Source organism: Streptomyces sp. NPDC018947 (assembly GCF_044390505.1).
GTDB lineage: Bacteria > Actinomycetota > Actinomycetes > Streptomycetales > Streptomycetaceae > Streptomyces.
The window spans coordinates 10,785-235,062 of record NZ_JBIRZD010000012.1 but is presented as its reverse complement, the minus strand read 5'-3'; the positions used below and the strand labels follow the sequence as shown (position 1 = coordinate 235,062).

The 224,278-nt window shown below is 73.6% G+C and carries 207 protein-coding genes and 6 pseudogenes (1 of these 213 running past the window's edge); 106 read left to right on the top strand and 107 right to left on the bottom strand.

Annotation, left to right across the window (positions count from 1 at the left end):
- A protein-coding gene (gene ctaD / locus ACH499_RS23460; protein ID WP_399018103.1) for a cytochrome c oxidase subunit I crosses the window boundary here: on the bottom strand, positions 1-1,083 show its 5' portion. Its footprint begins 618 nt before the window's first position; only the first 1,083 of its 1,701 coding nucleotides appear in the window; it begins with the start codon at positions 1,081-1,083; its stop codon lies beyond the left edge, outside the window.
- Positions 1,084-2,291: 1,208 nt separating this feature from the next.
- Between ctaD and ACH499_RS23455 the strand changes: the two genes are divergently transcribed.
- The 9 genes from ACH499_RS23455 (at position 2,292) to ACH499_RS23415 (ending at position 10,612) form a co-directional block, all read left to right on the top strand.
- Positions 2,292-3,569, top strand: a complete 1,278-nt coding sequence (locus ACH499_RS23455) for a cation:proton antiporter (protein WP_399018101.1) — start codon at positions 2,292-2,294, stop codon at positions 3,567-3,569.
- A 250-nt stretch (positions 3,570-3,819) separates the two neighbouring features.
- Positions 3,820-4,230 (top strand): hypothetical protein, encoded by a 411-nt coding sequence (locus ACH499_RS23450; protein ID WP_399018099.1) that lies wholly within the window; start codon positions 3,820-3,822, stop codon positions 4,228-4,230.
- Positions 4,231-4,454: 224 nt separating this feature from the next.
- On the top strand, positions 4,455-4,946 hold the full coding sequence (locus ACH499_RS23445) for an SRPBCC family protein (RefSeq protein WP_399018163.1): 492 nt from the start codon (positions 4,455-4,457) through the stop codon (positions 4,944-4,946).
- Positions 4,939-6,558: a phytoene desaturase family protein gene (locus tag ACH499_RS23440; RefSeq protein ID WP_399018097.1), complete on the top strand. Its 1,620-nt coding sequence runs from the start codon at positions 4,939-4,941 to the stop codon at positions 6,556-6,558. Before ACH499_RS23445 ends, ACH499_RS23440 begins: the two co-directional genes overlap by 8 nt.
- 31 nt (positions 6,559-6,589) lie before the next feature.
- A complete protein-coding gene (locus tag ACH499_RS23435; protein ID WP_399018095.1) occupies positions 6,590-7,462 on the top strand; it encodes an SDR family oxidoreductase in 873 nt (290 codons plus the stop codon).
- Between the two features lie 976 nt (positions 7,463-8,438).
- Entirely contained in the window at positions 8,439-8,897 is a 459-nt protein-coding gene (locus tag ACH499_RS23430; RefSeq protein ID WP_399018093.1) for an NAD(P)-binding protein, read from the top strand.
- Positions 8,894-9,886 carry a phytoene/squalene synthase family protein gene (locus ACH499_RS23425; RefSeq protein WP_399018091.1) on the top strand — a complete coding sequence of 331 codons (993 nt, stop codon included), beginning with the start codon at positions 8,894-8,896 and terminating at the stop codon, positions 9,884-9,886. The genes ACH499_RS23430 and ACH499_RS23425 overlap by 4 nt, the downstream gene beginning before the upstream one ends.
- Entirely contained in the window at positions 9,883-10,116 is a 234-nt protein-coding gene (locus ACH499_RS23420; RefSeq protein WP_399018089.1) for a DUF5914 domain-containing protein, read from the top strand. The genes ACH499_RS23425 and ACH499_RS23420 overlap by 4 nt, the downstream gene beginning before the upstream one ends.
- Positions 10,117-10,129: 13 nt before the next feature.
- Positions 10,130-10,612 carry an MSMEG_6728 family protein gene (locus ACH499_RS23415; RefSeq protein WP_399018086.1) on the top strand — a complete coding sequence of 161 codons (483 nt, stop codon included), beginning with the start codon at positions 10,130-10,132 and terminating at the stop codon, positions 10,610-10,612.
- A gap of 7 nt (positions 10,613-10,619) precedes the next feature.
- Here ACH499_RS23415 and ACH499_RS23410 read toward each other — a convergent pair whose 3' ends face one another.
- Positions 10,620-11,336, bottom strand: a complete 717-nt coding sequence (locus tag ACH499_RS23410) for a hypothetical protein (RefSeq protein ID WP_399018084.1) — start codon at positions 11,334-11,336, stop codon at positions 10,620-10,622.
- Between the two features lie 228 nt (positions 11,337-11,564).
- On the opposite strand from ACH499_RS23410, the gene ACH499_RS23405 reads away from it, so the two are divergent.
- On the top strand, positions 11,565-12,503 hold the full coding sequence (locus tag ACH499_RS23405) for a DMT family transporter (RefSeq protein WP_399018082.1): 939 nt from the start codon (positions 11,565-11,567) through the stop codon (positions 12,501-12,503).
- 146 nt (positions 12,504-12,649) lie between these two features.
- Here the strand turns inward: ACH499_RS23405 and ACH499_RS23400 are convergent.
- Positions 12,650-12,928: pseudogene (locus ACH499_RS23400) on the bottom strand (spore photoproduct lyase family protein); the annotation flags it as partial.
- Positions 12,929-13,107: 179 nt separating this feature from the next.
- Here ACH499_RS23400 and ACH499_RS23395 point away from each other — a divergent pair.
- Positions 13,108-13,281 (top strand): hypothetical protein, encoded by a 174-nt coding sequence (locus ACH499_RS23395; RefSeq protein ID WP_365600145.1) that lies wholly within the window; start codon positions 13,108-13,110, stop codon positions 13,279-13,281.
- A gap of 9 nt (positions 13,282-13,290) precedes the next feature.
- Here ACH499_RS23395 and ACH499_RS23390 read toward each other — a convergent pair whose 3' ends face one another.
- Positions 13,291-14,082, bottom strand: coding sequence for an SAM-dependent methyltransferase (locus tag ACH499_RS23390; RefSeq protein WP_356200356.1), 792 nt, complete (start codon positions 14,080-14,082; stop codon positions 13,291-13,293).
- Positions 14,083-14,425: 343 nt separating this feature from the next.
- Between ACH499_RS23390 and ACH499_RS23385 the strand changes: the two genes are divergently transcribed.
- Both ACH499_RS23385 and ACH499_RS23380 read left to right on the top strand, forming a co-directional pair.
- The gene (locus ACH499_RS23385; protein ID WP_399018079.1) at positions 14,426-16,228 is read left to right on the top strand and encodes a thiamine pyrophosphate-requiring protein; all 1,803 of its coding nucleotides are present in this window, start codon (positions 14,426-14,428) and stop codon (positions 16,226-16,228) included.
- Positions 16,225-17,274 carry an SDR family oxidoreductase gene (locus ACH499_RS23380; protein WP_399018077.1) on the top strand — a complete coding sequence of 350 codons (1,050 nt, stop codon included), beginning with the start codon at positions 16,225-16,227 and terminating at the stop codon, positions 17,272-17,274. The genes ACH499_RS23385 and ACH499_RS23380 overlap by 4 nt, the downstream gene beginning before the upstream one ends.
- A 40-nt stretch (positions 17,275-17,314) precedes the next feature.
- Here ACH499_RS23380 and ACH499_RS23375 read toward each other — a convergent pair whose 3' ends face one another.
- Positions 17,315-18,151, bottom strand: a complete 837-nt coding sequence (locus ACH499_RS23375; RefSeq protein ID WP_399018075.1) for a ribonuclease BN — start codon at positions 18,149-18,151, stop codon at positions 17,315-17,317.
- 256 nt (positions 18,152-18,407) lie between these two features.
- On the opposite strand from ACH499_RS23375, the gene ACH499_RS23370 reads away from it, so the two are divergent.
- A complete protein-coding gene (locus ACH499_RS23370; protein ID WP_399018073.1) occupies positions 18,408-19,562 on the top strand; it encodes an enolase C-terminal domain-like protein in 1,155 nt (384 codons plus the stop codon).
- A 21-nt stretch (positions 19,563-19,583) separates the two neighbouring features.
- On the opposite strand, the gene ACH499_RS23365 is transcribed toward ACH499_RS23370, so the two are convergent.
- The 3 genes from ACH499_RS23365 to ACH499_RS23355 form a co-directional block, all read right to left on the bottom strand.
- On the bottom strand, positions 19,584-19,985 hold the full coding sequence (locus tag ACH499_RS23365) for a hypothetical protein (protein ID WP_365600155.1): 402 nt from the start codon (positions 19,983-19,985) through the stop codon (positions 19,584-19,586).
- Between the two features lie 122 nt (positions 19,986-20,107).
- The gene (locus tag ACH499_RS23360; RefSeq protein ID WP_356200364.1) at positions 20,108-20,797 is read right to left on the bottom strand and encodes a GAF and ANTAR domain-containing protein; all 690 of its coding nucleotides are present in this window, start codon (positions 20,795-20,797) and stop codon (positions 20,108-20,110) included.
- A 74-nt stretch (positions 20,798-20,871) separates the two neighbouring features.
- A complete protein-coding gene (locus ACH499_RS23355; protein ID WP_356200366.1) occupies positions 20,872-21,303 on the bottom strand; it encodes a hypothetical protein in 432 nt (143 codons plus the stop codon).
- 149 nt (positions 21,304-21,452) lie between these two features.
- Between ACH499_RS23355 and nsrR the strand changes: the two genes are divergently transcribed.
- Positions 21,453-21,899, top strand: a complete 447-nt coding sequence (nsrR, locus tag ACH499_RS23350; protein WP_356200368.1) for a nitric oxide-sensing transcriptional repressor NsrR — start codon at positions 21,453-21,455, stop codon at positions 21,897-21,899.
- A 74-nt stretch (positions 21,900-21,973) separates the two neighbouring features.
- Positions 21,974-23,170, top strand: a complete 1,197-nt coding sequence (locus ACH499_RS23345; protein ID WP_399018070.1) for a globin domain-containing protein — start codon at positions 21,974-21,976, stop codon at positions 23,168-23,170.
- Positions 23,171-23,276: 106 nt separating this feature from the next.
- On the opposite strand, the gene ACH499_RS23340 is transcribed toward ACH499_RS23345, so the two are convergent.
- Positions 23,277-23,630 (bottom strand): hypothetical protein, encoded by a 354-nt coding sequence (locus ACH499_RS23340; protein ID WP_399018068.1) that lies wholly within the window; start codon positions 23,628-23,630, stop codon positions 23,277-23,279.
- Between the two features lie 226 nt (positions 23,631-23,856).
- Between ACH499_RS23340 and ACH499_RS23335 the strand changes: the two genes are divergently transcribed.
- Positions 23,857-24,546: an adenosylcobinamide amidohydrolase gene (locus tag ACH499_RS23335; protein ID WP_399018066.1), complete on the top strand. Its 690-nt coding sequence runs from the start codon at positions 23,857-23,859 to the stop codon at positions 24,544-24,546.
- Between the two features lie 16 nt (positions 24,547-24,562).
- On the opposite strand, the gene ACH499_RS23330 is transcribed toward ACH499_RS23335, so the two are convergent.
- Positions 24,563-25,591 carry a DUF6745 domain-containing protein gene (locus ACH499_RS23330; protein ID WP_399018064.1) on the bottom strand — a complete coding sequence of 343 codons (1,029 nt, stop codon included), beginning with the start codon at positions 25,589-25,591 and terminating at the stop codon, positions 24,563-24,565.
- A 13-nt stretch (positions 25,592-25,604) separates the two neighbouring features.
- A complete protein-coding gene (locus ACH499_RS23325) occupies positions 25,605-25,931 on the bottom strand; it encodes a hypothetical protein (RefSeq protein ID WP_399018063.1) in 327 nt (108 codons plus the stop codon).
- Between the two features lie 170 nt (positions 25,932-26,101).
- Between ACH499_RS23325 and ACH499_RS23320 the strand changes: the two genes are divergently transcribed.
- The 6 genes from ACH499_RS23320 (at position 26,102) to ACH499_RS23295 (ending at position 32,294) form a co-directional block, all read left to right on the top strand.
- A complete protein-coding gene (locus ACH499_RS23320) occupies positions 26,102-27,058 on the top strand; it encodes an STM4015 family protein (protein ID WP_399018061.1) in 957 nt (318 codons plus the stop codon).
- Between the two features lie 3 nt (positions 27,059-27,061).
- A complete protein-coding gene (locus tag ACH499_RS23315) occupies positions 27,062-28,015 on the top strand; it encodes an STM4015 family protein (protein WP_399018059.1) in 954 nt (317 codons plus the stop codon).
- Complete coding sequence (locus tag ACH499_RS23310; protein ID WP_399018057.1) at positions 27,996-29,165, top strand: STM4014 family protein; 1,170 nt, start codon at positions 27,996-27,998, stop codon at positions 29,163-29,165. Before ACH499_RS23315 ends, ACH499_RS23310 begins: the two co-directional genes overlap by 20 nt.
- 67 nt (positions 29,166-29,232) lie before the next feature.
- The gene (locus tag ACH499_RS23305; RefSeq protein WP_356200632.1) at positions 29,233-30,054 is read left to right on the top strand and encodes an STM4013/SEN3800 family hydrolase; all 822 of its coding nucleotides are present in this window, start codon (positions 29,233-29,235) and stop codon (positions 30,052-30,054) included.
- A complete protein-coding gene (locus ACH499_RS23300; RefSeq protein WP_399018055.1) occupies positions 30,051-31,418 on the top strand; it encodes an STM4012 family radical SAM protein in 1,368 nt (455 codons plus the stop codon). Before ACH499_RS23305 ends, ACH499_RS23300 begins: the two co-directional genes overlap by 4 nt.
- Before the next feature lie 9 nt (positions 31,419-31,427).
- Positions 31,428-32,294 (top strand): STM4011 family radical SAM protein, encoded by an 867-nt coding sequence (locus ACH499_RS23295; protein ID WP_399018053.1) that lies wholly within the window; start codon positions 31,428-31,430, stop codon positions 32,292-32,294.
- 73 nt (positions 32,295-32,367) lie between these two features.
- Here ACH499_RS23295 and snpA read toward each other — a convergent pair whose 3' ends face one another.
- On the bottom strand, positions 32,368-33,057 hold the full coding sequence (gene snpA / locus ACH499_RS23290; RefSeq protein WP_399018051.1) for a snapalysin: 690 nt from the start codon (positions 33,055-33,057) through the stop codon (positions 32,368-32,370).
- Positions 33,058-33,248: 191 nt separating this feature from the next.
- On the opposite strand from snpA, the gene ACH499_RS23285 reads away from it, so the two are divergent.
- Complete coding sequence (locus tag ACH499_RS23285; RefSeq protein ID WP_399018049.1) at positions 33,249-34,238, top strand: LysR substrate-binding domain-containing protein; 990 nt, start codon at positions 33,249-33,251, stop codon at positions 34,236-34,238.
- 78 nt (positions 34,239-34,316) lie between these two features.
- Positions 34,317-35,066 (top strand): PepSY domain-containing protein, encoded by a 750-nt coding sequence (locus tag ACH499_RS23280; RefSeq protein ID WP_399018046.1) that lies wholly within the window; start codon positions 34,317-34,319, stop codon positions 35,064-35,066.
- A 78-nt stretch (positions 35,067-35,144) separates the two neighbouring features.
- Here the strand turns inward: ACH499_RS23280 and ACH499_RS23275 are convergent, their stop codons facing one another.
- The 3 genes from ACH499_RS23275 to mdlC all read right to left on the bottom strand — a co-directional run bounded on the left by ACH499_RS23275 (position 35,145) and on the right by mdlC (position 39,585).
- Entirely contained in the window at positions 35,145-36,398 is a 1,254-nt protein-coding gene (locus ACH499_RS23275; RefSeq protein WP_399018044.1) for an MFS transporter, read from the bottom strand.
- 68 nt (positions 36,399-36,466) lie between these two features.
- The gene (locus ACH499_RS23270) at positions 36,467-37,921 is read right to left on the bottom strand and encodes a benzaldehyde dehydrogenase (RefSeq protein ID WP_399018042.1); all 1,455 of its coding nucleotides are present in this window, start codon (positions 37,919-37,921) and stop codon (positions 36,467-36,469) included.
- An 83-nt stretch (positions 37,922-38,004) separates the two neighbouring features.
- Complete coding sequence (gene mdlC, locus ACH499_RS23265) at positions 38,005-39,585, bottom strand: benzoylformate decarboxylase (protein WP_399018040.1); 1,581 nt, start codon at positions 39,583-39,585, stop codon at positions 38,005-38,007.
- A gap of 94 nt (positions 39,586-39,679) precedes the next feature.
- On the opposite strand from mdlC, the gene ACH499_RS23260 reads away from it, so the two are divergent.
- The 3 genes from ACH499_RS23260 (at position 39,680) to pgm (ending at position 42,979) form a co-directional block, all read left to right on the top strand.
- Positions 39,680-40,615, top strand: coding sequence for a LysR family transcriptional regulator (locus tag ACH499_RS23260; protein WP_356200396.1), 936 nt, complete (start codon positions 39,680-39,682; stop codon positions 40,613-40,615).
- Between the two features lie 111 nt (positions 40,616-40,726).
- Positions 40,727-41,155: a hypothetical protein gene (locus ACH499_RS23255; protein ID WP_399018038.1), complete on the top strand. Its 429-nt coding sequence runs from the start codon at positions 40,727-40,729 to the stop codon at positions 41,153-41,155.
- Between the two features lie 183 nt (positions 41,156-41,338).
- Entirely contained in the window at positions 41,339-42,979 is a 1,641-nt protein-coding gene (gene pgm, locus ACH499_RS23250; RefSeq protein WP_399018036.1) for a phosphoglucomutase (alpha-D-glucose-1,6-bisphosphate-dependent), read from the top strand.
- 28 nt (positions 42,980-43,007) lie between these two features.
- Here the strand turns inward: pgm and ACH499_RS23245 are convergent, their stop codons facing one another.
- A complete protein-coding gene (locus ACH499_RS23245) occupies positions 43,008-44,204 on the bottom strand; it encodes a cytochrome P450 (RefSeq protein WP_356200634.1) in 1,197 nt (398 codons plus the stop codon).
- A 214-nt stretch (positions 44,205-44,418) separates the two neighbouring features.
- Entirely contained in the window at positions 44,419-44,886 is a 468-nt protein-coding gene (locus ACH499_RS23240) for an ATP-binding protein (protein WP_399018034.1), read from the bottom strand.
- Positions 44,887-45,132: 246 nt separating this feature from the next.
- Between ACH499_RS23240 and ACH499_RS23235 the strand changes: the two genes are divergently transcribed.
- On the top strand, positions 45,133-47,028 hold the full coding sequence (locus tag ACH499_RS23235; RefSeq protein ID WP_399018032.1) for a SpoIIE family protein phosphatase: 1,896 nt from the start codon (positions 45,133-45,135) through the stop codon (positions 47,026-47,028).
- On the opposite strand, the gene ACH499_RS23230 is transcribed toward ACH499_RS23235, so the two are convergent.
- Positions 46,980-47,459: a hypothetical protein gene (locus tag ACH499_RS23230; RefSeq protein WP_399018029.1), complete on the bottom strand. Its 480-nt coding sequence runs from the start codon at positions 47,457-47,459 to the stop codon at positions 46,980-46,982. The genes ACH499_RS23235 and ACH499_RS23230 overlap by 49 nt on opposite strands.
- A 768-nt stretch (positions 47,460-48,227) precedes the next feature.
- Between ACH499_RS23230 and ACH499_RS23225 the strand changes: the two genes are divergently transcribed.
- The 3 genes from ACH499_RS23225 to ACH499_RS23215 all read left to right on the top strand — a co-directional run bounded on the left by ACH499_RS23225 (position 48,228) and on the right by ACH499_RS23215 (position 51,167).
- Positions 48,228-49,073 (top strand): hypothetical protein, encoded by an 846-nt coding sequence (locus ACH499_RS23225; RefSeq protein ID WP_399018027.1) that lies wholly within the window; start codon positions 48,228-48,230, stop codon positions 49,071-49,073.
- Between the two features lie 114 nt (positions 49,074-49,187).
- Positions 49,188-49,865 carry a class F sortase gene (locus ACH499_RS23220; RefSeq protein WP_356200408.1) on the top strand — a complete coding sequence of 226 codons (678 nt, stop codon included), beginning with the start codon at positions 49,188-49,190 and terminating at the stop codon, positions 49,863-49,865.
- A gap of 144 nt (positions 49,866-50,009) precedes the next feature.
- Positions 50,010-51,167, top strand: coding sequence for a SchA/CurD-like domain-containing protein (locus ACH499_RS23215; protein ID WP_356200409.1), 1,158 nt, complete (start codon positions 50,010-50,012; stop codon positions 51,165-51,167).
- A gap of 90 nt (positions 51,168-51,257) precedes the next feature.
- Here the strand turns inward: ACH499_RS23215 and ACH499_RS23210 are convergent, their stop codons facing one another.
- On the bottom strand, positions 51,258-52,286 hold the full coding sequence (locus ACH499_RS23210; RefSeq protein WP_356200410.1) for a methyltransferase: 1,029 nt from the start codon (positions 52,284-52,286) through the stop codon (positions 51,258-51,260).
- Positions 52,287-52,335: 49 nt separating this feature from the next.
- Complete coding sequence (locus ACH499_RS23205) at positions 52,336-53,394, bottom strand: right-handed parallel beta-helix repeat-containing protein (protein WP_356200412.1); 1,059 nt, start codon at positions 53,392-53,394, stop codon at positions 52,336-52,338.
- 163 nt (positions 53,395-53,557) lie between these two features.
- On the opposite strand from ACH499_RS23205, the gene ACH499_RS23200 reads away from it, so the two are divergent.
- The 4 genes from ACH499_RS23200 (at position 53,558) to ACH499_RS23185 (ending at position 56,457) form a co-directional block, all read left to right on the top strand.
- The gene (locus tag ACH499_RS23200) at positions 53,558-54,355 is read left to right on the top strand and encodes a restriction endonuclease (protein ID WP_399018024.1); all 798 of its coding nucleotides are present in this window, start codon (positions 53,558-53,560) and stop codon (positions 54,353-54,355) included.
- 74 nt (positions 54,356-54,429) lie between these two features.
- Entirely contained in the window at positions 54,430-54,966 is a 537-nt protein-coding gene (locus ACH499_RS23195) for an isochorismatase family cysteine hydrolase (RefSeq protein ID WP_399018022.1), read from the top strand.
- A 183-nt stretch (positions 54,967-55,149) separates the two neighbouring features.
- Positions 55,150-55,473 (top strand): transglycosylase family protein, encoded by a 324-nt coding sequence (locus tag ACH499_RS23190; RefSeq protein WP_399018020.1) that lies wholly within the window; start codon positions 55,150-55,152, stop codon positions 55,471-55,473.
- A 105-nt stretch (positions 55,474-55,578) separates the two neighbouring features.
- The gene (locus tag ACH499_RS23185) at positions 55,579-56,457 is read left to right on the top strand and encodes an oxygenase MpaB family protein (protein WP_356200416.1); all 879 of its coding nucleotides are present in this window, start codon (positions 55,579-55,581) and stop codon (positions 56,455-56,457) included.
- A gap of 323 nt (positions 56,458-56,780) precedes the next feature.
- Here the strand turns inward: ACH499_RS23185 and ACH499_RS23180 are convergent, their stop codons facing one another.
- Entirely contained in the window at positions 56,781-57,632 is an 852-nt protein-coding gene (locus tag ACH499_RS23180) for an ATP-binding cassette domain-containing protein (protein WP_356200418.1), read from the bottom strand.
- A 154-nt stretch (positions 57,633-57,786) separates the two neighbouring features.
- Positions 57,787-58,512, bottom strand: coding sequence for a trypsin-like serine protease (locus ACH499_RS23175; RefSeq protein ID WP_356200420.1), 726 nt, complete (start codon positions 58,510-58,512; stop codon positions 57,787-57,789).
- Positions 58,513-58,739: 227 nt separating this feature from the next.
- Here ACH499_RS23175 and ACH499_RS23170 point away from each other — a divergent pair, with 227 nt between their 5' ends.
- Together ACH499_RS23170 and ACH499_RS23165 are read left to right on the top strand one after the other, a co-directional pair.
- Complete coding sequence (locus tag ACH499_RS23170; RefSeq protein WP_399018017.1) at positions 58,740-60,029, top strand: sensor histidine kinase; 1,290 nt, start codon at positions 58,740-58,742, stop codon at positions 60,027-60,029.
- Positions 60,029-60,661, top strand: coding sequence for a response regulator (locus ACH499_RS23165; protein WP_399018161.1), 633 nt, complete (start codon positions 60,029-60,031; stop codon positions 60,659-60,661). The genes ACH499_RS23170 and ACH499_RS23165 overlap by 1 nt, the downstream gene beginning before the upstream one ends.
- Before the next feature lie 13 nt (positions 60,662-60,674).
- On the opposite strand, the gene ACH499_RS23160 is transcribed toward ACH499_RS23165, so the two are convergent.
- A complete protein-coding gene (locus ACH499_RS23160; RefSeq protein ID WP_356200638.1) occupies positions 60,675-61,427 on the bottom strand; it encodes a sulfite exporter TauE/SafE family protein in 753 nt (250 codons plus the stop codon).
- Between the two features lie 328 nt (positions 61,428-61,755).
- On the opposite strand from ACH499_RS23160, the gene ACH499_RS23155 reads away from it, so the two are divergent.
- From ACH499_RS23155 to ACH499_RS23130, 6 genes are all read left to right on the top strand, one after another.
- Entirely contained in the window at positions 61,756-62,928 is a 1,173-nt protein-coding gene (locus ACH499_RS23155) for an ATP-binding protein (protein ID WP_356200427.1), read from the top strand.
- Entirely contained in the window at positions 62,925-63,326 is a 402-nt protein-coding gene (locus ACH499_RS23150) for a roadblock/LC7 domain-containing protein (protein WP_356200429.1), read from the top strand. Before ACH499_RS23155 ends, ACH499_RS23150 begins: the two co-directional genes overlap by 4 nt.
- A complete protein-coding gene (locus tag ACH499_RS23145; protein ID WP_356200431.1) occupies positions 63,323-63,700 on the top strand; it encodes a DUF742 domain-containing protein in 378 nt (125 codons plus the stop codon). Before ACH499_RS23150 ends, ACH499_RS23145 begins: the two co-directional genes overlap by 4 nt.
- Positions 63,675-64,268, top strand: coding sequence for an ATP/GTP-binding protein (locus ACH499_RS23140; protein WP_356200432.1), 594 nt, complete (start codon positions 63,675-63,677; stop codon positions 64,266-64,268). The genes ACH499_RS23145 and ACH499_RS23140 overlap by 26 nt, the downstream gene beginning before the upstream one ends.
- Before the next feature lie 16 nt (positions 64,269-64,284).
- Positions 64,285-65,634 carry a cytochrome P450 gene (locus ACH499_RS23135; protein ID WP_399018014.1) on the top strand — a complete coding sequence of 450 codons (1,350 nt, stop codon included), beginning with the start codon at positions 64,285-64,287 and terminating at the stop codon, positions 65,632-65,634.
- Positions 65,635-65,838: 204 nt separating this feature from the next.
- The gene (locus tag ACH499_RS23130; protein ID WP_399018012.1) at positions 65,839-66,966 is read left to right on the top strand and encodes a tryptophan dimethylallyltransferase family protein; all 1,128 of its coding nucleotides are present in this window, start codon (positions 65,839-65,841) and stop codon (positions 66,964-66,966) included.
- A gap of 70 nt (positions 66,967-67,036) precedes the next feature.
- Here the strand turns inward: ACH499_RS23130 and ACH499_RS23125 are convergent, their stop codons facing one another.
- The 3 genes from ACH499_RS23125 to paaI form a co-directional block, all read right to left on the bottom strand.
- Positions 67,037-68,335: a flavin-containing monooxygenase gene (locus ACH499_RS23125; RefSeq protein WP_399018010.1), complete on the bottom strand. Its 1,299-nt coding sequence runs from the start codon at positions 68,333-68,335 to the stop codon at positions 67,037-67,039.
- A 180-nt stretch (positions 68,336-68,515) separates the two neighbouring features.
- Complete coding sequence (gene paaK / locus ACH499_RS23120; protein ID WP_399018008.1) at positions 68,516-69,880, bottom strand: phenylacetate--CoA ligase PaaK; 1,365 nt, start codon at positions 69,878-69,880, stop codon at positions 68,516-68,518.
- The gene (gene paaI / locus ACH499_RS23115) at positions 69,877-70,314 is read right to left on the bottom strand and encodes a hydroxyphenylacetyl-CoA thioesterase PaaI (protein ID WP_356200639.1); all 438 of its coding nucleotides are present in this window, start codon (positions 70,312-70,314) and stop codon (positions 69,877-69,879) included. Before paaI ends, paaK begins: the two co-directional genes overlap by 4 nt.
- A gap of 243 nt (positions 70,315-70,557) precedes the next feature.
- Here paaI and paaA point away from each other — a divergent pair, with 243 nt between their 5' ends.
- From paaA to paaE, 5 genes are read left to right on the top strand one after another with little or no spacing between them, the layout of a single operon-like run.
- Positions 70,558-71,535 carry a 1,2-phenylacetyl-CoA epoxidase subunit PaaA gene (gene paaA, locus ACH499_RS23110; RefSeq protein WP_356200441.1) on the top strand — a complete coding sequence of 326 codons (978 nt, stop codon included), beginning with the start codon at positions 70,558-70,560 and terminating at the stop codon, positions 71,533-71,535.
- Positions 71,532-71,825, top strand: a complete 294-nt coding sequence (paaB, locus tag ACH499_RS23105; protein WP_399018006.1) for a 1,2-phenylacetyl-CoA epoxidase subunit PaaB — start codon at positions 71,532-71,534, stop codon at positions 71,823-71,825. Before paaA ends, paaB begins: the two co-directional genes overlap by 4 nt.
- Positions 71,826-71,834: 9 nt before the next feature.
- Entirely contained in the window at positions 71,835-72,662 is an 828-nt protein-coding gene (gene paaC / locus ACH499_RS23100) for a 1,2-phenylacetyl-CoA epoxidase subunit PaaC (protein WP_356200445.1), read from the top strand.
- A complete protein-coding gene (gene paaD, locus ACH499_RS23095; RefSeq protein WP_356200447.1) occupies positions 72,656-73,162 on the top strand; it encodes a 1,2-phenylacetyl-CoA epoxidase subunit PaaD in 507 nt (168 codons plus the stop codon). Before paaC ends, paaD begins: the two co-directional genes overlap by 7 nt.
- The gene (gene paaE / locus ACH499_RS23090; RefSeq protein ID WP_356200449.1) at positions 73,162-74,268 is read left to right on the top strand and encodes a 1,2-phenylacetyl-CoA epoxidase subunit PaaE; all 1,107 of its coding nucleotides are present in this window, start codon (positions 73,162-73,164) and stop codon (positions 74,266-74,268) included. The genes paaD and paaE overlap by 1 nt, the downstream gene beginning before the upstream one ends.
- Positions 74,269-74,354: 86 nt before the next feature.
- On the opposite strand, the gene ACH499_RS23085 is transcribed toward paaE, so the two are convergent.
- Positions 74,355-74,924, bottom strand: a complete 570-nt coding sequence (locus ACH499_RS23085) for a tellurite resistance TerB family protein (RefSeq protein WP_399018158.1) — start codon at positions 74,922-74,924, stop codon at positions 74,355-74,357.
- A gap of 284 nt (positions 74,925-75,208) precedes the next feature.
- On the opposite strand from ACH499_RS23085, the gene ACH499_RS23080 reads away from it, so the two are divergent.
- Entirely contained in the window at positions 75,209-75,718 is a 510-nt protein-coding gene (locus tag ACH499_RS23080; RefSeq protein WP_399018003.1) for a GtrA family protein, read from the top strand.
- Between the two features lie 371 nt (positions 75,719-76,089).
- On the opposite strand, the pseudogene ACH499_RS23075 reads toward ACH499_RS23080, so the two are convergent.
- Positions 76,090-76,230 (bottom strand): annotated as a pseudogene (locus tag ACH499_RS23075) (SAM-dependent methyltransferase); the annotation flags it as partial.
- A 217-nt stretch (positions 76,231-76,447) separates the two neighbouring features.
- Between ACH499_RS23075 and ACH499_RS23070 the strand changes: the two are divergent.
- Positions 76,448-77,059 (top strand): DUF998 domain-containing protein, encoded by a 612-nt coding sequence (locus tag ACH499_RS23070; RefSeq protein WP_399018001.1) that lies wholly within the window; start codon positions 76,448-76,450, stop codon positions 77,057-77,059.
- Between the two features lie 22 nt (positions 77,060-77,081).
- Here ACH499_RS23070 and ACH499_RS23065 read toward each other — a convergent pair whose 3' ends face one another.
- On the bottom strand, positions 77,082-77,783 hold the full coding sequence (locus ACH499_RS23065) for a CBS domain-containing protein (protein ID WP_356200456.1): 702 nt from the start codon (positions 77,781-77,783) through the stop codon (positions 77,082-77,084).
- A 169-nt stretch (positions 77,784-77,952) separates the two neighbouring features.
- Here ACH499_RS23065 and ACH499_RS23060 point away from each other — a divergent pair, with 169 nt between their 5' ends.
- A complete protein-coding gene (locus tag ACH499_RS23060; RefSeq protein WP_399017999.1) occupies positions 77,953-78,615 on the top strand; it encodes a glyoxalase in 663 nt (220 codons plus the stop codon).
- A 65-nt stretch (positions 78,616-78,680) separates the two neighbouring features.
- On the opposite strand, the gene ACH499_RS23055 is transcribed toward ACH499_RS23060, so the two are convergent.
- The 4 genes from ACH499_RS23055 to ACH499_RS23040 form a co-directional block, all read right to left on the bottom strand.
- The gene (locus tag ACH499_RS23055) at positions 78,681-79,235 is read right to left on the bottom strand and encodes a hypothetical protein (RefSeq protein WP_356200460.1); all 555 of its coding nucleotides are present in this window, start codon (positions 79,233-79,235) and stop codon (positions 78,681-78,683) included.
- Between the two features lie 175 nt (positions 79,236-79,410).
- Complete coding sequence (locus tag ACH499_RS23050) at positions 79,411-81,492, bottom strand: SpoIIE family protein phosphatase (RefSeq protein ID WP_399017996.1); 2,082 nt, start codon at positions 81,490-81,492, stop codon at positions 79,411-79,413.
- Between the two features lie 153 nt (positions 81,493-81,645).
- The gene (locus tag ACH499_RS23045) at positions 81,646-82,785 is read right to left on the bottom strand and encodes a YncE family protein (protein WP_399017994.1); all 1,140 of its coding nucleotides are present in this window, start codon (positions 82,783-82,785) and stop codon (positions 81,646-81,648) included.
- Positions 82,782-83,378, bottom strand: a complete 597-nt coding sequence (locus ACH499_RS23040; protein WP_356200465.1) for an ankyrin repeat domain-containing protein — start codon at positions 83,376-83,378, stop codon at positions 82,782-82,784. The genes ACH499_RS23045 and ACH499_RS23040 overlap by 4 nt, the downstream gene beginning before the upstream one ends.
- Positions 83,379-83,869: 491 nt before the next feature.
- Between ACH499_RS23040 and ACH499_RS23035 the strand changes: the two genes are divergently transcribed.
- From ACH499_RS23035 to ACH499_RS23015, 5 genes are all read left to right on the top strand, one after another.
- Positions 83,870-85,078, top strand: coding sequence for a Cmx/CmrA family chloramphenicol efflux MFS transporter (locus ACH499_RS23035; RefSeq protein WP_356200467.1), 1,209 nt, complete (start codon positions 83,870-83,872; stop codon positions 85,076-85,078).
- A 96-nt stretch (positions 85,079-85,174) separates the two neighbouring features.
- On the top strand, positions 85,175-86,197 hold the full coding sequence (locus tag ACH499_RS23030) for a P1 family peptidase (RefSeq protein ID WP_399017992.1): 1,023 nt from the start codon (positions 85,175-85,177) through the stop codon (positions 86,195-86,197).
- A gap of 409 nt (positions 86,198-86,606) precedes the next feature.
- Positions 86,607-87,941 carry a uracil-xanthine permease family protein gene (locus ACH499_RS23025; RefSeq protein WP_399018156.1) on the top strand — a complete coding sequence of 445 codons (1,335 nt, stop codon included), beginning with the start codon at positions 86,607-86,609 and terminating at the stop codon, positions 87,939-87,941.
- The gene (locus ACH499_RS23020) at positions 87,938-89,356 is read left to right on the top strand and encodes an amidohydrolase family protein (protein WP_399017990.1); all 1,419 of its coding nucleotides are present in this window, start codon (positions 87,938-87,940) and stop codon (positions 89,354-89,356) included. Before ACH499_RS23025 ends, ACH499_RS23020 begins: the two co-directional genes overlap by 4 nt.
- Entirely contained in the window at positions 89,353-90,063 is a 711-nt protein-coding gene (locus ACH499_RS23015) for a sulfite exporter TauE/SafE family protein (RefSeq protein WP_356200472.1), read from the top strand. The genes ACH499_RS23020 and ACH499_RS23015 overlap by 4 nt, the downstream gene beginning before the upstream one ends.
- 31 nt (positions 90,064-90,094) lie before the next feature.
- Here ACH499_RS23015 and ACH499_RS23010 read toward each other — a convergent pair whose 3' ends face one another.
- From ACH499_RS23010 to ACH499_RS22985, 6 genes are all read right to left on the bottom strand, one after another.
- Positions 90,095-91,132: a substrate-binding domain-containing protein gene (locus tag ACH499_RS23010; RefSeq protein WP_356200474.1), complete on the bottom strand. Its 1,038-nt coding sequence runs from the start codon at positions 91,130-91,132 to the stop codon at positions 90,095-90,097.
- A gap of 136 nt (positions 91,133-91,268) precedes the next feature.
- Entirely contained in the window at positions 91,269-92,477 is a 1,209-nt protein-coding gene (locus ACH499_RS23005; RefSeq protein ID WP_399017985.1) for an NUDIX domain-containing protein, read from the bottom strand.
- A 39-nt stretch (positions 92,478-92,516) separates the two neighbouring features.
- A complete protein-coding gene (locus ACH499_RS23000) occupies positions 92,517-93,203 on the bottom strand; it encodes a class I SAM-dependent methyltransferase (protein WP_399017983.1) in 687 nt (228 codons plus the stop codon).
- A 146-nt stretch (positions 93,204-93,349) separates the two neighbouring features.
- Positions 93,350-94,684 carry an NAD-dependent succinate-semialdehyde dehydrogenase gene (locus tag ACH499_RS22995; RefSeq protein WP_399017981.1) on the bottom strand — a complete coding sequence of 445 codons (1,335 nt, stop codon included), beginning with the start codon at positions 94,682-94,684 and terminating at the stop codon, positions 93,350-93,352.
- Positions 94,685-94,748: 64 nt separating this feature from the next.
- Positions 94,749-95,849: an alcohol dehydrogenase catalytic domain-containing protein gene (locus tag ACH499_RS22990; RefSeq protein WP_356200481.1), complete on the bottom strand. Its 1,101-nt coding sequence runs from the start codon at positions 95,847-95,849 to the stop codon at positions 94,749-94,751.
- Positions 95,849-97,330: an APC family permease gene (locus ACH499_RS22985; protein WP_365600340.1), complete on the bottom strand. Its 1,482-nt coding sequence runs from the start codon at positions 97,328-97,330 to the stop codon at positions 95,849-95,851. Before ACH499_RS22985 ends, ACH499_RS22990 begins: the two co-directional genes overlap by 1 nt.
- 219 nt (positions 97,331-97,549) lie before the next feature.
- Here ACH499_RS22985 and ACH499_RS22980 point away from each other — a divergent pair, with 219 nt between their 5' ends.
- Entirely contained in the window at positions 97,550-98,188 is a 639-nt protein-coding gene (locus ACH499_RS22980) for a TetR/AcrR family transcriptional regulator (protein WP_399017979.1), read from the top strand.
- A gap of 48 nt (positions 98,189-98,236) precedes the next feature.
- Here the strand turns inward: ACH499_RS22980 and ACH499_RS22975 are convergent, their stop codons facing one another.
- The 4 genes from ACH499_RS22975 to ACH499_RS22960 form a co-directional block, all read right to left on the bottom strand.
- Positions 98,237-98,632: an SRPBCC domain-containing protein gene (locus ACH499_RS22975; protein ID WP_365600345.1), complete on the bottom strand. Its 396-nt coding sequence runs from the start codon at positions 98,630-98,632 to the stop codon at positions 98,237-98,239.
- Positions 98,633-98,637: 5 nt separating this feature from the next.
- Positions 98,638-99,243, bottom strand: coding sequence for a CGNR zinc finger domain-containing protein (locus ACH499_RS22970; protein ID WP_399017977.1), 606 nt, complete (start codon positions 99,241-99,243; stop codon positions 98,638-98,640).
- Positions 99,244-99,317: 74 nt separating this feature from the next.
- Positions 99,318-100,505, bottom strand: coding sequence for an SGNH/GDSL hydrolase family protein (locus ACH499_RS22965; RefSeq protein WP_399017975.1), 1,188 nt, complete (start codon positions 100,503-100,505; stop codon positions 99,318-99,320).
- Between the two features lie 79 nt (positions 100,506-100,584).
- Entirely contained in the window at positions 100,585-101,154 is a 570-nt protein-coding gene (locus ACH499_RS22960) for a TetR/AcrR family transcriptional regulator (RefSeq protein ID WP_399017973.1), read from the bottom strand.
- A gap of 199 nt (positions 101,155-101,353) precedes the next feature.
- Between ACH499_RS22960 and ACH499_RS22955 the strand changes: the two genes are divergently transcribed.
- The gene (locus ACH499_RS22955; protein WP_399017971.1) at positions 101,354-101,908 is read left to right on the top strand and encodes a pyridoxamine 5'-phosphate oxidase family protein; all 555 of its coding nucleotides are present in this window, start codon (positions 101,354-101,356) and stop codon (positions 101,906-101,908) included.
- A gap of 45 nt (positions 101,909-101,953) precedes the next feature.
- Here ACH499_RS22955 and ACH499_RS22950 read toward each other — a convergent pair whose 3' ends face one another.
- The 4 genes from ACH499_RS22950 to ACH499_RS22935 all read right to left on the bottom strand — a co-directional run bounded on the left by ACH499_RS22950 (position 101,954) and on the right by ACH499_RS22935 (position 105,701).
- Entirely contained in the window at positions 101,954-102,376 is a 423-nt protein-coding gene (locus tag ACH499_RS22950) for a PGPGW domain-containing protein (RefSeq protein ID WP_356200494.1), read from the bottom strand.
- A gap of 185 nt (positions 102,377-102,561) precedes the next feature.
- Positions 102,562-103,101, bottom strand: coding sequence for a hypothetical protein (locus tag ACH499_RS22945; RefSeq protein ID WP_399017969.1), 540 nt, complete (start codon positions 103,099-103,101; stop codon positions 102,562-102,564).
- 214 nt (positions 103,102-103,315) lie between these two features.
- On the bottom strand, positions 103,316-104,833 hold the full coding sequence (gene glpK / locus ACH499_RS22940) for a glycerol kinase GlpK (RefSeq protein WP_399017968.1): 1,518 nt from the start codon (positions 104,831-104,833) through the stop codon (positions 103,316-103,318).
- 22 nt (positions 104,834-104,855) lie between these two features.
- Complete coding sequence (locus tag ACH499_RS22935) at positions 104,856-105,701, bottom strand: MIP/aquaporin family protein (protein WP_356200499.1); 846 nt, start codon at positions 105,699-105,701, stop codon at positions 104,856-104,858.
- 351 nt (positions 105,702-106,052) lie between these two features.
- On the opposite strand from ACH499_RS22935, the gene ACH499_RS22930 reads away from it, so the two are divergent.
- The gene (locus ACH499_RS22930) at positions 106,053-107,141 is read left to right on the top strand and encodes a hypothetical protein (protein ID WP_399018154.1); all 1,089 of its coding nucleotides are present in this window, start codon (positions 106,053-106,055) and stop codon (positions 107,139-107,141) included.
- Positions 107,142-107,331: 190 nt separating this feature from the next.
- Positions 107,332-108,183, top strand: a complete 852-nt coding sequence (locus tag ACH499_RS22925; protein WP_399018152.1) for an SDR family oxidoreductase — start codon at positions 107,332-107,334, stop codon at positions 108,181-108,183.
- A 91-nt stretch (positions 108,184-108,274) separates the two neighbouring features.
- Here ACH499_RS22925 and ACH499_RS22920 read toward each other — a convergent pair whose 3' ends face one another.
- Positions 108,275-109,345: an aldo/keto reductase gene (locus ACH499_RS22920; RefSeq protein ID WP_399017966.1), complete on the bottom strand. Its 1,071-nt coding sequence runs from the start codon at positions 109,343-109,345 to the stop codon at positions 108,275-108,277.
- A gap of 387 nt (positions 109,346-109,732) precedes the next feature.
- Between ACH499_RS22920 and ACH499_RS22915 the strand changes: the two genes are divergently transcribed.
- Both ACH499_RS22915 and ACH499_RS22910 read left to right on the top strand, forming a co-directional pair.
- Complete coding sequence (locus tag ACH499_RS22915; protein WP_356200503.1) at positions 109,733-110,386, top strand: phosphoribosyltransferase family protein; 654 nt, start codon at positions 109,733-109,735, stop codon at positions 110,384-110,386.
- A gap of 129 nt (positions 110,387-110,515) precedes the next feature.
- Positions 110,516-111,091, top strand: coding sequence for a dihydrofolate reductase family protein (locus ACH499_RS22910; RefSeq protein WP_399017963.1), 576 nt, complete (start codon positions 110,516-110,518; stop codon positions 111,089-111,091).
- 7 nt (positions 111,092-111,098) lie between these two features.
- Here the strand turns inward: ACH499_RS22910 and ACH499_RS22905 are convergent, their stop codons facing one another.
- The 4 genes from ACH499_RS22905 to ACH499_RS22890 all read right to left on the bottom strand — a co-directional run bounded on the left by ACH499_RS22905 (position 111,099) and on the right by ACH499_RS22890 (position 113,973).
- Positions 111,099-112,103 (bottom strand): MerR family transcriptional regulator, encoded by a 1,005-nt coding sequence (locus ACH499_RS22905; RefSeq protein WP_399017961.1) that lies wholly within the window; start codon positions 112,101-112,103, stop codon positions 111,099-111,101.
- Positions 112,097-112,777, bottom strand: a complete 681-nt coding sequence (locus tag ACH499_RS22900) for a HEAT repeat domain-containing protein (protein ID WP_399017959.1) — start codon at positions 112,775-112,777, stop codon at positions 112,097-112,099. The genes ACH499_RS22905 and ACH499_RS22900 overlap by 7 nt, the downstream gene beginning before the upstream one ends.
- Positions 112,778-112,825: 48 nt before the next feature.
- On the bottom strand, positions 112,826-113,326 hold the full coding sequence (locus tag ACH499_RS22895) for a DUF6529 family protein (protein ID WP_399018150.1): 501 nt from the start codon (positions 113,324-113,326) through the stop codon (positions 112,826-112,828).
- 122 nt (positions 113,327-113,448) lie between these two features.
- Positions 113,449-113,973: a hypothetical protein gene (locus ACH499_RS22890; RefSeq protein ID WP_399017957.1), complete on the bottom strand. Its 525-nt coding sequence runs from the start codon at positions 113,971-113,973 to the stop codon at positions 113,449-113,451.
- Positions 113,974-114,331: 358 nt separating this feature from the next.
- Here ACH499_RS22890 and ACH499_RS22885 point away from each other — a divergent pair, with 358 nt between their 5' ends.
- Positions 114,332-115,057, top strand: coding sequence for an SDR family NAD(P)-dependent oxidoreductase (locus tag ACH499_RS22885; protein ID WP_356200512.1), 726 nt, complete (start codon positions 114,332-114,334; stop codon positions 115,055-115,057).
- A 10-nt stretch (positions 115,058-115,067) separates the two neighbouring features.
- Here the strand turns inward: ACH499_RS22885 and ACH499_RS22880 are convergent, their stop codons facing one another.
- Positions 115,068-115,667, bottom strand: coding sequence for a GNAT family N-acetyltransferase (locus ACH499_RS22880; RefSeq protein WP_399017955.1), 600 nt, complete (start codon positions 115,665-115,667; stop codon positions 115,068-115,070).
- A gap of 276 nt (positions 115,668-115,943) precedes the next feature.
- On the opposite strand from ACH499_RS22880, the gene ACH499_RS22875 reads away from it, so the two are divergent.
- Positions 115,944-116,648, top strand: a complete 705-nt coding sequence (locus tag ACH499_RS22875; RefSeq protein ID WP_399017952.1) for a hypothetical protein — start codon at positions 115,944-115,946, stop codon at positions 116,646-116,648.
- A gap of 141 nt (positions 116,649-116,789) precedes the next feature.
- Here ACH499_RS22875 and ACH499_RS22870 read toward each other — a convergent pair whose 3' ends face one another.
- A complete protein-coding gene (locus ACH499_RS22870) occupies positions 116,790-117,260 on the bottom strand; it encodes a hemerythrin domain-containing protein (protein WP_399017950.1) in 471 nt (156 codons plus the stop codon).
- A gap of 205 nt (positions 117,261-117,465) precedes the next feature.
- Positions 117,466-118,311, bottom strand: a complete 846-nt coding sequence (locus tag ACH499_RS22865; protein ID WP_356200519.1) for a dienelactone hydrolase family protein — start codon at positions 118,309-118,311, stop codon at positions 117,466-117,468.
- 98 nt (positions 118,312-118,409) lie between these two features.
- Between ACH499_RS22865 and ACH499_RS22860 the strand changes: the two genes are divergently transcribed.
- A complete protein-coding gene (locus ACH499_RS22860) occupies positions 118,410-119,483 on the top strand; it encodes a GlxA family transcriptional regulator (RefSeq protein ID WP_399017948.1) in 1,074 nt (357 codons plus the stop codon).
- Between the two features lie 151 nt (positions 119,484-119,634).
- Here ACH499_RS22860 and ACH499_RS22855 read toward each other — a convergent pair whose 3' ends face one another.
- The 7 genes from ACH499_RS22855 to ACH499_RS22825 form a co-directional block, all read right to left on the bottom strand.
- A complete protein-coding gene (locus tag ACH499_RS22855; RefSeq protein ID WP_399017946.1) occupies positions 119,635-120,261 on the bottom strand; it encodes a hypothetical protein in 627 nt (208 codons plus the stop codon).
- Entirely contained in the window at positions 120,258-121,592 is a 1,335-nt protein-coding gene (locus tag ACH499_RS22850) for a DUF58 domain-containing protein (protein ID WP_399017944.1), read from the bottom strand. The genes ACH499_RS22855 and ACH499_RS22850 overlap by 4 nt, the downstream gene beginning before the upstream one ends.
- Positions 121,589-122,587, bottom strand: coding sequence for an AAA family ATPase (locus ACH499_RS22845; RefSeq protein WP_399017942.1), 999 nt, complete (start codon positions 122,585-122,587; stop codon positions 121,589-121,591). The genes ACH499_RS22850 and ACH499_RS22845 overlap by 4 nt, the downstream gene beginning before the upstream one ends.
- Positions 122,584-123,156, bottom strand: a complete 573-nt coding sequence (locus tag ACH499_RS22840; RefSeq protein ID WP_399017940.1) for a hypothetical protein — start codon at positions 123,154-123,156, stop codon at positions 122,584-122,586. The genes ACH499_RS22845 and ACH499_RS22840 overlap by 4 nt, the downstream gene beginning before the upstream one ends.
- Positions 123,153-124,097, bottom strand: a complete 945-nt coding sequence (locus tag ACH499_RS22835) for a DUF4129 domain-containing protein (protein WP_399017938.1) — start codon at positions 124,095-124,097, stop codon at positions 123,153-123,155. Before ACH499_RS22835 ends, ACH499_RS22840 begins: the two co-directional genes overlap by 4 nt.
- Positions 124,098-124,325: 228 nt before the next feature.
- A complete protein-coding gene (locus tag ACH499_RS22830; protein ID WP_399017936.1) occupies positions 124,326-125,630 on the bottom strand; it encodes an amidohydrolase family protein in 1,305 nt (434 codons plus the stop codon).
- 61 nt (positions 125,631-125,691) lie between these two features.
- On the bottom strand, positions 125,692-126,972 hold the full coding sequence (locus ACH499_RS22825; protein WP_399017934.1) for an amidohydrolase family protein: 1,281 nt from the start codon (positions 126,970-126,972) through the stop codon (positions 125,692-125,694).
- A 395-nt stretch (positions 126,973-127,367) separates the two neighbouring features.
- On the opposite strand from ACH499_RS22825, the gene ACH499_RS22820 reads away from it, so the two are divergent.
- The gene (locus ACH499_RS22820; protein ID WP_399017932.1) at positions 127,368-128,186 is read left to right on the top strand and encodes an SAM-dependent methyltransferase; all 819 of its coding nucleotides are present in this window, start codon (positions 127,368-127,370) and stop codon (positions 128,184-128,186) included.
- Between the two features lie 113 nt (positions 128,187-128,299).
- Here ACH499_RS22820 and ACH499_RS22815 read toward each other — a convergent pair whose 3' ends face one another.
- Positions 128,300-129,277: a DUF5996 family protein gene (locus ACH499_RS22815; protein ID WP_356200533.1), complete on the bottom strand. Its 978-nt coding sequence runs from the start codon at positions 129,275-129,277 to the stop codon at positions 128,300-128,302.
- Positions 129,278-129,538: 261 nt separating this feature from the next.
- Between ACH499_RS22815 and ACH499_RS22810 the strand changes: the two genes are divergently transcribed.
- The 5 genes from ACH499_RS22810 to ACH499_RS22790 all read left to right on the top strand — a co-directional run bounded on the left by ACH499_RS22810 (position 129,539) and on the right by ACH499_RS22790 (position 134,553).
- The gene (locus ACH499_RS22810) at positions 129,539-131,086 is read left to right on the top strand and encodes an MFS transporter (RefSeq protein ID WP_399017929.1); all 1,548 of its coding nucleotides are present in this window, start codon (positions 129,539-129,541) and stop codon (positions 131,084-131,086) included.
- A gap of 96 nt (positions 131,087-131,182) precedes the next feature.
- Positions 131,183-131,803 carry a LysE family translocator gene (locus tag ACH499_RS22805; protein WP_399017927.1) on the top strand — a complete coding sequence of 207 codons (621 nt, stop codon included), beginning with the start codon at positions 131,183-131,185 and terminating at the stop codon, positions 131,801-131,803.
- 69 nt (positions 131,804-131,872) lie between these two features.
- The gene (locus tag ACH499_RS22800) at positions 131,873-132,715 is read left to right on the top strand and encodes a MerR family transcriptional regulator (protein WP_356200538.1); all 843 of its coding nucleotides are present in this window, start codon (positions 131,873-131,875) and stop codon (positions 132,713-132,715) included.
- A gap of 114 nt (positions 132,716-132,829) precedes the next feature.
- Positions 132,830-133,639 carry an alpha/beta fold hydrolase gene (locus tag ACH499_RS22795; protein ID WP_399017925.1) on the top strand — a complete coding sequence of 270 codons (810 nt, stop codon included), beginning with the start codon at positions 132,830-132,832 and terminating at the stop codon, positions 133,637-133,639.
- A gap of 107 nt (positions 133,640-133,746) precedes the next feature.
- Positions 133,747-134,553 carry a helix-turn-helix domain-containing protein gene (locus tag ACH499_RS22790; RefSeq protein ID WP_399018148.1) on the top strand — a complete coding sequence of 269 codons (807 nt, stop codon included), beginning with the start codon at positions 133,747-133,749 and terminating at the stop codon, positions 134,551-134,553.
- A 118-nt stretch (positions 134,554-134,671) separates the two neighbouring features.
- Here the strand turns inward: ACH499_RS22790 and tpg are convergent, their stop codons facing one another.
- The 9 genes and pseudogenes from tpg to ACH499_RS22745 all read right to left on the bottom strand — a co-directional run bounded on the left by tpg (position 134,672) and on the right by ACH499_RS22745 (position 144,416).
- Positions 134,672-135,229 carry a telomere-protecting terminal protein Tpg gene (gene tpg / locus ACH499_RS22785; RefSeq protein ID WP_399017923.1) on the bottom strand — a complete coding sequence of 186 codons (558 nt, stop codon included), beginning with the start codon at positions 135,227-135,229 and terminating at the stop codon, positions 134,672-134,674.
- 13 nt (positions 135,230-135,242) lie between these two features.
- Positions 135,243-137,504, bottom strand: a complete 2,262-nt coding sequence (tap, locus tag ACH499_RS22780; RefSeq protein WP_399017921.1) for a telomere-associated protein Tap — start codon at positions 137,502-137,504, stop codon at positions 135,243-135,245.
- A gap of 353 nt (positions 137,505-137,857) precedes the next feature.
- Positions 137,858-138,154: pseudogene (locus ACH499_RS22775) on the bottom strand (aldo/keto reductase); the annotation flags it as partial.
- Between the two features lie 162 nt (positions 138,155-138,316).
- Positions 138,317-139,228 (bottom strand): NAD-dependent epimerase/dehydratase family protein, encoded by a 912-nt coding sequence (locus ACH499_RS22770; protein WP_399017919.1) that lies wholly within the window; start codon positions 139,226-139,228, stop codon positions 138,317-138,319.
- Positions 139,225-140,403 (bottom strand): cytochrome P450, encoded by a 1,179-nt coding sequence (locus ACH499_RS22765; protein ID WP_399017917.1) that lies wholly within the window; start codon positions 140,401-140,403, stop codon positions 139,225-139,227. The genes ACH499_RS22770 and ACH499_RS22765 overlap by 4 nt, the downstream gene beginning before the upstream one ends.
- On the bottom strand, positions 140,400-141,176 hold the full coding sequence (locus tag ACH499_RS22760) for a glycosyltransferase family 2 protein (RefSeq protein ID WP_356200551.1): 777 nt from the start codon (positions 141,174-141,176) through the stop codon (positions 140,400-140,402). The genes ACH499_RS22765 and ACH499_RS22760 overlap by 4 nt, the downstream gene beginning before the upstream one ends.
- Positions 141,173-142,651 (bottom strand): class I adenylate-forming enzyme family protein, encoded by a 1,479-nt coding sequence (locus ACH499_RS22755; RefSeq protein ID WP_399017914.1) that lies wholly within the window; start codon positions 142,649-142,651, stop codon positions 141,173-141,175. Before ACH499_RS22755 ends, ACH499_RS22760 begins: the two co-directional genes overlap by 4 nt.
- Positions 142,651-143,391: a glycosyltransferase family A protein gene (locus tag ACH499_RS22750; protein ID WP_399017912.1), complete on the bottom strand. Its 741-nt coding sequence runs from the start codon at positions 143,389-143,391 to the stop codon at positions 142,651-142,653. Before ACH499_RS22750 ends, ACH499_RS22755 begins: the two co-directional genes overlap by 1 nt.
- On the bottom strand, positions 143,388-144,416 hold the full coding sequence (locus ACH499_RS22745; protein ID WP_399017910.1) for a 3-oxoacyl-ACP synthase III family protein: 1,029 nt from the start codon (positions 144,414-144,416) through the stop codon (positions 143,388-143,390). Before ACH499_RS22745 ends, ACH499_RS22750 begins: the two co-directional genes overlap by 4 nt.
- 78 nt (positions 144,417-144,494) lie before the next feature.
- On the opposite strand from ACH499_RS22745, the pseudogene ACH499_RS22740 reads away from it, so the two are divergent.
- The 5 genes and pseudogenes from ACH499_RS22740 to ACH499_RS22720 all read left to right on the top strand — a co-directional run.
- Positions 144,495-144,682: pseudogene (locus tag ACH499_RS22740) on the top strand (VOC family protein); the annotation flags it as partial.
- A 302-nt stretch (positions 144,683-144,984) separates the two neighbouring features.
- Positions 144,985-145,971, top strand: coding sequence for a peptidoglycan-binding protein (locus tag ACH499_RS22735; RefSeq protein ID WP_399017908.1), 987 nt, complete (start codon positions 144,985-144,987; stop codon positions 145,969-145,971).
- A gap of 154 nt (positions 145,972-146,125) precedes the next feature.
- Complete coding sequence (locus tag ACH499_RS22730) at positions 146,126-146,464, top strand: metalloregulator ArsR/SmtB family transcription factor (protein ID WP_356200558.1); 339 nt, start codon at positions 146,126-146,128, stop codon at positions 146,462-146,464.
- 92 nt (positions 146,465-146,556) lie between these two features.
- Positions 146,557-146,709: a DUF6126 family protein gene (locus tag ACH499_RS22725; RefSeq protein WP_356200559.1), complete on the top strand. Its 153-nt coding sequence runs from the start codon at positions 146,557-146,559 to the stop codon at positions 146,707-146,709.
- Positions 146,710-146,960: 251 nt separating this feature from the next.
- Positions 146,961-147,425, top strand: a pseudogene (locus tag ACH499_RS22720) (hypothetical protein); the annotation flags it as partial.
- 152 nt (positions 147,426-147,577) lie between these two features.
- Here the strand turns inward: ACH499_RS22720 and ACH499_RS22715 are convergent.
- Positions 147,578-147,928, bottom strand: a complete 351-nt coding sequence (locus ACH499_RS22715; RefSeq protein WP_399017904.1) for an ArsR/SmtB family transcription factor — start codon at positions 147,926-147,928, stop codon at positions 147,578-147,580.
- 160 nt (positions 147,929-148,088) lie between these two features.
- The gene (locus ACH499_RS22710; RefSeq protein ID WP_356200563.1) at positions 148,089-148,523 is read right to left on the bottom strand and encodes an ATP-binding protein; all 435 of its coding nucleotides are present in this window, start codon (positions 148,521-148,523) and stop codon (positions 148,089-148,091) included.
- A 313-nt stretch (positions 148,524-148,836) separates the two neighbouring features.
- Between ACH499_RS22710 and ACH499_RS22705 the strand changes: the two genes are divergently transcribed.
- Positions 148,837-149,277, top strand: a complete 441-nt coding sequence (locus tag ACH499_RS22705; protein WP_356200564.1) for a hypothetical protein — start codon at positions 148,837-148,839, stop codon at positions 149,275-149,277.
- Positions 149,278-149,290: 13 nt separating this feature from the next.
- On the opposite strand, the gene ACH499_RS22700 is transcribed toward ACH499_RS22705, so the two are convergent.
- The 8 genes from ACH499_RS22700 to ACH499_RS22665 form a co-directional block, all read right to left on the bottom strand.
- A complete protein-coding gene (locus ACH499_RS22700) occupies positions 149,291-150,454 on the bottom strand; it encodes an MFS transporter (protein ID WP_399018146.1) in 1,164 nt (387 codons plus the stop codon).
- 219 nt (positions 150,455-150,673) lie between these two features.
- A complete protein-coding gene (locus ACH499_RS22695; protein WP_356200566.1) occupies positions 150,674-151,048 on the bottom strand; it encodes a nuclear transport factor 2 family protein in 375 nt (124 codons plus the stop codon).
- A gap of 119 nt (positions 151,049-151,167) precedes the next feature.
- Positions 151,168-151,725 (bottom strand): TetR family transcriptional regulator, encoded by a 558-nt coding sequence (locus tag ACH499_RS22690; protein ID WP_356200568.1) that lies wholly within the window; start codon positions 151,723-151,725, stop codon positions 151,168-151,170.
- A gap of 10 nt (positions 151,726-151,735) precedes the next feature.
- Positions 151,736-152,317 carry a sugar O-acetyltransferase gene (locus ACH499_RS22685; protein WP_399017900.1) on the bottom strand — a complete coding sequence of 194 codons (582 nt, stop codon included), beginning with the start codon at positions 152,315-152,317 and terminating at the stop codon, positions 151,736-151,738.
- 53 nt (positions 152,318-152,370) lie between these two features.
- The gene (locus tag ACH499_RS22680; protein WP_356200570.1) at positions 152,371-153,579 is read right to left on the bottom strand and encodes an MFS transporter; all 1,209 of its coding nucleotides are present in this window, start codon (positions 153,577-153,579) and stop codon (positions 152,371-152,373) included.
- A 133-nt stretch (positions 153,580-153,712) separates the two neighbouring features.
- Positions 153,713-154,366: a GTP cyclohydrolase I FolE gene (gene folE / locus ACH499_RS22675; RefSeq protein ID WP_356200572.1), complete on the bottom strand. Its 654-nt coding sequence runs from the start codon at positions 154,364-154,366 to the stop codon at positions 153,713-153,715.
- Between the two features lies 1 nt (position 154,367).
- Positions 154,368-154,823, bottom strand: coding sequence for a hypothetical protein (locus tag ACH499_RS22670; RefSeq protein WP_356200574.1), 456 nt, complete (start codon positions 154,821-154,823; stop codon positions 154,368-154,370).
- 49 nt (positions 154,824-154,872) lie between these two features.
- Positions 154,873-155,439 (bottom strand): DUF2231 domain-containing protein, encoded by a 567-nt coding sequence (locus tag ACH499_RS22665; RefSeq protein ID WP_399017897.1) that lies wholly within the window; start codon positions 155,437-155,439, stop codon positions 154,873-154,875.
- A 120-nt stretch (positions 155,440-155,559) separates the two neighbouring features.
- Between ACH499_RS22665 and ACH499_RS22660 the strand changes: the two genes are divergently transcribed.
- Positions 155,560-156,303 carry a helix-turn-helix transcriptional regulator gene (locus ACH499_RS22660; protein WP_399017895.1) on the top strand — a complete coding sequence of 248 codons (744 nt, stop codon included), beginning with the start codon at positions 155,560-155,562 and terminating at the stop codon, positions 156,301-156,303.
- Between the two features lie 179 nt (positions 156,304-156,482).
- On the opposite strand, the gene ACH499_RS22655 is transcribed toward ACH499_RS22660, so the two are convergent.
- Complete coding sequence (locus ACH499_RS22655) at positions 156,483-157,925, bottom strand: aminopeptidase P family protein (RefSeq protein WP_399017893.1); 1,443 nt, start codon at positions 157,923-157,925, stop codon at positions 156,483-156,485.
- A gap of 141 nt (positions 157,926-158,066) precedes the next feature.
- Entirely contained in the window at positions 158,067-159,011 is a 945-nt protein-coding gene (locus ACH499_RS22650) for an EamA family transporter (protein WP_399017891.1), read from the bottom strand.
- A gap of 70 nt (positions 159,012-159,081) precedes the next feature.
- Here ACH499_RS22650 and ACH499_RS22645 point away from each other — a divergent pair, with 70 nt between their 5' ends.
- Complete coding sequence (locus ACH499_RS22645; protein WP_399017889.1) at positions 159,082-159,951, top strand: LysR family transcriptional regulator; 870 nt, start codon at positions 159,082-159,084, stop codon at positions 159,949-159,951.
- 107 nt (positions 159,952-160,058) lie between these two features.
- On the opposite strand, the gene ACH499_RS22640 is transcribed toward ACH499_RS22645, so the two are convergent.
- Entirely contained in the window at positions 160,059-161,195 is a 1,137-nt protein-coding gene (locus ACH499_RS22640) for a hypothetical protein (RefSeq protein WP_356200586.1), read from the bottom strand.
- 200 nt (positions 161,196-161,395) lie between these two features.
- On the bottom strand, positions 161,396-162,019 hold the full coding sequence (locus ACH499_RS22635) for a TetR/AcrR family transcriptional regulator (RefSeq protein WP_399017887.1): 624 nt from the start codon (positions 162,017-162,019) through the stop codon (positions 161,396-161,398).
- A gap of 222 nt (positions 162,020-162,241) precedes the next feature.
- Here ACH499_RS22635 and ACH499_RS22630 point away from each other — a divergent pair, with 222 nt between their 5' ends.
- On the top strand, positions 162,242-163,729 hold the full coding sequence (locus ACH499_RS22630) for an MFS transporter (protein WP_399018144.1): 1,488 nt from the start codon (positions 162,242-162,244) through the stop codon (positions 163,727-163,729).
- 71 nt (positions 163,730-163,800) lie between these two features.
- Here ACH499_RS22630 and ACH499_RS22625 read toward each other — a convergent pair whose 3' ends face one another.
- The gene (locus tag ACH499_RS22625; RefSeq protein WP_399017885.1) at positions 163,801-164,370 is read right to left on the bottom strand and encodes an SMI1/KNR4 family protein; all 570 of its coding nucleotides are present in this window, start codon (positions 164,368-164,370) and stop codon (positions 163,801-163,803) included.
- Positions 164,371-164,517: 147 nt separating this feature from the next.
- Positions 164,518-166,638, bottom strand: a complete 2,121-nt coding sequence (locus ACH499_RS22620; RefSeq protein WP_399017883.1) for a PQQ-dependent sugar dehydrogenase — start codon at positions 166,636-166,638, stop codon at positions 164,518-164,520.
- Between the two features lie 695 nt (positions 166,639-167,333).
- Here ACH499_RS22620 and ACH499_RS22615 point away from each other — a divergent pair.
- Both ACH499_RS22615 and ACH499_RS22610 read left to right on the top strand, forming a co-directional pair.
- On the top strand, positions 167,334-168,248 hold the full coding sequence (locus ACH499_RS22615) for a YceI family protein (RefSeq protein WP_356200595.1): 915 nt from the start codon (positions 167,334-167,336) through the stop codon (positions 168,246-168,248).
- A 193-nt stretch (positions 168,249-168,441) separates the two neighbouring features.
- Positions 168,442-169,095, top strand: a complete 654-nt coding sequence (locus ACH499_RS22610) for a YceI family protein (RefSeq protein WP_356200597.1) — start codon at positions 168,442-168,444, stop codon at positions 169,093-169,095.
- A 69-nt stretch (positions 169,096-169,164) separates the two neighbouring features.
- Here the strand turns inward: ACH499_RS22610 and ACH499_RS22605 are convergent, their stop codons facing one another.
- Together ACH499_RS22605 and ACH499_RS22600 are read right to left on the bottom strand one after the other, a co-directional pair.
- Positions 169,165-170,805, bottom strand: a complete 1,641-nt coding sequence (locus ACH499_RS22605; RefSeq protein WP_399017880.1) for an amidohydrolase — start codon at positions 170,803-170,805, stop codon at positions 169,165-169,167.
- 78 nt (positions 170,806-170,883) lie between these two features.
- Positions 170,884-172,305 carry an MFS transporter gene (locus ACH499_RS22600; protein ID WP_399017877.1) on the bottom strand — a complete coding sequence of 474 codons (1,422 nt, stop codon included), beginning with the start codon at positions 172,303-172,305 and terminating at the stop codon, positions 170,884-170,886.
- 157 nt (positions 172,306-172,462) lie between these two features.
- Here ACH499_RS22600 and ACH499_RS22595 point away from each other — a divergent pair, with 157 nt between their 5' ends.
- Together ACH499_RS22595 and ACH499_RS22590 are read left to right on the top strand one after the other, a co-directional pair.
- Entirely contained in the window at positions 172,463-173,260 is a 798-nt protein-coding gene (locus tag ACH499_RS22595) for a FadR/GntR family transcriptional regulator (RefSeq protein ID WP_399017875.1), read from the top strand.
- A 130-nt stretch (positions 173,261-173,390) separates the two neighbouring features.
- Positions 173,391-174,767 carry a pyridoxal phosphate-dependent decarboxylase family protein gene (locus ACH499_RS22590; protein ID WP_399017873.1) on the top strand — a complete coding sequence of 459 codons (1,377 nt, stop codon included), beginning with the start codon at positions 173,391-173,393 and terminating at the stop codon, positions 174,765-174,767.
- Between the two features lie 151 nt (positions 174,768-174,918).
- Here ACH499_RS22590 and ACH499_RS22585 read toward each other — a convergent pair whose 3' ends face one another.
- Complete coding sequence (locus ACH499_RS22585; RefSeq protein ID WP_399017871.1) at positions 174,919-177,462, bottom strand: M14 family zinc carboxypeptidase; 2,544 nt, start codon at positions 177,460-177,462, stop codon at positions 174,919-174,921.
- A gap of 246 nt (positions 177,463-177,708) precedes the next feature.
- Here ACH499_RS22585 and ACH499_RS22580 point away from each other — a divergent pair, with 246 nt between their 5' ends.
- From ACH499_RS22580 to ACH499_RS22565, 4 genes are all read left to right on the top strand, one after another.
- The gene (locus tag ACH499_RS22580) at positions 177,709-178,899 is read left to right on the top strand and encodes an FAD-dependent oxidoreductase (RefSeq protein ID WP_356200605.1); all 1,191 of its coding nucleotides are present in this window, start codon (positions 177,709-177,711) and stop codon (positions 178,897-178,899) included.
- A 10-nt stretch (positions 178,900-178,909) separates the two neighbouring features.
- Positions 178,910-179,848, top strand: a complete 939-nt coding sequence (locus ACH499_RS22575) for a sigma-70 family RNA polymerase sigma factor (protein WP_399017869.1) — start codon at positions 178,910-178,912, stop codon at positions 179,846-179,848.
- Positions 179,849-179,941: 93 nt separating this feature from the next.
- Entirely contained in the window at positions 179,942-180,334 is a 393-nt protein-coding gene (locus tag ACH499_RS22570) for an SgcJ/EcaC family oxidoreductase (RefSeq protein ID WP_356200609.1), read from the top strand.
- A gap of 155 nt (positions 180,335-180,489) precedes the next feature.
- A complete protein-coding gene (locus tag ACH499_RS22565; protein WP_399017866.1) occupies positions 180,490-181,080 on the top strand; it encodes an SUKH-4 family immunity protein in 591 nt (196 codons plus the stop codon).
- 106 nt (positions 181,081-181,186) lie between these two features.
- On the opposite strand, the gene ACH499_RS22560 is transcribed toward ACH499_RS22565, so the two are convergent.
- Positions 181,187-182,134 carry an RNA polymerase sigma-70 factor gene (locus ACH499_RS22560; RefSeq protein ID WP_399017864.1) on the bottom strand — a complete coding sequence of 316 codons (948 nt, stop codon included), beginning with the start codon at positions 182,132-182,134 and terminating at the stop codon, positions 181,187-181,189.
- 199 nt (positions 182,135-182,333) lie between these two features.
- Between ACH499_RS22560 and ACH499_RS22555 the strand changes: the two genes are divergently transcribed.
- Complete coding sequence (locus tag ACH499_RS22555) at positions 182,334-183,842, top strand: MFS transporter (RefSeq protein ID WP_399017862.1); 1,509 nt, start codon at positions 182,334-182,336, stop codon at positions 183,840-183,842.
- 310 nt (positions 183,843-184,152) lie between these two features.
- On the opposite strand, the gene ACH499_RS22550 is transcribed toward ACH499_RS22555, so the two are convergent.
- The gene (locus tag ACH499_RS22550; RefSeq protein ID WP_399017860.1) at positions 184,153-185,457 is read right to left on the bottom strand and encodes an MFS transporter; all 1,305 of its coding nucleotides are present in this window, start codon (positions 185,455-185,457) and stop codon (positions 184,153-184,155) included.
- A gap of 444 nt (positions 185,458-185,901) precedes the next feature.
- Complete coding sequence (locus ACH499_RS22545; protein ID WP_399017858.1) at positions 185,902-186,138, bottom strand: hypothetical protein; 237 nt, start codon at positions 186,136-186,138, stop codon at positions 185,902-185,904.
- 99 nt (positions 186,139-186,237) lie between these two features.
- On the opposite strand from ACH499_RS22545, the pseudogene ACH499_RS22540 reads away from it, so the two are divergent.
- Positions 186,238-186,339, top strand: a pseudogene (locus tag ACH499_RS22540) (transcriptional regulator); the annotation flags it as partial.
- Positions 186,340-186,415: 76 nt separating this feature from the next.
- On the opposite strand, the gene ACH499_RS22535 reads toward ACH499_RS22540, so the two are convergent.
- Positions 186,416-187,951: a protein kinase gene (locus ACH499_RS22535; protein WP_399017856.1), complete on the bottom strand. Its 1,536-nt coding sequence runs from the start codon at positions 187,949-187,951 to the stop codon at positions 186,416-186,418.
- 157 nt (positions 187,952-188,108) lie between these two features.
- Here ACH499_RS22535 and ACH499_RS22530 point away from each other — a divergent pair, with 157 nt between their 5' ends.
- Entirely contained in the window at positions 188,109-188,702 is a 594-nt protein-coding gene (locus ACH499_RS22530; RefSeq protein ID WP_399017854.1) for a TIGR00730 family Rossman fold protein, read from the top strand.
- A 192-nt stretch (positions 188,703-188,894) separates the two neighbouring features.
- On the top strand, positions 188,895-191,171 hold the full coding sequence (locus tag ACH499_RS22525; protein WP_399017851.1) for a FlgD immunoglobulin-like domain containing protein: 2,277 nt from the start codon (positions 188,895-188,897) through the stop codon (positions 191,169-191,171).
- A gap of 155 nt (positions 191,172-191,326) precedes the next feature.
- On the opposite strand, the gene ACH499_RS22520 is transcribed toward ACH499_RS22525, so the two are convergent.
- On the bottom strand, positions 191,327-191,920 hold the full coding sequence (locus ACH499_RS22520; protein ID WP_399017849.1) for a TetR/AcrR family transcriptional regulator: 594 nt from the start codon (positions 191,918-191,920) through the stop codon (positions 191,327-191,329).
- Between the two features lie 52 nt (positions 191,921-191,972).
- Here ACH499_RS22520 and ACH499_RS22515 point away from each other — a divergent pair, with 52 nt between their 5' ends.
- Entirely contained in the window at positions 191,973-192,944 is a 972-nt protein-coding gene (locus tag ACH499_RS22515) for a GNAT family N-acetyltransferase (protein WP_399017847.1), read from the top strand.
- Positions 192,945-193,062: 118 nt separating this feature from the next.
- On the opposite strand, the gene ACH499_RS22510 is transcribed toward ACH499_RS22515, so the two are convergent.
- The gene (locus tag ACH499_RS22510) at positions 193,063-193,836 is read right to left on the bottom strand and encodes an IclR family transcriptional regulator (protein WP_356200623.1); all 774 of its coding nucleotides are present in this window, start codon (positions 193,834-193,836) and stop codon (positions 193,063-193,065) included.
- Positions 193,837-193,965: 129 nt separating this feature from the next.
- On the opposite strand from ACH499_RS22510, the gene hutH reads away from it, so the two are divergent.
- The gene (gene hutH, locus ACH499_RS22505) at positions 193,966-195,501 is read left to right on the top strand and encodes a histidine ammonia-lyase (protein ID WP_399017845.1); all 1,536 of its coding nucleotides are present in this window, start codon (positions 193,966-193,968) and stop codon (positions 195,499-195,501) included.
- A 115-nt stretch (positions 195,502-195,616) separates the two neighbouring features.
- The gene (locus ACH499_RS22500; RefSeq protein WP_399017843.1) at positions 195,617-196,198 is read left to right on the top strand and encodes a HutD family protein; all 582 of its coding nucleotides are present in this window, start codon (positions 195,617-195,619) and stop codon (positions 196,196-196,198) included.
- Positions 196,199-196,320: 122 nt separating this feature from the next.
- Here the strand turns inward: ACH499_RS22500 and hutG are convergent, their stop codons facing one another.
- Together hutG and hutU are read right to left on the bottom strand one after the other, a co-directional pair.
- Positions 196,321-197,310 (bottom strand): formimidoylglutamase, encoded by a 990-nt coding sequence (gene hutG / locus ACH499_RS22495; protein ID WP_399017841.1) that lies wholly within the window; start codon positions 197,308-197,310, stop codon positions 196,321-196,323.
- Entirely contained in the window at positions 197,307-198,992 is a 1,686-nt protein-coding gene (hutU, locus tag ACH499_RS22490) for a urocanate hydratase (protein ID WP_399017839.1), read from the bottom strand. Before hutU ends, hutG begins: the two co-directional genes overlap by 4 nt.
- A gap of 210 nt (positions 198,993-199,202) precedes the next feature.
- Between hutU and hutC the strand changes: the two genes are divergently transcribed.
- Positions 199,203-199,958 carry a histidine utilization repressor gene (gene hutC / locus ACH499_RS22485; RefSeq protein WP_356206510.1) on the top strand — a complete coding sequence of 252 codons (756 nt, stop codon included), beginning with the start codon at positions 199,203-199,205 and terminating at the stop codon, positions 199,956-199,958.
- 3 nt (positions 199,959-199,961) lie between these two features.
- Here hutC and ACH499_RS22480 read toward each other — a convergent pair whose 3' ends face one another.
- Positions 199,962-200,822: an IclR family transcriptional regulator gene (locus tag ACH499_RS22480; protein WP_356206508.1), complete on the bottom strand. Its 861-nt coding sequence runs from the start codon at positions 200,820-200,822 to the stop codon at positions 199,962-199,964.
- Between the two features lie 142 nt (positions 200,823-200,964).
- On the opposite strand from ACH499_RS22480, the gene ACH499_RS22475 reads away from it, so the two are divergent.
- From ACH499_RS22475 to ACH499_RS22455, 5 genes are all read left to right on the top strand, one after another.
- The gene (locus ACH499_RS22475) at positions 200,965-202,407 is read left to right on the top strand and encodes an amino acid permease (protein WP_399017837.1); all 1,443 of its coding nucleotides are present in this window, start codon (positions 200,965-200,967) and stop codon (positions 202,405-202,407) included.
- A gap of 232 nt (positions 202,408-202,639) precedes the next feature.
- Entirely contained in the window at positions 202,640-203,017 is a 378-nt protein-coding gene (locus ACH499_RS22470) for a hypothetical protein (RefSeq protein ID WP_399017835.1), read from the top strand.
- A 50-nt stretch (positions 203,018-203,067) separates the two neighbouring features.
- Positions 203,068-203,562 (top strand): hypothetical protein, encoded by a 495-nt coding sequence (locus ACH499_RS22465; protein ID WP_399017833.1) that lies wholly within the window; start codon positions 203,068-203,070, stop codon positions 203,560-203,562.
- Positions 203,563-203,614: 52 nt separating this feature from the next.
- Positions 203,615-204,364, top strand: a complete 750-nt coding sequence (locus tag ACH499_RS22460) for a thioredoxin domain-containing protein (RefSeq protein WP_356206499.1) — start codon at positions 203,615-203,617, stop codon at positions 204,362-204,364.
- Positions 204,361-205,227, top strand: a complete 867-nt coding sequence (locus ACH499_RS22455) for a cytochrome c biogenesis CcdA family protein (RefSeq protein ID WP_356206496.1) — start codon at positions 204,361-204,363, stop codon at positions 205,225-205,227. The genes ACH499_RS22460 and ACH499_RS22455 overlap by 4 nt, the downstream gene beginning before the upstream one ends.
- Before the next feature lie 232 nt (positions 205,228-205,459).
- On the opposite strand, the gene ACH499_RS22450 is transcribed toward ACH499_RS22455, so the two are convergent.
- The 4 genes from ACH499_RS22450 to ACH499_RS22435 form a co-directional block, all read right to left on the bottom strand.
- Positions 205,460-206,311 carry a hypothetical protein gene (locus ACH499_RS22450; RefSeq protein WP_399017830.1) on the bottom strand — a complete coding sequence of 284 codons (852 nt, stop codon included), beginning with the start codon at positions 206,309-206,311 and terminating at the stop codon, positions 205,460-205,462.
- A 203-nt stretch (positions 206,312-206,514) separates the two neighbouring features.
- Complete coding sequence (locus ACH499_RS22445) at positions 206,515-207,411, bottom strand: dihydrodipicolinate synthase family protein (protein ID WP_399017828.1); 897 nt, start codon at positions 207,409-207,411, stop codon at positions 206,515-206,517.
- Between the two features lie 45 nt (positions 207,412-207,456).
- The gene (locus ACH499_RS22440; protein ID WP_399017826.1) at positions 207,457-208,164 is read right to left on the bottom strand and encodes a B3/4 domain-containing protein; all 708 of its coding nucleotides are present in this window, start codon (positions 208,162-208,164) and stop codon (positions 207,457-207,459) included.
- A 38-nt stretch (positions 208,165-208,202) separates the two neighbouring features.
- Complete coding sequence (locus ACH499_RS22435; protein ID WP_399017824.1) at positions 208,203-209,039, bottom strand: EamA family transporter; 837 nt, start codon at positions 209,037-209,039, stop codon at positions 208,203-208,205.
- A gap of 117 nt (positions 209,040-209,156) precedes the next feature.
- Here ACH499_RS22435 and ACH499_RS22430 point away from each other — a divergent pair, with 117 nt between their 5' ends.
- Positions 209,157-209,741: an XRE family transcriptional regulator gene (locus tag ACH499_RS22430; protein ID WP_356206484.1), complete on the top strand. Its 585-nt coding sequence runs from the start codon at positions 209,157-209,159 to the stop codon at positions 209,739-209,741.
- Positions 209,742-209,786: 45 nt separating this feature from the next.
- Here ACH499_RS22430 and ACH499_RS22425 read toward each other — a convergent pair whose 3' ends face one another.
- Positions 209,787-212,837 carry a glycosyl hydrolase gene (locus ACH499_RS22425; RefSeq protein ID WP_399017821.1) on the bottom strand — a complete coding sequence of 1,017 codons (3,051 nt, stop codon included), beginning with the start codon at positions 212,835-212,837 and terminating at the stop codon, positions 209,787-209,789.
- A gap of 358 nt (positions 212,838-213,195) precedes the next feature.
- On the opposite strand from ACH499_RS22425, the gene ACH499_RS22420 reads away from it, so the two are divergent.
- The 3 genes from ACH499_RS22420 (at position 213,196) to ACH499_RS22410 (ending at position 222,638) form a co-directional block, all read left to right on the top strand.
- On the top strand, positions 213,196-215,787 hold the full coding sequence (locus tag ACH499_RS22420) for a beta-L-arabinofuranosidase domain-containing protein (protein ID WP_399018142.1): 2,592 nt from the start codon (positions 213,196-213,198) through the stop codon (positions 215,785-215,787).
- 133 nt (positions 215,788-215,920) lie between these two features.
- Complete coding sequence (locus ACH499_RS22415; protein ID WP_399017819.1) at positions 215,921-219,328, top strand: glycosylhydrolase-like jelly roll fold domain-containing protein; 3,408 nt, start codon at positions 215,921-215,923, stop codon at positions 219,326-219,328.
- Positions 219,329-219,371: 43 nt separating this feature from the next.
- Entirely contained in the window at positions 219,372-222,638 is a 3,267-nt protein-coding gene (locus tag ACH499_RS22410; protein ID WP_399017817.1) for a family 78 glycoside hydrolase catalytic domain, read from the top strand.
- 67 nt (positions 222,639-222,705) lie between these two features.
- Here ACH499_RS22410 and ACH499_RS22405 read toward each other — a convergent pair whose 3' ends face one another.
- Positions 222,706-223,734: a LacI family DNA-binding transcriptional regulator gene (locus ACH499_RS22405; protein WP_356206476.1), complete on the bottom strand. Its 1,029-nt coding sequence runs from the start codon at positions 223,732-223,734 to the stop codon at positions 222,706-222,708.
- An 81-nt stretch (positions 223,735-223,815) separates the two neighbouring features.
- Complete coding sequence (locus ACH499_RS22400) at positions 223,816-224,136, bottom strand: L-rhamnose mutarotase (RefSeq protein WP_356206474.1); 321 nt, start codon at positions 224,134-224,136, stop codon at positions 223,816-223,818.
- Between the last annotated feature and the right edge of the window lie 142 nt (positions 224,137-224,278).

The window sequence follows — 224,278 nt, the reverse complement described above, 5'->3', positions numbered from 1 at the left end:
ACCGGCCGCCCACAGCATCGGCGGCTCGAAGGACAGCGACCCCTTCCACATCGTGCCGATCCAGTTGAAGAACTTCACTCCCGTGGGCACCGCGATCAGGTACGTCAGGAACGAGAAGAACGGCAGCAGCACCGCGCCCGTGGCGAACATGTGGTGCGCCCAGACGGTCGCCGACAGTCCGGCGATGGTGATGGTGGCGCCGACCAGACCCATGTAGCCGAAGACCGGCTTGCGCGCGAAGACCGGGATGATCTCCGTGACCACCCCGAAGAACGGCAGCGCCAGGATGTACACCTCGGGATGGCCGAAGAACCAGAACAGGTGCTGCCACAGGATCGCCCCGCCGTTGGCGGCGTCGAACACGTGCGCGCCGAAGTGACGGTCGGCCTCCAGCACCAGCAGCGCCGCCGCCAGCACCGGGAAGGCCAGCAGCACCAGCACCGAGGTCAGCAGCACGTTCCACACGAAGATCGGCAGCCGGAAGATCGTCATGCCGGGGGCGCGCATGCAGATGATCGTGGTGATGAAGTTGACCGACCCGAGGATGGTGCCGAACCCCGCCAGCGCCAGCCCCATGATCCACAGGTCGCCGCCGAGGTAGGGGGTGCCGCCGCGGCCGCTGAGCGGGGCGTAGGCCGTCCAGCCGAAGTCGGCGGCGCCCTGCGGTGTGAGGAAGCCGGACAGCACGATCAGTCCGCCGAAGAGGAACAGCCAGTACGACAGCATGTTCAGCCGAGGGAAGGCCACGTCCGGGGAGCCGATCTGCAACGGCATGACGGCGTTGGCGAATCCGGCGAAGGTCGGGGTGGCGAACAGCAGCAGCATGATCGTGCCGTGCATCGTGAAGGCCTGGTTGTACTGCTCGTGCGACAGCAACTGGAGACCGGGACGCGCCAGTTCCGCCCGGACCAGCATCGCCAGCACCCCGGCGACCAGGAAGAACCCGAACGACGTGATGAGGTACAGATGGCCGATGCGCTTGTGGTCGGTCGTGGTCAGCCAGGAGACGATCGCCCGCCCCCCGCGGCGGCGCCGCTGCCGCGCCGAGGGGAGCGGAGCGATCGGTTCGGTCTGAGTCGCCATCGGACCAGAGCAGCGCAGTCCCGTGCGTCTGCGCCGATGCCACGTCACGCACCCACCGATATAGGGCCGATCGGCAGATCGTTTCTATCCGTCCGGGTGCGTCGCGGACCCGGAGGAACGAACCGGCCGTCACCCGAACGGCCCCCGCTCACTACTGGCCGCGACCGATCCGGTGTCTCCTGGGAGTGTCAGCGGCGTCCAGGCTGGGAGGCCGGTCATGTACGAAATGTGCGTGGGCCCGGAGAAGACGGGCGGAGCGTTGGTGTGGCACGTGATGGCCAAGCAGGCCGCGGCCACCCTCTGCGGACAGAAGCTCCGCGAACGTATCGAGGCATCCGACGGTGAACGGGCACGACACTGCCCGGACTGCATGGCTTCTTTCGAGAGGCTGATGGCAGCCACGCCGTGCTGACGGACCGTCCGCAACACCGTCCGCCCCGCCGCAGCCCGCGGCGGGGCGGACGGCGTTCCGGCGGGAACGGACGGCGCTCCCCTGCGGGCGGAGCCTTCCGCGCCACCGCTCCCGCCCGCGGGCGCCCGCCGGTTGCGCCGGTCACCCGCCCGGCGCGGTGGCACGCGGGCCGGGCGGGGAAGCCGCGGACCGTGCCGGGCGCGTCGTCCTCCCGCCTCCGCCGCGACAGGTCGTGCCGCGAGGGGGATCCCCGAGTCGGCCGCGGCGCCCCCTCCTTCGCGTCCGCCCCGCTCCTCCTCGGCCGTACACCCGCCTCCCGTCGCCGTGGGCGGGACGGGGCCGCGATGGGTGTCGGCCACCACGGGTTTTGGGTGCCGTCCCCGATGTTCGCGCCCGGAAGCCGCGTGTGACCGTGGAACGGTGCCGCGCTCCGGGGGCCTCCGGGGCGCGGACGTCACACGGAGCGCGGCCCGGCCGTCCGTACGCGGGGGTGTCGCGGGCCCGGCCCGGGTGTGCCGGAGACGTCCGGTCGCCGGAACGCCCGTGTCCGCCGCGGCGTGCCGGTGCGGCCCCGGTCCCGGTGTCCCGTGGGCCGAAGAGCCCAGGGGCGCACGGCCGGTCGCGCCCGTACTTCCCCTGCCGTCCGCTCCGGTCCCGGAGCGGCGTCACCTCACGCCGGCGGTCGGCGGCGTTCGAGAGCACGGCGTCCGACCGCCTCGCACCCGAAGGAGAACGCGCATTCATCACCGTCGAATGAAGCCCTGCCGACCCTCCACGCGGCCCGAGGCGGTGGCCCGTGGGACACGCTGACACCCTGCTCGCCATGGGCGGCGCCTTCCTGGCCGCCGCCTTCTTCGCCCGCCTCGGCGGCAGGATCGGACTTCCGACGATCCCCCTGTTCATGCTGGCCGGCATTCTGCTCGGCCCCCACACACCGGGCTTCGTCCTGGTCGAGGACGCGCACGACTTCGAGATGCTCTCCGCCCTCGGACTGGTGCTCCTCCTCTTCTACCTGGGACTGGAGTTCCACCTCGACGACCTCAAGAGCGGCGGCAGACGGCTGCTGACCGCCGGCGGTGTCTATCTGCTGCTCAACGTCGGCGCCGGCCTCGGCTTCGGCTTCGCGCTGGGCTGGGGAGTGCGGGAGGCGCTGGTGCTCGCCGGTGTCCTCGGCATCTCCTCGTCCGCGATCGTCACCAAGATCCTCATCGACCTGGGCCGCATCGGACGCCCCGAGACCCGCCTCATCCTGGGCGTCATCGTGGTGGAGGACATCTTCCTCGCGCTGTACCTGGCCGCGCTCCAGCCGGTGATATCGGGCGCCCACGGCGTCGGGGACACGGTGCTGCAGGCCGGGAAGGCGTTCGCGTTCCTGCTGGTGCTGGCCGCCGCGGCCCGCTGGGGCACCCGGCTCGTGGGGCGCCTGATCGAGACCCGTGACAACGAACTGCTCGTCATCAGCTTCCTCGGCGCCGCCGTGCTCGTCGCCGGAGTCTCCGAACTCCTCGGTGTCGCCGACGCGATCGGGGCGTTCATGGTCGGCCTGATCCTCGCCGGAACCCCCTCGGGACCCCGGATACGGGCGTTGGTCCACCCCCTGCGCGACGCGTTCGCGGCGATCTTCTTCTTCGCCTTCGGACTGGCCATCGACCCCGGGGACGTCGCCTCGGTCGCCGGGCCGGTCGCCGCGGCGGCGGCACTGACCGTCGTCATGAACGTCGTCGCCGGACTGTGCGTGGCCCGCGTGTACCGCTACGGCACCGAACCCGCCGCGGAGATCGCCACCACCCTGGTGGCACGCGGGGAGTTCGCCCTGATCCTGGCCGCCATGGCGGCGGGCGCCGGCCTCGACGCACGGCTCGCGCCGTTCATCGCCGGCTACGTGCTCGTCCTCGCCGTGCTCGGCCCCATCGTCGCGGGCCGGGCCCACCTCCTCGCCGGCGCGCTGCGTGCGGGGCGCGGGCTGCTGCCGGGCGGCCGTGCCGCGTCGCGCCCGGCGCGTGACCGTCCCGGCGAGGACCCGGCGGACGCCACCGGGGCGCCGGTGCGGGCGGGCGCGGAGGCCGAACGGTAGGCGGGAGCCCCGGCGTTCCGCACCGTGTCGCACAGCCGGGCCCGCCACGTCCTCGACGGGCCCGGCACAGGTGCTCGGCCAGGGTCCTGTCGGACCGTCAGGGGTGTCCCGCACCCTCGGCCGGGCTCCGCCGGGCGGTCGCCGCATCCAGGCTCCGGCCGCAGGCCACCCCTGGTCGCGGTGGGACAATCCGACGGCGGGGGCGGCGTCGTGGCCGTGGCCGCAGTGGAGCGCGGAAGGAGCCATGAGCATGATCGAATGGGTACCCCTGGGGGGTGGCGCCAGGCCTGTTCCCCGGCCCGTGGCGGCTCCGCTGGTGTGGGCGGGGGCCTTCGGGGGCGCGCTCGGGCTGGTGGCCCTTCTCAACGGCACCGTGGGCGTGGGCCGTACCGGGCTCGCGCTGGCCGCCCTCTCCCTGCTCGCGGCCCTGCTCGGGCTGTGCGCCCCGTTCACGGCGGCCCCCGGAACGGCCGTGCTGTGCTGGCTGTCCCTCAACGGTTTCGCCATTCCGCCCGCCGGCACGCTCACCTGGGCCGGACGGCGGGACGCGGTCTGGCTGGCCTGCCTGTTCGGCGCGGCCCTCGTCGGCACGGCGCTGGCCCGGCTTTTCCACGCCCGCGCAGCCTACCGCCGGCTGACGGCGGAGCCGGGCGACGTGTGACAGGCGGCGGTGTGCCGCGCAGGGGCCTCGCCGGGCGTCCGGCGAGGCCCTTCGCCGTTTCCGGCCAGGGGTGAGCAGCAGCGGGCCACGGCCGCTCACGCGCCCCCTTTTGTCAGGTCCACGCACCGCAGAGGCCGGTCGCGGCCGCCTCCGCCCGGTTGGCCTCGCGCCGACGGGGCACTCAGAGCTGCGTCCCGGTGAGGCAGACGGACGTGGAGGCGTACGTGGCGGTACGGCATCGGTTGATCAAGACGACCCCCCAGGCGGTGTGGGACGTGCTCGCGGACGGCGGCCAGTACGCGAACTGGGTGGTCGGGACGTCCGGCAGCGCCCCCTGCCGGGGACAGTGGCCGCAGGTCGGATCGGCGATCACCTACGAGGTGGGCCTCGGGCCGCTGCGGCTGCGCAACGAGACGGTCGTCAGACGCTGCGAGGAAGGCACCGCGCTGGAGCTGGAGGCGATCGCCGGCCCGCTCGGAACGGCGCGGATCGCCATCGAACTGCGCCCCTGGGGCGAGCAGTGCCTGGCCATCGTGGACGAGCACCCCCTGCGCGGCGCCGGGGGAGTGCTGCACAACATGGGCGTCGAGGCGGTGATCCAGCTCCGGCACCGGGCCATGCTCGCCCGCCTCGCCAGGCTGTGCGAGGACGGCGCCGGTGAGCAGCGCAGGCCCGACCCGGCGCCCGCCCCCGAACCGGGAGCCGGCCGTGCCTGACGCGGTCGTGATCGGCGCCGGGCCCAACGGCCTGGTCGCGGCGAACCTCCTCGTGGACGCCGGCTGGAGCGTGGAGGTCCTGGAGGAGCAGCCCGAACCGGGCGGTGCGGTCCGCCACGACGACGCGGTCGCCCCCGGCTTCGTGAACGACGTGTTCAGCTCCTTCTATCCGCTCGCCGCGGCCTCCCCGGTCCTGGCCGGGCTGCGGCTGGAGGACCACGGGCTGCGCTGGTCCCACGCCCCGCACGTCCTCGCCCACCCCCTGACCGACGGCACGTGCGCCGTCCTGGACCGCGACGTCGGGGTCACCGCGTCCTCCCTCGACGCCTTCGCCCCCGGCGACGGTGCCGCCTGGCACCGCCTGCACGACGTCTGGGACCGCCACCGGGCCGACATCCTGGACGCCCTGTTCACCCCCTTCCCGCCGGTCCGGGCCACCGCCCGGCTGGCCGTGCGGCTGCGCGGCGCGGGCGGGCTGCGCCTGGCGCGCACCCTGGTGCTGCCGGTGCGCCGCCTGGGCGAGGAGGAGTTCCGCGGCGAGGGCGGCAGGCTGCTGCTGGCGGGCAACGCCCTGCACGCCGACCTCGCCCCGGAGGCCGCCGGAAGCGGCGGGTTCGGCTGGCTGATGTCGATGCTCGGCCAGACCTACGGCTTCCCCGTGCCGGTCGGCGGCTCCGGCGCCCTCACCGAGGCCCTCGTACGCCGGCTCCGCTCGCGCGGCGGCACCCTGCGCTGCGGGCGCCGCGTCGACCACGTCGTCGTCCGCGACCGGCGCGCGGTGGGCGTGCGCACGGCCGACGGGGAGACGGTCGCCGCCCGGCGCGGCGTCCTCGCGGACGTGTCCGTGACCGCCCTGTACGGCTCCCTGGTCGACCCCGACGACCTGCCCCGGCAGGTGCTCACCGACCTCGAACGGTTCCAGTGGGACTTCGCCACCTTCAAGGTGGACTGGGCACTGGACGGCCCCGTGCCCTGGCAGTGCGCGCAGGCGGCGGGGGCCGGGACCGTGCACCTGGCCGACGGCCTCGACGAACTGACCCGGTTCGCCGCGCAGATCGCCATGCGGCAGGTCCCCGACCGTCCCTTCGCCCTGTTCGGCCAGATGACCACCGCCGACCCGACCCGCTCACCGCGCGGCACCGAGTCCGCCTGGGCGTACACGCACGTCCCGCACGACATCCGGGGCGACGCGGGCGACGAGGGTATCGGCGGGAGCTGGAACACCAAGGAGCAGGAGATCATGGCCGACCGGGTCGAGCGCCAGGTGGAGCGCTTCGCCCCCGGCTTCCGCTCGCTGATCCGGGCCCGCCGGATCCTGGCCCCGCCGACGCTCCAGTCGCTGGACGCCAATCTGCACGGCGGCGCGATCAACGGCGGTACCACCGCCATGCACCAGCAGCTCTTCTTCCGGCCCGTGCCCGGCACCGGGCGGCCGGAGACGCCGGTGGCCGGTCTCTTCCTCGCCTCCGCGGCCGCTCACCCGGGAGGCGGTGTGCACGGGGCGCCCGGCGCCAACGCCGCGCGGGCCGCACTGCGCCGACACCGGCCGGCCGGCCTCACCCGGCTCCAGCGCTCCCTGACCCGCCGCGACCGGACGGGCGACCGGAGATGAGCGTCGCCGCGCATCGACAGGAGGTACGGCCGTGAACGCCGGCCCCCTTCGTGACCGCACCGTCGTGGTGACCGGCGCCGCACGCGGGGTCGGCGCGGCACTGGCGCGCGAGTGCGCGGGCCGGGGCGCCCGGCTCGCCCTGCTCGGCCACGAGAAGCCCCGGCTGGACGCCCTGGCGGCGGACCTGCCGGCCCCGGCCCTCGCCCTCGGGGTCGACGTCACCGACGCCGAGGCGCTGGAGGCGGCGGCGGACGAGGTGCGCGCCCGTCTCGGTGCGCCCTCGGCCGTGGTGGCCAACGCGGGCATCGCGCACGGCGGACCGTTCGCCGGGTCGGACCCGGCCGAGTGGCGCCGTGTCATCGACGTCAATCTGACCGGCAGCGCCCAGACCGCGCGGGCCTTCCTGCCGGACCTGTTCCGGACCGCCGGCTACTTCCTCCAGATCGCCTCCACCGCCTCGTTCGGCGCCGCCCCGATGATGAGCGCCTACTGCGCCTCCAAGGCGGGCGTCGAGTCCTTCGCCCACGCCCTGCGCGCAGAGGTGGCGCACCACGGGGTCGCCGTGGGCATCGCGTACCTCAACTGGATCGACACCGACATGATCCGCGACGCCGACCGGCACGCGGTCCTGCGCGAACTGCGCGCGCACATGCCCGCCCCGGCCCGCCGCACCTACCCGGCGGACGCCGTCGCCGCCCGGCTGGTGCGCGCGGTGGAACGCCGCAGCACCGCCGTGTACGTGCCCGGATGGCTGCGCCTGGCCCAGGTGGCCCGCACCGCCCTGCCGGCCGCGGTCGTGCGCGCGTCCCGCCGCGACCTGCCCCGCCTGGAGGCGGAGGGCGTCATGAACGCCACCGGCCTCCTCGGCGCGGGCGGCGAGGCGGACAGCGCGGAGCGCGCGTAGCGGGACGTGGGGACGCGCGGCGGGGGGCGCCGGACGTCACGCGGACGCGTCGGCCGCGCGGCCGACGGGCGGGGTCCTCGGTACGGCGTCGTGTGCGTCGGCCGTGCGACCAGTGGGTGGGGTCCTCGGTACGGCGTCGTGTGCGTCGGCCGTGCGACCAGTGGGTGGGGTCCTCGGTACGGCGTCGTGTGCGTCGGCCGTGCGACCGGTGGGTGGGGTACGGCGTCGTGTGCGTCGGCCGCGTGGCTCGGTGGGGCGGGTACGGCGTGGTGTGTGCCGGCCGGGTGGCCCGGTGGCTGGGATACGGCGTCGTACGCGCTGTCCGTGCGCCGGCCGGCCGAGCGCGACGCCCCGTGCGCCCGGCGGGCGGCCGGGTGTGCGGGGGCCTGGCGCCGTACGCGTGGGTCCGGAGGCGTTGCGGCCACCGGCCGTGCGGCGCGGGGGAGGTTCGGGCGGGGTGTCCCGGCCGTGCACCGCAGCCCCTCCCCCCACGCCGTCACCGCCGCGTCGGAACGGCCGGCCCGCTTCTCCGGAGGCACCGGGCGCCGCGGACCGGCGGGCAACTCGACGAGGACGACGGAGGGGACGGGCGCCGCGCGCTGCCGGGGGGCCGGGCGCCGGGGGCAGGCCCGCCGCTCCGGCAGCGGCGACGACGATGCCCGCGTCGACCACGGAACGCCCTCCGACCGCGCCCCACGGCATCGACGGCATCGGCGGAGCATCGCGCCACCACGGCCCCCTCGGCAGGGCGCGGCGCGGGATCCCCGGCGCGGATGCCCGCCGGGCGGGTGACCGCCGTACACGAACGGTCCGAGGCGGCACCCGGCCGGGAAGGCATGACCGACACCCGCCGGTCCCGTGCGCACCGCACCCCGGCCCGACCCGCTCCCGCGCCCGACGACGAGAGGACCCCGATGCGCCCTGGCACGGCCGACGACGGCGGGCGAGGCCCGCGGGGCTCGGGGGAGGACCGGCGATGACACGCACCGCGCCCGGCCGCACCGACCACGCGGGCGTCGTCGGACCCGGGCTCGCGGGCCTGTCCGCCGCCCCGCACCCCCCGGGCCCGGGACGGCGGGTGACGGTCGTCGCACGCGGCGCGCGGCCCGGCGGCCGGCTCGGACGGCGCGAACCCGGCGCCTGCCGTCTCGACACCGGCCCGACCGTGGTCACCGTGCCCCACCTGGCCTACGAGGCGTTCGCGGCCGTCGGCGAGGGCCTGCGCGACCGCGTCGAGCCGCTGCCCCCGCAGCCCGCCCGCCGGGCCCGCCGCGCCGACGGCGGCACGCTCGACGTGCACACCGACGCCGCCGCCACGGAGGCGGGGTCCGGCTGCCGCACCACCCCCGGGGCCGGCGTGCCGGGGGCACGGATCCCGGGGAAGCACGCCGCCGCCCGCGTCACCGGCGCGCCCGCGAGGAAAGGGCGCCGATGACCCGCCGCGAACTGGACGCCGCCGGCATCACCGACCCGGTGCTGCGCGCCGCCTACACGAGCTGCCGCCGCCTCAACGCCCGCCACGGGCGCACCTACTTCCTGGCCACCCGCCTGCTGCCCGTCGACCGAAGGCCCGCCGTGCACGCCCTGTACGGCTTCGCGCGCCGGGCCGACGACATCGTCGACGACATGGCGGCCGGCACGGCACCCGCCGAGCGCGCCGCCGCGCTGACGCGGTTCGAGGAACGCCTGCGGCACGCGCTGAGCGGCGGACGGCCCCTGGAGGAGCCCGTGGCCCTCGCCCTGGCCGACACCGCCGCGCGCCACGCCATCGACCCGGAGCACTTCACCGACTTCCTGGTCTCCATGCGCGACGACCTCACCGTCACCGACTACGCCACCTACGACGACCTGCGCGCCTACATGCACGGCTCGGCCGCGGTGATCGGCCTCCAGATGCTGCCCGTGCTCGGCACCGTCACCACGCGCGCCGAGGCCGCCCCGCACGCCGCCGCGCTCGGCGTCGCCTTCCAGCTCACCAACTTCCTGCGGGACGTCGGCGAGGACCTGGACCGCGGCCGGGTCTACCTCCCCGCCGACCTGCTCGCCGCGCACGGCGTCGACCGGTCCCTGCTGCACTGGAGCCGGCGCACCGGCCGCCACGACGGGCGCATCACCGCGGCGCTGCGGACCGCCGAGGACCTCACCCGCGCCGTCTACCGGGACGCCGCGCCGGGCCTCGCCATGCTGGACCCCGTGGCCCGGCCCTGCGTCCGCACCGCGTACGTGCTCTACCGCGGCATCCTCGACGCCGTCGCCGACAGCGGGTACGCGGTACTGCACCGGCGCGCGGTGGTGCCGCGCGGGCGGCGCGCGGCCGTCGCCGCCCAGGGGCTCGCCGGTGTACCGGCCGCGCGGCTGCGCGCCCGGCACGCGTCCGCGCCGCCTCCCCCGCCGGTGTCCCGCGAGGCCGAGGAGGCCGGATGACCCCCGTGGAGCGGGCGCCGGCGCGTCCCTCGGGCAACCGGTACGTCGTCGGCGCGGCCGGGGACGTACGCCTCGCGGTGCGGTGCGGCGCGCTCGTGCGCCTCCGGCACGGACCCGCACCGGCCCCGCGCCCGCTGACGCGCGCCGCCGCCGGGCGCCTGTGGCGCGACGACCTCGCCCACGCCGGACGCCGCCGCGACCCGCGTCGCCGCGGCCCGTTCCCCGGCTGACCCGGAGAGATCGATGCAGACCTTCCTACCCCACCCGGGCTTCCGGGAGTCCGCCCTCGTCCTCGACCGCCGCCGGCTCGGCAAGCAGCGGGTCGAGGCGCTCCAGGTGCTGCGCGGTCTCACCGTGCCCGGCTACGGCTGGCGGCGGCACCCCGCGGTGCGGATGTGGACGGGCTACGAGGAGGCGCTCGTCCGCTACGGCCTGGAGATCTGCCGGGTCTGGCGCGAGCGGGGGCACCAGGACAGTTGCGCCGCCCAGCTCGTCGCCGGGCTCGCCGCGTCCCGGCCGGGCATCCCCGTGCGCGACCAGCCGGAGCTGGCCGCGGCCGGTGAACTGCCGCCCTGGCTCGGCGACGACGCCTTCCACCGCAGCCACCGCTCGGCGCTGGTGCGCAAAGACCCCGAGGCCTACGCCGGACTGTTCCCGGGCGTCCGCGACGACCTGCCCTACGTGTGGCCGGCCTCGGACCGCGAGCCGGGGGAGGCCGGGACCTGAGGGCCCGTCAGGACGGCTTGCCGCCCGCCAGCTCCTCCATGTCGACGGTCTCGCCGGCCGGCGGCTGCTCGGGCCGCACCGGCTCGTTGTAGTCGCTGAACGTCACGCTGCCCGGGGTCTTGCCGCCCTCGGTCGTCGTGCGCAGGACGAAGGGCTCGTCCTCCGTGGCCACGTACAGGCCCAGCCGCTCCCCGGCGGAGGTCTTCTTCGTCAGCTCCAGCGCCTCCTCCCCGTCCACCTCCGTCGTTGCGCCGCGCTTCATGTCCTTGCGCTCGGACTTGTCCTCGTCCATCGCGGCGACGAGGCCCTGCTTGTCGCACACGCCCGCCAGGGCCGCGTCACCGGCCGGCATCTTCACCCACTTGTCCCGCAGCTCGGGCACCATCTGCCGGGCCGCTTCGGGCTGCCGCGCGAGGGCGGTCCGCCAGTACTGCTCGTCACCGCGCAGGTACAGCGTCGCGTCGGTGTGCCGGACGTCCGCCTTGCCCTTGCCGGTGTCGATGGTGCCCTCGCAGTTCTTCTCCCGGTCGACGAGGACGTCGACGGCGACGGTGCTGCCGTCGGGCAGACGGGTGTCCCCCTTCACCCGCAGGGACTTCGCCTCCCGGGTGGCCTCGACCGCCTTCGCGGCGATGGCGTCCGCGCTCTGCCCCTCGAAGGCCTCCTCGTCGGAGTCGCCGCCGCAGCCGGCCAGTAAGGCCGCCGAGACACTCGCGGCTGCCACAGCGGTCGCCACTTTGCTGGTGCGCACTGTCGATCCCCTCTCGAGACGTCAATTCCCGTACATTCCCGGCCGGTTGGGGCCGGGACGGTCCGATTACCCCGATTCCCGAGTCCTGCACGTGGTGACCGATCCGTGCCCCCGGTGTGAAGGCCGCCGCGGAATTGGTCCCCGACGCCGCCCCCGAAGTGGACCTCTCGACGGACCGCCGCGCTTCCTAACGTCGTGGCCATGAACGCCACCACCACGCGCGGGGCCCTGCTCGCCGCGCTCGCCTGTGTCCTCGTCGGAGGGTCCTTCACCGCCAACAGCCTGCTCGGCGACTACCCGTACGCCGGGGGCCAGTTCCTGCGCTACGGGCTGGCCTTCCTGCTGCTCGTCCCCTTCGCCGGGCCCGGCGCGGCCGCCCGGCTGCGCGGGCTCGGGGCCCGTCAGTGGCTCCGGCTCGCGCTGCTGGCGGCCGTCGGCATGGTCGGCTTCAACCTGGCCGTCCTCGCCGCCGAGCGCACCGCCGAACCGGCCGTCCCCGGCGTGCTCGTGGGCTGCGCGCCCGTGGTCGTCGCCGTCCTCGTCCCCCTCCTGGAAGGACGCCGGCCGCAGCGCGCCGTGCTGTACGGGGCGTCGTTCGTGGCCGTGGGGGCGTTCACCGTCCAGGGCTGGGGGCGCACCGACGCGGCCGGGCTCGCCTTCTCCGTGTGCGCGCTGGCCGGCGAGGTCGGGTTCGCGGTGCTCGCCGTGCCCGTGCTGCGTCCCCTGGGCCCGCGGCTGCTGGCCACCGTGGTGTGCGGGATCGCCGCCGCGGAGTCCGCGCTCGCCGGGGTGGTCCTGGACGGCGCCGGGTGGCTGCGGCGGCCGGACGCGGTCGAGGCGGGGTCGCTGCTGTGGCAGGCGGCCGTGGTCACCGTCGTCGGGTTCGTGTGCTGGTACATGGGCATGCAGCGCATCGGTGCCGAGCGCGCCACCCTGTTCTCCGGCCTGATCCCGGTCGCCGCCGCCTGCACGGCCCCCCTCGTCGGCACGGGCTCCTACGGCGCCGCCCAGGCCGTGGGGAGCGCCCTGGTCTGCGCCGGGGTCGCCGTGGGGTCGGGGGCCCTGCCGCGGCTCTTCCGGCGCGGGCGCCCCGGTCCGGTGGGGCAGCGACCGGCGGAGCGCTCCTTGGAGAGGCTGTAGGGGTCCTCGGCGCGGACGTTCGCGGCGAGGAGGATTCACGCGGACACCGGCGCACCCCGGCGGGCGGCCGCCGGGGTGCGCCGGTGTTCCGTCCGCCTAGAGCCTGCTGCGCATCAGCAGGTACAGGAAGTACGGCGTGCCGATCAGCCCTCGTTGCCGTGCAGACCGGGGATGCGCCAGTGCGAGCCGACCTCGACGACACGGGCCCCGGGGAACCGGGCGAGGATCTGACGGCCGCGAGGAGAGGCGGCCGCGGCCGGCTCGGCGTGGATCTCGCGGACCGGCAGCAGCCGCCGGGCCGCCGCCGAGTCCCGGAAGAGGGCCCCCGCCGGGGGAGCCGGGGCCACAGGCCCGGGGGACAGGGCGTCGAGGCCGAACAGGGTGCCGGAGCCGTCGTCGTCCGGTGCGCGGGACGGGTCGTGCATGTGTGCTCCGGGGCGGGAGTGCGGTACGGGCCGGGCCCGGCCCCGGCACGCCGCGGACGGTCCCCGTCCGTCCACTCTACGGAGCGCGCGGCGCGCCCGGCCGTGTCGCGGACCCCGCCGGGGGCATACGCGAGACACGGCACCGCCCCAGGTGCCCCCGATCCGAAGGGACGCACACCGTGCTCGCCATCATCGCGGCGGTCCTGTTCTTCCTCGCCTTTCTGATCAACGCGGCGGAGATCTCGACCAACGACGTCTTCACCTCGACCAACGTCATGCTCCTCGGCCTCGCCCTGCTGGCCCTGCACGTCGCCGGGATCGGAAGCCGGACCGCGCGCGGGCGCCGCCGCTGAGCCGGCCGGTCAGGGGACGCGGGCCACGCCGGCGTAGATGCCGCTCTCCTCGGGGGCGGGCGCCTCCTGGCCCGCGCCGTGCCACTCGGTGGCGGTGACCAGGCCCGGCGGCAGGAGTTCCAGCCCGTCGAAGAACCGCTCCACCTGCGGGCGGGTACGGAAGCCGAGCCGGATGCCGGCCTGGGCGTACTGGGCGATCACTTGTTCCGCCAGCTCGGGGAAAAGGTCGAGGGCGGCGTGCGAGAGCACCAGGTGGCTGCCCGGGGGCAGCGTTCCGACCAGCCCGCGGACGATGCCGTGGGCGTCCTGCTCGTCCGGGACGAAGTGCATCAGGGCGATCAGGCTCAGCGCGATCGGCCGGTCGAAGTCCAGGACCTCGCGGGCGCGCCGCACGATCCGCTCCGGCTCGCGCACATCGCCCTGGATGTAGTCCGTGGCCCCCTCGTGGCTGCTGACCAGCAGCGCCTCGGCGTGCCGCAGCACGATCGGGTCGTTGTCGGCGTAGACGACGCGCGCCGCGGGCACCGTCCGCTGCACGATCTGGTGGAGGTTCGGCTCGGTGGGGATGCCCGTGCCGATGTCCAGGAACTGGTCGACGCCCCGCGCGGCGAGGTGGGCCACCGCGCGGTTCATGAACGCGCGGTTCTGCCGCGCCGCGTCCCGTGCCTCGGCCGGCAGCGTCCTGCCCACCGCCTCGTCGACGGGGTAGTTGTCCTTGCCGCCCAGCAGCCAGTCGTAGACCCGCGCGGGGTGGGCGCGGCCGGTGTCGATGCGCGGAGGCTCGGAAGGGTCGGTCGTCATGAGGGGCTCCGTGGTCCGGGAGATGAAGCGACGCCGCGCTTCCCGATCATCGTACTGGCCCGGCCGTCGTGCCATGTGCGCTGTCCGGAGCGGGAGTTGCGACCGCGACCCACCCGTCCGGAGGCACCGCCGCGGCCTCGCGCGAGGACGCGCGAAGGGGGCCGCGGGCAGGGGGACGACCCCGTGCCGGCCCGGCGGGTGGCCCGCGCCGGCACGGCACCGCCTCGGTCCGGTGACGCCGTGACGGGGGCGCGTCGCGGCCGGAAGCGATTTCGCCCGGTTTACGACCCGCTGGAGATGGCACCCAGAACTCACGGTTCCGCACGCCTGCCCAGGAGACCTCATGACTCAAGTCGCCGACTACGTACTGCAGCGCCTGACCGAGTGGGGCGTCCAGCGGGTGTACGGCTATCCGGGTGACGGCATCAACGGCCTGCTGGGCGCCTTCGACCGTGCCGACGGCAGCCCCGAGTTCATCCAGGCCCGGCACGAGGAGATGGCCGCGTTCATGGCGTGCGCCCACGCGAAGTTCACCGGCGAGGTGGGCTGCTGCGTGGCGACGTCCGGCCCGGGCGCGGTGCACCTGCTGAACGGGCTGTACGACGCGAAGCTCGACCACCAGCCGGTGGTGGCGCTGGTGGGCCAGCAGAAGCGGCTGTCGCTCGGCTCCCACTACCAGCAGGAGATCGCGCTGGACCAGCTCTTCGCGGACGTGTCGGAGTACTGCCAGATGGTCGTGCATCCGGGGCAGGCCCGGCACGTGATCGACCGGGCGTTCAAGACGGCGCTGACGATGCGGGGCGTGGCCACGATCATCATCCCGAACGACGTGCAGGAGGAGGACGCGGTGCCCTCCCCGCCGAAGACGCACGGTTCGGTCTTCTCCAGCGTCGGCTGGAGCCGCCCGCGCGTCCTGCCCGACCCCGACGAGCTGCGCAAGGCGGCCGACATCCTCAACGCGGGGGAGAAGGTCGCCATGCTGGTCGGCCAGGGCGCCGCGAAGGCCGAGGCCGAGGTGGCCGAGGTCGCCGAACTGCTCGGCGCCGGTGTCGCCAAGGCCCTGCTCGGCCGCGAGGTCCTCCCCGACGACCTGCCGTACGTCACCGGCCCCATCGGCCTGCTCGGCAGCAAGGCCAGCGACAACATGATGCGCGGCTGCGACACGCTGCTGATGGTCGGGTCGAGCTTCCCCTACTCGGAGTGGCTGCCGGACGAGGGGCAGGCACGGGGCGTCGAGATCGACATCGACGGCCGGATGATCGGCATCCGCTACCCGATGGAGGCCCACCTCGTCGGCGACGCCAAGGAGACCCTCAAGGCGCTGCTGCCCATGCTGCGCCGCAAGGAGGACCGCGGCTGGCGCAAGAAGATCGAGAAGGACGTCCGCGAGTGGCACGACCTGTGCGACCGCTGGGCCGGGGAGCACTTCGGCAAGACGATCAACCCGCAGGCCGTGGCCGCGGAACTGTCCCCGCGCCTGCCGGACGGGGTGATCCTGACGGCGGACTCCGGCTCGGGCACCAACTGGTGGGCCCGGCACCTCGAACTCCGCGACGGCATGCACGCCTCGCTGTCCGGGACGCTGGCGACGATGGGACCCGGCACGCCGTACGCGATCGCCGCGCGGTTCGCGTACCCGGACCGGCCGGTCATCGCCTTCATCGGCGACGGCGCGTTCCAGATGAACGGCATGAACGAGATGATCACCGTCAAGCGGTACCTGGACCGGTTGTCCGGGCCCGCGCCGCTGATCTTCTGCGTGTTCAACAACCAGGACCTCAACCAGGTCACCTGGGAACAGCGCGCCATGGCCGGCGACCCCAAGTACCCGGGCTCCCAGGACATCCCCGACGTCCCCTACGCGGCCTACGCGGAACTGCTCGGCCTCAAGGGCATCGTCTGCACCGACCCCAAGAAGGTCGGCGCGGCCTGGGACGAGGCGCTCGCCTGCGACAAGCCGGTGGTCCTGGAGTTCAAGGTGGACGCGGAGATCGCGCCCATCCCGCCGCACATCATGGTCGAGCAGGGCAAGAAGGCCGCCAAGGCCGCCGTGCGCGACCCGGAGCGGGCCGGGATCGCCGCCAAGGGCGTCCGCCAGAAGCTCACCGAGTACGCCGGGCATCTGCCCGGCCGGGGCAGGAAGTGACCCGCGGCGGACGGTACGGGCGCGGCCGCCGGCACCGCCGGGCGCACGGCACCGAAGTGGTCGTCGTCACCGGCGCCACCGCCGGGGTCGGCCGCGCAACGGCCCGGGCCTTCGGCGCCCGCGGCGCCGCCGTCGCGCTGCTCGCCCGCGGCGAGAACGCCCTCGACCGGGCCGCCGAAGAGGTCGTGAAGGCCGGGGGACGCGCGCTGCCCCTGGTGGTGGACGTCGCCGACGCGGAGGCGGTGGACGCCGCCGCGAGCCGGGTCGAGGACGAGCTCGGGCCGATCGACGTCTGGGTGAACGCCGCCTTCACGACCGTCTTCGCGCCCGTGACGGAGGTCCGGCCCGAGGAGCTGAGGCGGGCCACGGAGGTGACGTACTTCGGCTTCGTCCACGGCACCCAGGCCGCGCTGCGCCGGATGGTGCCGCGCGACCGGGGGACCATCGTGCAGGTCGGTTCGGCCCTGGCCCAGCGCAGCGTCCCGCTGCAGTCGGTCTACTGCGGGGCCAAGCACGCCATCCAGGGCTTCACCGAGTCGCTGCGCTGCGAGCTGCTGCACGACCGCAGCGGAGTACGGGTCACCATGGTGCAGATGCCGGGCCTGAACACGCCCCAGTTCAGTTGGGTCCTCACCCGTCTGTCCCGGCATCCGCGCCCGGTCGCCCCCGTCTACCAGCCGGAGGTCGCCGCCCGGGCCGTCCTGCACGCGGCCGACCGTCCCGAGCGGCGCGAGTACTGGGTCGGCGGCTCCACCGTGGCGACCCTGCTCGGGCAGAAGCTCGCGCCGGCGCTGCTCGACCGCTACCTCGCCCGCACGGGCTACGACTCCCAGCAGACCGACGACCCCGTCGACCCGGCCCGGCCGGTCAACCTCTACGCGCCGGTGGACGGGGCGGCGGGCGTCGACTACGGCGCCCACGGACTCTTCGACGAGGAGGCGCACCCGCGCAGCCTCCAGTTCTGGCTCTCCCGTCACCGCCGTCCGCTCGCGGCGCTGGCCGCGGCGGCCGCGGTCGCCACCGGGGCCGCGGCGAGGCGGCGCTGAGCCGGTGGCGGGCCGGGGACGGAGCACACGCTGCGGCCGGTCAGTCCTCCTCCCGGTCGATGTTCCGCGTCCACCAGTGGTGCTCGCAGAACCAGTGGCCGACCATCGCGCCGCCGAAGACGACGAACCCGACCCCGATGAGCCACGACTCCACCACCAGCACGATCCCCACCGTGCCGTAGCTGATCGCGTTGTCGAGGATCAGCGGGGTGAACACCAGGTAGGAGAATCCGCGCAGCCCGACCAGCCCCACCATGGTCGCCAGCGCCCCCGGCAGCAGGTCGCGCCAGCGGACCTGGCTGCCCAGCAGGAAGTGCTGGCCCCACCAGAAGAACAGCGTCCCGGTCGCCGTGGACAGCGCGATCCGTGCCGACCCGTGCAGGGCGGTCCGCGTCTGCACCTCCTGGTAGAGATACGCGGTCAGGGCGATCACCCAGGTGAGCTGCCGCCAGATCCGGTGCCACGGCCCGGACGGCAGGCCCCAGATGCGCTCGTAGCCGTTCTGCACGCTCGCCGAGAAGGACACGCCGAACACGGCGAGCGCGATACCGCCCCACACGCTCGTGGTGCCGATCACCTCGGTCGGCGGGGTGAAGATGTCGGTCAGCACCCTGGCGGACCGCCCCGACAGCCCCATCCCGTCGGCCAGCCAGGCCGCGAAACCTCCGCGTCCCAGGGGGTCGGCGGCGGCCACCACGATCAGCAGCGGCGCCAGGGTCACCAGGGCGAGGGTGGCGAAGCCCATGGACCGGTGCATCAGCTCCAGGTCCCGGCCGCGCCGGACCAGGGCCGACGCGGCCAACCGGTCCCACAGCCGGAGAGAGTACGCGGCCGACCGGTCCCACAACCGGACAAAGGGGCGCCGGAACCGGTCCACAGGTGCTCCTCGGGCGTCCTTCGGTGGCTCGCCGTTGCCGGACTGAGTGACCCGGAGGCGACCCGGCAAACGCGACGCCGGTGCGCGGGACCGCGGCCCGCGCGGGTGGTGGCGCCGCTCCCACCGTTTACCCGACCCGCCACCGGGTCACCCGCCGATGACGGCGAGTGCCTCCGAAGGAGTACGTGATGACGCTGATGGCCGACCGCGGCCCGCGACCGACCGTGACCGCGGCACGCCCCACCGGACGCCGCTGATGCCGGCCGGCACGGCGGACGGCACCACGGACCTCGCCGGGTACGCGGTCGACGCGGTCGACGTGCACGCCTTCGAGGTCCCCACCGACGGCCCGGACGGCACGGAGCAGGACGGCACCCTCGACTGGGACTCCACGACCCTGGTACTGGTCCGGGTGCACGCCGCCGGCAGGACCGGGCTGGGCTACACCTACGGCGACACCTCGGTCGCCTCCTTCGCGCAGTCCCTGCTCGCGCCGGTGATCCGCGGTGCTTGCGTCGCCTCGCCGCCCGCGCTGTGGGAGCGGATGGGGGCGCGGATCCGCAACGCCGGCCGCCCCGGCGCCGGGGCCATGGCCCTGTCCGCCGTGGACGTGGCGCTGTGGGACCTCAAGGCCCGGCTGCTGGACCTCCCCCTGGTCCACCTCCTGCCGGCCGTGCACGACCGCGTCCCCGTCTACGGCAGCGGCGGCTTCACCAACTACCCCCTGGACCGCCTCACCGGCCAGCTCACCGGCTGGGTGGAGCAGGGCATCCCCAGGGTCAAGCTGAAGACGTCGCGGGACCCCGGCGCCGACCCGCGCCGGCTGACCGCCGTACGCCGGGCGCTCGGCGACGGGCCGGAGCTGTTCACCGACGCCAACGGGGCGCTCGGCCGCAAGGAGGCGCTGTACTGGGCGCACAGGTTCCACGAGGAGTGGGACGTGCGCTGGTTCGAGGAGCCCGTCACCTCCGCCGACCTCGAGGGCCTGCGCCTGCTGCGCGACCGGGGCCCGGCCCGCCTGGAGATCGCCGCGGGGGAGTACGCCTTCACGGCCCAGGACTTCGTCAACCTCGTCGACGGCCCCGCGGTGGACTGCCTCCAGGCCGACGTCACCCGCTGCGGCGGCATCACGGGGGTGCTGGAGGTCGCCGGTCTGGCGGCCGCCCACCACCTCGACCTGTCCGCCCACTGCGCCCCGGCGCTCTCCGCCCACGCCTTCTGCGCCGTACGCGGGCTGCGGCACCTGGAGTACTTCCACGACCACGTGCGCGTCGAGCACCTGCTCTTCGACGGCACCCCGACGCCGGCCGGCGGGGCCCTGCGGCCCGACACCGGCCGGCCGGGTCTCGGGCTCGACGTCAGGTGGGCCGACGCCGAGCCCTTCCGGGTGCACGGGACGCGCCCGTCCTGACCGGGCGGCCCCGTGCCGGGCTCAGGGGTCCATCCGCTGCCGCTGGCGAAGCTGCTCGTTGTGCCAGGCGATGGCACGGCGGATCTGCGGCTCCTGCAGTCCGGTCCGGCAGGCGAGCTGCTCCACGGAGAGCGCCGGGGGGCCCTTGCTCAGTGCCCGGGTCAGCTTCGCCGCCCAGAGCTCCTCGTCCACGAACGGCCGGTCCTGATAGCCCTCCTTGACCACGTCGAAGTGGTCGTCGCAGCACGCGGTGATGAGCCGCAGCCCGTCGAACCATTCGTTGGTGGCATGCGCCGCGGAGGAGTCCGGCACGTAGCCGCGCACGGCCTCGTCCTTCGGGAAGACCTTCGCGCACAGATCGCACAGCTCCATGGGCACGGCCCGCGCGGCCCGGCGTCCCTTCCTGCGCTTACGGTTCCACATCGCGCCTCCCGGAATCACCGTCCAGCAGCGTCGACGCCGAGTGCCGTGTGGGGGGCCGGCGTCCGGAATTCCGGAGTTACCCGATGGGATCGGGACAAACGCCCCGCACGCCGCCCCGGGGCTCAGGGCAGGCCGCCCCGTTCGCAGACCTGGCGGGCGACGTCGCGGAGCTTGACGTTGTGGTCCTGCGAGTAGCGGCGCAGCGCGGCGAAGGCCTGGTCCTCGGTGAGCCGGTGGCTGCCCATGAGGATGCCCATGGCCTCGCCGACGATGTGCCGGGTGCCGATGGCCTCCTCGAGCTGGGCCTGGGTGCGGGCACTGGAGAAGGCGACCGCGGCATGGGAGGCCAGCAGCCAGCCGGCGGTCTCGCTGGCCTCGGTGAACGCGCCGGGCCGGCGGGAGTAGAAGTTCAGCGCACCGAGGTCCTCGTCCTCGGTGAACAGCAGGATGCCCATCATGCTGCCCAGGCCCAGCGCGCGGGCCTCGGGCACGTACCGGGGCCAGCGCCGCGCCTCGGCGGTGAAATCGGCGATCCGGAACTGTCGCGCCCCCTCGGAGGTGCGCGCGGCGTCGAAGCACGGGCCTTCCCCGACGCGCTCCTGGAGCCGGTCGCTGTCGACCACGAGCTGCTCGGTGGGGGCCAGGGACTGCACCCGCCTGCCGCGCAGGACCAGGATGCCGGCGGCGTCGCAGCCCTCGACCAGCTCGGTGGCCGAGGAGGTGATCCGCTTCAGGGTGTCGTTGACGGACTCCTGGGCCAGCAGGTCCCGTGCCAGCGAGGCCATCTCCTGGGCGAATAGGCGCCAGTCCATCCGTTCCTCCCGCTCTCCCGATCACTCCTAGGAGTTCCCCGGGGCGTACGGGGACAAAAGCGACCGGTGTCCGCTCAGGCGCCGCCGGGACGGAGCCGGTCGGCGGCCTCGGGCGGCTGGACGCGCATTCCGGGCCGGCGCCGGTGGACCGTCAGGTACGTCACCCCGCCGGGCCCCGCTACCACCGCGCGGGTGGAACCGTGCGGCAGCCAGGTCAGGATCCCCGCGCGCAGCACGAGCTCGTCGTCGGTGCGGACCAGGGTGGCCGAGCCGTCCAGGACCAGCAGCAGGACGTCCAGGTCGGGCTCGGTGTGCGTGCCGACCCGCCCGCCGGCGGGGACGCGGACGACATTGGCGTCGAGCTGCCGCCCCGCCTCGGCCAGCCGCCACAGGGCGCCGGCCGGCGCGTCGCCGCCGAGGGCCAGGAGTTCCGCGGTGTCGCACAGGACCCGGGGGAGGGGAGCCTCGGGGGCGGGGCCGGGAGGGCCGCCGTGTTCCGCTGTCATCAGATGTCACCGTCCGCCGTGTCCGACCGGGCCCGGCGGCCGCCCTGTCGGCCGGCCGCCCGGCTGCGGACCGCGGGTGACGCACTCCACAGGGCCACAGCCGCAAGTAAAGGGGAATCTAACATGCGTATTTGCTAGTGTCCCGGGTTGTGCGGCTGACGAAGTTCACCGACCTGGCGCTGCGTTGCGTGATGCGCCTGGCGGTCGTGAAGGACGGCGACGACCCCCTCGCCACGCGCGAGGTGGCCGAGGCCATCGGTGTGCCGTACACGCACGCGGCCAAGGCCGTTACCCGCCTGCAGCACCTCGGTGTGGTGGAGGCGCGGCGCGGCCGCGGCGGCGGGCTGACGCTGACCGGCCTGGGGCGCGGAGCCTCGGTGGGCTGGCTGGTGCGCGAACTGGAGGGCGACGGCGAGGTCGTCGCCTGCGAGGGCGAGACACCGTGCCCGCTGCGGGGCGCCTGCCGGCTGCGGGGCGCGCTGCGCGCCGCCCAGGAGGCGTTCTACAGCGCGCTCGACCCGCTGACCGTCGCCGACCTGGTGGCCTCGCCGACCGGCCCGGTCCTGATCGGCCTGACGCCCCGCCCGCCCGGCTGACCGGTGGACGGGCCGTCGGGTGCCGGCCTGTGACTCAAAACACGAAACTCATCTACCAATTAAAAGGAGTCGCTGTGCTCTCCGAACAGTCAGTCCCCGTGGTCCGGGCCACCCTCCCGGCGGTCGGAGCGGCCATCGGTGACATCACCGAGCTGTTCTACCGCAAGCTCTTCGAGGCCCACCCGGAACTGCTGCGGGACCTGTTCAACCGGGGCAACCAGGCCAACGGCGAGCAGCAGAAGGCACTGGCGGGATCCATCGCGGCGTTCGCCGGCATGCTCCTGGAGCGGCCCGATGCCCGGCCCGACGCGATGCTGTCCCGGATAGCGCACAAGCACGCCTCCCTCGGCATCACCTCCGACCAGTACAAGATCGTCCACCATCACCTGTTCGCGGCCATCGCGGAGGTCCTCGGCGACGCCGTCACTCCGGAGGTCGCCGCCGCCTGGGACGAGGTCTACTGGCTGATGGCCAACGCCCTCATCGCCGTCGAGGCCCGCCTCTACGAGGAGGCCGGGGTCGCCGAGGGGCAGATCTGGCGCCGCATGGAGATCGTGGAACGCCGCGAGGAGAGCCCCGACGCGGTCTCCTTCGTGCTGCGTCCCGCGGACGACCGCCCCGTACGGCCGTTCCGCCCGGGCCAGTACGTCAGCGTGCAGTCGGAACTGCCCGACGGCTCCCGGCAGATCCGCCAGTACAGCCTGTCCTCCGCCCCCGGCCGCTCCGACCGGCGCATCACCGTCAAGCGCGTCCAGGCCGGCGGGCAGCCGGACGGCGAGGTCTCGTCCTGGCTCCACGCCACCGCGAACCAGGGCGACGTGCTCACCGTCTCCGAGCCGTTCGGCGACCTGGCCCTGGCCGACGGCGACGGCCCGCTGCTGCTGGCCTCGGCCGGGATCGGCGTCACCCCCGTGCTGGCCATGCTGGACCACCTGGCCGCCACCGGCTCCCGCCGCCCGGTCACCGTCGTCCACGCCGACCGCACCCCCGCCGACCACGCCCACCGGCAGGAGCAGTCCGAGCTGGCCGCCGCCCTCCCGGACGCCCGGCTGCACCTCTGGTACGAGGAGCCCGGCGACGAGGCTCCCCGGGCGTCGACGGGACGCGTCGACATCGACAGCCTGGACCTGCCCGACGGACTGACCGTCTACCTGTGCGGTCCGGTGCCGTTCATGCGCGCCGTCCGCGGCGACCTGCTGCGCCGCGGAGTGCCCGCCGCCGACATCCACTACGAGGTCTTCGGCCCCGACCTCTGGCTCGGACAGCAGTAACCCGCGAAGAACAGGCGACGGCGCGGCACGGGACGACGCCGGTCCCGTACCGCGCCGGCCTGCGGCACCCCGTGCCGCAGGCGCCCGCGCACCTTTCCGGGCGGCGCTACGCCGCTGCGGTGAAGGCGGTGGTGATGGCGGTGTCGACCCGGGCGTGCACCACCAGACGCGGACCGGCCGACGAGTCGGCGTTGTTCTCCAGCAGCCGCCGGACCGGGGCGCTGTGCGTGACGACGCTCATCAGCACCCCGAGACGGGAGCACCACTGATGTGCCCGGAGCACGGCACTGACCGCGGCACCACTGGAGGCGTCCTCGGTGAGGACGATGACGACCGGAGTCGGCTGATGGGCGTCGACCAGGTTGGTGATGTGGGTGGACAGCGCCGCGCGCCCGGCGATGCCCGGATCCTGGTCCACCGTGATGACAAGGACTCCGTGTTCCAGGGTGTGGGACAGCATCGTGGTGGCCTCCGATCTGACGCCTGACGGCGAAGTGTTCTCAGTGAACGTGCCCCGGACCCGGTCCGCAATGCGCGACGACGCCACCGCGCCCCCGACGGGCCCCGCCACGGCGGCATCCGGTGCACGGCGCGGACCCGCCGGCCGGCCCCGGGGGCCGGCCGCTCCCCGCCGCGGCGCCGCGTACGATCGTCCGGTCCGTCCCCGAACCGAGGAGCCCCGACCGGTGCCCGCCCTGCTCCCCACGCCCCGAACCGGCCCCCGTCTTCTGGACGCGGAGCGCCTGGCCCGCGTGGAGGACGGCGAACGGCTGCACGCCCTGCTGTGGCGGGCCGGGCCGGGCTGGCGGATGGCCGGCAGCGCCGTGCTCGGCGGCGGGATCGCCGACTGCGCGTGGGTCCTCAACGCCCAGGTGGCACACGGCTACCGGCGCACCGACCCCGCCGCGCACCTCGCCGAACTGGCGCGCGCCGTCGGCGCGGAGGGCCGGGGCATGGGCCTGATGACCGCCGCCGACGTCCGCGACCTCGGCCGCGCACGGGACGGCGGCGCCGAAGCCGTCGTCACCGCGGGCATCTCCGTGCGCGGTTGGGCCGCCGCCCCGCCGGAGACCGTCACCGGGACACCCGGGCCGGGCACCATCAACATCGTCGCCGCCCTGCCCGTGGCGCTGAGCGACGCGGCCCTCGTCAACGCGGTCATCACGGCGACCGAGGCCAAGGTGCAGGCACTGCTCGACGCGGGGTACGACTGCTCCGGCACCCCCACCGACGCCGTGTGCGTCGCCGCCCTCGCACCCCGCCCCGGCACACGGACCCACCCCTTCGCCGGCCCCCGCTCCGAATGGGGCGCCCGCCTGGCCCGTGCCGTGCACCGCGCCGTGCTCGACGCCCTCCCCGCCCCGGCGCCCCGCTGACCCGGGGCCGCCGCCCTCAGGTCTCCCGCACCGGCAGGTACGCCTCGGCGGCCAGCCCGAACGTCCAGGCGACCCCCTCCCGGGCCTCACGGGTGGTCGGGGGCACCCGCAGCCAGTAGGTGCGGCGGCTGCCGTCCGGCTCCGGCGTGGAGTTGAGGACCTCCACCATCACCACGGGTTCGTCGCCGTCGAGTTCGATCCGCCACAGCGTCCCCGTCTCGTCCGTGTGCAGGGGCCGCGCCCCGGACTCGGACAGATAGCGGTCGTAGCCGTAGTGCTCCAGCATCACCCGGCGCAGCTCGGCGTTCTCCTCGGCACGTATCCGCTCGGGCGTCAGCGCACGCAGCTCCCCCAGGAACGCGGCGGGCACCGGCATGCCCCGCCACGCGTGGAGCGCGAACCCGTCGGGGAAGGCCAGCGCCGGGCCGTCCCCGCGGTCGAGCCGGCCCGCCTCGTCGCGGTGCAGGGCGACGGGACGTTCGCACACGACCGCGGCCCTCTCGTACGGCCACCACCACCCGGCGGACGCCGACACCGCGGCCAGGCCGTCCAGCGGGGCGCGGTCGGTGGGGAACGCCGCGAGCCACGGCGCGTCGTGCTGGCCCAGCACGGCGTCGAGCAGCACCAGACGGATCTCCGTCTCGGCGGCGGCGTCCCCGCCGGCCAGCTCCTCCACGACACCGGCCCGGACGCGGTCCACGAGCGACCGCACCGGGTCCCACAGCCGCCCGCCCGTCGCCGCCCAGTGCGCCGACCAGCCGGCCGCTCCCAGGTCGGCGTGGGCACGCGCCCGTTCGGCGGCCCAGGGCGCGGTGCGGACCGCGTCGCGGACACTGCGCCCGGCCCCGGTCAGCTCCCGCACCGTGCGCACACCCTCGCGCGGCGAGCCCGCCCACACGATGCGTTCCGGCTCGGCGAGCCCCGCCCGCCGGTAGGCCAGACGCACTCCCGCCTCCGCCGCCCTCCGGTCGGCCGGGGCGGCCGTCACGGCACGTGCCCGCCAGCGGTCCACGTCGTCGGGCCGCGTCTCCTGTCGCGTCGTCATGTCGTCCCCCCCGTCAGTCCGCGACGATCCGCACAGAGCCGGGCACGTACTCCCGCTGCCGGACCACCCGGTACCACCCCTTGGGCAGCGTGATCGCCGCGTGCTCCTCGTGCACCACCCGTCCGCCCTCGGGCAACCGCAGCAGCAACGGCCCGAACGGCCCCGGCTCCCGGACCAGTTCGCCCCGGCCCACCACCGCGTGCGCGTGTCCCGTGACCTCGCCCAGGGCCAGCACCAGTCTGCCCCGGGCGTCCCGCGGCTCCTTCGGCGCCCGCGTAACATGCGGCGGCACCGCGTCGTCCGTGACGGGCACGATCAGCACATCCCCCTGCCGGTACATGGCTCTCCCCTCTGCCGGTCCGCGCACCTCGCGCCGGCCATGGAGAGGACCGTAGGCGCGACCACTGACAACGGCCGCCCGGAGCCGCCCCGGCAGGCCCGCTGTCAGTGGCTGTTGGTAGAAATTCCCACGCACCGCACCACTGTTCCGTCACACGTCAGGATCAGCGCATGGTCATCAGCGCCCCGCTGTACGAGTTCCATCGGCTCCCCTCGTTCGACTTCCCCGAAGCCGGCCCGGAGGCGGACCTGCCGGCCGCCGACGCCGTCGCCTGGCGGATCACCGGGTTCGGTGTCCAGGACGGGGAGAGGTGGGAGGACGCCTTCGCCCGCTTCTGCTCGCGGGTGGACACGGCACGGGTACGCGCCCTGATCGTCGGGGACTGGGACGGCGCCTACCAGAGCCGCCCGGACGAGGTCGTCGGGCTCCTCGTGGCCGCCCGCGACCGGTTCCCCGCCCTGCGCGCCCTCTTCCTCGGCGACCTGACGTTCGAGCAGTGCGAGATCTCCTGGATCCAGCAGACCGACGTGACCCCGCTGCTCGACGCCTACCCCGCCCTGGAGGAGTTCGGCGTGCGCGGCGGCGACGGCCTGGACTGGAAGGTCGCCCGCCACGAAGGGCTGCGCCGGCTGGCGTTCGAGAGCGGCGGACTGCCCGCCCGCGTCGTCCGCGGCGTCGGCGCGAGCGAGCTGCCCGCCCTGGAGCACCTCGACATGTGGCTCGGCACCCCCGACTACGGCGGTGACAGCGAGGCGTCGGACGCGGCCGGCATCCTGTCCGGCACCCGGCTGCCCCGGCTGCGCCACCTGGCCCTGCGCAACAGCGAGATCCAGGACGACCTGGCGAAGGCCGTCGCCGGCGCCCCCGTCGTCGCCCGCCTGGAGGTGCTCGACCTGTCCATGGGCACCCTCGGGGACGAGGGCGCCGCGGCGCTCCTCGACGGCCAGCCCCTGACCCACCTCAAGAAGCTCGACCTGCACCACCACTACATCGGCGAGCGACTCCTGGAACGCATACGCGCCACCGTCGCCGCCGCGGGCACCGAGGTCGACCTGGACGGCGGCGACGCCGACGAGGACGAGGACGAGGACGGCACGGTCTACCGCTACGTCGCGGTGGGTGAGTGAACGATGGCCCACTCCTACCCCACGCACCTGACGTCCTTCCACGGCCTGCCCGTGCACGAGTTCCCCGCCCTCGACGAGGAGAAGGCCGCCGGCCGGCCCGCGCCCGGCTCGGTCGCCTGGCGGATCTCCTGCGCCTGGGAGGAGGACCCGTTCGACGTCCTGTGGCGCCGGTTCCACGACGAGGTGCGCACCGAGGAGGTCACCGCGCTCGTCATCGGCCCGTGGTGGCCCGACTGGGACGAGGACGGCATCGGCCCCGTGCTCGACCTGATCACCGGCGACGCCCACCGGCTGCCCCGCCTGCGCGCGGTCTTCCTCGCGGACGTCGAGTCCGAGGAGTCGGAGATCTCCTGGATCAAGCAGGGCGAGGTGACCCGCGTCCTGCGCGCCTGGCCCGGCCTGGAGGAGCTGGGGGTGCGCGGCGCGGAGGACCTGGTCGTCGAACCGCTGCGGCACGAGGCGCTGCAAACCCTGCGCATCGAGTCCGGCGGGCTGCCCCGGGACCCGGTGCGGGCCCTCGCGGCCGCCGAGTTCCCGGCCCTGCGCCACATCGAGCTGTGGCTCGGCACCAGTTGGTACGGCGGCGACTGCCGTCCCGAGGAGATCCACGCCCTCCTGGACGGCCTCAGCCACAGCCCCGACCTGCGCCACCTGGGCCTGCGCAACAGCGACATCCAGGACGACATCTGCGCGGCCGTCGCCTCCGCGCCCCTCGTCGCGGGCCTGGAGAAGCTCGACCTGAGCATGGGCGTCCTCGGCGACGAGGGTGGCGAGGCACTGCTCGGCGGCCAGCCGCTCACCCACCTCGACGCGCTCGACCTGAGCCACCACTTCATGAGCGAGCCGATGACCGAGCGGCTGCGGGAGACCTTCGCGCCGCACGGCGTGCACCTGTCGCTCGATCCCGCCCCGTACGGCGGCCGGATGCGGGAACGCTATGTCGCCGTCGGCGAGTGACACACCCCCGCGCTTCGCGGTCGTGGGCAACCCCGGCAACCGCAGGGTCACGCTGTTCACCGCGGCCGTGACCGCCGCGGGGCTGCCCGCGCCCCGCGTCGTCCCCTGGACCCGGGTGCTGCGCTGCGGCGGGGCCGTCTTCGCACCGCACGAGACCGTCCGCGTCGACTCGCCCGGCGAGGACGCCGACGCCGACCTCCTGCTGCGCGGCACGGCCGACCCCACCCGGGTCGAGGGGTCGGCCCGCTGGTACGCACGCTTCCTCGCCGCCGTGCGCGGGTTGCACGGCGGCGTCCGCCTCGACGACCCGGACGACCTGGCCGTGCTGTTCGACAAACGGCGCTGCCACACCGTCCTCGACGCGGCCGGCGTGCCGGTCCCGTTCTCACCGACCTCCGGACCGGCCCGCGCGGTCGTGCGCGGCTGGGAGGACGTACGGCACCTGATGCGCGAACACCGCATGCCCCGGCTCTTCGTGAAGATCGCCCACGGCTCCTCGGCGTCCGGTGTCCTCGCCGTCGAGACCGCGGGCGCGGGCCGCGTCCGGGCCACCACCTCCGTCGAACGCGCCCCCGACGGGCGGCTGTTCAACTCCCTCACGGCACGGCGCTACGACCGGGAGAGCGACATCGCCGCCATCGTGGACACCCTCGCGCCCGACGGGCTGCACCTGGAGCGGTGGCTGCCGAAGGCCTCGCAGCGCGGCCGCGCGGCCGACCTGCGGGTCGTCGTGGTGGACGGCCGCGCCACCCACGCCGTGGTGCGCACCAGCACCCTGCCCATGACCAACCTGCACCTCGGCGGTGCCCGCGGCGACCTGGCCGAGGCCCGGGGGGCCGTCGAGGCGGCGGGCGGGAGATGGGCCGACGTCCTCGCCGTGTGCGAACGCGCCGCGGCCTGCTTCCCCGGCACGCTGTGCGTCGGCGTCGACCTGCTCCCGCTCACCGGGTGGCGCCGCTTCGCGGTCGCCGAGGTCAACGCCTTCGGCGATCTGCTGCCCCGCCTGACCGGCCTGCCGGGCAGCGGCGCCGAGGGCCGGGACACCTACGCGGCCCAGGTCGCCGCCGTCCTGCGCCGGCACGCGGCGAAGCCCGCCACCGCCCCCGGCCACCACCAGCACAGAATGGAAATCCACCATGCCGGCGCCTGACCCGACGCCCCCGCCGCACGACGAACCCCGGCGCCGGGCCGTCCCCGTGGCACCCGACGACCCCGACATGAACGAGATCGTCGGCAGCCACGACCTGCTGCTGGTCACCCTCGACACCCTCCGCTTCGACGTCGCCGCCGAACTGGCCGCGGCCGGCCGCATCCCCCACCTCGCCCGCCACCTGCCCGGAGGACGCTGGGAGAAGCGGCACGCGCCGGGCAGCTTCACCTACGCCTCGCACCAGGCGATCTTCGCGGGCTTCCTGCCGACCCCCGCCGCGCCCGGCCCCCACCCGCGCCTGTTCGCCGCGAGGTTCGCCGGCAGCGAGACCACCGCCGGCCGCACCTGGGTCTACGACACGCCCGACCTCGTCTCGGGCCTCGCCCGCGAGGGCTACCACACCGCCTGCATCGGGGGAGTGGGCTTCTTCAACAAGCAGGGCCCGCTCGGCTCCGTGCTGCCGGACCTCTTCCACGAGTCCCACTGGGAGCCCGGGTTCGGCGTCGCCTCACCCACGTCCTTCGAGGAGCAGGTCGCCCGCGCCGAGGACCTGGTGCGCGGACTGCCCGCCGAACGGAAGCTGTTCCTCTTCGTCAACGTCTCCGCGCTGCACCAGCCGAACTGGTTCCACCTGCCCGGCGCCACCCGCGAGGCCGGCGACACCCGCGCGAGCCACGCCGCCGCCCTGGAGTACGTCGACCGGCACATCGGCCGCCTGTTCGCCGCCGCGAGCAGCAGACGCCCCTGCTTCGCCATCGTCTGTTCCGACCACGGCACCGCCTACGGCGACGACGGCTACACCGGACACCGCCTCGGCCACGAGTCCGTGTGGACCGTGCCCTACGCGCACTTCACGCTCGACCGCACCGCGCCCGGAGCCGCCCGATGACCACCGCCCCCACCGCGAGCCCCCTCACGGACGACGGGTACGGCCCGGCCGGCCCGTACCAGAGCTACGTCTACGCCTACCCCCACAAGACCGCCTACCGGCGCCTTCCCGACCGGCCGGCGCTGCGCGAGCTGTGGGCGGCGGAACCCAAGGACGCTCTCTCCCTCTACCTGCACATCCCTTTCTGCGAAGTGCGCTGCGGCTTCTGCAACCTCTTCACCCGCATCGGCGCGCCGGACGGACTGACCGGCGCCTACCTCGACGCCCTCGACCGCCAGGCCGGCGCGGTCCGCGACGCGCTCGGCGACACGGACACCGTCCGCTTCGCCACCGCGGCCTTCGGCGGCGGCACCCCCACCTTCCTCACCGCCGCCGAACTCGACCGGCTCTGCGACATCGCCGAACACCGCATGGGCGCCGACCTGCGCGCCGTCCCCCTCTCCGTGGAGGCCTCGCCCGCCACGGCCACCGCCGACCGGCTGGAGGTGCTCGCCGCCCGCGGCACCACCCGGCTCAGCCTCGGCGTGCAGAGCTTCGACGACACCGAGGCCCGGGCCGCCGTACGCCCCCAGCGCCGCGCCGACGTCGAGGCCGCCCTCGGCCGGATCCGGGACGCGCGCGTCCCCGTCCTCAACGTCGACCTCATCTACGGCATCGACGGGCAGACCGACGCGAGCTGGCTGCGCTCCCTGGACGCGGCCCTCGCCTGGCGGCCCGAGGAGCTCTACCTCTACCCGCTCTACATCCGCCCCCTGACCGGCCTCGGCCGCCGGACCCACGCCCCGGACCCCGCCTGGGACGCCCTGCGCCTGCGCCTGTACCGCCTCGGCCGCGACCACCTCCTCGCCCACGGGTACGAGCAGCGGTCGATGCGGATGTTCCGCCGCGCCGACGCCCCGCCCGAGGGCGCGGACGACTACGCCTGCCAGAGCGACGGCATGATCGGACTCGGCTGCGGCGCCCGCTCCTACACCGCACGGCTGCACTACTCCTTCGACTACGCCGTGGGCATGCACCGGATCCGCTCGATCATCGACGACTACGTCGCCCGCCCCGCCGAGGACTTCGCGTACGCCGAGTACGGCCGCCGCATGGACGCCGACGAGTCCCGGCGCCGCCACCTCCTGCAGTCCCTTCTCCAGGCCGACGGCCTCGACGTGGCCGGCTACCGGGCCCGCTTCGGCAGCGCGCCCGAGGAGGACTTCCGCGCCGAACTGGGCCGCTTCGCCGACCGGGACTGGCTGACGGACGACGGGACCACCCTGCGCCTGACCCCCGAGGGCCTGGCCCACTCCGACGCCGTCGGCCCCGCGCTGTTCTCCCCGGCGGTGCGGTCCGCCATGGCCGCCTACGAACGGAAGTGACCGCCCGCCATGGACCTCACCCTCCTGTACCGCGGCCCCCTCGCCTCGTGCGACTACGACTGCCCCTACTGCCCGTTCGCCAAGAGGCGCGACAGCCGGGAGCAACTGCGCGCGGACCGGGACGCGCTGGAACGATTCGCCGGCTGGGCCGCCCGGCAGACCGCGGACCGGCTCTCCCTGCTGTTCACCCCCTGGGGCGAGGGCCTGGTGCGCTCCTGGTACCGGCGCACCCTCGCCGAGCTGTCCCACCTGCCGCACATCCGCCGCGTCGCGATCCAGACCAACCTCAGTTGCCGCACCGACTGGCTGGCCGACGCCGACCCCCGCACCCTCGCCCTGTGGTGCACCTACCACCCGGGGCAGACGCCCTACGACCGCTTCCTCGCCAAGTGCCGCGACCTCGCGGCCCGCGGCGTGCGCTTCAGCGTCGGCGTCGTGGGCCTGCCCGAACACCTCGAAGCGGCCCGCAGGCTGCGCGCCGAACTGCCCGGGCACGTCTACCTGTGGGTCAACGCGGCCGAGGGACACGCCTACGACGACGCGGAGGCGGCCCTGTGGACCGCCCTCGACCCGCTCTTCCCCTACAGCCGGCACCCGCACGCCAGCGCCGGACTGCCCTGCCGCACGGGCGAGTCGGTCGTCTCGGTCGACGGCGAGGGAACCGTCCGCCGCTGCCACTTCGTCCGCGCCGAACTCGGCAACCTCTACGACGGTTCCTACCGCACGGCCCTGCGCCCCCGCCCCTGCCCGCTCGCCGTGTGCGACTGCCACATCGGCTACGTCCACCTGGAGACACTTCCCCTGTACGACGTGTTCGCGGGCGGTGTGCTGGAACGCGTCCCGGCGGCGCCCGTCGCCGCGCCGTCCCTCCCCTGAACGGACCGGCCGGGCACACGTGCGCGGGGACGGTCCGTCCGGACCGTCCCCGCCACGTCGTGCGAAGTGCCGCTCAGCGCGCGGCGCTCTTCTCCAGCGCCTTGTCCAGGGCGGCCGCGAAGCCGTACGCCCAGAGCTGGTTCACCCGGCTGCGCTCGGTGGCGTTGGGGTAGGCGTTGGTGCAGGACGGGCCGGGGCCGCCGCCCGACATCAGCTCGCTGCACGGCCCCGAGTAGTGGTCGGGCAGACCCAGCACGTGCCCCGTCTCGTGCGCGGTCACACGGGTGGAGTCGTACTGCCGGTTCTGCGTGTAGTCGAGGAAGATGTAGCCGTTGCCGTGGCCGTCCGTGGAGGCGTACGAGCCGCGCGAGTCGTTGCCCTCGTAGTACGCGAAGTCGGCGCCGGAACTGCTCTCCGCGAGGCGTACGTTGGTCACCGAGCTGTTCCAGATCTGGGCGCTGCGCGATATCTGGGTGCGGAAGCTGGGCGCGTTCCTTGCGCTGTAGTAGACGGTGACGGCGGCCGTCGAGGACGGGTTCGCGGCCCGCTTCTCGGCGACGGACTTGACGACCGCCTCGAAGAACGCACGGTTGGCGCGGGCGTCCTCGCCGGAGCCGGCCGACGGCTCGTAGCCGACGTGCGCCGCGGGGACCGGGGCCTGGGGCTGGGGCGCGGCGGCCGTGGCGGCCGGGCCGGTGCCGAGCACGGCGGCGCTCAGGCCGAGACCGACCGCGGTGGACAGCAGGGGCAGGGTGATACGCATCGATGACTCCTCGTGTGGGGGAGTGGGGGCGAAGTCGTCATCGGTGAGTGTGGGGCGCCCGTGTGCCCGCTGTGATGATGGCAACCGGTGATAGGTCCGGGCTATCACCCCGCGGTGCCGCGGAACTCGCCCTGTTCCGCAGCGATTTGTTCACCTGGCGCAGGCGGACCGTTCCGCTCTACGCTCCCTGCATGGAGCTCGAGGTGAGGCACCTTCGCGCACTGTGCGCCATCGCCGACGCCGGCAGCCTGCACCAGGCGGCGCGCCGACTGGGCGTCGCGCAGCCCACGTTGAGCACCCAGCTCACCCGCATCGAACAGGCCCTGGGCGGGCGGCTGTTCGTCCGGGAGCGCACCGGCTGCCGCCCCACCCCCCTCGGCCGCACGGTCCTCGGCCGGGCCCGCCCGCTGCTCGCCGACATGCGCACCCTGGTCCGCGAGGCACGTGCCGCGGCGGTCGGCCAGGACAGCAGGGTGCGCGTCGGTTCCACCGCGAGCCGGGCCCTCGCCGGCTGGCTGCGCCGGCTCAGACGCCCCGGCCTGGAACCGACGCTCCAGATGGACGTCTCCGCCAACGCCCTGCTGCGCAGGGTCTGCGACGGCCAGCTCGACGTCGCCTTCGTGCACGAGGTCGAGGGCTGCCCGCTGCGCGTCCCCGAGGGTCTGCGGCTGCGGGTCCTGGTCGAGCGGGAACCGCAGTTCGTCCTGCTGCCCGCCGACCACCCGGCGGCCGCCCGCCCCGTCGTCCACCTGACCGACCTCGCCGAGGACCGGTGGATGGTCGACCCCACCGTCGACGGCGAGTGGGACGGCGTCCACCGGATGCTGCGCGCGGTCGGCCTCGATCCCCGTGTCCTGCACGGTGACTACCACACCGCCGCTTCCCTCGTCGCCACCGGCGAAGCGGTCACCGTCTGCCAGCCCAGCTCCCGGTCCCGCCCCGACATGGCGGTACGCCGCCTGCACGGCGACCCCCTCGGCGTACGGCTGCTGCTGGCCGCGCGCACCCGTGCCGAACTGGACGCGGTCTTCCCCGCGCTGGAGGAGGCCTACTGGGAGGCGGCCCGTCAGTCCCGCGCCTACCGCGAGTGGCTGGAGGCCCCCCGGCCGCACCCCCTCGCCCCCTGCGCTCCGGTGACCGGCGCGGAGACCGGCCGGGCGGACTTCGTACCGGTCCGCTGAATCGATCAATCCGCCCATTCAGGTGGTTCTGACCCCTAACCGGTATGACAATAGGGCCATACGGTTACGGACAGGGGCATGAGCTCTGCGCGACGACTACCCCCGCTGCGTTCGCTGGCCGTGATGTGTGTCCTGGGCAGTTCCGCCCTGCTGATGACGGCCTGCACCAACGCCGATACGACCCGCTCGAGTGTCGCCGAGGCGGCACCCACCGCTTACCCCTCGGGTTCCGCTTCCCCCTCCGCCTCCCCGTCCTCCGCCTCACCCTCGGCCTCGATGAACCAGGACAGGACCGAGCGCAAGGCGCTGGTCTCGATGGCCAAGGTGACCTGGGACAAGGCCGCCGACACCGCCGTCAAGGAGGTCTCCGGCGGCAAGCTCGTGGACCTGGAACTGAAGCAGACCTCGGACGAGGCGACCGCGACCGCGGGCTCCCCCAGCCCGAGCACCCCGAACCCCGCGCCCAGCAAGGGCTCCCCCGAGTGGGAGGCCAAGGTCGCCACCTCCGACGGCACCGTCCACCGCATCGACATCGACGCGGTCAGCGGCAAGGTCTTCCGCACCCAGGAGGAGCCCGACCAGAGTGCCGACGACAAGCAGGAGGTCGCCGGCATGCTGAGCAAGGCCACGCAGACCCCGCAGCAGGCGGTGAAGGCGGCCACGGCCGAGACCAAGGGCACCGTCACCGGCGTCGAACTCGACCAGAACGACAACCAGCAGGTCACCTGGGCCGTCGACGTCGTGTCCACTGACACCTGGGACAAGACGACCGTCGACGTCGACGCCACGAACGGCAAGATCCTCGGCCGGCACGTCGACAGCGACTGAGCGCCGGGACGGCAAGCACACCGGGAGCAGCGGGCCGCGACGCCCGACTGCTCCCGTTCCCTGTGCCGGCGAGGCGCGTCAGACGGCGGGCTCCACCGCCTCGGCCGCCGCGCCCCGGGCCCGGCCCGGCAGGGTCAGCACGGCCAGGAAGCCGCAGACCGCGACGGCGGCGAAGAAGTAGAAGCCCCACGGGTGACCGATCCCCGAGGAGACCAGCGCGCCGGTGATCGACGGGCCGACGATCGAACCGAGCCGGCCGATGCCGGACGCCGAACCGAGCGCCGTGCCGCGCACGGAGGCCGGGTAGTAGTTCGTCACGTAGGCGTAGACGAGCACCTGCGCGGAGAAGACGAACACCCCGGTGAGGAAGACGACCGTGTTGAGCAGCAGGTCGCTGTCCATCCTGACGCTCAGACAGGCCAGCATGACCACCGACACCGCGAACCAGCCCATCGTGGTGACCTTGATGCCCCGCCGGTCGGCGACCCACCCGCCGAGGACGAGACCGACGACACCGCCGGCGTTGAGCACGAGAAGCTGGGTGACGGCCGTGGGGACGGGGTAGCCGGCGTCGTTCATCAGCTTCGGCAGCCAGGTGTTGAGGCCGTAGACCAGCAGCAGGCCCATGAACGACGCGACCCAGATGCCGACGCCCGCGCGCAGGTACGCCGGCTTCAGCAGCTCGGTGAACGGCACCCGCTCGGCACCGTCGCGCCTGGCCTGCACGAACGCCTCGGACTCGGGCAACTTGAACCACTGGACGCCCGCGACGAAGAGGCCGACGACGCCGAGGACGTAGAAGAGGATCTCCCAGTCGTCGGTGACCTGGAGGGCCAGCAGCGACGTGATCACGGCACCGGTGTGGTAGCCGGTCATCGTCAGCGTGCTGGCCCGTGCCCGGCGGCTGGCCGGCATGTGCTCGGCCATCATCGTGAGCGACACCGGCATACAGGCGCCGAGGCCCAGTCCGGCGGCCAGGCGCAGCGCGGCGAACATGGCCACGGAGTCCGCCAGCGGCACCACGATGGTGAAGACCGAGAAGACCACCACCGAGCCGATGAGCAGTCGGCGGCGGCCCAGCCGGTCGGCGAGCGGGCCGACGCAGACCGCGCCGATGGCCACGCCCACGAGGGAGAGCGTCGCGACGGTCGTCGCGTCACCCGCGGTCATGCCGAGGTGATGGGTCTTGAGCAGGGTGGGGATGATGGCGCCGAGGACGACGAGGTCGTACCCCTCGAGCAGGACGGTGATCCAGCACAGGAGCACGGTCCATCTGCTGTTTCCGGTGGTGCCGGTGCGGGCCGGCGCGTGGGACGTGGCGGCGGAGGCCATGTGGCATTTCCCCCAGGGAACGAAAGCGGACGGGGAGCGGGAGAAGCGGGGAGAAGAGGGGAGGGATCTCAGAACGGATAGTCGGCGATGTCCGGGCGGACGGTGACCCACTGGGTCTCGGTGAACGCCTCGATGTTGGCGGCTGCGCCCCCGAACCGGGAGCCGGTGCCCGACGCCTTGACGCCGCCGAAGGGGGCGTTGGGCTCGTCGCCCACGGTCTGCTCGTTGATGTGGATCTTGCCGGAGTCGATCCGGTCGGCGAGCTTCATGGCCGTGCCGACGTCACCGAGGATGCCGACGGACAACCCGTACTCGCAGTCGTCGACGATGCGGGCCGCCTCCTCGAGCGTGGAGAAGCCGATGACGGGGGCGACGGGGCCGAAGATCTCCTCCCGCCACGCCGGCATGTCGGTGGTCAGGCCGGTGAGCACGGTGGCGCGGTAGCAGGCGCCGTCGATCTCGCCGCCCGCGGCGACCTTCGCGCCGGCGGCCACGCTGTCGGTGACGATGCCGTGCACCCGCTCCAGTTGGCGGCGGTCGATGAGCGGGCCGAGCGCCACGTCCTCGCGCGCCGGGTCGCCGACGGGCAGCGCCTCGGCCTTCGCGGCGAGCACCGCGGTGTACTCGTCGACCAGCGACTCGTGCACGATGTGCCGGCCGGTCGTCATGCAGATCTGGCCCTGGTGCAGATACGAGCCGAACGCGCCGGCGGACGCGGCCTTGCGCACATCGGCGCCGGGCAGCACGACCAGCGCGTTGTTGCCGCCCAGTTCCAGATGGGCCCGCTTCAGCAGCCGGCCTGCCTGCTCGCCGATCGCCCGGCCGACCGGCGTGGAGCCGGTGAAGGAGACGACCCGGACCTCGGGGGCCTCGACGACCGCCCGGCCGACCGAGCCGTCGCCCGGCAGCAGGTGGAGGACGCCGGCGGGGAGCCCGGCCTCCTCGAAGATCCGGGCGATGACGACACCTCCGCTCACCGCCGTGCGCGGATCCGGCTTCAGCAGCACGGCGTTGCCGAGGGCGAGCGCGGGGGCGACCGAGCGCAGGCCGAGGATGAGCGGGAAGTTGAAGGGCGCTATCACGCTGACGACACCGGCCGGACGGCGGCGCACGAGCGACCAGCGGGCCTCCTCGGAGGTGAGCACCTCGCCCTGCGGGTGCGTCGGCAGCCCCGCGCACTCGAAGCACTCGCCGATCGCGAGCCCCGCCTCGAAGCCGGCCTTCGACCGGACCGAGCCGGCCTCGCGCACCAGCCAGTCCTCCACCTCGGCGGCGTGCTCGGTGAACAGCTCGCCCGCGCGGCGCAGTACGGCGGCCCGCTGCTGCGGCGAGGTCGCCGCCCAGGCACGCTGGGCCTCGGACGCCCGGGCGGCGGCGCGCCCGACGTCCTCGGGGGCGGCGAGTCCCACGGTGCCGAGCCGGTCACCGGTCGCCGGCTCGACCACCGGGTGCTCGGCGGGGGAGTCCTGCCAGCCGTCGCTGAAGTACTTCCCGCCCCAGACGTCGCTGTCCAGGAATGTCATCGGCTTCCCCTCCATCGGGATCGTCGGATGCCGAACGCCTCAGCGGCTCCGGGCGTTCGGCGGGTCGGTCGGGTTCAGGGAGGTCAGGACGGTGTGGTGAGCGCGGTGTCCACCTGGATCAGCCGCGGTCCGTCGGGCTGTTCGGCGAGCGCGGCACGCAGTTCCGCCACGCCGCCGACGTGCCGGGCGCGCACCCCGTAGCCATCCGCGATGCGGGTGAAGTCCAGCCCCGGGATGTCCAGGCCCGGGGCGTCGGGCACACCGAGCAGACCGCCGAACCAGCGCAGCGCCCCGTACGTGCCGTTGCGCAGCAGGACGACGGTCAGCGGGACCCGGTGCTGGGCGGCCGTCCACAGGGCGGTGATGCCGTAGTTGGCCGAGCCGTCGCCGATCACGCCGACGACGGGGCGGCCGGGCTGCCCCATGGCGACGCCGACCGCGCCGGGCAGCCCGAAGCCGAGCCCGCCGGCCGCCGGGAAGTAGTAGGAACCCGGCCGGCGCAGGTCCATCTGGCGCCACCACGAGGAGTTGGTGGACGTCGACTCGACGACGTACGCGGTGTCGCCGGGGAGTTCGTCGCGCAGCGCGGCGAAGACCTGCTCGGGGTGGAGCGCCGGCCCCTCGGCGGTGAGCGGCTCGGGCACCGGCCGGAAGGGACCGGCCGGCGCGGCGGGGGCCCGCAGGGTCTTCAGCAGCAGCTCGACGACCGCGCCCGGGTCGGCGACCAGCGCCTCGCCCATCGGCGCCCGCGCGGCGGCCGAGGCGTCCTCCGTCACCTGGACGAGCCGGGTGCCCTCGGGCAGATAACGGCCCGGCAGGTACTCGTGGTAGCGGAACACCGGCGCGCCCAGCACGAGCACCAGGTCGTGGCCCTCGAAGGCCCGCGCGACGGGCGCGATGCCGGCCGGCAGCACGCCCCGGAAGAGCGGGTGCCGGTTGGGGAAGGGCAGCCGGAACTGCGAGGGGGCCGCCCACACCGGACCGCCCAGGCGCTCCGCCAGCCGCACCGCGTCGTCGAACAGGCCCGCCGAGTCGATGTCCCCGCCGAGCACCAGCGCGGGCCGCCGGGCGGCGGTGACCCGCTCGGCGAGCCAGCGGCTCTGCTCCGCGTTCGGCACCGAGGCCCGCCGCACCTCGCGGTCGAGGACGGCCGGGGCGTTGTCGCCCGCCTCGGCGGACCAGTCGTCGTAGGGGACCGACAGGTACGTCGGCCGGCGCTGGAGCCGCGCCTCGAAGACGGCCTGCGCGAGGGCCCGCGGGACGTCCTCGGCGCAGGCGGGCTCGGCGGCCCAGCCGACCAGCGGCTTCATCAGGGCCGGGGCGTCGACGCTGGCCAGGTTGGCCTCCGGGCCGACGGCGGGCCGCACCTGCTGCCCGGCCACGACCACGAGCGGGGTGCGGGAGGCCACGGCGTTCGTCAGCGCGCCCATCGCGTTCCCGGAGCCCGAGGCTGCGTGCAGGTTGACCAGCACCGGACGCCCGGTCGCCTGGGCGTACCCGTCGGCCATCCCGACGACGGCTCCCTCGTGCAGACCGAGGACGTAGCGGAAGCCGTCGGGCAGGTCGGCGAGGAAGGGCAGCTCGTTGGAGCCGGGATTCCCGAACACGGTGGTGAGGCCCTGGCGCTCCAGGAACTCGTGGGAGACACGACGCACGGATGGCACGGACGTTCCTTTCGAAGTGACGTCCGACACGCTAGGCACCCCGCGACATGGGCACCAATAAATGTTTCGCGGCCTCGATATAGAGTCGCTCTATATGGGGAGCTTCGATCTCAACCTGGCCCGCGTCTTCGTGCTGCTGTACGAGACCGGCAGCGTCACGGCCACCGCCGAGACGCTGCACGTCACCCAGCCCACCGTCAGCTACAGCCTGGCCAAGCTCCGCCGCCACTTCGACGACGAGCTGTTCCGCCGCACCGGACGCGGGCTGACCCCGACGGCCGGGGCCCGGCGGCTGTACGACCCGTTGCAGCGCGCCCTCGCCGACATCGACGGAACGGTCCGGCAGGCCGACGCCTTCGACCCCGAGACGATGTCGGGCCGCTTCACCATCGCCCTGTCCGACCTCGGCGAGGCGACCCTGCTGCCGAGGCTCCTCGCCGCGGCGCGCGAGCGGGCGCCGGGGGTCTCCTTCACGGTGCGCCCCTTCGACGTGGAGGACGCGGAGAGCCATCTGCGCCGCGGCGACCTCGACGCGTTCGTGGCCACGCCTGTGCTGACCTCGCACATGACCGTGCGCATCCCGCTCTTCCAGGAGCGGTACGTCCTGATGGTCGCCGCCGACCACCCCAGGGTCAGGGGCGACGCGGTCACCCCGGAGCAGCTCGCGGCCGAGCACCACGCGACGGTGTTCGGGCCGAGCGGCCATGTGACGCCCCGTGCCGCACTGGCCGCGCAGGGGCTGCTCGACCGGGTGGTCGTGGACGCCACCCGCTTCTCGATGCTGCCCTACCTGCTGGAGCAGACCGACCTGATCGCCATCGTCCCCGAGTTCGTCGGGGAGGTCTTCACCGCCTCCCACCGCCTGCGGCTCGTACGGCTCCCGTTCGAGACGGAGCCGATCGAGGTGGCCCTGTACGCCCGCCACGAGTCCTCGCGCAGCCCGGCGCAGCGGTGGCTGGTGCGGTTCATGGCTCAGGTGCTGGGGGAGCAGGTGAGCCCGGCCCAGCTCCCGCCGACGACGGCCCGCTGAGGCTCGCCGGCAAGCTCTTTGACGCTCCGTCAAGCGCTCTGCCGGAGAATAGAGTTGAGGGCACGCTGCCACAGCGTGTTTGCCGCCGGGGTGGCGGGCAAGGCGGAGTCCATGAGCGATCCGAACAAGACGACGAACCAGAAGTCCGGCAGCGCCCGGACGGCCGAGTCCAAGGCCCGCGGCGCCGCGGACCGGGCGACGGAACCCGCCGCGAAGGCCGCCGGCGCAGCCACCGGCAAGGCGTCTGACGCGACGTCAGCGGCGAAGGCGGGCGCCGAGCGTTCGGCGCAGGCCGCGAGCGGGGCGATGCAGACGGCTGCCAAGGGCGTCGAGGCCGGCCGCAAGGCCGTCATCACCACCTCGGGGCACGTCGCCACCACGGCGAAGACGGCGTGGACGGTCGTCTCCCAGCGCAGGCTCGTCGCCGCGGGTGTCGGCGCCGGCCTCACCGCGCTGAGCGCCGCCTCGTACGCGATGGGACGCCGAGCGGGCCGCCACACGCACGGCCCCCTCACCCGGCTCACCGGCGGCCGCATCTGACACCGGCCGGGCGGCACGTGCCGCATCCGGGCGTCGGCGCCGACGTGCCCCGGCAGGCAGCCGGGGCACGGCCGTCGCGGCGCACCCGGGGTCATGACGTGCGCCGAGGTCCGCCCGTACTCCCCGGACAGGGGAAGATGGGTACCGCGAGCGAATGCATGACCGATGCGGAGGAGTGGGCGCATGCAGCACGACCGAGCCGGCAAGCCGGCCGGCCCCGAGGACCTGATCGACGTCGCCAGGCTGGTGACGTCCTACTACGCCCTGCACCCGGACCCCGCCGAGCCCGCCCAGCGCGTGGCCTTCGGCACGTCCGGGCATCGCGGGTCGTCCCTCGCGGCGGCCTTCAACGAGGACCACATCGCCGCGACCAGCCAGGCCATCTGCGAGTACCGCAAGGCCCAGGGGACGACCGGCCCGCTCTTCCTCGGCGCCGACACCCACGCGCTGTCCGAGCCGGCGAGGGTCACCGCGTTGGAGGTGTTCGCGGCCAACGACGTCACCGTCCTCATCGACTCCGCGGACGGCTACACCCCGACCCCGGCGGTCTCCCACGCCATCCTCACCCACAACCGGGGCCGCACCTCGGGCCTCGCCGACGGCGTGGTCGTGACCCCCTCGCACAACCCGCCCGCCGACGGCGGCTTCAAGTACAACCCGCCGAACGGCGGCCCCGCGGGTTCGGACGCCACCTCCTGGATCCAGGACCGGGCCAACGAGATCATCGCCGCCGGACTGAAGGACGTCCGGCGCGTCCCCTACGCGCGGGCGCTCGCCGCGCCCGGCACCGGACGCCACGACTTCCTCGACCGGTACGTCTCCGACCTGCCGAGCGTGCTGGACCTGGACGCGATCAGGTCGTCCGGGGTGCGCATCGGCGCCGACCCGCTGGGCGGCGCCTCCGTCGCGTACTGGGGCCGGATCGCCGAGCAGCACGGCATCGACCTGACCGTGGTCAATCCGCTGACCGACCCCACCTGGCGGTTCATGACGCTGGACTGGGACGGCAAGATCCGCATGGACTGCTCGTCGCCGCACGCGATGGCCTCCCTCATCGAGCGGCGCGACCGCTTCACCATCGCCACCGGCAACGACGCCGACGCCGACCGGCACGGCATCGTCACCCCCGACGCCGGGCTGATGAACCCCAACCACTACCTGGCCACCGCCATCGCCTACCTCTACGCCCACCGCACCGAGTGGCCCGCCGACGCGGGCGTGGGCAAGACGCTGGTGTCCTCCGGCATGATCGACCGGGTCGCCGCGGACCTCGGGCGGCGGCTGGTCGAGGTGCCCGTCGGGTTCAAGTGGTTCGTGGACGGCCTCGTCGGCGGCACGCTCGGCTTCGGCGGCGAGGAGTCCGCCGGCGCCTCCTTCCTGCGCCGGGACGGCTCCGTGTGGACCACGGACAAGGACGGCATCATCCTGGCCCTGCTCGCCTCCGAGATCACCGCCGTCACCGGCAAGACCCCGTCCGAGCACTACGCCGCCCTCACCGCCCGCTTCGGCGAGCCCGCCTACGCCCGCATCGACGCGCCCGCCACCCGCGAGGAGAAGGCCCGCCTGGCCAAGCTGTCCCCCGCCCAGGTCACCGCCGACACCCTCGCCGGGGAACCGGTCACCGCCGTCCTCACCGAGGCGCCGGGCAACGGCGCGGCCATCGGCGGCATCAAGGTGACCACCGAGAACGCCTGGTTCGCGGCGCGCCCCTCCGGCACCGAGGACGTCTACAAGATCTACGGCGAGTCGTTCCTCGGCGCCGACCACCTCCGGCAGGTGCAGGAGGAGGCCAAGTCCGTCGTCCTCGGCGCCCTGGGCGGCTGACACCCGTGCCCCGCGGCCCCCGGTCCGGTCAGTCCCGGCCGGCCCGGGGGAGCGCCACGGTCAGTCCGCGGATCTCGTAGCCGCCGATCGCCTCCTGGAAGCCCGCGCGCGGCCTGCCGGTCATCCGCAGGCCGTCCAGGGCGAACAGGCGGCTGAGGAACACATCGGTCTCCAGCAGGGCGATGTGCGCGCCGGGACACTTGTGCGGTCCGTCGCCGAAGGAGAGCCCCGCGCCGACGTCCGGCACCCGGCCGGGCCGGACCAGCAGGGGATCGTCGCCGACGGCCCTGGGATCGGCGTTGGCGTGGTCCAGCAGGATCTCGACGTGCTCACCCGGACACACCGTCACGGGCCCGTCCGGCGAGTCCAGCAGAAGCTCCTCGGTGGCCCGGCGGCGCAGTTGTCCCACCACCGGCTCCAGCCGCAGCAGCTCCTGGAGGACGGCCAGGCGCCCGGCCTCGTCCGCCGAGCGGTAGCGGCCGAGCAGTCCGGCGTCCGTGAACAGGTGCCAGGCGGCCAGACACACGAACTCGCGTGTGGTGACCATCCCGGCCGCGGCGAACGTCAGGCACTCGCCGAGGATCTCCGCGTCCGAACACCCCTCCGCGATCAGGTGGGAGATCAGGTCGTCGTGCTCCCGGCGGCGGTGCGCGCGGATCGCGGGACGCACGTCGGCGAGGTGGACGCGCAGCCAGTTGGTGTTCTGCCGCAGGAACCAGTAGAGACCGCGCACACTCGTCAGACCCGGCTCACCGAACTCCTCCGGGAAGAACCGCTCCAGCCGGCGACGGATCCCCGGCCTGCCGTACCGCAGGCCGACGACCTCGCTCACCACGCCGATGGCCAGCTCGAAGGCCAGGTCGGACAGCGGGGCCTCACCCGCCGCGCGCAGGACCGCCACCTGCTCCTCGGCGATGCGGACCATCAGCCCGCGGTAGTGCTCGTCGACCCGGCGCGGGGTGAAGAAGCGCGCGGTCTGCCGGCGGTGTTCCCGGTGCTCGGGGCCGTCCCGGTAGAGCACGGGGCGGCGGATGCGCGGCGGCAGCTTCTCGACCGTCTCGACGCCGAGTCCGGCCTGCACCGTGCCGGGGGCGCGCAGCACCGCACGCGCCACGGCATGGTCGTGCACCCGCCACGTCCCGTCGTCGGCGCGGCTGACCGGACACGCCGGCCGCTCCCGCCCCCGGTCGGCCTTGCGCGCGGATTCCTTCCCGTCGTGCACCAGCGGGCCCTCCGTGTCCGGGTGCCACACGGTCTGCCGACCGCCCGGCGTCTGCGTCGAGCTCACAGGATCGTGCACCCGCCGGTGCGCCGACCACCCCTGGAAACAGGCGAGTCGAGGCGTCCGGTGCGTCGACGGCACGGCGCGCGCCCGCTCGCGTGCCCGCACCGCCGGCGCAGCCGGGTGTGCGACTGGACCGGTCGGGGGACGTGGCCGGTCAGGCCGTCCGGCCCCGCGTCGTGCCGGGTTCGCCGGCGAGCGGGACCGCGGCGGTCGTGCGCTTGCCGACCGGTTCCCTGCGCACCTCGAACGTCTCGCAGACGGCCATGACGATCTCCAGCCCGTGCCGGCCGATCCGCCCGGGGTCCGAGGCCTCGGGCACCGGCAGGACCGGATCGCTGTCCCACACGCTCACCTCGACCCGGTCCTCGGCCACCACCAGGTCGACCAGGGACGGTCCGGGCGCGTACTTGCAGGCGTTCGTCAGCAGCTCGCTCACCACGAGCTGCACCACGTCCACCGTCCGGTCGGACACGGGAACGTGCCGGTCCGCCCGCAGGCGCGTCAGGAAGTCTCGGGCCAGCTCCCGTCCCCGGGCGATGTCACCAGGCCTGCCCTCGTACTTCTCCGACACTCTGACCAGCGTCTTCTCAAGCTGGTCCCCGTTTTGGGCAGCCCCGTCCATCCGATCCGCCCTCTTCCTGAGCCTTGACCGTTACGCCAGCCGTCTACCCCGAAATCCGGGAACCATCGAACCCGGCCGTCCTATTCGGTGGGTGTTCCCGAGGATGCGCACGGTGACGTACCGCCGACCCCTGTGCCCTCCCGCCGGACGGGGGCCCCGCCCGTCCGAGTCCGGCGTGGGAGGCGGGTTCATCCGCGCACCTGGGGGAACCTGGCCGATGGACCGTATCGGAAGGCTGTGAGGGTCGTGACGTCACGCTGGGCGGGCCCCCGGGAGGGCGACGGACCAGGGCGGGGCGGAGCGCACGACGCCCTCCGTCCCGACTTCGCCCGCGCCGTCCTCCACGACCTCGGCGCCGGTGTCCTCACCCTCGACCCGTCCGGCCGGATCACCTCGGTGAACCCGTGGGCCGAGAAGCTGCTGGGGCGGTCGGCGGCGGACATGACGGGGCAGGACGCCCACGACCTGCTGCACCGCTACGCCGACGGCAGCCCCGTGCCCCGTGAGCGGTGCGCGCTGCGCAACGCCCTCGCCGGCGTGGCCGCCGAGCAGGGGAGCGACGAGTACTTCCAGCGCGCCGACGGCACCACCGTGCCGATCATCTGGTCGGCCACCCCCCTGGTCACCGGCGGCCGGCGGGAAGGGCTCGTCCTCGTCTTCCACGACTTCAGCCTGCACCGCAGCGCCGCCCAGGAGGCCGAGGCGCGTACCGCGGCCCTGGAGAGCCTCACCACCCGGTTGCACCTGGTCGCCGAGATCTCCACCGTGCTCGTGCCCACCGAGCGCACCTCCGTCACGATCCGCCGCCTCCTGCGGCTGCTGGTCCCGGAACTGGGCCAGTGGGCCGCGGTCGACATCCAGTCCGGACGGTCGGACACCCTGGAACGGGTCGCCGTCCGCAGCAGCACCCACCCGCACCGCGCCCGGCGCCTGCGGGGCCCGGTGACCGCGCTGCCGGAGCGGTCGCGGGCGGCACTGAACCGGCTGGTCAACGGGGACCGGCCCGTCCCGCTGACCGCCGAGGAACTGCTGCACGACCCCGCGACCCCGCTCGCGGCCACCCACCGCGTCCTGTTCGAGCGGCTCGGCGGACACACGGCCGTCGTCGTCCCCCTGCGCACCCGGCAACGGTCCTACGGCCTGCTCACCGTGGCCCGCGCCGGCGACGCCCCCGCCCCCACCGACGCCGAGATCGCCCTGCTGGCCGACATCGGCCGCCGCGTCGGCCTGGTCATGGACAACGCCCGGCTCTACCACGAGCAGCAGAACGTCGCCGAGACCATGCAGCGACAGCTCCTCACCCCCCTCCCGCAGGTCGACCACGTCCGCATGTCCGCCCGCTACTGGCCCGCCGAGAGCGCCATGGAGATCGGCGGCGACTGGTACGACGCCTTCCTGCTCGGCGACGGGGTGATGGCCCTGGTCATCGGGGACGTCGTCGGGCACGATCTGCAGGCCGCCGCCCACATGGCGGAGGTCCGCAACATGCTCCGCGCCCTCGCCTGGGACCACCAGGAGCCGCCCAGCGTGATCATGCACCGCCTCGACGAGGCCGTGACCAACACCAGCGACGCCCCCATGGCCACGCTGATCTTCGCCCGCGTCGAGGGCCCCGAGGGCGGGCCGTGGCACCTCCACTGGGTCAACGCCGGTCACCCGCCGCCCCTGCTGATCCTGCCCGACGGCGGCACCCGCTACCTGGAGGGCGGCCACGGCCCGCTGATCGGCATGAGCGCCACCCTGCGCCTCGGACTGCACTGGCCCGACGCCCGGGAGGAACTCCCGCCGGAGAGCATCCTCCTGCTCTACACCGACGGCCTGGTGGAGAGCCGTGACCGCCCGATCGACCTCGGCATGGCCAAGCTCCGCCATCACGCGAGCGTGCTGGCGCGCCGGATGAAGCAGTGGAGCGTCGACGAGTTCTGCGACGAACTGCTGGCCCGGATCGCGCCGCGCGGCGACGACGTGGCCCTGCTCGCGCTGCGCCTGCCCGCCGCGGGAGTGGGCGCCCCCGGCGACACGGCACCGCCCCCGCCGGACCAGTCCGCGCAGAGCGAGGCCGCTCCCGACCGGTCCGCCCCCGGCTCCCGCCGTCAGCGCCCCGAGGTCGTCGATCCGACACACGGGGACCAGGACGAGTAGCGGCCCAAGTCCTCGTGCCCGGCGGCCGATCGGGGCTCCGCCGCCGGGGGTGTGGAGCGGTGCTCTCCAGGACGGCGGCCGGAGCCGGCACCACCGATTCCCCGGCCCCGCACCGCGCGTGCAGCCGCAGCACGCCGGTCCGCCCGTCGGCGGAGGTGCTGACGCCCGAACTCCCGGTCGTACACCCGCATCGCGGCGATCTCCCGCGAGTGCGTGTCCCGGCTCATCTCCGTGATCCTCGGCCCGGCCAGCGGGAGGGCGAGGGCGAGCAGGGCGAGGACCGACACGCAGAGCGTGGCGAGCGGATGCCTCTGCGCGGGCCGCAGCAGCGCCGTCCAGATCCGGCCGCCGCCGTCGCCCCGCATCCGCCGGGGGGCCTTGCGGCGCTCCGCCCGGCGCAGGACCCGGCGCTCCGCCCGCTTCCCGAGCACCGTCAGCAGCGCGAGCAGGCCACCACCGCCCGGCCCGACGTGGCCGCCGCCGGCTCCACCAGTGCCTCGGTGCTCGGCCGGGGCCGACCACCGCGATCGACGACAACGTCGGCGGCAGCGGCACCGCGGCCATGACGACCGACCCGATCCTCTCGGAGAGCGCCAGGTCCTCACCGCGCCGCTCGTCGACCCCCTTGCTGACCGACGGGCTCCCGGTCTCCTCCAGCAGCGGCCGGGGATGCGCCTCCTGGACGGCGGCGGTCTGCGTCGGCAGCGCGTCCACCTCGTCCCGCGCCGCGGCCGCGGCCGCAGGTCCGTCCGGGGCACCCGAACGGGCGGAGGTCGACACCTGCTCGGTGGAGCGGCGCCGCGCTCCACGTGTCCCTCGGCGGCCATGGCCTCGGCGCGGCCGGTCTCGCCGACGCGGTGGTCCGCCGTCCGGGCACTGTTCGTGCCGACGGCCACACCGGTCGCCAGGCTCCGGCGTGCCATGCGCACCGTCATTGATGTCATGCCCGAAAGCCTTGCCGTGCAGGGGAGTTGACGGACAGAGGTGTCCGGCTGAACCTGGCGTCCACCGGTCGGTGGACCGGCACGGTGGGGCAGGCCCCCGGCCCTGTGCGCGGCCCGGCCCGGCGGCCCCGTTCACCCGGCTGAGCGCCCTGAGTGGTGGAAGACGAGCGGCTGGCTGACGGTAATTCACGTCAGGGCCGGGTCCCCTCAGCTGACGTCGTATCGGCTGCCCGGCCGTGGCGGAAGGAATCTCAGATGCGCTCTGCTCGCACTCTCCTGGCCACAGCGGCGACCTCCGCCGTTCTCGTCCTCGGCGCCCCCGGCGCCTACGCGGCCGGTGGCGACTGGAACCACGACGACTCTTCCTACAGCAAGGAGCAGGACCACGGAAGCAAGCAGGACGGCCCGCGCGGCGGGATGCACACGGGCGGCGGCGCGCTGACCCTCACCCCCTCGGGTGACTGGGGCGGCTCCGGCGAGAAGGAGAAGGAGGGCGACTCCGGCGAGAAGGGCGACTCCCGCGAGAACGGCGGCCGTGAGGGCGACGAGTCCCGTGAGAACGGTGGCCGTGAGGGCGACTCGTCCCGCGAGAACGGCGAGCACGAGGGCCCGCGCGGCGGGATGCACACCGGTGGCGGCGCGCTGACCCTCACCCCCTCGGGTGACTGGGGCGGCTCCGGCGAGAAGGAGGGGGACTCCGGCGAGAAGGGCGACTCCCGCGAGAACGGCGGCCGTGAGGGCGACGAGTCCCGTGAGAACGGTGGCCGTGAGGGCGACGAGTCCCGCGAGAACGGTGGCCGTGAGGGTGACTCGTCCCGCGAGAACGGCGAGCACGAGGGCCCGCGCGGCGGGATGCACACCGGTGGCGGCGCGCTGACCGTGACCAACGAGGGCGACTGGGGCGGCTCGGGCTCCGGCAGCGGTGAGGGCGGCAAGTCCTGGGGCGGCGGCGAGCAGGAGAAGCCCCGCGGTGGCATGCACACCGGCGGCGGCGGCCTCTCCCAGCAGGGCGCGACCGCGGGCGGGCTGGCCGTCCTGGCCGTGGCCGCGACCGGTCTGTACGCCGCGCGCCGCAGGAAGTCGGCTCACGGCGCGGCCTGAGCCGTGCCGGGCGCGATAGCAGTCGGGCCGCCACCCGCGTACCGCGTGGCGGCCCGGCTCGCGTCCCGCCCGCCCCGCCCGCCCTGCTGCCGTGCCCAAGTGAGGTGGTCCTCGATGGCAGTCCCCCCTTCGCCCCCCGCCGGTGACACACCGGCCCCGTCCGGTTCCCGCGGCGGCCTGATGGTGCTGTGCGCCGTCGCCCTCCTGGTCCTCGCCATGAGCCTGCTCGGCGGACGCGACACCTCGGCGGACTCCTCCCGCCCGCCGGTGACCACGCGGGCCGGCGCCTCGGCCCCGTCCGCCCCGTCCGCCCCGGCCGCCGCCACCCCGGCGACGGACCTGCCCCGCTCGCGGCCCGAGCGCCTGCTGATCCCGGAGATCTCGGTCGACGCCCCCTTCACCGACCTGGCCATCGGCGCCAACCAGCAGCTCCAGGCCCCGCCCCCCGACGACATCAACCTCGTCGGCTGGTACGCCAAGGGAGCCTCCCCGGGGGAGACCGGCACCTCGATCATCGCCGGGCACGTGGACACCTCGACGTCCGCGGCCGTCTTCGCCCGCCTCTCCGAACTGGAGAAGGGCGACGTCTTCCACGTCGAACGCGCCGACGGCCGCACCGCGTCCTTCGTGGTCGACAGCGTGGAGACCTTCGACAAGGACAACTTCCCCAGCAGCCGCGTGTACGACGACGTGGACCGCCCCGAGGTGCGCCTCATCACCTGCGCGGGCGACTACGACCGCAAGGTCCGGGACTACACCGACAACCTCGTGGTCTTCGCGCACCTCGCCTGACCCGCCCCGGCCCCGCGCGTGGGTCACTCGCCCAGTGCACACGACTCGCGTGCCCGTCGGGGCGGGCACAGGATCGAGTCACGCTGGCGTCGCATCACCGCGGCCGACGTTCCGTTCCGCTCCCGCGAAGGAGATGTGCGCAGGATGACCATCACGTCCACCCCTGCTTCCGAACCGCTGACGCGACAGGCGTCGCACCGTGTGTCCCAGTCCGTGTTCGACGGCTCCAGGCTCCGTGTCGTCCTGCTGGTGGACGTCAACGACGGCGCCCAGCAGCAGTTCCTCGAGACCTACGAGCAACTGCGCAGCCATGTCGAGTCCGTCCCCGGGCACGTCAGCGAGCAGCTCTGCCAGTCCATCGAGAATCCGTCCCAGTGGCTCATCACCAGCGAGTGGGAGAGCGCCCCGCCGTTCCTCGACTGGGTGAGCAGCGAGGAACACGTGCGGATGGTCAAGCCGCTGCACAGCTGTGTACGGGACACCCGGTCGCTCCGCTTCCACGTCGTCCGCGAGACGGGCGCCCCGGTGGCCGGCGCCGAGTTCGGCATGGGCAGCCTGCAGACCTCGCCCCGCGTCGGCGACGGCGTGATCCGCCACGCGCTCACGTTCACGGTGGAGCCCGGCAGCGAGGAGATGGTCGCCAAGATCCTCGCCGACTACGCCGCCCCCGAGCCGCAGGTCGACGCCGGGACTCGGCTGCTGCGCACCTCCCTGTTCATGCACGGCAACCGCGTGGTGCGGGCCATCGAGGTGCGCGGCGACCTGCTCGCCGCACTGCGGCACGTGGCCCAGCAGCCCGAGGTGCGGGCCGTCGAGGAGGCCATCAACCCGTACCTGGAGCAGGACCGGGACCTCAGCGACCCCGAGTCGGCCCGGGTCTTCTACACGCGGGCCGCGCTGCCCGCCGTCCACCACGTGACGGCGGGGCAGGAGGAGCCGGCGGCGGAACGCCACGCGCTGTCGTACCCGGCCCGGCCGGGGTGCGGCATGAGGCTGGCCCGGCTGCTCGCCCAGCGGGACGAGGCCGCGGCGGACGACCCGCGCAGCCCGGTCCTGCGCAGCACGATCTTCCAGCGCGACGACGTCGTGATCCGGCTGATCGACGTACGCGGCGGAGCCGACGGCTGCGACCCGGCGGTCTTCCTCGGCCTGCCCGACGCCGCCCAGGCGGCCGAACTCACCACCCTCCTGGAGTCCCCGGCCGTAGAGGACGAGGACGAGGACGCGGGCGACGACCTGGCCCGTGCCCTGCGCGGCGCCCGGATGGTCCCCGTCACCGACCGCCGCTCGCCCGAAGCCTGAGACGAGGCACCGGGGCGGCAACGCCATCGGCCGCCGGACCGCGAGTGCGCGGTCCGGCGGCCGATGTCTTGCGCCGGCCCGGGGGCCGGGTCAGCGGGGCACGGTGCAGTCGAACGCGTGCAGGTAGGCGTTGACCGGGCGGATGTCGTCGATGACGAGGCCCGCTTCGGTCAGCCGGCCGACCATGCTGTCGGTGGTGTGCTTGGCACCGCCGACGTTGAGGAGGAGCAGCAGGTCCATCGCGGTGCTGAACCGCATCGACGGGGAGTCGTCGACGAGGTTCTCGATGACGACGACGCGCGCCCCGGGGCCGCCCGCCTCGGAGACGTTGCGCAGGGCGCGGGCGGTGCTGGCGTCGTCCCACTCCAGGATGTTCTTGATGATGTACACGTCGGCCTGTACGGGGATGGCCTCACGGCAGTCGCCCGGCACGATGCGCACCCGGTCCGCGAGCGAACCGCCCTCGCGCAGCCGCGGGTCGGCGTTCTCCACCACGCGCGGCAGGTCGAGCAGGGTGCCGTGCATCGACGGGTACTTCTCCAGCAGGCTCGCCACCACGTGGCCCTGCCCGCCGCCGATGTCCGCGACCGACGAGCTCCCCGACAGGTCGAGGAGTGCCGCGACGTCCTCGGCCGACTGCCGGCTGGAGGTCGTCATGGCCCGGTTGAAGACCTCGGCCGACTCGGGGGCGTCCTCGTTGAGGTAGGTGAAGAACTCCTTGCCGTACAGGTCCTCGACGACGTTGTGGCCGGTGCGTACGGCCTCGTCGAGGCGGGGCCAGGCGTCCCAGGTCCACGGCTCGGTGCACCACAGGGTGATGTACCGCAGGCTGTGCGGGTCGTCCTCGCGCAGCAGCCGGGACATGTCGGTGTGGGCGAACGTGCCGTCCTTGCGCTCGGCGAAGACGCCGTAGCAGGTCAGGGCGCGCAGCAGCCGGCGCAGGGGCCGGGGCTCGGTCTTCACCGCGGCGGCGAGGTCCTCCGCGGTCATGGGCGTCTCGCCGAGGGCGTCGGGGACGCCGAGCCGGGCGGCGGCGCGGAGGGCGGCGGCACACGCCGCCCCGAACACGAGCTCCCTCAGCCGCATCGGCGGGGGAGGGGCGGTCTGTGCGGTCGTCATGTGCCGCTTTCCTTCCTTCTACTGTCCACGGGTGGCTACGGGCGGGGTGTCAGCACAGCCCCGCGGGCTTGGAGGCCGTGCACGAGTTGCCGCTGAAGACGTTGCTCTTGTCGGTCTCCGTGCTGACGAGGTCGGCAGGCTTGTTGTCGCGCAGCCTGTTGCCCTTGACCTCGTTCTTCTGGCCGGTGACGCCGACCATGCTCTTGAACAGGACGATCCCGCCGGACAGCGGGGAGGTGCCGGAGTGGCCCTCGACCCTGTTGTCCGCGACCAGCACCTTCTCCGTGCCGGTCAGGACGATGCCGGAACCCTGGAGGGCGGGCAGCCGCTCGGTCTTCGGGCAGGACTTGTTGTTGCCCACGACGAGGTTGTCGCGTACGACGAGGTCGCCGGCCTTGGGCTTGTTCTCGTCGCCGACCACGAACACGCCCGCGCAGTTGCCGGTGATGTAGTTCTCCGCGACGGCGAGGTTGCGCAGGCGCCGGACGGTGACGCCGATCCGGTTGCCCTCGAGCCGGTTGTGCGCGACGACCGTGCCCCGGGTGTCCTTGGCGCCCTCCTCGGCCGTGATCGTGTTGGCGATGAAGATGCCCGCGTCGCCGTTGTCCCGGGCGGCGTTGGCCCGGAAGACGCCGTGCAGCGAGGACTCCTGGGAGATGCCCCACACGCCGTTCTTGACCGCCGAGACATTGCGGACGGTCAGCCCGTCGGTGGCGGCGGAGTACACGCCGCTGCGGGAGAAGCCGGTCACCGTCAGGGAGGCGACGGTGACGCCCTTGACCTTCTTGTCCTTCGTGCCGACCACGCAGATGCCGTTGCCGCCCTTGGCGCAGGTGTCGGTGGCCTTCTTGGTGCTCGGCTTGATGACCGTGTGGCGGCCCATGCCGCGCAGGGTGAGACCGGGGGTACTCACCGTGACGCTCTCGTGGTAGGTGCCGGCGGTGACGAAGACGGTGTCGCCCGCCTTGGCGGCGTTCACCGCCTTCTGGATCGATTCTCCGGGGTGGACCACGTGGCTGCGGTGGACGGCACCCGCCGGAGCCGCTCCCAGACCCGTGGCGAACATCGCTGCGGTGCACACGAGGTACACGACATGGCTTTTCTTCATATTGGGCACGTTATGCCCTGATAGTTCCGGCGCGAGGACCATGAGCCATCCGACGGCGTGTCATGTGACCTGCGCACGGCGGGTGTTCGCGGCGACTGAGCGTGCCGTCGGAGGGCAGACGCGGAGGTGATCTCCGCACCGGCTTTCGAGGAGGACCCGGACCGTGACCGCACCCGAGTACCGGAGCCGCCGCATGCCCGCGGGACGGCGTTTCGACCTGCGCGCGACCGCCATGTTCTTCGTCCTCGCAGCACTCGGCCTCGGCCTCGCCGGGCTGGTGGCGCGCACGGCGTTCGGTGTGGCCGAGCACCGCCCCGCATGGGCCGTGGTCCTGCTGTGCGGCGCCGTCGTGGCCGTCGTCCTCGGTCGCCGGGGCCACTCGCGCCTGTCCGCGAGGAGGCTGGCCCGCCGCACCACCCGCGCCCTGGAGCAGGCCACGGCCACCGCCCTGGACGAGCTGGAGACGGAGCCGCCCGCCCGGCCGGCCGTGCCCGCGGAGCCCCGCGACGAGCCCGTCACCGTGCGGGTCGTCGACCACGCGGCACTGAGCCCCGACGAGTTCGAGCAGGCGATAGCGGACCTCTGCGTACGGGACGGATGCGCCGAGGTCGAGGTGGTGGGCGGGGCGGGCGACCTCGGCGCCGACGTGCGGGCGGTGACCCCCGACGGCCGGCGCCTGGTCATCCAGTGCAAGCGCTACGGCGAGGACCACAAGGTCGGCTCCGAGGAACTCCAGCGCTTCGGCGGCACCTGCTTCACCGTCCACGAGGCCGATGTGGCCGTACTCGTCACCAGCAGCGACTTCACCGCGCCCGCCGCCGACTACGCCGAGCAGTGCGGCATAGTCTGCGTGGACGGGCACCGGTTGCGGGAGTGGACCGAGGGGCTCGGGCCGCGGCCCTGGGCCGTGGGCACCGGTGTGCAGGAGGCGGCGGACCTGCCGGACCGGGCGCCGTGGTGACATTCCGGGGTTCCGTGCCGCGCCGTCGGCCCGGCGGGACCGCCTCCCCGCTCCCCGGTGGCAACCTGGACGCCATGGGCAAGACCGCACTGATCGTCATCGACATGATCAACACGTATGACCACAAGGACGCCGACCAGCTCCTCCCGTCGGCGGAGGCGGTGGTGCCCGTGGTCGCCGACCTGCTCCGGCGGGCGCGGCGGAGGGACGTCCCCGTGATCTACGTCAACGACAACTTCGGCGAGTGGCGCTCGCACCACGGCGAAATGCTCGACAAGGCCCTGTCGGGACCGCACGCCCGGCTCGTCGAGCCGCTGCGGCCCGACGAGTCCTCCCTCTTCGTGGTCAAGGCCCGTCACTCGATCTTCTTCGAGACCCCGCTGACGTACCTGCTCCACCAGCAGGGCATCGAACAACTGGTGCTGTGCGGGCAGGTGACGGAGCAGTGCGTCCTCTACTCGGCGCTCGACGCCCACATCCGCCACCTCGACGTCGTCGTGCCGCGGGACGCGGTGGCCCACATCCACGCGGACCTCGCGGACGCCGCGCTGCGCATGATGCAGCGCAACATGGGCGCCCGGGTGTGCGAGAGCGGCGAGCTGTGGGCCTGAACCAGGCCCTGCAGGGGGGGCGGCGACCGGGTGCTGCCGACACACCGGACACACGCTGCCGGGTGGCCTCCTGCTCCGTCCGGCGCAATGCGGGGGCGCCGGGCCCGGCGGCGGACCGTCACCTGAGGTAACAGTCTGCATATGATCCGTAGACGAGATGATCGTAAGAATGCGCGGCCCGCTGTGTCCGCGTGCAGGATTCCGGCCGTCCTCGTGGCCCTGATCGCCGTCGGCGCTCTGGGCGGCGCCACGCAGGCGGCCGCCGCACCGTCGGCGCCCCGCGCCACGGACTGGGACGCCATCGCGGAATGCGAGTCCAGCGGTAACTGGCAGGCGAACACCGGCAACGGCTACTACGGGGGCCTCCAGTTCGCGCGGTCGAGCTGGATCGCGGCCGGGGGCCTCCAGTACGCGCCGCGCGCGGACCTGGCCACCCGGGAGGAACAGATCAAGGTGGCCGAGCGCCTGGCCCGGATGCAGGGGATGTCGGCCTGGGGCTGTGCCTGACCCGGACGGGGGCCGCCGGCTGCCGATGTCTCCTTCGAGCGGACATGGGAAGACGTACTCCTGAGATCCGTCCGGCCCCGGCAGGCGGAGGAGGAACCGGCAGCCATGACACGTCCCGCGGAAAGCCGCCTTCCCGACCCCCGCGCACGGCTCGGCGACATGATCTTCTCCAGGGTCGCGGGGCCGGAGGGCCGGGACAACAGGGCCCGCATCCACGGCACTCCCGGCCCGCGCTGGTTCGGCCCCGACCGGCCGGTCAGACGGGTGCACGGGGACGCCTCGATGTTCATCGGCGGCCTGTCCGCCCTGCTGCTCCAGTCGCTCCACCCCCTGGCCATGGCTGCCGTGTCCGCGCACTCCGGATTCCGCGGCGACCCCTGGGGCCGGCTCCAGCGGACCAGCACCTTCCTCGCCGTCACCACGTTCGGAACCGCCGACAGCGCCCAGGAGGCCTGCGAGCGGGTGCGGGCCGTCCACGCCGGGGTGCGCGGCACCACCCCCACCGGGGAGCAGTACGCGGCGTCCGATCCGCATCTGCTGTGCTGGGTGCACATCGCGGAGGTCGACAGCTTCCTGCGCGCCCACCAGCGCTACGGCGCCCGGCCGCTGGACGACGAGGGCTGCGACGGCTACGTGGCCGACATGGCGCGCGTCGCCACGGTGCTCGGGGTGCCCGACCCGCCCGTCGACCGCGCCGGACTGGCCGAGCGGATGGCCGCCTACCGCGGCGAGCTGCGCGCCACCCCGGAAGCCCGCGGCACCGCCCGGTTCCTGCTGCTGAACCCGCCCGTCCCGCTCCTCGCCCGCCTCCCGTACGGAGTCATCGCCGCCAACGCGGTCTCGCTGCTGCCGAGGTGGGCCTCGCGCGCCCTGCGGCTGCCCCGGCTGTCCCCCGCGGAGGCGTTGTGCGTCCGTCCGCTCGGCACGGCCGTGACCGCCGGGATCCGCTGGGTGATGGCCCCGCCGCCCCGGGACGCCGGGTAGGCGCACGCGCGAGGGCGGCCCCGGACGTGTCGGGTGTGCGCTTCGTCCGGGACCGCCGTCGGCTCCCCCGCGAGTGGCTGCCCAGAGCCCGGCGGCCGGAAACGGCCGGCGGCGGTGGCGGACGGATGCCACCCCGGCGGGCTACCCCGGTCAACCCGAGGCTGACGAGGCAGACTTGGGCGCCGCCCTCCGGGTGCCCCGCGGGCGTGCGGGACGCCGACCACGCGCCGAGAACGAGGTCACGCCCGTCGGCCCGGTCCCCGCCGGCCGCGGTCGCGCGTTCGCCGGTGCGCCACGTCGCGGCGACGCGCCCGCACGGCCGATCAACGCGCTCCGAACGGGCCCCGGGTGCGCCGGCCCGAGTAGGCCGACCAGCGGCCGTCGCGCCGGGACACGGTGATGTCGCGGCCGAAGCAGGCGGTCAGCAGGGCATCGGTCAGCACGGCGTCCACGGGCCCGCGGGACAGGACGCGGCCCTCCCGTAGCAGCAGGGCGTGGCTGACGGCCGGGAACAACTCCTCCAGATGATGGGTCACCGTCACCGTCGCCAGACGGGGGCGCCCCTCGGCGAGCTGATGCATGGCCTCGACCAGGTCCTCGCGGGAGGGCAGGTCCAGGGCGTTGAACGGCTCGTCCAGGAGCAGCAGCGCGGGGTCGGCCATCAGCGCCCTGGCGATGAGGACGCGCGCCCGCTGGCCGCCGGAGCAGACACCGTACGGCCGGTCGGCCAGCTCCTCGACGCCCAGCTCGCTCAGCAGCTCGTGCGCGCGCAGGCGGACCTCGTCGCCGTACGTCCGCCACAGCGGCTGCACCGTGCCGCTGTGACCGGTGAGCACGACCGCGTGGGCGCTGAGGTCCTGCGGCACGCGCTGGGCCGAGGTGACGTGGCCGATGCGGGCCCTCAGCTCGCGGACGTCCACGCGGCCGAGGCGGCTGCCGAGGACCTCCACGCCGCCGGTCGTGGGGTGCATCAGGGCGCCGAGCAGCCGCAGCAGGGTGGTCTTGCCGGCGCCGTTGGCCCCGAGCAGGGCCCAGTGCTCGCCCGGCCGGACCGTCCAGTCGACGCCGTCGAGGACGAGCCGGTCCGTCGTGTGGCGGCGCACGCCCACGTCCTCCAGCCGCAGCACGGCCTCCTCGGGACCGCTCACCTTGGGCTGCGCACCCTGCCCGGCCATACGGACGCTCCTCCCCGCGACACCGTCGTTCACCGGGACGGTAGGTGCATCCGCCATGTTGTTGCCGGGGCGTCCGTCTGCTGGACGCGCGGACACGGCCGCGCCTGCCCCCCGGTGAACGGGGACAGGCGCGGAAGGGAACGGAGCGGGGAGGTCAGACACCCGCCACGGACTGGATCCAGGAGCGGTACGCGGTCACGTTCGTGTACGCCGTGGTGGTCTGCCGGTCGCTGGTCGAGGCGACGCCGACCTGGACGCCGCCGGCCATCATCGGGCCGCCGGAGTCGCCGCCCGCGGTGATGCCGTCGACGGGGCGCGCGCAGATCGCCGAACCGTAGTAGGCGTCGGTGCAGCCGCCGGTCACGCTGACGTCGGCGACCTTCAGGTACGGGGACTGGCAGTTGATCTCCGAGCCGCAACGGGAGGTGGCGCCCCAGCCGTAGACCTGCACGGTCTGGCCCACGCGCACCGTGCCGGGCTGGCCGAGCCGGGCGTAGGTCGCGGAGACGGAGCGGTCGAGGCGGACCAGTGCCAGGTCGGACGAGGAGTGGGTGACGGTCTGTATGCCGTTGGCCACCGTGCCGCCGGTGCGCTGGTCGAGGCTGCCGATGCGGAAGGACAGCCCGCCGCCGGTGACGCAGTGCTTGGCGGTGAGGATCCAGGTGGGGGAGATGATGGTGGAGGTACAGGTCTGCGTGCCGTTGGAGAACAGGCGGGCCGCCCAGGGGGCGCTCTGTGCGTATCCGCCGCCGATGATCGGCTGGGGGCCGCCGCCGGGCCGGGTCTCCACGGCGTTGGCGCCCGGCGCGAGCGCGAGGGCGGACAGGAGTGCGGCCATGACCGCGGCCATCACGGCGGGGACGAGTCTGGTGATGCGCAAGGCTCCTCGATTCCGACGACACGCGCCGGGGCGCGTGTGGGTGTGTGGGGGCGCTCCAGCATGTGGGCCGGGGAGCTGTCGTCACCACTCCCGGTTTCCCATAACCCGCCGTTATGGAAGGGCCGTTGCCGGCCGGTCCTGCCCCGCCGGGGGTAGGGCAGGCCCCACCTCCGCCGCACCCCCTGCGCCGATGGCCCCCGCCCCGACGGCCTCCTACGGTGAGCCCCATGCATCCTCGCAACGTGTGGCAGGCCATGGCACGGCCCGGCTTCCTGCTCTCTTCGTGGCCGTGGCGCTCGGCGGGCTATCTGCTCACCGGTGTGGCGGCGGGCCTCGCCGCGCTCACGGGCATCCTCACCACGGCCGTGCTCGGCATTGCCCTCGCCCTCGTCGGGGTGGGCCTGCCACTGCTGGTCCTGGCCGCCCTCGCCGGCATCCCCGTGGCCCGCGTCGAGCGGCGCAGGCTGCGCCTGGTCGACGCCGACCCCGCGCCCGACCCGTACCGGCCGGCCGGAGGCGCGGGGCCGTGGGCGTGGCTGACGACCCGGCTGCGGGAGCAGAGGACCTGGCAGGAGCTGGGCCACGCCCTGCTGTTCGCGCTGCTGCTGTGGCCCCTCGACGCCCTCGTCCTCACCGCCGCCCTGGCCGTGCCCGCGTCCCTGGCCGCGACACCGCTGCTCATGGCCACCGTCGGCGACGGCACCGAGGCCAAGGTACTCAAGCAGTGGACGGTCACCACCTGGCCGGCCGCCTGCGGCGTCGCCCTGCTCGGGCTGGTGCTGCTGGCCCTCGGCGCCTACGTCCTGGCCGCCGCGGCCGGCGCCCGCGCCGAGCTGACCCGGCTGCTGATCGCCCCGCGCGGGGGCGGCCTGGACGCCAGGGTCGTCGAACTGACCCGCTCCCGCGTCCGGTTGGTGGACGCCTTCGAGGCCGAGCGCCGCCGCATCGAACGCGACCTGCACGACGGGGCGCAGCAACGTCTGGTCGCGTTGACCATGACCCTCGGTCTGGCCCGTCTGGACGCCCCGCCCGGCCCGCTCGCCGACCAGCTCGCCAAGGCCCACCGGGAGGCGGGCCTGGCCCTGGAGGAACTGCGCGAGCTGATCCACGGCATCCACCCCAAGGTCCTCGCCGACTACGGCCTCGAAGCCGCCGTCGCCGATGCCGCCGACCGCTCCGCCGTACCCGTCGACCTGGAGCTGGAGCTGCCCGGACGGCTGCCCCGGGCGGTGGAGGCCACGGCGTACTTCGTGGTGTGCGAGGCCCTCGCCAACGTCGCCAGGCACAGCGGGGCGTCCCGTGCCCGGGTGCGCGGCCGGCACCGCGGCGGACGGCTGGTCCTCGAGGTGGGGGACGACGGACGGGGCGGCGCGCGGGCGGGGGAGGGCAGCGGACTGACCGGACTCGCCGACCGGGTGTCGGTGCTGGATGGCAGACTCTCCCTGTCCAGCCCGCCGGGCGGACCGACCCTGCTGCGTGTGGAGATGCCGTGCGAGTGGACCGGGCACTGCGCGTAGTGCTGGCCGAGGACAGTGTGCTGCTGCGGGACGGCCTCATCGCCCTGCTCGACCGCTGCGGCCACCGGGTCGTCGCGGCGGTCGGCGACGCCCGCGCCCTCCTCTCCGCCGTCGAGGAGCACGGCCCCGACGTCGTCGTCACCGACGTCCGGATGCCCCCGGGATTCCAGGACGAGGGCCTGCACGCCGCGGTGCGGCTGCGCGAGAGGCGGCCCACGCTGCCCGTGCTCGTGCTCAGCCAGTACGTGCAGCGGGCCTACGCCGCCGAACTGCTCGACTCGGGCGACGGAACGGGCGTCGGCTATCTGCTGAAGGACCGCGTCGGACAGGTCGAGGAGTTCGTCGACGCCCTGTCCGAGGTCGCGGACGGCGGCACGGTCGTCGACCCCGAGGTCGTACGGCAGTTGCTGCGCCGCCGCCGTGATCCGCTGGAGCGGCTCACCCCACGCGAGCGGGAGGTGCTCGCGTTGATGGCGGAGGGCCGGTCAAATGGTGCCATCGCGCGGCGACTCGTCGTGTCGGACGCCGCGGTGGGCAAGCACATTGGCAACATCCTGACAAAGTTGGACCTCCCCCCGGCGGACGAGACGCACCGCAGGGTCCTGGCGGTCCTCGCCTATCTGCGGTCGTGAAACGGGGCGCCGCTCAGCGCAGCAGGAGCTGGACGAGAGCCACCGTGCCGATGGTCACGACCGCGCCGCGCAGCACCACGGGGCTGAAGCGGCGGCCCACCTTCGCCCCGGTGTACCCGCCGAGCGCGGAACCGGCCGCGATCAGCAGCACGGCCGTCCAGTCGAAGTCCGCGGCGAACAGGAAGAAGGCCGCGGCGACGGTGTTGACGACGGCCGCGAGGACGTTCTTGACGGCGTTCAGCCGCTGCAGCGGCTCGTCGAGGAGCATCCCCATCAGGGACAGGTAGATGATCCCCTGCGCGGCGGCGAAGTAGCCGCCGTAGACGCTGGCCAGCGTCAGGCCGCCGAACAGCAGGGGCCCGCCGTCCCGGCGGGAGACGTCACCGGTCCGTTCCCGGCGCCGGCGCACCACGGCGGCGAGCCGGGGCTGGAAGGCGACCAGTACCAGCGCGAGCCCGACCAGCACCGGCACGATCGTCTCGAACGCGTCGGCCGGCAGGGACAGCAGCAGCGAGGCCCCCGCGAGCCCGCCGACGAGGGCGCCGGCGCTCAGCTTCAGGACCCGTCGGCGCTGGCCGCGCAGCTCCTCGCGGTAACCGACGGCGCCGCTCACCGAACCCGGGATGAGGCCGAGGGCATTGGACACCGTCGCCGTGACGGGCGGCAGTCCCGCGGCCAGCAGCACGGGGAAGGTGATCAGCGTCCCGGAGCCGACGACACTGTTGACCGCGCCGGCCCCGAACCCCGCGGTGAACACCGCCGCCATGGCCTCCGGCGTCACGCCCCACCCCCACGGACGGGCCGCGCTTCCGGCCGGAACGTGCCCTGTGCTTTTTCCACCGGGCCGACTGTACTCACCCGGAACCAGACGGTCCTCATCGGGCCCCAACCGGTCCTGACCGCCCACTTCTTGACGTAAATTCACCTGATCACGCGGTGATACGATCACCGCGTTTGCGGAGCGGGCGGATGGGTGAAAGACGGCATCCCCGACTTCAGAGACGGTCCGGACAGCATTCCCTGTGCGGGCGGTCCGCCGGGCCGCCCGCACGGACGGGAATTCAGCAAGCCGTCAGTCGCCTGAAGAGAGTCTTATGACGGAATACACAGGAAACCCATTGCTGTGGGTCCTTCTCGTCGCCCTCGTCGCCGCTGCCGTGCTGATCAGCCGCCAGCGCAAGGCGGCCAGGGCGTTGCGGCAGGAAGTGCAGGGCCTCAAGGACCACTACACGGAGCTGGAGAACGATTACGGAAAGTCCGTGCGCGCGGCGCAGGAGAGGGCCGAGGACGAGACCAAGACCGTCCTGAAGTCCGCCATGCGCACACTCCAGGGCCTGGCGGCCGAACAGCAGCTCGTGCTCACCCGGCTGCAGAACAAGTACGGTGACTCGGCCCTGCTCCAGGACCTGCTGGAGATCGACCACACCAACTCGCAGTTCGGCCGGCGCGCGCAGTCCATCGCCGTGCTCTGCGACGGCTGGCTCGGCGGCCGGCGCGACACCGCCTCCGTCTACGACGTCGTGCGCAGCGCGCAGGGCCGGATCCGGCACTTCCGGCGGGTGGAGATCCTCTCCCAGGTCGACTTCGGCATCACCAGCCGCGCCGTCGAACCCGTCGCCCTGGCCCTGGCCGAACTCCTCGACAACGCCACGAGCTACTCCAGCCCGGACACCGTCGTCGAGATCAACATCCGCACCGTGCCCAAGGGCATCTGCATCGTCGTCGACGACGCCGGTGTCGGCATGAGCGACGAGGAGCGCACGCGCGCCGAGAAGCTGCTCTCCAGCGAGCGCGCCTCGGGCGTGGCGGGACTCGGCAACCCCCCGCAGTTCGGCTTCGCGGTCATCGGCCTGCTGTGCGAGCGTTTCGGCTTCGAGGCGTCGGTGGACTCCTCGTCCCCCTACGGAGGCGTGCGCGCGGTCGTCCTGCTGCCGCACGACCTGCTCACCGCCATGCCGGAGAAGAAGATGCCCGTACAGCCCGGCCAGGGGCCGGCCCGGCCTGTCCTCGACGGCGGTCCGGAAGCCGCGCTCGCCCCCTCCGAGACCAGTGACGGCCTTCCCCGGCGGCGCCGCAAGCGGCCGATGGCCATCGTGCCCGGTACCGCGTCCGCGCCGCGCCCCGCGAGCCGTTCCGAATCCGAACAGGCACAGATCATGGGTGCCTTCCAGCGGGGCACGCGGTCCGGCCGCGTCACCCAGCCGTCCGACGCGGACGGCACGAGCAGAACACCTGGTGCAAGCAGCGAAGGACATGGAGTCTCGTGAACGACGATCTGTCATGGATGCTCGACAGCGCCCTGGAGATTCCCGGGGCCCTGCACGCGGTCCTGATATCCGCCGACGGTCTTCTGATGGCGCGGACGCAGGACTTCGACAAGGACGACGCGGACCGGGTCGCCGCCGCGATGAGCGGTGTGCAGTCGCTCAGCCGGACGCTCGCCTTCTTCTGTGAGGACCCGCACCAGGCCTGGCGGCAGACCCTGGTCGAGTTCGACGGCGGCTGGGTGTTCCTGATCTCCGCCGGAGAGGGCGCCTACCTCGCCGTCTCCGCCTCGCCCGAGGTCGACATGGCGGACATCACCTTCCGCATGCAGCAGCTCGTCGCCCAGCTCGGCAAGCGGCTGACCACACCGCCGCGCGAGAACCTCGGCACCCACTCATGACCGACCACGACGGCTGGGAGCCGGAAGCCGCGGAATTAGTGCGGCCGTACGTCATCACCAAGGGGAGGGGCCTGCCCGACGACGAGCAGCTCTCCCTCATCACCCTGGTCACCGCGGCCGCCGACGAGACGCGGCGGCCGACCCGGCTGTCCCCCGAGGAGCAGAGCCTGCTGGACGTCTGCTCCGCCGGCTACCTCTCGGTCGCCGAGATCGCCGGGCACACCCACTTCCCGCTGGGCGTGGTGCGGATCCTGCTGGCCTCCCTGAAGGAGGGCGGGCACATCATGACCCGCCCGCCGGTGGCCCGCGCCCGCCTCGCGGACAAGGAGATCCTGGAGGAGGTGCTCAATGGTCTCCGCGCCAAGTTTGGATGAGCAGGCCTACGTCCGCGGCGGAGCGACCCAGACCGCCGTCAAGATCCTCGTCGTCGGGCACTTCGCGGTGGGCAAGACCACCCTCATCGGGTCCATCTCGGAGATCGAGCCCCTCACGACCGAGGAGACGATGACGCAGGCCGCCGAGTCGGTCGACGACCTCAAGGGGGTCAAGGGCAAGACCACCACCACGGTCGCCATGGACTTCGGCCGCCTGACCATCAGCGACCGCGTCGTGCTCTACCTCTTCGGCACGCCCGGACAGCAGCGCTTCGTGCAGATGTGGGAGGACATGGCCCGCGGCGCGCTCGGCGCGCTGGTCCTCGTCGACCCCGAACGCCTCGCGGACTCCTTCCCGGTGATCGACCTCATCGAGCACTACGGACTCGAGTACGCCATCGCCGTCAACCACTTCGACGGCGCCCCGCTGCGCGACGAGGCGGCGCTGCGCGAGGCTCTGGACCTGCTCGACGACACCCCCGTCGTCACCTGCGACGCCCGCGACGAGAGGTCGTCGGCCGCCGCACTGACCACTCTGGTCCGCTACTTGCTGGACCACTCCCGCTAGAAACTGAGAGCAGACCATGGACGCTCACGACACGGCCCCCCTGCCTCCCCCCGGGTGCCCGGCACACGGCTCCGGCGGCCGCGTGCCGCTGTACGGGCCGGAGTTCGCCGCGGCCCCCCAGGAGTACTACGAGTACCTGCGCCACTTCGGGCCCGCCGCCCCCGTCGAACTCGCCCCCGGCGTGGAGGCGACGCTGGTCACGGACTACGCGGCGGCCCTGCAACTGCTGCAGGACTCCGGGACCTACCGCAAGGACGCGCGCCGCTGGCGTGCCTACAACGAGGGCAAGATCGGCCCGGACAACCCGGTCGCCCCGCTGCTGGCCTACCGGCCCAACTGCATGTTCGCCGACGGCGCCGACCACCTGCGTCTGCGGCAGGCCGTCACGGACAGCATGGCGCGCGTGGACACCCGCCGGCTCAGCCGCAGCACCGAGCAGATCTCCGGCTACCTCATCTCGCAGTTCGCCGCCCGCGGTTCGGCCGACCTGCTCGGTGACTACGCCAAGCAGCTCCCGCTGTTCGTGTTCAACGAGCTGTTCGGCTGCCCCGCCGGCATCGGCGACCGCGTGCTGTTCGGCATCTCCGGGATGTTCGACGGCGTCAACGCCGAGAAGGCCACCGAGGTGCTGTTCCAGGCCGTCGGCGAGCTGGTCGCCCTGAAGCGCAGCAGGCCCGGGGAGGACGTCACCTCCTGGCTGATGCAGCACCAGTCGGCGCTGACCGACGAGGAGATGGTCCATCAGCTCGCGCTGCTGCTGGGAGCGGGCGCCGAACCGCTGCGCAACCTTATCGGCAACACCCTGCACCGGCTGCTCACCCACGAGCGGTACGCGCGCGAGGGCGGCCTGATCGACGAGGCGCTCGACGACACGCTGTGGGAGAACCCTCCCATGTCGAACTACGCGCCGCACTACCCGGCCGCGGACGTCGAACTCGCCGGCCACCCGCTCCGGGCGGGCGACCTGGTGCTGGTCAGCTTCGCCGCGGCCAACACCGGCCCGGCCCTGCAGGCCGCGCGCCAGGCCGGGAGCAACCGCGCCCACCTGGCGTGGAGCGCGGGCCCGCACGCCTGCCCCTCCAAGGAGCCGGCCCGGCACATCACCGTCACCGCCGTCGAGAACCTGCTGAACGAGCTGCCCGATCTCGAACTCGCCGTCCCCGAGGACAGCCTGACCTGGCGTCCGGGCCCCTTCAACCGGGCCCTGGCCAACCTCCCGGCCCGCTTCACCCCCGTACGCGGGGACCGGGGAACCGGCCGGGCCGCCGGTGACGCGGCGCCCGCGCAGCACAGCGCCTCGGGCCCGGCGCGTGCGCCCGAACGCGGGGGGATGTGGAGCTCGTTCCTCAACTGGCTCACACGGTGACACGCGTAACACCCTCCCAACCTGCCGCTTTCGCATAAACGTTCCACGGCCCGGGTAGTGAGCACGCGGCTCAAGTTGCTCACGAGTAAAAGGAGGTGTCGTGGACCACATATCCACGAACGCCGCTTCCCGGCCGCGGAACTCTCGGATACCCGCCCCAACGGGCGGGTATCTTCGTGTGCGCCTTCGACGAGGGGCGGGCCGGTGACCGGGGCTTCCCCGGGCGTCCGGCCGCGCGACGCGGAGACCCTCGGCGCCTTCACCAGCGGTCAGTTGCGAAGACTCGGCGCGGTCGCGGGTCTGTCCGAGGCCGACACCGACACCTATGCCCGCCTCCTGACGGACCTTCTGGGGGCGGAAAGCGGACGGTCGTTGGCGCTGCCGCCCCCCAACCGCACCTTCCTGTCCGACGACCACACCCCGGTGGAGTTCTCCCTCTCCTTCCAGCCGGGCGCGGCTCCCGCACTGCGGGTGCTCCTGGAACCGGGCTGCGGCGCAGACAGCCTGGCTCGCAACGGCCGCGTCGGGCTCGAGACGGTCCGGGCGATGGCGAAACGCTGGAACTTCACCACCGGCCCGCTCGACAGGGTCGAGGACCTGTTCCTGCCGCGTTCCCCCCAGGGCCCGCTGGCCCTGTGGATCGCGCTGGAGCTGCGGCCGGGCGGCGTGCCCAAGGTCAAGGTGTACCTGAACCCGGCCGCGTCCGGGCCGAAGCGGACCGTGGAGACGGTGCGCGAGGCCCTCCACCGGCTGGGCCACCGGCAGGCGTTCGCCGCGCTGCCCCCCGCCGACGGGTACCCGTTCGTCGCCCTCGACCTGGGGGACTGGGAGGAACCCCGGCTCAAGGTCTACCTGCGGCACGACAGCATGACGGCCGGGCTGGCCGGGCGGCTGTCCCGCATGGAACCGAGCCCGCACCCCGCCGCGGTCGAGGACTTCTTCCTCACGGCCGCGGGCGCGGGCACCCGGGTGGCACGGCTGGATGGGCGGCCCGGGCTGACGTGCCACTCCTTCACCGATCCCCGTTCGCCGCGGCCGACCGGCTTCACCCTCCACATCCCCGTCCGGGACTACGCCCGGCACGACGGGGAGGCCCTCGCCCGGGGCGTGAGCGTGCTGCGCCGGTACGGCATGGACACCCCCGTGCTCGCCCGCTCGCTGGCCGCCCTGACCGGGCGTCGGCCGGAGCACGGGGTGGGACTGATCGCCTACCTGGCGCTGGCCCACCAGCGGGACCACGCGCCGCGGGTGACCGCGTACCTCTCCTCGGAGGCGTACGCCGTGCGGCCCCCGGTCGTCCGGGAGAGCCGGGACCCGGTGGCGGTGCGCTGAGGCGGGTGCGGCCCCGGAGCGGGGCCCCTCGGTGGGCATCACCGAGGGGCCCCGCGCGTCCGGGGGAGCGTCACACGTTGAGCGTCTCGCGGAACTCGTTCAGGTACGGGCCCACGTCGACCTGGATCGACGCGCCCTCGGTGCGGCCGTAGCGCTGGACGATGCCGTCGAGGTACGTGCCGATCTCCTCGCGCATCTCGTCCTGGCCGGGCAGCGCGGCCTCGCCCCCGATGAGCCGTGTCACCCACCGTGCCTGCGCCTCCACCAGCCGGGTGATGGCGCCCACGGGCCGCACCAGGCCGAGGAAGTACAGACCGGGGCGGTCGGCGGGCACGACCCGCCGGTACAGCTCCACGGCGCCGTCCTGCCTCAGCGGGGAGTCCTCGGGCAGGAAGGGGAAGGTCAGCCGGAAACCGGTGCAGTAGACGACCGCGTCCGCCTCGGCGGAGGTCCCGTCGGTGAAGACGACCCGGTCGCCGTCGAAGGAGTCGATGGCGGGCTTCGGGGTCACCGCTCCGTGCCGGATGCGGCTGAGGATCTCGTCCGAGAGGGTCACCGCCGAGGAGAAGACCGGGTGGTCGGGCTCGGGCAGGCCGTAGTCGGAGAGCCTGCCCCGCGCCACGAGCAGGGCCTGCTCCACGAAGCGGCGCTGCTCGGCGAAGGACATGGCGGACCACCAGGGCGCGTCGGCTATCTCGTCCACCGACATCCCGAAGAGCTGCTTGGGCACGATGTGCAGCCCCCGGCGCACCGACAGCACGGTCTGCTCCGCGTGCCGGGACAGGTCCGCCGCGATGTCGACCGCCGAGGCGCCGAGGCCCACCACGACGGTGCGCCTGCCGGCGAACTCGGCGCCGTCGTGGTAGTCGAGGGAGTGCAGGATCCTGCCGGTGAAGGAGGCGGCGCCCGCCGGCAGCGGGTCGGGCAGGGCGGGGTCCGTGTGGTGCCCCGAGGCGACGATCACGTGTTCGAACCGGCGCGACGCCTGCGTGCCGTCCCCGTCCCGGCTGACCACCGTCCAGGAGCCCTCCGCCTCCTGACGCACCGACAGCACCTCGGTGCGCAGCTCGATGCGGTCCAGCACCCCGGCCCACTCGGCGAACGACCGCAGATAGGCGGCGAACTGGCTGTGCCGGGGGTAGAGCGGGTACGACTCCGGCATCGGGAAGTCGGCGTAACAGGTGAGCTGCTTGGCCGTGTTGAGGTGGAGCGTCCGGTAACCCGGGCCGCGCTCGCCCGCCTGCGGCTGACGCCAGATGCCACCGACGTCGGGAGCCTTCTCGAGGCAGACGAAGTCGATACCACGGTCGTTCAGGGCACGGGCCGCGGCCAGCCCCGACAGACCGGCACCGATCACACACACTCGCACGGGTTTTCCCCTCAGGACGTACACGCTCCCCCGATCACGCTTTCACTGCCCATCCGCAACTCCTCGCACACCAGTGCACGCCCTGAACTGCTGTGTCTGTGCTCACACACGATCACGGGCGGACGGCGCGCGCCCCACGACGGGCCACGCCGCGACGACGGGCCCGTGCGGGGGGCGGGCTCACGAGCGGCCGCGCAGGTCCTTCACCCGGTGGAGCTTGCCCAGCGAGCGTTCGAGGGTCTCCGGGTCGACCACCGCCACCTCGACCGTGACGCCGACGCCGTCCTTCACCCCCTGGACGATCGCCCCCGCCGCGGCCTCCCGCTGCTCGGGGGAGGCGTCGGGACGGGCCTCGACGCGGACGACCATGTGGTCCATGCGCCCGCGCTCGGTGAGCTGGATCTGGAAGTGCGGCGCCACTGCCGGTGTGCGCAGCACGACCTCCTCGATCTGCGTGGGGAAGACGTTCACCCCGCGCAGGATGATCATGTCGTCGCAGCGGCCGGTGACCTTCTGCATGCGGCGGAACGCGGGCCGGGCGGTCCCGGGCAGCAGCCGGGACAGATCGCGGGTGCGGTAGCGGATGACCGGCAGCGCCTCCTTGGTGAGCGAGGTGAAGACGACCTCGCCCTCCTCGCCCTCGCCCAGCACCTCGTCGGTGAGCGGGTCGACCACCTCGGGGTAGAAGTGGTCCTCCCACACGTGCAGCCCGTCCTTGGTCTCCACGCACTCCTGCGCCACGCCGGGGCCGATCACCTCGGACAGGCCGTAGATGTCGACCGCGTGGATGCCCATGCGCTCCTCGATCTCGCGGCGCATCTCCTCGGTCCACGGCTCGGCGCCGAAGATGCCCACCTGAAGGGAGCTGGTGCGCGGGTCGATGCCCTGCCGCTCGAACTCGTCGAGCAGGGTGAGCATGTAGGACGGGGTGACCATGATGATCTCGGGCCGGAAGTCCTGGATGATCTGCACCTGGCGGGCCGTCATGCCGCCGGACGCGGGGATCACGGTGCAGCCCGCGCGTTCGGCGCCGTAGTGCGCGCCGAGGCCGCCGGTGAACAGGCCGTAGCCGTAGGAGACGTGGACCTTGTGGCCGGGCCGGCCGCCGGCGGCCCGGATCGAGCGGGCGACGACGTCCGCCCACATGGACAGGTCGTTGTCGGTGTACCCGACCACGGTGGGGCGTCCGGTGGTGCCGCTGGAGGCGTGCACGCGCCGCACCTGGTCCATCGGGACGGCGAACATGCCGAAGGGGTAGGTGTCCCGCAGGTCCGCCTTGGTGGTGAAGGGGAACCGGGCGAGGTCCGCCAGGCTGCGGCAGTCGTCGGGCTCCACCCCGGCCGCGTCGAACTTCCTGCGGTACAGCTCCACGTTGTCGTAGGCGTGCCGCAAGGTGGCGCGCAGGCGGTCCAGTTGGAGTGCGCGGAGCTGCTCGCCGGTGAGGCGCTCCCCCTCGTCCAGCAGCTCCTGGGGGAGGGGCCGTCCGGTGCGGGGCGCCGGGGCCCCGGGGGCCGTCGGTCCGCCGCTCGTCGTTGCGCTGCTCATCGCGACTCCTTCGTCGTGGTGCCCGGCGTCCCGTCCGCGGCCGGATCCGCCGTCGTGTCCTTCGCGGTGCTCCGGAGGCTGCGGCTGCGTCCGCGGAACTCCGCGATCACTTCCCCGCCGCGCCGGACGCTCACGTCGTAGACGCCGCTGCGGCCGTACCGGGTGCGCTCCTCGGCCGTCGCCACGAGCACGTCGCCCTCGCGGGCCGGGGCGACGAACACGATGTCGGCGCCGGCGGCGACCGTGACGGGGCCGTGGCTGTTGCAGGCGCAGGCGAAGGCGGTGTCCGCGAGGAGGAACACGTAGCCGCCGTGGGCGATGCCGTGTCCGTTCACCATCGCGGGGGTCACGGTCATGCGGAGCCGTGCGGTCCCCTCGCCGTGCCCGAGCAGCTCGATGCCCAGGCGCCGGGACGCCTCGTCCGCGGCGAACATCACCTCCGCCGGCGTCCTCGCCTCAGCGGCCTCCGTCACGCCCTCCACCACCTTGTTTCCCGACCGAACATTCGGTTACCGTGCGGCACGGCCTAGTAATCCAGCCACATCGGGGCCTGTCAAGAGGTGAATGCCCGCACCGCCCTCCCTGCGGGGAAGGTGTCCGGCTCCGGGTCTTGCCCGGCCCGGTGAAACACGTCAGACTGGTACCGAACGAATGGTCGGTAGGGGAAGCTGGTATCGATGACCACGACACACGCCGCCGAGGCGCCGCCCCCCGAGGGGCTGCAGGAGCACTTCGACGCGACGATCGCGCACGACCAGCGCATCGAGCCGCGCGACTGGATGCCCGAGGGGTACCGCAGGACGCTGATCCGCCAGATCGCCCAGCACGCGCACTCGGAGATCATCGGCATGCAGCCCGAGGGCGAGTGGATCACCCGGGCCCCGTCGCTGCGCCGCAAGGCCATCCTGTTCGCGAAGGTCCAGGACGAGGCCGGACACGGGCTCTACCTCTACTCGGCGGCGGAGACGCTGGGCGCCGACCGCGCCGACCTCACCGAGCGGCTGATCGAGGGCCGCCAGAAGTACTCCTCGATCTTCAACTACCCGACGCTGAGCTACGCCGACGTCGGCGTCATCGGCTGGTTCGTGGACGGCGCCGCCATCTGCAACCAGGTGCCGCTGTGCCGCAGCTCCTACGGGCCCTACGCCCGCGCGATGGTGCGGATCTGCAAGGAGGAGTCCTTCCACCAGCGGCAGGGCTACGAGCTGCTGATGACGATGATGCGCGGCACCGACGCCCAGCGCGAGATGGTGCAGGACGCCGTGAACCGCTGGTGGTGGCCGTCCCTGATGATGTTCGGCCCGCCCGACGACGCCTCGCCCAACTCCGCGCAGTCGATGGCCTGGAAGATCAAGCGGCACAGCAACGACGAACTGCGCCGGCGCTTCGTCGACATGACCGTCCCGCAGGCCGAGAAGCTCGGCGTCACCCTGCCCGACCCCGAGCTGCGCTGGAACGAGGAGCGCGGCCACCACGACTTCGGCACGCCCGACTGGGACGAGCTGATGCGCGTCATCAAGGGCGACGGCCCCTGTAACGCGCAGCGGATGGAACGGCGGCGCACCGCCCACGAGGAGGGCGCCTGGGTGCGCGAGGCGGCCACCGCCCACGCCGCCAAGCAGGCCGCCCGCGCACGGAAGGGGGAGGCGGCATGACCTCCGAGAAGCAGGGCTGGCCGCTGTACGAGGTCTTCGTACGGGGCAAGCGCGGACTCAACCACGTCCACGTCGGCTCGCTGCACGCCGCCGACGAGGCCATGGCGCTCACCCACGCCCGCGACCTCTACACACGGCGCAACGAGGGCGTGAGTATCTGGGTCGTGCGCAGCGAGCACATCGCCGCCTCCACCCGCGACGAGAAGGACCCCTTCTTCGCCCCCAGCGCCGACAAGGTCTACCGGCACCCCACCTTCTACGACATCCCCGACGACGTCCCCCACATCTAGGAGCAGGGCATGAGCGACGACCACGTCTACATGACCCTCGCCGAGGGACACGAGGACGACACCCGGTGGGCCTACGGCACCGGCTTCGAGGACCCGCTGCACGGCGTGGACACCACCGTGCCCGAGGGCGTCGACGCCGGTGAACTGGCCGCCCTGTGCGTGGCGCTCGCCGACGACGCCCTGGTCTCGGCCCAGCGGCTGGCCGAGTGGGTCACCCGGGCCCCCGAGCTGGAGGAGGAGGTCGCGCTGGCCAACATCGGCCTCGACCTCCTCGGCCAGGCACGCCTGCTGTACGCGCGCGCCGGGCAGACCGACGGCACCGGCCGCGACGAGGACGCCTACGCCTACTTCCGCGACGCCGCCGACTTCCGCAACGTACGCCTTGCCGAACTCCCGCGCGGCGACTTCGCGTTCGCCGTGGTGCGGCTGCTCGTCCTCTCGAGCTGGCGCCTCGCGCAGTTCGAGCGTCTCGCGTCGCACCCCGACCCGGTCCTCGCGGCCGTCGCGGCCAAGGGTGTCAAGGAACTGACGTACCACCGGCAGTACGCCGCCGAATGGGCGGTGCGCCTCGGGGACGGCACCGACGAGTCGCACCGCAGGATGCGCGTGGCCCTGGAACAGGTCGCCCCCTACGTCGGCGAGCTGCACACCGCCCACGACGCGCGCGACGAGGTCACCGACGTCCTGCGGCAGGTCACCGAGGCCGCCGGACTGCCGATGCCCGTGTACCGTCCGCTGCCCGGCTCCGGCCGGGACGGAGAGCACACCGAGCACCTCGCGCCGCTCCTCGCCGAACTCCAGAGCGTGGCCCGGGCCCACCCGGAGGCGACATGGTGACCACCACGCCGGCCGCGCTGCACGCCCGGCGCATCGCCGAGCAGGTGCCGGACCCCGAGCTGCCGATGCTGACCCTCGCCGACCTCGGGGTGCTGCGCGACGTGGTCACGACCGAGGACGGCACCGTCGTCGCCAGTCTGACCCCCACCTACTCGGGATGCCCGGCCATGGCGGAGATGCGGGCCGACGTCGCCGCGCGCCTGCGCCGGGCGGGGTACGACCGGGTCGAGATCCGCACCGTCCTCGACCCGCCGTGGACCAGCGACTGGATCACGGACGCCGGCCGCCGCAAGCTAACCGAGCACGGCATCGCCCCGCCCGGCGCCGCCCCCCGCGGCCCGGTGCCCCTCGTGCTGTCGCCCACCCGGCGCACGGTGCCGTGCCCCCGGTGCGGCTCGGCGGACACCGAGGAGACCTCCCGTTTCGCCGCCACGTCCTGCAAGGCGCTGTGGCGCTGCCGGGCCTGCCGCGAACCGTTCGAGTACGTCAAGGAGATCTGATGGCCCCGACCGCCCCCGCCTCGGCCGTCCCGGCACGCGTCCGCCGCCGTCCGGCCTTCCACCGTCTGCGCGTCGCCGCCGTCCAGCGGCTGTGCGCGGACGCGGTCGCCGTCGCCTTCGACGTCCCGGACGAGCTGGCCGAGGAGTTCGCCTTCGCGCCGGGGCAGTCGCTCACGCTGCGGCGCGAGATCGAGGGCCGCGACGAGCGCCGCTCCTACTCGATCTGCTCGCCGGCCGGCTCGCGGCCGCGCATCGGGGTCCGCGTGGTGCCGGGCGGTCTGTTCTCGTCCTGGCTCGTCAACGACGTACGGCCGGGCGACACGGTCGAGGTGATGGCCCCGGCCGGCCTGTTCACCCCCGACCTCACGGCTCCCGGCCACCACGTCCTGATCGCGGCGGGCTCGGGCATCACGCCGATGCTGTCCATCGCCGAGTCGGTGCTGGCCGCCGACGACCGCTCCACGGTCACCCTCTTCTACGGCAACCGCCGCACGGACACGGTGATGTTCGCCGACGAACTGGCCGACCTGAAGGACCTGCACCCCGCCCGCTTCCAGCTCGCCCACGTCCTCTCCCGCGAGCCCCGTGAGGCCGAGGTGCTGACGGGCCGCCTGGACGCGGAACGGCTGGCCGTGCTCGTCGACGCGCTGGTGGACGTGGAGGCCGCGGACCACTGGTGGCTGTGCGGCCCGCACGGCATGGTCGTCGACGCCCAGGGGGTCCTGAGCGGCCTCGGCGTGCCCGCGGACCGGGTCCACCGGGAGCTGTTCTTCGCCGACGACGAGCCCGTGCGCGAGGTCCACCACGAGGAGGCAGGCCCCGACGGCCCGGTCAGCGAGGTCACGCTCACCCTGGACGGCCGCTCCACGACCGCCTCCCTCTCCCGGCGGCGCACCATCCTCGACGGCGCCCAGCAGACCCGGCCGGACCTGCCGTTCGCCTGCAAGGGCGGCGTCTGCGGCACCTGCCGCGCCCGCGTCGTGGAGGGCACGGCGGACATGCGGCGCAACTACGCCCTCGAACCGGCCGAGGTCGACGCCGGTTACGTGCTGACCTGCCAGTCGTACCCCGTCTCCGAGAAGCTGACGGTCGACTACGACGGCTGACCGGGCGTCAGGGGCGTGCCCCGCCCCTCACTCCCCGGCCGCCGACGGATGCCGCAGGCCCCCGTCGGCGGTCCGGACGACCGGGCTCAGACCCCGAACTCGGCGGGGGACAGGCCCAGCGCGGTGCACGCCTCGCGCACCGCGTACTGCTCGGAGGGCTCGAAGACGCCGTCCGCACCGGCGACGACCATGCCGGTCTGGACGACCGCGCGGGCCTCGGCGGGCTTCTTGGCGGCCTTGGCGATCACCTGCAGCGCCTCGGCCCTGCCCTGCTCGAAATCGCCGAGGAGCCGGTCCACGTGCTGGTTGAACCGCTGACGGAGCTGGTCCGCCGGGAAGTTCTGCAGGACCTCGTTGGAGACGATGAGTTCCTCCACGCGCTGCCGCTCCGCCGGCTCCACGTGTCCGTCGGCCGCCGCGACCAGGGCGCACATGGCCATCGTCGCGTCCCGGTAGGCACCGCTCTTGAGCTCGGTCTTGACCGACGCGAGCTGCGACTTGAACAGTCCGATCAACTGGGCCTTGGAGCCGCCGGACGACGAGCCCGGCCGTCCGGGCGCCTGCCGGACGCCCTGCCCGTGCCCGGTCGCTCCCCGCGTGCCCTGGGGCTGCTGGAGCGTCCTGGCCTGGTCCTTGATCCGGTCCCACATCGCCACTCGTGCCACCTCGGCTTCTGGTGCTGCGTATCCGTCTTGGTCTTCGGTCGGTCCGGCCGCACCGTGTCCCGGTCCATCAGGGACAACGGTCCCCGGCCGGCAGGGGTTCCCCGATCGTAAAGGAAAAGCAAAGTGGCTTGTGGGAGGGTGGCCGGTCGCCGGGCGGGTCCCGCGGGCGGCCGTAGTAGGCTCCGCAACCACGGGTGCCGGAAGGGGAGAACCGGCACGACACCTACGGTGACGTGGCGGCACCACGGCCGGTGATCTGCGGGGGAGTGTGACGCGTGGCTCGGCCGAGGTCGCCCGGCAGGGCGGGCACCCGCGGGGGCCGCCGCCCCGTGCGCGTCCCCGAGTCCGGTGAAGCGGCGGCCGGCGCCGCCCCCGAGCGCGGTGTGCTGTCGCGGGAGGTCGTCTCCTTCGCCGCCGTCGGCGTCCTGTCGACCGCGGGCCAGGCGCTGCTCTACTGGCTGTTGCGCACCTGGTGGCCGCCGGCCGCGGCCAACCTCGTCTCCCTCCTCGTGCTGACGGTGCTCAACACCGAGGCCAACCGGCGCCTGACCTTCCGGCACGCCCCCGTGCGCGCCGCGCGCGCCCACCTCGGGGCCGGCGGTCTCTTCCTGCTCGGTTACCTGGCCACGTCCGGTGCGGTGCTGTGGTTCCGGCACGCGGACCCCGGCGCCTCGCCGGCCGCCGAGACCGTCGTCCTGACGGTCACCTCGGTCGTCGTCACCGTCGTGCGCTTCGCCGTGCTGAGGCTGGCCGTCTTCCGTGCTCCGGCCCGGCGCGGGGGATGAGGCTCCGACGTGCGCCCGCAGGGCGGCTGCGCTAGAGTCATGCCAGGTCGCTCCGCCAGATCCCGGTGGACGCCCACGCGTTGGTCGTCTAAGGAAAGACGCCCCGCTTCCTGCGGGGAAATGCAGGTGCAAGGCCTGCCCGGCGCTCCGGTGGAAACCCCCGTCCCCGCATCGAGGGGGCGGGGGTTTCCGTATGCCGCCTCGGAGCGGTCAGGGCTCGTCGGCGAGCCCGCCGTGCTCGCCGATGGCCTCCGGCGCGGGGGAGAGGGTGTCCGGACGCCACAGGGGCACCGGCGCGAATCCCGGGTCCACTCGAAGAACGACGCGATCTCGTCCACGGTGCGCAGCACGTAGGGAGCGGCCCCGCTCTCGGTGCAGGCGTCACCGGCCCGCCCGTCGACGGGGTGGTTGTCCTTGCCGCCGAGCCAGTAGTTCCAGATGCGGGCCGAGTGCGGCACCGAGGTGCCGATCTGCTGGTGCCCGGGTCCGGGCGTCGTCGCGAAGTCACTCATGGAGGGTCCGTCTCTCGGCCGAGGCAGCGGATGGCGCGTCCCAACCCATGTCTCGAAGTCCGCCTTCTGGGCGGGGGTTCGCGCATCGGGCGCGGTGGAGGCGGCTTACCGGCGCGGCCGGTCCGGTCACCGGGCGGGCCGGTTGCGACACGCCGACGCGGCGTCAGGCGCCCGGACGCCGCACGGCCTGCCGATTGTCCCCACTTATGGTGTTTTGATGCGAACTGTTCCCAGGTGGGTTCTGGTCACGTCGGGGTCCGCGCCCGTCCTGCTGACCGGCGGATGGGCGATCTCGGCGGTGCTGACGGGACCCGCCTACGATCCGTCCACCCAGACCATCAGCGTCCTGGGAGCGTACGGAGCCTCGGGATTCTGGGTGATGAACGGGGCGTTCCTCGCACTGGGGCTGTGCCATCTGCTGACCGCGTGGGGACTGCGGGCGGCAGCGGTCGCCGGACGGGTCGCGCTGGGCGGGGGAGGACTCGCGGCGTTCGCGGTGGTGCTGCTCCCGGCGCCGACCAGCGGGGGTTCGCTGCACCACGGGGCGGTGGCCGTGATCGGGTTCACGCTGCTGGCGGTGTGGCCGGTCCTGGCCATCGACGGCGACGGGTCCGCCCCGTGGGCACTGCGGCCCGCGCCGTGCGTCGGGGCGACCGTCGTGATGGCCCTCGGCGGTGCCTGGTTCCTGTACGAGATGACCCGGCACGGCGCCGCCGGTGTCGCGGAACGGGTGGTGACCTTCTTCCAGTCCCTGTGGCCCTTCGTGGTGGTCACGTCCTGCGTGCCGCGCTCCGGACGCGGAGACGAAGGGCCCGGGGAACGCCCGTAGGGCCGGCGGCCCGCCCGGCCGCTCAGCGGTCCGAGGGCGCCGGTCCCTCCCCGTCGTGCTCTCCCGTCCGGCGGAACTCCACGGCGACGACCCCGTCGACGCGTCCGCACAGCTCCTCCAGCACCGAGACGGAGACGTGCTCGGGGAGCCGGCCGCTGAGGACCACGTGCCCGTGCGTCACGTCCACCTGCACGGACGAGGGCGCCAGACCGAGCGTCCGGACCAGGGCCTCCTCGATGATCTCGGTGCGGATCGCCCGGTCCTTGCGCAGGAAGACCCGCAGCAGATCACTTCTGCTGACCACCCCGATCAGCCGGCCGTCCCCGTCCACCACCAGGAGCCGCTTGATGCCGTGCCGGGCCATCACCCGGGCGGCCTCCACGACGCTCCAGTCCTCGCGGGCGCAGACGGCGGGCGACGTCATCAGCCCCGCCGCGTCGGTGGCGCCGGCCTTGGCCCCGGCGGACGCGGCCGGCGCAGTCCGCCCCGGGGGCACCTCCGGCTCCGCCCCGTCCCCGGCGGGCCCCTGCGGCTCCCCGCCCCACATCTTCTGCAGGAGATCCGCCTCCGACACCACCCCCACGGGTCGGTCCGCCGCGTCCACGACGGGCACCGCGGTGATGTCGTAGTCCTGCAGCAGGTGGGCGATCTCCTTGAACGGCGTGCCCCGCTGTACACGGACCACGGCGTCGCTCATCACATCGCCCACCTTCTGGTGCTTCATTCCGGGTGTCCTCTCCGCTGCCCGCCCGCCCGCGCGGGCCGGCATCCGTCGCTCTCACCATGGGAAACGTCCCGTGAGCCGCGAGGGTGCCCCTGTCCGCCGACAGCGCACACGGACCGGTCAGTTTTCGAGAAGCGCCGTCGACCCCGCCGCCCCTACCGTCGAGGACATGAACTCCATCGACTCCGTCATCCTCGAGGTGGCCGACCCGGCCGCCGCCGCCCGCTTCTACGAGGCCGCCTTCGGACTGGACCCGTCACAGGTGCGGCTGCGCGGCTGCGAGGCCGTCTCGACGGGCTTCCGCGGCTTCACCCTGTCCCTCGTGGTGTCCCAGCCCGGCAACGTCGACGCGCTCTTCGAAGCCGCCCGCGCCGCGGGTGCCACCGTCCTCAAGCCCGCCGCGAAGTCGCTGTGGGGCTACGGCGGAGTCGTGCAGGCACCGGACGGCACCGTCTGGCAGATCGCCACATCGGCGCGCAAGGACACGGGGCCCGCCACCCGCGACGTCGACGAGCTGGTGCTGCTGCTCGGGGTCGAGGACGTCAAGGCCACCAAGCAGTTCTACGTGGAGCGGGGCCTGTCCGTCGGCAAGAGCTTCGGCGGCAAGTACGTCGAGTTCGCCACCGGGACGGGCACCGTCAAGCTCTCCCTCTACAAGCGGCGCGCCCTGGCCAAGGTCGCGGGCGTCCCCGCCGACGGCACCGGCTCGCACCGGCTCGTGCTGTGCGGCGCCACGGCTCCGTTCAGCGACCCGGACGGCTTCGCGTGGGAGACCGCCGCCCCGCTCACCGCCGCCGGCTCGGACGCGCCGGGGGCGGACACGCTCAGGTGACCGGAGGCCGCCGGCGGCGGGCGCGACCCGCCTCCCCGTGCCCGGCGTCCTCCGGTCGGCGCCGCTCAGCAGCCTCCGCAGTTGTAGTAGAGGACGTCCCAGTGGTTGCCCTCGTCGGCGTAGATGTTGCCGGAGGCGGACCGCCACTGCGGGGCGCCGTCGCCGCGGACGCCGATGTAGGTGAAGGTGTTCTTGATGTAGTTCCCCACGCACGTGTACTTGCTGAAGTCGAGCTTGTAGCCGTTCCAGTGCGAGTACGTCCCCGAGGCGTGGCCGGTCTCCGTGCCGCCGGTGATGTTCAGCGCGCAGCCGCTGGCCCGCTTGAGGGTCTGCGCGCCCTGTGCGGTGGCGAGGTTGAGGTCGGTGAAGGACGTGCACGTCGGATTGTTGCGGTCGGAGCAGTTGCCGGAGGACGACCAGGTGATGCCCACCTCGCGGAACATCGACGTGGCGGTCGCGTGGCTGATCTTCGTCACGGCGAACGCGTCCCCGGCACCGCCGACGACGACGGCGCCGGGGACGGCGACCAGTATGAGAGCGGTCAGAAGGGACCGGATCCTCGCGCGTCTGGGACGCCCGGTCCGGGTCGGGGTGCCGTGGGGGGCCGACGGTGATGTCATCGGGGAACCTCCATGTGTCGCGTCATGCTGCCGGTGGGGTGGTCGAGCATGCGGTGCGACGACGATGGTGCCCGAGATCTACGCGTGTCCGCCAGAGTGCGTCGGCAGGCCCGGCCGACCGCCCGGACGCCCGCGCCCACGGCCCGCCGGGCGCCGCCCCCCCCGGACCCGTTCGTCAGGGCGGGGGCTGGGTCACCTCGCACCAGACCGTTTTGCCGTTGCCCCGAGACTCGACACCCCAGGAGGCGGCCAGCTCCTCGATCAGCATCAGGCCGCGTCCGGACGTCGAGCGTTCCGTGGCGGCCCGGCGCCGCGGGGAGACCGGGGAGGTGTCGGTGACGGCCAGCCGTACGGCCGGGCCCCGGTCGGGGACGTGGGAGACCGTCAGGGTGGCGTCGCCTCGGGCGTGCAGCAGGGCGTTGGTGGCCAGTTCGCAGGCGAGCAGTTCCGCCGTCTCGGACAGCGGGCCCAGCGACCAGTCGGCGAGCGCCGACCGCAGCGCCCGCCGCGCGGCGTGAAGGGAGTCGGGATCGACGGACCGGATCGGGACCTCCAGCCGCCGGCTGCCCTCCCCGCTGTGCCGGCCGCGCCGCATGACCAGCACCGCCACGTCGTCCTCCTCGCCGGTGTAGGCGCTCATGGACGACAGCACGTGGTCCGCGAGGGCGTCCGGCTCCGCCGGTCCCCCGGCGACCGATCCGAGCAGCCTCTCGCAGCCCTGCCCGATGTCGGCGGCCCGCGCCTCGACCAGTCCGTCCGTGCACAGCAGCAGCGCGGCACCGGCGCCCAGCACCGTCTCCGAGGCGGGATAGCCGGGCTGCGAACCCGGTGACGACAGACCGAGCGGAAGCCCGCCGGGGACGTCCAGCCAGGTACAGGTGCCGTCGGCGCGGCGCAGCACCGGGCCCAGATGACCGGCGCGCACGATCACCGTGTGCCCGGTCCGCGGGTCGATCTGCACGAGGAGGCAGGTGGCGAAGCGGTCGGTGTCCAGCTCCGTGAGGAAGGCGGACGCCCGCGCGACGACCGTGGCCGCGGGGTGCCCCTCGGCCGCGTAGGCGCGCAGGGCGATGCGCAGTTGGCCCATCACGGCCGCCGCCGTCACGTCGTGTCCCTGCACGTCCCCGACGACGGCGACGACCCGGCCGTCCGGCAGCGTGAGCATGTCGTACCAGTCGCCGCCGATCCCGCCGCGGGCGCTCGCCGGGCGGTAACGGGTCGCCGAGGCCAGCCCCGGGGTGCGCGGTGTGTGACCGGGGAGCATCGCGTTCTGCAGCCCGGCCGCCAGCTCGTGCTCCCTGTCGTACAGCAGGGCCCGCTGCAACGACTGGGCGACGACCTTGCCCAGGGCGTTGAGCACCGTCCGCTCGTCGTGCGTGAACGACGCCTTGCCGTCGTAGGTGAGGCCGAGGGCGCCGATGGGGGTGTCGTGGGCGATCAGCGGCTGGAACACGGCGGCCCCCGCCCGGGAGAACGCCGGAAGGTACGGCGCCAGCGACGGATAGCGCTCGGCCATCTCCTCGCGGTCGGTGATGAACACCGGCTCCCGGGTCCGTACCGCCTCGGCGAGCGGCAGCGCCCGGTCCAGCGACGACAGGTGGAAGTCCCGTACGAGCGCGCGGCTCAGGCCGTTCGAGCCGATCAGCTGGATCCGGCCGTTGTCGACGAGCCCCAGCACGACGCTCGACGCGTCCAGCCGCTCCAGCAGCCGGCCCGAGGTCAGCGCCTCCGCGACGTCGTCCACCGTGACCGTGGGCACGAGCGCGTCGCTGATGTACCCGACGATGTCGGCCTGCCGGCGCCGGTCCCGCCGCGCCTGCCGGAGCTGCTCGGTCTGGTCGATGGCCCGCAGTTCCTGGCTGGCGTCCCGCACGATGCCGATGACCTGGAGCGGACGCCGATGCGCGTCGCACACGACGTGTCCCTGCGTGTGCGTCCAGCGCAGCCGGCCACTGGGGTGGCGGATACGGAAGTACAGGCTGAACCCGGACTTCGTCTCCAGCGCCCGGTCCACCTGCGCCTCTACAGCGGGCAGCTCCACCGGCAGCATGCGCTCACCGATCGTGCTCAGACGGCCGTCGAACTCGCCCGGCCCGAAGCCCATGACGGACAGGGCGGCGTCGTCGTAGTGCATCACCCCGCTGGGCAGGTCCCAGGTGAAGCTGCCCATGCCGTTGACGGCGAGAGCCACATGGGCGGCGGCCCTTCGGTCGCCTCGCGCGGCGGGACCACCGCGCCGGGCCCCGGAGTGCTCCATCGCTGCCTCCCGGCAGGTCGCGCGCCTCGGTGCGCCCCCTTGCCGGGACGGCCGGACGTCACCGAACCGGCATGTCCTCCTCCCATTCTGCGCGCCCGCCGCCGCGTGCGCGCGTCGCCCGGACGCCCGGGGCGGCCCGGCCGGACGTGGCGCTCACAGCACTGCGATGCCCAGCGGCCGGTCACCTGCCGCGAGACGCCGGGTGGTCCCGGAGTCCAGGTCCACGACCGTGATGCCGTTCCAGTAGCCGTCGCGGGTGAAGCCGCCGGTGACGTAGGCGGTACGGCCGTCGCGCGACGCGGTGACGTCCTCGTGCGGTCCGTCCAGGGGGATGACCTTCTCCCGGCCCCCGGGGCTGCGCACGGTCAGCGAGGGCCCCTCGTCCCGCGAGGGGTCGATCGGCCCGGTGCCGACGACGAGCAGCGTGCCGTCGTCCGTGAGCGTCGCACCGTGCTGGTGGGTGTCGGCGGTCATCCGCTCGACGCGCGACGTGCCCGTGCGCGGGTCGAGGACGACCAGCCGCTCGCCCTCGAACGGAAACAGCAGCTTCCCGTCCGAGTCGCGTACGACCGCGTAGTGCGGCTTGAGCCACGAGCCCAGTCCGCCCTCGGTGCCGTAGGGAGCCACCTCGATGCCGCGGGTGCGCAGGGAGCCGGCCGCGACGACGGTGACGTCGAAGGAGTCGTGGTTCGTCGCGTACACCTCGCGCCCGTCGCGCGAGACGTCCACGTCGAAGGGACGGCGGCCCACCTCGGCGGTCCCCGTCACCTTCAGCGTGCGGGTGTCGACGACCTCCAGGGCGCCGTTGCCGCCGGGCCGGTTGACACCGACGTACACCCGGCGGCCGTCGGGGGACAGGGCGATGCCCATGCCGCCGCCGCGGTACTCGCCGTGCTCCGGCTTCCCGATGCCCTGCGACGCGTACGGGACGCGGGCGAGCCGCTCGCGCGTGCCGGTGTCGACGACGGCGACGCCCTCGGCGGTGGCGACCCAGGCCCGGCCGTCGCGGCCGACGACGAGCCCGTACGGCGCCGTGCCGACCTCCACGGAGTCGAACGCGCCCCGTTCCGGGTCGACGAAGGTGACGGTGTCGGAGCCGAAGTCGGCGACCAGCAGGGAACCGGCCGGGGTTCGTGCCGCTGCCGTGGTCCCGTTGGCCCCGGGGGCCGTCGACGGCGGACGGGATGGCGGGGCCGGCGCCGTGGTCCCCGGGGCGTCGGGCCGGGGAGCCGCGCACCCGCTGCCGAAGGCGACGGCCGCGGCGAGCGCGGTCAGCACGGCGGCCCGCCTCACCGGACCGCCCTCAGCAGCGCGGCGATCTCGGTGAAGCCCCGGCGCTCGGCGTGTTCCAGGGCGGTCGTCCCGTCGCCGTCCGGCAGACCGGGATCGGCACCGGCGGTGATCAGCAGTTCCACGATCTCCTGGTGCGCGAGCGCGCCGTCGCCGAGGATCACCGCCTCCAGCAGGGCGGTCCAGCCGAGCCTGTTGACGTGGTTCACGTCGATGTCCGTCTCGCGCAGCACGGCCCGGACGTAGTCCACGTGGCCCCGCTCGCTCGCCGGGATCAGGCAGACGCCGCCGAAGCGGTTGACCACGGTCAGGTCGGGGCCGGCCGGCAGCAGGGCCCGCATCATGGCGACGCTGCCGGTGACGCCGGTGACCAGCCAGGGGCTGTCGAGCCGGTCGTCCTGCGCGTTCGCGTCGGCGCCGGCGGCGACCAGCACCTCGGCGGCCGCCACGTGGTCACCGAGCGCGGCCAGCAGCAGCGCGGTACGGCGGTGCCCGTCCCGGGCCTCCACCGCCGCGCCCGCGTCGAGGGCGGCCCGCACGGCGCCCGCGTCACCGCGCTCGGCGGCGTGCAGGAGGGCGCGGTCGGGTTCGTTCATCGTGACACTCCTCGGAGCCTCCATGGGAGGCGGATCGGGGCGGGCCCGGACACATGCCGGGGGCGGGCGGTCCGCCGCCTCGCCCGGCTCCCATCCTCACCCGCCTCCCCGACGGCGGGCGTCGTCGCTCCGGCTGGATGCGGTGACCGGGGCGGAGGACCCGGGCATCGTCCGATCGGACGATGTGCACCACGGCTCGCGGGGCCTTGGACAGCACCGGGCGGCGTGCTCCGCGCCGTGGACCGGCGGCCGGGCGGCGTGCCCCGCGCTCCGTGAGGGGCGACCGCCGGTCGCCATCCGCAGGACAGCCGGCCGTGGGACGACCTGCGCCGCACCCGCCGGACAGCCGGCCGTGGGACGACCCGCGCCGCACCCGCCGGGACGGCCGACCGCATCGTGAGACCGGGGGGCGGGCGGGAATGACGGGAAGCGATCTCCGGTTGGCACCTGTCATGCCCGCTTCTTCCACACGGCCCGGGGCCGCGCCCCGTATGCCACTCGCCGTATACATCCTCGGCCTGTCCGTGTTCGCCCTCGGCACCAGTGAGTTCATGCTCTCCGGACTGCTGCCGCCCATCGCCGACGACATGGACGTGTCCATCCCCCAGGCCGGGCTGCTCATATCGGCGTTCGCCATCGGCATGGTGATCGGAGCGCCCCTGCTCGCCGTCGCCACGCTGCGGCTGCCGCGGAAGACCACCCTCGTCTCCCTGATCTCCCTCTTCGGCCTCGGCCAGATCGCCGGCGCGCTGGCGCCGACGTACGAGATCCTCTTCGTCTCACGCGTCGTCAGCGCCCTGGCGTGCGCGGGATTCTGGGCGGTGGGCGCGGCCGTCGCCATCGCCATGGTGCCGGCCACGGCACGCGCCCGCGCGATGGCCGTGATGATCGGCGGTCTCTCCATCGCCAACGTCCTCGGTGTCCCGGCCGGCGCCTTCCTCGGAGAACACCTCGGATGGCGGTCCGCGTTCTGGGCCGTGGGCGCGGCGTCGGCGATCGCGCTCGTCGGCGTCGTGACGAAGATCCCCCGCATCCCGCTGCCCGAGCGGCGTCCCCGGCTCAAGGGCGAACTGGCCATCTACCGCGACCGCCAGGTCTGGCTCTCCATCGTGGTGACCGCGCTCGCCGCGGGCGGCGTCTTCTGCGCCTTCTCGTACCTCGCGCCGCTGCTGACCGACGTGGCCGGCCTGGCGGACGGCTGGGTGCCCACTGTGCTGGCCCTGTTCGGGATCGGCGCGCTGGTCGGCACGACGATCGGCGGCCGGGTCGCCGACGCGCACCTGTTCGGCGTGCTGCTCTCCGGCATCACCGCCTCGACCGTCCTGCTGGCCGCCCTGGCCCTGTTCGCCTCCACCCCCGCCGTGGCCGTCACCCTGTCCTTCCTGCTCGGCGTCTCCGCCTTCTACACGGCTCCGGCGCTCAACGCCCGCATGTTCAACGTGGCGGGCGCCGCGCCGACCCTCGCGGGCGCGACGACGACCGCCGCCTTCAACCTCGGCAACACCGGCGGCCCCTGGCTCGGCGGCACGGTGATCGACGCGGGCCTCGGCTTCACCTCCACCGCATGGGCGGGCGCGGCGATGACCCTCGTCGCCATCGCCCTGGTCGCCGTCTCGCTGCGCCTGCACAGCCGTTCCCGCGTCGTGACCGGAAGCCTCGCCGCGCAGCCCTCGGGCGCGGAGCCCGCCCAGCGGGTGTGACGCCCGGCCACCGGGGCGGGCAGGGCGTCCGCCGCCCGACGTAGAGTGCGGGCGCGCCGCGCGGACGGTCCGCGCGGGCGGGCGAAGGGCGGGCGGATGGCCGACCACGGGCGGGGACGGGCGACGCGGCTGCGGGAGACCGGGCGGACGGTGGGCCGTATGGCACCGGGGCCGCTCAACGCGATCACCGACGTGCCGGGGCTGCGCGTGGGGCAGACCACGCTGGACGACGCCGAACGCGGGGTCCACTCGGGCGTGACCGCGCTGGTCCCGGCGGCCCTCGACGAGGCCGCCGCCGTCCCGGCCGGCTTCCACGTGGCCAACGGCTACGGGAAGTTCGTCGGCGCCACCCAGTTGATGGAGCTGACGGAGCTGGAGACGCCGGTGCTGCTGACCTCCACTCTGTCGGCGTTCCGCGCGGCCGACGCGCTGGTCGGCTGGGTCCTGGACCGGGCCACCACGCCGGTGACCTCGCTGAATCCGGTGGTGGGCGAGATCAACGACTCCTGGCTGTCGGCACAGCCGCGGCCGGTGACCGAGGCGCACGTGCGCGCCGCCCTGGACAGCGCCGATGCCGGGCCGGTGGCCATGGGCAACGTCGGCGGGGGCACCGGAGCGTGCGCGCTGGGGTTCAAGGCGGGCATCGGCTCCGCGTCCCGGGTGGTGCCGCTGGACGGCGGCCCGGTGACCGTGGGCGTGCTCGTGCAGGCCAACATGGACGGGGACCTGCGGGTGGCGGGCCGCACGGTGCTGCCCGAGGACCTGGGGCTGGAGCGGGCCGGGCACACCTCGCCGCGCGGATCCTGCGTGGTCGTCGTGGCGCTCGACATCCCGTGCACGGGGCGGCAGTTGGAGCGGATCGCGGCGCGCGGAACGCTGGCGCTGGGCAGGGTCGGCGCCGCCTTCAGCCACGGCAGCGGCGACTACGGGCTGGCGCTGTCCACGCGCGTCGCCGAGGCGCCGAGGGTGCTCGCGCCAGCCGACCTCAACCTGGTGTTCACGGCGGTGCTGGACGGCGTGGAGGAGGCGGTGATCGACGCGCTGCTGGCCGCACGCACGGTACGCACGCCCGGCGGACGCACCGCCCACGCCCTGCCGCACTCCGTCCTCCTGGACTGACCGGGGGCGGGGCCCGTACTCCGGACCGCCCTGGTGACGGACGGGGACCCAGGAGCGCCGCCGGCTCTTGACGGTGGGTCGGAAGGCTCCGCATACTGACGGCCAAATCGATTTGGCCAAATCGATTTGGCTCTCCGTCCAGGGCCGGATCGCGGCTGAGAATCCGAGCGTGCCCGTATGCCCGAACGGAGCCCGAAACGTGTCCAGTCCCCGTCAGAACCGTCCCCCCGCCGGTCCCGTACCGGCCCCCGACCTTCCCCTGGAGAGTGCCGACCCCCACGCCACGCGGACCGTTCCCCCGGACGCACACCCCCGCCCCGAGGACGCCGGTCCCGACGGCAGCCCGTCTCCGTCCGGTACCGGTCCCGACGCCACCCCGCCCCCGTCCGGCGACGACGCCCGGACCGGCGTGCACCCCGTCGACGAGGCGCGTCCGCTCGGCCGGATCCTGCTCTTCGGCGTTCAGCACGTCCTCGTCATGGCCGCCACCCCCATCTCGGCGATCTTCCTGATGAGCGCCACCCTCGGGCTCGGCCCGGGTCTCACCGTGGACCTGCTCTCGGCGGCCTTCGTCCTCTCCGGCGCCGGATCCCTCGTCCAGTCGCTCGGCGTCTGGAAGTTCGGGCCCCGCCTGCCGTTCGTGATGCTGCCGGGCGGAGCCCCGCTCATCCTGTTCCTCGCCATCGCCGAACAGCACGGCCTGCCCACGGCCGCCGGCGCGGTGATCCTGACGGCGGTGTTCACCTTCGTCGTCCTGCCGCTCTTCTCCCGGCTCCTCGCCTACTTCCCCGCCCTCGTCATCGGCACCATGATCGTCATCGTCGGCGTCAACCTGGTGAAGGTCGGTGCCGTGCTCGTCACCGGACAGCCCGGCTCGCCCGGCTTCGCCGACCCCGGCAACCTCGGTCTCGGCATGGCGACGATCGGGTTCACCGTCGTCTTCTACCTGTTCTTCACCGGCGTCCTGCGCCAGCTCGCCGTCATGCTCGGCCTGTTGGCCGGCACCGTGCTCGCGGCCGCGACCGGCGCGCTCGACGGGGCGGGTGCCGGTGCCACGGGTGGCGGCCTGGTGAACCTGCCGCACCTGATGCCCTTCGGCTCGCCCGAGTTCAACCTCGTCGCCGCGCTGCCCCTGATGCTCTACACCATGGCCTCCATGGCCGAGGCCACCGGCCAGACCGTCATCAACGCCGAGGCCGTCGGCAAGCGGATCGACACCCGCACCGACGTGCCCAAGACCGTCCGCGGCGACGCGCTCACCTCGCTCTTCGGCGGCTTCTTCGGCCTGCCGCTCATGGTCACCAGCGGGGAGAACATCGGCATCGTCCGCGTCACCGGGGTGCGCAGCCGCTTCGTCACGGCCGCGGCCGGCGTCGTCCTCATCGGTATCGGCGTCCTCGCCCCCGTCACCCGCGCGATCAGCGTGATCCCGACCGCGGTCGTCGGCGGCACCGCCATGGTCGTCTTCGGCGTCATCACCGTGCTCGGCGTCCAGATGCTCGGCCGGTCCGACCTCGACAAGCACACCAGCACCTTCGTCTGCGCCGTGGCCCTCGCCCTGGGTCTGCTGCCCATCCTCGTGCCCGGCGTGTACGGGGGCTTCCCGCCCAACGTCCGCATCCTGCTCGAAAGCGGCGTCGCCGTCGGCACGTTCACCGCCGCCGTCCTCAACATCCTCTTCCACCACGTCAGGCCCGGCGTCGCCGCCCGCCTGACCACACCGCGCACAGAAAGCGAACGATGAACCGACCAGACCGTGACGCCCTCGCCCACCCCGGCCCGCTCCTCGTCGTACCGGGCTCGGTGCTGCTGCCCGAAGGCCCCGTCGACGGCTGGGCGGTCGTGGTCGACGACGGCCGCTTCACCGCCGTCGGACCGGCGGACGAACTGGCGCGCACCCACCCCCGCCTGGACGCCGTACGGCTGCCCGGCCATCTGCTGATGCCCGGCTTCGTCGACACCCACCACCACCTCACGCAGAGCTTCGGCGCCGCACTCGCCTTCGGGGAACCGTCCGAGATCTTCCGCCGGGTCTGGGTCCCGCTGGAGGGCGCGCTGGACGAGGAATCGGCCTACACGGCGGCCAAGCTGGCGGCCCTGGAGGCGCTGCGCGGCGGGTTCACCACCGTCGCCGACGCCGGTACCCGCGCCGCCGTCGACGTGGACGTGGTCGCCTCGGCCGCACGCGACGCCGGAATCCGCTGCGTACTCGGGCTGATCTGCAACGACGCGGACGGCACGGACGGCTCCGTGGACCCGGCCGTCCTGGAGGACGCCGAGAAGCACCTCGCCCGCTACACCGGCGACCCCCTCGTGCACCCTTCCCTCGCCGTGTCGATCCCCGAGGCGGCCACCGAGCACACCCTGCACGCCACGGCCCGCCTGGCCGCGGAGGCCGGGGCCGTCGTCCAGATCCACGTCAACGAACACCTGGCCGGCGTGGAACGCTCCCTGGTGCGGCACGGACTGCGGCCCCTGGAGTACCTGCACCGCGTCGGCGCGCTCGGCCCCCAACTGCTCGCCGCGCACGCCACGCTCCTCACCCCGCGCGAACTGACCCTGCTCGCCGACACGGGGACCGCCGTCAGCTACAACCCCGTGGCGAGCGCCTGGAAGGGCAACGCGGTCGCGCCCGCCACGGCCATGGCCGAGCGCGGCGTCCGCTTCGGGATCGGGACCGACGGCACCCGCGGCGACGGCTTCCGGCTCGCGGACGCCGCCGAGTTCGCCCAGCGGCTCGCGTACGGGCTGGCGACCGGCGACTCGTCCTGCGGCGCCGGCTGGACCTGGCTGGAGCGCGGTACCCGCGGGGGAGCGGACGCCGTCGGCCTCGGCGCCGTCACCGGCACCGTGGAGCCGGGCAAGGCGGCGGACTTCCTCCTCGTCGACGTCGACACCCCGGAACTGGCCCTGACCTGGGACCTGCCGTGGGAGCTCGTGCGGCGCGGCAACCGGGACCAGATCACGGCCGTGTTCGTCGCCGGCCGCCTGCGGATGTGGCACGGCCGGCCGATCGGCTGGGACGGGCCCGCGCTGGTGGAACGGGCCGCGGAACTGGCCCGCGCCGCCGTCGCCGCGGCCGACGTCACCCGCGTGCACCCCACCTCGACTCAGGCACGGGCGCTGAGCGGGGCACGGAACGGGAGTGCACGGCGTTGAGCGCACAGATGCTGGCGGTGCTCGCCGTCACGGTGGCCGTCGCCGCGTTCGTCCAGGGCAGCAGCGGACTCGGCTTCGCGCTGATCGTGGCGCCGGTCGCCGGGATCATCGACCCCGGCCTGGTCCCGGTGTTCGTCCTGGCCTCGATGATCCCGCTCAACCTGTACGTGGCCTGGCGGGAACGGGCCTCGCTCGACCTGCGCGGGGCCGGCTGGATCACCGGGGCGCGGCTCGCCGCCACCCCGGCCGGGCTGGCCCTGCTCTGGCTGATCCCGGAACGCAGCCTCGGCCTGTTCGTGGGCGTCGCCACGGTGCTCGCGGCCGTCGTCAGCCTGACGGCGCCCACGTTCGCGCCGGGCCGGGCGGCGTACGTCGGTGCGGGCGCGGTCACCGGGCTGACGGAGACCGCGACCGGCGTCGGCGGCCCGCCGCTCGCGCTGGTCTACCAGCACCGGCCGCCCGCCGAACTGCGTTCCACGGTCGCCGCGTGCTTCCTCGTCGGCGAGGTCGCCTCCCTCGTCCTGCTCTTCGCCACGGGGAAGGCCGAGCCCGCCGAACTGGGCCGGGCCGTGCTGCTGCTCCCGGCGATCGCCGCCGGGGCGTGGCTCAGCCGCCTGGTGCACCACCGCCTGGACGCCCGCAGGATGCGCCTGTTCGTCCTGGTGTTCGCGCTGGTCTCGGGGCTGGTGCTGATGCTCGGGGTCTGAGGTGAGGCGGGCCGGTCCCGGCCGGCCCGCCTCAGCCGTCCGCCCGTACGGACGACGCCCGGGCGATCACCCGTGGCGGCGGGGACACCGCCACCGACGGGGCGGCCGTGTCGCCGCGGAGGCGGGCCAGCAGGAGCTCCACCGCGTCGGACGCGGCACGGTCCAGGTGCAGGTCGACCGCGGTCAGCGGAGGCTCGCAGGTACGGGCCCGCAGGCCGTCGTAGCGGGTGACGACCATGACGTCGTCCGGTACGGTCCGCCCGCTGTCCCGGATCGCCCGGACCGCGCCCACCGCGAAGGCGTCCACGAGCGCGCAGACCGCGTCCGTCTCCGGGTGCCCGGCGAGCAGGGCGGCGCAGGCGTCGTACCCGGCCTGCTCGCCGCCCGACTCCGGGACGCGCGCCACGACCGGCGTCCAGCCGTACCGTTCGGCCGCCCGTTCGTAGGCGGTGAGCGCGTCGACGGACGAGTGCCGGGAACCGGAGCCGACGATCAGCGCCGGCCGCCGGGCGCCCTGCTCGTGCAGATGCGTGAGCAGCAGATCCGCCACCAGGTCGCCGCGCAGATCGACGTACGGGGTGTCGTCGCCGGGCGAGACGGGCCTGCCGAGCGCCACGTACGGCAGGCCGCGTTCGCGCAACTGGGCCGCCGCCGCGTCGTCCACCTCGGGCTCGACCACGATGGCCCCGTCGATGTCGACGGAGTACAGCGCGGAGCCCGACTGCACGGGCGGCACGAGCACGAGGGCGTAGTCGTGCAGGAGGGCGCTCTCGGCGGCGGCCGCCGCGACCTCCATGTAGAACCCCAGCCGGGAGGGCCCGCCCGCCACCGCGAACGGCATCGAGGACGCCAGCGCGATGGCCTTCGCCTGGCCCCGCCTCAGGCGCTGCGCCCGCAGATTGGGGCGGTAGCCCAGTTCCGCCGCGGCCTGCCGGACGCGCTCCCGGGTCCGGGGGTCGACCTTGCCGAGCCCGTTGAGGGCGTGCGACACGGTCGTGCGCGAGACGCCGGCGAGGCGCGCGACGTCGGCGATCGTCGGCGGCCTCGGACCGGGTGCGGAAGTAGCCATCTGCGCGAAGACTCCTCGCTGGCGTGGACGGTGGACACGACCATCTTCGCCGACGTCCAGCCGGACGGGGACCCGGGTGCCCGGCGGGACCCGCCTCCCTCTCCAGCACCGTCCGTCCCGGGCGGACCCCGCGCCGTCAGCGCGTCCCCTCCGGCCGGTCGCCCGGGGGCGGTGGAGCCGCGAACGGCGTGAAGTGCGCGGGCGGGTGCTCGATGGGCGGCAGGTCGTCGCGCCAGGAAGTCAGGATCTGGGCACTGCACTCGAACAACCCCTGCGGCAGCCCGTCCAGCGGCCACCAGCGCCAGTCGCCCACGCTCTCGCCCGGCTGCTCGGAGGGCTCGCCCCGCCAGGCCGTGACCACGGCACCCACGGTGACCCGCACCACGTCGCCGACGTGGTCGACGAGCGTCCCCAGCGGCGTCACGTCCTCGGGGCGGGCGAGCAGCCCGGTCTCCTCGGCGAGTTCGCGCACCACCGTCTCCCGCAGGGACTCCCCGGGTTCCACGGTGCCACCGGGCAGCTCCCAGGTGCCGTGCCGGTGCCGGCCCAGCAGCAGCCCGCGCGGTCCGAGCAGCACGGCGCCGACGCCGACGGCGGCGTGCGGCGCGGGCGGCCGGTCGGTCCGGGGGCGGCTGGACAGGGCGGTGACACGGACCGTGGGGCGGCGCCGGGCGCGGATCAACTGGACCACCGCCGGATTGTCACCGTCCGGTGCGGTGAGGAGTTCGCACCCTTCCACGGTGAAGCCGTGCTCGGTCAGCAGGGCCTCCCACAGCCGGGGCGTCAGCACCCACATCCGCGTCGGAATCGGCTCCTGGTTCGGCAGCCGGACGAACTCCGGGCGTGACACCACCTCGTCGGAGGGACCCTCCCCGTCACCGTCGGTGTGCAGGGCCGAGAAGACGAGGGGCGCGCCGCCGGCCAGTCCGTCCCGCAGCGCCGGCAGCAGATGGCGGGGATCGACGCAGGCGAACGTCCGCAGGCCGTAGGCGGCGTCGTACGGCTCCACGCGCCGCAGATGGTCGGCGGCGTCCGCGCACACGAAGCGGACGCCGGGCTCGGAGCCGTGATCGTTCACCGCGCGCCGGTGCTGGGTCGGGGACCGGTCGACGCCGTCCACGAGGGCGCCGTACGCGCGGGCCAGATGGACGGCGTGATGACCGGGCCCGGAGCCCACGTCCAGGACCCGCTTGCCCCGGATGTCCCCGAGGACCTCCGCCCCGGGGCCGACGCCCGGCCAGAACCCCCAGTCGATGCGGTCGGGCACGGGCGGCGAGTAGCCGCGGTCCAACTGGCGTTGACCGTAGACGGTCCAGCACCGGTCGTATCCGGGGTCCGTCGTCATGGGGCCGCTCCTCTCGCGGGGCCGAGCACATGGGGGTGGTCAGGGGCGCAGGGCGTAGCAGCGGAAGGACGGGTCGAGCTCGACGACCCGGACCCTGGACCACTGGGCGGTGAGCAGTTCCACGTCCGCGGCGGTGGCCTCCCAGGGCCGGGGCGGCCCCTGCCCTTCGGTGTGCAGGGACGTCACCACCCAGAAGACGCCGCCAGGTGCGAGGATCCGGCGTACCCGGGACAGGAAGCCCGGCTTGTCGGCGGCCCACCGGTAGACGAGTCGGCACGCGACGACGGCGTAGGCGGAGCGAGGCAGCGAGTCGGTGTCGGCACTGTCGAAGTCCAGGACGCGCAGGTCCAGTTGCGGGTGCCGGGCCCGCGCGGCGGCCACGGCGGTGGGCGCGCAGTCGATGCCGGTGGAGTGGTAGCCGAGGCGGGCCAGATGTGCGGTGAGGGCGCCGTCGCCGCAGCCGATGTCCAGCGCCGGTCTGCCGCGGCCGGCACCGAGATGCCGGTGCATGGCCCCGGCCTCGGCCGCGTCGATGCCGCGGTAGCGCCGCCCCTGCCGCCAGACCGGCTCCCAGTAGGAGGCGGCGTCGCGCACCGCGTACGGGGTGCCGGTGGCCGTCATGAGGCCCGGCCCGTTCGCGAGGGGACCGTGCGGGGACCGGCGGGACTTCGTCGACGGGGCGTTCGCGCCCCCGGTGAAGAACACATCGCCCTGAACAGTCCCCACTCCGTGGCCGCTTCATCCCCGGGCACCGGCGACGGGACATCCGTTCGCGGCGGAAACCGGCCGTACACCGGGAACCCGCCCGCGCCACGGCAGCGCCGGCCGGTTCCGGGGCGGCCACGGCAGGGGCGTCCTCGGCGCCCGCCCCGTCAGGCGACCGTGCGGATCAGCTTCTTGTTGACGAACTCCTCGATGCCCAGCCGGCCGAGCTCGCGGCCGAAACCGGAGCGCTTGACGCCGCCGAAGGGCAGCTCGGCCCCCTCGGCACCCACCCCGTTGACGAACACCATGCCGGCCTCGATGCGGGCGGCGACCCGCTCGGCCTGGGCCGGGTCGGTCGTGAAGACGTAGGAACCCAGCCCGTACGGGGTGTCGTTGGCGATCCGTACCGCGTCCTCCTCGTCGGCGGCCGGGAAGACCATGGCGACGGGGCCGAACAGCTCCTGGCGGGCGACGGCGTGCTCGGTGGTGAGACCGGTGAGGACCCCGGCCGGGAAGTACGCGCCGTGCCGCTCGCCCTCGCTGTGCAGCGTGGCACCCTCGGCGACGGCCGCGTCGACCTGGCGGCCCAGCGTCTCGGCGGCGGCCACCGAGGACAGCGGAGCCCCGGACGCACCGGCGAGCAGCCGAGCGGTGAACTTCTCCACGAACGCGTCGTGCAGCTCCGCGGCGACGACGAACCGCTTGGCGGCGTTGCACGCCTGCCCGGTGTTGTCGAGGCGGGCCGCGACCGCCGCGTCGACGACCGCGTCGAGGTCGTCGGTGGACAGCAGGACGAACGGGTCCGAGCCGCCCAGTTCGAGGACGACCTTCTTCAGATGCCGGCCGGCGATCTCGGCCACGGCCGCCCCGGCCCGCTCGGAACCGGTGAGTGACACTCCCTGGACGCGCGGGTCGGCGATCACCTCGGCTATCTGCTCGTTGGTGGCGTACACGTTGACGTACGCGCCCGCGGGGAAGCCCGCCTCGGTGAACAGCCTCTCCAGCAGGGCCGCCGTCCCCGGGCACTGCGGGGCGTGCTTGAGGACGATCGTGTTGCCCACGGCCAGGTTCGGCGCGGCGAACCTGGCCACCTGGTAGGCTGGGAAGTTCCACGGCATGATGCCGAGCAGCGCGCCGACGGGGCCGCGCCTGATGACGGCGCTGCCCGGTCCGGAGGTCACGTCGAGCGGCTCGTCGGCGAGGAACTCCTCGGCGTGGTCGGCGTAGTAGTGGTAGATGTCGACGCAGAAGTCGACCTCGCCCTCCGCCTCCGCGAGCGGCTTGCCCATCTCCCGCACGATGCCGGCCGCGAGTTCGCCGCGGTGCTCGGCGTGCAGGTCGCCGAGGCGGCGCAGGCACGCCGCGCGTTCGGCCACGGTGCTGGTGCGTCCCCAGGCCGCGGCCGCGTGGGCGGCCTCGACGGCCGCGGCGACGTCGGCGTCGCTCGCGGTGGGGTAGGTGGCCACGACCGTGCCGGTGGTGGGGTCGGTGACGGCGTACATCGGGTCTCCAGGTGTGAGGAAGCGGGTACAGGGCCGGTCCCCCGGGCGGGGGCCGGCGGGGGAGTCACGGCTCCAGGATCGTACGGACGCCGGCGTTCGCCTCGAGGTCGTCGAACGCGGCCGGTGCCTCGGCGAGCGGCCGGACGGTGCCGATCAGTTCGTCCATGGGCAGCCGCCCGGCCAGGTAGAGGCGTGCCAGCCTGGGGATGTCGATCGCCCCGACGCTGGAGCCGTAGTTGCAGCCGAGGATGCGCTTGCCCTGGTCGGCGAGGTCGAACAGGTTGAACGCCCCCGTCGCGCCGGTGGGCGCCATCCCGACCAGGACCGCGGCCCCGCCCGAGGTGAGCATGGCCGGCAGCGTCTCGACGACCCGGGGGCTGCCGATCGCCTCGAACGCGTAGTCCACGCCGCCCAGTTCCTCCTGGCACCAGGCCGCCACGTCCGTCGTGCGCCCGTCCAGGGTGTGGGTGGCTCCGAACCGCTCGGCCACGGCCAGGCGTTCGGGGGAGAGGTCGACGGCGACGACGGGGTCGGCGCCGACGAGGCGCAGGCCCATCACGACGGACAGGCCCACCCCTCCCGCGCCGACGACCACGGCGGACTCGCCGGGCCGGACCGCCGCGGTGTTCACGACGGCGCCGACACCCGTGGTGATGGAACACCCGAGGAGCGCGCCGATGCCGAACGGCAGTTCGTCGGGGACCTTCACCGCGGCCGACTCCGGCACGACGAGCCGGTCGGTGAACGCCCCGAGCCCCAGATAGGGCCAGACCTCCTCGCCCCGGGCGTCGCGGAAGGGGGTGGTGCCGTCGGGCAGGGTGTTGGCCACCGCCCGGGTGCCGGTGCACAGCCAGGCCTGACCCGCGACGCACTTGCGGCACCGGCGGCACGGCGCGAACCAGGACAGGACGACGTGGTCGCCGGCGCGCACGGAGGTGACCCCGGGGCCGGTGGCGGTGACCACGCCGGCCGCCTCGTGACCGAGGACGAGGGGGCGGTCGGTGGGCCAGTCCCCGTTCACGATGTGCAGGTCGGAGTGGCAGACGCCCGCGGCGCGTACGTCGATCTCCACCTCGCCCGGGCCGGGGGCCCGCAGCGAGACCTCGCGGGTGTGGAGTCCGGCGGCGGGATCGAAGACGACGGCGGGGGAGAGTTGGTTCGGCATCAGGACGCCTCGACCTCTTCCTTGGGCGTGGGGGCGGTGAGCTTGGTGTGGGGTTTGGCGACCGCGACGTGGACGAGGCCGATGGCGAGCAGGACGGAGAAGACGAGGACCACGGCCCAGACCTGGATCCAGCTCCCTCCGACGGGGGCGAGTTCCTCGCGGGGCCAGGCGACGTTGACCGCCTCGAACAGCAGCCACGCCACCGCGAGGACGTTGATCAGCAGACCGGCCCGGCCCAGCCGCAGCTCCCCCTCGGCCGGGTTCCAGCGGCCGCGGAGCCGGGCGACGAGCGCCACGGCCGCGACGGCGAGGAAGACGAAGTAGAAGCCGCCGGACCCGAACGAGATCAGGGTGGCCGCCGCGTTGCCGTTCAGGCCGAGCAGGAGCCCCAGGCTGGCCAGCACCGCGGTGACGACCAGCGACACCCAGGGGATCTGCCGGGGGCCGACGGTGGCGAGCTCGGCGGAGAAGGGGAGCTGCCGGTCACGCGCGAACGCGTAGACGGCCCGTCCGATGTAGGTCTGGATCGAGATGGCGCAGGCGAAGAACGCGATCAGCACGACCGCGACGAACGGCTTCTCGCTCCATCCGCCGAAGCTCTCGGTGACGGCCGTGAAGACGGGGTCGGCCGTCTCGCCGGAGACGGCGTCCTCGGGGCGGCGCAGCGCGAGTGTCACGGCGAGCGCGGTCAGCAGCACGGTGAACGCGACGAACAGGTACGCCCGGACCAGCGCCCGGGGGACGTTGCGGCGCGGCTGCTCGGTCTCCTCGGCGACCTGCGTGGTGGCGTCGAAGCCGAGGAACGCCCAGCCCGCCACGGCCAGACAGGTCAGGAACCCCGCGGCCACGGACCCGCCGGAGGCGGCGCCCGAACCGAGGGTGTCGAAGAGGATGCCGAAGCCGTTGTTGTGGGCGAAGACCAGCAGGACCACGCTCACCGCGATGGAGGCGACGCCCTCGGCGATGATGCCGGCGTTCAGGAAGTGCTTCACCGGGTTGACGCCCAGCAGGTTGATGCCGAGAGCCACGGCGACGAAGACCACGCCGAGCAGTACGTGGGCCGCCGCCGACAGGGGCGCGTCGCTGAAGAGCATGTGCAGCCAGCCGGCGCCCAGATAGGCGACCGTGGTCAGCGACGCGACGGCCGAGGCCAGATAGATCCAGCCCACCAGCCAGCCCAGCCGGGGCCCGCCCAGCCTGCGCACCCACTGGTAGACGCCGCCCGTGATCGGGAACTGGGACGACAGCTCGGCGTACACGGAGGCGACCAGCAACTGCCCGAGGAAGGCGACGACGACCGCCCAGATCCACGCCGGGCCGGCGAACACGAACCCGAGCTGGACCACGGCGTAGATGCCGACGACGGGTGAGATGGTCGCGAACCCGATGGCGAAGACGGCCCATGCGGACAGGGTCCGTCTCAGCTCCTGCTGGTAGCCGTACTCGGCCAGCTCACCGGCATCGGTACGAGTGTTGCCCACGTTGGTCTCCTGACAGGGGGTGCGTGCCGGCGCGCGCCCGACGGCGCGGCCCGCACGGGGCGGCGGCCGGCACGGGTACGGCGAGCGCGCGGGGCCGACCCGACCGGTCGGTGGCTCGTTGTCCCTGGGATCCGTGCGACGGCAGCAGCCCGGCGGCCCGGATAATTGGCCGCGTGAACAATTGCTTAATTGGGTGCTTACCCAATAACATCCCGTCCCATGGAGTCAAGGGGTGCCGGCAAACAGATCCGCAAACCACCCGCGGAGCGGCGCAACGAGATCGTGGGGGCCGCCGCGCAGGTCGCGCTCGGTGAGGGGCTGGAGTGCGTCACCCTGCGGCGGGTCGCCGAGCGGCTCGGGGTGCGGGCGGGACTCGTCGGCCACTACTTCCCGGTCGCCGAGGAACTGGTCGCCGAGGCGTTCGCTTCCGCGACCATGGCCGAGCTCGACAGCCTGCTCCCCGAGGTGGGCCCGGGCGAGGGCGGGGACGTCGCGCTGCGCACCGTGAGGCAGCTCCTCGCCCGCATCTCGGGGACCGAGTTCGACGACGTCAGCAGGCTCTGGCTGAACGCGCGCCACCTGTCGCGCTACCGGCCCGTGCTCCGGGACCAGGTCGTGAGCCAGGAGCTGCTGTGGTGCCGCCGCCTCGGGCAGGTCATCGCCGAGGGGGTGGACGGCGGGGTCTTCGTCTGCGCCGACCCCTGGGCGGCGGCCGTACGCGTGCTCGCCGCGATCGACGGGACGGGCTCCTACGTCAACACCAGCGCCGACCGGCGCGGCGCGGCGGTCGGCGGGCTGGTGCGTGCCCTCACGGAAGCGGAGCTGGGGCTGGACCCGGGCGCGCTGCGCCCGGCGTGAGGGGTGCGGTGCGGCGCCCGTCCGCCGAAGGGGCGGGCGCCATGGGCGTCACCGCTCGTCGAGCGAGGCGGCGACCTGGTCCATGACCCGCTTCCAGTGCGCCCGCCGCCCCTCGCGCTCCTCCGCGCTCGCCAGGTGCTCCTGGTGGAAGCGGAGCGTCGTCCGGGAGCCGCCGGCGGCGGGGGCGAGGGCGACCTGGACCGTGGTGGTGCCGTGGGTGACGCGGATGCGGTCGGCCGGACGGTAGCCGCGCACCTCGCCCGTCACCCCCGCGGCGGTCCGGTAGGGCGTGCCGCGTTCCGGGGCGAGGACCGCGCCGGGGCCGAGCCAGAGGGCGAGCCCCTCGGGGCCGCTGACGAAGTCCCAGACGACGGGCACGGGGTGGTCCAGCGTGCGGGACACGCCGATCTGCCAGCCGGCGTCCCGGGTGAGTCCTGTGGGCATGGCGGTCAACCTTCTTCCTCGGTTCGGCGGGCGCGCAGTGCTCTGGCCTTGTGGCGGTTGCCGCAGTGCTCCATGGAGCACCAGCGGCGACGGCCGGGGCGTGAGGTGTCGACGTACACGAGGTGGCAGTCCGCGGCGGCGCAGGTGCGGACGCGGTGCCGGAACGGGCCGGTCAGCAGCTCGACGGCATCCCGCGCGACGGTGGCCGCCAGGTGCGTGCCGCTGGGTGTCCCGGCCCACCGCCGCTCCCCGGTGGGCGTGATCGCGGGTGCCAGGGGCGGACGGGCCGCCGCCTCGTTGACGGTCCGGAGGTCGCGGGGCGGGTGCGGTTCGCCGCGGGTGTGGGCGAGGACCACCCGGAACAGCGCGTCTCGCAGCCCGCGCACGGCGGCCACCTCGGCTTCGGAGATCTCCAGTGCGGGCGTGGGCGTCAGCCGCGACCGGTCCGCCCAGGCGGCCAGGTCGGCGGGCTCGCGCAGCACCTCGTACCGGCGGTAGGGCCCGGGGCCGCCGGTGGTCAGCAGCTCCAGGCACAGTGCGCCGGGATCGAACCGGTAGGCCACGCCGGTGTGCGAGTACAGCGTCAGCCCCACGGCCTCGGAGGAACTCATGTAACCACTTTAACTGGTTACGCGCTCCAGGGGGAGGGCTTGCCGAAGACGGCTCTCGTCGGAAGGCGACGCGGTCAGCCGGCCGTGGCGGCGAAGGGTCCGCCGTCCGCGAACACGAGCCGCGCGAAGTTCTCCCCGATGCGGCGGTGTCCGGCGGGATCGGGGTGGATGCCGTCGGGCAGCGGGAACTCGGCGTGATCGTCCTCGCCGTACAGCTCACGGCCGTCGAGGTAGTGCAGGTGCGGGTCGTCGGCCGACCGCTGCGCGACGATCCGGGCCAGCTCGTCGCGGATGACGTTGAGCGTGAGGCGCCCGGCGGCGACGTCCGCCGGGTCGCCCATGGCCTTGAACCGCGGCGCCCCGCCCTCGAGGTCGGGCCCGAGTGGGCCGGGTGTGTCCTCCTGGACGGGGCACAGGACGGGGGAGACGACCAGCAGCGGCGTGGCCGGATGCCCCTCGCGGACGGTGTCCAGGAAGCCGTGCACCGCGGGGCCGAAGGCCCGCCGGCGCATCACGTCGGCGTTCACGATGTTGATGCCGACCTTGAGGCTGATCAGATCGGCCGGCGTGTCCCGCATCGCGCGGGCGGTGAACGGGTCGAGCAGCGCGCTGCCGCTGAAGCCGAGGTTGACGAGCTCCACCTGCCCCCGGGCCGCGGCCAGGGCAGGCCAGGTCCCGGTGGGGCGGGAGGCGTTCGAACCGTGGCTGATGGAACTGCCGTGGTGCAGCCACACCCTGCGCCCGCTGTCCGGCGCCGCCTCGACGGGGGCGTCGGTGCGCAGCTCGATCAGCTCGGTGATCTCCGTGTGCGGCAGCCAGATCTCGACGTCCTTGTCATGTGCCGGCAGTCCGGTGAACCGGGCGGTGCCGGCGGGGCCCTCGCGCAGCTCGGAGGCCTGGGTGACCATGTCGACGACCGTACGGACGTTTCCGCCGGGCACGCAGGCCCGGGCGGCGAGGCGGCCGTCGACCAGCAGCTCGTACACGCCGTCCGCCGGGGGCGGGAAGCCCTGGTAGACCCGCTTGGTGGGCAGGGTGACGAGCTCGACGGTCGTGGCGCGGGTGCGGAGGACCAGCCGGACACCGGAGGGCTGCGCCTCGGCGACGGCGAGCTGGGCGTCGGGGATCTGCCGCCGGGCGCGAGCGGGCAGGCGGTGGGGCAGCAGACCGTGCGCGGTCCGCTCGACGTCCAGGTGGCCGCGCAGGAAGCGGGTGGTGATCGGGGTGATGACGGACGGGGTGGCGGTGTGCTCGGTGCTCATGGCCTCGGACTGTCGGTGGGGGTGACGGGAGGGCGGGTGTGCGGGCGCCCGTTGGCGGGCGGGACGGGTGTCCCGCGGGTCAGCTCGTGGTCCCGGTTCGCAGCAGTGTGTCGAGGGAGTCCAGGATCCAGGCCCAGGACTCCTCCGCACCGACGGGGGTGTGGGCGAATCCGCCGGCCATCTCCAGGCTGACGTAGCCGTGGAACACGCTGCCCAGCATGCGGACCGCGTGGGTCTGCTCCGGCTCCGCCAGGTCGTAGCCGCGCAGGATCGCCCGGGTCATCCGCGCGTGACGCACGCCGGCGCTCCTGGCCGCCGTCTCGGGGTCGAGCCTGAGCCGGGCGGCGTCGTAGCGGCCGGGATGCTCGCGGGCGTAGGCGCGGTAGGCGTCCGCGAAGGCGGCGAGGGCGTCCTTGCCGGCCCGCCCGGCCAGCGCGGCGGCCACCCGGTCGGCCAGCTCCTCCAACGAGAACAGGGCGATTCTGGTCCTGAGTTCGTCGGAGTTCTTGATGTGCGAGTACAGGCTCGCGGCCTTCACGCCGAAACGCCGGGCGAGCGCCGAGACGGTCACGTGCTCGAAGCCGACCTCGTCGGCCAGTTCCGCCCCCGCCCGGGTCAGACGTTCCGGGGTGAGTCCCGCTCGGACCATGACCTGCCTCCTGTCTCCGACAGGCATTATGCGTTTGCCTAATGATTTTAGGCAAGTGCCTTCTGGGTGCAGGCGTCCAGTGCGGGCGGCTCCTTCGGTCAGGGCGCCATCGGGGTGGTCCTTCGCCGGTCGCGGGCGGGTGGCGATGAGTCCGGTGCCGCCGGCGGGTCTTCATGGGGAAGAGGAAAGGAGATCCGCCATGCCGACACAGGGTCACCAGCAGCCCACCGCCGAGCTCGACGCTCGCTACAGTTCGGCGCTCAATCCCCGCCCGGGCGCCGAGGAGGTCACCGCCACCGAGTGGTCCGAGGCCGAACGGCACCTGGAGAGCGCCGAGATCTTCTGGCTGTCCACGGTGCGGCCGGACGGCCGCCTCCACGTCACTCCGGTCATCGCCGCCTGGCACGACGGAGCGCTGTACTTCTCCACCGGCCCGGGGGAACAGAAGGCGAGGAACCTCGACCACGACGGGCACTGCGCGCTGACCACCGGCGGGAACTCGCTCACCGCGGGGCTCGACCTGGTGATCGAGGGCACGGCGGAGCGGATCACCGATCCGGCGGTGCTGGACGGGATGATCGCAGCGTACGAGACGAAGTACGGGCGGCACATCACCTCCCCCGAGGGCACCTTCCACGGCATCGGCGACGAGATCCGCAAGGGCAACGTGGCGGTGTTCGGGGTCGCCCCGGCCACGGCGTACGGCTTCGGCCGGGACCAGGGCGTCTACAGCCACACGCGCTGGGTGTTCTGACGACATGCCGTTCGACGCCCGAGCGACCGTCCGCGGGCCCGGGGACTAGTGGTGCGCCCGGGGAGTCCTCCGGCCTGCGCGCACCCGGCGGTAGCTCCAGGTGAGCAGGGCGAAGAGGACGAAACCCGAGATGATGAGGCTCGCCCCCGTGGCCCACCCCGCGTACGGCACCTCGGGAACGAGACCCCACACCACACCTGCGCCCAGGAGGCACAGCCCCGCCAGGACCGACCCGGCGACCCGCCACGGCGAGGAGACGCTCTCCTCCGCCGCCCGCATCGCCTGCTGCCGTACCGGCGCCACGAACCGGTCGAGCGCCGGCACGGCACGGGCCAGCAGCACCACCCCGGCGAACACGAGCAGCAGCCCCGGCCCCGGAAGCACCAGCAGGGCCACGCCGACCAACGCCAGCACCGCACCCAGGACCCCCAGCACCACCCGCTGGACCGATACGACGCTTCGCGACATCACGCCCCACTCTCTGCGCTCGGCGCCGACCGCCCCGCCGGAGGGGCACGCGCCCGCGGGCACACCGTGCCACCGCGCCCCGGTTCCCTCCTGGCGGGGAACCATGCGCGGCGGGCCGGGTGAACGGGCCGGGCGGGTCTCCATGAGCGGGGGAACGGGTCCCGGTCCGGGCAAGGGCCGCGGGCTCAGTCGCCGCTGCCGCCCGCCCACTCCCGCAGCAGCCTCTCCCGCTCCGCGCCGCGAGGCGTGCCGCCGCCGGAGGAGCGACCCCACTCCGACATGGCCGCCAGCGTCGTGGCCATCGTCGCGGCGCCCTCCGTCAGGCGGGACAGCAGGGCGCGGGACAGCTCGGTCTCCGCCGGGGAGTAGCCGACGGCCGCCGCGACATAGGCCGCCAGCTCGTGCCTGCCGCCGGAGGACTCGACGGTCACCGTCATCGTCGCCGGTGCCTCGTCCACCCGGCCCGGGACCATGGGCAGGGCCAGGTTCACGACCGTGCCCACGGCCAGGCTCCTGACCGCGCCGACCTGCCGCATGAAGGACTTCACGGGAACGTCCGTCACCGACAGCGCCCGCACGTCCTCCCACGGGTGGATGCCGGACTGCCCGTCCCCGAGGGCCACCACGCCCTCGGGGGTCAAGCGCACCCCGGGGCCCAGTCCGGACGGCTTCGCGCCCACGTACACGTCGCCCTCGGCGATCCAGAACAGGCCCACCATGGCCATGAGTTGCCCACTCCCCCGACGAGCACCGCGCCGGGCCGCACGTCGTACCGACAGGTCCTCCACGATGCGCGAAGGAGCCGGGAGTGTCCTCCTCCCGGCACGGCACCGTGCCGCCTCGTCGTGCGGCCAAGTATGCCCGCCGGCACGAGGCGGCCTTCGGGTGGATCCGCACGAGGCGGCCTTCGGGTGGATCCCCCCCCCACGGTGACGGCGCCTACGGGACCTTGACCCAGTCCAGGGTGCGTTCCACCGCCGCCTTCCAGCCCGCGTAGCCCTCCGCGCGCTGCTCCTCAGGCCATTCGGGCTGCCACCGCTTGGACTCGTGCCAGTGGGTGCGCAGTTCGTCGGTGCTGGTCCAGAATCCGGTGGCCAGTCCCGCCGCGTAGGCGGCGCCGAGCGCGGTGGTCTCGGCGACGACCGGACGGCTGACCGGAACGCCTAGGACGTCGGCCTGGATCTGCATGCACAGGTCGTTCGCGGTGACGCCGCCGTCGACCTTGAGCACGTCCAGATGGACCCCGGAGTCCTGCTCCATCGCCTCGACGACGTCGCGGCTCTGGTAGCAGATGGCCTCCAGCGTGGCCCGCGCCAGATGCGCGTTGTCGTTGTAGCGGGCGAGGCCCACGATCGCCCCGCGGGCGTCCGAGCGCCAGTACGGGGCGAACAGCCCCGAGAAGGCCGGGACGAAGTACATGCCGCCGTTGTCCTTCACGGTGCGGGCCAGGTCCTCGCTCTCGGGCGCGCTCCTGATGATCTTCATCTGGTCGCGCAGCCACTGAACGGCGGAGCCGGTGACCGCGATGGAGCCCTCCAGCGCGTAGACCACGGGGGAGTCCCCGAACTGGTACGCCACCGTCGTCAGCAGCCCGTGCTGCGAACGCACCAGCTCCGTACCGGTGTTGAGGACCAGGAAGTTGCCGGTGCCGTAGGTGTTCTTGGCCTCGCCGGGGGAGAAGCAGACCTGCCCCACGGTGGCCGCCTGCTGGTCGCCGAGCACTCCCGCGATGGGGATGGCGGCCTGCAGCGGCCGGGACGTCCGGGTCGTCCCGTAGGCGTCGGGGTGGGAGGACGGCTTGATGGAGGGCAGCATCGACCGGGGGATTCCGAAGAAGCCCAGCAGTTCGTCGTCCCAGTCCAGGGTCTCCAGGTCCATCAGCATGGTGCGGCTGGCGTTGGTGACGTCCGTGGCGTGGATGCCGCCGTTGGGGCCGCCGGTCAGGTTCCACAGCACCCAGGCGTCGGTGTTGCCGAACAGCGCGTGCCCCTTCTCGGCCGCCTCGCGCAGACCGTCGACGTTCTCCAGCAGCCACTGGATCTTCCCGCCGGAGAAGTAGGTAGCCGGCGGCAGTCCCGCCTTGCGGCGGATGACGTCGCCCTTGCCGCTGCGTTCCAGGTTCGCCGCGATGGAGGCGGTGCGGGTGTCCTGCCACACGATGGCGTTGTAGTAGGGACGTCCGTTGCGCGGGTCCCAGACCACCGTGGTCTCCCGCTGGTTGGTGATGCCGATCGCGGCCAGGTCGGTCGGCGACAGGCCGCCGTAGCGCAGCGCGTTCTGCATCACCGAGTTGGTGCGCTCCCAGATCTCCACCGGGTCGTGCTCGACCCAGCCCGAACGCGGCAGGATCTGTTCGTGCTCCAACTGGTGCTTGGCGACCTCGTTGCCGCCGTGGTCGAAGATCATGAATCGGGTGCTGGTGGTCCCCTGGTCCACCGCTCCGACGAAGTCAGCCATGGTGGCGCCTCTCCGCTCGCAGTCAGTCTCCGGGAGCCGGGACGCGTCCCGGCGGTTCGGCCTCGGCCGACGGCAGGAACCGGCTGATGAAGGCCTTGTAGAGCCCCGCGCCGAGCAGGCCGCCGATCAGCGGGCCCGCGATCGGCACCCAGAAGTAGAAGTTCCCGTACTGATCCCGCCACGCCCCTCCGTACCCCGTGATGAAACTGGCCAGCCGGGGGCCGAAGTCACGGGCCGGGTTGATGGCGTACCCCGCGTTGGTGCCGAAGGCCATGCCGATCGCCACCACGACCAGACCGATGATGAACGGCGCGAGATTGGCGCCGGGCGGGGTGTTGAGCAGGTCGGTGATGGCCATGATCAGCAGCAGCAGGATGGCGGTGCCGATGATCTGGTCCCGGAACGCGCCCCATTCGTGCACGGGGAGGTTCGTGTTGCCGTTGGCCGGGAGGGTCGAGAACACGATCTGCGTCTTCTCGGTGTGCCCGGGGTCGGCCTTCGCCAACGCCTCCGTGTAGTTCCAGCGCACCAGCAGGGCCGCGACGAACGCCCCGGCCGTCTGGGCGAGCGCGTAGGGCAGCACCTTGCTCCACGAGAACCCCTTGAACGCGGCGAGCGCCAGCGTCACCGCGGGGTTGAGGTGGGCACCGCTGAGGCGGGCCGCCACGTAGACACCGAGGGTGACGCCGAGGCCCCACGCCCACGCGATGCTGTCGTGGTCGCCGAGACCGCCCGGGGGGTTCGTCAGGGCTCCGCCCGCGATCACCTGGGCCACCACGCCGCAGCCGAACAGAATGAGGATCATGGTCCCCAGGAATTCGGCGGACAGTTCACCGATCAATCCCGACCTTGCTTTCAGCCCAGCCATGGAAGCTCACCTTCCGCCGGAATCACCGGCACTCGACCGCTCGAGTCGTTCTCCGACAGGCTAGGGCGAACCGGAAAGATGCGCACTTACGGGACGCATACGCAGGTAAGGGGTGACGGGAGGCGGACGGGTCGGCTTCCGGCGGCGCCCCGGGCCGCCCGGACCCGGCCGTCCGAGGTGAGCGGGCGGCGGCAGCCGCGCGCCGCCGCCGGGACCGGGCCAACTCCGCGCGGTGCGCTGGGGATCCGCGGAACGCGCAGGGCAACCTTTTGGGGGACTGGCGAGTCTCCTGTTCGATCACACCGTGATCGGACTCACGAGGAGACCATCATCAGCGCCATACGTAAGACCCTGACCGCCACCGCCGTCGTCGGTGCAGTCCTCGCGGGCTCGGCCGCCTGCGGAACGGCCGAGCAGCTCTCCGCCGGCCAGAAGCTCGACCGGGCCTTCGACCAGCTCGGCAAGGAGAAGACGATCTCCTTCGAGCTGGACCTGGACACCGACGCCAAGACGCTGAAGACACTGGACGCGCAGTCCGACCCCGAGCCCGGCGAGGAGATCCCGGACGAGGCCGCCGAGCTGATCAGCGGTGCGAAGGTCTCCGTCACCGTGGAGTCGAAGAAGGCCATCGAGGAGTCCGGCGAGGACGACCTCGTCGGCATGGCCATGAAGGTCAGCAGCCCGGACGGCGACCTCGTCGAGTACCGGCTGATCGGCGACTACGTCTACATCCGCTCCGACGTCGACACCCTCGGCAAGGCGATGGGCAGCCCCATGCCGCCCGTCGAGGACCTGCCCCCGGACGCCGGGGCCCTCAAGGACGCCCTCGAGGGCAAGTGGGTGAAGTTCAGCACCAAGGCGATGGAGGACCTCGCCGCCCAGGCGGAGGAGGACGGGGACGCTCCCGCGCCCGAGCCGACCCTCGACGCCAAGACGCAGAAGAAGCTCATGAAGGCGCTGCGCGGGGTCGTCACCCGCGAGGTGGAGCTGAAGACGTCCGACGGCGAGGACGGCACCGAGCACGTCACCGCCACGGCTCCCTTCCGCACGCTGATCACCGAGCTGCTGGGCGAGATCCGCCCGCTGGCTAAGGACCTGCCGCCGGGCATGGAACTGCCGAGTGACAAGGACCTGAAGGACGCCCCCGACACCGAGGTGACGGCGGACTTCACGCTCAAGAACGGCGAGCTGACCGAGGTGGACGTGGACCTCGCCAAGCTGGCGGAGAACGCCGACGTCAAGAAGCTGGGCCTGACCCTGCGGATCAGTGACGGCACCCGGCCCACCGCCCCGGCCGGCGCCACCGAGCTGGACCTGGGCGAGCTGATGGGGGGCTTCCTCTTCGCGGACCCGTCGATGGCGGGGGACCCCGAGCTGGAGGAAGGCGACTTCGCCGAGGGGGACTTCACCGGCCTGGAACTCCCGGCGGAGGACTTCTGATCGCGCCGGACGCCTGAGGCACGGGCGCCGCACCCGTACGGAGTACGTCCGTGCGGGTGCGGCGGCGACGGTACGCCGAACGGGTGGGTGCTTTCCGCGCCGCGCGGGGAACACGGGGCTGACGTCGCCGTACGAGCAGCAGGAGAGCACCGTGCCGAACGACCGGAGCGAGCAGCAGGACCCGACCGGGATGCACCCGCGGCCCGAGTTCGCCGCGCAGGACCAGCCGCACCCGGGCTGGACCGGCCCCATGGACCCGCCGCCCGACCACGGGGAGGAGTCCTACCGCGGATCGGGACGGCTGACCGACCGCAGGACCGTCATCACCGGCGGTGACTCGGGAATCGGCCGTGCCGTCGCGCTGGCCTTCGCCCGTGAGGGCGCCGACGTGCTGTTCACGTACCTCGCCGAGGAGGAGGACGAGGCCCGGGAGACGTCCCGCCTGGTGACGGACGCGGGACGCAAGGCCGTGGCCGTCTCCTGCGACATCCGCGAGGAGGGGAACTGCCGCGACCTGATCGACCGGGCCGTGAGCGAGTTCGGCGGCATCGACGTCCTCGTGAACAACGCGGCCTACCAGATGTCCCAGCCCGAGGGCATCGAGGCGATCACCACGGAGCAGTTCGACCGGGTCGTACGGACCAACCTCTACGGCATGTTCTGGCTGACCAAGTTCGCCCTTCCGCACATCCCCGAGGGCGGCAGCGTCATCAACACGACGTCCGTCCAGGCGTACAAGCCCAGCCCGCACCTGCTGGACTACGCCACGACCAAGGGCGCGATCGTCACGTTCACCCAGGGCCTCGCCCAGATGCTCGCGGAACGCGGCATCCGCGCCAACGCGGTGGCACCCGGCCCCGTCTGGACCCCGCTCATCCCGGCGACGCTCCCGGACACCACCGAGTTCGGCAAGCAGAGCCCCCTGGGCCGCCCCGCCCAGCCGGCCGAACTCGCCCCGGCCTACGTCTACCTCGCCTCCCAGGACGCGAGCTACATCACCGGAGAGGTCCTCAACGCGACCGGTGGCACGCCGCTGCCGTAGGAAACCCGCCACGGCCCCCGGCGAGCGCGTTCCGTACCGCCGCGCGCGGCCGGGGGCCACGCCCCTGCCCGCCCGCGGCGGTACGCCGCACTCAGCGACCGGACGCGGCCGAGTCCGCGGCCGCCCGTTCGCCGGCCGGGCGCCTGCGCGACGCGGGCTCGGTGAGCGACGGCGGCTGCCAGACGCCGTCGGCGCGGTAGAGGTCGGTGCCGGGCGGCACGATCTCGTCGATCAGGTCCAGTACCCGGTCCTCCAGCACCAGGTCGGCCCCCTTGAGCAGCGCGGTGAGCTGCTCCATGGTGCGCGGACCGGTGATCACCGACGTGACCGCGGGATGGACGAGTACGAAGGCGACGGCCAGTTCCGGCAGCGTGCAGCCCACCTCGTCGGCCAGCGCGACGAACCGCTCGACGGCCGCGAGCTTCGCCGCGTTGCCCGGTACGGACGGATCGAAGCGGTGCGGAGTGAGCTTGGCGCGGCCGGCGGTGAGGTCGACGGGCCGCCCCTCGCGGTAGGCGCCGGACAGGAACCCCGAAGCGAGCGGGGACCAGGTCAGCACCCCCATGCCGAGGCGCCGCGCGGTGGGCAGCACGGACCGTTCCACGCCGCGCGCCAGTAGCGAGTACGGAGGCTGCTCGGTGCGCAGCCGCATCAGCCCGCGCCGCTCCGCCACGTGGTGGGCCTCGACCAGGTCCTCCGCGGGGAACGTGGAGCAGCCGAACGCCCGGATCTTGCCCGCCCGCACCAGGTCGCTCAGGACGGACAGGGTCTCCTCGACGTCCGTCGTGTGGTCGGGGCGGTGCACCTGGTAGAGGTCGATCCAGTCCGTGTCCAGGCGCCGCAGGCTGTCCTCGACGGCCTTGAGGATCCAACGGCGGGAATTGCCGCTGCGGTTGCGCCCCTCGGAGAGCGGGAAGTGCACCTTGGTGGCGAGCACGACGTCGTCCCGCCGGCCCTTGAGCGCCTTGCCGACGATCTCCTCGCACTCCCCGGCCGAGTACATGTCGGCGGTGTCCACGAAGTTGATGCCCGCGTCGAGCGCCGCGTGGATGATGCGCGCGGCGTCCTCGTGGTCGGGGTTGCCGACGGCGCCGAACATCATCGTGCCGAGGCAGTGCGTGCTGACCTCGATGCCGGTCCTGCCGAGTACTCGATAACGCATGCCGCAGCTCCGTCGTAGGGGTCGACTGGGTGCGTCACTCTAGGATCTTCACGGCAAGACCGGACCTCGGCCCGCCGATCCGTGCCGGGGCGCGTCCACGGGCGACGATGGGACCGGGACCTCCACACGGAAGATCCGGTGCGGCGGGTTCCGGGCGTACCCGACCGGTCCGGACCCGAGCGGAACGCCACCGGGGAACGGCGCCGCCCTCCCCGCCCCTCATGACGCGGCCACGACACGGTCGGCCCCTGCCCGGCCCGCCCGCGAGCGGCGCCCGGCTTCCGTCACGAGACCGGGGCCGGGCCGGCCGCCGGCCCGGCCCCCGGTACGCAGCGGGGCGAGTGGGGTACCCGGCCCTCACCGGGGGAGAGAGGCAGGCATCGGATCATGCGGTTCCCCGATCGCCGGACAGCCGGCCAGGAACTCGGTCTGCGGCTCATGGAGTGGGCGTCCGAAGGCGAGCTTCCCCGGCCCGTCGTGCTCGCCCTGCCCCGCGGCGGCGTGCCGGTGGCCGCCGAGGTGGCCCGGGCCCTCGGGGCGCCACTGGACGTGCTGGTGGCCCGGAAGATCGGGCTGCCGGGCAGCCCGGAGACGGGCATCGGCGCCGTCGTGGGCGACGACCCGCCCCTGTTCGACCAGCGGTCCCTGGAGATGCTCGGCCTCCGCGAGGACCGCCTCGTCGAGGACGTGGCCCGCGAGCGCGAGGAACTCAGACGCCGCGCCCTGCTCTACCGGGGCGACCCCGCCACGCCCGACGTCGAGGACCGTACCGTGCTCCTCGTGGACGACGGCCTGGCCACCGGCGCCACCGCCCGCGCCGCCCTGCGCCACCTGCGAAGGCTGCGGCCCGCCCGGCTGATCCTCGCCGTCCCCGTGGGCGCTCCCGAGAGCGTCGCCGAGATGCGCTCGGAGGCCGACGACGTCCTCTGCCTCCGGCAGCCGCCGGACTTCTACGCGGTCGGCCTCTGGTACGACGACTTCGAGCAGGTGAGCGACGAGGAGGTCGTCGAGATCCTGCACGCGCACAGGGCCGCTCGGTGAGGTCCGGGCCGGTCGCGCGGCACCCCTGTCCGGCGAGGCGATGAGTTCCGCGGGCGAGCCGGGTCCACACCCTGCGACGGTCGCAGAATCCGCCGCCCGGCACCGAGGAACCGCACCTGAGGAGATCCCATGACCGCCACCTACACCTTCGACGTCTTCTCCAGCCTGGACGGCTACGGCGCCGCCGGCGGCGACTGGACCGGCTACTGGGGCAAGCAGGGCCCCGAACTGCTCGACCACCGCCTCGCCCTCTACGCCCAGGAGCAGCGGATGGTCTTCGGCGCCCGCACCTACCGCCTGTTCGCCCGCATGCTGGCCGAGAGCACCGAGGACTCCGAGGTGCGCGACCCGTGGGTGACCCGGATGAGGAGCCTGCCGGCGACGGTGGTGTCGACCACGCTCGAAGGCCCCCTCGACTGGCCGGACGCGACCGTCGTGAGCGGTGACGCCGTCGATGTCGTCGCCCGGCTCAAGAAGGAGTCCGAGGTGCCGTTGCGCTCGCACGGCAGCCTGTCGATGAACCGGGCCCTGATGGCCGCCGGCCTGGTCGACCGCGTCCAGGTGACGCTCTTCCCCGTCATCACCGGACGCACCGGGCTGGACCCGGTCTTCCGGGGCGCGGCCGACTTCGACCTCGAACTGCTCGAGCACCGCACGCTCGACGGCCGCATCCAGGAGCTGGTCTACCGGCCCACCCCGCACTGACCGCCCGTCACCGGGCCTCCCGGAGCCGGAGCAGATACGTCGCGGTCAGCGCGACGGCACGCTCCGCGTCGTGCGACAGCCCGGCCAGCACACGTGACGCGGCGGCTCCCGGGATCCCCGCCAGCGCCTGGGTCAGCCGCCCGCGCGCGGCCGCCGGCGTGCCGTCGTCGGCGAGGAGGCCGGCCACCTCGGCCGTGATCCGGTCCGCCATCGCGGTGCCGCTGGCCAGGAAGCTCAGCGCGTCGGCCGCGTCGGTGTCGTTCCTGCCCTCCACGATCATGTCGATGAGCGCCGGGACCGCGTCGGCGACGCCACGGTTCCCGAGCGCCGTCGCCGCGCACGCGCGGACCACGGCGTCGGAGTGCGCGAGGGCGCCCAGCAGCGGCTCGGTGGCCTCACCGCCGGCCAGCTCGGCGAGGCACCGGACGGCACGCTCCCGCACGGCGGCCACCGGCGAGTCGAGGCCCTTGGCCAGCAGTTCCGCCCCGCCGTCGCCCGATCGCGCCAGCGCCCAGCGCAGGGCCCCGGCGACGTGCGGATCCGTCTCGTCCAGCGCCGCCTCGACCAGGGCCTCCACCGGCAGCGGCACCTGGCCGGCCGAGGACAGGGCGGCGCGCTGGCGGTCGGCGGCGCTCGGCGACCCCAGCGCCTGGAGGAGGGCGACGACCTGTAGGACGTCCTCCCATCCGGAGGGCTCCGCGGCGTCGATCCGGCCCAGCCGCGTGAGCAGCTCCGTCTCGGCCGCGACGCGTTCGCGGGTCTGACGGATGAGGTCGCCCACGAGCGCCGAGGGCGTGAAGCCGGGATCGTGCAGCGCGCGCTCGATCTCACGCAGGGACAGCCCGAGCGAACGCAGGCTCTCGATGTGGAAGATCCGCCGGATGTCCTCGTCGCAGTACTCCCGGTAACCGGAGTCCGTACGGCCGGACGGCCGCACCAGCCCCAGCGACTCGTAGTGCCGCAGCATGCGGGCGCTGACGCCGGACCGCCGTGCCACCTCGCCGATCAGCACGCCCTGCCGCCCTCCCCGCCGGCGCCGCCGAGGGCCACGACGCGCTTGGCCTCCTCGATCGCGTACTCGAAGCCGCTGTCCGGGTCGAGCAGCAGCCGTCGCGTGGCCAGGGCGTGCGCGCGCACGTCCGGGTCCGGTGCGGTCACCGCGTCCCGCAGCGCGGGCTCCACCACGTCCCCGAGCGCGATCAGTGCCCGGCACAGGCTCATCCGCGTCTCCCGCCCACCGCGCCCCAGCTGTGTCACCAGCACGGCGGCCAGGGCCGACTCCTCGCCTTCCGGTACGAGTACGACCGCGGTCCGCCAGGCGGTGCGCGCCACCTCGTCGTCGGCGTCGGTCAGCACCGCCCGAGTGATCGCCGGCCACGCCCGCCGGTCCCCGATCTTGGACAGCGTGTGCAGCGCCTGACTGCGTGCCCGCGCCCGCTGCGAGCGGACCTCGCGCACCAGCTCGGGCAGCGTCAGGGACACCGGGTGACGGGTGAGCGCCCAGGTCAGCATGTCCCGCACGAGGAACTCCGGTTCGACCGCGCACCGTTCGACGAGCTTGCCGACGAAGCGTGGATCGGGCGTCGTGCCGATCGCCATGGCGGCCCGCAGCCGCACGGACGCACGGCCGTCCTCCAGCTCCTGGAGCGCCCGCGTCCCCTCAGTGCCCTGTTCCGTGGCCGGCATGAGACCACCTCCTCGGCAAGCAGTAAAGGCCTTGCCACAGTGTCAAGGTCAAACCGGTCCCACGGTGGTGAAGCCCGGGGCGACGTCGCCGTCGAGGGCCCAGAGCGCGGCCGTGTACCAGAGAAGGGCGACCCCGAGCACGAGGAGGGAGCCCACCACCGGGAGCAGCACACCCGGCAGACGCCTGCTGCGTACGACGAGCACCTTGGCCACGAACGCGCCGTAGAAGGCGCACCCGGTGAAGGAGTGGACGGCGACCCGCGGGGACGACGTCTCGATCCCGTAGGTGACGAGGCAGTGGTACGCGATCGGCAGCGAGAAGAGGAACAGGAGGAACCCGAGCACGCGGTGTCCCAGCCGCACGGGCCGCGGCGCGGGTCCCGGTCCGGGCAGGCGGCCGTACATCCACGCGGCGAGGGCGAGCTGGATGACGGCGAGGCCGAGCAGTACGGTGCCGAGCCGGGCCTTGAGGTCCACCGCCGCGGCGCCGTGTTCTCCGTAGAGCCCGCTGTTGTAGTCCGGGGTGTGCCGGGTGCCGAAGAGGTAGATCCCGACGCCGACGGCGACGGGCAGCAGGAGGCCGAGGGCGGCGAGCGCGGTGCTGGTCGCGCGCCGCCGCCCCCGGCTTCCACCGTGGCCGTCGTGGACGGCGCCGGGGCGGTCTCGCCTGCTCAGCTCTCGACCTGCTTGCCCTTGGCGTCCACGACGTACCAGACGGCGCCGAACTGGTTGAGGTCCTGGCCGTTGGTCTGACCCGGCTTGGAGTCGCCGGAGTAGTAGTAGAGGGGGTGGCCGTTGTAGGTGACCTGCTCGTCCCCGTCGGACCGCTTGGTGGTGTCGAGCAGCTTCTCGTCGGCGCCCTTTCCGGCCTTGGGCTTGCCCTTGGTGAGGAACGGCGGCCACGCCTTGGCGCAGTCGCCGTTGCAGTTCGACTTGTTCTTCTTGTCGGCGAGGAAGAGGTAGAGCGTGCGGCCCTTGTCGTCGACGAGGATGGTGCCGAGGTCGCCCGCGGTCTTCGTGTCGACGGTGGCCTGCTTGGGCGACGCGGACGCGGACGCGGACGCGGACGCGGACGCGGACGAGGTCGTGCCGTAGCCCGTCCGGGAGGAGTTGTCGGAGCTGTCGGAGCAGCCGGCCAGGGCAGCGGTGAGCAGAACCGCGGCGGCGCAGGCAGCGGTCGTGGTGGTGCGCTTCATCAAGGTCTCCGTAGGGGAGCGCGACAGGACCCGGTATTCCTTTCCGATTCATCCGTCGAGGCCCTGGTCCCCCGGGCGAAAGCACTCCTCCAGCGCAACCCGCGGCAGCCCGGCATCGGGGCCGAGCCGACCGTGGCGCCGCCGGACACGAACGAGCCCGGACACCTCCTGCGGGCACACCCTTCCCACGCGCCTGTCCGTCCGAGCGGGAGCGGGGCGCCACGGCCCCTCCTCGTGGAACGAGGCATCATGGAATCCGTCATCCCGCAGGCCCCCGTCGAGGAGACCACGTGGAACGAGCCCGTCACCGACGAGCGGCAACGGCGCACAGCACCCCGATGGGCGAGGCGGTGCGCCCGTGAGCCGGGTCCTGGTGACCGGTTCGACGGACGGCCTCGGACGCGCCGCGGCGGATTCCCTGCTATCCGCGGGCCACGACGTCGTCGTGCACGCCCGGAACGAGGAGCGAGCGGCAGCCCTCGACGCGCTGGTCGGCCGGGGAGCGCGGCTCGTGGTGGGCGACTTCACCGACCGCGACGCCGTACGGCGCATCGCGGGCGAGCTGAACGAGACCGAGCCGCTCGACGCCGTCATCCACAACGCCGGCGTGTGGAGCGGACGCGCCGTCATGCCGGTCAACATCGTCGCCCCGTACCTACTCACGGCCCTCCTGCGCGCTCCGCGCAGACTCGTGTACCTCAGCAGCGGCTCGCACTTCAGCGGGCATCCCTCGCCGGCCGGCGTCGACTGGCGGGGCGAGAGCGCGGGCTCGTACGCCGACAGCAAGCTGTTCGTCACGGCCCTCGCGGCCGCGGTGGCCCGGCTGCGGCCCGGGGTGCTGAGCAACGCCGTCGACCCGGGCTGGGTGCCGACCAGGATGGGCGGGCCGGGTGCCCCCGACGACCTGGAACTCGGCCACCGGACACAGGAGTGGCTGGCCACGAGCGACGACCCGGAGGCCCTGACCACCGGCGGCTACTGGTACCACCGTCGGCGCCGGCAGCCGCACCGCGCGGTCCACGACGAGGCGTTCCAGGACCGCCTCCTGCGGGCGCTGGCCGAGGAGACGGACACCGCGCTCTGACCCCGCGCGGTCACCGCCCCGGCGCCCGCGTCATGCACCAGGTGAGCGGGCCGCCGTCGGGCAGGGGGACTTCGGCGGTGACGGCGAAACCGAGGCGCTCGTAGAACCGCACGTTGCGCGGGTCGGAGGTCTCCAGGAACGCGGGGACGCCCGCCTCCTCGGCCGCCTCCAGGCCCGGCCGCAGCACCGCCGCGCCCCGGCCCCGGCCCTGGGCGCCGGGGTCCACCCCGACGGTGGCCAGGAACCACACGGGCCGCGTGGGGCGGTGCGGTTCCAGAGCCTCCTCGGCGGCCCGGTACGCCGCGGAGCGGTCCCCCGCCAGCTCCGGGAGCAGCGAGGAGAGCTCGGTGAAGGCCGGCGAGGGGTCCTGCTCCGGGGTCGTCCAGGCGGCCACCGCGAGACGGTCGTCGGTGACCCAGGAACGGCCGTAGCGCAGAGCGACGCGCGTCAGGAACAGTTCCTGAAGGCGGCGCACGCGCTCCTGATGGCCGTCGTCGGCGACGACGTGCCGGGTGAACGGATAGTCCGCGAACGCGCGGGCGAGCACCCGCACGCACGCGGGCACGTCGTCAGGGGTGGTGGGCCGTACTGGCGGGGTGGTGCTGGACATGGGGTACTCCGGGCGGGGATCGGTCGGGCAGGGGTGTGGTTCGTCGGTCGGGCGGGCAGGGGTGCGCCGTCGGCAGCGCGCCGGTCCAGGAGATCGCGCGGGCCACCGATCCCGGGCACGCACTCGTGCCCGAACATCCTTTCCGGCCGACCGGCGGCGGACAAGTCGGTTTCGCACGGGCTGGGCCCGGTGCGGCGGCCGGGCCGTCATAGGATGCCCGATGGCGGGGGCCCTCGGTCCGGTACGCGGCCCGCGCCCTCGTGACGGGGTGAGCGGATGGTCGAGAGCGGTGTGACGGGGGCGCGGGAGGCGCCGCCCGCCTACGCGGTCGAGGTCGGGACGGAACCGCTGGACCGGCCCGCGCGGAACTCGGTGGGGGGATGGCCCTGCCTCGACGACGGCCAGGAGTGGCCCGAGTGCTTCTGCGGCGACCGGATGGCCTTGTTCTTCCAGTTCGACGTCCCCGCTGACGTGGAGCACTTCGCCGGGGACCATCTGCTCGTCTTCCACTGCCTCGCGCACAACGACGCGTCGGACCCCCAGCTCGTCGACGGCCTTCTGGTGCCCCGGTACTGGGACGCCCCGCAGCCGCCCTTTCCGCGTCCCTTCTGGCGCGCACTGCTCCAGCGCCGGGCCCGGCGCCCGCGCCCCGAGGCCGAACCGTCCGTCCGCGCCCTGCCGTTGACCCTGCGGCCGTTCCCGGACACCCCCGGCCCGCTGGGGACCAGCGCCTTCAAGGTGGGCGGAACGCCGTACTGGGCCCAGTACCCCGAGTACTACACCTGCGCGTGCGGAACGGACTTGGCCTACCTCTGCCAGGTGCCCGAGGGCGTGGACTTCGCCGTCCACCCCGGTCTGCCGGAACAGCCCTACAGCGTCCGGGCCGACACCTGCCAGATGTTCCTGGGGAACGAGATCTACCTGCTGGCCTGCCCGGCCCACTGCGATCCGGCGGCCCTCTGGCCGGTCAACCAGCACTGAACACCGGCCCTTCCGCACCGTCCTGACGCCGCCGTGCGGCGCCCGTCGCTGACGCGAGGGCGTGGGGGCTCAGCGCTGCTCCCGTGAAGCGGCTGGGGAACGCCCCGCGGGAGCTGCTGGCGTCCGACGACGCGTGACCGGCTACAGCAAGCCCAGCGCCTCCCGCGGTTCGGCCGTCAGCTCCAGGGTTTCCAGTACCGTCAGCAGTTGCCTTTCCTCGTAGCGGAAGTGGTTCTCCATGAGCGCGGAGATGCCTTCGAGGTGCTGGTCGAGTTCCTCCGGCGGCGCGGCCCGTTCGACCGCGGTCCTGAGGCCGCCGAGCAGGTGGGCGATCATCGAGTGGTCCTGTTCGAGCGATCGCAGCACCGGCCGCAGCTCCGGGTGCGCGGCCGCGACGGCGGGGAACAGGGTGTGGTCCTCGCCCCGGTGGTGACTGTCGAGGGCCGTGCAGAAGCCGTGGCAGTACAGCAGCAGTTCACGTGTGGCCGACTCACCGGGGGTGCCGTCGGCGAGCGAGGCGCGGGTCAGGGAGAGTGCCTCGCGCAGTCGCCGGTGCACCTGGCGCATTTCTCGGCTCCAGGCCACGAGCCTGGTCGTCTCGCACTCAGTCATGCGAGAGCGAAGGGTTCGACGAGAGCATCGCCGGTCTCCTTCGGTACGGCGCCTCCATGCCTGACACGGTCTGCCACCGGCACGCGACGCTACCCGTACCGTACACGCACGCCCGGAGGCCGCGCCGCGGTTTTCTCGAACGGCCAACTCCCGAACAGGTGGACGCCGTTGGCGGAAGGCCCGCCGCCCTCGACGAACGCGGTGCTCACGGCCCCTGGGGCCGCGGCGGCGCCTGCCGCACGCCGAGCCGCTCGGCGAGGAAGGCGATGATCTCGTCCCTGGCCCGCAGGGTGGGGTGACCCTCCTCGTCCACGAGGTGCGCCGTGACCACGCTGTGGGCGCAGCCGACGACGTCGCGGAAGAAGGGCGGCGGACTGCCGTTCGCCGTCTCGCCGGCGAGTACGCGACCGTCGAACGCGTCCCCGAGCAGCGCCCGGTAGGCCGCGAACCTGCGCCCGGTGCACCAGGTGTCGTTGTCGAAGCGGTAGGCGAGCACCTTCAGCCCGTCGCGCGCGATACGTTCCGCGACGGCGGCGGCGTCCTCCTCGCCGATCTCCAGCCCGCCGGGGTCGTCGAGCGGAAGCGACGGATGGTTGACCACCGGTGCGACGACCGCGGGTTCGAGCGCCATGGTGAGGGCGAAGTTGCCGGTGAAGCACAGGCCGACGGCGCCGACGCCGGGCCCGCCGCACTCGGCGTGCGCCAGCCGGGCGAGCCCGCGCAACCACGAGACGACGGGGCTGGTCCCTCCACCGGCGAAGGCCCTGAACTCGGCGCTGACACAGGCGCGCCGCACGACCGCCTCCCCGGCCCCGGCGAGCGGATGGGCGCCGTCGACGCCGAAGAGGGACGGCAGGTAGACGCGGAAGCCCGCATCGCGCACCCAACGCGCGAACCGGGCGACGTCGGGGCTGATGCCCGGCATCTCGGGCATCAGGACCACAGCCGGTCCCGAACCGGTGACGTACACGGTCTTGTCGGCGCCGTCGACGCGGACGGCCCTCTTCGCGAAGTCGTCCAACGGGTCGTTCTGTCCTCGCACGACGGTCATGAGGGCGATCATGGACAACGGGCGCCGTCCTGAGGAGCGGCGGCATCGCCACGTCACCGGGTAATATCGCCACCCGTGCCGACTGCCGAAGGAGCAGCATGAGTGCGCTGCGCGTGGGGGTGCTGGCCTACCCCGGCTGCTTCGCGTCGGAGGTGTACGGAGTCCCGGATCTGCTCTCGATGGCCACACACGTCGCCGCGGCACAAGGAGCGGCTCACCCCGCCTACGAGACCTCGGTCGTCTCGCCCCGGCGGCGGGTGGTCGCGTCCGGTGGCTCGCGCATCGACGTCGGCGCGCTCCGTCCGGTCGACGTGCTGATCGTGCCGGGCTTCGAGCTCTCGCCCGGCCTCGACCTCGACGCGACACTCGCGGACCTGAGGCCGGAGACGGCCGCCGTCCGTGCGCAGGCGGAGGCGGGGGCCGCCGTCGTGTCGATCTGCGTGGGTGCCTTCCTGCTCGCCGAGGCCGGGCTGCTCGCCGGGCGCGAGGCGACCACGTCCTGGCTGTTCGCGGACCGGCTGGCCCGCCGCCACGCCGACATCCGCGTGCGCCCCGACAGGCTGGTCGTGACCGACCGCGGGGTGACGACCACGGCGGCCTTCACCGCCATGTACGACTTCGCGCTGCAGTTCGTCCGCGAGCACCATGGCTCCCGCGTCGCCCGCGGCACCGCGCGCCTCGCGCTGGTGGACGACGCGCGCTCCACACAGGCTCCCTACGCCGACCCGCGGCTCGTCCCCACGACGGGCGGGGAGTTCTCGCACGCCGTCAAGCGGTGGCTCGACCAGAACCTCGGCGCCCGCTACGACCTGCCCGCCCTCGCCCGGGAGTTCCACGTCAGCACGAGAACCCTGCTGCGCCGATTCGGCGGGGAAGCCGGGGAGACACCACTCGCGTACCTCCAGGCCGCCCGGGTGCGGCGGGCCAGACACCTGCTGGAGACGACCGGGAGGACCGTCGCGAGCATCGCCGCCGACGTCGGCTACCGCGACCCCGGCGCGTTCAGCGGCATCTTCATCCGGCACACGGGCCAGCGGCCGGGGGAGTACCGCGCGAAGTTCCGCCGCCCGGGCGCCTGCGCGAAGCCGACGCGGCAGCCGGCGGTCTCGTTGGGCGCGGGGGCTGCCGCAGGGACCGGGCCGGGTGCGGCCGACGGCCCGGATGGCCTATGATTGATCTTGAGAGGCGGCCCGCTGCGGCGGTGGTCCTCTCGATGCGTCGGTTGTCCAAGGAAAGACGCCCCGCTTCCTGTGGGGAGATGCAGGTGCAAGGCCTGCCCGGCGCTCCGCGGTCCCGTTCCCGCTTTGCGGGGACGGGACTTCTTCATGTGCGCGGCGAGGCGCCGGGAGCCCCTGGCTCCTGCGGCCGCGACCAGCTCCCGTCCCGCCACCGAGCCCGCATCACCGCCCCGGTGACCACGGCCACCCCCAGAATCACGCCGGCCGCGATCGCCCGTCCCGACCCGAGGGCCGCCGGCCCGGACACCGGGACCGCCGCGGCGGCCACCACCACCCCGGCCCCCGCGCACGCCGCGACCGCCTCGCCCCACACCCGCGCGGCACCGCGCCGCCCCCACCGCCACAGCCACGACTCACTGGTCACCAGATACGCGACCGACAGCACCGCCACCGCGGCCTGCTCCCACCACACGTGGTCCCCGAAGGCCGCGACGACCACAACACCCCCCGCCAGCACCGTCGTCCGGTGCCGCAGCGCGAGGTGCGACCAGCGCGCCGACGCAAGCGACGGCCGCCGTTCCACCGCCGGCGCCGCCCACACCGCGAAGACGACCACGCCGGTGAACAGCACAGCCCCCGGCGGTCCGTCCACCGTCGCCCACGGACGCCACGCCATCACCACGGCCGACGCCCCGAGCACCCGCACCGGCAGGGTCTCGGCCCAGTACCCCGCGTACTCCCGAAGGCCCACCCGCGTATCGAGCACCGTCATCGCACACGCCCCCCGATCCGCCCCGACAGCAACGGGGCCAGCGCCAGGTCCAGCGGCTCGCCCACGACGTGCCGCAGCACCGGCACCCCGCTGTCCCGCAGGGCGAACCGCATCGCCTCCCGGTCCGCGTGCCACAACCGCAGTCCCAACTCGCCCGCGACGTCACCGGGTTCGACCAGGGGGTCACCGCTCGGGATCTCCACGACGACCGGCCGCCGGCCCCGCCCCTGGAGATCCCGCAGCACCTTCAGGATCCGCGCGTCGCTCAACGGGGTGAACACATACACGACAGCCCCCTCCGGCAGCGCGGGCGGCGGCACCCGTTCGAGCCCGGGAGCGTCGAACTGCCGGTCCCTGCGGACGTCCAGGACGCTCTCGACGATGCGGTAGAACGCCGCGTCCCCGGTCCCCGGAGCCAGCCACCGCGTGGTGCCCCCGGTCGACACCACCCCCACCCGGTCGTGGGTGCGCAGATAGGCCCGGGCGAGCCCGGCGGCGGCCCGTACGGTCTCGTCCAGGGACGACATCCCGGTCACCGGGTCGACGACGTCCCCGAACGCGTCGATCAGCATCACCGTGTCGGCGGCCCGTTCGGCCGAGAACCGGTGCAACTGCACGCTCCCGCGCCGGGACGTGGACGGCCAGTGGATACGACGCTGGCGTTCCCCCGGCACCCACGGGCCCACCCCTATGACCTCGACACCCTCCCCCGTCTGCAGGGACGCGTGCTCGCCGAGCCGCTGCGGCAGCCGCACCGGGATCGGCGTGAACCGCGCCTGCGCGGCCCGGGGGAACACGGACACCTCGACCGCCTCGACGCGCACGGTACGGCGCACGGTGCCCCCGGCGTCGTAGACGTCGAGGTCCACCGGGCCGAGCGACCAGCGCCCCCAGTGCAGCGCGGTGTGGCGGAGCGTCACCGAGGACGCCCCGACGACGACCTCGTCCAGCCGCATGCCCGGGCCGAGCGTGACGCCCGGGTCGAGGCGCACGGCGTCGCCGTCGTGGGCCACCTCGACGCGGACGGTGACGGTGTCGCCCTCGAAGCAGCGCCGGGGCTCGACCGTGGCCGACGTCTCGATCCGGCGTGCGCGGGCGCGCGGCGACGCCAGCGCGAGCAGCACCAGCGGGGCCGCCGCGAGCGCGAGGAGCCACGCCCGCCCGGTGAGCAGGGCGGCGGACAGGGCGAGGACCGCCACGGTCAGCAGGCGCAGCGTCCTCTCGCCCGGGCGCGGCCCGCCGGGTGGTGGGGGCGGCGGCTGCACGGGAGAGGTGCGTCCCTCCAGCGCGCGGACCACCGCGGCGCTCGGCCGGGGCACGGGTGCGGTCACGACGTCACGGCGGCCGTGCGCCGCGTGGACGGTGTGCCGACGCCGTCGACGATCTCGCGCAGCACGTCGTCCGTGGACACCTCCCGCACCCATGACTCCGGCCGCAGCGACACCCGGTGGGCCAGCGCGGGCACCGCGAGGCTCTTGACGTCCTCCGGGACGACGTAGTCGCGGCCGTCCAGCACGGCGCGGGCGCGGGCGAGCTGGACCAGGGCGAGGCCGCCGCGCGGCGAGGCGCCGATGCTGATCCGGGGGTGCTCACGGGTCGCGCCGACGAGAGCCACCGCGTACTCCAGCAGGTCGTCGTCGATCTCCACGCGCTCCACGACCGCCCGCCACGCCGCGACGTCGGCCGGTCCCGCGAGCGTGTCGAGGACGGCCTCCGGCGCGGCCCGGTCGACCCGGGCCCGCAGCATCGCCAGCTCCTCCCGTGCGCTCAGGTACCCCATCCGCACCCGCAACTGGAACCGGTCGAGCTGGGCCTCGGGAAGCGAGTAAGTGCCCTCGTACTCCACGGGGTTGGCGGTCGCGACGACCAGGAACGGGTCGGCGAGCGGCCGGGTCTCGCCGTCCACGGTCACCTGTGACTCGGCCATGGCCTCCAGCAGCGCCGCCTGCGTCTTGGGCGGCGTCCGGTTGATCTCGTCCGCGAGCAGGAGGTGCGTGAAGACCGGGCCGGGGTGGAACACCATCTCGCCGGTGCGCTGGTCGTACAGCGGCGCCCCGGTGACGTCGGACGGCAGCAGGTCGGGCGTGAACTGGATCCGGCGGAAGTCCAGACCGAGGGTGGTCGCGAAGGACCGGGCCAGAAGCGTCTTGCCGAGCCCCGGCAGGTCCTCGACGAGGACGTGCCCGCCGGCCAGTACGGCCAGCATCACGAGTTCGAGGGCGTCCGACTTGCCGACGACGGCCCGGCCGACTTCGCGCAGCACGGCGCCGGCCTGCTCGCCGACCTGTCCGGCGGTGCGGAGCTGAGGCGTCAAGGGACTCGTCACGGCCCTTCCTCCTTATGGGTACGGATACGAGTGCGGGGTGCGCCGAGTTCTTCGAGCCGGTCGACGAGGCGGCGCAGCACGTCGACCGGAACCTCGCCGTCGGGCCCGGTCGCGGGCGGCCGGGAACCCAGCCACGTCCACAGCTCCTCGCCGATCAACCGGGCCGCCCGTTCGGGCTGATGGTCCAGCGAGACGTGGTGGTGCTCGGCGAGCACGGCGGCGTACAGGCGGCGCAGCTCGGGCCGGAGCAGCGTGCGGTAGGGGACGGCGCCGTCGGTCCCGGTGGCGGTCTCCACGTTCCGCCGCCACTCGCCCATGCCCGGCGCCCGGGTCCGCAACAGCCGCACCTCGTCGCGCCACCCGGAGTCGAGGGCGCCCGCCCCGGCGACGTACCGGGCGAGGAGCAGCCCCACGACGACGAGCAGGGCCACGACGGCGCCGGCCGCCCCGGCCCCGTCGAGGAGCAGGACGAGCAGGACACCCGAACCGGCGACCGCGCCGCCGAGCAGCCCGATCCGCCGCAGAGGCAGCGGGTCGCGTGCCGGAGCCCGGCCCCCGGGCCCGCTCATCGCGGCGCCTCCCGCTCCTGGAGCAGCGCGGCGATCTCCTCCAGGGCGTCGGCCGCGGCCTCGCGGTGCCGGTCGCCCATGGGGTGCGAGGAGTAACGGGCCTCGCGGAACAGCGCGGTGAGACGCGGCGCGGCCGGACTCGGGGCGAGGCCCGCCCGGGCGGCGCGGGCGAGGAGGTCGGCGGGACTGTCGGAGGCGCGCCGCCGCACACCGGACGCGACGAGAGCGTCCTCCATCGCGGCGTAGCAGGCGATGACGGCCCCCCGCGCGTCACCGGCCCCGGCCAGGGCGCGGCGGCCCGAGCGCACGGCGGACAGGAGCAGCCGCGCGTCCTCGTCCTCGGCGGGGGCGTCCGCGGGGCCGGGGCGCGGCGGCAGCGTCAGCCGGAGCCGGCGCAGCCGCCGTACGACGGCCACGGCGATCGCCACGACGACGAGCGCGGCCAGCAGGCCCAGCGCAATGGCCGGCGACAGGGAGAAGCCGTTGGCCGAACCGTCGTCGGGGAGCTGTCCGTCGAGGCCCGGCGGGGTGGAGGGAGGCGGAGGGGAGAGGGACGGGACGATGTCCACCGGCGGAGCCGGCTGAGTGCCGCCGCGGGTGAACCGGTGCAGGACGACGGCCAGCAGGCCGATGACACCGGGCCCGACGAGCAGCAGCCGCACCGCCGCCTGCCGCAGCCGTTCCTCACGGGGCGGGAAGACGGTCCGGTCGTCGTCGACGCGGGAGCGCAGGGGTTCGGTGACGCGCGTGACCCCGGCCGCCCACGCGACGGACAGCCCGATCACCACGACGCCCCAGTGGCCGAGCGGCCCCCGGCCGGAACGCAGCAGCCCTTCCTCCGGCCGCAGCACGAGCGCGGCGACGGCCAGCGCCCCGACGACCCCGACGGCGACCACCGCCCCCGGTACCGACCGCTGCCCCCGCCGCGCCTCGCGTCCCATGCGCCCCCCGCTGAACCGTCCCCCCGAACGTCGGTTCACCGTATCTTGGCATACCCCTCGGTTCCGTGCGGAGCGGCGCGGTGGGGCCGTGGCCGCCTCGCGGCCGGCCTCCAGGTGCTTCATGGCCGGTTCCCCGGCGCGCGGTACGCGCGCGCCGCCCCGGCGTCGTGGAGGTCCTCGTGTTCCCCGCCCCGGGGCCCTACGGCCGGGACGACGGAGAACGGGTCCTCAGGCGAGGCCGCCGTCGCGGGCCACGACGGTGCCACCGTGCACGACCATGTCCCGCTGCGGCATGTCGACCACGATCTGCGGCACGCACTCGCCCTTCACCAGGACGAAGTCGGCCGGGCTGCCGGGCGTGAGGTCCGCCCGGGCCAGCCCCATGACGTCGGAGCCGCCGTGGGTGGCGGCGTCGTAGCAGGAGGACAGCTCCTCGTCGAGACGCATGTCCGTGACCCAGCCGAGGATGTGCGCGCGGTGCATCATGTCCGCGTTGCCGAACGGGCTCCAGGAGTCGCGCACTCCGTCGGACCCCAGTCCGACCTTGACGCCGTACTCCCGCAGCCGTGCGATGGGCAGCACCAGGTCGCGGCTGGGCGCGACGGTGGTCAGGGAGATGTCGAGGTCCCCCAGTTCCCGCGCCAGGGAGCCCAGTTCGGCGTCGGACAGCCGGGGCAGGCAGAAGACGTGGCTGACGGTGACCCTGCCCTGGAGGGACAGGGCGCGGGTGCGGTCGATGATGCCGCGCAGCACCGTGACGCCCTTGTCGTCGGAGTCGTGGAGGTGGATGTCCACGCCCACGCCGTAACGGTCCGCCAGTCCGAAGACGAAGTCGAGCTGTTCCTCGAGGGCGTTGTCGAAACTGATCGGGTCGATGCCGCCGATGTGGTCCACGACGCCGCTGCGCGCCGCCTCCTCGAGCAGGGCCGCCGTTCCCGGGGTACGGAAGACTCCGTGCTGCGGGAAGGCGACGATCTGCACGTCCAGAGCGTGCTCGAGCCGCTCGCGGGCGGCGGCGATGCCTTCCGGGCCGGCCAGTCCGTAGGCGGGAGCGACGTCCGCGTGCGCGCGCATCGCGCGGGTGCCCCGCGTCACGGCGTGCGCCATGAGACCGTAGGCCCTCTCCGCGACGCTCCGGCTCTGGCTGTTGAACAGCTCGACATCCTGCGCCACGAACTCCGCGATGGTGCTCGCGGGCTTGCGCGACACCCAGGAGCCGCCCCACGACGTCTTGTCCGGGTGGATGTGCGCGTCGACCAGGGACGGCAGGGCGATGCGGCCGCCGCCGTCGATCACTTCGGCGCCCTTGGGGGCGGGGCGGTCGCTGATGCGGCCGTCGACGACGGTGAGGTCGACCGGCTTGCGGGCCCCGAAGGGCCGTACGTTCCGGAAGACCACCGCGTCGCGGGGGCCCCTGCGGGAGCCGGCCGCGGCCGGTGCCGCGCCCGCGGACAGCACCGCCCCGGCGGCGGCCACGGTGGCAGCGGTGGCGAGCACGGCACGCCGGGACGGCGAGGAGGGTGCGGACGTCATGGGTACTCCTTCGGTGAGGGGGGAACCGGGGCCCGTCGAGCGCCGGGTGCGACCGGGACGTTCAGCAGATCCGGCCGGCGCGCACGACACGTACGGGCCGGGACAGCGCGGAGACGTCGCTCAGCGGATCGGCGTCGACGACGACGGCGTCGCCCGCGTAACCGGGTGCCAGGCGGCCGGCGGTCCCCGGGAGTCCGAGCAGCCGTGCCGCGTTGGTGGTGGCCGTGCGGATCGCGTCCAGCGGCGACAGCCCGGCGGCGTGCATGAGCTCGATCTCATGTCCGATGGGGGTCACCTCTCCGCCGGACGAATCGGTGCCGGCGGCCAGGGGCACGCCCACCTCGTGCGCGGTCCGGACGGCGTCCTCGAGAACCGGGAGATAGGTGCGGCCCCGCTCGGCCAGCACCGGGTCCGACGACTCGGCGAGCCCCGCGATGGCGGTGAGGGTGGGCGTGAAGTACGTTCCCCTGCTCCGCATGTCGTGCAGGGTGCGCTCGTGGACGAAGACTCCGTGCTCGAGTGACCGGATCCCGGCCCGGACCGCGTCGTCGCAGCCCTTCTCGCTGTAGCCGTGGCAGAGCACGCCCTTGCCGTGGCGCCGGGCCGCCGCCACCACCTCGGCCAGTTGCTCGTAGGAGTACACCTGCGTCAGCGGGTCCTGGTCGGGCAGCCCGGCACGCTCGTTGACCCGGGTCTTGATCACGTCGGCGCCCCGTGCGGCGTTCACGTCGACCACGCGCCGGAGGGCCTCGGCCGAACGCACGCCGTCCTTCTGGCCGACCAGGGCCGCCAGGTCGGGGTCGGCGAGCACCGAGTCGCCCATGTCGGGCGTGACGAACACCCCGGCGGCCCTCAGCCGGGGCGCCGAGACGGGCCGGCGGCGGGCGAGTTCGCGGACGGCGATGTCCTGGTAGAAGGTGGTGGACCCGCTTCGCGCGCTGGTGGCTCCCCGGGTCACGGCCGCGCGCGCCTCGGCGACGGTGCTGAGGTGGATGTGGGCGTCGACCAGGCCGGGCAGCACCCAGCGGCCGTGGGCGTCGAGACGGGGAAGGTGCCCGGGAACGGCTCCCTTGCGCCGCGCGCCCGCCCGGTCCACCGTGCCGTCGCGGATGACGACGACCGCGTCCTCGGTGACCTCGCCCGTGGCCGGGTCGAGCAGCGTGCCGCCCTCGATCACCAGGTCGCCGTACGGGCCCGCCGGGTGCGCGGGTTCACCCTTGCGTGCGGCGGCGGGTGGCGCCGCGGAGAGGACGGCCGCGGTTCCCGCGAGGGCGGCGGCACCGGCGAGCACACCGCGCCGCGTCGGACGGCCCGGCGGGGGAGGGGAGGGCTCGAGACACATGACGACTCCGGTCTCCAGGTGGGGGTGCAAGTAGCCCGTGTTTTGTATACCAAAGCTGACCGAGTCACAAGGGTTCAGGCTTGTGGCCGGCCTCGTCGCTTCCCACTTGGCTGGCACTTCTCCCCCTGACAACCGGATTTCCCTCCCCTTTTCCGCTCGCGACGGAAGGGGGAGGCGGGGCCAGCATCGGTATCCCGGATAACTGAGTTCCCGAGGAACCGGCCCGGGCCCGCGAGGCCCGCGGCACCGTCCCGGATGCCGCGGAACACGTCGGTGAGCGCCGCCGTGGCGAGCAGGTACCGGTTCGCTTCCCGAAGACCTCGGCGGGCGGGTGCCGGCCGGCCTTCCGTCCGAGGCGTGGTCAACCGGGAGCGCCCCCGGCGAAGATGGGGGCCATGACGGAAGAAGGCTCCTCGATCGACCGCACCAGGACCAGCATCGCCCGTGTCTACGACTACCTGCTGGGCGGCAAGGACAACTACGCCGTGGACCGGCAGATCGGCGACGTGTTCAAGCGTGACCTCCCCGGTTCGGTGGCGATCGCCTTCGCCAACCGCGCGGCCCTGACCCGGGCGGTCCGGACGATCGCCGCGACCACCGGCGTACGGCAGTTCATCGACCTCGGCAGTGGTCTCCCGACCGCCGACAACGTCCACCAGGTCGCGCAACGGCACGCTCCGGAGTCCCGCGTCGTCTACGTCGACACCGACCCCCAGGTGCTGGTCCACGGCCGCGCGCTGCTCGAGGAGAACGACCGGACACGGGTCGTCCCCGTCGACGTCCGCGACCCCGAGGGTGTCCGCACGCACCCGGACACGCTGGAGCTCATCGACTTCGGCCGCCCGGTGGCCGTCATGTTCAGCGCCATCCTCCACCACGTCAACGACGAGGAGGACCCCGCCGGGATCGTCCGCCACTGGCGCGACCAGGTGCCGTCCGGAAGCTATTTCTTCGTCAGCCACTTCCGTTCCGGCGACAACCCGGAGACGGCGGAGGCCGAGAAGGTGCTCCAGGAGACGTTCGGCCGCGGCCGGTGGCGCTCGGACCAGGAGATCGTGGCCCTGCTGGACGGGCTGGAGATCCTCGAACCGGGCATGGTCCCCGCTCCACGGTGGCGTCCGGACCCGGTCGACGGCCCCCTGAACGGCGACGTCGAGCGCGAACTCACCGTCTGGGAACGCCTCATCGTCGCCGGCCTGGCCCGCAAGCCCTGAACCGCGGCGCCCGGCAGGGGACCCTTCCCGGCAGTGGGCGCCCCACCTCCTCGGGCCGTCTCCGTCGGCGTCGGCCCGTCACCGTCGAAGGAGTGCCTCGGCGCGACGACCGTTCAGTCGAGGCCGGACTCGTGTCGCGATCGACGGGAGTCGGATGCCGGGGGCGCGGATTCGCAGGTGACACCGCCCGGGCACGCCTTGGCGTCGAGGTCCCAGCCCGCGCGCCGGCCGCCCGCGCGGAAGGCGCTCTCGAGGAATGCGAGGACGGTCTCCCGCGGGGCCGGGCCGCCCCGGACGTCGTCGTAGCGCAGCACGGCCAGGTGGCTGCCCCGCAGGGGGACCCACGACGCCCGGGGCGGGCTGAGTCTCTCCTCCTCCAGCCCCTTCGGCTCCGGCGCGGTGTACGAGTAGAACGCGGGCTCGGGGAAGGTCGGGTCGCCGAACCAGAAGCCGGCGCTGATGACCTCCCGCGAGTAGGACTCCCGGGTGACCTCGTCGGCCGACGCGGGCAGTTCCGCCCTCTTGTCCGAGAAACGGGTCACGGCGATGTCGAAGGTGTGCCAGAAGTGGTGCACCGGGCTGGTCTTCCCCGACCACTGCGCCGCGTACTGCTCCAGGACCAGATTGACCTGCGAGAGGACCACCCAGTAGGTGTGCGCCTGCGCCGCGTCGTACGTCGCGTGCTCGGTGTCCTGCGCGAACGGCCGCCCGGAGTCCGGGAGGTCGTAGGGATAGGGGCGCGCGATGTCGCACGGTACCCCGAGCCCGCGGAGCGAGCCCACCAGACGCCGGTGGAACGCGCCGACGCTCAGTCCCTGGAGGGGGAAGGTCACGCACTCACCGCCGGAATGCGCGATCTTCAGGGAGTGGTCGACGAAGTCGAAGTCCACGCAGAAGAACTCACCACTGTCCGTGAGCCCCATGGGGCGCGTCGTGATCCCGCGGCCGGTGAGGTGGTACGGCACGTTCCACCAGTGGTTGCGGCGCTGCGAGAAGGCGAGCCGCACCTTCCCCACGATCTGGGTGAACCGGTGGATCGTCTCCTTGGTCGGGGTCCAGGACGCGTAGGGCAGGGCCGGAAAGAGCTCCATGATCAACTACCGTTCGGGTGCTCGGACTTGCCGGCGGGCGGCACTCGCCCCGCGCGGGTGTCGGCCGCGCGGCCGCGCGGCCGTCTCCACCAGGCGCCGTCCCTGGTGATCGGACGCGTCCGGGGGCGCCCGGTCGAGCGCCTCACCGCCACCGCTCGGCCGGCTGCGGCCTCTGCGTACGCTACGCCTGGTCGGCAGTTTCCGCCCCCGGGCGCCTGCCCCCGGTGGGCGCCGGGCAGCGGGCACCGGCAGGCTGGAGTCGTGAGCGGAATCGGAGACGGCACCGACGGCCTGCGGCTGGCCTCGGCACGTGGACGCTGGGTCCTGGCGTGCGTCGTGCTCGCGTCCGGCATGGCCATGCTCGACGGCACGGTCGTCAACGTGGCCCTCCCCAGGATGGGGCGCGACCTGGGAGCCTCCCTGTCGGTGCTCCAGTGGGTGGTCAACGCCTACATGCTGACCCTTTCGGCGCTGATCCTCTGGGGCGGCGCGCTCGGCGACCGGCTGGGCAGACGGCGCACGCTGCTGCTCGGCGCCGCCTGGTTCGCCGGGGCCTCGGCCCTGTGCGGCTTCGCCCCCGACGAGTACGTGCTCATCGCCGCCCGCGCACTGCAGGGCGTCGGCGGCGCGCTGCTCACCCCGGGCTCGCTGGCGCTGGTCCGTGCGTCCTTCCATCCCGACGACCAGTCGCGTGCGGTCGGGGCATGGTCCGGGCTGACCGGTGTGGCGGGCGCCCTCGGCCCGTTCCTCGGAGGCTGGCTGATCGACGGGCCGGGCTGGCGGTGGATCTTCTTCATCAACGTGCCGATAGCGGTCGCCGTCGTGGTCGTCGCCGTCGTCTTCGTACCGGAGAGCCGTGATCCCGCCGCCGCCGGCCGGCCGTTCGACACGCTGGGCGCGTGCCTGGCGGCGGTGGCGCTGGGAGGCGTGAGCTATGCGCTGATCAGCGCCTCGGCGGGCGCCTCCGTCCCGCGGATCGTGCTGCCGGCGGTGGTCGCCGTGGCCGCGGGGACCGCGTTCCTGGCGGTGGAGCGCCGGGCCGGGAACCCGATGATGCCGCTGTCCCTGTTCTCCTCGCGGCTGTTCTCCGCGACCAACGGCATGACGGTGTTCCTGTACGCGGCCATCGGCGGTGTCCTGTTCCTGCTGCCCGTCCAGCTTCAGACGGCGCTCGGATACGACGCGTTGCAGGCCGGCCTCGCCACGATGCCCATCACCGTGCTGATGCTGCTGCTCTCCGCCCGCGCGGGTGCCCTGGCCAAGCGCGTCGGGCCGGCGCTGCCCCTGGTCGCGGGCCCGCTGGTGGCCGCGGCCGGGGCGCTGCTGCTGCTCCGCGTCGAACCGGACTCCGCCTACCTGCCGGACGTCCTCCCACCGGTCCTGGTGATGGGCCTGGGCATGAGCCTGTTCGTGGCGCCTCTGACGGCGACCGTCCTGGCCTCCGTCGACGCCGGGCACGCCGGACTGGCGAGCGGAGTGAACAACACGGCGGCACGGGTGGCCCAACTGCTGATCGTCGCCGCGCTGCCCCTCCTGGTGGGCCTGTCCGGTGACGCCTACACCTCCGCCGCCGCGGTCAACCGCTCCTTCCACCGCGCCGCCGTCGTCACCGTCGTCCTGTTCCTGGCCGCCTCGGCGACAGCGGCCGTCTTCGTCCGGCCCCGGCGCGAACGCCACCGCGTCGAGACCGCCCCGCACCCCCTGTGCCGCTCCCACCTCTCCCTCACCTGCCCACCCCTGGAACCCGGCCCGGAAGCGCCCCGCGGAGGGCACGAGGAGGGACGGCGGGGGAGGGAGGCGGCCGGATGAGGGCGGCCGGAGCGCGTCCGGCAGGACGGTCGTCGCCCTGCTGAACCGGGCCCGCCCCGCTGCAGGGCCCGCGGCCCCGGGTGCGACACTGAGCCCATGTTCGTCCAGTTCCTCGCGGCCACGGGTGTGCTCGCCGTCCTGACCATGGTTCCCGGCCCCGACATGGCGGTGGTGACGAAGCGGGCCATCGCGTCCGGCTGGCGGGACGGCCTGCGCACGGTCGGGGGCATCACGGCGGGACTGCTCGTCTGGGGCGCGCTCACCGTCGTGGGCCTGGCCGCCGTCCTGGCCGCCTCCGCCACGGCGTACACGGTCGTCAAGCTCGCCGGTGCCCTCTACCTCGGCTTCCTGGGGGTCCAGGCCCTGCTGCAGAGCCGGCGCGGCCGCTCGGCGACCCCGGAGGCGAGCGCCCCGGCCCCGTCGGGCAACCCGTGGCGCACCGGACTGATCAGCAACGTCTTCAATCCGAAGATCGCCGTCTTCTACACGGGTCTGCTCCCCACCCTGGCGCCGTCCGGCTTCTCGCCCCACCTCGGGATGTCCCTGCTGGTCCTCGTCCACGCGGCCCTCACCCTCGTCTGGCTCGGCGGTTACGTGCTGGTGCTCGCCAAGGCCCGCGCCTTCTTCGAGCGGCCCGCCGTACGACGCGCGATGGACCGCGTCACAGGTGTCGTCCTGATCGGGTTCGGCATCAAGGTGGCCGCTTCCCAGCCCTGACGCCGGTAGGCGACGTGGGCGGAACCGCTTGACCCTCACACCGTGTCAGGCGGTCGACTGGAGGACATCATGTTCACCATCGGAGACTTCGCCCGGCACGGCCGCGTCTCGGTGCGGATGCTGCGTCACTACGATGCGACCGGCCTGCTGCGCCCTGCCCACGTCGACCCCGTCACCGGCTACCGCCACTACACCGCCGCCCAACTCGCCCGCCTCAACCGGATCGTCGCGCTCAAGGACCTCGGCTTCACGCTCCAGCAGGTGGGGAGCATCGTGGACGAGAAGGTGAGCGTCGAGGAACTGCTCGGCATGCTGCGGCTGCGGCGGGCGGAACTGGAGGCGGCCGTGGCGGCGGCGGAAGCGGGGCTGGTCCGGGTCGAGGCGAGGATCCGCGCGATCGAGAGCGAGGGTCACATGCCCACGAACGACGTCGTCCTCAAGCACGTCCCCACCGTCCGGGTGGCCGAACTGAGCGCCACCGCGGCGAGTTTCGAGCCCGAGCACATCGGTCCGGTCGTCGGGCCGCTCTACGAGGAGCTGTTCCGCCGCCTGGCATCGGCGGGCATCGCGCCCACGGGTCCCGGCGTCTCCTACTACGAGGACGCGCCGGAGGGCGACGGCCGCATCAGTGTCCACGCCGCCGTCGAGGTCTCCGCCCCTCTTCAGGACGGCGCCGTCCGCGTCCTGGACCTGCCGGCGCTCGACCGGGCGGCGACCGTCGTGCACCGCGGTCCGATGGACACCGTGCTGGCCACCGCCCAGACCCTGGCCCGCTGGATCGACGCCAACGGCCACCGGTCGACGGGATACCCCCGCGAGGTCAACCTGGAGTGCCCGGACGACCGGGACGACTGGGTGACCGAACTGCAGGCGCCGGTGACCCGGGCCCGACCCACCGGGTCGCGGTCCTGACAAGGCCGGTGGCGCCGGTCACCCGGACAACTGACGTACCGGCCGCACCAGTCATCGGCCCCGTGACGACATTTGTACAAGACCGAGGCCGGCAACCCAGGCATCCTCCCGTGCATGGGTATCTACGACGGCGAGCACGTGCACGGCATGCACATGGTCCACGACGGCCCGCGGGAGGCGCCGACGCTGGTGCTCATCCACGGATCGGGGGCCTCGGGCAGCTCCTGGGGACCGGTGGTGCCGGCACTGGCCGGCCGGTATCACGTCATCCGGGTCGATCTGCCGGGCCACGGTCAGTCCCCGCCCGCGCCGTCGTACGACGTACCTGAGCAGGCGGCCAGGCTGGCCGCGGCGCTCGATGAGCTCGGCCTTCGTCCGGTCACCGTGGCCGGGCACTCCAGCGGCGGATACATCGCCACCGCCCTCGCCGAACAGCGGCCGGACCTGGTGGGTTCGCTCGCACTGATCAGCAGTGGCCCGAGTCCCGACGCGCTCCTTCCGCAGCCCGTCCTCCTTCGGGTCCTGATCGACCCGCCGCTCGGCCCGCTTCTCTGGAGAGTCCGTACCGACGCCATGCTCCGCCGGGGGGTGACCGCGGTGTGCAACCGCCCGGTGGACGTCCCGGACGACCTGGTCGCCGACGTACGGGGCATCGGTTACCGCACGTTCAGGACGGTGCTGCGCCAGAACGGCGCGTACATCGCCGAGCGGAGCGTACCCGCGCGCCTGACCGCACTCGACGTCCCGGTTCTGGTGATCTTCGGCGCTGCCGACCCCCGCTGGGATCCGTCTTCGGCGCACCACTACGACACGGTGCCGAACACGCGAGTCGAGCAACTGCCCGACGTCGGGCACTTCCCCATGCTCGAAGCGCCGGAGGCCACCGGCGAGTTGCTGCTGGGCTTCGCGGCTACGGGCCGCTGACACTCATCGCCTAGCCTGGTGCCGTGAGGTCCACCGAATCACCACCTGACTGGGCGTCGGTGGAGGTCGCCGTGCCCCGGCAGCCGGGCGGACTCCCGGGAGTCGGCATGGCCGGGTTCCGTCAACGTGCCCCGGCCCACGTGGACATCGCCATGGTCGCGCACCCCTCGGTCACTCTGTTCGTGGACCTGAGTGAGGGGGACAGCCTTGTCTACGACGCCCGCGGCAGGCGCGAATGCGGCAGCACGGTCGTTGGACTGGTACCGCGCGACCTTCGGATCGGGGGCCGGGCGGCCGGGGGGATCGAGTGCCTCCAGATCCGGTTGTCGCCGGTCCTGGCGGTCGCGGGGCTCGGCGCAGCGACCGACCTCAGCGGGACGGTGGTCTCCCTGGAGGATGTCTGGGGCCGCGACGCCGGGCGAGCCGAGGACAGGCTGCGGGCCGCCACGTCGTGGGACGAGCGGTTCGCGATCGCAGTGGATGTCCTCGGCCGACGACTGAGCGCCCGCCCGTCGCTTGATCCGGAGGTCGCCGCCGCCTGGTGGCTGATGCGCACCAGCCGGGGACGGGTACGCGTCGACAGCCTGGCGAACGAGGTCGGATGGAGCCGCAAGCGCCTGTGGTCCCGCTTCCGGTCCCAGATCGGCCTCACCCCCAAGCACGCCGCCCGGCTGGTGCGCTTCGACCATGCCGCCCGTCTCCTCGCGGCGGGTAACGCGGCCGCCCAGGTGGCGGCCGCGAGCGGCTACGTCGACCAGGCCCACCTCCACCGCGAGGTCAAGGCGTTCACCGGGGTGACACCCACCGCCGTGGCCGCTGCGCCGTGGCTCGCCATCGACGACGTCGCGTGGCCGACCTCGTTCGCGGACCTGCCGCCGTCGACCTCTCCGGTCCGCCAGGTTCCGACGAGGTGAGCCGAGTCCCACGAGAGCACCGGCGGTGGTGTCGGCGCGCCCAGTTCGGCGACCCCGGTGACAACTACCGCGCTTCGGCTCCCGGTTCGACGGGTGGGACGCCGAACTCCAGGAGCGGTCAGAGCTCGAACTCCAGATGGGCGACGTCGGTGAGTTCCACCTCCAGGCCGTGGGCGCGGCGGCCGTTGTCGCGGAAGTAGACCTCACCGAGGGCTTCGGCGGCGATCCGGCGGAGCTGGTCCTCGGTGGCACCGCCCTCCTGGGCCTCGAAGAGCCGGGCGGCGTGCTGCGGGGGCAGGGCCAGGGTCAGGTGGCGCAGGCGGGCGTCGTCGGTGCTGCCGGGGGCGGCGGTGAAGCCGAACCGGGCACGGGTGTCGATCATGATGCCGCCGGTGGTGGCCGCCGTCTGCTTGGCCCGGGCCCGCACCTGCGGCTGCCAGCGTGCGCGTACCTCGCGTTCGAGGCGTTCGGCGAGCTGGGGCCGCGGCGTCCTGATCCGGTTCTTCACATACCGCTCGACGGTGCGCCGGCTGATGCCGAGCAGTTCGGCCACGAGCCGGGTGCTGCCCCGGTGCTGCCGGACCAGGTAACGCATCTGCGCCCCGGCGGACTTGGGGACGGGACGGGTGAACGCGCCCTGCACCGCCCTGTCGAGCTCCTCCCCGACCGTGACCATCGGCGTGACTCTCCTACTCTCCGGTGTCCTTGGCGGTGACCTCGCCGGTCTTGATGTAGCGGGCGAGGTTGGCGACCTTGCCGTCGGCGCCGAGCTGTTCGAGGACGTCCGCCCCCCACAGCACGCTCTGGGTCCCCTCGTGCTTGACCATGCCCGGCGAGACGCCGACGCGGAAGCTGCCCGGCACGGTCCTGCCGTCGGCGCCGTAGGGCAGGACGTCCAGCGGGCCGGAGCCGTCGGCGGCGTACACGGCGCAGTCGGAGAGGACGGCGACCGGATACTGTCCGGTGGCCGCCGCCAGGGCGAGCATCTTGCGGTGCATGTTGATCCGGGCCCGGGAGACGACGGTGGCGCGGATGTCCGGCCGCCACGTCGGCCGGGCGAGCGCGGGCCAGGCGTGTCCGGGTTTCCAGCCGCCGCCGCGTGCCTTCTCCTGAAGCTTGCCGATGCCGCCCTTGACGGTCATCTTGATCGCGTCCAGGACCATCGCCATCTCCGGATCACGGCTGCGGTAGCCGTCCATCGCCGTGAGGAACTCCCGCGGGCCGAGCTCCTCGCCCACGCCGAGATCGGCCATGGTGGCGACGTAGGCGTTGCGCAGCCGCTTGTACCAGCCGTCCAGGAACCGTCCGCTCTCCGGGCGCACCCACGCCTCGAGCGGTGCGACGTCGTAGCCGAGTTCGACGGCGTAGGCGACCGTCGGGGTGGCGTACCAGGCCGGGCCCGTCGGGCGTTCCCCGGTCGGGGTGAACGGGCTGGGCAGCAGGTCGCCTTCGAGCCGGTGCCACTGCTTGGCGACCCTCACCCGGGACAGGTCGACGTGGGACAGGTCGACCAGCCAGGAGCCGGGCACCGTCGCGTCGAAGGCGGGGTCGGTCACGTGCACGGGCGGGGAGGCGAGGCCGACGACCGCACCGTTGGCGGCCGCGCCGAAGGCCAGGTTCACGTCGATGCCGACCAGGTGGCGCCGCATGCACTCGGCGTCGGTCAGATCCCGCGCCCAGTCGTAGGCCTCCTCGAACAGCCGCTCAGCGGGCCCGCGCACGTGGAAGCGGGGCAGATGCGCGAGGACGGGATGCCCGTCCGGTGCCTCGCAGGGCGCCGGGTCCATGGGCTCGGTGCCCAGGGAGCCGGGCCGGTGCTCGGAGTGCCGCTTGCCCTTCTCGTCGGGTTCGCCGGCCCGGGTGGGCGGGTTGAGTGCGGTCATCAGCTCCAGCCCCGTGACGGCGGTGGAGCCGACCGGCGTCATCACACGGTCCGCGTACACCCCCAGCACGCGGGCCAGTTCCGCCGGATGCAGGCCGGCGGCACGGCCCCAGGCACGGTCGTCGAGGGCGCGCCAGGACGGGACGCAGAGCTGCACGCACCGCCGGCGGCCGCCTTGGGCGGGGCGGTAGATCCGCGCCCACGGCCCCAGTCCCCGTTTGGTGAGCCGCCAGTCGGCGCGCTCCAGCTGCTTGATGACCTTGTGGCCGTCCGGGAGCCGCCCGGCGAGCCGCTCGGCGTCGGAGAGCCGGCCGGGCAGACCGTAGCGCTCGCACGCCGACCGGGTCAGCACCAGCAGCGGGTCGGCGTCCTTGCCCGAGCCGTGCAGCCTCTCCGCCCCGATCCGCGCCTCGGTGAGCGTCCACTCCACCAGGGAGGGCAGCGACTTGGCGGGTACCTCCAGGAGCAGACCGCCCACGCCGTGGCCGGTGACGTTCCGGTCGGCGTCGGCGTCGATGACCAGCAGCGGCCCGTGCGCGTAGGCACCGGCGGACACGGCGGTGCCCGAGGACGCGGCCCCCTGCACGCCCGGGCGGTGCGAGGACCGCGGTGGTGGGGTGCTGCGGGGACGCGGCGGCGCGGCGGCCGCGGTCTCGACGGCCGCGGTCTCGACGGCCGTCGGGGGAGCGGCCGGGGGTGTCCCGGCCTCGGCGGGGGCGCCGGCTCCCCGGTCCCGCCCGCTCGTCCGCTGTGTCCGGGACGTCGGCTCCGGGCCGGCGGACCTCTGTGGTGTCTCGGTGCCCTCCTGCGGCGCGTCGGTGTTCTCCGGGGCGGGATAGAGCTGAGCGAGCTGCTTCAGCAGACGCGCGTACGCCTCCCGTTCCGGCGGTCGCGGCTCGGTCCTGCCCGACTCCCAGCCGCCGACGGTCGCCCGCCGCACGCCCAGGGCGGCGGCCACTTCGTCCAGGGTCAGCGCGTGGGCCTGCCGCAGCCGCCTCCGCTCGGCCGGGGGCGGCAGCGGGGAGCGGGACGCGATCAGCGCGTCCACCGCATCGAACAACTCGGACACCTGGCACCTCCGCCCGCACTGTAGCCCACGGAGCGTACATCCAGCGTATGTCTCGCGTACGGAGACCGTACGTGGCGTGCGGGGAGCCCGGTCGGTGTCAGCGGTGCTTCACGCCGGGCAGGGCGCCGGGTGCGAGGGTCGGCTCGGTGACGGGGACGTCCCCGAGGGCTTCGTCGACGGCCGTGAGCAGGTCGTCGGAGAGCTCCACGCCGGAGGGGGCGGCGTTCGTTCGCGTCGCTGTTGACGAGGTCCTGGGAGACCGCCATGTCGGCGGAGGCGAACCGGATGCCCTCGGGGACGGGCCGGCCGGGCTCGTACTTGCCGGTGAGGACGCCCTGGGCGAGGGGGGACCAGACGATCCGGGAGATGCCGTGGGCGGTGCACAGGCCGAAGACCTCGCCTTCGGGGGCCTGCCACAGCATGGAGTACTGCGGCTGGGAGGAGACGAACAGGTCGGGGCCGGCGACGTCGATGGCGGCCCGGATCTGTTCGGGGGTCCACTCGCTGAAGCCGATGCAGCGGGCCTTGCCCTGGTCGACGACCTTCTGGAACGCCTCGAGGGTGTCCTCGACCGGGACGGTGGGGTCGAAGCGGTGTGCCTGGTAGAGGTCGACGTGGTCGGTCTTCGGACGGGTGAGGGAGGCGTCGATCTGCTGGGCGACGTGCGCCGGGGACAGGCCCTGGTCGGCCGGGTCCGGTCGGACGTGTCCGGTGCAAGTGCCCAGCCGTGGCCGGGGACACGGGCCCTTCCTCCGACGGTCTTCCCGCCGCCGGGACGCCGCCTCCGTAAGAGAGGGCCGCCGTGGGGCCGTTCACCCGCTCGACAGGCCGTGCGCGTAGTCCGCGAGGGTCCGTCCCGCGGTCCACCCCTGGCGTTCGGCCCGGGACACGTCCAGGACGACGGAGTGCGCGAGCTGGTCGACCGCGTAGCGCGTGAGCCGCGGCTGCGTGTGCGGTCGCAGGCGGGCCAGCGTCTGGGCGGCGCCGGCCGCGGCACGCGCCACCGGCAGGGGGAGGTGGCCGATGCGCGCCCGTACACCGTGGGCGCGCAGCACCGTACGGATCGCCTCGTCCCGGTCGTACGGCGCCGGGTCGGCGATGTTGTACGCGCCCGGCGGCCAGCCGGCGGCCGCGAGGCAGGCGTCGGTGAGGTTCCCGACGGCCGTCAGGCTGAGGCCGACGCTCGGCCCCGGCAGCAGGAGCAGTCCGCGGCGGACGCGGGCCAGCAGCCGGGGCACCAGGTGCGGGTCCCCGGGGCCGTAGACCGCACGCGGCCGCAGCACCACGGCACCCGCGGCGAGCGCCAGCGCCTCACCGGCGGCCTTGGTACGGCCGTACGCGTTCAGGTGTCCGCGCACCGGATGGTCCTCGGTGACGCGGGAGCGTCCGGTCCCCGGCGCGTACACGCTGGCACTGCTCACCCACACCACCGGTCGGCCGGCGGCGCCCTCCAGCAGCCGTGCCGTGCCGTCGACGTTGACGGCGTGCATCGCGGCCTCCGCCGGGGAGCCGGGCACCGGATCGCCCACGGCCGCCGCGCAGTGCACGACGAGGTCGGCGCCGGACAGGTCCGGCACGTCGCGTGCGGCGTCCCACGGGACGTGCCGGCCGACCGGGCCGGGACGCCGCCCGACGGACAGGACGTCGGCGCCGCGGGCGGCGGCCGTCACCGCCACGTGGGAGCCGCAGAAGCCGCTCGCCCCGGTCACGGCGATGGTGGTCATCGCTCCTCCCCGGACCGGTCGACGTCGCCCGCCCGGACGGTGAGGGAACGCCAGCCGGGCAGAGCGGCGCCCCGGTCCACGCGGGCGCGCCGGACGGTGGGGCGGTGCGGGGCGAGGGCGGCGAGGGCGTCGTCGAGCTGGGCCCGGGCCAGGCGTGCGCCGGGGCAGGCGTGCGGCCCGGCCCCGAAGACGAGCTGGGCCACGGCGGGCGGAGCCGGGCGAAGCGCGTCCGGCCGCCGGTCGTGGGCCCGGGCGGCGTGCCGGGCCACGAGGATCAGGCGGTCCCCGGACCGCACCGGGCAGCCGTCGAGGTCCGCGTCGGCCGCCGTCACGCGGGGCAGCAGAGGGGAGGGTGCCGTCACGCGCAGCAGTTCGGCCACCAGGGCAGGGCGCAGCCGGTCGTCGGCCGCCTGCTCCCACAGGCGCGCGTCGGCGCACCAGGCGGCGGCCCGCGGGAGGGCCGCGACGGTGGTGCTGACGGCGGCGACCGCGAGCATGGCCCGCAGGGCCGGCTCCGGTTCCCCGCCGGGCCGGTCCGGGGCGAGCAGTGCCTCCAGCCGCGCCGCCGCCGCGGCGGCCGCGCGTGCGGTGCCCGGTGGCCGGGGGCCGGGCAGATGATCGCGTACGGCCAAGGCCGCCGCCTCGGCGGCGGCCTTGGCGATGCCTTCCGGGTCGCCGGTCGTGCGCAGCAGCGCGCGGACGGTGGCGCCGGCCAGTTCGCGGGCCAGTGGTACGAGGTCGACGTCGCGGCCCGCTGCGAGCGGGGCGAGGCGGCGGGCCAGGACGTCGCGCCAGACGGGGCGCAGTCGCTCCACCCCGGCCGCGCCGAGGTCGTCGGCGAGCGTGCGGCGTGCGGCGCGGTGGCCGGTGCCCTCCTGGTCGAACAGCAGGCCGCCGGCGGACAGTTCGCGGGCGGCGCCCCCGGTGGTGCCGGGCGCGGCGCGGTCCAGCGGGACCCGGGTGAGGGCCTGCCGGCAGGGCTCGGTGCCGTGCACCAGCACCGTGCCGCCGATACGGGTGACCGGGCTGCGGCGGGTGGCGGCGAGGAGGGCGAACAGCACGGGGTGGGAGCGGGTGTACACGCGCCGGTCGCGGCGCCGGGCGGCACGAACGGCGGACGCGGCGGGGTCGGTGGGGACGGTGGGGGTGACGGGAGCGTCGGGAACCGTGGTCATCGGACGTGCACCTGCTTCGGGTCGGCAGGGCGGTAGCGGCGGTCCCAGCACCAGAGCAGGGTGCGACGGGCGCCCCAGGCCCGCAGACGCCGCAGGCTGGCGTGGACCACCATCCGCTCGGCCCTCGTGATCCGGTCGCTGTGCTCGCGCGCCCGGTTGAGGAGGACGACGTCCTCCGGCGGGCCCTCCAGCGGCACGCGGGGAGCGCCCCCGCAGCGCAGGTAGAGCGCCGCAGTGATGGCGAGATTGTGCCCGTGGCACAGCACATAGGGGGCGCGGTAGCGCGGGTGCCGGTGCTCGGCGCGGTGACGCCCGTACAACGCGGTGGCCCGGACGACCGCCGGGAGCAGACGGCGCTCGGCGAGCGAGGGCCGCTCGTCCCGGCGCGGCAGGCTGCGGCCACAGGCCATCTGTGTCCCGCGGGCGAACTCCCGGCGCGCCTCGGCGATCCAGTCGGCGGCGGGCAGGCAGTCGGCGTCCGTGCGCACGAGCAGTTCGGCGCCGTGCGCGACGGCGTACCGGAAACCGGTGTCGGCGGCGGCACCGGTGCCCCGCTGCTCCTCGTGGACGAGGTGCACGGGGAACGGCGCGTCGGCGGCGAAGCGGCGCACGACGGCGGCGGTCGCGTCGGAGGAGGCGTTGTCGACGACGGCGAGGGCGAAGCCGGTGTCGGTCTGGGCGGCGAGCGCGGCGAGGGTGGCGCCGATCCCGCTCTCCTCGTTGTAGGCCGGGACGACGACCCACAGCGCGGGTGCCCCGCCGGGCGCGGTCATCGCCGCCTCCGTGCGGCGAGGTGCCGTGCGGCGAGCCGTGCGGTCGCGGCGCGGTCGGGCTTCAGTGAGCGGCCGGACAGCGGGATCCCGGCGAACAGCACCGCGTCCGGCCGTGCGGAACCCATGCGCTCCAGCGGCCCGGCCAGGGCCGTGCGCAGCGCGCCGTGGTCCGCCCCGGGGTCGGGCTGGACGACGGCGACCAGGCGCTCGTCGCCGTCGCAGGCCGGTACGCCCACGAGCAGGGCGAGTTCGACGCCCGGCACGTGCAACGCCGGTTCGTACAGCCCCGGGTAGATGTTCTCCGCGTTCCGCAGCACCATGTCCTTGGCCCGGCCCTCCAGCACGATCCGGCCGCCGTCGAGACGCGCTCGGTCGCCGGTGGCGACCCACGGCTGCGGGTCCTCGCCCAGGTAGCGGTCGCGGGCGGCGGGGCCGGACAGCAGCAGTTCCCCGGCGGCGTCGGTCTTGGCCGTCACGCCGGGGAGCGGGGCACCGACCAGGTCCCCTTCGCCGGTGAAGGCGGCCTTGTCGGCCTGTTCGGCCGCCGCGGCGGGGAACAGCTCGGTCAGCGCGTAGACGCCCCACGCCTCGTCGGCGCCCGCCCGCTTGACGCGCGTGAGCAGGCCGGCGCTCGCGGGAGCCGACCCGGTCCACACCCGCCCGGTGAACCGGCCGCCCTCCGCCAGCAGCCGCCTGAGCTGCGGCGGCGTCAGATAGGTGGCCTGCGGGGCGAGGCGGCGCACCTGGCGTGAGAGCACCCGTGCGCAGCGGGCGGGCAGCGCGACCGGCGCTCCGCTCGCGAGCGACGGAACGAGGACGAAGAAGGTGCCGCCGAGGACGGGCCGCCCGGCCTCGGGCCGGACCAGCTCGGCCACCGTGGCCATGCCGGCGGCGAGCGAGGAGCGGGTGTGCACCACCGCGCGGGGCCGGGAGGTGGTGCCCGAGGTGAACACGACGACCGCGTCGCCGTCCCCGTCCACCGGGGGCGGCAGTGGCACGGCCCGGGCTCCGGCGTCCAGGGCCGGGGCGCAGCCGGGCAGCCGCGGCCCGACCGTGGCCACCGGTCCCAGCTCCGCGAGGTCCGGCAGGGCCAGACGGGCCCGGCGGGCGAGCGGCCGGGCCCAGCCGGCGACCGCCTGGGCGGTGGCGTCGGCGAGGACGACGTCGGGACGCGCCAGGGCGAGCCGGGCCCGCAGCACGTCCGGCCCGGCGCCCGGGTCGAGCACCGCCACCCGGGCGCCGAGGCGGTGCGCGGCGAGCATCACGGCCAGCGCCCACGGGCCGGGCCGTACGGCGACGCCGACGGTGCCGCCGCGTGCGACGCCCCGCGCGTGCAGGGCGGCGGCGCAGCGGTCGGCGAGGTCGGTCAGGTCCCCGCAGGTGGCCCTGGTCCGTACGGCCCCGGTGCGGGTGGTGCCGAGGACGGCGGGCCGCTCGGGGTGGCGCCGCAGGGCGCGGTCGAGGGTGTCGAGCATCAGCGCGGGTCCTCCCCGTGACGGCCCGGGCCCTTGTCGAGGTACCAGCGGGCGGTGCCGACGAGGCCGTAGGCGCGCAGCCGGCGGGTGGAGTTCTCCACGACCATGTCGCGGGCGTGGACGATGGCGGTGGTGCGGCGGCGCACCCGGTTGAGGAACAGCCGGTCGGTGGGGGAGGGGCGGCGCGGCATCCCGCCGACGGCCTCGTACAGCGCGGCGGTGACGGCCATGTTGTTGCCGGCGTGCATCCGGTAGGGGGCGAGGTAGCCGTGGGAGCGGCGGTGGGCGGGGCGGATCCGGCCGAAGAGGGCGGCGGCGCGGACCAGCGCGCGGAACGCGGCCCGCCCGAGCGGTCCGTGCTCGTCGCGTCGTGCGTCGATGCGTCCGCACACCAGGCCCGCCCCGTGCCGCAGGGCCTCGCGGGCACCGGCCGTCCAGCCGGGCCGCGGCAGGCAGTCGGCGTCGGTGCGTGCCAGCAGCGTCGCGCCGTGCTCGATCGCGTACCGGAAGCCGGTGTCCACGGCGCAGCCCACGCCCTTCTCCGGCTCGCTGAGGACGTGCACCGGGAAGGGTGCCCAGCGGGCGAAGTCGTGGGCGATCGCGGCGGTGCCGTCGCTGGAGGCGTTGTCCACGACGACGAGGGTGAAGTCCCGGTCGCGCTGGGCCGCGAGCGCGTCCAGCGTGGCGCCGATCCGCCGTGCCTCCTGGTGCGCGGGCACCACCACCCACAGGGCGCTCATGCCTTCTCCCAGACCATCGTCATGATGCTCACGCCGCCGCCCAGGCCCACGAACAGGACCCGGTCGCCGGGGCGCAGCCCCTCGTGGACGCGGTCGAGCTGTACGCCGAGCGTGGCGCTGGCCATGTTCCCCAGCTCGGGGACCGTGACGACGAGCCGGTCGCGGGGGACGCCGGTCAGCTCCACGAACCGCTCCAGGTACGGCACGGTGACCTGGTGCACCAGGATGTGCCGGAAGTCGTCCCAGCCCAGGCCGGTGCGCTGCCGCATCCGGTCGAGCACCGACGGGCCGATCTTCTCGAAGACCTCCCGCAGTTCGCCGCCGTCACCGTGGAAGTACGTGTGCTCGTCGCCGCGGGGGTGGCGTGATCCACCGCCGAGGATGCCACCCGCCGCCCAGTGCTCGGAGTGCGTCTCGGTGTCCACGTCGAGGACGCCGCCCCGCGGGGTCTCCTCCAGGACGACCGCGGCTCCCGCGTCGCCGAAGGTGTAGCCCGCGAAGCCGTCGCGGAGCTGGCCGGGGCCGGAGGGGGCGTGCCGCACCGCGCGGCTCGGCGTCTCCCCGGTGACCACCAGGGCCCGGCGGGCCCGGCCGGCGAGGATCAGCGCCCGTGCGGTGTCGATGCCGTTGACGAAGCTGTTGCACGCGTTCGTCACGTCCATCGCGTGCGCCCGGGAGCCGAGTTCGGCCTGCACGATGTGCGCGGTCGCCGGCTCGACCACGTCCCGCGTGGCGGAGGCGAACACCAGCAGGTCCACGTCGTACGGGTCGAGCCCCGCCCGTTCCAGCGCCGTGCGGGCCGCCCGTACCGCGAGCGTGGAGGCGTACTCGTCCTCCGCGGCCGTCCGGCGGGAGACGATGCCGGTGGCCCGCTCGAGCATCCGCGTCGGCAGGGACAGCCCGGAGGCCGCGGAGATCCGCTCCTGGAGCCGGGAGGACGTCACTTCGCGCTCCGGCAGACTGGAGGCCACCGCGGTGATGCCCACCCGGCGCGACATGCCCTGCGCGGTCTGGTCTGTGTGCATGAGCCGGACGCTACGGGGCGACCGGGACGGCGGGCCTGAGCGTTCGTACTCACCCGGCATGAGCGATCGCCCCCTGCCGGGAGGAACAGGCTGCATCTGTGCCTGCGTCCCGAGACCTCGCGCGAGGCGGAGGTCGAGCGGCTGCCGGCGCTGGGGGCCACCCTGGTGGACGACCGGCGGAAGCCGGACGGCCGGGGGTGGGTCGTGCTTGCCGACCCGAGGGCAACGAGTTCTGCGTCCTGCTGTCGGAGTCCGAACGAGCCGCACTGCCGCCGGCGTCCTCGTGGCGCCGAGGTGGGCGCGGGCGGTGGGACTCCTCCCCCCGGCCCCGACGCCCGACATCGGAGGCATGTGTGCCTTCGGATCCTCCTCCGTGCGACGGAACGGTGAAGGTTCGCCGCGTGCGACGGGTGGGAGGCATGTTTTGAGGTGAGCATGATGACCGGCGCCCGGGTGGTGACCCACGGACGGGCGTCTCGGTCGTCCTCTTCCCTGTGCGCCGACCGCTCACCCCCCACTCGAAGGACGGGCCATGTCGCTCCCCTCCCGCGTGATTCGCCGAACTCGCATGATCCTGACGGCCGTTGCCGTCGCCGGCCTCGCCGTCCCGGGCGTCACGCTGCTTCCCGCGTCCGCGTCCGCCGCCCCCGCCGCCCCCGCCGCCCCGGCGTACCGGGCCGCCGCGGCCGAGGCGCGGGCCGCGACCGTCACCCCGGCCGAGATGCTCCGCCGGGCCCGCACCTGGCTCACCGCGAACAACGGCGCCCAGGTTCCGTACAGCCAGACCTCGGTGTGGTCCGACGGCTACCGGCAGGACTGCTCCGGCTACGTCTCGATGACGCTCGGCCTGTGGAAGTCCGGCCCGAACACCGTCGAACTCGCCACCAACCGCAGTCTCACCACCCCGATCTCCCTCGGGGACCTGAAACCGGGCGACCTGCTGATCGACGCGTCCGGCTCCAACACGACCCGCCACGTGGTCATCTTCGAGAAATGGACGGACTCCTCGCACACGGCCTACACGGCCTTCGAGCAGCGGGGCGGCCACGGCACGGACCACCGGGTGCGCACCTACGGGCTCGCCCCGGGCAGCGAGTACAAGCCGTACCGCCCGGTCAACCTGTCCGGCGAGACCCCGCCCGCCCCCGAGCCGCCGGCCGCGCAGTGGCCGCTGCTGAAGTCCGGGGCGCGGGGAACGGACGTCACGACCGCGCAGTACCTGCTCCGCGCCCGCGGCCACGGCACGGCCGCGGACGGCGCCTACGGACCGAGGACCACCGCGCAGGCCAAGGCCTTCCAGAGCGCCAACGGGCTCGTCGCGGACGGCGAGATCGGACCCAGGACCTGGCCGCGCCTGGTGGTCGAGGTCAGGAGCGGCTCGCAGGGCGACGCCGTGCGGGCGCTCCAGACCCAACTGGTGGCCCACGGCTACGAGCTCACGGTCGACGGCCGCTTCGGCCCGGCCACGAAGGCGGCCGTCACCGCCTTCCAGGCCGGCGAGAAGCTCGTCGTCGACGGCGTGGTCGGCCCCCGGACCTGGGCCGCCCTGGTCTGATCACACGCACCCGCGCCGATGCGCCGCGAACGCCCCGGGGCCCGTGTTGGGGCCCCGGGGCGTCCTCGGCGGCCTTCTCGCACCCTATACTTGAAGAGTTCTTCAATTGGTCAGTTGCTGTTCCCGCTGCCGGGGCGACGGAGGGGTGATCGGGATGCCGATGCCGCTGTACGAGGCGAAGGCGGAGTTCTTCCGCATGCTCGGCCACCCGGTGCGCATCCGCGTGCTCGAACTGCTGCAGGACGGGCCGAAACCGGTGCGCGACCTGCTCGCGGCGATCGAGGTCGAGCCGTCGAACCTGTCGCAGCAGTTGGCCGTGCTGCGCCGCTCCGGGATCGTCACCGCCACCCGTACCGGCTCCACGGTGGTGTACGAACTGGCCGGAGGCGATGTCGTGGAGCTGCTGGCCGCGGCGCGCCGGATCCTGTCCGTGCTGCTGGCCGGGCGGCAGGACCTGCTCGACGAGCTGCGCCGCACGGATGCGGCGCGGTGACCCGGGACACGCCGTCGGGCGGGCGTGGAGGAGCGCGGGACGAGGGCCCGTCGTCAGCACACGCGGCAGGACCGACGAAGGGGATGGACACGGTGAGCGACGCCAGGAACGGCAAGTCCCGGGACACGAACGGCAAGATCGAGCGGGGCGTCGCGCTGCGCGCCTTCTTCTACATCGCCGGCACCCACCTGATCGCGGGCTTCGTGATGCTGCTGTTCTACTTCGGCGAGCAGGCCCAGAAGTAGCGGAGCCGCGGACGGGGCGGCGCCGGCGGCGGTCCGTGGTCCCAGGGGTCGGCAAGGGCCTGTCGGCCCGTATCCCGGTCCCCGGTCGGCTCTGGCACGCCGTACCCGCCTCCGGAGATGATCAAGCCAGCTCATGGGCGGCCTTCATTCCCCCGGACGGCCGTCCATGGGTTCGACTCCCGGCGTGGGCCACAGGTCGTGTCGGCCGGGCCGTCGCCGTCGCCGGGTGAGGGGGAGAAGGGGAGGCCAGGGTGATCGCTGTTGTGGGGCATCCCGATCTCAGCGCGCCGACGCTCGCGCTGCTGGAGGAGGAGCTGCGCTCGCGGCTGTCCGGCTTCGCCAGGGAGGGCGGGGCCGGCCTGGTTCGCGCGGGCAAGGGCCTCCCGGTGGTGTTCGGGCGGGCCGCCCGCAAGGCCGGACTGGCCCTGGTGACGGTGCTGCCGTCGCGCAACGGCGTGCCCGCGGAGCTGGGCGAGCCGGACCGGAAGGCGGCGGGCGAACTGCTGCTGCTGTCCGAACAGGTCCGGCTGGTGGAGTACGACCCCGGCGACCGGGGCGCCTGCGTGACCGCCGACGAGCGTCTGCTGCGGCACTGCGGCCGTGTGCTCGCGGTGTGGGACGGCTCGCCGTCCAACGGCCGGGACGTGACGGCCCACTTGGTGGCGTACGCCCGCAGCCACGGAGTCGACGTCGAGGTCCTCTGGCCCACCGGGGCCGCGCACGGACCTCTCCGCGGCGAGCCCTCACGTCTGCCGGCCCCCGCCGCCCGGACGGCACGCCTGCGCCGGCCCGCCGGACCGTCCGGGAGGGGTGAAGCCACCGCCTCCCGCCCCGCACAGGCTGTCCGGTTCTCGGAAGGCGACCGCCGTCACGACGGCGGTTCCCCCTCGCCCGGAGAGGCCCGCAGATCGGCCAGCAGCCCGGCCTGCTCGGCGAGCACGCCGGACAGGATGGTCCGCGCGACCCGCAGCAGCTCCGCGACCCGGGGGCTGGTCAGCGAGTAGTACACGTTCGAGCCCTCCTTGCGGGTCTTGACCAGGTTCGCCCGCCGCAGCACGGCCAACTGCTGGGACAGATGGGCGGGCTCGATACCCACCTCGGGCAGCATCTCCGCGACGGCGTGCTCGCGCTCGCTCAGCAGCTCCAGGACCCGGATACGGGCCGGATGCCCCAAGGTCTTGAAGAACTCGGCCTTGAGCTGGTACAGCGGCGTAGTCATCGTGCCGTCTCCTCCGCGGGGCGACGGCACGGCGCAGCCCGTCGGAGCTCGGCGCGTCGCGTCGACCCATTCGTCAAGAACATGGTGTCCATCCTCGCCTGCGGCACCGGCCGCGCCGAACCCGCCTCCGGGAAACCGTCCCCGGCCCGTCGGATGCGGCTCACCTGAGGGGGAGGGTGATCCAAACGCTCTTGCCCAGCCCGTCGGCGTCCGCGCGGACGTCCGCGCTGCCGCCCAGGGCCAGGGTCAGTTCCATGACGGTGGCCAGCCCCCCGCCCCCGCCGCCGGACGCACCGTGCAACGGGGGCCGGCAGGGGTGGCGGTCGTGGACGGCGAAGGCCAGGCAGTCCGCGCCCGCCGCGTAGACCACGGTCACCTGCGGGGAGCGGACGGCGGCGTGCCGGACGCTGTTGGTCACCAGCTCGCCCAGGATCAGCAGGGCCGGGTCCACGGCGGAGTGCCGCAGACCGATCCCCCACTCCGTCAGCACCTGCTCGGCCGTCTCCCGGGCCACGCGCACGGCGGCCGGCAGGGTCGGCAGGGTGAGCACGTGCCGGTGGGGCAAAGTCTCGGCCTGGCACAGCGGAACGGACACGACCCCTCGGCCTCCCCTACACCGCCCCGCCTCGGGGCAGAAACGATCGGCTGTGCCCGCGGCTACCGGTCGGCGGGCACAGCCGGTACAGCATCTAACTAATTGCGAAACTTTGCAATTCAGCATCTGGCCACACGGACCTGACGGAAAAGGGTCCGTCGTCGTGGACAGCCCGGCGGCCGCCGGGCACACTCGCCTGATCAGCGATCGGTCATGGGCCCCGGAGGAGCACGCGTTCCGGAGGGCCCCGTCAGTTCGGAGCGGCTCCACAGGCAATCCGGCAAGATCAGTCGCACACCGAGGAGATGACACGTTGAGGAAACTCCGCGCGCTCTTGGTCGCCCTGGCCGCATGTGCTCCGCTGGCCCTCGGGACGTCCCCCGCGCAGGCCGCCGACTACGACCAGGCCACACCGGGCTCCCTGCCTTCCGACGCCATCTGCACGTCCGTTACGAGCGGGAACGGGTGCTTCAGGAAGTACGGGGACCAGTTCTGGGTCCGGAAGTGGGACGCGGTCAGCTTCGACGTCCGGTGGGAGAACGAACTGTGGGACGGCCAGCGGTGGCTGACCTACCGCATGGGCACCTGTACCGCCTACACCCTGGACGTCGGGCAGTGGGGAGTCTGCAACAAGGACTTCTACGAGAACAGCAGCACCAACGCCTACGGGAGCCAGGGCAGCAGGCTGCGGTGGCAGATCGTGGCGGGAACGAGCTTCGGGCCGTGGTCCTCGTGGCACCTGAACAACCAGTGAGCGCCGCTCGCTCTCAGCCGCCGCCTCCGGGGGGCAGGGACACGGAGTCCGCCGGCCGGCGGTGAAGGAACGCCGCCACGGCGAGGGTCCCGGTCAGGACGGCGAGCGCCCCGAACCCGTAGGTGAGGGTGGCCTGCGAGGCGACGGCGGCGACGAGCAACGGGCCGCCCGCGTCGCCCAGTTCACGGCCCAGCTCGGCGGCGCCCATGGTCTGGCCGAGACGCTCCGCGGGGGTGCTCGCGGCGAGCGCGGCGAAGCCGAGCGGGGTGATCAGTCCCGTACCGGCGCCGGTCAGGGCCGCCGAGAGGAGGATGCCGGTCAGCCCCGGCAGCATCGCGCAGGCCAGCCCCGCAGCGGTGACCGACAGTCCCGCGGCGAGGCCGGCCCGCACGGTGAGGCGTCCGTCGTCCAGGGCACGCCCGGCTCGCGGCTGGACGACGGCCGCGCAGCCGGCGAGCACCGACACCGCCGCCCCGGTCGCCACGGTGCCCAGCCCGGCCGCGCGGCCGGAGACCGGAAGGAAACCGACCCCCACCGACAGCGCCGCGGTCGCCGCCGCGAGCGCGGCCGTCGGGGCGAGGAAGATCGGGTCGGCCAGTCGCCGGGCCAGGTCGAGGACTGTCTGGCGGGCCTTGGGCAGCGGCGGTACGACGGGAACGGCGAGCGCGGCCCAGACGGCGACCGCCGCGCCCAGCGCCGCGAGGACGGTGAACAGCAGGCGCAGGCCGCCGGCCCACACCAGGACGCCGCCGAGCAGCGGGCCGAGGGTGTAGCCGATGGACTTGCAGAAGCCGTAACCGCCGAACGCCCGGCCGTGTCTCGCCGCCGGGTTCAGCCGGGCGACGAGGGCGGACGCGGACGGTGAGAAGGCCGAGGCCGCCGCTCCCTGCCCGAGGCGCGCCGCCCAGAGCCAGCCGGGGCTGTCGGCGGCGACGTACAGCGCGGAGGCGGCCGCGAAGGCCACGAGCCCGCCGAGCAGCACCGGGCGGGCGCCGACGCGGTCGGCCAGGGTGCCGAAGAGGGGCTTGAGGAGGACTTCGGCGCCGTCGTACAGGGCGAGGAGTCCGCCCAGGACGAGCAGCGAGGTGACGGCGTCATCGGTGTGGCCGCCGAGGTTGGCGGCGATGCCGTGCGCGCCGAAGGCGGTGGTGAACCCGGCCGCGTACAGCGGCCACATCCGCCGGGCCGGGGCAGGGCGCGCGCTCACCGGTCCGCCTGCGGAACCTGTTCGAGGGGTACGGCCCGTCCGCGGCAACTCCCGTCGGCGTTGGACACGGGGTGAATGTAGCAGCCGCTGCGTCCGGGGCCGTGTCAGCCGCTTCACCGGGTGGCGGGCACCGGGTGGCCGCTCGCCGTCCGGGACCCGGTCGGTCGGCGCCGCGAGGCGAAGGACGGCTCAGGAGCCGGTCCGGACCTCGCCCGCGAAGACGATGACCTGGTCGATGAGGCTCCGTCGCAGATGGACGACGTCCGTTCCCGCCAGGCGGGGGCCTCCGTCGGGCGTGGTGAAGACCCACTCGTAACGGGCCCACTCGTCCGGCATGTCCACCGCCGAGCAGCGCACCATCGTGCCGGTCCCCGCCGGATGGTTGCGGATGTCCAGCACGAACTGTTCGACCGCCTCGATCCCTTCGCGGCGCCCCAAGGGCCCCCAGAAGACGACATCCCTGGTCAGGGCCTGGGAGAGCAGCCCGGTCACGTAGTTGTCGTCCGAGGCGTTGAACGCGGAGAGGAACGTGTCGATCGCGGACTGCGCGGTCTCTTCATGCATGCACCAGTAATACCAGCCCGTCCGAGGCGACATCCGCCCCGCGATCCCCGTGCGGCGACGCCCTCCGTACGGGCAGGTGGCGGAAGAGGGCTCCGGCCGCCCGGACGGCCGTCCAGGGGTCACGCAGCGTGCCCGCCGGGGGTCGTGATGCGGGTGATGGCCTCCAGCGTGAGGGCGCGGTCGTGGGGCTGCCGGGACAGGGCGCGGTGGAGGGTCAGTCCCTCGATGAGGGCATCGAGCTGGCGCGCGGTGCCGGGGTCGAAGTGTCTTTCGAGGTGGACGCGGCTGCGGCGCATCCATTCGTGGGTGAGTTCCCGGTACGACGGCTGGCGGGCGGCGAGTGTGTACAGCTCCTGGGTGAGGACCAGGTCGCGCTGGCTCTCCTCCGACAGGGAGTGGATGAGGTCGGCGACGGCCTCCCGGGCCTGCCCGGGATCGGCGGGTGTACTGAGGTACGCGTCGAAGACCGCCACGATGTGGTCGGTGAAGCGGCCGAAGGCTTCGCGCAGCAGGTCGTCGATGCCGGAGAAGTGGTACGTCATCGACCCCAGGGGCACGCCGGCGCGCGCGGCGATCTTGCGGTGGGAGACGCGGGCGATGCCCTCCTCCGCGATGAGGTCGAGGGTCGCGGCGAGGATGCGGTCGCGGCGCTGGGGGTCGGTGTGTCCGGTGGCCATGGCGACATGCTCACAGACTCCGCACGGGGCGGGCGGGGTTGCCGACGGCGACGACGTTCGCGGGGACGTCCTTGGTGACGACGGCTCCCGCGCCGATGACCGAGTTGTCGCCGATGGTCACCCCGGGGCACACGATCACGCCACCGCCGAGCCAGACGTTGTCGCCGATGGTGATCGGCTCGGCGGCCTCCAGCTTGTCGCGGCGGGGCCCCGGCTCCAGGGGATGGGTGGGCGTGAGCAGCTGCACGCCGGGGCCGATCTGGCAGTCCTCGCCGATGGTGATGGCCGCGACGTCCAGTGCGGTGAGGTTGTAGTTGACGAAGGTGCGTGCGCCGATGGTGATGTTGCTGCCGTAGTCCACGTACAGGGGCGGCCGTACGTGCGCGTCCTCGCCGAGCGCGCCGAGCAGTTCGGCGAGGATCGGCCGGGCGGCGTCGGCGTCCTGCGCGTAGGCGGCCTGGTAGCGGGCCGCCGACCGCACGGCCTGCTGCTGGCGGCGGGCGATCTCCGGGTCGTCGGCGATGTAGAGGTCGCCCGCCCGCATGCGCTCGAGGTTCGTTCGGGGGTCGTCCGCGAAGTAGTCGGTCGGCATGCGTACGATCGTACATTCCGGGCCGTGTGTGAACCCGAAAGGATGCGCAAGGGCTACCGGCGGCGGTTGTGGAGCACCCCTGCCAGCAGGACGACGAGCACTCCGGCGAGAGGCACCACCAGCAGGCCCACGCGCAGGCTGGTCGTGTCGGCGACGAGTCCGACGACGGGCGGGGAGATCAGGAAGCCCAGGCGCATGAGCCAGGACACGATCGTGAGCCCGGACCCGGGCTTGAGGCCGGGCAGTTCGTCGGCCTCGTGCATCGCGGCGGGCACCAGGGTGGCCACGCCGAACCCGGCCGCGGCGAAACCGAGGACCGTGCCCGGCACCGTGGGCACGGTCAGCGCCAGGGCCATGCCGGCCGCGGCGATCAGCCCGCCGGTGCGGGCCACGGTGCGCTGGCCGAAGCGGTCGACGAGCCGGTCGCCGATGACGCGGCCGATGAACTGGGCGCCGACCAGGGCGATGTAGCCGCCGGCCGCCAGGGTGGCCGAGGCGTGCAGGGAATCGGAGAGGTAGAGGGTGGCCCAGGAGTTGCCCGCGTCCTCGACGAGGGTGCCGGCGGTGGCGATGAGGACGAGGGCCGCCAGTACGTACCCGGTGCGCCGGCCGGCGGGTGAGGGCTGCGGCTGCCGCGGGCTGTCGTCCTGTCCGTCCGGGGATCCGGTGGGCTCGGTGTCGGGCCCGGGCAGGCAGTACCGCAGGGCGACACAGGCGGCGGCGCCGAACAGCACGGCCGAGATCAGCAGGTGCTGCCCGCGGGACAGGTCCAGCGCGATCGCGGCGGCGGCCATGCAACCCCCGGTGACGGCGCCCACGGACCAGACGGCGTGCAGGGAGTTGATGATGGAACGTCCGTAGCGGCGCTGCACCCGCAGGCCGTGGGCGTTCTGGGCGACATCGGTGACCGCGTCCATGGCACCGGCCAGGAACAGCGCCGCCGCGAACACCGCCACCGACTCCGCGAGGCCCGCGGCGAGGGTTCCCGCGCCGGTCAGCAGGGTGCCGGCCACCGCGACGCGGGCCGAGCCCAGCCGGCGGACGAGCACTCCGGCCGCCAGACCGGCGGCGATGGCGCCCGTGGGGAAGGCCGCGACGGCCAGCCCGTAGACCGCGTTGCCGATGCCGAGGTCCGCCTTGATCTGCGGGTAGCGGGGGAGCAGGTTGGCGAAGAGGGCGCCGTTGGTGAAGAACAGCACGGCCACGGCCGCGCGGGCCTGTCGCTCGGCCGTGGCGGGCCGTGGGAGGACGTCAACAGTCATGCGCGGGAGCCTAGCGGCAACAATGTACGAACGTACACTCTGATACGCCGTGGCCGTGGGGCGCCCGGTCCGGGTTCGGGAGGGGCCCGGCGGGCAGAGCCGGGCCCCGGGGGAGCGGAGCCGTACCGCTCGGTCAGCCCGCGCCGGTCAGGGCGAGGAACTCGCCGCGGGAGCGGGCGTCGGAGCGCAGCAGTCCGAGGAGCGTGGAGGTCATGGTGCTGGATCCGGTCGCCTGGACGCCCCGCAGGGTCATGCAGGAGTGTTCCGCCTCGATCACCACGCCGACGCCCTTGGGTTCCAGGTGGGCCTGGAGCCAGTCGGCGACCTGCTTGGTCAGGCGTTCCTGGACCTGGGGGCGGCAGGCGAAGTGCTCGACGACGCGCGCCAGTTTGGACAGGCCGAGGATCCGTGTGCCGGGCAGGTAGCCGACGTGGGCGGTGCCGACGAACGGCAGCAGATGGTGCTCGCAGACGCTGCGCACCGGTATGCGGCGCGCCAGGACGAGTTCGTCGTACCCCTCGTCGTTGGGGAAGGTCGTCAGGTCGAAGGGGCGGGGCGTGAACAGTTCCGCGTAGGCGCGGGCCATCCGCCCCGGTGTGCCGCGCAGGCTCTCCGAGGCGGTGGAGATGCCCAGCGCGGCGAGGAACTGACCGGCCGCGGCCTCCGCGGCGGCGAGGTCGACCCCCTCGGCCTCGTGGACGACCCGCAGGGCGGGCGGCCTCGGTGCGCCCTCCTCCTCGGTGAGGGGGGCCAGACGGGCGGTGCCGTGGTGCCGGCGCTCGGTCATGTCAGCTTCCCCCGATACCCAGAGCGGTGAGCAGGACGAGGACGAGGGTGGCGACGGCCAGCAGACCGTGGGCCACCACGACCGGCACCGGGAAGTGCCGTTCGGCGGGGACGGTTCCCGCGGTCCCCGGGCCCGCTGCGGCGCCTGCCGCCACGGGCGTGGAGCGGTCGCGTTGGACGGGGATCCAGCGGGCCAGCATCGCGAAGCCCAGCAGCGCGACCGGCAGCAGCAGGCCGAACGCCGTCCAGGCCAGGGCGCGCCGGTCCGCGACGACGTAGACGATCCAGACGACCAGGCCGATCGCGGCCAGGGCGAAGTGGCCGAAGACGACCGGGGCGGGCAGGCGGCTGGTGCCGGTCTGCTGCCCGCGGACTCCGCCGTGCCGGATCCAGGTGCCGAGCAGGAAGAAACCGCCGAGAGCGGTGATCACCCAGGTGATCAGTGCGGCGATGTCCATGGGGAACTCCCGAGCGGATGGAGGTGGAGGCAGCCGGAGGCACCGGCCGTCATGGTGTGCGAGGGTTCGCTCGGCCGGCCGGGCGGGCGCCGCTCCGGTGGGCGGGCGTGTATCCCTCGGCCTGGGTGTTCTCGTCGGCGACGCGCACGCCGTAGCGGTAGGCGAGCTTGCCGCCCAGGAACCCCGAGACGCCCAGGACCGCCACGCTGAGCGCGGACAGTGCGAGCTGCCCGGCGCCGACGCTGTCGCCGCTCGTGTAGTCGCCGTGGCGCCACAGGAAGTTGGCGACGTACGCGGCGGTCACCAGCAGGTTCAGCGTCATGTGCACCAGAGCGGTGCGGAAGGCCGGGGTGCCGGCCGGAATGGCGAACAGGTCGAGGAATCCGACCGTGGCCGCCAGCAGGGCACCGAGCACGCCGACCGCGATCAGCCACTCGGAGGCCTGGGTCAGGAAGCCCGGCTCGTGCACGACGTGCGACGCGATGTCGAACACCAGGCTGATCACCCAGGCGCCGATGGGCACGGTCACCAGGATCGGGTGGAACGGGTGGCCGTACGGGCCGGCCAGCGAGGCGCTGACCGGGCGCTTCGCCTGAAGTCGCGGGTCACTGGTCATCGCAACCTCCCAGGGTTTCACCAACAAAGTTTGGTCTTATTGCGGAAGGGCGTCAAGAGACCAGGTCCAGCGCGGGAGAAGAACGCTTGTGCCCATGCGGATGGGAGTTACTGTGGACATGTGGCTCCCGATCCGAGCGAGCGGCCCGACGCGGCCGACAGCGCCATCGACTCCCTCAGCGTCCTGAGCGAGGACTCGCGCCGGCGCATGTTCACCTTCATCCGCCGGGCCCGCCGCGCCGTCACCCGCGACGAGGCCGCCGCGAGCGTCGGCATCTCCCGCAAGCTCGCCGCCTTCCACCTCGACAAGCTCGTCGACGCCGGCCTGCTGCGCGCGGGCTATGGAACGCCCGGCGCCGTCCGCAAGGTCGGCAGGCAGCCCAAGGTGTACGAGCCCACCGACGCCCAGATCAGCGTGAGCATCCCCGACCGGCGCCACGAACTCCTGGCGGATCTGCTCCTGGACGCCGTCCTGGGCGAGGGTGCCGACGAGAACGCCGCCCAGGCGGCCGTGCGGACCGCTGAGCGGCGTGGCCGGCAGCTCGGCGAGGCCGCACGGCAGGAGACCCGTCCCGGCCGCCTGGGCCCCGAGCGGGGACTGACCGCCTGCGCCTACCTGCTGGACCGGTACGGATACGAGCCCGTCCGGGAGACCTCCACCCGGCTGCGGCTTCGCAACTGCCCCTTCCACCCGCTGGCCGCCAAAGCCCCCGACCTGGTGTGCGGGATGAACCACGCCTTCCTCAGCGGCTATCTCGGCGGCCTCGAGGTCAACGGTGTCCAGGCCGACCTCGCGCCCGAGCCCGGGGAGTGCTGCGTACGGCTCCGCGCGAGCGCCGACGGCCCGGCGGACCAGGACAGCTGACGTCCTGCCCGCCGGCCGCCCGGGGCGGGACCCGCACGCCGGTGTTGCGCCACCACCGGGACGTGGCCGCCCTCGCCGACCTGCCCCGCCTTCCCGGGCGGAGGCGGGGCAGGTCGGGTCGGTCGCCGACCGGGCTCGGTGATCCTCCCGAGGGGGAGCACGGCCCCCTCGGCGGGGCGTCAGCGCATCCAGTTCTCCAGGCCCGTGGCGTCCAGCGGCAGGGCGTCGGAGAGGACGTCGGAGCCCTCGGGGGTGACCAGGACGTCGTCCTCGATGCGGACGCCGATGCCACGCAGCTCCGGGGGAACGGTGAGGTCGTGGGCGTGGAAGTAGAGGCCCGGCTCCACGGTGAGCACCATGCCGGGTGCCAGGGGGGCACCCTGGTAGGCCTCGTAGCTGGAGCGGGCGCAGTCGTGGACGTCCAGGCCGAGGTGGTGGCCGACCCCGCAGACCAGCCAGCGCCGGTGGTGCTGCCCCTCGGGGGAGAGCGCCTCGTCGACGGAGACCGGCAGCAGGCCCCAGTCGTGCAGGCCGTGCGCGATCACGTCCATGGCCGCGGTGTGGAAGTCGGCGAAGTCCCGGCCCGGGCGCACCGCCGCCAGGCCCGCCCGGTGCGCCTTCTCCACCAGGTCGTGCACCTGGCGCTGGGCGGGGCTGAACCGGCCGGTGGCCGGGAAGGTGCGGGTGACGTCGGCGGTGTAGTAGCTGTGGGTCTCGACGCCCATGTCGAGCAGCACCGCTTCCCCCTCGCCCACCGGGCCGTCGCAGCGCACCCAGTGCAGGGTCGCGGCGTGCCGTCCGCTGCCGACGATGCTCGCGTATCCGGGGCCGTTGCCGTACGTACGGGCGTAGCGGTCGAAGGTTCCCTGGAGCCAGCGCTCGCCACCCCCGGCGACGGCGGCCGGGAACTCGCGGACCACGGCGGCGAAGCCCTCCACCGTGCAGTCCACCGCGGTCCTGAGCTGGGCGATCTCCCAGTCGTCCTTGATCATCCGCAGCTCGGCCAGCGTCCGGGCCACCTGGGCGTCCCGGTTGCCCTCGGCAAGGGCGGGGTCGAGGTCTTCCAGCGGGCGGACCTCCAGGCCGTGGCCGAGGGCGCGCGCCCAGTCCCGCGGACCGGGGGCGGCGCCGACCCAGAGTTCGCCGTACTGCGCGTCGGCGAAGAAGCCGGGGTCGCCGGGCTGTGCGGGCCTGGGGAGGTAGAGCACGCTGCGCGGGTCTCCGGCGGCGCGGGTGTCCATGACGAGGACGGCGTTCTCCACCGGGCATCCGGTCAGCCAGTAGAAGTCGCTGTCCGGACGGAAGTCGTGGAAGGTGTCGTTGCTGCGCACGCTCGCCCGTCCGGAGGCCACCGCGATGGTCCGTCCGGGCAGCTCGGCCGCGAGCCGGGCCCGGTGCTCCGCCGCGGCCTTCGCGGCGCCCGGCACCACCTGCGCGGTGCGGTCCGGGGTGCCCCAGCCCTGCCCCATGTACGCGACGAACGCGGGCATGGCCGCCAGTCGCGGCATCCGCGGGTCCGGCTCCTCGGCCACCAGGCCGGAAGCGGGCCCGGTGGGTGCGGCGGGCTTCTCCGCCGAGTCGCCGGGCGTCGGCGTCCGGAGGGTCTGCTCGGTGTCGGTCATGAGATCGTCCTTCCTCGGTCCGCGCGCGTGCCGCGCGCTGTGCTGGGGGGCGGGTGGCCGGGCCGGTGCCCGGCGGGGGGCCGACCGCGCCGTCGTTCTCGACGGCACGCCGGGCGGCTTCGTGGTGGCGGCCGCAACCGCTCACGCTTCGGTTCGGCCGGCGGACGGCCCGGGAAGCGGTGAGCGCACCGAGGCGCGCACGGCTCCCGCGCTGGCGGCCACCACCAGGAGGATGGCCAGCATCTCCGTCGCGCCGAGGTCCTGCCCCAGGACGAGGCGGCCGGCCAGCGCGGCCACAGCGGGGGCCAGGCTCATCAGCACGGCGAACGTACCGGCGGGCAGCCGCCTGAGCGACATCAGCTCCAGGGTGTAGGGCAGGACCGACGACAGCAGGGCGACGGCGGCTCCCAGCGCCAGAGCGACCGGGTGCAGCAGGGCGCTCCCGGCTCCGGCCGTCCCCGCGGGCAGGCTGAGCAGGGCTCCCACCGCCATCGCGAGGGCCAGACCGTCGGCCTTCGGGAACCGGCTTCCGGCCCGGGAGGCGAGCAGGATGTACGCCGCCCACATCGCCCCCGCGCCGAGAGCGAAGGCCGCGCCGGCGAGGTCGCCGCCACCGGCGTCGCCCCGGCCCAGCAGGACGACGCCCGCCAGGGCCAGCGCGGCCCACAGCCAACTGCTCGCGCGACGCGCGGCGACGACCGAGAGGACCAGCGGGCCGAGCACTTCCAGGGTGACCGCCGTGCCCAGCGGGATCCGGGCGATCGCCTGGTAGAACAGCATGTTCATACCGCCCAGGGCCACGCCGAAGGCGACGACGACGGCCCAGTCCCCCCGCCGGTGTCCGCGCAGCCCCGGCCGGCACAGGGCCAGCAGCACCACGGCCGAGACGGTGAGCCTGAGCGTCACCACTCCCGAGGCGCCCACCCGGTCGAACAGCAGGTTCGCCACCGCGGAACCGAACTGCTGGCTGAAGATCCCGCCCACCACCAGGGCGACCGCGCCCACCTGCCCGCGACCGGGCGAGGGGGCGGCCGAGGGGCGCGGCACGGCGGGAGCCGGGGGATCGGAGAGGCGCACATCGGACATGACGACGACGCTACGAGCCCGTCCCCGCGCCTGTGAAATGCCGATTCGCGTGCGGTTATGCTTCACAGTCATGACCATGGAGCTGCGGCATCTGCGGACCTTCCTCGCCATCGCGGAGGAGGGCGGCATCACGCGTGCCGCCGGCCGCCTGCACACCAGCCAGCCGGCCGTCTCCAGGACGCTGCGCCGGCTCGAACAGCACCTGGGCGTCCGGCTGGTGGACCGCTCCACCCATCACCTGCACCTCACCGACGCCGGACTGGCCTTCCGGCCCCGGGCCGAGGCCGCCGTCGCGGCCGCCGACGCCGCGTTCGACCCCCACCGCATGAGGGCCAGACCGCTGCGCCTCGGGCACGCGTGGTCCGCCCTCGGCGACCACACCGCCCTCCTCCTGCGCCGCTGGAACGACGCCCACCCGGACACCCCGCTGCAACTGCTGCGCGTCGACGACCGCACCGCCGGCCTCACCCACGGCAAGGTCGACGCCGCCGTGCTGCGCGGCAGGGTCACCGCCCCCGGACTGCGGAGCATCGTCCTGCTGACCGAGCCCCGCGTGGCCGCCGTACCCGCCGCCGGCCCTCTGGCACGGCACACGCACCTGACGCTGGCCGACCTCAGCGACCGGGTCATCGCCGTCAACACCGTCTCGGGCACCACCACCCTGGCCCTGTGGCCCGCCGCGATCCGACCCGTCGAGAGCCTGACCGTGGCCAACACCGACGACTGGCTCGCCACGATCGCCGCCGGACGCGCCGTGGGAGTGACCACCACCGCCACCGCCGGCATCCACCCCTACCCCGGCATCACCTACCGCCCCCTCACCGACGCGGCCGACGTGCCCGTCCTGCTCGCCTGGAACGATCCTCCCGATCACCCCGCCATCCCCGACCTCGCCGCACTCGCCGGCGAGATCACCCGTGAGGCCCGGCGGGAAGGGTGAGCGGCCCCCGGCGCGCTTGACCGGGGCATCACCGTCCCGGAAGGGTCGTTCGGGCCGAGCCGTCGCGACGAGCGGGGGCCGCGGCGGCCGTCGGACCCGGTCTCTCACTACGCCGCTCGGCCCCTGGAACGCTGGTCGTCGACCGGCGGCACCGCCCAGCGGGTCCGGTCCGGGATGCGGGCGTTGGCGCGGGAGGCGGCGAAGGGCGCGTCGATCAGGGCCGCGGCGGCGAGCAGGCCGAGCCAGGCGCTCGCCGCGCCGGAGACCATGTCCAGCAGGAGCGGGGCGAGGGCCGCCATCGCCACGGCGAGGCGCAGGTACATGCGGCCGTGGACGGCCGTGCGGAAGACGGGACGGGGGCGCAGCGTGCGCGCGGCCAGGCCCGGGACGGTGGGGCGCAGGTTCGCCGGGTCGGTGAGGTAACGGTCGGTGAAGTCGATCGCCGCCTGGCCCCAGAGCATCTCGCCGGTCTCGGAGACGAGGGCCACGGGATACGCCGGAGGGCCCTGCCGGCGTGCGACCGCGAGAACCGACTGCCAGCGTTCCGGCCACATGATCCAGATGTGCTCGCCCTTGAACTTGGCGCCGAAGAGCGACACCTCACCGACGGTGCTCTGGCCGAAGAACCCCGGGAACAGCCCCTGGACGCCGTACCACTTGCCGTGCTCGTCGCGGACCTTGAGCATCCGGGCGATCTCCGGCGTCGGGTTGATGAGCTTGGGGTTGTCCTCCTCCACGATGCGCGCCCATTCGGCGCCGGCCGACCTGAAGCGGACGGCGAAGACCCGGCCGGCCTCGGCGTCCTGGGCGAGGAGCCGGTGCCGTTCGGGCAGGGGGCGGGCGAGCAGCTTCCCGAGCACCGGGACGAAGAACAGGACCCAGACGACCAGCGGGAAGGCCCCGAGGACCAGGAGGCCGTCGTGCACTTCGCCGCTCGCGGCGAAGCGGTAGGCCGCGAACGGCGCGAACGCCGCGAGCAGCATGCCCGCGACCGTGTACCAGTCCACCGGGTTGCGGGGCAGCACGGACGGCAGGCCCTTCCACTGCGGCGGGCCGGGGGCGGGCGCGGGCTCCCCGCGGGTCGTGAGGGCCCACGCTCCCGCGCACACCGCACCGGCGGCGAGCGCGGCCAGGACGTCCCAACGGGGCCCGTCGGCCCGGTCGTACACCAGGCAGAGGACGACGGCGACGGCGGCGAAGCCGAACGCGGCGGCGCGCAGGGCTTCGGTGGCGGTACGGCTCACGGAGCGGATCTCCCGGTCGGTCCGGCGGTGACGGAGACGGCGAACGGGGGCGTAGGGCCGTTCGCCGTCTCCAGACCCGCGACAGGGCCGGAAGGTTGTACGGCCTCCGCTCGCCACGGCGCCGCGGACCTGGTGATCGCGCCCGTGGACGTCGACCGGGCCGTGAGCCCGGGGTCGGGGGAGATGCCGCCCCGGTGCCGTCAGCCGGGCGGCGAAGACGTGTACGCGCCGGCGCGGGCCGCCGCCGCGGCGGCGTGCGCGGCACGGTCGGCGTCGGCGGGGGTGAGGGGGCGGCCGGTGTTGAGGAGGGCGTAGTAGAGGGGGGCGGAGACGGCGGCGATGACGGTGTGGGGGTCGGTGCCGACGGGGACGTCGCCGCGTTCGACGGCGTCGGTGACGCAGCCCGCCCATTCGGTGATGCGGGTGTCGTAGAAGCGGTGGAGCGCTTCGGCGGCCTGCTCGTCGCAGAGGGAGGCGGCGATGAAGGCCTTGAAGAGGCGGCCCTGGCGGGGGTCGGTGAGGGTCTTGACGACGAGGCGGGCGTTGGCGGTCAGGTCGCCTTCGAGGGTGCCGGTGTCGGCGCGGGGGAGCGAGGTCTCGGCCATGTCGGTGAGGAGGTCGGCGGCCAGCGCGGCGGGTGTGCCCCAGCGTCGGTAGACGGTCGTCTTGCCGACGTCGGCACGGCGGGCGATCTCGGCGAGGTCGAGGGCGGCGAAGCCGTTCTCCGCCAGTGCGTCGCCGGCCGCCCTGAGGACGGCTTCGCGGACGCGGGCGGTACGGCCGCCGGGGCGGACGGTGCCCGAGGGGGCGGGCGCAGCGGACATGGGGGCTCCTTCTGGAGGCTTCTGACGGCCGATGGAGTGTCACGGTGCCACAGCCATCTTAACGGGACCAGAGTTCCCATTGTCGGGCTTCGGTGCTACCTTCTGAGCCGTAACGGAACTGTGAACCCGTTAAGCGAGCTCTTCGGGGCCCGCTCGGCCCTGTCCTCCCGCGTCCCGCCGTGTCGGCGAACGGTGGGAGCGAAAGGAGTACATGTCATGTCCATGATAAAAACTGAGGCGTCGGAGGGCCCCGGCGACCCGCGTACGACCCGTGCCGGGGGCGCCGGCCCGGCGAGCGGCCCTGCGTCCCGGCCGCAGCCCCTGACCGGCCGGTTGAAGCTGGTCCTGGCCGTGCTCCTCGTCGCCCAGTTCATGCTGGCCGTCGACTTCTCGATCCTGAACGTCGCGCTCCCCGCGATCGGCGACGGCCTCGGCTTCCCGCTGTCCGACCTCCAGTGGATCGCGACCACGTTCGCCCTGTCGGCTGCCGGTTTCACCCTCCTCTTCGGCCGCATCGGCGATCTGGTCGGCCGTAAGAAGATCTTCATCGGCAGCCTGGCGCTGCTCGGGCTCTCCTCCTTGGCCGGCGGGCTCGCCACCACGCCCGAGATGCTGCTGATCGCCCGGGTCGCCCAGGGCCTTGCCACGGCCGCGGCCACCCCGGCCGGGCTCTCCCTCCTCACCACCTCCTTCCCCGAGGGGCCCCTGCGGCAGAAGGCGCTCGGCATCAACGGCGCCCTGATGTCCGCCGGGTTCACCGCCGGCGCCGTCCTCGGCGGGGTCCTCACCGACCTGCTCTCCTGGCGCTGGGCCTTCTTCGTCAACGTCCCCGTCGCGCTCGCCGTGGTGCTCGTCGCGCCCGCCGTCATCAAGGAGTCCAGGCCCGCCGCCCGTCCGAGGCTCGACCTGCCCGGCGCGCTCACCGTCACCCTCGGGCTGCTCAGCCTGGTCTACGGCCTCATCCAGGCCGGTGAGCACGGCTGGGGCGACGCCCACGCGGTCGTCGGCCTCGTCGCCGGCGCCGTTCTGCTCGCCGCGTTCTTCCTGATCGAGCGCAAGGTCGCCCAGCCGCTCGTCCCGCTGAAGACGCTGGGCCGCCGCAACGTCGCCTGGGGCAACGCCCTCGGCCTGCTCGCCTTCGTCACCGAGACGTCGCTGGTGTACCTGCTCACCCTGTACCTGCAGAAGACCCTCGGCTTCTCACCGCTGACCGCCGGCATCTCGTTCGGCGTCCTCGGCATCGGTACGGTCGTCGGCGGACTGCTCGCGCCCCGGGTCATCGCGAAGACGTCCACGCGCACCGCACTGGTGGCCGGCGGCATCGTCCAGACCGTCTTCACCGCCGCCCTGCTGTTCCTCGGTACGTCCACCGGGGCGTCGTTGGCGCTGCTGCTGCCCGCGACCTTCTTCGGCGGGGTCGGCAACATGCTGGTCATCGTCGGCTTCATGGTCACGGCCACCAGTGGCCTGCCGAACGAGGAGCAGGGCCTGGCCACCGGCCTCGCCTCGATGTCCCAGCAGGTCGGCATCACCCTCGGCACGCCGATCATGTCCACGGTCGTCACGGCCACCACGGCAGGGTCCGCCACGGCCTCCGCCATCCACCACGGCGTCACCGTCGCCATCGCCGTCAACGCCGCCCTGGTCCTCCTCGGCGTCGCCCTGGCGGCCGCCTTCCTGCGCGCGAAACAGCCCGCCCCGGCCGCCTGACTCGCGCACAGCGCCGTGACACGCGGGGCGACGGCCCCGCGTGTCACGGTCCACGCCCGCGGTTGGCCGGATCAGCAGGGCGTCACCTCGGGTTCGAACAGGCGCAGGCCCCAGGGTTCCACGCTCTGGGCGCAGAGGTCCGCGAGGAACTGCACGGCTCCGCCCTCGTAGTGCCACCAGGCTCCGCCGCGGCCCGCCACGGTGACGATCCACTCCTGCGGGCTGTCCCCGGTGGTGCTCCACATGAACTTGTCACCCTCGTCCGACTCCGACCACGGCAGAAGGCCGCCCGGTGCGGGATAGGCCGACAGGCCGAGGCCGGGTTCCAGCCAAGCATCGACAAGGACGTCCAGCATGTCCTGAACGCCCTGGTGCACGAGGTGTTCCTCGCCCGGCTCGGGCAGGCCGACGAGGATGCAGTCGCCGATGGCGAACGTCGGGTACCACTCGGCGAGGTGCTTGTAGTCGGACGGCAGCGTGGTGCCCAGGCTCTCCTCGACCAGATCCCAGTCGAGTGCAGCCGGCACCGATCGGCGGATGCCGACCAGGTTCGGGACGGCGCGCTCGAGCGCCGCAAGGGCCTCTGCCGGATCCGTGATGCGGCGCCTCGGCGTCTGTGCCTCGATGGGGGTGTTCGTCATGGGTAGCAGACTGCCAGGCCCGCAACGACGTCTCGGAGCCGCCCCGGGCCGGCCCGAGCGGGGCGAGGGCGCGCCCGGTCGGGCGTTGCCGGAGACGGTGACGGGGCGCCCCCCGTGGGTGACGCCCCGTCTCCTCCGTTTCGTCGGTCAGTCGGCCGGCGTCAGTGCGACCTCGGCGCTGCCCGACAGGGACGGCAGGCCGTCCGGGGGAGTGTCCCGGTAGGTGGCGTTGAAGACGGCCTTCAGGTTGTCCGCACCGGCGTGACCGCCGTCCACGAACGTCTTGAACGACCCGGAGCACCCGGTGCTCGAGGAGAGCGGGTGACCGTGCGAGTCGTGGCCCAGGATGAAGGAGACGCTGACCTTCGCGCAGTCCACCGGCTGGTCGTCGGTGACGGTGACCTTCCAGGTGACCGTGTCACCCCAGTGGAACGGCGTGCCGCCGTGCGGGGCCGGGTCGGTCGTGAGCGAGACGACCGGCGCCTTGTTGCCGACCACGACGGGGACCGACGCGGAGGCCGAACGCCCGGTGCTGTCGGTGACCTTCAGCGTGGCGTCGAAGACGGCGTTCTCCGTGAACGTGTGCTTCGGGTTCGCCTCCCTGGAGTCCACGGTGCCGTCCGCGTCGAAGTCCCAGGCGTAGCTGAGGGCGTCACCGTCGGCGTCCTTCGTGCCGGCGCTGGAGAACTGCACCGTCAGCGGGTTGGTCCCGTTGACCACGTCCGCGGCGGCCTTGGGCTCCGGAGTGCGGTTGCCCCGCGTGAAGTCGATGCGCGAGAGCTGGGCCTCGGGCAGCTCCGCGAAGTACCCGGTGCCGTACTCGAGGACGTAGAGCGCGCCGTCCGGGCCGAACTCGGCGTCGATCGGACCGTCCGTCGTGATCGAGGGAATGGCGTCCTCGATCTTTTGCACCTCGTTCTTCTTGCCGAGGGTGATGGCCTTCATCTGGTCGCGGGTCCACTCGTAGAAGAGCGGCTTGCCGTCGAAGTACGCGGGCCAGCGGTTCTCGGCGGTGTTCCGCTTGTCGTAGCGGTACGCCGGGCCGCCCATGGGGCCTATGCCGCCCGTGCCGAGCTCGGGGAACTCCGCGGAGGCCCCGTAGCCGTAGACGATCTCCGCGTCCGTGACCGGAGGCAGCGTGCCCAGACCGGTGTTGTGTCGCGAGTCGTTGACCGGGTTGCCGCAGTCGAACGCGCCGCTCGACTCCTTGGTGCCGAAGTCGTAGTCCTGGTACGGCATGTCCTGGGTCACGCAGAACGGCCAGCCGTAGTTGGCGGGGCGGTCGATGACCATCCAGCGGCCGTGGCCGGCCGGGCCGCGGCCGGGGTTGGCCTTGTTGGCGTCGGGCGAGTAGTCGCCGACGTAGACCTCGCCGGTCTTGTCGTCCACCCCGAAGCGGAACGGGTTGCGCAGGCCCATGGCGTAGATCTCGGGCCGGGTCTTCGGAGTGCCCTTGGCGAAGAGGTTGCCGTCCGGGACCACGTAGCCGCCGTCGCGCTTGACCTTGATGCGCAGGACCTTGCCGCGCAGGTCGTTGGTGTTGCCCGACGTGCGCCGCGCGTCGTAGACCGGGTTGCGGCCGGGGCGGTCGTCGAGCGGGGCGTAACCGTCGGAGGCGAACGGGTTGGAGTCGTCACCGGTCGACAGGAACAGGTTGCCCTTGTGGTCGAAGTCGATCTTGCCGCCGACGTGGCAGCAGATCCCTCGGTCGGCCGGCACGTCGAGGATCTTCTGCTCGGAAGCGAAGTCGAGCTTGTTGCCCTCCAGCTTGAACCGCGAAAGCCGTGTGACGCCCTTGTACTTGGCGAAGTCCTCGGCCGTGCCGTACTCCGGTGCGTCCCCTTCGTTGACACCCGGGGTGTCCGGGTTGTCCATGGGGGTGTTCAGGCGGGGGGAGTAGTAGAGGTAGACCCAGTGGTTCCTGGCGAAGCCGGGGTCGACGGCGATGCCCTGCACGCCTTCCTCGTCGTGCTGGTAGAGCCCGGCGGGGCTCTTCTTCATGTCGGCGGCGAGGAAGTTCACACCGCTCTCGGGGTCGTGGATCCGGACCTCTCCCGTGCGCGCCGTGTGCAGCACGCGCCGGTCGGGCAGGACCGCGAGGGCCATGGGCTCGCCCGGACGGTCGTTGAGGGTGACCTTCTGGAAGTCCGCCGGGGCCGGCGGTGCGGGGTCCGACTTGGCGGCCTGGGCCGGGGACAGAGGCAGGATGCCGACGGCTCCGGCCAGCGCCGCCGCCCCCACGAGGGTGACGATCCGTCTGTTGCGCACTCAGAACTCCTCTGGTCTGGTCAGCGGCTGTATGAGAGTGAGGCCCCCGACTGGCCGCCGCAGAGTGAAAGCAGGTGAAAGTCCGTGCGAAGTGAGTCAGTCGGACGCTAGAGCGTGCACTTTCGACTCGTCAAGGACAAAGTCTCAACTTTCTCAGGGAAAGGTTGCCCGGGTTTCCAGGGGATTTTCGGCCAGGCTCGGCCGACCTGAGCCGACGTCAACGCGTCGAGAACGCCGGACGGATGGCGCCCCGTCGGCGGCGGACCCGCAGACCTGACCGGCCGGCCGCTTCCGGGCGGAAGGGGCATCGTCATGGCGCGACGATCGCGTCCGCCGCCCGTGCGTCCGGCTTCCCGGCCGTCCGTCTGTGTCGGGTCCGTGGGGGAACCGCAGACCGCCGGTGAACATCGCGGTTCCCTTCCGTGCGATTCGCCACAGCATTGCTGCAAAGCATCGGAGTCGAGGTGTGGCGATATGGCCCGTCGATGTGCTGATTTGTGACCCCACTTCCCTTGGTATGGGAGTGAGCAGCGCGGATCTCGGAGCAAGTCACCGGCACGCGCACGGCTTTATGATCGTCGACGAACTGCTGACTTCGCGTCCGTCCTTCTGTCGCCGACGTACCTTGGCGACCGCGAACGCAACGGGCCGATCAGGCCGCGTGACGGTGACGCATGTGAGGAAAGGTGACTTCCATGGCCCTCGGGCTTCTGCGACGCCGGCGTTCCCGCGGCGCCTCCGGTGCCGGACCGAGCCTCTCGATCCCCCTGCCGCCCGACGCCGGGGGGTTCGGCTTCGAGGTCGTCGACCCCATGGGGCAGCCCATGCGCGGGGCCGAGGTCACGGTGACCGCCCTGGACAGCCACCGGGTGGCGACGCGCGGCACCACGGACCCGCACGGTTACTTCATCGCGACGCTGCCTCCGGGCTCCTACAGCGTCATGACCGTGGCCGAGGGCCTGGCGCCCGTACGGGAGGACCTCGACATCACCGCCGGCGTGGCTCTGCCGCCGGAGCGCATCGCCCTCGAACCCGCCCGCCAACTGGAACTCCCGACAGCCGGGACCTGGCTGTTCGACCCTCCGCACACCGCGATCCGGTTCATCGCCAAGCACGTGGGCATGGCCCACGTCCACGGACGGTTCACCCGCTTCCAGGGCGGCATCCGCGTCGCACCGAACATGGCCGACTCGCACGTCTCGGTGCGCATCGACGCCTCCAGCATCTCCACGGGCAACAACACCCGGGACAACCACCTGCGCTCCGCCGACTTCCTGGACGTCGAGCGCTTCCCGTACATCGACTTCACCAGCACCAGGTTCGCCCACCGCGGCGGCTCGAAGTGGACCCTGCACGGCACGCTCACCATGCACGGCACCAGCCGCTCCGTCGGTCTCGACACCACCTACCTCGGGACGGTCAACGGAGGGTACGGCCAGGAACTGCGCTGCGCCGCTCTCGCGAAGGCGGAACTCCACCGGGAGGACTTCACCCTCAACTGGCGGTCCATGCTGGCCCGCGGCATCGCCGTCGTCGGCCCGACCGTCCAACTGGAGCTGGACATCCAGGCGATGTACCACACCCACGACACGCCCACGCCCCCGGAGTAGGCCCCCAGGGCCCTCGGGGCGTTCGTGCGGTGCCGACCGGGAGCCGCCCGGCAGCAGCGCACCCCCACATCATGTTGATCTTGTACAGCTTTGCAGTCGACCGCGTGGAACCCGGACAGGGCCACCCATCTCGCCGGGCGGTGCCCGGGGATGCCGTGATAGCACGGAGCGGTCAGACGGAAAGGGCTCGATCATGGGAATCTTCAACCGACGCCAGGCGGCCGTCGTCGACTCGGTCTCGGCGTTAGACGCCGGCGCCCCCGTCATGGAGTCCGCGCCGCGGGACGTCGCGCTCGACCCGGCGCTCCGGGCGCTGACCGGGCACTGGACCATCGACCGCCCGCACAGCCGTATCGGATTCTCCGTGCGGCACGCGATGGTCACGACGGTCAGGGGCGCCTTCACCGACTACGACAGCGCGTTGTACTTCGACGGCGCCCGGCCCTCCGAGTCGCGGGCCGAGCTCGTCATCCGGGTCGCCAGCGTCGACACGGGCGTGGAGCAGAGGGACGGTCACCTCGTCGGCCGCGACTTCTTCGACGCGCGCCGCTTCCCGGAGATGTCCTTCCGCAGCACCTCCACCGTCCACGAGGGCGGGGAGAGCTTCCGCATGACGGGGGACCTGACCATCCGCGACGTCACCCGGCCCGTGGACCTGCAACTCGACTACCTCGGCTCGGTCCTGGACCCGTTCGGCTTCGAGCGGGCCGGCTTCGACGGCACCACCACCATCGACCGCACCGACTGGGGCCTGGTCTACAACCAGCGGCTCAAGGCGGGCGGCACCATGGTGAGCGAGAAGGTCCGCCTGCAGTTCGACATCTCCGCGATCCGCGCCACGTCCTGAGCGGCACCGGTCCGCCGGACCGCCGCGCGCCGGCGCCCCCGCACGGGGGCGCCGAGCCGTGCCGCCGGTTCAGCGGCGGAAGACGGTCACCCCCTCGACGATCGTCTCGTCGACCGACGCGTCCTTGATCTCCTCCACCGGCACGGCGAACAGGTCCCGGTCGATCACCACGAGGTCCGCGTACTTGCCGACGGTCACCGACCCGCGGTCCCCGTCCACGAAGTTGGCGTAGGCGCTCCCCATCGTGTACGCCTCGATCGCGGCGGCCAGGTCGATCGTCTGACCGGGCACCCACGAGTCGCCGCCGTCCGGGGCGCGGCGGGTGACGGCGGTGTAGAGGTGGGCGAGCGGGTTCATCTCGGCGACGTTCCAGTCACTGGAGAAGGCGAGCCTCGCCCCCGCCTCGCGCAGGCTGCGGAACGCCCAGGCGTGCGACCAGCGGTGCTCACCGACGCCCTCGGCCCAGTCCTTGCCCGGACCGGCGACGTCCGGCGCGCAGTGCCGCGGCTGCATGCAGGCCACGACGCCCAGCTCGGCGAACCGGCCGACGTCCTGCGGGTGGAGACACTCGACGTGCACGAGCTGGTGGCGGGCGTCGCGGGGGCCGTTGGCGGCGCGCGCCGCCGCGTGCGCGTCGAGGGCCGTACGGATGCCGCGGTCGCCCGTGGCGTGCGTGAACGTCTGGAAGCCGCGCCGGTCCAGCTCGGTCAGCACCTCCGCGAACTCGCCGGGCTCGTAGAACGTACGGCCCCGGTTTCCGGGCTCGTTGGCGTACGGCTCGAACAGCGCGGCGGTGTGCGGCTCGATCACGTCGTCGATGTACAGCTTGAGCGGACCGACGCGGAACCGGTCGTCGTCGAACCGCTTGGCGCACCGCTCGAACTCGTCCAGATCCTCGGCGGTCGTCCCGTGCGGATGGAACAGTGCGGCGACGATCCGCGAACGCAGCCGGCCCTCGCTCCTCGCCCGTTCGAAGAGGAACAGGTCGTCGGGGGAGTTCTGCGGTTCGACGACCGTGGTCAGACCGCTCTCCGCGGCCATGTCGAGGGAGGCGCACAGGCGCTTGTACCGGCGCTCCTCGCTCGCCCAGGGCAGGAACTCCGCCAACGCGCGCTGGCCCCGGCGGGCGAGGCCGAGGACGGCGAACCCGGTGACGAACCCGGTCGGTTCGCCGGTGACGGGGTCCTTCTGGACGACTCCCCACGGCAGCCGGCCGGTGTCCCGGGTGATGCCCAGACGCCGGAGGGCGGCCGTGTTGAGCCAGACGCTGTGGACGTCGTAGGTGAACACGAGAGCGGGCCGGTCACCGGTGACCGGGTCCAGGTCGGCGGCGGTGGGCATGCGTCCCCCCGGGATCGCCCCGTAGTCGAACGCCTCCGCCTCGATCCATGCGGCGTCGGGGTGCGCGTCCGCCCAGGCCCGGATGCGGGCGTGCACCTCGTCGAGGGTGTGTGCCCCGGCGAGCTGCACGCTGTCGGCGTCGGAGCCGAGCCGGACGTGGTTGTGCGCGTCGACGAAGCCCGGGAGCAGCATGCGCCCGCCGAGGTCGCGTACCTCGGTCGCGGGACCGGCGAGTGCGGTGACCTCGGCATGCGTGCCGACGGCGCTGATCCGGCCGGCGGTCACCGCCACGGCTTCGGCGCTGGGCAGGTCCGGGTCGACGGTGTGGACGCGGGCCCGGGTCAGGATGAGGTCGGGTGCGGGGCGCACGGAAGCTCCTTCGGGATCGGGGTGGGGTCGGACGGGGTGGGAGGCGGGGCCCACGGGAAGGGACGGGTCCCTCGCCGGTCAGCCGGTCCGGGTGACGCCGGCGGGCGCGTCCGTACCCGTCGCCGCGGTCGGCACCGGCACGCCGGTACCGGCCTGCGGCGCGTCGAGGGACACGACGGAATCCGGTGCCGGACGGCACGCCATCAGGCATACGGCGCTCACGGCAGCCATGGCGGCGAACGCGACCGCGACGGGGACCCAGGAGCCGCCGGACGAGGAGTACAGCCAGGTCGTCGCCGCGGGGGCCAGGGTGCCGAGCAGGCCCGCGGTCTGGAAGCTCATCGACAGGCCCGTGTAGCGGACGCGCGGCGCGAACCACCCCGAGGCGAGGGTGCCGAGGGAGGCGTACGCGATCGTGCTGGCGAGCATCGGCAGGCACATGGCGAGCCACAGGCCGGTGACGGAGCGGGTGTCGGCGAGCCAGAACATGGGGAAGGCCGCGACCAGGTGCAGCAGGACGCCGATGAGCGTGACCCGGCGCAGGCCGTAGCGGTCGGCGAACAGCGCGCTGAGCGGGGTGCACACGATGACGACGACCGAGGCCGCGGTTCCGGCGGCGGCGGCCTGGGCGTCCGTGAAGCCCAGCTCCGAGACGGCGTAGCTCGACATGAAGGTGACGACGATGTAGTAGCCGCCGATGGTGATCAGGAACGCGCCCGTCGCCAGCAGCCACGTCCTCCAGGCATGGCGCAGTACGCCGATCACGGGGGCGGGCTCCTTGCCCCCGGCCGCCGGGCCCCCGGCCTCCTCGGCCCGCCGGGCGGCCTCGAACTCTGGCGACTCGTCCATGGAGCGGCGGATGACCAGGCCGACGGCGACGAGCACGGCGGACAGCAGGAACGGGACGCGCCACGCCCAGTCCGCCAGCGCGTCGTGCCCGAGCAGCGCGGTCAGGGCGAAGGCGCCGGTCGACAGGAAGTAGCCGACACCGTCGCCGACCTGCGGGAACGAACCGAAGAAGGCCTTGCGGCGGGGCGGCGCGTGCTCGACCGCGAACAGGACGGCCCCGCCCCACTCGCCTCCGACGGCCAGGGACTGGATCATGCGGATCAGTACGAGGAGCAGCGGTGCGAGGACACCGATCTGGTGGTAGGTGGGCAGCAGACCGATGCACACGGTGGCGGCGCCCATGAGGGTCATCGACCAGATGAGCGCCTTCTTGCGGCCGTGCCGGTCGCCGATGTGGCCGAAGAGGACGGCGCCCAGCGGTCGGCCGAGGGCCCCGACGAACAGGGTTGCGAAGGACATCACGGTGCCGAGGGCCCGGCTCATCTCGGGGAAGAACAGCTCGGGGAACACCAGTGCGGCGGCGGTGGCGTAGATGCCGAAGTCGTACCACTCGACGCTGGTGCCGATCATCGCGGCGGTGGCGATCTTCCAGGGCCCGGAGCGGCGTGGCGCCCCTGCGGCGGGGGCTGCGGTGCCCGTGGACTGGCTCATACGTGGCTCCTTGGGGACATCGATTGGGTTCGGGGTGGACCCAAAATCGATGGGGCGACGCTAGGGCCGCGCCAGCGGCCTGTCAATAGGGGTCGGCACGATCCCAATAGACTGGCCGGGCGGGAGCCGAACGGAATCCAGGGGTGAGGGGCAGGCCATGGGCGGGACGAGCGCGAGCCGGAACGACGACGCGGGCAAGCGGAAGGAGAAGGCGGCGAAGGGGGCCGCCCCCCGGCAGGCGCCGTCGCACGCGGTCGTGGCCGAGGCGCTGCGCCAGCGGATCGCGCTCGGCGGTTTCGGTCCCGGGGACAGGCTGCCCACCGAGCGGGACCTCGCCGCGGCCTTCGGGGTCGGCCGCAACACCGTCCGCCAGGCCGTACGGGAACTCGCCGACGAGGGGCTCGTGGTCACGACCCTGGGCCGCTCCGGCGGCACCCGGGTCGCGCCGGCGCCCCGCAGCGGCCGTGACGGCAGGGCGGCCATCGCCGCCGGCATCCGTGCCTCCCTGCGTGACTACATGGAGTACCGCCGGGCCATCGAGCCGTTCGCGGCCCGGCTCGCCGCCGAGCGGGGAGCGGCGGCGAGCCGGCGCGGACTCGTCGAGATGCTGGAGACGAGGGTCGCCGACCTCGGCGAGTACCACCGTGTGGACACCCGCTTCCACCTCGGCGTCGCCGAGGCCGGCGGCAACGAGGTGCTGGCGGAAGCGGTCACGCGGGCGCGCACCGAGATGTTCGTGGCCGGCAACGCGCTCTGGCTGGGTTCCGACTGGACGCCGGTCTATCCGACCGGCCGGGACTTCGGGTGCGCCTTCCGCGAGGAGCACGAGGCGATCGCCCTGGCCGTCCTGTCGGGCGACGGGGACACCGCCGAGCGCCGGATGCGCGAGCACCTCGAGGAGTCGCACCGGCAGTTCCTGGTCCTCCTGGACCAGTTCGCCGCGGCCTCCGACTGAGCGGCCCGGACTTCCGGCTGGCGCGAGGCGGTACGCGGGGCGTGGTTGACGCGCGCTCGGGCGGCAGCCTAAGGTCCGAATTGGATCCAGCATGGATCCAATTAGTCGCTCGTTCCGACAGGAGCCCTCGGTGCACGCTTACGATGAGGACCTCACCCAGCAGGTCATGGGCCATCTTCTCGACCGGCTCCGCCTCGACCCTCCGCCGCTGGGCAGGCTCGGCGAGCACGAGGAACTCGCCCTGGCGCTCAAGGACGCCATCGGCACGGGGCCGCGCCGCCCGGCCGACGTGCTGCGGACCTACACGGACGCGCTGGAGCCGACGGTCGTCTCCTGCGACCACCCCGCCTTCCTCGCGTTCATCCCCGGGGCTCCGACGAAGGCCGCCGCGCTGTTCGACATGGTCCTCTCGGCCTCGTCGCTGCACGGCGTGTCCTGGCTGGAGGCCTCGGGCGCCGTCGCCGCGGAGAACCAGGTCCTGCGCCTCTTCGCCGACCTGGCCGGGATGCCGCAGGGCGCGGGAGGGTGCTTCGTCAGCGGCGGTTCGGCCGGCAACCTCTCCGCCCTGGTCGTGGCCCGCGACACCGGCAGGCGCCGGCTCGGCCTGGGCGCGGCGGACCCCGTGAGGATCGCCGTGAGCGACCAGGTCCATTCCTCCGTCGGCAACACCCTGCGCATCATCGGCGTCGAACCGCTCGTCGTCGCGACCTCGGACCACCGGCTCACCGGCACGGCCCTCGCCGCCGCACTCGACACGGCCTCGGCCGACGGCGGCGCCCCCGTCGTGGCCGTCGTCGCCACCGCCGGCACCACCAACGCCGGCATCGTCGACGACCTCGACGGCGTCGCGGAGCAGGCACGGGCCCGCGACCTGTGGCTGCACATAGACGCGGCCTACGGCGGCGCCGCCCTGTTCGTGCCGGAACTCCGCACCCGGCTGCGCGGCATCGAGCACGCCGACTCACTCGTCGTCGACCCGCACAAGTGGATGTTCGCGCCGTTCGACTGCGGGGCCCTCCTGTACCGGGAGCCGCGCCTCGCCCGTGCCGTGCACACCCAGGACGCGTCCTATCTCGACGCGATCCACGGTGCGGACGGAGCCGGCCACGACGCGGACTGGAACCCCAGCGACTACGCGTACCACCTGACCCGGCGTCCGCGCGGCCTGCCCCTGTGGTTCTCGCTCGCCGTCCACGGCACGGACGCCTACCGGGACGCCGTGGCCCGCGGCGCCGAGATCGCCCGGTACGCCGCCCGCCTGGCCGAGGCGACCGAGGGCCTCCACCTGCTCCGGGAGCCCGAGTTGACGGTCGTCCTGATCCGACGCACCGGCTGGCTCCCCGAGGACTACTACGCGTGGTCCAAGCGCCTTCTGGCCTCCGGCCTCGCGTTCGTCACCCCCAGCGTCTGGGAGGGCGAGACCGTCGCCCGACTGGCCTTCCTGCACCCGGGGATCACCGAGGAGACGGTCCGATCGATCATCGCGTCCCTCGCGCGGGACGCCTGACACCCCGCCCGTCCGCGAAATCCGGCCGAGCGCGGACCCGACGTGGGGCGGAGGCAGCCGCGGCCCGGTACCGCCCGTGCGAAGGGCCGCACCCCGAGCAGGGTGCGGCCCTCCGCCCTGCCCGGGGCCGGCCTCGGGATCCGGCCGGGGATCACTCCCCGCCGGTCAGCAGCGCCCGACCGATCTGGGCGAACACCCCCTTCGGGTGCGCGCGGAACATCGGCTGGGTGCCGAAGAGCACGACCGGGGCGCCCTGCGCGGACGTACCGCTGACGACCGAGGCACGGCCCGCCGCGTCCAGGGGGCCGCCGGATCCGTTCTCCTCCGCCCGCCAGTGGCCGGAGACCAGCGGATTGCCGCTCCCGTACGACTGGTCGGCGCGTACACCCGTGCCCAGACCGGTGAACCACAGCGGCGAGTAGACGAAGCTGTGCGCGGAGGCACCGCCCGTGACCGGGCCGCCCGCGTTCACCACCCGCACCACGCCGTTGGCGTCGCCGTGGCCCTCCACCGCCGTGGCGGCGAGCAGCCCCGCGTCGCTGTTGAAGGCCGCGCCCGTCGAGCCGAGGCCGACCACGCCGCCGCCGCCCTTCAGGAAGCCGTCCAGCGCGGTCCGCGCGGCCGGGCCGAGCGCCTTGTACGACAGTCCGGTCGACACGTACAGGACATCGACGCCGGACCAGTCGAAGCCCGCGTCGAGCACGTCCGTCGAGACCGGCACCACGTCGAAGCCCATCTCACGCAGCGAGAACAGCTCGCCCGGCGTCACCGCCGCGGCGACCCGGGTGCGCCGCATGTCCGCCGTGCCGCGCTGCTTCGTCGCCCGGAACACGACGCCGTACCGGTCGGCGAGCACCCGTGCCCGCTCGCGCGCCGAGCCGGGCACGATCGCCGTGCCGTCGTCCGTGCGGCGTACCCGGACGCCCTGCGCCAGCAGGCAGTTGACCGCCGCCAGCTCGTTCGGGTCGTCGAGCCGCAGCGCCAGGTCCCCGTGCGGCGCGACCCGGCCGGACGGCGCCGCAGCGTGGACCGCACGTCCCTGGACGGACAGCCGGCCGTCCTCGACCCGGTCCACCGTCGCACCCCAGAGCAGCGAGAGGCTCCACCCCGAGATGTCGTACATCGCGGACACGTCCGCGCTGATGTCCCGGCCGTCGGCCAGGATCACGTTGGCCAGCCCGCGCTTGGGCTGGTGCATGTCGACGACGTACGAACCGGACGGATACGTCCGTCCGTTCAGCCGGAAGTCCTTGTCCGCCCGCACGACCCGCACGTCGTTGGCGGTCAGGTGGTCCACCAGCCGGGCCGCGGCCGTCGCGGACCTCTGTCCGTCCCCGGCCGGGATCACGTACGCCCGGGGGAACTCGGCGGTGTAGACGTCCTCGGGGCCGATGCCCGGTACACCCGGCACCGTCTCCTCCGACACCTGCCGCTGTGCCTCGCCCGCCGCGCCTCGCCGGAAGAGCTCGATCTGGTCGGCGATGACCGTGGCGCGGTGGTCCAGGGCGTAGTCGAGCGTGGCCCGCATCGCGGCGCCCGCGATGGCGGTGTTGATCGCCGACCGGCGCCGCAACTCCCCGACCGGCTGGGTGTCGTAGTCCCGCCCGTTGACCCGCATGGGGAACTCGACGGTGTGGGCGGCGACCGTGCCGTGGAACGGCATGTACTGCGGGGTGAAGATCGGCGGCCAGTCGTCCCAGCCCTCCTGCTGGTCGCGGAAGGGGATGACGGCGGGCTCGACGCCGTCCTTCTGCGGGGTGTAGCCGAGGCCGTTGACGGCGGCCTCCATGCCGAGGGCGTTGGCGTAGGAGTTCTTGAGGAAGAGGTCGTACTCGTAGTTCTCGCCGTGCGGCGGGGTGGTCGGCTCGATCAGGGTGCCGTTGACGTATCCGTGCAGGTCGATCATCATCACGGGCTGTTTGTCGATGGCGATCTGCCGGATGGCGCGGGACTCGGGCTGGCTGGCCGTGATGAAGTCCCGGTTGAGGTCGAAGCCGTTGGCGTTGGCGCGGGTGCCGGCGATCCTTCCGTCCGGATTGGCCGTGACGTTGAGGTAGACGCGGCTCTTCGCCAGCAGCTCGGTGGTACGGGCGTCGTTCGCCGTGGCCAGCCGCTCGATGAGCTTCAGCGCGGCGTCGGTGCCCTCCCACTCGTTGCCGTGGATGTTGTTGTTGATGAACAACGGCGCCTTGTAGGCCGACGTGATCCTCCGGTCCCTGGCGGCGGCCGCGGGGGAGTGCTCGATGCGCTCCCGCATCCGCTCCTGTTCCCGGGCCTGTGCCGCGGTCTCCGGCGCGGTGACCGTGACCAGGTACAGGTCGTGGCCGCCCGCCGAACGCCCCGCCACCTCGACGCTGACCCGGTCGCTCAGCTTCTGGAGCTCGTTCAGCTTCGGCGCGATGGCGTGGTACGGCGTCAGGCCCAGCTTGACCGACTTGTCCGCCGGGTTCACCGGGGGCGGGACGAGCACGGTGCGGCGCGGGTAGCCGGTGTCGCGGCGCAGGTCCGGCGCCGGCGCGCCGAGCGCGCGGCCGGCCGCGGCGGCCGGAGCGACGCCGAGGGCCTTGTCCAGGCCGCCGCCTTCACGCACGGGGGGCAGCGGCTTCCGGGGAGCAGCGGTCGCCGGCGGTGGTGCGAGCAGTAGCGCACCCGCCAGAGTTGCGGTGGCGATCAGGACGGGTCTGGGCATTCCCATGCGTTTCCTGCCTCCGGTTGATCGAAAGTGATCGGAACGCAGGTCTACCGTTTAATTCCGAACTCAACAAGGGGTTCTGCTGTGGCACGTGAGCCGGGGCGGACGGCTGGGATCTACGCCGCGTCGCACCCGGTCGGGGCTCGCACGGAGGATCTCGGATCAGTGACCCGAGTCACACCCGGTTCCTGTCAGGGATCGGGACGCCATCTCGTTCAAGGGGCACACGAACGAGACAGGAGCGTCGCCATGAAGCACCGCATCGTCGTACTGGGTGCCGGATATGCCGGGGCCTTCGCCGCCGGGAACCTGGCTCGCCGGCTGAACCCCGCCGACACCGAGATCACCGTCGTCAACGCCGCGCCCGAATTCGTCGAGCGGATGCGGCTCCACCAGTTCGCGATCGGCCAGGACGTCGCCTTCCGCGAGCTCACCGACGTCTTCGCGGGCACCGCGGTACGGCTGCGTCTGGCGCGCGTCACCGGCGTCGACCCCGAGCGCAGGACGGTCGCCGTGGCCGGGGAGGACGGGGAGGGGGAGCTGGAGTACGACACGCTTCTCTACACGCTCGGCAGTTCCGTGGCCCACGGCGGCGTGCCCGGCGTGGCCGAGTACGCCTTCGACGTGACCGGCCGGTCCTCGGCGCTGCGTCTGCGCGAGCGCCTGGCCGGCCTGGGCGAGGGCGGCACGGTGCTGGTCGTCGGTGAGGGGCTGACCGGCATCGAGACCGCCACCGAGTTCGCCGAGTCCCGGCCCGACCTGTCGGTCGCGCTCGCCGCCCGCGGCGAGCTGGGCGCATGGCTCTCCCCGAAGGCCCGCCGTCACCTGCGCCGGACCTTCGACCGGCTCGGCATCACCGTCCACGAGCACACCGGTATCGAAGCCGTCGAGCCGACACGGGCGATCGCCGCCGACGGCACGTCCGTCCCGGCCGACGTGACCGTGTGGTCGGCGGGGTTCGCCGTGCACCCCATCGCGGCCGCCGCCGGACTGGAGGTCGCCGAGACCGGCCAGATCGTCGTCGACCGCACCATGCGCTCGGTCTCGCACCCGGACGTCTACGCCGCCGGTGACTGCGCCTACGCGATCGGTGAGAACGGCCGGCCCCTGCCGATGTCCTGTGCCTCGGCCGGCTACACCAACATGCAGGCCACCGCCGCGATCATCGCGCGCCTGACGGGCGGCGAGGTCCCGACCGTCGGGCTGAAGTACCACGGCAACCACATCAGCCTCGGGCGGCGGGACGCGATCGTCCAGATGGTGGACGGCGACGTCCGGGCGAAGTCCTGGTACCTGGGCGGCCGGCCCGCCGTGTGGCTCAAGTCGACCGTGCTCAAGGGCGCCGGCTGGAGCATCGCCCACCCGACCTTCGGCCTCCCCAAGCGCAAGCGCCGCCTGGTCACCGTGGCCGAACAGGCCGGTGTGAAGGCTGCGGCATAGGCTCCTGCGCATGGACAGCACAGCCATCGATCGGTTCGAGGCCAGCCGGGGCCGGCTGGCCTCGCTGGCGTACCGTCTGCTCGGCTCGGCCGCCGACGCCGAGGACGCCGTGCAGGACACGTTCCTGCGCTGGCAGGCCGCGGACCGGGAACGCGTCGAGGTGCCGGAGGCGTGGCTGACCAAGGTCGTCACCAACCTCTGCCTCGACCGGCTCCGCTCGGCGCAGGCCCGCCACGAGCGCGCGGCCGGGGACTGGCTCCCCGAGCCACTCCTCGAGGGCGACCCGATGCTCGGCCCCGCCGACACCTTCGAGCAGCGCGAATCGGTGTCCTTGGCCGTACTGACCCTGATGGAACGGCTGTCGCCCCTCGAGCGCGCCGCCTACGTCCTGAGGGAGGCCTTCTCGTACCCCCACGCCGAGATCGCGGGAATCCTCGACATCACCGAGTCCGCGAGCCAGCAGCACGTCCACCGGGCCCGGCGCCGGGTCGCTGCCGAGCGCCGCGGCGGCGCCGAGGTCGACCCCGTGTCCGCGCGCCGGATCGTCGAGGAGTTCCTCGCCGCCGCCACGTCGGGGCGTATCGAGCGGCTGGTGGCGATGCTCACCTCCGACGCGACCGCGGTCTCGGACGGCGCCGGACTGGCCAGGCATCTGCTGCGCCACGACTCGCGCGAGCGCATCGCCGCCTATGTGCGGGCCGGCTTCAAGCCCACGGACGCGAAGCGGCGGCTGGCCGGCGGCTCCCCCGTGTTCCACATCGCGCTGGTCAACGGGTCCCCGGCCGTCCTCGCCGTGGTCGGCGACCGGGTCGCGGGCGCCGTGGCCTTCGGAGTCGGCGACGGCAAGGTCACGTCGCTGATCGGTGTCGCCGCCACCGACCGGCTCGCGCGTCTCAACGAGGCATGGCGGCGGCACGAGGCCGACGCGCCGGTCATCGGCGCGTGGTGACGAGAGCCCGGAGACCGCCGAGGGCCTTCCTTCGGCGGTCCGCGGGCCGACGGCCTTGACCTCGAGCCGACTTGAGGTTGCAGGGTGATCCGCATGAACACCGAAACCGCGGATGCCGAAGCCGTCGAACAGGTCGTCGCCAGCGTCGAGCGCGCCCAGCGCGCCAGGGACGTGGACGCCTTCCTCGCGCTGTTCCACCCCGACGCCCTGTGGACGACCGCCCACGGCAAGGTCCTCGTCGGCCTGGACGCGATCGCCGAGTTCACCCGCACCGTGCTGCCTGCCGCGAACTGGGACGGAGAGGTCACCTACGAGGCGGTGCACACGCAGTTCCTGCGGCCCGACGTGGCGGCGGTCAAGGTCCGCCAGGTCTACCACTCGGCGGAGGGCGACACGGAGGGCGCTCCGCTCTACGTCATGACCAAGCAGGACGACGGGAGATGGCTGCTGCACGCCTGCCAGAACACCCCGGTGCACGCCGGTTGACACCCGCCCGGGGCGTCGCCGACGGCGCGGCGGCCCTCCGGGTCCGCGGGGGATTCGCCGCCGGCGCCTCGATCCGCGATGCTGTCGCTGCGATCCCTTCCGTCCCCCGAGAGACCCACGGCGTCCTCGCCGCCGCGGAGTTCGGAGTCCTGGCAGTGCTTTTCGACGTCACCCGCGGCGAACTCGCCGGCATCTTCGGCGAGGACCGGCTCGCGGCCCTGCCCGCCACAGCCTTCCCGCCCGGCGCCGCGGACACCGAGGGCGCCCGCCTCCTGCAGACCGTCGGCGTCCCCACCGGGACGCTCTCGCTGCGGGTGCCCGACGCGGCCTTTGGCCGGCTGCCCCTCGTCCAGGACGTCGTCGACACCCAGTACTTCGAGGGCGCCCCTCAGGACGCGGGTGACTGGCCCGTCATCGGCTGGCTGCTCAACGCCCACCTCGCCCTCGACCCCGGTTCCGGCACGGTGTACGCCTTCGACCCGGACGAGGAGACCGTGCGGGAACTCCACACGGACGCCTCCTCCCTCGTCCGGGTCACTCTCCGGTTCCAGCGCCTGCTCGACGAGTTCGCCTTCGGCGGCGACGACGGCGACGAGGAAGCCGACTTCGAGCGCCTGGACCAAGAGGTCGAGCGCATCGTCCAGGAGACGAGCGGCATCGACCCGCTCCCCTTCCGGGACGACGAGACCGCTTGGTCGGTGATCGGCGACGAGATCGCCGCCGGCCAGCGCTTCAAGGCCAGGTAGGCGAAGCTGCCGGCACCCATGGCGCGGCGGGGACGGGCGGGGCCGAGCCGCCGTTCGGCGGACGGCGGCACCGGAGGGCAGCCGCGGACGTCCGCGCGCCGCGGCCTCACCGGCTCACGGCGGTCGCCCGCTCCACACGCGAGAGCTTCTCGGGATTGCGCACGTGGTAGGCGCCGGTGATGCGGCTGTTCTCGACCCGCACCGCCACGACGCCGTCGATCTTCCCGCCGACGCGGACCAGCAGCCCCGGGCCGCCGTTGATCTGCACCGCCTCCACCGACCTCTCGGCGTCGCGCTTCCACCAGCCGGCGGCCAGCAGGCGAGCCACCTTGTCGGCCCCCACGACGGGCCGCAGCAGGGCGTGCCTGATCCCGCCGCCGTCGCTGAGGGCGATCACGTCCGGCGCCAGGATGTCGATCAGACGCTGCAGGTCGCCCGTCTCCACCGCGCTCTGGAAGGCCTCGAGCGCGGCTCGGGTCTCGGCCGGGGAGACCTCGCCGCGTGGCCGGCGCGCGGCGACGTGCGACCGCGCCCGGTAGGCGATCTGGCGTACCGCCGCGGGGCTCTTGCCGACGGCCTCGGCGATCTCCTCGTAGTCCACGTCGAAGACCTCACGCAGCACGAACACCGCCCGTTCGGTCGGCGTGAGCGTCTCCAGCACCAGCAGCATCGCCATCGACACGCTGTCGGCCAGTTCGACGTCCTCGGCCACGTCGGGCGTGGTCAGCAGCGGCTCGGGCAGCCACGGCCCGACGTAGGTCTCCTTGCGCCGGCCGAGCGCGCGCAGCCGGTCCAGTGCCTGCCGGGTGACGATCCGCACCAGGTAGGAACGCTGCTCCCGGACGGTGGCCAGATCGACGCGCACCCAGCGCAGCCAGGTCTCCTGGAGGACGTCCTCGGCGTCGGCGGCCGAACCGAGCATCTCGTAGGCGACGGTGAACAGCAGGTTGCGATGGGTGACGAACACCTGGGTCGACGCGTCCACGGGGCCCGTGCGGCCGGCACGTCCGGGCGGCTCCGCCGTGTCCTTCGTTCGTTCGCTGCGCCCGCTCATGCCTGGCTCCCGTCTGTTCGACCTCGGTCCCGCCCCACGCACTGGACGCCGCTCCCCACCGCTCTGTGACACCCGCGCACTGTGACCCACGTCATATGTGCGCGCTGTTACAAGGCGCGGAACGCCGACGTCCTGTGCTCGTCAGAAGGCCGCGCGAACGGGCCGCGCGGCACGCGGCACCACGAGTGAGGACGAAGTCATGGCAACCACCAAGGCGCAGGCCCCGGAGGCCGATCCGCGCCGCTGGGCCGCGCTGTTCTTCATGGCGCTGGCCCAGCTCATGATCGTGCTGGACGGGACGGTCGTGAACATCGCCCTGCCGTCGCTCCAGCGGGATCTGGGAATCTCCGACGGCGACCGGCAGTGGATCATCACCGCGTACACGCTGGCGTTCGGCAGCCTGCTGCTGCTCGGCGGCCGGATCGCCGACTACGCCGGCCGCAAGCGGACCTTCACGATCGGGCTGCTCGGCTTCGCCGCCGCGTCGGCGCTCGGCGGCGCAGCGGACGACTTCGGGATGCTGCTGAGCGCCCGTGCCCTGCAGGGCGGGTTCGCCGCACTGCTCGGGCCGTCCGCGCTGTCGCTGCTGACCGTGACGTTCACCCGGCCCGGGGAGCGCGCCAAGGCGTTCGGGATCTGGGGGGCCGTGACGGCCGTCGGCGGCGCGATCGGGCTGCTGGCCGGCGGGGCACTGACCGACTACCTGGACTGGCGCTGGTGCCTGTACGTCAGTGTCCCGATCGCCTTGATCGCCGTGGCGGGCGGGTACGCGATGATCGCCGAGTCGCGCAGCGAGGGCAGGGCCCGGCTCGACGTGCCCGGCGTGCTGCTGGTGACCGGCGGGCTGGTCGCGCTCGTGTACGGCGCGAGCCGGGCGGAGTCCGAGGGCTGGGGCTCGGCGGAAGTCCTCGGACTGCTGGCCGGGGGAGCGGTGCTGCTGACCGCTTTCGCCTTCGTCGAGAGCCGGGTGCCGCAGCCGATGCTTCCGCCGCGGCTGATCGCCGACCGGACCCGCGGCGGCGCCTACATGAGCGTGGGGCTGGCCATGATCGGAATGTTCGGGGCGTTCCTCTTCATGACCTACTACTTGCAGGTCGTCAAGGGGTACTCGCCGATCAGGACGGGCGTGGCCTTCCTCCCGATGACCATGGCGGTCCTGGTGTCGGCCGGCGGGCTCTCCGCCCGGCTGCTGCCCAAGGTCCCGCCGAGGGTGCTGATCGTGCCGGGCATGCTGCTCGTCGCCTCCGGCATGCTGTGGCTGCGCACGATGGAGACCGACACCGCCTACGTCGAGGGCGTGCTGGTCTCGGGACTCCTCCTCGGCTTCGGGGCGGGCCTGATCATGCCCGTGGCCTTCAACTACGCCACCCACGGCGTCGCCCCGAGCGACGCGGGAATCGCGTCCGCCGGCGTCAACACCGCCCAGCAGATCAGCAGTTCGATCGGCACCGCGCTGCTCAACACCATCGCCACCAGCGCGACCGCGGACTACGTGGCCTCGCACGCCACGCGGGGCCCGTCTCCGGCCTTCGCCGGCAAGGCCATGCTGGAAGGGTTCGTGACCGCCGGCACCTGGGCCGCGGGGATCCTCCTGGCCGGCGCGGCGATCGTCGCCGCGCTCATGAACACGCCGCGCCCCGACCGGCAGGACGTCGCCCACGACACCGAGACCGCGGGGGACGTCGGTTCGGTGCTCGCCGGCCGCTGATCCCTCGCGCCGAGGTCCCCTGCGGCGGTGCCCGGCCACGGCGCCCGGTGCGGCCGGTCGTCGGCGCGCCGCCGATGGCCCTGCTCACGCTGCGGCTGGACCTGCTTCACCGACGCGCTCAAGGGCCTTGGTGTGCACGGAGGTTGCGCATGCCCTATAGTTGATCTTGCGAGGTGCCCCGCTGCGGCGGATGTCCTCCGCGCGTCGGTGGTCCAAGGAAAGACGCCCCGCTTCCTGCGGGGAGATGCAGGTGCAAGGCCTGCCCGGCGCTCTGTTCGGTCCCGCCCCCGGCTGCCGGGAGCGGGACTTCTCATGTCCGGGGACCGGTGCGGTGTGCCGTGGTCGGCAGCGTCCGTCCGAGGCGCGCGAGCGGGGACAGCGCCATCACCACCGGCGACGACAACATGCCGGCGGCCGTCAGCAGCAGAGCGGTGCGCACCCCGCACTGCATCGCGAGGAAACCGCCGAGCAGGGAGCCCAGCGGGGCCGCTCCCATACCGGCGAACGTGATGGTCGCGGCCGCGCGGCCCTGCATCCCGTCGGGAGTGACCGCCTGCCGCACCGCCATGACCGTGACGTTCACCAACTGGCCCGTGGCCCCGAACACCGCGGTGATCCCCAGCAGCGCGGAAACCGTCATCGCCGAGGAGCCGTGCAGCGCGGGCACGCAGAGGAACAGGCCGTCGCCGAGCGCCGCCGCGGACACGAGTACCGTGCCGTACCCGAACCGGCTCGGCAGACGAGCGGCCAGGAGCGATCCCAGCAGCGCGCCCGGTCCCGTCGCCGCGAGCGTCAGTCCGACGGTGGTGCCGGACAACTGCAGTTCCCGCGGCAGGAAGAGCAGATGGACCGTCATCACGGCGGAGAAGGAGAACTGGAAGGCGGCCGAGGCCAGGCACACGGCCCGCAGCGAGGTGTCGCGGACGACGAAGCCCAGGCCCTCACGGACCCGTCGCCACAACCGGGGGACGCCTCCCGCGCGTTCCGGGATCGTTTCGGTGCGAGGGATACGCCTGATCGACAGGAAGGACACCGCGAACAGCGCGGCGCCGGCGGCGGCGGCCACCGGCGCCGACAGCAGAGACACCAGCGCACCGCCGAGAGCGGGTCCGCCGATCTGCGCCGCGGACCGGCTGCCCTCCAGCGCGCTGTTGGCGCGCACGAGCTGATCTCGGGTCACCATCCTCACGGCGGACACCTGATAGGCCACGTCGAAGAACACGGACAGCGCGCCGACGGCGAAGGCGACCACGAACAGCGCGGGCAGGCCGAACCCGCCGAGCAGCCCGGCAGACGCGACGGCGCCCAGGAGCAGCGCGCGGCCGGCATCCGTCACGACCAGCACCGTGCGGGTCCGCCACCGGTCCACCCACGCGCCGGCGAAGAGCGAGAACATCAGGACCGGCACCTGCCCCACCGCGCGCAGGACGCCCAACTCGCCCGCGTCGGCGTTCAGTGTCACGACGGCGAAGAGCGGGAGCATGATCACCGCGGTGTGCTCGCCGAGCTGGGAGGCCGACTGCCCCACCCAGAGTCTGCGAAAGGCCCGGTCCCGCCACAGACTTGGCGGACCGGGCCGACCGGAACCGGATACGGCGGAGGAAGCGGACGGCACGACGATCCCCTGGACGGTCGACGGCGAGGCCCGCCACCCGGCGCGCAACAGGCGCACCCGTGTGTCGGGCGGGGAGAAGGCTCGCTGTGCCGCGACTTCGAAGGGCGGCACGCGATGACAGGCCGAACACGGCCGGCAACGTCAACGCGCGCTCGGACGACCGACCATGTCTGCAACTCCTCGGGGCCGACGTGCTGCACCCCGGACAGTAGCGCTCGACGGCCCGAAGCGAAACCGTGTCCGGAACAGGCGGCCGGATCCCCCCCCGTGAGCACGGGGGGAGCGGACGAGGACCACATCGGCGCCGAGGAGGGTGAGCCGGGGCCCTTCGCGCCGGGCCGGCGGCGACGGTACCCGGCGAGCCGGGCACCGGTCGCGTCGTCGGGGCTGATGCGTGCACCACGGGCTGGAGGCGATCGCGCTGCCCGCCGCGCGGTCGGACTGCTAGGGCCTTGTCGCGGCGGCCGCGGCGGCTGTGGCCAGCGGGTAGCGGGCCGGGCGGCCGAGAAGGCGTGTGAGGTCGGCAGTGGTGCCGTCCAGGAAGCCGTGCCGGATGCCGGTGGCGATCGAGGCGAGCATCGGCGGCTGGAACGCCAGGAGCCCCGGCGTCTCGTCGAGGAGGCTGCGCCGGTATGCGCCCAGGCCGATGGTGCGGTGCGCCGCCCCGAGCCGGTCGGCCACCCGGCCCGCCGTGATCGGTGTGCCGACGACGTCGTGGACGCGTCCGCCGTGTTCCGCCGGACTCGCCGCGACGATCGCCGCTGCCTCGGCAAGGTCCTCCTGGTCAAGGCGCTCGCCGACTGGTCGCTCGCCCACCGCTCCGTCATCGCCGACGCGCGCCGCGCGTACGACCGGACCCACCCCGACCACGACATCCGCTGAAGCGCGCGCTCGCGGGCCGTGCCGAGCCTCACGCCGGACTCCCCTTGCCGGCACGTCGGTCGTGGTCGGTCATCCCTCAGGACCGCGAGCAGCGGCCGGTGGGGCGGTCGGCGGGAGGGCGGCACTGGAGGGGGCGGTCGGACGCACTGGTGCTCAGGTAGCGGCCGATGCACGCGTTGGCCGTGGTCCTGCCGCGGGCGGCGCAGAAGGCCAGGGCGGAGTGCCCGTCCGTGAAGGGGCCGGGGGCGTAGAACACCCAGTAGCCCGGCCGCAACGACGCGAAGTCGTCGCTGCGGAGAACCTCCGCTTCGGGCACCGACTGCCGAACCGTGGCGAGCCGTCTGTCGCGCACGGCGACGCCCGCGGCGACGGGCTCGGAGTAGAGCTGGGCGATCCAGCGGCCGTCGGTCGCGGGGGCCTGCCCGACGGGTGTCGCCGAGTCCGTCGGCTGTGTCGGCGGGTCGGCCACCGTGTCCGGTGTCGGCTGGGCCGACGCCGTGGGAGCCTGCGCGGACGGGGAACCCGCACCGGTGTCCGCGGGCCGAGTGGACGCCGTACCGGGCGACCTGCCGATGTTCTCCTGCGCCGCGTCCTTCCCCGGGCCGCGCAGCGGGAGCACCAGTATCGCGGTCACGGCCGTGGCGGCGGTCAGCAGCGTCGCGCTCACGGCGAGGACGACCGTCTTCCGTCCCCGTCGCCGCTTCGGCGCGGGCGCGGGCCTCGGGGTGTCCAGTCGCGTGGGCACGTGCAGGGGAGGCATGGACGGCGGCACGGGCGTGGTGAGTGTCGGCTGCGCCCAGTGGGGCGCGGGGCCGGACTCCACCTGCGCCAGCATGGCGTCCAGCCGCTCCGCGTCGGGGCGCGCCGCCGGGTCCCTCACCAGCAGTTCCTGGAGCACGGGGCCGAGCGGGCCGGACCGTACGGGTGGTGGCACCGGCTCGTCGAGCACCGCCGCGAGGGTGGCCAGTGCCGTGGCACGCCGCAGCGGGCTGACGCCTTCGACGGTCACGTACAGCAGCAGGCCGAGCGACCAGAGGTCGGACGCGGGGTCGTCGTCGCGGCCGCGGACGCGTTCGGGCGCGATGTACTCGGGGGAGCCCACGAGTTCGTCGGTCGCCGTGAGCGAGGTGGCCCCTCGCAGCCCCGCGATGCCGAAGTCGGTGAGCACGGCGGCGCCGTCCGCGCGCAGCAGCACGTTGGCGGGCTTCACGTCCCGGTGGTGGACGCCGACCGCGTGGGCCGCCCGCAACGCGGACAGCACCTGACGGCCCAGGCGGGCGGCCTCCACGGGCGTCATCGGGCCGGCCGCGAGCCGTTCCTGGAGGGAGGGGCCGGGCACCAGCTCCATCACCAGCCACGGGTGCGGATCGGTGTCGACGATGTGATGGATGGTCACGACGTGGGGGTGGTTGAGCCGGGCCAGGGCCCGTGCCTCGCGCAGAACGCGCTCGCGCGAGACGTCCGACGCCTGCGCGTCCGACCGTACGGCCTTGAGCGCGACCTCCCGGTGCAGCACGGTGTCGCTCGCCCGCCACACCGTCCCCATCCCGCCGCTTCCGAGCTGCTCGATCAGCCGGAACCGTCCGTCCACCAGTTCTCCCCTTGCAACCATGTGCACAGAGTAGGAAGTTGCCTCTCCTGGCGGCGAGGGGTGGCCACCGGTCGGCGTGCCGCTCCCCGGGGCGTCCCTCGCCGGAAACCTGTCGACCGGAGCAGGCGCGCGCCTGTGGTACACCGAAGGCCCGTCCGCCACCGTCCCGGAGTTCTCCATGCGCCGACTCGCCGTCTTCCTCGCCTCGTCCGACGGGCACGACCCCGCGCACGCGGAACTGGCGGCCGGTGTCGGCGCGGAGCTGGCGCGGCGCGGCATCGGTCTGGTCTACGGCGGTGGCCGCCGGGGTCTGATGGGGGTGCTGGCGGACGGCGCGCTGCGGGCCGGCGGCGAGGTCGTCGGCGTCATTCCGCGCAGCATGGTCGAGCGTGAGTGGGCGCACGAGGGGGTGACGGAGCTGGTCGTGTGCGACTCGATGCACGAGCGCAAGGCGATGATGGCCGAGTACGCCGACGCCTTCGTCGCCCTCCCGGGGGGCCTCGGCACCCTGGAGGAGATCTTCGAGGTGTGGTCGTGGCGCCAGCTCGGCTTCCACGCCAAGCCCGTCGGCTTCCTCGACGCCGGAGGCTTCTGGACGCCGCTTCTCGGTGCCCTGCGCGGGCTCGCCGACGCCGGATTCCTCCCCGCCTCCACCCTGGACGACCTCGCCGTCGCTCCCGATCTGCCCGGTCTGCTGGAGGTGCTGGAGGAGCGGCTGCGCGGCACCCCGCGGCCGGCGCACGGCGAGAACCCGCGGCAGCTCGACCGGTGAGCGGTCGGTGGTCGATGAGGGCTACGGCCGCGGTGGCGGCCCAGCCGCTGCGAGGGCCGGGGCACCTCTCGCTGTGACACCTCTGCGACACGAACGGAACACGTTTCTCACACAACTCCCCCGTGGCAGCGTACTGTTGACCGAGTTCACACCCAGAACGGGTGTTGACGCTTTCACGCGAGGGGGGTTCAGGTGTCCCATCACCTGCGCAAGAACAGCCACGCCCGAGGCATCCGCCGCACCACCACCGCGGCGGCCGTCGCGGCCGTCCTGGCCGCGGGACTGACGACCGTGCTGCCGGCCACGGCGCACGCGGCGGAGGCGAGCGAGGTCCTCGTTCCCGCGCCCGACGCCTACGGCGAGGGGACGTTGACGGTCCTGGCGACCGGCGCCCAGGGCGTGCTGCACCGCGAGGCCGGCGAGTACCTCTGGACGACCACGTACAACAGCACCACCAAGCCCGTCCCGGAACTCGACGGAGTCCCGGAGGACGCCGTCGTGCGCGGCCACGACGGGTTCAACCGCGTCGTCTACACCAGGCCCCGCGAGGACGGCGGCACGGACGTCGTACGCATCGGCGTCGAGGACCCGGCCAACACCAGCACCGTCAAGGTGCCCGCCGGATACCTCAACCCGCGCGTCGCCAACGGCTGGGTGCTGGCCACCGTCGACCGGGGGGACGGGACGTACCAGTTGCGCGTCGCGCGCGGCGGCGACCCGGCGAGCGACCCGGTGGTGCAGCTCCCCGCCGGCGCCACCACCGGCGCGGAGCCGGTGCTGCTCGGTGCCTTCGACAACCAGCTCCTCATCGGCTACCGCACCGGCGACGGCACCCAGGGCTACGGCACCCTCACCGCGTACAACGGCAAGGTCGTCCCGCTGCCCGTGACCGGTGAGGCGAGCAGCTTCCGGATCACGCAGACCACCGTGAGCTGGTTCTCCCGCGAAGGAACCCCGGGCGTGCGGGTCATGCCGCGGGGCAGCACGGCCGCCCCGCGGATCGTGCCGCTGCCCACGCAGTCCCCCGACAGCCGGGTCACCTCCTTCGTGGTGGGCGACAACGTCCTCTGGTACGAGGGCGACGGCGGTCCGCTGCACCTCACCCCGTTCGCCGGAGCGGACACCGAACGAACGCTGCTCGCCGACGTGGAGCAGGCGTTCCTGCGCGCCGAGGGCACCGGCTCGCTGGTCGTCCTCGGCAAGGCCGCCGACGGCAGGCGCGCGGTGCACCACTTCAGCGCGAACAGCCTGGGTCTCGTCGCCGACCTGAACCTGCGACAGGTGCCGCGGGTCAAGACGGCGGACGGTGCGATCACGGCGCTGAGCCTCGACCGGGGGAGGCTGCGGTACGTCAACTCCCTCACCGGCACCCGGACGCTGCACGGCAAGGACATCGGCACCGCTCTCGACCCGGCGGACGGCGCGGCCCTCGCCGACTTCCCGGGCCTGGAGGCCGGCCGCTTCGCGGACGGTACCGACGAGGGCCTGGCCAGACTGACCGCCGACCCGGAGACCGGCGCCGACGTGCTGGTGACCGGCGACGACCCCGAGCATCCGGAGGACAGCTTCCCGCTGCCGGGCACGGGCGGCCGCATCCTGGACGCCGCACCGGAGTTCGTGCTCTACGAGGCGGGCGGACGGCAGTACGTCGTGGACACGGCCCGCGACCTCGTCGTCCGCGAACAGCGGGCGCAGGCCGCCGCACTGGACCAGAAGCGGCTGTTCAAGCCGGCGCTCAACGACCCGGGCACGGTCAAGGTGATCAACGTGCGCTCCGGCAACCTGATCAGCACCCTCGACCTGGGCACCGCCTGCGTGCCCGACGAACTCCAGTCCAGCGGCACCCTGCTGTACTGGAGCTGCGCCTCCCAGGGAGCGGCGGGCGTACGCGACCTGGAGACCGGGCGCTCCTACCCCGCCCCGGCGACCGGCGTCCTGCTGGGCGACCGCTTCACGGCTCACCGCGACACGTCCGGCGAGCTGCGCCTGACGGCCCTGCGGACGGACGGCGGCACGGCCGACCTGGGAACCGTCACCGGGCTTAAGCAGCCCGCGCAGGGCGACGGACGCGGCTCCACCTGGACCGTCGACGCGGGCGCCGGCAAGCTGGTCTGGGTCGGCGCGGACGACACCGTGCACGTCACCGCTCCGCAGCACGACGTCTCCGCGCTGCGCGTCGCCCGCACCGCGGCTCCGGGGACGTCGGCCGGTGAGTGGGCCGCCGCGTGGTGGCTCTCCAAGCCCGCGGCCTCATGGAAGGTGACGCTCACCCGCCGTGCCACCGGCGAGGTCGTCCGCACCTGGACGGGCGAAGGCACCCTCAGCGCCGTCCGGGTCACCTGGGACGGCACCTCCGGGTCCGGCACCCCGGTGGAGACCGGCGGCTACACCTGGCGGCTGACCGCCACGCCGGCCGACGGCACGGGCGCGGACGCCACGGCCTCCGGCGTCGTGAAGCTCACCGGCTGAGCACAGCACCTCAGGGGCGCCGGCCTCTTTCCCGGGACCACCCCGGGAGAGAGGCCGGCGCGCGTCGGGCCGAAGACCGCCGCCGATGTCCGAGGGGCGCCGAAAGGGGCGCGACGGGCACGGGATCCCCGACGAAGTGCCCCGTGGGAAACGGCCTAGCGGGGAGCGAGTGAGGCGAGGAACGACTCGACCATCGCGGTCTGCACGTCCATGGGGAAGCGGTCGGGGTCGAAGAGGGCCTGGACGACGAGGCCGTGGGTGAAGGCGACCGCGGTGGCGGCGAGTTGCTCCGGGTCGGCGGCCGCGGGGAGCTCGCCCGCGTCGCGTGCGGCCTCCAGGTGGGGCCGAAGCGTCGAGCGCAGCCGGGTGTAGCGGCCGGCCTGCTCCGCGGCGAGGCCGTCGTCGGCGAGGGAGAGGTCCCAGGAGCTGACCCAGATGCGGTTGCGCGCGGTGTCGCCCGCCGTCAGCGGCAGGATGTCGAGGAGCATCGCGCGCACCGTCGCGAGCCCCGGCGCCGGGCGCGCCCTGCGGGGGCGCTGCGCGGTGTCCTTCTCCAGCAGGTCCAGGGCGTGCGTGACGAGGGCCCGTTTGGTCGGGAAGTAGTGCATGAGCATCCCGGTCGAGACGCCCATCGCGGTGGCGACGGCGCGCAGGGTCAGGCCGCCGAACCCCTTGTCGGCGAGGACACGCCACACCGCCTCGGACACGTCCTTGCGGCGGGCTTCACGGTCTCCGGGTGCGGGCGGCATGCTGCTAGCTTACGTACCGAACGCTTGTTACGTACCTGGAGAGCGAGGCCCCATGTTCACCCTGCCGCTCGGCGACCGCGCTCGGCTCCGCCCCCTGGAGCCCTGGCAGGCGCCGGAGTTCCTGGCCCACATCGACCGGGCCCGGGACACCGTCGACCCGTGGATACCCTGGGCCTCCTTCAGCACCGACCTCGCCTCCGCCACGGCCACCCTCCAGCGGTACGCCGACCGGCAGGCCGCGGACGGCGCCCGGATCTTCGGCATCTGGCTGGACGGCATCCTGGTCGGCGGCGTCATGTTCACCCGCTTCGACGTCGCCACCGGGGTGTGCGAGGTCGGCTGCTGGCTGGAGCGGGCGGGGGAGGGGCGGGGGCTGATCACACGGGCCTGCCGGGCGCTGATCGACTGGGCCTTCGAGCAGCGCGGGATGAGCCGGGTCGAGTGGTGGGCCTCCTCGGGCAACGTCCGCAGCATCGCGGTCGCCCGCCGGCTCGGCATGAGCCGCGACGGTGTGCTGCGGCGGCACTCCGTCCACCGGGGCGAACGGCGCGACATCGAGGTGTGGTCGGTCCTCGCCGAGGAGTGGCCGACCGACGCCGACGCCTCCGAGGCCGCCGTCCGCGCCGAACTCGACCGGCTGATGGGCGTGTTCGTGGGCGCCTTCACCAACACCGGCGGCAGACGGCCGGACCTCGGCGTCATCCGTGACCTCTTCGTGCCGCAGGGGCGGATCACCGCGAACGTCGGCGCCGAACCCGTGATCCACGACCTCGACGGGTTCATCGCGCCCCGCCAGAAGATGCTCACCGACGGGACGCTGACGGAGTTCTCCGAGTGGGAGGTGTCCGAGCGCACCGAGGTCTTCGGGTCGATCGCCCACCGGTTCAGCGAGTACCGCAAGTCCGGTTACCGCGACGGCGAGTGGTTCGAGGGCGGCGGCCACAAGACCACCCAGTTCCTGCGCACCCCCGCGGGCTGGAGGATGTCCTCCATGGCCTGGGACGACGCCCCCGCGAGGCCCTGACGGGCTCACCGCGGCGCACCGCCGCGAAGCGCACGTCCATCGGTGGCCGAGGCGGGCGCACCCGCGATCGTCCGCCGGACCTGGCCCGAAGAGGCGGCACCGCGGCGGGCGAAGCCCGTCAGCGCGGCGCCGGGGTGACGCCTCCCACCCGGCGGGTCAGCTCGCGCGCCGTCTGCGCCACGTGGTCCGCGATCCGGTCCCTCTCGGCGCCGTCGGCCGACTCGCCGGGGAAGGTGACCGAGACTCCGGCGATCGGGTGGGCGTGGTGGTCCAGCACGGGCGCGGCGACGGAGGACAGCCCGGGAGTCACCTCGCCCTCCTCCGTCGCGTAGCCACGGCGCCGCACCTGGGTCAGCAGCCCGCGCAGTGCCGTCAGCGACGCGGGGCCTAGGCCGTGCCGCTGCACGAAGGCGGACCGGTCCGGGAAGATCGCTCGCACCTGCGCGGGCGGCAGCAGCGCCAGCACCGCCCGTCCGCTGGCGGTGAGGTGGGCCGGCAGCCGCACCCCCACCTCGCTGACCAGGGGCGCCCTGCCCGGAGCGCGCTCCTCGATGACGTAGATGACTTCCCGGCCGTGCAGCACGGCGAGGTTCGCGTTGTGCCCGGTACGGTCCACGAGCGCGGCCAGCGGGCCGCGCGCCAGCCGCTGGAACGGTGCTTGGCGCTCGTACCCGGAGGCCAGCTCGAAGGCGCTGACGCCGAGGCCGTAGCGCCGTTCCTCCGGGAGGTGCACGACGAAGCCGTCCGCGGCGAGGGTGTCGAGCAGGTGGTAGGTCGTCGACCGGGGCAGGCCCACGTCGCGGCTGATGGCGGCGGCGGGGACGGGGGCCGCCTGCCGCGCCAGGTAGCGCAGTACGGCCAGCACCTGCGCCGCGGCCGGGACGATACTCATGAACCGAGCGTAGACCAGCGGACGCGCGGACCAAGTGTCTGGGGTACCAGACACAACCGTCTGGTATCCCAGACACTACCCGTCTGTACGTTCTCGCGGACCCGCGCCTGCCTGCGGCTTCATAGGGGCATGACCGTTGTTGTCGGTGTCGGCGCGCTCTCTGCCGACGAAGTCGTGTCCGTTGCCCGTCTGGGAACCCCGGTGGTCCTCGCCCCGGAGGCGCTCAAGGAAATCGCCCGCAGCCGCGAGGTCGTCCGGGCCCTCGCCGATGACGCCAAGCCGCATTACGGCGTCTCCACCGGCTTCGGCGCCCTGGCGACCCGCCACATCCCCACGGAGCTGCGTGCCCAGCTCCAGCGCAGCCTGGTGCGTTCGCACGCCGCGGGTTCGGGTCCCGAGGTGGAGCGCGAGGTGGTCCGCGCGCTGATGCTGCTGCGCCTGTCCACCCTCGCCACGGGCCGTACGGGTGTACGGACACAGACGGCCCAGGCCTACGCCGCGCTGCTGAACGCCGGCATCACCCCGGTCGTCCACGAATACGGTTCGCTCGGCTGCTCCGGTGACCTGGCCCCCCTGGCGCACTGCGCGCTCGCGGTCATGGGCGAGGGCGAGGTCCGCACGGCGGAAGGCGTGCGCAAGCCCGCGGGCGAGGCCCTCGCCGAGGCGGGCATCGCCCCGGTCGTGCTGGAGGAGAAGGAGGGGCTCGCGCTCATCAACGGCACCGACGGCATGCTCGGCATGCTCGTCCTCGCCGCCCACGACCTGCGGCGCCTGCTGCGTACGGCCGACATCGCCGCCGCGATGAGCGTGGAGGGCCAGCTCGGCACCGACGCCGTGTTCGCCGGCGACCTCCAGGCGCTGCGCCCGCACCCGGGCCAGTCGGACAGCGCCGGCAACCTGCGTTCCCTGCTCGCCGACTCGGCGATCGTCGCCAGCCACAAGGGCCCGGAGTGCACCCGCGTCCAGGACGCGTACTCGCTGCGCTGCACGCCGCAGGTCCACGGCACGGCCCGCGACACCCTCGCCCACGCCGAGCTGGTGGCCTCCCGCGAGCTGGCCAGTGCCGTCGACAACCCCGTCGTCACCCTCGACGGACGGGTGGAGAGCAACGGCAACTTCCACGGCGCCCCGGTCGCCGCCGTGCTCGACTTCCTGGCCATCTCGGTCGCCGACGTCGCCTCTATCTCCGAGCGCCGCACCGACCGGTTCCTCGACCCGGCCCGCAACCGCGGCCTCAACGCCTTCCTGGCCGACGACCCCGGCGTGGACTCCGGTCACATGATCGCGCAGTACACGCAGGCCGCGATCGTCTCCGAGCTCAAGCGGCTGGCCGTGCCCGCCTCCACCGACTCGATCCCCTCCAGCGCCATGCAGGAGGACCACGTCTCGATGGGCTGGTCGGCCGCCCGCAAGCTGCGCCGTGCCATCGACGGACTCGGCCGCGTTCTCGCGGTGGAGCTCTGCACCGCCGCCCGCGCTCTCGACCTGCGGGCACCGCTGGCCCCGGCGCCGGCCACGGCCGCGGTGCGCGACGGGCTGCGCGAGACGGTCGACGGCCCCGGCACGGACCGCTGGCTCGCCCCCGAGATCGAGGCGACCGTCCAGTACGTCAGCTCCGGCCGGGCCCTGGCCGCCGCGGAGTCGGTCACCGGCCGACTGGTCTGACGGCCCGTCCTTGCACCGCCGCCCTCCCGGGCCCAGGGTCCGGGGGGCGGCTCACCCGTGTTCGCCGCGCCCGGAGGAGAGGGGTTTCGTGACATGCGACCGGAAGGGACATCACATGGCACCGCGTGTTCTGCGTGCTGAGGAGAGGACGCCCGCGCCGTGGAAGAACGGCGGGGGCGTGACGTCGGAGGTCGCCGCCCACCCGGAGGGCGCGGGGCTGGACGACTTCGCATGGCGGGTCAGCGTCGCGGAGGTGGCCCGCGGAGGGCCGTTCTCCACCTTCGAGGGCGTCGACCGGAACATCACCGTCGTCCAGGGGGCGGGCATGGCCCTGACCGTCGACGGGGACACGCACGTACTGGACGCACCCCATGAGCCGTTCGAGTTCCCGGGGGACGCCGCGACCGGGTGTGAGCTGCTCGGCGGGCCGATCGTCGACTTCAACGTGATGGTCCGGCGCTCCCTGATGAGCGCGCGGGTCCGGATCGAACGGGGGCCCACGTCCGTGCGCCCCTGTCCGGGGACCCGGGTTCTCGCGGTCGTCCTGGAGGGGCGGGCCGTACTGCACCGGGCCGTCGTGTCCCTGGGCCGGTTCGACGCCGTCCTGCTCCGCGACGAGGACCACGCCTCCTTCGACGTCGACGGGGTCCTCGCCGTCGTCACGCTCACCGAGCGGCCCGGCCTTCCCGGTCACTGACCGGGAAGGCCGGGCCGGGTGCCCGTGCTCGTCGGGAGAGCCGCGGCCGCCGGGCCGCGGCTCTCCTCGCGTCGCACGGCCTGGCGACCTGATCGGGGGCGGGCCGGTGGGCCCGCGTCGCGTCACGCCCGGGCGGTCACCATGCGGTGGATGAGACGGGCCCCGGCGCGCGCCGTGCGCCGGTCCACGTCGAACTCCGGGTTCAGCTCGGCGACGTCGCAGACCACGAGCTTGCCGCTCGCCGCCACCCGGTGGCAGACGCGTTCGATCACCTCCATCGGCACCCCGTAGGCGGCGGGGGCGCTGACGCCCGGCGCGACCGCGGCGGGGAGCACGTCCAGGTCGATGCTCAGGTGCACGACGTCACAGCTCGCGAGGAACTCGTCGACGAACGTCTCGACGCGCGCCAGGTCGAGCAGACCGCACTCCGTGTCCGGCAGGTGGCGCACGCCGAGCGTGTCCGCGGTGCGGAACAGCCGCTCCGTGTTGCTCGGCTGACTGACGCCCAGCACCCAGTAGTTGAACTCCCGGGAATGCCGCTGCTCGCTCCGCGCCATCTGCAGGAACGGCGTGCCGGAACTGGGCCGGACGTCGTCGCGCAGGTCGAAGTGCGCGTCGAGGTTCAGCACCCCCAGGCGGCCGCCCTCGCGCAGGGCCCGCGTCCGCCGCAGCCCGCTGTAGGTGCCGTAGGCGACCTCGTGGCCGCCGCCCAGCACCATCACCGGATGGCCGCGGTCGACGAGCGCCGCGACCGCGCTGCCCAGCCGTCGCTGGCCCGCCTCCAGGACGTCCTCGCCGTCACCGGTGACCTCGACGTCGCCGGCGTCGAGCGCACGCAGCGGCTGGGGCAGAGCCATCGACGCGAGGGCGCGGCGCAGTGCGCCCGGGCCGTTCGCGGCGCCCCGCCTGCCCTTGTTGCGGCGTACGCCCTCGTCGCTCCGGAAGCCTACGAAGGCGACCTCTCCCGGCGCCGCCTGCTCCGGGTCGAGGTGGACGGCCTGGTGCCAGCGCAGGTTCTCGACACCGGGGCCGTCGTCCCGGCCGGTCCACGGCACGGCCGGGACGTCCGTGCGAACGTCGAGGACCTCATGGCGCGCGGGGACGGCGCTCACGCCGCGCCGCCCTCGGTCTCCGCCATCGGGATGCGCACGCCGCGCTCCCTGGCCACCGAGGCGGCGTGCTCGTACCCGGCGTCGACGTGCCGGATGACGCCCATGCCCGGGTCGTTGGTCAGCACACGGGCGAGCTTCTGGGCCGCGAGCTCGGTGCCGTCCGCGATGCACACCTGGCCGGCGTGGATGGACCGGCCCATGCCGACGCCGCCGCCGTGGTGGATGGAGACCCAGGAGGCACCCGACGAGGTGTTCACCAGCGCGTTCAGCAGCGGCCAGTCGGCGATGGCGTCGGAACCGTCGAGCATCGACTCCGTCTCGCGGTACGGCGACGCCACGGAGCCGGAGTCGAGGTGGTCACGGCCGATGGCCACGGGGGCGGACAGCTCGCCCGAGGCGACCATCTCGTTGAAGCGCAGACCGGCGCGGTGCCGCTCGCCGTAGCCCAGCCAGCAGATGCGGGCGGGCAGGCCCTCGAACGCGACGCGCTCACCGGCCATCCTCAGCCAGCGGTGCAGGTGCTCGTTCTCCGGGAACAGCTCCATGATCGCCTTGTCGGTGGCCTCGATGTCCTTCGGGTCACCGGACAGGGCGGCCCACCGGAAGGGGCCGAGCCCCTCCTCGAACAGCGGCCGGATGTGGGCCGGCACGAAGCCGGGGAAGTCGAACGCCCGCTGATAGCCGGCCTTGCGGGCCTCGTCGCGGATCGAGTTGCCGTAGTCGAACACCTCGGCGCCGGCGTCGAGGAAGCCGACCATGGCCTCCACGTGCCTGGCCATGGACGCGCGGGAACGCTCGGTGAAGTCCGCGGGGTCCTTGCGGGCCTGCTCGTGCCACTCCTGGACGCTCACGCCGACCGGGAGGTAGGACAGCGGATCGTGGGCGCTGGTCTGGTCGGTGACGATGTCGATGGGCGCGCCCCGCCGGAGCAGCTCCGGGAAGACCTCGGCGGCGTTCCCGGCCAGGCCGATGGAGAGCGGCTTGCGGGCGTCGCGGGCCTCGACGGCGAGGCGGAGGGCGTGGTCCAGGTCGTCGGCGGCGACGTCGAGGTAGCGGTGGGCGATGCGGCGCTCGATGCGGGTCGGGTCGCAGTCGACGCAAATGGCCACGCCGTCGTTCATGGTGACGGCGAGGGGCTGGGCGCCGCCCATGCCGCCGAGGCCGGCGGTGAGGGTGATGGTGCCGGCCAGGCTGCCGCCGAACTTCTTGCGGGCGACGGCGCCGAAGGTCTCGTAAGTGCCCTGGAGGATGCCCTGGCTGCCGATGTAGATCCACGAACCGGCCGTCATCTGGCCGTACATCATGAGGCCCCTGGCCTCCAGCGCCCTGAACTCCTCCCAGTTGGCCCAGTCGCCGACCAGGTTGGAGTTGGCCAGCAGCACGCGCGGCGCCCACTCGCTGGTGCGCATCACGCCGACCGGCTTGCCGGACTGCACCAGCAGCGTCTCGTCGTCCTTCAGCGTCTTCAGCGTACGGACGATGGCCTCGTACGCCTCCCGGTTGCGGGCGGCCTTGCCGGTGCCGCCGTAGACCACGAGGTCCTCGGGGTGCTCGGCGACCTCGGGGTCGAGGTTGTTCATGAGCATCCGCAGGGCGCCTTCCTGCTGCCAGCCGAGGCAGTTCAGTCCGGTGCCGCGCGGCGCGCGGACGACGCCCGGCGCTTGGGGGGAAGAGCTGGTCATGTGCACTCCTCACAGAGGGATCGAGCCGTACCTGCGCCATGACACGGCAGCGGCGGACGCGGCACCAGCGGCGTCCTCGGGATCTCTCGGATCCGAGACCCTTCGTTCGTCCCCCGCGCCATCGGCCTCTTCGTGAGAGGACCGGTGGTCTAGGATCGGGTCCGGTACGAGGCGGCGGCATCGGGGCGGGTGACGAGGACGGTGGGCGGCGTGGTCGTGGATCCGGCGGAGCTCGCCCGGTTGTTCGAGCAGGACACGGCAGGCACCGCGCCCGCCTACCACCGCGTCAAGGACCTCGTCGCCCGTCAGATCGCGGACGGCCACTGGCGCGAGGACGACGCCCTGCCGTCGGAGAGCCAGTTCGTCGAGGCGCTCGGCCTGTCCCGTATGACGATCAACCGCGCACTGCGCGAGCTGGCCACCGAGGGCGTCATCCGGCGGGTCATGGGAGTGGGCAGCTTCGTCGCCCCGAGAAAGGCCAGCTCCGCCCTGCTGGAAGTCCACAACATCGCCGACGAGGTACGCCACCGCGGCCACCGCTACGAGGCCCGTGTGCTGTCCGTGCGCGAGGAAGGGGCCGACGAGAAGACCGCCGCGCACCTCGGCCTGGGTGAGGGACGGCCGGTCTTCCACTCACGGGTGGTGCACTACGAGGACGGGACGGCGCTTCAGCTCGAGGACCGCTACGTCAATCCGGCCTTCGCCCCCGGATATCTCGAGCAGGACTTCACGCGGCAGACGCCGTTCACGTTCCTGTCCAAGGTCGCGCCACTGGGCAGGGGCGAGCACATCGTGGAGGCGGTGCTGGCGTCGCCCGAGGAGTGCGAGATCCTCGGCATCGCGCCGTCCGAGCCGTGCCTGCTGATCCACCGCCGCACCTGGTCCCGGGACGCGCTCGTCAGCATCGCCCGGCTGCTGCACCCGGGCTCCCGGTACCGTCTCGAGGGCGCGTTCGCCGCGCACTGACGCTCACGCGGCGGCGCCGTCGCCGCGCCCTGCCGCCGGCGCCCGGCCCGAGACGGCCGCGGTGAGCCGTGCGGCGCCCTGCCGCAGGACGTCCCTCACGTGGTCCGTGTCGTGCCGGCAGTGGTGACGGCGCCAGGTGGTGCTGATCGCCGCGACGGGCCGCTCGTTGTGGTCGAACGCCGCCACCCCCATCGAGCAGAACCCCTGGGTGACCAGCTCGACCTCCTGCGACCAGCCGCGCTCGCGCTCCCGCGCCAGCTCGCCCACCAGCCCCGGCAGGGTCCGCGGCCCGTTGCCCGTGCGGGTGGTCAGATCGCCCGGCCGGGGGAAGAGCGCCCGGAGCTGCGCCCGGGGGGTGTGGGCGAGGACGGCGCGCCCGTTGGCCGTGAGGTGGGCCGGCAGGCGGACGCCGACGTCGGTGACCAGGGCGATGTCGACGTCACCGGCCCGGCCCGCGGGCGGTCGCTCCTTGAGGAGGTAGACCGTCTCCGCGCCGTGCACGATGCCGAGGTGCACCGTCTGGCCGAGGCGCCGCGCGAGGGTGCGCAGGATGGGGCGGGCGAGCCGCTCCAGGGGCTCGTGCCGCAGATAGGCGGAACCCACCTCGAAGGAGGTGACGCCGAGCCCGTACGCCTGCTCCGCGGGGACGTAGGTGACGAAGCCCCGGTCGGCCAGGACCTTGAGGATGTGGTACGCGGACGACCGCGGAACGCCCAGGTCACGGGCGAGAGTCGCGGCCTGCACCAGCCCGGGGCGCCCGGCGAGGTACACCAGCATGTCCAGCGCCCGGCCGACGGCCGGCGACGCACTCGACGACGCGTTCGGTGAGGACGACTGACCCGGCGCCGGCTCGCGTTCACTCATCGGACCACCTCTTGACGCTCCTGTATAGGCAGGAATATACAGGCTGCCGGCCGCGGTCCGGAGCCCGGAGTGACCGGCGCGGCCGAGACAGGCGTCGCTCGGTCATGCCTTCCGGCGCACACCCCCGAAGAGGGAGACTCGTTTGCGTACCGACACCGCCGGCCTGAGCAGAGGGCTCCGTTCCCGGCACATCCGCTTCATCGCCCTGGGCTCCGCGATCGGCACCGGGCTCTTCTACGGCTCCTCCGAGTCCATCCGGGCCGGCGGGCCCGCGGTCCTCCTGGCCTATCTGATCGGCGGAGCCGCCGTCTTCCTCGTCCTGCGGTCCCTCGGCGAGATGGCCGTGGCCTCCCCGAGCGCCGGCTCCTTCGGCGAGTACGCGACCAGGCATCTCGGCCCGCTCGCCGGATTCACCACCGGCTGGACGTACGCCTTCGAGATGGTCATCGTCTGCGTCGCGGACGTCACCGCCGTCGGCGTCTACATGGGCTTCTGGTTCCCGGACGTGCCGCGGTGGATCTGGGTGCTGGCCGCCGTGCTGCTCATCGGCGCGCTGAACCTCGTCAGCGTCAAGGTCTTCGGCGAGCTGGAGTTCTGGCTCTCCCTGGTGAAGATCGTCGCCATCGTCGCGATGATCCTGGTCGGCATCGCCGTGATCGCCTTCGGCCTCGGCAGCGGCGGCGGCGACGTCGGCCTGTCCAACCTGTGGAGCAACGGCGGCTTCTTCGCGGGCGGTGCCGACGGATTCGTCCTCTCCTTCGCCGTGGTCATGTTCGCCTTCGGCGGCACGGAGATCATCGGGGTCACCGCGGGAGAGGCGGAGGACCCGGAGAAGACCATCCCCGGCGCGGTCAACTCCATCCCGCTGCGCATCATCCTCTTCTACGTCCTGACCCTCGCCGTGATCATGTCGATCACCCCCTGGCAGAGCATCGACGACTCGGGCAGCCCCTTCGTCGAGATCTTCGCCGGCGTGGGACTCAAGTCCGCGGCCGCCGTGCTGAACGTCGTCGTCCTCACGGCGGCCCTGTCGGCGATCAACAGCGACATCTTCGCCGCGGGCCGCACGATGTACGGCCTCGCGGAGCGGCGGCAGGGGCCCGCGGTGATGCTGCGGCTCACGCGCAACGGCGTGCCGTGGGTGACCACCCTCGTCATGATCGGGGCCCTGCTGTCCGGGGTGCTGATGAACGTCCTCATGCCCGAGAAGGTCTTCCTGATCATCGCCTCGATCGCGACGTTCGCCACCGTCTGGGTGTGGCTGATGATCCTGCTGACCCACGTCAAGGCTCGACGCGCCATGTCCGCCGAGGAGACGGCGGCCCTGAAGTTCCCGGCCCCCTTCTGGCCCTACGGCCAGATCGCCGCCATCGTCCTCATGGCCGCGGTCATGGTGCTGCTCGGCTTCCAGGAGAGCACGCGCGTCGCCCTGGTGGTCGGCGTCGTGTGGCTGGCACTCCTCGCGGGCCTCCACGCCCTCTGTGTCCGTCCGCGGCCCTCCGCCGGACAGCCCGCGGCCACCGCGGAGCGGACGGCGGAGGAGAACCTGGCAGAACTGAAGGGGCCGGCCGGCACGCCGCGATGACGGGCTCCGGCACACGTGCTCCCACCGGTCGCCCGCTGCGAGTCGAGCCGCGCCCGGTCGCCCGGTCCACGGCCGGACGCCCGGGCCGGGCACCGTCCCGTCCCGCGCGCGGGTACGGGGGGAAAGTCATGGGTCCCCCTGGGCAACCGGTACGCTGGTGCCGGTGGCGGCCCGTAACCGGAGCGCCGGCACGGTGACTTGGCCCCATCTCCGAACGGGCGCGGGAGCAGCGATGAAGCGGACGGCACAGGGGCGAGCGCACGCTCGCCTCCGCGGTGTGCTGGCCCTGCTCGTGGCTGTGGTCGGACTGCTGTGCGTCTTCGGACACGTGGAGCGCGGGGGAGGGCAGGGCGTGTCCCCGCCGGTCGTGGAACACGCCCACGCCCTCACCGTCTCCGAGGCGTCGGACGGGACGGCACCGCCGTGCGGCAAGAAGGGGATCGCCGACCACAGCGGGCAGCGCGCCGAGACCCCGTCGTCGTCCGCCACGTGCCCCGGCACCACGTCCCCGCACAGCGAGCCCGCGCACCCTCCTTCCCGGCACTCCGGGATACTCGCGGGGAGCCCGGCTCCGCCCCCCGCCCCACTCCACTCCGTTCTGAGGATCTAGACCGGCCCGTCGGTCGCGTCCCTGAATCCTCGGAAACGGAGCTCATCAGCATGTCCCCTTCCCCGCGTTCATGGAACCGGGCGGGCGCGGCACTGCGTGGTTGGCGGACCCGGCAGTGGGCTGTGGCAGGCGCAGGTGCCCTGGCCACGGCGATCCTGGTCGGCGTGCCCACCGACGTGGTGCCCAATCCGCTGTTCGGCCGGTCGATCCCCGTGCAGTGGTGGAACTACCCTGCCCTCGCCGTCACTTCCGTCCTGGCCGGCATCGTCCTGAGCACCTACGTGCGACAGCCCTCGCGCCCCGAGGAGCCGGAAGCCCCGGACGGCGGCCGTCTCGGAGCGATCGGCGGGGTGCTGTCCTTCCTCGCCGTCGGCTGCCCGGTCTGCAACAAACTCGTCCTCGTGCTCATCGGAGCCTCCGGCGCACTGAGCTACTGGGCGCCTCTGCAGCCGCTGCTGGCCCTGCTGTCCGTGGGGCTGCTGGCCGAAGCCGCGCTGCGCCGCCTGTCCTCGCAGACCGCGTGCCCGGTCACGGCTTCCGCCTGACCCGCGGCCGGTTCTGCGGCCTTCCCTTCCTCCTCGACGTCTGAGGTACCCCATGACTGGATCCACCCCCTCTTCGCCCCGCCGCAACCGCAGGCGGACCGTCGCCGCCGCCGCGGTCCTCGCCGCCGCCGCGGTGACCGCGGCCTTCGCCCTCACACTCGACGACGCGAACGACCGCGACCGGACCGCGGACGAACAAGCGGTCGTCGTCGAGTCCTCCACCCCCGAACCCGCTCCCGAGGGCCTGCTCGCTCTCGCCCGCCGCGATGCCTCCGACCCGCTGGCGGTCGGACGCGCGGACGCTCCGGTGGTGATGATCGAGTACTCCGACTTCCAGTGCCCGTTCTGCGGTCAGTTCGCCCGCAAGACCAAGCCCGAACTGCTGCGCTCCTACGTGGACAAGGGGATCCTGCGCATCGAATGGCGCAACTTCCCCATCTTCGGCGACGAGTCCGAGCAGGTCGCCCTGGCCGGCTGGGCGGCCGGGCGGCAGAAGAAGTTCTGGGAGTTCCACGACGTCGCCTACGGCAAGCCGCGCGAACGCAACTCCGGTGCCTTCAGCGCCGAGAACCTCGTCGCCATGGCCCGCGAGGCGGGAATCACCGACATCGAGCGGTTCCAGGCCGACATGGCGTCCGACGAGGCCCGCAGCGCCGTGCGGAAGGACCAGGAGGAGGGCTACGGTCTCGGCGTGACCAGCACCCCGGCGTTCCTGGTCAACGGCAGGCCGATCCTGGGGGCCCAGCCCACGGCCACCTTCGAGGAAGCCGTCGAGGCGGCGGCGAAGTCGGCCGGGCGATGAGCGAAGTCGGCCTGGCGATGGCCTTCCTGGGCGGACTGCTGGCCCTGCTCAGCCCGTGCAGCGCCCTGCTGCTGCCGGCCTTCTTCGCCTACTCCTTCACCAGCCGCACCCGCCTGGTGGCGCGCACCGGCCTGTTCTACGTCGGGCTGTGCACGACTCTCGTCCCGCTCGGCGTGGCCGGCTCGTTCGCCAGCCGCCTCTTCTACGGCCACCGGGACACCCTGGTGACGGTGGGAGGGTGGACGGTCATCGCGCTGGGCGTCGCGCAGATCGCCGGGGTGGGCTTCGGCTCACGCCGGATGGCGCGGGCCGCGGGCGGGCGCCGTTCCGGTTCGGCGCTGTCGGTGTTCGCCCTGGGCACGGTCTACGGGCTGGCGGGATTCTGCGCGGGACCGATCCTGGGCGGCATCCTGACCGTGGCAGCCGTGGACGGCGACCCCGCGCACGGCGGAGTGCTGCTCGCCGTCTACGCCCTCGGTATGGCGGTTCCGATGTTCGTGCTGGCGTCGCTGTGGGACCGGTTCGACCTGGGCCGCAGGCGCTGGCTGCGCGGGCGGACCTTCCAGGTGGGACCGATGGCCCTGCACAGCACCTCACTGCTCGGCGGCCTGTTCTTCATCGCGCTCGGGGCGGCGTTCCTGGCGTTCGACGGCACCTCCGCGCTGCCGTCCGTGCTGAGCGCCGAGACCGAGTTCGCCCTGGAGGAGCGTCTGTCCTCCATCGGCGCCGCCGTGTCCGACCGGCTGGTCCTGCTGGTCCTGGCCGGTGTGGCGGCGGTCGCCGCGGTGCTGGTGCTGCTCCGGCCGGCCCGAGGAAAGGAGCCGCGGCCGGCACCGGAAACGGAGCCGGCCGCACACGAGTAGCGCGCCCACGGCCTTGCGCCGCAGGCGGGTTGACGACGAGCGCGTGCCGCGCGACCAGAGCCTCGCGCGGTACGACGCCTTCGGCTCACCGAGGTTCTTCTCCCGGCACCTCACTTGACACCCGCGCTCCGCGGCGACCGGCGCGCCGATCGGCCCTCGGGCCCGGTCGGCGTGCCGGTGTCACCCGCGCGGCGTACCCGACGCGCCCCCGGTCCACCTTGCCGCGGCTCGGTTAGCGCAGGCACAGCACGAGCAGGCAGACCTCGGTCGGTGACGTCGTCTCAGGCGCCGGGTCGCCCTGTGACGCACCGGTCTCCGGACGGTCGGTGGCCGGGGGCGCGGCCGGGGGCTGTGCCGCCGTACCGCTGCTGTCAGGGGCGGAGGGAGCGGAGGGCTGGGGAGCGGTGGTCCGCGGAGCCGGCTCCGAGGGCGTGACCGGACGAGGTGGAGCTGCTTCGGCCGACCGGTCGTTCGTCGGTGCGGGGGAGGCCGCGGTCGCCCGCGGTTGCTGCCGCGCGGTGGCGGTGCCCGGTGCCCGGACCGGAGAACCGGTGCGTGACGGCCGGTCACCGGCGGGCGGCGCGGATGCGGGCTGGTCGCGGTCCGGCACCCGCTCCCGTGCCACTCCCATGCTCCGGTCGTCCGGCGCGGTGGCCGCCCGGGCCCGGTCGGTGGAGTGGCCCTCCAGCGTGGCGACGGTCAGCCCGCCGCCGACGATGGCGACCGCCGTGGCCACCGCGGCGCGGCGCTTGTTCTTCTTCCAGCGGGCCAGTTGGCGCCGCCTCGCCGCGCGTCCGGGCCCCGAGGGCCGTGCTCCCTCGACGCCGGCGGGTGCGACCGTGGTGGTGCCGGGGCCGAGTTCCGCCTCTTTCCGCACGGCGACGTCGTCCCCGGTGCCGGAGGCAGTGGGCTGCCCGGCGTACGCCGTGCCGGACGCCTCGACCGTCGTCATCGGGGTGGTGTGCCGCAACGGCGCCGTGCCGCTGTAGGTGTGGGGCGGAGCGATGTCCGGCGCGTAGGCGCCGCACCCGGGACACACCAGCGCGCCGTTGAGATGGCGACGGCACGTGGAGCAGTAGTCCATCTGCGGTCTTCCTGGGTCGCTTGTGCCGTCGGTCCGTCCGGACCCACGGCCTGGTCACACTCGTACGCGGGATCGAGCAGTCGGCAACGCTAGCGACGCTTTCGTACGGTCGTGTGCAGCCCGTGTAGCGCTCTTGCGCAGATTCTCCGGGGCGCGGCGGCTGATCGCGTCGCCGCTCTCGTCTCCGCGGGGAGGGCGGGCCGTCAGGTGTGGAGCCGGAGCTGTTCGAGCACCGTGGCGAGGTGGGCGCGGTCCCCGGCGTCCAGGCCGCGCAGCGGCAGGGGGAGGTTGCGGTGGGCGGTCAGGCCCAGGTGTGCGGCGGCCGCCGCGACGACCCGCAGGGATCCGTGCCGGGCGAACAGGTCCCACAGGGGCTCGAGCCGCCGGGATTCGGCGAGGGCCCGCTCGTGACGGCCGGCCCGCGCCGCACGGGTGAGGGCGAGCGCCGGTTCGGGGAAGGTGCCGCCGATCACCGAGTACCAGGCGTCGCACCCGGCGTTCAGGCCCCCGGCCGCGGCCGCGTCTCCGCTGGTGCCCACCGTCACCGTGTCGGGCAGGAGCCGGCGCAGGTGCTCGACCCGGGCCCGGGCCCGTGCCGGGTCGGCGGGAAGCGGGGGGATCTTGAGGGACGCCACCCGCGGCAACCGGGCCAGGCGGGCGTACAGCTCGTCGGTGAAGGTGAAGTGCGTGGTGCCGGGGTTGTCGTAGATCACCAGGGGGACCGACAGGTGGGCGGTGACCTCCTCGAACAGGCCGAAGACGTCCTCCTCGGTCAGCGGCTGGTACGACACCGGTGCCAGCAGAACGCCGGCGGCCCCGGCGTTCTGCGCGTCCTCGGCGGCCCGGAGCACCTCGCGGGTGCGCAGCGCCCCGATGCCGACGACGACCGGCACCCCGTCGGCGTGCTCGACCGCGACGCGGGCGACGCGGGCGCGTTCCTCGCGGGTCAGGTAGGCGTAGCAGCCGGTGGAGCCCAGCGCCCCGATCGAGTCGACACCGGCGACGGCGAGCCGGTGGACGAGCGCCGCGAACGCCTTCTCGTCTACGCCGCCGTCGCCGGGGACCGGAGTGAGCGGGAAGGCGCTCAGACCGGTGAACAAGACGAACCTCCAAGGGGTGCGGGTGCCGGTCCTTCGGCGGGGTGGTCAGACGGTGGTCTCGGGATGTGCCGGGCCGAGGTGATGCACGGTGGTGTTCTCGCAGTGGGGCCGGAGCAGGTCCCGCAGATCGTCGGCCGCGGCCTTGAGCAGGTGCCCGTCGCGGGTGGCGGCGACGGTCTCCAGGACGAAGGCGGCGTGGGTGGAGTCCCCGGTGACGCGGGTGCGGTGGGCGTCGCGGTGGTTCCAGTGCCGGGTGAGCACGTCGGTGGAGTCGGTGTAGATGATCTCTCCGGGCCGGGGGTGCTCGGTGGCGTCGGGTTCGCCGAGCGGGGTGAAGGTCTCGGTGCCGTCGGCGTGGCGGATCTCGACGTCGCCGGTGACGTGGCCGAGGTCGAAGGCGCCGGCGGGCAGGCCGTGGCGGACGGAGACGGCGTTGTAGGAGTCGACGGCCGGGTTGATCCGGGGCAGGGAGCCCCTCTTGGCCATGCGGCGGCCCAGGGCGTCGACGCTGGGCCGGACGCGGCGGGGGTTGGTGCCGAAGGAGCGGTAGGCGGTGTGCCACGCCTCGATGCGCGGGTCGTTCTCGTCGGCGGGCCGCCAGGTGCCGTCGGCGAGTCGCCGCTCCAGGTCCTCCAGGGCGGCGACGGTGGCGGGCCAGGGCCCGTGGCCGCGCAGACCGGTGACGGTGACGACGGCGACGAGGGTGTCGGGGAAGGCGTCGGAGACGGCGGGGCTGATGCGGAAGGTGGTCATCGTCCGGTCCGTTCGGGGAAAGTGGCTGAGCGGGCGGGTCAGGTGAGGGCGAGGAGGCTGACGGCGACGGCGGCGGTGCCCAGGCCGATCACCTGGCCGCGGTGGATGCGCTCGGCGAGGACGCCGCGGGCGAGCAGGACGGTACCTGCCGGGTACAGGGCGGTGATCACGGCGACGACGGCCAGGTCACCGCCGCGGGCGGCGAGCAGGAACAGCAGGTTGGCCACCGAGTCCAGCACCCCTGCCGTCGCCGACATCGCGTACGCGGGCTTCTCCCGGCCCAGCCGCCGGAACATCAGGCCGGCCGCGGCGAGCGTCACCGCGGAGGACACGGCCCGGCCGACGATCAGCGGGCCGACGCCGCTGTCGGACGGCGCCTGGTGCAGGAAGACCAACTGGAGGGCGATGGCGGCCCCGGCGCCGAACGCCGACAGCAGCGCGGTGCGCGACGGGCGGGCGCTGCCGGCGCCGTGTCCGGCGCTGACCAGGACCACCGCCGCCAGCGCGAGCGGCAGGCCGATCAGCCCGGCCGGGCCCAGGTGCTCGCCCTGGACCAGTCCGACGCCGACCGGCAGCATCGCCGAGACCAGCGCGGTGACCGGGGAGAGGACGTTCATCGGGCCGATCGCCAGCGTGCGGTACAGCAGGGCGAACGCGGCGGCCGAGGCGACGCCGGAGGCGGCGCCCCAGGCGAGGGTGGCGGGGGCGAAGGAGGCGCCGAGGAAGGGCCACAGCAGCAGCTCGACGGTGAGCGAGGCCGGGGCGGCGATCATCACGGTGCGCAGAACATGGGCCTTGCGGGCGCCGAGACCCCCGAGGAAGTCGGCGCATCCGTAGGCGAGGGAGCTGCCCAGGGCCAGCAGCAGAGCGATCACGGGGACATCCCTTACTATCAATGGAACGACTGCACCGTACAACGCACCGACCGGAAGTAGTCAACCGAACGACCGCACGGTGCAGTCCACTGACCCATTGGGTGAAGGGTGAGAGGGATGGCCGAGACCGAGGCGGCATTGCGGACACTCGCGTACAACGTCCGCGCGGCCCGTACCCGCGCCGGACTGTCCCTGGACGAACTCGGCCGCCGCGCCAAGGTCAGCAAGGGCGCCCTCGTCGCTCTGGAGAAGGCCCAGGGCAACCCGAACTTCGCCACCCTGGTCCGCCTCGCCGACACCCTCGGGATCTCGGTGTCCGCACTGATGGAGGGGCCGGCCGAGGGCCGCGTGCGGGTCGTGTCCGCCGACGCCGTCATGCCGTTGTGGGCCGGGGAGAAGGGCGGCGAGGCGCGGCTCATGCTGACCACGTCGGGACCCGCGCCGGTGGAGGTCTGGCGCTGGAGACTGGAGCCCGGGGAGGAGTACCCCAGCCACCCCCACCAGGCAGGCGTCGTGGAGACCGTCAGCGTCACCGCCGGACGGATGGTGCTCGTGGTCGACGGCGCCGAGCATCCCGTCGAGGCCGGTCAGACCGCCACCTTCGACGGTGACGCCCCGCACACCTACCGCGGCTCGGGCGAGGGGACCTGCCACCTGATCATGACCGTTCACATCCCGCCGGGCCCCGGCGCCGCGAGCTGACCCGGGCGCACCCCCTCGATCGCCGTCGAGGGGGCGCGGTCGGCGTCACGCCTCGACGACCGCCCTGCCGTACGGAACGAGCCGCACCGGGCCGACGAGCCCGTAGTTCTGCCGCTTGGCGAGCCCGAACACCGGCGGGTTGGAGACCCGCAGGCGGTTGAGCAGCGAGGTGGCCACCTCCACCTCGATGGTGTTGGTCCCGCGACGCAGGTACGGACCGACGTCCACGACCGGCGTCAACTGGTCCGCGGGCGGCAGGGCGCGCCCGTTGACCGTGACCCGGTAGGTGTCGTACACCTCGCCCAGTTCCAGCCGGGCACCGTGACCACCGCTCCAGGCGGCGCCCAGCCTCACCGTGGTGCGGTACCGGCCCACGCCCGACGCGTCGGCCAGCTCAGGGATCTCGGGCCAGGGCCTGAGTCCGTCGAGCTCGACGGTGCGCCGGGTCCTGACGGTGCTCGACGGGGTGCTGCCCGGCGTCCAGTCCTCGGCCGTCAGGGTCCAGCGGGTGAGCGCCATCGGCTCGGCGACCTCCTCGATGGTCGCCCTGACGGCGGCCCCGCCCTGGAGGGCCGTGGTGTAGGTGCCCGGACGTGTGTCACGGATCTCCAGCCGGCCGCCCTCGGCCCGGCGGACCTCGGCCGCCTCGCTCGACGTGGCGTTCCAGCGGGGCGCGGGGCCGGGGATCCACTTGCCGGGACGGGCCGTCGCGATGATCGTCGTGGCCCCCGGTTCCAGCGAGACGCGCAGCCGGATGCGCCCGTCGTCGAGCCGGGTGTAGACGGCGAGCGGTTCGATCGTGCCGGTCCAGGCGTCCAGGACGTAGGGGACGACGTCCGGCCTGCGCGTGGTGAGTGTGACGTCGTGGCTGATGGGCGAGCCGGTCGACCCCTTCTTGCTGACCGAGTCGTTGGCGAAGAAGTAGTAGTCGGCCTCGGTGTCCGCCCGGTGGGCGTGGAGCAGCATCGAGGACTGCGCGTACTCCACGTCGCGCGTCAGGCCGAGCGCGGCGATGCCCTGCGGGACGTCGGGGCGGTCGGGGACGTTGGACACGCTGGGCTGGGCCAGCAGTTCGGCGATCAGCTCCAGCAGACGCGCGTTGTCACCGGTCCTGGGCAGCCCGGGCACGTGCCCGTCCTTCCAGTCGCCGATGACGATGATCGGAAGGCCCTTCCCGGCGTAGCCGACGAGCTTCTCGGCGACGTCCAGTTGCAGCGTGTGCTCACGGCCGATCATGACGTCGCCGTCGACGAGGAGCGCCTTGAAGGCGGGGCCGTCGGGCGCGAACCGGCCGTCGCGCACCACGGCACCGGGCAGCGACAGCAGGCGCGGGCTGAGGAAGAGGTGCGTCCAGCCGACGGGGACGCCCTCGCCGCTGAACCAGGACGCGCCTAGCCCCGAACCCGCGTAGCCCTTCTGCCACAGCACTCCGATGTCGGCCTTGTTGACGCCGGTCTGCAGGACCTGCTGAACGCGGCTCAGGTACCCGGCGACGTCGGGCGCGTGACGCCAGGTGGGCTGGCGGGGACCCCACGCCTCGCCGTAGCCGGCGCCGCCGTTGTACGGCGAGAAGGCGGCGAAGCCGGGCCACGCCGCGCCCGGGGCGTCGGCGTACGCGAAGCCGTGGAACACGGCCTGGTTCACCCCGGCCGCGTACTGGGTGACGAGCTTGCGCAACGTGGCGTCCCAGGTGGTCGCGTACGCGCCGCCCGCGGTTCCGCCCGCCTCGTTGGACAGCACCAGCTTGCCGCCCATGTCCCGGCCGCCCGCCAGGCAGCGGAAGTCGTCGAGGTTCTTGAACCCGAGCGACTCGCCCTCGGGCACGTCCAGCAGCGCGGCCTTGTACATCGCGTCGGTCTGGAGACCGTACGGCTGGACGCGCAGGTGCAGGCCGAGGCCGTGCGCCCACTTCTGCACCGGGAGCAGGTGGTTCTCGACGTACAGCTCGGTGACCACCTCCATGTAGTCCCGGCGGACGGCCTTGTTGGTGGCGTCGTCGAACGCGAAGGCGTACTTCTCCTTGGTCTGGAGGAGCGCCGGCAGATACGGAGCGAGCGAGTAGCCCATGCGGCGTGCGAACTCGGACATGATGCCGGGCGTCCACAGCGTCGCGTGCGTCTCGATCTCGATGGAGTCCTCGAACAGCGCGCCCCCGGTCTCCCGCAGCAGCTTGCGCATGCGCGGGGTGAGGACGCGGCTCTCCCAGAAGTCGATGACGGCCCGCGTCCCGGCCTCGCTGAAGTGGTCGACGACATAGCTCGGCGGGGTGGTGTGCGCGGGGCCCTCGGGGCGCTGGCCCGAACCGCGTTCGTAGCAGGCGATGACGAGCCAGGTGCCGTCGTCCGGCGCCGTCCACTCCAGCCGCTCGCCCTCGGCGCGCGAGGTGAGGTCGACGACCGAATCCTTCTCCAGCCGGGTCGGGAAGGCGGTGGGCGAGGTGCCGGCGACGACGCGGGCGGCCTGCACGGACCGCACCTTCCGGGTCGTCGCGGCCGAGTCGGGGGCGGTGACCGGCTCGGGGAGCGGGCCCGTGAAGGCGGTGCCCCCGGGGACCACGGCGACGCCGTGCGCCAGCTCCTTGATGGCCGCGTTGCTGTCGGGCGTGATGCCGGGAACGGCGGCGGGCCAGGCCGGGCCGAGGGTGAGGTCCACGACGACGCCGCGCTTCTTCGCCTGCCGCAGGGCCGTCTCCACCGCGTCGGTCCAGGCGGGTGTCCCCCAGCCGTGGCGGGACGGGTCGATCGGCTCGGAGACGCTGTGGGTGACCGCCGCGATCTCCACGCCGCCGAAGCCCGCGTCGGCGATCTGGTCGATCTCCCGCCTGATCTCGTCGGCGTCGACCAGCGCGTCCGGCCACCACCAGCGGAACTTGGGACGCACCGGCGCCGCGGGGGAGGAGAACGAACGGGCGAACGGGCCGCCGGACTTGGCCGTCGTGACGCCCGTCGTCACCGGCGACCCCGCCGCCGCGGCGGCGGAAGCGGTGCCCGCCGACAGCGCCGTCGCGGCCCCGGCCGCCGCGGTCATCTTGAGCAGCGCCCGCCGACGCAGGCTGCTCCGCTCGAAGGTGTCTTCCTGCCCAGGTGTGTGACTCATCGGACCTCGTTTGAACGTTTTAATTACTTGGCTGGAACATACGCAGCCCGGTGTGCGGCCGCAAGAGTCGTGCGGAGGTAGATCGTCCGATCGCCCTCATGTGTCGCCGACAGGGCCTGTTACCAGCAAGTACCGTGCGAATGAAGCTCGGTGACGCCCGGAGGGGCGTCATGGCGGGGCTGTCGGAACCCTTGACGCGCCCCAAGGCTGCGCCTACTTTGCCGTCGGCTGAGAAAAACGTTTCAAAGCAACGCACGCTGCGGAGCCGACCGCCACAGGGCGTCGCCTCCCGCCGTCCCGTGCACGCGTCGGCCCGCCAACGAGTGGTTCGTCCCTCCCGAAGGAGCCCGGCTTGTCCGTGCGACCCCATGCGCCCAGCCCCACCCGCCGCCGCGTCCTGACCGCCACGGCCGCCGCGGCCGCGACCACCGCGGTGGGCTTGCCTGCCGCGGCGGCAGCCGAGACGTCCGCCGCCGCGCCGGACACCGGTTCGCCGGCCGGCGCGGGACCGGCCGCGGCGGCCGTCCGGCCGGCGCTGGACCCGTTTCCGCTCTCCGCGGTCCGGCTGCTGGAGAGCCCGTTCCTCGCCAACATGCGGCGCACCTGCGCCTACTTGCGGTACGTCGACCCCGACCGGCTGCTGCACACCTTCCGGCTCAACGTCGGACTGCCGTCGACCGCCGAGCCGTGCGGCGGCTGGGAGGCACCGGACGTCCTGCTGCGCGGACACAGCACCGGCCACCTGCTGTCCGCCCTCGCCCAGGCGCACGCCAACACGGGCGACGACGCCTACGCGGAGAAGGCCCGCCACCTGGTCGCGGCCCTCGCCGAGTGCCAGGCGCACGCGCCCGCCGCCGGCTACCGTCCGGGCTACCTCTCCGCCTTCCCGGAGGACGTCTTCGACCGGCTCGAAGCCGGGGGCAAGCCCTGGGCGCCCTACTACACGCTGCACAAGATCATGGCCGGGCTCCTCGACCAGTACCGGCTCAGCGGGGACGAGCAGGCCATGACCGTGCTGACGGGCATGGCGGCATGGGCGGACTCCCGTACCGCGCCCCTGTCCCACGACCGGATGCAGTCCCTGCTCGGAGTCGAGTTCGGCGGCATGAACGAGGTGCTGACGAACCTGTACCTGGAGACCGGCGACCCCGCGCACCTGCGCACCGCGCGGCGCTTCGACCACGAGGAGCTGTACGGGCCGCTGGCCGCGGGCCGCGACGAACTCGCCGGACGGCACGCCAACACCGAGATCCCCAAGATCGTGGGCGCGGTGAGCAGTTACCGTGCGACGGGGGAGCGGCGCTACCTGGACATCGCCACCCACTTCTGGGAAACGGTCGTCCGGCACCACTCGTACGCCATCGGCGGCAACTCCAACCAGGAGTTCTTCGGCCCGCCCGGCGAGATCGTCAGCCGGCTCTCCGAGGACACCTGCGAGAACTGCAACAGCTACAACATGCTCAAGCTCGGCAGACAGCTCTACCTGCACGACCCCGCGGCCACCGCGTACATGGACCACTACGAGTGGACCCTCTACAACCAGATGCTCGGCGAGCAGGACCCCGACTCCGAGCACGGGTTCGTCACCTACTACACGGGCCTGTGGGCGGGTTCGCGACGGCAGCCCAAGGGCGGACTCGGTGCCGCGCCGGGCAGCTACAGCAGCGACTACGACAACTTCTCCTGCGACCACGGCACGGGCATGGAGACCCACACCAAGTTCGCCGACAGCATCTACTTCCGCTCCGCCGGGCCGGACGCGAAGACGCTGTACGTGAACCTGTTCATCCCCTCCGAGGTGACCTGGCGGGACGCCGGGGTGACCCTGCGTCAGGACACCGGTCACCCGGAGACCGACCGCACCCGTCTCACCGTGACCGCCGGCGAGGGACGCTTCAGCCTGAAGGTCCGTGTCCCCGCCTGGCTCGCCGCCGCCGGCGGGCGCGCCTCGGTACGGCTCAACGGCCACGCCGTCGGAGCGCCCGTCCGCCCGGGCCGGTACGTCACGATCGAACGCCCCTGGCGGCGCGGCGACACGGTCGAACTGACCTTCCCGCGCGAGCCCGTCTGGCAGCCGGCCCCCGACAACCCGCAGGTCCGGTCCCTCTCGTACGGTCCCGTGGTCCTCGCCGGAGCGTACGGATCCACGGCGCTCGCCACCATCCCCGACATCCGGCCCGACTCCCTGCGGCCGGTGGCGGGCGTCCCGCTGGAGTTCACCGCCGTGGCCGACGGCCGCGAGGTCCCGCTGCGGCCCTTCTACAAGGTCCACCACCAGAACTACACCGTCTACTGGGCCGTCACGCCCCGCCGGGACCGCGCACGGGACATCGCCCGCTACCCGCTCGACGAGGGCACCGGCACCACGGCCGCCGACAGCACCGGCACCTTCCCCCGCGCGGCACTGACCGGCGGCGCCGCGTGGACCACCGACGGCACGCGCACCGCGGTGCTCCTGGACGGGAGGGACGGTCACGTCGCGCTCCCCGAGGGGCTCCCCGCAGGACTGACCGAACTGACGGTCGCCGTACGCGTCCGCATCGACTCGATCGCCAACTCCGCCCGCGTCTTCGACCTCGGCTACCACAAGAGCACCTACCTGTACCTCACGCCGCGCACCGGCGCCGGACGGGCACGCGCCGCGCTGAAGATCTCCGGCATGGAGGGCGAGGACGTGGTCGACGCGGCCGGGCCCCTGCCGCAGGGACGGTGGATTCACGTCGCCCTCACCCTCGCGGACGGCACCGGCATCCTGTACGTCGACGGAGCCGAGGCCGGCCGCAACGCCGCCGTGGTCACCAGCCCGCTGCTGTTCGGCGCCAGCACGCGCAACTACCTCGGGCGCTCGCAGAACTCCACGCACCCGTACCTGCACGGCGCGATCACCGACTTCCGCCTGCACAACCGTGCCCTGACGGCCGCCGAGGTGGCCGCACTCGCCGCCGGCTGACAGGGCCCGGACGCACGCGTCCACGGCACACCCCCGCCCCGCCCGGGCCCGCCGGCCCGGGCACCCACATGCCCGGTGCCGCACGGCACGGGCACGCCCGCCCGGCATCCCACCCCGAACGATGGAGTCCCCGATGTCCGAGTCCGACCTGTCCAGACGCCGGTTCGTCGTCGCCGCCGGAGCGGCGGGAGCCGCCTTCGCCACCGGCCTGCCCGGCACCGCCCACGCGGCCCACACCGCTCAGCCGGCCCCCGCCGGCGCCGCCCGCCCGTCCGGCTACGCCCCCGAGGACTTCGCCGACCCGCGCCGGGACAGCAGACCGACGGTCTACTGGTACTGGAACGGCCCCGTCACCCCCGAGCTCGTCGAGACCCAGATGGCCGACCTGCGCGACAAGGGCATGTTCGAGGTCGTCCTCTTCCCCTTCGACAACGCCGAGATGCAGCCGGTGTTCTTCACCGAGGAGTGGTTCGCGATCGTCGGCCACGTCCTGCGCGTCGCCGAGCGCACCGGCATGCGGGTCTGGCTCTTCAACGACGACCACTTCCCGAGCGGCCGGGCCGGCGAGTACGTCGTCAAGGGCGGCACCGTCGGCTCCCGCACCTACCAACCCCGGCCGGACCTGCGGCTCAAGGCACTGTGGCGGTCCACCACCGTCGTCGAGGGACCCGCCGTCGCCGACCTCACCGCCACCACCGGAGTGGGCGTCGACACCGGCCGCCTGGTCGCCGACGCCGACGTCCTCGGCGGCGCCGCCGTACTGAGCCGGGGCGCCGGCTGGACCGACTGCACCGTCACCGGCAGCGCCAAGGCCGAACACGGCTCCGCCGGACTCGTCGTCCGCGCCTGCGCGACCGGAACCGACGGCTACGCCGTGGAGTTCGACCAGACCGGCGTCGTCACCGTCCTGCGCCTTGCCGACGGCGCGGCACCGAAGGAGCTCGCGCGCAGCAGCCGCACCGACGGCTTCAACAAGACCAAGTTCCACACGCTCGCCGTCACCGTCCGCGGCGACGGCATCGCCGTCACCCTCGACGGCAAGGACAAGGGCACCGTCACCGACGCCGCCCGCACCACCGGCAGCGTGGGCGTGCGGGCCGTCGACGGGCAGCGCGCCCTGTGGGAGAGCCTGACCGTCACCGCCCCCGACGGCACCACCCTGTACGAGCAGACCTTCGACGACCCCGCCGCCGCGGGCGACTTCCCGGCCCGCCCGCGCCCCGAGGGCACCGCCGCACCCGTCGCCGCCACCGCCCGCCCCGTCGGTGCCGCCGGCACGGACCGCATGGTGGAGCTGACCCGGGACCTGCGGGCCGGACGGTCCTGGAAGGTCCCCGCCGGACGCTGGCAGATCGACGTCTTCGGCGGCAGCACCCTGATCGACGACAGCCAGGGCTACAGCCGCAGCTACGTCGACCTGCTCGACGACGAGCCCGTCGACCTGTTCCTCGACATGGTCCCGGGGGAGTACCACCGCCGCTTCGGCCGCTACTTCGGCAACGTCGTGCCCGGATTCTGGGACGACGAGCCCTACTTCGCCTCCGCAGAGGCCCACTTCAAGCGACTGCCCTGGTCGCCGACGCTGGAGGACGCGCTGCACGCCGTCGGCGTCGAACCGGGCACCGCGTACGCCTCGGCCTTCGACGACCTCGGCCGCGACGGCCGTATCGCCCGCGGACGCTACTGGCAGGCCGTCTCCGACCGGTTCGCCGTCTACTTCGAGAAGCAGTCCCGCTGGTACGAGAAGCGGAAGGTCGCCCTCGTCACCAACCCGCTGTACGACGAGACCTCCCCCTCCAAGCGCATCGCGTCCACCGGCGACCTGCACAAGGTCCACCAGTGGGCGCAGGTGCCCGGCGGCGACATCATCACCGCCGAGTACGTCGCGGGCGAACCCACCATGATCCCGCGCAACCCGGTGAGCGTCGCCCACCAGATGGGCCGCGAACGCGCCCTGCTCGAAGCCTTCGGCAACATGGGCTGGCAGGTCGCACCCGACTTCGCCCGCGCCCTCGTGGGCGCGAACGCCACCCGCGGCATCAACCTCACCGTGCTGCACGCGCTGTGGACCGACGAGACCCGGGTGTACTTCCCCCCGCCGTTCGGCCCGCGCGCCCCCTGGTGGTGGGCCATGGAGCCGCTCGCCGACTGGATCGGCCGCGTGATGGAGGTCGCGCGCGGCACGTCCGCCGCGCGGACCGCGCTCATCCAGCCGCAGCGGGCGGCCGAGCAGTGGCGCGGCACCGACCGGCAGGGCTTCGTCGACAGCGCGCTGAGCGACGCCGCGTACGCCCTGGAGTCCGCGCAGGTCGACTTCGACCTCGTCCACGAGGGAGCGCTGAGCGGCGACCGGGGACTCCTCGCCCACGCCACCGCCCGCGGCGGCCGGCTCACCGTCGGCGAGGCCCGCTACGACCTGGCCGTCCTGCCGCTGACGCCGACGCTCGACGCCGCCGCCGTGAAGACCCTCACGGCCTTCGTGCGCGGTGGCGGCACCGTCGTCGCCGTCGGCGAACTGCCCGGCGACGAGGCCAACGGCGGCGACCGCGGCCTGGAGCGCGCGCTGTCCGGACTGTTCGGCGAGAAGCTGCCCGGCAGCCGCCGCACCGGCGCCGGGACGGCCGTCCGCGTCGCCGACGTGTCCGGACTGCGGGAGGCCGCCCACGCGGCCGGCGTCGCCGCCGCCGTCCTCGAACCGGCCGCCGAGGCCGTCCGCGTCCTGCGCACCACCCGCGGCAAGGACATCGCGTTCCTCGTCAACAACGAGAGCGCGATGTCCGTCGAGACGGTCGCCGCACTGCCGGCCACGGGCGTCCCGGAGCTGTGGGACCCCGCCACCGGCATCGCACGGCCGGCACCCGTGTACCGCCGCGACCGAGGACGGGACGGACTGCGGGTGCCGCTGCGCCTGCGGCCCTACGAGACCCTCGCCGTCGTCGTCCGCGCCTCCACCCGGGCCGGTGCCCACCTCACCGACGCGTCCCTGCCCGTGGAGGCCGTCACCGAGGCGAAGGGCGCCCTGCACGTCACCGCCGTCGCCGACGCGCCCGGCAGCCATCCGCTGGCGGGCACCGACGGCCGGCACACCTACCGCGGCACCGCCGAGGTCACCGACCCGCTGCACGCCGTGCGGCTGGGCGGCGACTGGACGCTGACCCTGGAGAAGGACGGAGCCACGCCCGTCACCCGCCCCCTGGGAAGCTGGACCGACCTCGACCCGCTGTTCTCCGGCAGCGCCACCTACGCGACCACCGTCGACCTGGACCACGACACCCTCGACGGGCGGGGCGTGCGTCTCGACCTGGGCACGGTCCGCGAGGTCGCCGCGGTGACCGTGAACGGCACCGACCTGCCGCCGCTGCTGTGGAGCCCCTACACCGCCGACGTCACCGACGTCCTCAGGGCCGGCCGCAACACGATCACCGTCCGCGTCTCCAACACGCTCTCCAACGAACGCAAGAAGCCGCTGCCGTCGGGCCTGCTCGGACCCGTGACCCTGCGGCCGTACCGCCGCCTCACAGCCGTACTCAGCCGTGTCTGACCCGGCAGCCCCCGCCCCGCCCTCCACCCGCAAGGAGCACCCCATGAGCCGAGCGCTCACCCGGCGCGCCCGCCGGCGCCCCGCCCTCCTCGTCGCCTCCGGCCTCACCGCCCTCGTCACCGTGCTGCCCACGGCCGTCAACGCCGAAGCCGGGCCTCCCGCCCGCATCGCGCCCGCCGGACTGCGCACCCAGCACCTCGCGCAGGCCCTCGGCATCGACGACACGACGCCCTACCTGAGCTGGAACATCACCAGCCGCGCCACGGGCGTCGCGCAGTCCGCGTACCGGGTGCAGGCGGCCAGCTCCCTGAGCAGGCTCAGACAGGGCAAGCCGGACCTGTGGGACTCCGGCAAGGTCCGCTCCGGCGTCCCGCAGACCACCTACGCCGGCAAGGAACTCGGCTCCCGCACCCGCGTCTACTGGCGGGTCATGCTGTGGTCCGGGGACACCGGCCGCGACTCCGGATGGAGCGAACCCTCCCAGTTCGAGACCGGCCTGACGAAGCAGCGGGACTGGGACGCGGACTGGATCACACACCCGGACTGGCAGCTCGGCAAGCGCACCGTCGAGCCCGTCGTCGTCGACCTGCCGCGCACCACGGCCCGCTACGTCCGCCTCGACGTCACCCGGCTCGGACTGCCGCTCGCCGACGACTTCCCCGCCGAGACCTGGCGCCTCCAGCTCGGCGAGATCGACCTGCGCGACTCCGAGACCGGGACCACCGGCCTCGCCAAGGGCGCCGCCGTGACCGCCTCGGAGACCCACGCCGTCCGCAAGACCTGGGAACCCGCCCTCGCCGTGGACGGACTGCCCAACAGCGCCCTGCAGACCGCCGCCGGATACTCCAGCCCGCCCCACACGGGCCCCGACGTCTCCGGCACACCGGTCGTGCTCACCCTGGACCTCAAGTCGGCCAAGACCTTCGACCGGGTCGCCCTGTACCCGCGCGCCGACGTCCTCACCGGCGACGGCCGGGTGCCGAACTTCCCCGTCGACTACACCGTCTCCACCGGCGACGCGCCCACCGGCCCGTTCACCGAGGCCGCCCGCGTCACCGGGCAGCAGCCGCCCACGCCGTACCTGCCCGCCGGACTGCCGCTGCTCACCAAGGACTTCGCCCTGCCGAAGAGCGTGCGCAGCGCACGGCTGTACGTGTCCGGCCTCGGCATCTACGACGCGAGCATCAACGGCGAGCCGGTCGGCGACGCCGTCCTCGAACCCGCCAACACCGACTACGCCGAACGCGTCCAGTACGCCACCTACGACGTCACCGACCGGCTGCGCTCCGGCCGCAACACCATCGGCATCGAGCTGGGCAACGGCATGTCCAACGTCGTCAGCACCGCCGACCGCTACCGCAAGCTGTACGGCAACCTCAGTGATCCCAAGGTGGTCGCCCAGCTCGAGATCACGCTCGCCGACGGCACCGTGCGCCGCGTCGCCAGCGGCGGCGACTGGCGCACCACGCTCGGCGCGACGACCTCCTCCAACTGGTACGGCGGCGAGGACTACGACGCCCGTCGCGCGATCCCCGGCTGGAACAAGCCGGGCCAGGACCGCGGCGCCTGGAAGGCGGCGGCCACCGTGTCCGGTCCCGGGACGGCCGCCGACCCCGCCGTCCTGAGCGCCCGGGAGACCGAACCCGTCCGCGTGATCGAGACGCTCACGGGCAAGGAGGTCCAGGGCGCGGCAGAGGGCAGCCGCGTCTTCGACCTGGGCCGCAACATCGCCGGCTGGCCGGAGATCACCGTCACCGCCCCGGCAGGCACCGACATCCGCATCCTGCCGGCGGAGAGCCTCAAGGACGGCCACGCCTTCCAGTCCATCAGCAACGTCGGCGGCCCGCTGTGGGACACCTACACCACCGGCGGCGACGGCCCGGAGACCTGGCACCCCAAGTTCAGCTACCACGGCTTCCGCTACCTGGAGCTCAAGGGCCTGCCCGAGAACGCGACCGTCACCGTGCGCGGCAAGGTCCTGCACACCGACAACGCCTCCTCGGGCGACTTCACCAGCTCGGACCAGCTCGTCAACGGCATCCACGCGATCATCCGCCGGTCGGTCGAGGGCAACATGATGAGCGTCCTCACCGACTGCCCGAGCCGCGAGAAGCTCGGCTGGCTGGAGCAGAACCAGTTGCTCTTCCCCGTCCTGACCGGCAACTACGACATGGAGGCGTACTTCCGCAAGCTCGTGCGCGACATGTCCGACGCCCAGACCGAGGACGGGCTGATCCCGAGCACCGTCCCCGAGTACACGAACCTGCCGGGCGGCTACCGCAACGACGCCAACTGGGGCGGCGCCTTCGTCCTCGTGCCCTGGCAGCTCTACACCACCTACGGCGACCGGGACACGCTCGGCACGTACTACCCGCAGATGAAGCGGTACGTGTCGTTCCTGGAGCAGCAGGTGAAGGACGGCATCCTCGACTACGGCCTCGGCGACTGGTTCACCCCGGACCGGACGTTCCCGCGCGCCGTGGCCGGCACCTACGGCTACTGGCGGGTCGTCGACGCCATGAGCCGTATCGCCGACGTCCTCGGCGACGAGGACGACGCCGCGTCCTACCGTGCCAGGGCCGATGCCAGTGCCGAGGCCCTCACCGCCACGTACTACGACCGGGAGACCGGCACCTTCGGCGGCGGAGGACACGGCGCGGAGGCGCTCGCCCTGGACATGGGTGCCGTCCCGGACGGCGAGCGCGAGCGGCTGCTCGGCCACTTCGTCCGCAGCGTCGAGGAGGCCGGTCACCACCTGGTGCTGGGCGAGATCTCGCTGCCCGCCGCCTTCCGGGTGCTCTCCGCGGCCGGGCGCGACGACGTCGTCCACGAGATCGCCACGCAGACCACCAGCCCGAGCTACGGCTACCAGGTCCTCAACGGCAACACCACGCTCGGCGAGTCCTGGGACGGCGGCCCCGGCCAGTCCCAGAACCACTTCATGCTCGGCGCTATCGACGCCTGGTTCACCGACCGGGTCGCCGGGATCGAACAGGCCCCCGGTTCCATCGGCTACCGCAAGCTGCTGATCGATCCGGCCGTCGTCGGCGACCTCACCTCCGCCGCCGGCTCCTACCGGACGCCGTACGGCACGGTGCGCACCGACTGGCAGCGCGACGGCGACCGCTACCGGCTGCGGCTGAGCGTCCCCGCCGGCAGCACGGCCGAGGTCCACGTGCCGTTCACCGGGGGACGCGTCGACGCCCCGGCCGGCGCGAAGCCGCTGCGGACCGAGCGGGGCGAGGCCGTCTACGAGGTCGGCTCGGGCGACTGGACCTTCACGTCGGTGTACGCGCCCGACGCCTCCTGAACACACCGACGGCGGTGGCGTCGTGCGACGCCACCGCCGTCGGGCATTGCGCGCGAGGCGCCGGGAGTCAGCGGGTGGGCAGGCTCGAACCGCGGACGACCAGCTCCGGCTGGAGGACCACGTGCTGGTGCTCGTGCTCCTCCGCCCGGTCACCGGCCTCCTGGAGCAGCAGCTCGGCCGCCAGCGCGCCCATGGCGCGGGCGGGCTGGCGCACGGACGTCAACGGGACGGTCGCCGCGGCGGCGAACTCGATGTCGTCGTACCCCACGATGGCCATGTCGTCCGGGACCTTCACGCCGGCCGTGTACATGAACTGGAGCACGCCGAGCGCCAGCAGGTCGTTGGCGCAGAACACCGCGGTGGGCCGCTCCGCGAGACCCAGCAGCCTGGCCCCCGCGTCCCGTCCCGCGGCCACGTCGAGGCGCTCGTTGGGAAGTTCCTGCAGCGCGGTGGGGGGCAGGCCGGCCTCGGCGACGGCGCTCAGGGCACCCGTCCTGCGGTCCTGCACCTGGCGCAGATGGGGCGGCCCGCTGACGAAGGCGATGGAGCGGTGCCCGGCGCCCGTGAGATGCCGGATCGCCATGGCCCCGCCGGCGACGTCGTCGACCGAGACGGAGCAGCCCTCCTCGTCCCCCGCCACCCGGTCCACGAGCACGTACGGGATGCCGTGCCGGCGGAAGTCGCTCAGACTGCGCCCACTGGGGTCGGCGGGCGTGACCAGCACCCCGCGGACCCGCTGTTCGGCGAAGAGGTCGAGGTACTCGGCCTCGTTCTGCGCGTTCTGCGCACTGTTGCACAGCGTGACGGCGAGACCCGCGTCCCGGGCGGTGCGCTCCGCTCCCTGCGCCAGGTCGACGAAGAACGGGTTGCCCATGTCCAGGACGAGCACCGCCATGACACGGCTGCGGCCCGCCCGAAGCTGCCGGGCGGACTCGCTGCGCACGTAGCCCAGACGCGCGATCACCTGCTCCACATGACGCCGCGTCCGCTCCGAGACCCGGCTGGGCTGATTGAGCACGTTGGACACCGTGCCCACGGAGACACCCGCCTCCCGTGCCACGTCCTTGATGCCGGCCCTCGGCGTGGAGCGCGTCATGTGTGTTGCCTCCTGCTGTTCTTTCCCGCCGTCGAACCGGTGCGGTGGGAAGCTTTCATCCTACGGAGCCGGGACGCCGGCTCACGCCAGGTGGAAGACCTCGGTGAGAGGGCGCATGGCGGCGTCGGGCGCCTGCCCGTCGAGTTCCTCGAAGAACTCCGCCATCTCGGCCTGCCAGCGGGCGTTCACCCCGGTGGCGTCCATGGCCGCGCGGGCCGCCTCGAAGTCGTCGGTCTCGAGATAGCCGACGAGCAGGCCGTCCTCGCGCAGGAAGAGGGAGTAGTTGCGCCAGCCGGCCTCGGTGAGGGCGGCGCGCATGTCCGGCCACACGTCCCGGTGGCGTTCACGGTATTCGGCGGCCTTCTCGGCGCGGACCTTCAGGAGGAAACAGACGCGTTGCATCGGATCACCTTGCTGCCGACGGTGGGGGGCCCCCCCCGCCCGGGGCCCCCCCCCCCCCGGGGGGGGGGGGGGGGGGGTCAGAACTACGAAAGGTGGAGGGTTGTGGGTTTGTAATCGGGAGGGGGGCCCCGCCGGGCGGCCC

Bases quoted from the DNA above. Each gene is read 5' to 3' on its own strand.
- ACH499_RS23450 (WP_399018099.1), top strand. From the start codon at position 3,820: ATGATCGAATGGGTACCCCTGGGGGGTGGCGCCAGGCCTGTTCCCCGG.
- ACH499_RS23430 (WP_399018093.1), top strand. From the start codon at position 8,439: ATGACACGCACCGCGCCCGGCCGCACCGACCACGCGGGCGTCGTCGGA.
- ACH499_RS23425 (WP_399018091.1), top strand. From the start codon at position 8,894: ATGACCCGCCGCGAACTGGACGCCGCCGGCATCACCGACCCGGTGCTG.
- ACH499_RS23420 (WP_399018089.1), top strand. From the start codon at position 9,883: ATGACCCCCGTGGAGCGGGCGCCGGCGCGTCCCTCGGGCAACCGGTAC.
- ACH499_RS23415 (WP_399018086.1), top strand. From the start codon at position 10,130: ATGCAGACCTTCCTACCCCACCCGGGCTTCCGGGAGTCCGCCCTCGTC.
- ACH499_RS23405 (WP_399018082.1), top strand. From the start codon at position 11,565: ATGAACGCCACCACCACGCGCGGGGCCCTGCTCGCCGCGCTCGCCTGT.
- ACH499_RS23390 (WP_356200356.1), bottom strand. From the start codon at position 14,082: ATGACGACCGACCCTTCCGAGCCTCCGCGCATCGACACCGGCCGCGCC.
- ACH499_RS23385 (WP_399018079.1), top strand. From the start codon at position 14,426: ATGACTCAAGTCGCCGACTACGTACTGCAGCGCCTGACCGAGTGGGGC.
- ACH499_RS23370 (WP_399018073.1), top strand. From the start codon at position 18,408: ATGCCGGCCGGCACGGCGGACGGCACCACGGACCTCGCCGGGTACGCG.
- ACH499_RS23365 (WP_365600155.1), bottom strand. From the start codon at position 19,985: ATGTGGAACCGTAAGCGCAGGAAGGGACGCCGGGCCGCGCGGGCCGTG.
- ACH499_RS23360 (WP_356200364.1), bottom strand. From the start codon at position 20,797: ATGGACTGGCGCCTATTCGCCCAGGAGATGGCCTCGCTGGCACGGGAC.
- ACH499_RS23355 (WP_356200366.1), bottom strand. From the start codon at position 21,303: ATGACAGCGGAACACGGCGGCCCTCCCGGCCCCGCCCCCGAGGCTCCC.
- ACH499_RS23340 (WP_399018068.1), bottom strand. From the start codon at position 23,630: ATGCTGTCCCACACCCTGGAACACGGAGTCCTTGTCATCACGGTGGAC.
- ACH499_RS23330 (WP_399018064.1), bottom strand. From the start codon at position 25,591: ATGACGACGCGACAGGAGACGCGGCCCGACGACGTGGACCGCTGGCGG.
- ACH499_RS23325 (WP_399018063.1), bottom strand. From the start codon at position 25,931: ATGTACCGGCAGGGGGATGTGCTGATCGTGCCCGTCACGGACGACGCG.
- ACH499_RS23320 (WP_399018061.1), top strand. From the start codon at position 26,102: ATGGTCATCAGCGCCCCGCTGTACGAGTTCCATCGGCTCCCCTCGTTC.
- ACH499_RS23315 (WP_399018059.1), top strand. From the start codon at position 27,062: ATGGCCCACTCCTACCCCACGCACCTGACGTCCTTCCACGGCCTGCCC.
- ACH499_RS23310 (WP_399018057.1), top strand. From the start codon at position 27,996: ATGTCGCCGTCGGCGAGTGACACACCCCCGCGCTTCGCGGTCGTGGGC.
- ACH499_RS23305 (WP_356200632.1), top strand. From the start codon at position 29,233: ATGAACGAGATCGTCGGCAGCCACGACCTGCTGCTGGTCACCCTCGAC.
- ACH499_RS23300 (WP_399018055.1), top strand. From the start codon at position 30,051: ATGACCACCGCCCCCACCGCGAGCCCCCTCACGGACGACGGGTACGGC.
- ACH499_RS23295 (WP_399018053.1), top strand. From the start codon at position 31,428: ATGGACCTCACCCTCCTGTACCGCGGCCCCCTCGCCTCGTGCGACTAC.
- snpA (WP_399018051.1), bottom strand. From the start codon at position 33,057: ATGCGTATCACCCTGCCCCTGCTGTCCACCGCGGTCGGTCTCGGCCTG.
- ACH499_RS23285 (WP_399018049.1), top strand. From the start codon at position 33,249: ATGGAGCTCGAGGTGAGGCACCTTCGCGCACTGTGCGCCATCGCCGAC.
- ACH499_RS23280 (WP_399018046.1), top strand. From the start codon at position 34,317: ATGAGCTCTGCGCGACGACTACCCCCGCTGCGTTCGCTGGCCGTGATG.
- ACH499_RS23275 (WP_399018044.1), bottom strand. From the start codon at position 36,398: ATGGCCTCCGCCGCCACGTCCCACGCGCCGGCCCGCACCGGCACCACC.
- ACH499_RS23270 (WP_399018042.1), bottom strand. From the start codon at position 37,921: ATGACATTCCTGGACAGCGACGTCTGGGGCGGGAAGTACTTCAGCGAC.
- ACH499_RS23260 (WP_356200396.1), top strand. From the start codon at position 39,680: ATGGGGAGCTTCGATCTCAACCTGGCCCGCGTCTTCGTGCTGCTGTAC.
- ACH499_RS23255 (WP_399018038.1), top strand. From the start codon at position 40,727: ATGAGCGATCCGAACAAGACGACGAACCAGAAGTCCGGCAGCGCCCGG.
- pgm (WP_399018036.1), top strand. From the start codon at position 41,339: ATGCAGCACGACCGAGCCGGCAAGCCGGCCGGCCCCGAGGACCTGATC.
- ACH499_RS23240 (WP_399018034.1), bottom strand. From the start codon at position 44,886: ATGGACGGGGCTGCCCAAAACGGGGACCAGCTTGAGAAGACGCTGGTC.
- ACH499_RS23225 (WP_399018027.1), top strand. From the start codon at position 48,228: ATGCGCTCTGCTCGCACTCTCCTGGCCACAGCGGCGACCTCCGCCGTT.
- ACH499_RS23220 (WP_356200408.1), top strand. From the start codon at position 49,188: ATGGCAGTCCCCCCTTCGCCCCCCGCCGGTGACACACCGGCCCCGTCC.
- ACH499_RS23215 (WP_356200409.1), top strand. From the start codon at position 50,010: ATGACCATCACGTCCACCCCTGCTTCCGAACCGCTGACGCGACAGGCG.
- ACH499_RS23210 (WP_356200410.1), bottom strand. From the start codon at position 52,286: ATGACGACCGCACAGACCGCCCCTCCCCCGCCGATGCGGCTGAGGGAG.
- ACH499_RS23205 (WP_356200412.1), bottom strand. From the start codon at position 53,394: ATGAAGAAAAGCCATGTCGTGTACCTCGTGTGCACCGCAGCGATGTTC.
- ACH499_RS23195 (WP_399018022.1), top strand. From the start codon at position 54,430: ATGGGCAAGACCGCACTGATCGTCATCGACATGATCAACACGTATGAC.
- ACH499_RS23185 (WP_356200416.1), top strand. From the start codon at position 55,579: ATGACACGTCCCGCGGAAAGCCGCCTTCCCGACCCCCGCGCACGGCTC.
- ACH499_RS23180 (WP_356200418.1), bottom strand. From the start codon at position 57,632: ATGGCCGGGCAGGGTGCGCAGCCCAAGGTGAGCGGTCCCGAGGAGGCC.
- ACH499_RS23170 (WP_399018017.1), top strand. From the start codon at position 58,740: ATGCATCCTCGCAACGTGTGGCAGGCCATGGCACGGCCCGGCTTCCTG.
- ACH499_RS23160 (WP_356200638.1), bottom strand. From the start codon at position 61,427: ATGGCGGCGGTGTTCACCGCGGGGTTCGGGGCCGGCGCGGTCAACAGT.
- ACH499_RS23155 (WP_356200427.1), top strand. From the start codon at position 61,756: ATGACGGAATACACAGGAAACCCATTGCTGTGGGTCCTTCTCGTCGCC.
- ACH499_RS23145 (WP_356200431.1), top strand. From the start codon at position 63,323: ATGACCGACCACGACGGCTGGGAGCCGGAAGCCGCGGAATTAGTGCGG.
- ACH499_RS23140 (WP_356200432.1), top strand. From the start codon at position 63,675: ATGGTCTCCGCGCCAAGTTTGGATGAGCAGGCCTACGTCCGCGGCGGA.
- ACH499_RS23135 (WP_399018014.1), top strand. From the start codon at position 64,285: ATGGACGCTCACGACACGGCCCCCCTGCCTCCCCCCGGGTGCCCGGCA.
- paaK (WP_399018008.1), bottom strand. From the start codon at position 69,880: ATGAGCAGCGCAACGACGAGCGGCGGACCGACGGCCCCCGGGGCCCCG.
- paaI (WP_356200639.1), bottom strand. From the start codon at position 70,314: ATGTTCGCCGCGGACGAGGCGTCCCGGCGCCTGGGCATCGAGCTGCTC.
- paaA (WP_356200441.1), top strand. From the start codon at position 70,558: ATGACCACGACACACGCCGCCGAGGCGCCGCCCCCCGAGGGGCTGCAG.
- paaB (WP_399018006.1), top strand. From the start codon at position 71,532: ATGACCTCCGAGAAGCAGGGCTGGCCGCTGTACGAGGTCTTCGTACGG.
- paaC (WP_356200445.1), top strand. From the start codon at position 71,835: ATGAGCGACGACCACGTCTACATGACCCTCGCCGAGGGACACGAGGAC.
- paaD (WP_356200447.1), top strand. From the start codon at position 72,656: ATGGTGACCACCACGCCGGCCGCGCTGCACGCCCGGCGCATCGCCGAG.
- paaE (WP_356200449.1), top strand. From the start codon at position 73,162: ATGGCCCCGACCGCCCCCGCCTCGGCCGTCCCGGCACGCGTCCGCCGC.
- ACH499_RS23070 (WP_399018001.1), top strand. From the start codon at position 76,448: ATGCGAACTGTTCCCAGGTGGGTTCTGGTCACGTCGGGGTCCGCGCCC.
- ACH499_RS23065 (WP_356200456.1), bottom strand. From the start codon at position 77,783: ATGAAGCACCAGAAGGTGGGCGATGTGATGAGCGACGCCGTGGTCCGT.
- ACH499_RS23060 (WP_399017999.1), top strand. From the start codon at position 77,953: ATGAACTCCATCGACTCCGTCATCCTCGAGGTGGCCGACCCGGCCGCC.
- ACH499_RS23055 (WP_356200460.1), bottom strand. From the start codon at position 79,235: ATGACATCACCGTCGGCCCCCCACGGCACCCCGACCCGGACCGGGCGT.
- ACH499_RS23050 (WP_399017996.1), bottom strand. From the start codon at position 81,492: ATGGAGCACTCCGGGGCCCGGCGCGGTGGTCCCGCCGCGCGAGGCGAC.
- ACH499_RS23040 (WP_356200465.1), bottom strand. From the start codon at position 83,378: ATGAACGAACCCGACCGCGCCCTCCTGCACGCCGCCGAGCGCGGTGAC.
- ACH499_RS23035 (WP_356200467.1), top strand. From the start codon at position 83,870: ATGCCACTCGCCGTATACATCCTCGGCCTGTCCGTGTTCGCCCTCGGC.
- ACH499_RS23030 (WP_399017992.1), top strand. From the start codon at position 85,175: ATGGCCGACCACGGGCGGGGACGGGCGACGCGGCTGCGGGAGACCGGG.
- ACH499_RS23020 (WP_399017990.1), top strand. From the start codon at position 87,938: ATGAACCGACCAGACCGTGACGCCCTCGCCCACCCCGGCCCGCTCCTC.
- ACH499_RS23010 (WP_356200474.1), bottom strand. From the start codon at position 91,132: ATGGCTACTTCCGCACCCGGTCCGAGGCCGCCGACGATCGCCGACGTC.
- ACH499_RS23005 (WP_399017985.1), bottom strand. From the start codon at position 92,477: ATGACGACGGACCCCGGATACGACCGGTGCTGGACCGTCTACGGTCAA.
- ACH499_RS22995 (WP_399017981.1), bottom strand. From the start codon at position 94,684: ATGTACGCCGTCACCGACCCCACCACCGGCACGGTCGTGGCCACCTAC.
- ACH499_RS22990 (WP_356200481.1), bottom strand. From the start codon at position 95,849: ATGCCGAACCAACTCTCCCCCGCCGTCGTCTTCGATCCCGCCGCCGGA.
- ACH499_RS22980 (WP_399017979.1), top strand. From the start codon at position 97,550: ATGGAGTCAAGGGGTGCCGGCAAACAGATCCGCAAACCACCCGCGGAG.
- ACH499_RS22975 (WP_365600345.1), bottom strand. From the start codon at position 98,632: ATGCCCACAGGACTCACCCGGGACGCCGGCTGGCAGATCGGCGTGTCC.
- ACH499_RS22970 (WP_399017977.1), bottom strand. From the start codon at position 99,243: ATGAGTTCCTCCGAGGCCGTGGGGCTGACGCTGTACTCGCACACCGGC.
- ACH499_RS22965 (WP_399017975.1), bottom strand. From the start codon at position 100,505: ATGAGCACCGAGCACACCGCCACCCCGTCCGTCATCACCCCGATCACC.
- ACH499_RS22960 (WP_399017973.1), bottom strand. From the start codon at position 101,154: ATGGTCCGAGCGGGACTCACCCCGGAACGTCTGACCCGGGCGGGGGCG.
- ACH499_RS22955 (WP_399017971.1), top strand. From the start codon at position 101,354: ATGCCGACACAGGGTCACCAGCAGCCCACCGCCGAGCTCGACGCTCGC.
- ACH499_RS22950 (WP_356200494.1), bottom strand. From the start codon at position 102,376: ATGTCGCGAAGCGTCGTATCGGTCCAGCGGGTGGTGCTGGGGGTCCTG.
- ACH499_RS22945 (WP_399017969.1), bottom strand. From the start codon at position 103,101: ATGGCCATGGTGGGCCTGTTCTGGATCGCCGAGGGCGACGTGTACGTG.
- glpK (WP_399017968.1), bottom strand. From the start codon at position 104,833: ATGGCTGACTTCGTCGGAGCGGTGGACCAGGGGACCACCAGCACCCGA.
- ACH499_RS22935 (WP_356200499.1), bottom strand. From the start codon at position 105,701: ATGGCTGGGCTGAAAGCAAGGTCGGGATTGATCGGTGAACTGTCCGCC.
- ACH499_RS22925 (WP_399018152.1), top strand. From the start codon at position 107,332: ATGCACCCGCGGCCCGAGTTCGCCGCGCAGGACCAGCCGCACCCGGGC.
- ACH499_RS22920 (WP_399017966.1), bottom strand. From the start codon at position 109,345: ATGCGTTATCGAGTACTCGGCAGGACCGGCATCGAGGTCAGCACGCAC.
- ACH499_RS22915 (WP_356200503.1), top strand. From the start codon at position 109,733: ATGCGGTTCCCCGATCGCCGGACAGCCGGCCAGGAACTCGGTCTGCGG.
- ACH499_RS22910 (WP_399017963.1), top strand. From the start codon at position 110,516: ATGACCGCCACCTACACCTTCGACGTCTTCTCCAGCCTGGACGGCTAC.
- ACH499_RS22900 (WP_399017959.1), bottom strand. From the start codon at position 112,777: ATGCCGGCCACGGAACAGGGCACTGAGGGGACGCGGGCGCTCCAGGAG.
- ACH499_RS22890 (WP_399017957.1), bottom strand. From the start codon at position 113,973: ATGAAGCGCACCACCACGACCGCTGCCTGCGCCGCCGCGGTTCTGCTC.
- ACH499_RS22880 (WP_399017955.1), bottom strand. From the start codon at position 115,667: ATGTCCAGCACCACCCCGCCAGTACGGCCCACCACCCCTGACGACGTG.
- ACH499_RS22875 (WP_399017952.1), top strand. From the start codon at position 115,944: ATGGTCGAGAGCGGTGTGACGGGGGCGCGGGAGGCGCCGCCCGCCTAC.
- ACH499_RS22870 (WP_399017950.1), bottom strand. From the start codon at position 117,260: ATGACTGAGTGCGAGACGACCAGGCTCGTGGCCTGGAGCCGAGAAATG.
- ACH499_RS22865 (WP_356200519.1), bottom strand. From the start codon at position 118,311: ATGACCGTCGTGCGAGGACAGAACGACCCGTTGGACGACTTCGCGAAG.
- ACH499_RS22860 (WP_399017948.1), top strand. From the start codon at position 118,410: ATGAGTGCGCTGCGCGTGGGGGTGCTGGCCTACCCCGGCTGCTTCGCG.
- ACH499_RS22855 (WP_399017946.1), bottom strand. From the start codon at position 120,261: ATGACGGTGCTCGATACGCGGGTGGGCCTTCGGGAGTACGCGGGGTAC.
- ACH499_RS22840 (WP_399017940.1), bottom strand. From the start codon at position 123,156: ATGAGCGGGCCCGGGGGCCGGGCTCCGGCACGCGACCCGCTGCCTCTG.
- ACH499_RS22835 (WP_399017938.1), bottom strand. From the start codon at position 124,097: ATGGGACGCGAGGCGCGGCGGGGGCAGCGGTCGGTACCGGGGGCGGTG.
- ACH499_RS22830 (WP_399017936.1), bottom strand. From the start codon at position 125,630: ATGACGTCCGCACCCTCCTCGCCGTCCCGGCGTGCCGTGCTCGCCACC.
- ACH499_RS22825 (WP_399017934.1), bottom strand. From the start codon at position 126,972: ATGTGTCTCGAGCCCTCCCCTCCCCCGCCGGGCCGTCCGACGCGGCGC.
- ACH499_RS22820 (WP_399017932.1), top strand. From the start codon at position 127,368: ATGACGGAAGAAGGCTCCTCGATCGACCGCACCAGGACCAGCATCGCC.
- ACH499_RS22815 (WP_356200533.1), bottom strand. From the start codon at position 129,277: ATGGAGCTCTTTCCGGCCCTGCCCTACGCGTCCTGGACCCCGACCAAG.
- ACH499_RS22805 (WP_399017927.1), top strand. From the start codon at position 131,183: ATGTTCGTCCAGTTCCTCGCGGCCACGGGTGTGCTCGCCGTCCTGACC.
- ACH499_RS22800 (WP_356200538.1), top strand. From the start codon at position 131,873: ATGTTCACCATCGGAGACTTCGCCCGGCACGGCCGCGTCTCGGTGCGG.
- ACH499_RS22795 (WP_399017925.1), top strand. From the start codon at position 132,830: ATGGGTATCTACGACGGCGAGCACGTGCACGGCATGCACATGGTCCAC.
- ACH499_RS22790 (WP_399018148.1), top strand. From the start codon at position 133,747: ATGGCCGGGTTCCGTCAACGTGCCCCGGCCCACGTGGACATCGCCATG.
- tpg (WP_399017923.1), bottom strand. From the start codon at position 135,229: ATGGTCACGGTCGGGGAGGAGCTCGACAGGGCGGTGCAGGGCGCGTTC.
- ACH499_RS22770 (WP_399017919.1), bottom strand. From the start codon at position 139,228: ATGACCACCATCGCCGTGACCGGGGCGAGCGGCTTCTGCGGCTCCCAC.
- ACH499_RS22765 (WP_399017917.1), bottom strand. From the start codon at position 140,403: ATGACCACGGTTCCCGACGCTCCCGTCACCCCCACCGTCCCCACCGAC.
- ACH499_RS22760 (WP_356200551.1), bottom strand. From the start codon at position 141,176: ATGACCGCGCCCGGCGGGGCACCCGCGCTGTGGGTCGTCGTCCCGGCC.
- ACH499_RS22755 (WP_399017914.1), bottom strand. From the start codon at position 142,651: ATGCTCGACACCCTCGACCGCGCCCTGCGGCGCCACCCCGAGCGGCCC.
- ACH499_RS22750 (WP_399017912.1), bottom strand. From the start codon at position 143,391: ATGAGCGCCCTGTGGGTGGTGGTGCCCGCGCACCAGGAGGCACGGCGG.
- ACH499_RS22745 (WP_399017910.1), bottom strand. From the start codon at position 144,416: ATGCACACAGACCAGACCGCGCAGGGCATGTCGCGCCGGGTGGGCATC.
- ACH499_RS22735 (WP_399017908.1), top strand. From the start codon at position 144,985: ATGATCCTGACGGCCGTTGCCGTCGCCGGCCTCGCCGTCCCGGGCGTC.
- ACH499_RS22730 (WP_356200558.1), top strand. From the start codon at position 146,126: ATGCCGATGCCGCTGTACGAGGCGAAGGCGGAGTTCTTCCGCATGCTC.
- ACH499_RS22715 (WP_399017904.1), bottom strand. From the start codon at position 147,928: ATGACTACGCCGCTGTACCAGCTCAAGGCCGAGTTCTTCAAGACCTTG.
- ACH499_RS22700 (WP_399018146.1), bottom strand. From the start codon at position 150,454: ATGTGGCCGCTGTACGCGGCCGGGTTCACCACCGCCTTCGGCGCGCAC.
- ACH499_RS22695 (WP_356200566.1), bottom strand. From the start codon at position 151,048: ATGCATGAAGAGACCGCGCAGTCCGCGATCGACACGTTCCTCTCCGCG.
- ACH499_RS22690 (WP_356200568.1), bottom strand. From the start codon at position 151,725: ATGGCCACCGGACACACCGACCCCCAGCGCCGCGACCGCATCCTCGCC.
- ACH499_RS22685 (WP_399017900.1), bottom strand. From the start codon at position 152,317: ATGCCGACCGACTACTTCGCGGACGACCCCCGAACGAACCTCGAGCGC.
- ACH499_RS22680 (WP_356200570.1), bottom strand. From the start codon at position 153,579: ATGACTGTTGACGTCCTCCCACGGCCCGCCACGGCCGAGCGACAGGCC.
- folE (WP_356200572.1), bottom strand. From the start codon at position 154,366: ATGACCGAGCGCCGGCACCACGGCACCGCCCGTCTGGCCCCCCTCACC.
- ACH499_RS22670 (WP_356200574.1), bottom strand. From the start codon at position 154,823: ATGGACATCGCCGCACTGATCACCTGGGTGATCACCGCTCTCGGCGGT.
- ACH499_RS22665 (WP_399017897.1), bottom strand. From the start codon at position 155,439: ATGACCAGTGACCCGCGACTTCAGGCGAAGCGCCCGGTCAGCGCCTCG.
- ACH499_RS22655 (WP_399017893.1), bottom strand. From the start codon at position 157,925: ATGACCGACACCGAGCAGACCCTCCGGACGCCGACGCCCGGCGACTCG.
- ACH499_RS22650 (WP_399017891.1), bottom strand. From the start codon at position 159,011: ATGTCCGATGTGCGCCTCTCCGATCCCCCGGCTCCCGCCGTGCCGCGC.
- ACH499_RS22645 (WP_399017889.1), top strand. From the start codon at position 159,082: ATGACCATGGAGCTGCGGCATCTGCGGACCTTCCTCGCCATCGCGGAG.
- ACH499_RS22635 (WP_399017887.1), bottom strand. From the start codon at position 162,019: ATGTCCGCTGCGCCCGCCCCCTCGGGCACCGTCCGCCCCGGCGGCCGT.
- ACH499_RS22630 (WP_399018144.1), top strand. From the start codon at position 162,242: ATGATAAAAACTGAGGCGTCGGAGGGCCCCGGCGACCCGCGTACGACC.
- ACH499_RS22625 (WP_399017885.1), bottom strand. From the start codon at position 164,370: ATGACGAACACCCCCATCGAGGCACAGACGCCGAGGCGCCGCATCACG.
- ACH499_RS22615 (WP_356200595.1), top strand. From the start codon at position 167,334: ATGGCCCTCGGGCTTCTGCGACGCCGGCGTTCCCGCGGCGCCTCCGGT.
- ACH499_RS22610 (WP_356200597.1), top strand. From the start codon at position 168,442: ATGGGAATCTTCAACCGACGCCAGGCGGCCGTCGTCGACTCGGTCTCG.
- ACH499_RS22600 (WP_399017877.1), bottom strand. From the start codon at position 172,305: ATGAGCCAGTCCACGGGCACCGCAGCCCCCGCCGCAGGGGCGCCACGC.
- ACH499_RS22595 (WP_399017875.1), top strand. From the start codon at position 172,463: ATGGGCGGGACGAGCGCGAGCCGGAACGACGACGCGGGCAAGCGGAAG.
- ACH499_RS22585 (WP_399017871.1), bottom strand. From the start codon at position 177,462: ATGGGAATGCCCAGACCCGTCCTGATCGCCACCGCAACTCTGGCGGGT.
- ACH499_RS22580 (WP_356200605.1), top strand. From the start codon at position 177,709: ATGAAGCACCGCATCGTCGTACTGGGTGCCGGATATGCCGGGGCCTTC.
- ACH499_RS22575 (WP_399017869.1), top strand. From the start codon at position 178,910: ATGGACAGCACAGCCATCGATCGGTTCGAGGCCAGCCGGGGCCGGCTG.
- ACH499_RS22570 (WP_356200609.1), top strand. From the start codon at position 179,942: ATGAACACCGAAACCGCGGATGCCGAAGCCGTCGAACAGGTCGTCGCC.
- ACH499_RS22560 (WP_399017864.1), bottom strand. From the start codon at position 182,134: ATGAGCGGGCGCAGCGAACGAACGAAGGACACGGCGGAGCCGCCCGGA.
- ACH499_RS22555 (WP_399017862.1), top strand. From the start codon at position 182,334: ATGGCAACCACCAAGGCGCAGGCCCCGGAGGCCGATCCGCGCCGCTGG.
- ACH499_RS22535 (WP_399017856.1), bottom strand. From the start codon at position 187,951: ATGGTTGCAAGGGGAGAACTGGTGGACGGACGGTTCCGGCTGATCGAG.
- ACH499_RS22530 (WP_399017854.1), top strand. From the start codon at position 188,109: ATGCGCCGACTCGCCGTCTTCCTCGCCTCGTCCGACGGGCACGACCCC.
- ACH499_RS22520 (WP_399017849.1), bottom strand. From the start codon at position 191,920: ATGCCGCCCGCACCCGGAGACCGTGAAGCCCGCCGCAAGGACGTGTCC.
- ACH499_RS22515 (WP_399017847.1), top strand. From the start codon at position 191,973: ATGTTCACCCTGCCGCTCGGCGACCGCGCTCGGCTCCGCCCCCTGGAG.
- ACH499_RS22510 (WP_356200623.1), bottom strand. From the start codon at position 193,836: ATGAGTATCGTCCCGGCCGCGGCGCAGGTGCTGGCCGTACTGCGCTAC.
- hutH (WP_399017845.1), top strand. From the start codon at position 193,966: ATGACCGTTGTTGTCGGTGTCGGCGCGCTCTCTGCCGACGAAGTCGTG.
- ACH499_RS22500 (WP_399017843.1), top strand. From the start codon at position 195,617: ATGGCACCGCGTGTTCTGCGTGCTGAGGAGAGGACGCCCGCGCCGTGG.
- hutU (WP_399017839.1), bottom strand. From the start codon at position 198,992: ATGACCAGCTCTTCCCCCCAAGCGCCGGGCGTCGTCCGCGCGCCGCGC.
- ACH499_RS22480 (WP_356206508.1), bottom strand. From the start codon at position 200,822: ATGAGTGAACGCGAGCCGGCGCCGGGTCAGTCGTCCTCACCGAACGCG.
- ACH499_RS22470 (WP_399017835.1), top strand. From the start codon at position 202,640: ATGAAGCGGACGGCACAGGGGCGAGCGCACGCTCGCCTCCGCGGTGTG.
- ACH499_RS22465 (WP_399017833.1), top strand. From the start codon at position 203,068: ATGTCCCCTTCCCCGCGTTCATGGAACCGGGCGGGCGCGGCACTGCGT.
- ACH499_RS22460 (WP_356206499.1), top strand. From the start codon at position 203,615: ATGACTGGATCCACCCCCTCTTCGCCCCGCCGCAACCGCAGGCGGACC.
- ACH499_RS22455 (WP_356206496.1), top strand. From the start codon at position 204,361: ATGAGCGAAGTCGGCCTGGCGATGGCCTTCCTGGGCGGACTGCTGGCC.
- ACH499_RS22450 (WP_399017830.1), bottom strand. From the start codon at position 206,311: ATGGACTACTGCTCCACGTGCCGTCGCCATCTCAACGGCGCGCTGGTG.
- ACH499_RS22440 (WP_399017826.1), bottom strand. From the start codon at position 208,164: ATGACCACCTTCCGCATCAGCCCCGCCGTCTCCGACGCCTTCCCCGAC.
- ACH499_RS22430 (WP_356206484.1), top strand. From the start codon at position 209,157: ATGGCCGAGACCGAGGCGGCATTGCGGACACTCGCGTACAACGTCCGC.
- ACH499_RS22425 (WP_399017821.1), bottom strand. From the start codon at position 212,837: ATGAGTCACACACCTGGGCAGGAAGACACCTTCGAGCGGAGCAGCCTG.
- ACH499_RS22415 (WP_399017819.1), top strand. From the start codon at position 215,921: ATGTCCGAGTCCGACCTGTCCAGACGCCGGTTCGTCGTCGCCGCCGGA.
- ACH499_RS22410 (WP_399017817.1), top strand. From the start codon at position 219,372: ATGAGCCGAGCGCTCACCCGGCGCGCCCGCCGGCGCCCCGCCCTCCTC.
- ACH499_RS22405 (WP_356206476.1), bottom strand. From the start codon at position 223,734: ATGACGCGCTCCACGCCGAGGGCCGGCATCAAGGACGTGGCACGGGAG.
- ACH499_RS22400 (WP_356206474.1), bottom strand. From the start codon at position 224,136: ATGCAACGCGTCTGTTTCCTCCTGAAGGTCCGCGCCGAGAAGGCCGCC.